218 protein-coding genes and 5 tRNA genes (2 of these 223 running past the window's edge) are annotated in these 218,513 nt (G+C 66.8%); 116 read left to right on the forward strand and 107 right to left on the reverse strand.

Annotated elements, in window-relative coordinates; genetic code table 11:
- Window positions 1-113, reverse strand: the start of a protein-coding gene (locus tag ACOZ4I_RS06880) for a hypothetical protein (protein WP_424004321.1). It extends 214 nt beyond the left edge of the window; only the first 113 of its 327 coding nucleotides appear in the window; it begins with the start codon at window positions 111-113; the stop codon falls past the left edge of the window.
- Between the two features lie 114 nt (window positions 114-227).
- Complete coding sequence (locus tag ACOZ4I_RS06885) at window positions 228-584, reverse strand: winged helix-turn-helix transcriptional regulator (RefSeq protein WP_424004323.1); 357 nt, start codon at window positions 582-584, stop codon at window positions 228-230.
- Window positions 585-720: 136 nt separating this feature from the next.
- On the opposite strand from ACOZ4I_RS06885, the gene ACOZ4I_RS06890 reads away from it, so the two are divergent.
- Window positions 721-1,140 (forward strand): DoxX family protein, encoded by a 420-nt coding sequence (locus tag ACOZ4I_RS06890; protein WP_424004325.1) that lies wholly within the window; start codon window positions 721-723, stop codon window positions 1,138-1,140.
- Window positions 1,141-1,238: 98 nt separating this feature from the next.
- A complete protein-coding gene (locus ACOZ4I_RS06895) occupies window positions 1,239-2,909 on the forward strand; it encodes a rhomboid family intramembrane serine protease (protein WP_424004327.1) in 1,671 nt (556 codons plus the stop codon).
- 54 nt (window positions 2,910-2,963) lie between these two features.
- Here the strand turns inward: ACOZ4I_RS06895 and ACOZ4I_RS06900 are convergent, their stop codons facing one another.
- From ACOZ4I_RS06900 to ACOZ4I_RS06915, 4 genes are all read right to left on the reverse strand, one after another.
- A complete protein-coding gene (locus tag ACOZ4I_RS06900) occupies window positions 2,964-3,602 on the reverse strand; it encodes an METTL5 family protein (protein WP_424004329.1) in 639 nt (212 codons plus the stop codon).
- 80 nt (window positions 3,603-3,682) lie between these two features.
- Window positions 3,683-4,729, reverse strand: a complete 1,047-nt coding sequence (gene dph2, locus ACOZ4I_RS06905; protein ID WP_424004331.1) for a diphthamide biosynthesis enzyme Dph2 — start codon at window positions 4,727-4,729, stop codon at window positions 3,683-3,685.
- Between the two features lie 54 nt (window positions 4,730-4,783).
- Window positions 4,784-6,058 (reverse strand): methyl-accepting chemotaxis protein, encoded by a 1,275-nt coding sequence (locus ACOZ4I_RS06910; RefSeq protein WP_424004790.1) that lies wholly within the window; start codon window positions 6,056-6,058, stop codon window positions 4,784-4,786.
- A gap of 136 nt (window positions 6,059-6,194) precedes the next feature.
- Window positions 6,195-6,728, reverse strand: coding sequence for a hypothetical protein (locus ACOZ4I_RS06915; protein WP_424004333.1), 534 nt, complete (start codon window positions 6,726-6,728; stop codon window positions 6,195-6,197).
- Between the two features lie 117 nt (window positions 6,729-6,845).
- Between ACOZ4I_RS06915 and ACOZ4I_RS06920 the strand changes: the two genes are divergently transcribed.
- Window positions 6,846-7,244, forward strand: coding sequence for a YlbF family regulator (locus ACOZ4I_RS06920; RefSeq protein ID WP_424004335.1), 399 nt, complete (start codon window positions 6,846-6,848; stop codon window positions 7,242-7,244).
- Between the two features lie 54 nt (window positions 7,245-7,298).
- On the opposite strand, the gene ACOZ4I_RS06925 is transcribed toward ACOZ4I_RS06920, so the two are convergent.
- Complete coding sequence (locus ACOZ4I_RS06925) at window positions 7,299-7,748, reverse strand: universal stress protein (protein ID WP_424004337.1); 450 nt, start codon at window positions 7,746-7,748, stop codon at window positions 7,299-7,301.
- A gap of 172 nt (window positions 7,749-7,920) precedes the next feature.
- On the opposite strand from ACOZ4I_RS06925, the gene ACOZ4I_RS06930 reads away from it, so the two are divergent.
- The 3 genes from ACOZ4I_RS06930 to ACOZ4I_RS06940 all read left to right on the forward strand — a co-directional run bounded on the left by ACOZ4I_RS06930 (window position 7,921) and on the right by ACOZ4I_RS06940 (window position 10,955).
- On the forward strand, window positions 7,921-8,751 hold the full coding sequence (locus ACOZ4I_RS06930; protein WP_424004339.1) for an MBL fold metallo-hydrolase: 831 nt from the start codon (window positions 7,921-7,923) through the stop codon (window positions 8,749-8,751).
- Window positions 8,752-8,918: 167 nt separating this feature from the next.
- Window positions 8,919-10,019, forward strand: a complete 1,101-nt coding sequence (locus ACOZ4I_RS06935) for a hypothetical protein (RefSeq protein ID WP_424004341.1) — start codon at window positions 8,919-8,921, stop codon at window positions 10,017-10,019.
- 39 nt (window positions 10,020-10,058) lie between these two features.
- Window positions 10,059-10,955: a hypothetical protein gene (locus ACOZ4I_RS06940; protein ID WP_424004343.1), complete on the forward strand. Its 897-nt coding sequence runs from the start codon at window positions 10,059-10,061 to the stop codon at window positions 10,953-10,955.
- Window positions 10,956-10,970: 15 nt separating this feature from the next.
- On the opposite strand, the gene ACOZ4I_RS06945 is transcribed toward ACOZ4I_RS06940, so the two are convergent.
- The 8 genes from ACOZ4I_RS06945 to ACOZ4I_RS06980 all read right to left on the reverse strand — a co-directional run bounded on the left by ACOZ4I_RS06945 (window position 10,971) and on the right by ACOZ4I_RS06980 (window position 19,434).
- Window positions 10,971-11,969, reverse strand: coding sequence for an ABC transporter permease (locus ACOZ4I_RS06945; RefSeq protein WP_424004345.1), 999 nt, complete (start codon window positions 11,967-11,969; stop codon window positions 10,971-10,973).
- A complete protein-coding gene (locus ACOZ4I_RS06950; protein WP_424004347.1) occupies window positions 11,966-12,952 on the reverse strand; it encodes an ATP-binding cassette domain-containing protein in 987 nt (328 codons plus the stop codon). The genes ACOZ4I_RS06945 and ACOZ4I_RS06950 overlap by 4 nt, the downstream gene beginning before the upstream one ends.
- Window positions 12,939-14,327 carry a nitrous oxide reductase family maturation protein NosD gene (gene nosD, locus ACOZ4I_RS06955; RefSeq protein ID WP_424004349.1) on the reverse strand — a complete coding sequence of 463 codons (1,389 nt, stop codon included), beginning with the start codon at window positions 14,325-14,327 and terminating at the stop codon, window positions 12,939-12,941. Before nosD ends, ACOZ4I_RS06950 begins: the two co-directional genes overlap by 14 nt.
- A complete protein-coding gene (locus ACOZ4I_RS06960; protein ID WP_424004351.1) occupies window positions 14,324-15,112 on the reverse strand; it encodes a hypothetical protein in 789 nt (262 codons plus the stop codon). The genes nosD and ACOZ4I_RS06960 overlap by 4 nt, the downstream gene beginning before the upstream one ends.
- A 29-nt stretch (window positions 15,113-15,141) precedes the next feature.
- On the reverse strand, window positions 15,142-17,121 hold the full coding sequence (nosZ, locus tag ACOZ4I_RS06965; protein ID WP_424004353.1) for a TAT-dependent nitrous-oxide reductase: 1,980 nt from the start codon (window positions 17,119-17,121) through the stop codon (window positions 15,142-15,144).
- Between the two features lie 2 nt (window positions 17,122-17,123).
- Window positions 17,124-17,651 carry a plastocyanin/azurin family copper-binding protein gene (locus tag ACOZ4I_RS06970; RefSeq protein ID WP_424004355.1) on the reverse strand — a complete coding sequence of 176 codons (528 nt, stop codon included), beginning with the start codon at window positions 17,649-17,651 and terminating at the stop codon, window positions 17,124-17,126.
- Between the two features lie 141 nt (window positions 17,652-17,792).
- Window positions 17,793-18,536, reverse strand: a complete 744-nt coding sequence (locus ACOZ4I_RS06975) for a CehA/McbA family metallohydrolase (RefSeq protein ID WP_424004357.1) — start codon at window positions 18,534-18,536, stop codon at window positions 17,793-17,795.
- 172 nt (window positions 18,537-18,708) lie between these two features.
- Entirely contained in the window at window positions 18,709-19,434 is a 726-nt protein-coding gene (locus ACOZ4I_RS06980) for a DUF7260 family protein (RefSeq protein ID WP_424004359.1), read from the reverse strand.
- A gap of 780 nt (window positions 19,435-20,214) precedes the next feature.
- Here ACOZ4I_RS06980 and ACOZ4I_RS06985 point away from each other — a divergent pair.
- Both ACOZ4I_RS06985 and ACOZ4I_RS06990 read left to right on the forward strand, forming a co-directional pair.
- Window positions 20,215-21,522 (forward strand): aminotransferase class III-fold pyridoxal phosphate-dependent enzyme, encoded by a 1,308-nt coding sequence (locus ACOZ4I_RS06985; RefSeq protein ID WP_424004361.1) that lies wholly within the window; start codon window positions 20,215-20,217, stop codon window positions 21,520-21,522.
- A 248-nt stretch (window positions 21,523-21,770) separates the two neighbouring features.
- Window positions 21,771-22,214, forward strand: a complete 444-nt coding sequence (locus tag ACOZ4I_RS06990; protein ID WP_424004363.1) for a MaoC family dehydratase — start codon at window positions 21,771-21,773, stop codon at window positions 22,212-22,214.
- Between the two features lie 96 nt (window positions 22,215-22,310).
- Here ACOZ4I_RS06990 and ACOZ4I_RS06995 read toward each other — a convergent pair whose 3' ends face one another.
- The gene (locus ACOZ4I_RS06995) at window positions 22,311-23,351 is read right to left on the reverse strand and encodes a tyrosine-type recombinase/integrase (RefSeq protein WP_424004365.1); all 1,041 of its coding nucleotides are present in this window, start codon (window positions 23,349-23,351) and stop codon (window positions 22,311-22,313) included.
- Window positions 23,348-23,770 carry a DUF5805 domain-containing protein gene (locus ACOZ4I_RS07000; RefSeq protein ID WP_424004367.1) on the reverse strand — a complete coding sequence of 141 codons (423 nt, stop codon included), beginning with the start codon at window positions 23,768-23,770 and terminating at the stop codon, window positions 23,348-23,350. Before ACOZ4I_RS07000 ends, ACOZ4I_RS06995 begins: the two co-directional genes overlap by 4 nt.
- An 824-nt stretch (window positions 23,771-24,594) precedes the next feature.
- Here ACOZ4I_RS07000 and ACOZ4I_RS07005 point away from each other — a divergent pair.
- Window positions 24,595-24,717, forward strand: coding sequence for a hypothetical protein (locus ACOZ4I_RS07005; RefSeq protein ID WP_424004369.1), 123 nt, complete (start codon window positions 24,595-24,597; stop codon window positions 24,715-24,717).
- A gap of 342 nt (window positions 24,718-25,059) precedes the next feature.
- Here the strand turns inward: ACOZ4I_RS07005 and ACOZ4I_RS07010 are convergent, their stop codons facing one another.
- The gene (locus ACOZ4I_RS07010; protein ID WP_424004371.1) at window positions 25,060-25,362 is read right to left on the reverse strand and encodes an L-rhamnose mutarotase; all 303 of its coding nucleotides are present in this window, start codon (window positions 25,360-25,362) and stop codon (window positions 25,060-25,062) included.
- 102 nt (window positions 25,363-25,464) lie between these two features.
- On the opposite strand from ACOZ4I_RS07010, the gene ACOZ4I_RS07015 reads away from it, so the two are divergent.
- Window positions 25,465-26,790 (forward strand): glycerate kinase type-2 family protein, encoded by a 1,326-nt coding sequence (locus ACOZ4I_RS07015; protein WP_424004373.1) that lies wholly within the window; start codon window positions 25,465-25,467, stop codon window positions 26,788-26,790.
- Between the two features lie 24 nt (window positions 26,791-26,814).
- On the opposite strand, the gene ACOZ4I_RS07020 is transcribed toward ACOZ4I_RS07015, so the two are convergent.
- Complete coding sequence (locus ACOZ4I_RS07020) at window positions 26,815-27,666, reverse strand: fumarylacetoacetate hydrolase family protein (RefSeq protein WP_424004375.1); 852 nt, start codon at window positions 27,664-27,666, stop codon at window positions 26,815-26,817.
- A 357-nt stretch (window positions 27,667-28,023) separates the two neighbouring features.
- Here ACOZ4I_RS07020 and ACOZ4I_RS07025 point away from each other — a divergent pair, with 357 nt between their 5' ends.
- The gene (locus ACOZ4I_RS07025; RefSeq protein ID WP_424004377.1) at window positions 28,024-28,785 is read left to right on the forward strand and encodes an IclR family transcriptional regulator; all 762 of its coding nucleotides are present in this window, start codon (window positions 28,024-28,026) and stop codon (window positions 28,783-28,785) included.
- 34 nt (window positions 28,786-28,819) lie between these two features.
- On the opposite strand, the gene ACOZ4I_RS07030 is transcribed toward ACOZ4I_RS07025, so the two are convergent.
- From ACOZ4I_RS07030 to ACOZ4I_RS07060, 7 genes are all read right to left on the reverse strand, one after another.
- Window positions 28,820-29,851 (reverse strand): TIGR03560 family F420-dependent LLM class oxidoreductase, encoded by a 1,032-nt coding sequence (locus tag ACOZ4I_RS07030; protein WP_424004379.1) that lies wholly within the window; start codon window positions 29,849-29,851, stop codon window positions 28,820-28,822.
- Window positions 29,852-29,854: 3 nt separating this feature from the next.
- On the reverse strand, window positions 29,855-31,060 hold the full coding sequence (rhcD, locus tag ACOZ4I_RS07035) for an L-rhamnonate dehydratase (RefSeq protein ID WP_424004381.1): 1,206 nt from the start codon (window positions 31,058-31,060) through the stop codon (window positions 29,855-29,857).
- A gap of 125 nt (window positions 31,061-31,185) precedes the next feature.
- Window positions 31,186-32,220, reverse strand: coding sequence for a 2-keto-3-deoxy-L-rhamnonate dehydrogenase (gene rhcE / locus ACOZ4I_RS07040; RefSeq protein WP_424004383.1), 1,035 nt, complete (start codon window positions 32,218-32,220; stop codon window positions 31,186-31,188).
- Window positions 32,221-32,364: 144 nt separating this feature from the next.
- The gene (locus tag ACOZ4I_RS07045) at window positions 32,365-33,528 is read right to left on the reverse strand and encodes an ABC transporter ATP-binding protein (RefSeq protein ID WP_424004385.1); all 1,164 of its coding nucleotides are present in this window, start codon (window positions 33,526-33,528) and stop codon (window positions 32,365-32,367) included.
- 57 nt (window positions 33,529-33,585) lie between these two features.
- Window positions 33,586-34,551: a carbohydrate ABC transporter permease gene (locus ACOZ4I_RS07050; RefSeq protein WP_424004387.1), complete on the reverse strand. Its 966-nt coding sequence runs from the start codon at window positions 34,549-34,551 to the stop codon at window positions 33,586-33,588.
- Complete coding sequence (locus ACOZ4I_RS07055; RefSeq protein WP_424004389.1) at window positions 34,551-35,477, reverse strand: carbohydrate ABC transporter permease; 927 nt, start codon at window positions 35,475-35,477, stop codon at window positions 34,551-34,553. Before ACOZ4I_RS07055 ends, ACOZ4I_RS07050 begins: the two co-directional genes overlap by 1 nt.
- A gap of 50 nt (window positions 35,478-35,527) precedes the next feature.
- Window positions 35,528-36,997 carry an ABC transporter substrate-binding protein gene (locus ACOZ4I_RS07060; RefSeq protein WP_424004392.1) on the reverse strand — a complete coding sequence of 490 codons (1,470 nt, stop codon included), beginning with the start codon at window positions 36,995-36,997 and terminating at the stop codon, window positions 35,528-35,530.
- 236 nt (window positions 36,998-37,233) lie between these two features.
- Here ACOZ4I_RS07060 and ACOZ4I_RS07065 point away from each other — a divergent pair, with 236 nt between their 5' ends.
- On the forward strand, window positions 37,234-37,758 hold the full coding sequence (locus ACOZ4I_RS07065; protein ID WP_424004394.1) for an LUD domain-containing protein: 525 nt from the start codon (window positions 37,234-37,236) through the stop codon (window positions 37,756-37,758).
- 2 nt (window positions 37,759-37,760) lie between these two features.
- Window positions 37,761-39,941 (forward strand): LUD domain-containing protein, encoded by a 2,181-nt coding sequence (locus tag ACOZ4I_RS07070; protein WP_424004396.1) that lies wholly within the window; start codon window positions 37,761-37,763, stop codon window positions 39,939-39,941.
- Window positions 39,942-40,014: 73 nt separating this feature from the next.
- Here the strand turns inward: ACOZ4I_RS07070 and ACOZ4I_RS07075 are convergent, their stop codons facing one another.
- Entirely contained in the window at window positions 40,015-41,721 is a 1,707-nt protein-coding gene (locus tag ACOZ4I_RS07075; RefSeq protein ID WP_424004398.1) for a BNR-4 repeat-containing protein, read from the reverse strand.
- Window positions 41,676-42,545, reverse strand: coding sequence for an L-rhamnono-1,4-lactonase (gene rhcC / locus ACOZ4I_RS07080; RefSeq protein WP_424004400.1), 870 nt, complete (start codon window positions 42,543-42,545; stop codon window positions 41,676-41,678). Before rhcC ends, ACOZ4I_RS07075 begins: the two co-directional genes overlap by 46 nt.
- An 892-nt stretch (window positions 42,546-43,437) precedes the next feature.
- Between rhcC and ACOZ4I_RS07085 the strand changes: the two genes are divergently transcribed.
- The 3 genes from ACOZ4I_RS07085 (at window position 43,438) to ACOZ4I_RS07095 (ending at window position 45,312) form a co-directional block, all read left to right on the forward strand.
- Window positions 43,438-44,637 carry an ABC transporter substrate-binding protein gene (locus ACOZ4I_RS07085; RefSeq protein WP_424004402.1) on the forward strand — a complete coding sequence of 400 codons (1,200 nt, stop codon included), beginning with the start codon at window positions 43,438-43,440 and terminating at the stop codon, window positions 44,635-44,637.
- Window positions 44,638-44,676: 39 nt separating this feature from the next.
- A complete protein-coding gene (locus ACOZ4I_RS07090; RefSeq protein WP_424004404.1) occupies window positions 44,677-44,823 on the forward strand; it encodes a hypothetical protein in 147 nt (48 codons plus the stop codon).
- A gap of 81 nt (window positions 44,824-44,904) precedes the next feature.
- Entirely contained in the window at window positions 44,905-45,312 is a 408-nt protein-coding gene (locus ACOZ4I_RS07095) for a metal-dependent transcriptional regulator (RefSeq protein WP_424004406.1), read from the forward strand.
- A gap of 26 nt (window positions 45,313-45,338) precedes the next feature.
- Here ACOZ4I_RS07095 and ACOZ4I_RS07100 read toward each other — a convergent pair whose 3' ends face one another.
- On the reverse strand, window positions 45,339-47,258 hold the full coding sequence (locus ACOZ4I_RS07100) for a HAMP domain-containing protein (protein ID WP_424004408.1): 1,920 nt from the start codon (window positions 47,256-47,258) through the stop codon (window positions 45,339-45,341).
- A complete protein-coding gene (locus ACOZ4I_RS07105) occupies window positions 47,255-48,637 on the reverse strand; it encodes an ABC transporter substrate-binding protein (protein WP_424004410.1) in 1,383 nt (460 codons plus the stop codon). The genes ACOZ4I_RS07100 and ACOZ4I_RS07105 overlap by 4 nt, the downstream gene beginning before the upstream one ends.
- Window positions 48,638-48,794: 157 nt before the next feature.
- On the opposite strand from ACOZ4I_RS07105, the gene kdgK1 reads away from it, so the two are divergent.
- From kdgK1 to ACOZ4I_RS07120, 3 genes are all read left to right on the forward strand, one after another.
- On the forward strand, window positions 48,795-49,754 hold the full coding sequence (kdgK1, locus tag ACOZ4I_RS07110; protein WP_424004412.1) for a bifunctional 2-dehydro-3-deoxygluconokinase/2-dehydro-3-deoxygalactonokinase: 960 nt from the start codon (window positions 48,795-48,797) through the stop codon (window positions 49,752-49,754).
- 97 nt (window positions 49,755-49,851) lie between these two features.
- Entirely contained in the window at window positions 49,852-51,639 is a 1,788-nt protein-coding gene (gene pyk / locus ACOZ4I_RS07115; protein WP_424004414.1) for a pyruvate kinase, read from the forward strand.
- A 52-nt stretch (window positions 51,640-51,691) separates the two neighbouring features.
- Window positions 51,692-52,663, forward strand: a complete 972-nt coding sequence (locus ACOZ4I_RS07120; protein ID WP_424004416.1) for an ROK family protein — start codon at window positions 51,692-51,694, stop codon at window positions 52,661-52,663.
- A 10-nt stretch (window positions 52,664-52,673) separates the two neighbouring features.
- Here the strand turns inward: ACOZ4I_RS07120 and ACOZ4I_RS07125 are convergent, their stop codons facing one another.
- From ACOZ4I_RS07125 to glpK, 3 genes are all read right to left on the reverse strand, one after another.
- Window positions 52,674-53,849: a Cdc6/Cdc18 family protein gene (locus ACOZ4I_RS07125; protein WP_424004418.1), complete on the reverse strand. Its 1,176-nt coding sequence runs from the start codon at window positions 53,847-53,849 to the stop codon at window positions 52,674-52,676.
- Between the two features lie 63 nt (window positions 53,850-53,912).
- The gene (locus tag ACOZ4I_RS07130) at window positions 53,913-55,016 is read right to left on the reverse strand and encodes a hypothetical protein (RefSeq protein WP_424004420.1); all 1,104 of its coding nucleotides are present in this window, start codon (window positions 55,014-55,016) and stop codon (window positions 53,913-53,915) included.
- A 3-nt stretch (window positions 55,017-55,019) separates the two neighbouring features.
- Window positions 55,020-56,552 carry a glycerol kinase GlpK gene (gene glpK, locus ACOZ4I_RS07135; RefSeq protein ID WP_424004422.1) on the reverse strand — a complete coding sequence of 511 codons (1,533 nt, stop codon included), beginning with the start codon at window positions 56,550-56,552 and terminating at the stop codon, window positions 55,020-55,022.
- Between the two features lie 639 nt (window positions 56,553-57,191).
- Here glpK and glpA point away from each other — a divergent pair.
- The 3 genes from glpA to ACOZ4I_RS07150 are packed head-to-tail and all read left to right on the forward strand — an operon-like array spanning window position 57,192 to window position 61,553.
- Window positions 57,192-58,919: an anaerobic glycerol-3-phosphate dehydrogenase subunit GlpA gene (gene glpA, locus ACOZ4I_RS07140; protein ID WP_424004424.1), complete on the forward strand. Its 1,728-nt coding sequence runs from the start codon at window positions 57,192-57,194 to the stop codon at window positions 58,917-58,919.
- Window positions 58,909-60,183: a glycerol-3-phosphate dehydrogenase subunit GlpB gene (gene glpB, locus ACOZ4I_RS07145; protein ID WP_424004426.1), complete on the forward strand. Its 1,275-nt coding sequence runs from the start codon at window positions 58,909-58,911 to the stop codon at window positions 60,181-60,183. Before glpA ends, glpB begins: the two co-directional genes overlap by 11 nt.
- Window positions 60,180-61,553, forward strand: coding sequence for an anaerobic glycerol-3-phosphate dehydrogenase subunit C (locus ACOZ4I_RS07150; protein WP_424004428.1), 1,374 nt, complete (start codon window positions 60,180-60,182; stop codon window positions 61,551-61,553). Before glpB ends, ACOZ4I_RS07150 begins: the two co-directional genes overlap by 4 nt.
- A gap of 58 nt (window positions 61,554-61,611) precedes the next feature.
- Here ACOZ4I_RS07150 and ACOZ4I_RS07155 read toward each other — a convergent pair whose 3' ends face one another.
- Together ACOZ4I_RS07155 and ppc are read right to left on the reverse strand one after the other, a co-directional pair.
- Window positions 61,612-62,061 carry a universal stress protein gene (locus ACOZ4I_RS07155; protein WP_424004430.1) on the reverse strand — a complete coding sequence of 150 codons (450 nt, stop codon included), beginning with the start codon at window positions 62,059-62,061 and terminating at the stop codon, window positions 61,612-61,614.
- A gap of 78 nt (window positions 62,062-62,139) precedes the next feature.
- On the reverse strand, window positions 62,140-64,836 hold the full coding sequence (ppc, locus tag ACOZ4I_RS07160; RefSeq protein ID WP_424004432.1) for a phosphoenolpyruvate carboxylase: 2,697 nt from the start codon (window positions 64,834-64,836) through the stop codon (window positions 62,140-62,142).
- A 152-nt stretch (window positions 64,837-64,988) separates the two neighbouring features.
- Here ppc and ACOZ4I_RS07165 point away from each other — a divergent pair, with 152 nt between their 5' ends.
- Window positions 64,989-65,693, forward strand: coding sequence for a helix-turn-helix domain-containing protein (locus ACOZ4I_RS07165; protein WP_424004434.1), 705 nt, complete (start codon window positions 64,989-64,991; stop codon window positions 65,691-65,693).
- 49 nt (window positions 65,694-65,742) lie between these two features.
- On the opposite strand, the gene ACOZ4I_RS07170 is transcribed toward ACOZ4I_RS07165, so the two are convergent.
- Complete coding sequence (locus ACOZ4I_RS07170; RefSeq protein ID WP_424004436.1) at window positions 65,743-66,306, reverse strand: hypothetical protein; 564 nt, start codon at window positions 66,304-66,306, stop codon at window positions 65,743-65,745.
- 214 nt (window positions 66,307-66,520) lie between these two features.
- On the opposite strand from ACOZ4I_RS07170, the gene ACOZ4I_RS07175 reads away from it, so the two are divergent.
- From ACOZ4I_RS07175 to ACOZ4I_RS07215, 9 genes are all read left to right on the forward strand, one after another.
- Window positions 66,521-67,066, forward strand: coding sequence for a hypothetical protein (locus ACOZ4I_RS07175; RefSeq protein ID WP_424004438.1), 546 nt, complete (start codon window positions 66,521-66,523; stop codon window positions 67,064-67,066).
- 120 nt (window positions 67,067-67,186) lie between these two features.
- The gene (locus ACOZ4I_RS07180) at window positions 67,187-68,605 is read left to right on the forward strand and encodes an ABC transporter substrate-binding protein (protein ID WP_424004440.1); all 1,419 of its coding nucleotides are present in this window, start codon (window positions 67,187-67,189) and stop codon (window positions 68,603-68,605) included.
- 3 nt (window positions 68,606-68,608) lie between these two features.
- Window positions 68,609-69,418 (forward strand): ABC transporter ATP-binding protein, encoded by an 810-nt coding sequence (locus ACOZ4I_RS07185; protein WP_424004442.1) that lies wholly within the window; start codon window positions 68,609-68,611, stop codon window positions 69,416-69,418.
- Complete coding sequence (locus tag ACOZ4I_RS07190) at window positions 69,415-70,113, forward strand: ABC transporter ATP-binding protein (protein WP_424004444.1); 699 nt, start codon at window positions 69,415-69,417, stop codon at window positions 70,111-70,113. Before ACOZ4I_RS07185 ends, ACOZ4I_RS07190 begins: the two co-directional genes overlap by 4 nt.
- Complete coding sequence (locus ACOZ4I_RS07195; protein ID WP_424004446.1) at window positions 70,110-71,099, forward strand: branched-chain amino acid ABC transporter permease; 990 nt, start codon at window positions 70,110-70,112, stop codon at window positions 71,097-71,099. The genes ACOZ4I_RS07190 and ACOZ4I_RS07195 overlap by 4 nt, the downstream gene beginning before the upstream one ends.
- Window positions 71,100-71,232: 133 nt before the next feature.
- A complete protein-coding gene (locus ACOZ4I_RS07200; RefSeq protein WP_424004448.1) occupies window positions 71,233-72,396 on the forward strand; it encodes a branched-chain amino acid ABC transporter permease in 1,164 nt (387 codons plus the stop codon).
- Window positions 72,397-72,526: 130 nt separating this feature from the next.
- The gene (locus ACOZ4I_RS07205; protein ID WP_424004791.1) at window positions 72,527-73,330 is read left to right on the forward strand and encodes an alpha/beta fold hydrolase; all 804 of its coding nucleotides are present in this window, start codon (window positions 72,527-72,529) and stop codon (window positions 73,328-73,330) included.
- Window positions 73,323-74,990 (forward strand): AMP-binding protein, encoded by a 1,668-nt coding sequence (locus ACOZ4I_RS07210; protein ID WP_424004450.1) that lies wholly within the window; start codon window positions 73,323-73,325, stop codon window positions 74,988-74,990. The genes ACOZ4I_RS07205 and ACOZ4I_RS07210 overlap by 8 nt, the downstream gene beginning before the upstream one ends.
- A 90-nt stretch (window positions 74,991-75,080) precedes the next feature.
- The gene (locus ACOZ4I_RS07215) at window positions 75,081-76,511 is read left to right on the forward strand and encodes an ATP-binding protein (RefSeq protein WP_424004452.1); all 1,431 of its coding nucleotides are present in this window, start codon (window positions 75,081-75,083) and stop codon (window positions 76,509-76,511) included.
- 43 nt (window positions 76,512-76,554) lie between these two features.
- Here ACOZ4I_RS07215 and ACOZ4I_RS07220 read toward each other — a convergent pair whose 3' ends face one another.
- A complete protein-coding gene (locus ACOZ4I_RS07220) occupies window positions 76,555-77,805 on the reverse strand; it encodes a mandelate racemase/muconate lactonizing enzyme family protein (RefSeq protein WP_424004454.1) in 1,251 nt (416 codons plus the stop codon).
- Between the two features lie 138 nt (window positions 77,806-77,943).
- On the opposite strand from ACOZ4I_RS07220, the gene ACOZ4I_RS07225 reads away from it, so the two are divergent.
- Window positions 77,944-78,912: a sugar phosphate isomerase/epimerase family protein gene (locus ACOZ4I_RS07225; protein WP_424004456.1), complete on the forward strand. Its 969-nt coding sequence runs from the start codon at window positions 77,944-77,946 to the stop codon at window positions 78,910-78,912.
- Between the two features lie 93 nt (window positions 78,913-79,005).
- The gene (locus ACOZ4I_RS07230; protein WP_162415235.1) at window positions 79,006-79,719 is read left to right on the forward strand and encodes a TIGR00266 family protein; all 714 of its coding nucleotides are present in this window, start codon (window positions 79,006-79,008) and stop codon (window positions 79,717-79,719) included.
- A gap of 45 nt (window positions 79,720-79,764) precedes the next feature.
- Here the strand turns inward: ACOZ4I_RS07230 and ACOZ4I_RS07235 are convergent, their stop codons facing one another.
- Window positions 79,765-80,145, reverse strand: coding sequence for a cyclic nucleotide-binding/CBS domain-containing protein (locus ACOZ4I_RS07235; RefSeq protein WP_424004458.1), 381 nt, complete (start codon window positions 80,143-80,145; stop codon window positions 79,765-79,767).
- 267 nt (window positions 80,146-80,412) lie between these two features.
- Between ACOZ4I_RS07235 and ACOZ4I_RS07240 the strand changes: the two genes are divergently transcribed.
- The 3 genes from ACOZ4I_RS07240 to ACOZ4I_RS07250 all read left to right on the forward strand — a co-directional run bounded on the left by ACOZ4I_RS07240 (window position 80,413) and on the right by ACOZ4I_RS07250 (window position 84,481).
- A complete protein-coding gene (locus tag ACOZ4I_RS07240; protein WP_424004460.1) occupies window positions 80,413-81,525 on the forward strand; it encodes a Gfo/Idh/MocA family protein in 1,113 nt (370 codons plus the stop codon).
- Between the two features lie 78 nt (window positions 81,526-81,603).
- The gene (locus ACOZ4I_RS07245) at window positions 81,604-82,686 is read left to right on the forward strand and encodes a M24 family metallopeptidase (RefSeq protein ID WP_424004462.1); all 1,083 of its coding nucleotides are present in this window, start codon (window positions 81,604-81,606) and stop codon (window positions 82,684-82,686) included.
- A gap of 100 nt (window positions 82,687-82,786) precedes the next feature.
- Window positions 82,787-84,481, forward strand: coding sequence for a glycoside hydrolase family 13 protein (locus tag ACOZ4I_RS07250; protein ID WP_424004464.1), 1,695 nt, complete (start codon window positions 82,787-82,789; stop codon window positions 84,479-84,481).
- Between the two features lie 61 nt (window positions 84,482-84,542).
- Here the strand turns inward: ACOZ4I_RS07250 and gfcR are convergent, their stop codons facing one another.
- Window positions 84,543-85,184, reverse strand: a complete 642-nt coding sequence (gene gfcR, locus ACOZ4I_RS07255) for a transcriptional regulator GfcR (RefSeq protein WP_424004466.1) — start codon at window positions 85,182-85,184, stop codon at window positions 84,543-84,545.
- A gap of 334 nt (window positions 85,185-85,518) precedes the next feature.
- Here gfcR and ACOZ4I_RS07260 point away from each other — a divergent pair, with 334 nt between their 5' ends.
- The 12 genes from ACOZ4I_RS07260 to ACOZ4I_RS07315 all read left to right on the forward strand — a co-directional run bounded on the left by ACOZ4I_RS07260 (window position 85,519) and on the right by ACOZ4I_RS07315 (window position 98,791).
- Window positions 85,519-86,595 carry a TrmB family transcriptional regulator gene (locus tag ACOZ4I_RS07260; protein WP_424004468.1) on the forward strand — a complete coding sequence of 359 codons (1,077 nt, stop codon included), beginning with the start codon at window positions 85,519-85,521 and terminating at the stop codon, window positions 86,593-86,595.
- Window positions 86,596-86,812: 217 nt separating this feature from the next.
- Window positions 86,813-88,372, forward strand: a complete 1,560-nt coding sequence (locus ACOZ4I_RS07265) for a substrate-binding domain-containing protein (RefSeq protein ID WP_424004470.1) — start codon at window positions 86,813-86,815, stop codon at window positions 88,370-88,372.
- Between the two features lie 72 nt (window positions 88,373-88,444).
- Window positions 88,445-89,425 carry a carbohydrate ABC transporter permease gene (locus ACOZ4I_RS07270; RefSeq protein ID WP_424004472.1) on the forward strand — a complete coding sequence of 327 codons (981 nt, stop codon included), beginning with the start codon at window positions 88,445-88,447 and terminating at the stop codon, window positions 89,423-89,425.
- Between the two features lies 1 nt (window position 89,426).
- Window positions 89,427-90,422, forward strand: a complete 996-nt coding sequence (locus ACOZ4I_RS07275; RefSeq protein WP_424004474.1) for a carbohydrate ABC transporter permease — start codon at window positions 89,427-89,429, stop codon at window positions 90,420-90,422.
- A gap of 4 nt (window positions 90,423-90,426) precedes the next feature.
- A complete protein-coding gene (locus ACOZ4I_RS07280; protein ID WP_424004476.1) occupies window positions 90,427-91,623 on the forward strand; it encodes an ABC transporter ATP-binding protein in 1,197 nt (398 codons plus the stop codon).
- A 2-nt stretch (window positions 91,624-91,625) separates the two neighbouring features.
- Window positions 91,626-91,829 carry a hypothetical protein gene (locus ACOZ4I_RS07285; RefSeq protein WP_424004478.1) on the forward strand — a complete coding sequence of 68 codons (204 nt, stop codon included), beginning with the start codon at window positions 91,626-91,628 and terminating at the stop codon, window positions 91,827-91,829.
- Window positions 91,830-91,859: 30 nt separating this feature from the next.
- Window positions 91,860-92,933 carry a Gfo/Idh/MocA family protein gene (locus ACOZ4I_RS07290; RefSeq protein ID WP_424004480.1) on the forward strand — a complete coding sequence of 358 codons (1,074 nt, stop codon included), beginning with the start codon at window positions 91,860-91,862 and terminating at the stop codon, window positions 92,931-92,933.
- 41 nt (window positions 92,934-92,974) lie between these two features.
- Window positions 92,975-94,039 carry a glucose 1-dehydrogenase gene (locus ACOZ4I_RS07295; RefSeq protein ID WP_424004482.1) on the forward strand — a complete coding sequence of 355 codons (1,065 nt, stop codon included), beginning with the start codon at window positions 92,975-92,977 and terminating at the stop codon, window positions 94,037-94,039.
- A gap of 269 nt (window positions 94,040-94,308) precedes the next feature.
- Window positions 94,309-95,691 carry an ABC transporter substrate-binding protein gene (locus ACOZ4I_RS07300; protein ID WP_424004484.1) on the forward strand — a complete coding sequence of 461 codons (1,383 nt, stop codon included), beginning with the start codon at window positions 94,309-94,311 and terminating at the stop codon, window positions 95,689-95,691.
- Window positions 95,692-95,839: 148 nt separating this feature from the next.
- A complete protein-coding gene (trmB, locus tag ACOZ4I_RS07305; protein WP_424004486.1) occupies window positions 95,840-96,892 on the forward strand; it encodes an HTH-type sugar sensing transcriptional regulator TrmB in 1,053 nt (350 codons plus the stop codon).
- Window positions 96,893-97,291: 399 nt separating this feature from the next.
- A complete protein-coding gene (locus ACOZ4I_RS07310; protein WP_424004488.1) occupies window positions 97,292-98,026 on the forward strand; it encodes a helix-turn-helix transcriptional regulator in 735 nt (244 codons plus the stop codon).
- Between the two features lie 51 nt (window positions 98,027-98,077).
- The gene (locus tag ACOZ4I_RS07315) at window positions 98,078-98,791 is read left to right on the forward strand and encodes a dolichyl-phosphate hexose transferase (RefSeq protein WP_424004490.1); all 714 of its coding nucleotides are present in this window, start codon (window positions 98,078-98,080) and stop codon (window positions 98,789-98,791) included.
- Between the two features lie 66 nt (window positions 98,792-98,857).
- Here the strand turns inward: ACOZ4I_RS07315 and ACOZ4I_RS07320 are convergent, their stop codons facing one another.
- The 6 genes from ACOZ4I_RS07320 to ACOZ4I_RS07345 are packed head-to-tail and all read right to left on the reverse strand — an operon-like array spanning window position 98,858 to window position 106,582.
- Complete coding sequence (locus tag ACOZ4I_RS07320) at window positions 98,858-99,412, reverse strand: gluconate 2-dehydrogenase subunit 3 family protein (protein ID WP_424004492.1); 555 nt, start codon at window positions 99,410-99,412, stop codon at window positions 98,858-98,860.
- Window positions 99,413-99,415: 3 nt separating this feature from the next.
- Window positions 99,416-101,428, reverse strand: a complete 2,013-nt coding sequence (locus ACOZ4I_RS07325) for an ArnT family glycosyltransferase (protein WP_424004494.1) — start codon at window positions 101,426-101,428, stop codon at window positions 99,416-99,418.
- Window positions 101,425-102,555 carry an ABC transporter ATP-binding protein gene (locus ACOZ4I_RS07330; protein WP_424004496.1) on the reverse strand — a complete coding sequence of 377 codons (1,131 nt, stop codon included), beginning with the start codon at window positions 102,553-102,555 and terminating at the stop codon, window positions 101,425-101,427. Before ACOZ4I_RS07330 ends, ACOZ4I_RS07325 begins: the two co-directional genes overlap by 4 nt.
- Window positions 102,555-104,177, reverse strand: a complete 1,623-nt coding sequence (locus tag ACOZ4I_RS07335; protein WP_424004498.1) for an ABC transporter permease — start codon at window positions 104,175-104,177, stop codon at window positions 102,555-102,557. The genes ACOZ4I_RS07330 and ACOZ4I_RS07335 overlap by 1 nt, the downstream gene beginning before the upstream one ends.
- Before the next feature lies 1 nt (window position 104,178).
- A complete protein-coding gene (locus tag ACOZ4I_RS07340) occupies window positions 104,179-105,381 on the reverse strand; it encodes an extracellular solute-binding protein (RefSeq protein WP_424004500.1) in 1,203 nt (400 codons plus the stop codon).
- A gap of 37 nt (window positions 105,382-105,418) precedes the next feature.
- Window positions 105,419-106,582: an alpha-1 4-glucan-protein synthase gene (locus ACOZ4I_RS07345; protein ID WP_424004502.1), complete on the reverse strand. Its 1,164-nt coding sequence runs from the start codon at window positions 106,580-106,582 to the stop codon at window positions 105,419-105,421.
- A 218-nt stretch (window positions 106,583-106,800) separates the two neighbouring features.
- Here ACOZ4I_RS07345 and ACOZ4I_RS07350 point away from each other — a divergent pair, with 218 nt between their 5' ends.
- Genes ACOZ4I_RS07350 through ACOZ4I_RS07360 form a run of 3 tightly spaced genes read left to right on the forward strand, consistent with a single transcriptional unit; the run spans window position 106,801 to window position 109,448 of the window.
- Window positions 106,801-107,544: a beta-ketoacyl-ACP reductase gene (locus tag ACOZ4I_RS07350; RefSeq protein WP_424004504.1), complete on the forward strand. Its 744-nt coding sequence runs from the start codon at window positions 106,801-106,803 to the stop codon at window positions 107,542-107,544.
- Between the two features lies 1 nt (window position 107,545).
- Window positions 107,546-109,126: an acyl-CoA carboxylase subunit beta gene (locus tag ACOZ4I_RS07355; RefSeq protein WP_424004506.1), complete on the forward strand. Its 1,581-nt coding sequence runs from the start codon at window positions 107,546-107,548 to the stop codon at window positions 109,124-109,126.
- Window position 109,127: 1 nt separating this feature from the next.
- Complete coding sequence (locus ACOZ4I_RS07360; protein ID WP_424004508.1) at window positions 109,128-109,448, forward strand: hypothetical protein; 321 nt, start codon at window positions 109,128-109,130, stop codon at window positions 109,446-109,448.
- 2 nt (window positions 109,449-109,450) lie between these two features.
- Here the strand turns inward: ACOZ4I_RS07360 and ACOZ4I_RS07365 are convergent, their stop codons facing one another.
- Entirely contained in the window at window positions 109,451-109,633 is a 183-nt protein-coding gene (locus ACOZ4I_RS07365) for a hypothetical protein (protein WP_424004510.1), read from the reverse strand.
- Between the two features lie 140 nt (window positions 109,634-109,773).
- On the opposite strand from ACOZ4I_RS07365, the gene ACOZ4I_RS07370 reads away from it, so the two are divergent.
- From ACOZ4I_RS07370 to ACOZ4I_RS07395, 6 genes are all read left to right on the forward strand, one after another.
- Window positions 109,774-110,958, forward strand: a complete 1,185-nt coding sequence (locus ACOZ4I_RS07370; protein ID WP_424004512.1) for an ABC transporter substrate-binding protein — start codon at window positions 109,774-109,776, stop codon at window positions 110,956-110,958.
- A 9-nt stretch (window positions 110,959-110,967) separates the two neighbouring features.
- Window positions 110,968-112,269 (forward strand): FecCD family ABC transporter permease, encoded by a 1,302-nt coding sequence (locus ACOZ4I_RS07375; protein WP_424004514.1) that lies wholly within the window; start codon window positions 110,968-110,970, stop codon window positions 112,267-112,269.
- The gene (locus tag ACOZ4I_RS07380) at window positions 112,269-113,102 is read left to right on the forward strand and encodes an ABC transporter ATP-binding protein (protein WP_424004516.1); all 834 of its coding nucleotides are present in this window, start codon (window positions 112,269-112,271) and stop codon (window positions 113,100-113,102) included. Before ACOZ4I_RS07375 ends, ACOZ4I_RS07380 begins: the two co-directional genes overlap by 1 nt.
- Before the next feature lie 2 nt (window positions 113,103-113,104).
- Window positions 113,105-113,929, forward strand: coding sequence for a DUF7551 domain-containing protein (locus ACOZ4I_RS07385; RefSeq protein WP_424004518.1), 825 nt, complete (start codon window positions 113,105-113,107; stop codon window positions 113,927-113,929).
- Window positions 113,930-113,993: 64 nt separating this feature from the next.
- Window positions 113,994-115,145, forward strand: a complete 1,152-nt coding sequence (locus ACOZ4I_RS07390; RefSeq protein WP_424004520.1) for a thiolase C-terminal domain-containing protein — start codon at window positions 113,994-113,996, stop codon at window positions 115,143-115,145.
- A complete protein-coding gene (locus ACOZ4I_RS07395) occupies window positions 115,142-115,522 on the forward strand; it encodes a Zn-ribbon domain-containing OB-fold protein (protein WP_424004522.1) in 381 nt (126 codons plus the stop codon). The genes ACOZ4I_RS07390 and ACOZ4I_RS07395 overlap by 4 nt, the downstream gene beginning before the upstream one ends.
- Before the next feature lie 19 nt (window positions 115,523-115,541).
- Here the strand turns inward: ACOZ4I_RS07395 and ACOZ4I_RS07400 are convergent, their stop codons facing one another.
- The 3 genes from ACOZ4I_RS07400 to ACOZ4I_RS07410 form a co-directional block, all read right to left on the reverse strand.
- Window positions 115,542-115,979 (reverse strand): HTH domain-containing protein, encoded by a 438-nt coding sequence (locus ACOZ4I_RS07400; RefSeq protein ID WP_424004524.1) that lies wholly within the window; start codon window positions 115,977-115,979, stop codon window positions 115,542-115,544.
- 71 nt (window positions 115,980-116,050) lie between these two features.
- Complete coding sequence (locus tag ACOZ4I_RS07405) at window positions 116,051-116,527, reverse strand: HTH domain-containing protein (protein WP_424004526.1); 477 nt, start codon at window positions 116,525-116,527, stop codon at window positions 116,051-116,053.
- Window positions 116,528-116,603: 76 nt separating this feature from the next.
- Window positions 116,604-117,185, reverse strand: coding sequence for a DUF7547 family protein (locus tag ACOZ4I_RS07410; RefSeq protein ID WP_424004528.1), 582 nt, complete (start codon window positions 117,183-117,185; stop codon window positions 116,604-116,606).
- 94 nt (window positions 117,186-117,279) lie between these two features.
- On the opposite strand from ACOZ4I_RS07410, the gene ACOZ4I_RS07415 reads away from it, so the two are divergent.
- Window positions 117,280-117,432, forward strand: a complete 153-nt coding sequence (locus tag ACOZ4I_RS07415; RefSeq protein WP_424004530.1) for a hypothetical protein — start codon at window positions 117,280-117,282, stop codon at window positions 117,430-117,432.
- Between the two features lie 204 nt (window positions 117,433-117,636).
- Here ACOZ4I_RS07415 and dpsA read toward each other — a convergent pair whose 3' ends face one another.
- Window positions 117,637-118,173: a DNA starvation/stationary phase protection protein DpsA gene (dpsA, locus tag ACOZ4I_RS07420; protein ID WP_424004532.1), complete on the reverse strand. Its 537-nt coding sequence runs from the start codon at window positions 118,171-118,173 to the stop codon at window positions 117,637-117,639.
- A 191-nt stretch (window positions 118,174-118,364) separates the two neighbouring features.
- Window positions 118,365-118,748, reverse strand: coding sequence for a hypothetical protein (locus tag ACOZ4I_RS07425; RefSeq protein ID WP_424004534.1), 384 nt, complete (start codon window positions 118,746-118,748; stop codon window positions 118,365-118,367).
- 132 nt (window positions 118,749-118,880) lie between these two features.
- Between ACOZ4I_RS07425 and acs the strand changes: the two genes are divergently transcribed.
- The gene (acs, locus tag ACOZ4I_RS07430) at window positions 118,881-120,986 is read left to right on the forward strand and encodes an acetate--CoA ligase alpha subunit (protein WP_424004536.1); all 2,106 of its coding nucleotides are present in this window, start codon (window positions 118,881-118,883) and stop codon (window positions 120,984-120,986) included.
- Window positions 120,983-122,059: a phosphotransacetylase family protein gene (locus tag ACOZ4I_RS07435; RefSeq protein WP_424004538.1), complete on the forward strand. Its 1,077-nt coding sequence runs from the start codon at window positions 120,983-120,985 to the stop codon at window positions 122,057-122,059. Before acs ends, ACOZ4I_RS07435 begins: the two co-directional genes overlap by 4 nt.
- A gap of 207 nt (window positions 122,060-122,266) precedes the next feature.
- Here ACOZ4I_RS07435 and bioD read toward each other — a convergent pair whose 3' ends face one another.
- From bioD to bioB, 4 genes are read right to left on the reverse strand one after another with little or no spacing between them, the layout of a single operon-like run.
- The gene (gene bioD / locus ACOZ4I_RS07440) at window positions 122,267-122,986 is read right to left on the reverse strand and encodes a dethiobiotin synthase (protein ID WP_424004540.1); all 720 of its coding nucleotides are present in this window, start codon (window positions 122,984-122,986) and stop codon (window positions 122,267-122,269) included.
- Entirely contained in the window at window positions 122,983-124,191 is a 1,209-nt protein-coding gene (locus ACOZ4I_RS07445) for an aminotransferase class I/II-fold pyridoxal phosphate-dependent enzyme (protein ID WP_424004542.1), read from the reverse strand. Before ACOZ4I_RS07445 ends, bioD begins: the two co-directional genes overlap by 4 nt.
- Window positions 124,192-124,212: 21 nt before the next feature.
- Window positions 124,213-125,292, reverse strand: coding sequence for a transcriptional regulator (locus ACOZ4I_RS07450; protein ID WP_424004544.1), 1,080 nt, complete (start codon window positions 125,290-125,292; stop codon window positions 124,213-124,215).
- Between the two features lie 2 nt (window positions 125,293-125,294).
- The gene (bioB, locus tag ACOZ4I_RS07455; protein ID WP_424004546.1) at window positions 125,295-126,410 is read right to left on the reverse strand and encodes a biotin synthase BioB; all 1,116 of its coding nucleotides are present in this window, start codon (window positions 126,408-126,410) and stop codon (window positions 125,295-125,297) included.
- Window positions 126,411-126,501: 91 nt separating this feature from the next.
- Here bioB and ACOZ4I_RS07460 point away from each other — a divergent pair, with 91 nt between their 5' ends.
- The gene (locus ACOZ4I_RS07460) at window positions 126,502-127,317 is read left to right on the forward strand and encodes a cytochrome c oxidase subunit 3 (RefSeq protein ID WP_424004548.1); all 816 of its coding nucleotides are present in this window, start codon (window positions 126,502-126,504) and stop codon (window positions 127,315-127,317) included.
- A gap of 7 nt (window positions 127,318-127,324) precedes the next feature.
- Here ACOZ4I_RS07460 and ACOZ4I_RS07465 read toward each other — a convergent pair whose 3' ends face one another.
- Both ACOZ4I_RS07465 and ACOZ4I_RS07470 read right to left on the reverse strand, forming a co-directional pair.
- Window positions 127,325-127,849: a hypothetical protein gene (locus ACOZ4I_RS07465; protein ID WP_424004550.1), complete on the reverse strand. Its 525-nt coding sequence runs from the start codon at window positions 127,847-127,849 to the stop codon at window positions 127,325-127,327.
- The gene (locus tag ACOZ4I_RS07470; protein WP_424004552.1) at window positions 127,846-130,131 is read right to left on the reverse strand and encodes a DUF6789 family protein; all 2,286 of its coding nucleotides are present in this window, start codon (window positions 130,129-130,131) and stop codon (window positions 127,846-127,848) included. Before ACOZ4I_RS07470 ends, ACOZ4I_RS07465 begins: the two co-directional genes overlap by 4 nt.
- A gap of 175 nt (window positions 130,132-130,306) precedes the next feature.
- Here ACOZ4I_RS07470 and coxB point away from each other — a divergent pair, with 175 nt between their 5' ends.
- Window positions 130,307-131,050, forward strand: a complete 744-nt coding sequence (gene coxB, locus ACOZ4I_RS07475; RefSeq protein ID WP_424004554.1) for a cytochrome c oxidase subunit II — start codon at window positions 130,307-130,309, stop codon at window positions 131,048-131,050.
- Window positions 131,051-131,093: 43 nt separating this feature from the next.
- Here the strand turns inward: coxB and panB are convergent, their stop codons facing one another.
- Window positions 131,094-131,903: a 3-methyl-2-oxobutanoate hydroxymethyltransferase gene (panB, locus tag ACOZ4I_RS07480; RefSeq protein WP_424004555.1), complete on the reverse strand. Its 810-nt coding sequence runs from the start codon at window positions 131,901-131,903 to the stop codon at window positions 131,094-131,096.
- 97 nt (window positions 131,904-132,000) lie between these two features.
- Here panB and ACOZ4I_RS07485 point away from each other — a divergent pair, with 97 nt between their 5' ends.
- Window positions 132,001-132,228 carry a DUF5822 domain-containing protein gene (locus ACOZ4I_RS07485; RefSeq protein ID WP_424004556.1) on the forward strand — a complete coding sequence of 76 codons (228 nt, stop codon included), beginning with the start codon at window positions 132,001-132,003 and terminating at the stop codon, window positions 132,226-132,228.
- Here the strand turns inward: ACOZ4I_RS07485 and ACOZ4I_RS07490 are convergent.
- The 3 genes from ACOZ4I_RS07490 to ACOZ4I_RS07500 form a co-directional block, all read right to left on the reverse strand.
- Window positions 132,207-132,749, reverse strand: a complete 543-nt coding sequence (locus ACOZ4I_RS07490; RefSeq protein WP_424004557.1) for an HAD family hydrolase — start codon at window positions 132,747-132,749, stop codon at window positions 132,207-132,209. The genes ACOZ4I_RS07485 and ACOZ4I_RS07490 overlap by 22 nt on opposite strands.
- 93 nt (window positions 132,750-132,842) lie before the next feature.
- A complete protein-coding gene (locus tag ACOZ4I_RS07495) occupies window positions 132,843-133,970 on the reverse strand; it encodes an acyl-CoA dehydrogenase family protein (RefSeq protein WP_424004558.1) in 1,128 nt (375 codons plus the stop codon).
- A gap of 37 nt (window positions 133,971-134,007) precedes the next feature.
- The gene (locus ACOZ4I_RS07500) at window positions 134,008-134,511 is read right to left on the reverse strand and encodes a helix-turn-helix domain-containing protein (RefSeq protein ID WP_424004559.1); all 504 of its coding nucleotides are present in this window, start codon (window positions 134,509-134,511) and stop codon (window positions 134,008-134,010) included.
- A 132-nt stretch (window positions 134,512-134,643) separates the two neighbouring features.
- On the opposite strand from ACOZ4I_RS07500, the gene ACOZ4I_RS07505 reads away from it, so the two are divergent.
- Window positions 134,644-134,728: transfer RNA gene (locus ACOZ4I_RS07505), tRNA-Leu, on the forward strand.
- A gap of 172 nt (window positions 134,729-134,900) precedes the next feature.
- Here the strand turns inward: ACOZ4I_RS07505 and ACOZ4I_RS07510 are convergent.
- Complete coding sequence (locus tag ACOZ4I_RS07510) at window positions 134,901-135,095, reverse strand: DUF7511 domain-containing protein (protein WP_424004560.1); 195 nt, start codon at window positions 135,093-135,095, stop codon at window positions 134,901-134,903.
- A gap of 422 nt (window positions 135,096-135,517) precedes the next feature.
- A tRNA-Leu gene (locus ACOZ4I_RS07515) sits at window positions 135,518-135,601 on the reverse strand.
- Window positions 135,602-135,687: 86 nt separating this feature from the next.
- Between ACOZ4I_RS07515 and ACOZ4I_RS07520 the strand changes: the two genes are divergently transcribed.
- Entirely contained in the window at window positions 135,688-135,996 is a 309-nt protein-coding gene (locus ACOZ4I_RS07520; RefSeq protein WP_424004561.1) for a transcription initiation factor IIB family protein, read from the forward strand.
- Here the strand turns inward: ACOZ4I_RS07520 and ACOZ4I_RS07525 are convergent, their stop codons facing one another.
- The 5 genes from ACOZ4I_RS07525 to ACOZ4I_RS07545 all read right to left on the reverse strand — a co-directional run bounded on the left by ACOZ4I_RS07525 (window position 135,997) and on the right by ACOZ4I_RS07545 (window position 139,869).
- Window positions 135,997-136,485 carry a phosphopantetheine adenylyltransferase gene (locus ACOZ4I_RS07525; protein ID WP_424004562.1) on the reverse strand — a complete coding sequence of 163 codons (489 nt, stop codon included), beginning with the start codon at window positions 136,483-136,485 and terminating at the stop codon, window positions 135,997-135,999. It lies immediately after the preceding gene.
- 67 nt (window positions 136,486-136,552) lie between these two features.
- Window positions 136,553-137,119 (reverse strand): helix-turn-helix domain-containing protein, encoded by a 567-nt coding sequence (locus tag ACOZ4I_RS07530; protein ID WP_424004563.1) that lies wholly within the window; start codon window positions 137,117-137,119, stop codon window positions 136,553-136,555.
- A 104-nt stretch (window positions 137,120-137,223) separates the two neighbouring features.
- Window positions 137,224-138,303 (reverse strand): glutamate--cysteine ligase, encoded by a 1,080-nt coding sequence (locus ACOZ4I_RS07535; protein WP_424004564.1) that lies wholly within the window; start codon window positions 138,301-138,303, stop codon window positions 137,224-137,226.
- A gap of 94 nt (window positions 138,304-138,397) precedes the next feature.
- The gene (locus ACOZ4I_RS07540) at window positions 138,398-139,030 is read right to left on the reverse strand and encodes a fibrillarin-like rRNA/tRNA 2'-O-methyltransferase (protein WP_424004565.1); all 633 of its coding nucleotides are present in this window, start codon (window positions 139,028-139,030) and stop codon (window positions 138,398-138,400) included.
- On the reverse strand, window positions 139,027-139,869 hold the full coding sequence (locus ACOZ4I_RS07545) for an NOP5/NOP56 family protein (protein WP_424004566.1): 843 nt from the start codon (window positions 139,867-139,869) through the stop codon (window positions 139,027-139,029). Before ACOZ4I_RS07545 ends, ACOZ4I_RS07540 begins: the two co-directional genes overlap by 4 nt.
- Window positions 139,870-140,223: 354 nt before the next feature.
- On the opposite strand from ACOZ4I_RS07545, the gene ACOZ4I_RS07550 reads away from it, so the two are divergent.
- Window positions 140,224-141,072, forward strand: a complete 849-nt coding sequence (locus tag ACOZ4I_RS07550; protein WP_424004567.1) for a hypothetical protein — start codon at window positions 140,224-140,226, stop codon at window positions 141,070-141,072.
- Window positions 141,073-141,386: 314 nt separating this feature from the next.
- On the opposite strand, the gene ACOZ4I_RS07555 is transcribed toward ACOZ4I_RS07550, so the two are convergent.
- The 3 genes from ACOZ4I_RS07555 to tfe are packed head-to-tail and all read right to left on the reverse strand — an operon-like array spanning window position 141,387 to window position 143,379.
- Window positions 141,387-142,169, reverse strand: a complete 783-nt coding sequence (locus ACOZ4I_RS07555; RefSeq protein WP_424004568.1) for a DUF5803 family protein — start codon at window positions 142,167-142,169, stop codon at window positions 141,387-141,389.
- Window positions 142,170-142,177: 8 nt separating this feature from the next.
- Window positions 142,178-142,849 carry a DUF2110 family protein gene (locus tag ACOZ4I_RS07560; protein ID WP_424004569.1) on the reverse strand — a complete coding sequence of 224 codons (672 nt, stop codon included), beginning with the start codon at window positions 142,847-142,849 and terminating at the stop codon, window positions 142,178-142,180.
- Complete coding sequence (tfe, locus tag ACOZ4I_RS07565) at window positions 142,849-143,379, reverse strand: transcription factor E (RefSeq protein ID WP_162413865.1); 531 nt, start codon at window positions 143,377-143,379, stop codon at window positions 142,849-142,851. Before tfe ends, ACOZ4I_RS07560 begins: the two co-directional genes overlap by 1 nt.
- A 202-nt stretch (window positions 143,380-143,581) precedes the next feature.
- Between tfe and ACOZ4I_RS07570 the strand changes: the two genes are divergently transcribed.
- A complete protein-coding gene (locus ACOZ4I_RS07570) occupies window positions 143,582-144,421 on the forward strand; it encodes an FkbM family methyltransferase (protein WP_424004570.1) in 840 nt (279 codons plus the stop codon).
- Between the two features lie 10 nt (window positions 144,422-144,431).
- On the opposite strand, the gene ACOZ4I_RS07575 is transcribed toward ACOZ4I_RS07570, so the two are convergent.
- The 4 genes from ACOZ4I_RS07575 to ACOZ4I_RS07590 form a co-directional block, all read right to left on the reverse strand.
- A complete protein-coding gene (locus ACOZ4I_RS07575; RefSeq protein WP_424004571.1) occupies window positions 144,432-145,031 on the reverse strand; it encodes a dihydrofolate reductase in 600 nt (199 codons plus the stop codon).
- The gene (locus ACOZ4I_RS07580; protein ID WP_424004572.1) at window positions 145,028-146,380 is read right to left on the reverse strand and encodes a sulfatase; all 1,353 of its coding nucleotides are present in this window, start codon (window positions 146,378-146,380) and stop codon (window positions 145,028-145,030) included. The genes ACOZ4I_RS07575 and ACOZ4I_RS07580 overlap by 4 nt, the downstream gene beginning before the upstream one ends.
- A 74-nt stretch (window positions 146,381-146,454) precedes the next feature.
- Window positions 146,455-146,997, reverse strand: coding sequence for a tRNA (cytidine(56)-2'-O)-methyltransferase (locus ACOZ4I_RS07585; protein ID WP_424004573.1), 543 nt, complete (start codon window positions 146,995-146,997; stop codon window positions 146,455-146,457).
- The gene (locus tag ACOZ4I_RS07590) at window positions 146,997-147,662 is read right to left on the reverse strand and encodes a DsbA family protein (protein WP_424004574.1); all 666 of its coding nucleotides are present in this window, start codon (window positions 147,660-147,662) and stop codon (window positions 146,997-146,999) included. The genes ACOZ4I_RS07585 and ACOZ4I_RS07590 overlap by 1 nt, the downstream gene beginning before the upstream one ends.
- A 149-nt stretch (window positions 147,663-147,811) precedes the next feature.
- Between ACOZ4I_RS07590 and ACOZ4I_RS07595 the strand changes: the two genes are divergently transcribed.
- Complete coding sequence (locus ACOZ4I_RS07595) at window positions 147,812-148,738, forward strand: NAD-dependent epimerase/dehydratase family protein (protein WP_424004575.1); 927 nt, start codon at window positions 147,812-147,814, stop codon at window positions 148,736-148,738.
- A 16-nt stretch (window positions 148,739-148,754) separates the two neighbouring features.
- On the opposite strand, the gene ACOZ4I_RS07600 is transcribed toward ACOZ4I_RS07595, so the two are convergent.
- Complete coding sequence (locus ACOZ4I_RS07600) at window positions 148,755-149,216, reverse strand: YbhB/YbcL family Raf kinase inhibitor-like protein (RefSeq protein WP_424004576.1); 462 nt, start codon at window positions 149,214-149,216, stop codon at window positions 148,755-148,757.
- Window positions 149,217-149,291: 75 nt separating this feature from the next.
- Here ACOZ4I_RS07600 and ACOZ4I_RS07605 point away from each other — a divergent pair, with 75 nt between their 5' ends.
- The 4 genes from ACOZ4I_RS07605 to ACOZ4I_RS07620 all read left to right on the forward strand — a co-directional run bounded on the left by ACOZ4I_RS07605 (window position 149,292) and on the right by ACOZ4I_RS07620 (window position 152,009).
- A complete protein-coding gene (locus ACOZ4I_RS07605) occupies window positions 149,292-150,047 on the forward strand; it encodes a DUF2797 domain-containing protein (RefSeq protein WP_424004577.1) in 756 nt (251 codons plus the stop codon).
- A gap of 89 nt (window positions 150,048-150,136) precedes the next feature.
- Window positions 150,137-151,156: a DUF7490 domain-containing protein gene (locus tag ACOZ4I_RS07610; RefSeq protein WP_424004578.1), complete on the forward strand. Its 1,020-nt coding sequence runs from the start codon at window positions 150,137-150,139 to the stop codon at window positions 151,154-151,156.
- A complete protein-coding gene (locus tag ACOZ4I_RS07615; protein ID WP_424004579.1) occupies window positions 151,149-151,448 on the forward strand; it encodes a hypothetical protein in 300 nt (99 codons plus the stop codon). The genes ACOZ4I_RS07610 and ACOZ4I_RS07615 overlap by 8 nt, the downstream gene beginning before the upstream one ends.
- A 141-nt stretch (window positions 151,449-151,589) precedes the next feature.
- Window positions 151,590-152,009 carry a hypothetical protein gene (locus tag ACOZ4I_RS07620; RefSeq protein ID WP_424004580.1) on the forward strand — a complete coding sequence of 140 codons (420 nt, stop codon included), beginning with the start codon at window positions 151,590-151,592 and terminating at the stop codon, window positions 152,007-152,009.
- 117 nt (window positions 152,010-152,126) lie between these two features.
- Here ACOZ4I_RS07620 and ACOZ4I_RS07625 read toward each other — a convergent pair whose 3' ends face one another.
- Window positions 152,127-153,743 carry a long-chain-fatty-acid--CoA ligase gene (locus ACOZ4I_RS07625; protein ID WP_424004581.1) on the reverse strand — a complete coding sequence of 539 codons (1,617 nt, stop codon included), beginning with the start codon at window positions 153,741-153,743 and terminating at the stop codon, window positions 152,127-152,129.
- Between the two features lie 177 nt (window positions 153,744-153,920).
- On the opposite strand from ACOZ4I_RS07625, the gene ACOZ4I_RS07630 reads away from it, so the two are divergent.
- From ACOZ4I_RS07630 to ACOZ4I_RS07650, 5 genes are read left to right on the forward strand one after another with little or no spacing between them, the layout of a single operon-like run.
- Window positions 153,921-154,880: a 1,4-dihydroxy-2-naphthoate polyprenyltransferase gene (locus ACOZ4I_RS07630; RefSeq protein ID WP_424004582.1), complete on the forward strand. Its 960-nt coding sequence runs from the start codon at window positions 153,921-153,923 to the stop codon at window positions 154,878-154,880.
- Window positions 154,877-155,923 carry a mandelate racemase/muconate lactonizing enzyme family protein gene (locus ACOZ4I_RS07635; protein ID WP_424004583.1) on the forward strand — a complete coding sequence of 349 codons (1,047 nt, stop codon included), beginning with the start codon at window positions 154,877-154,879 and terminating at the stop codon, window positions 155,921-155,923. Before ACOZ4I_RS07630 ends, ACOZ4I_RS07635 begins: the two co-directional genes overlap by 4 nt.
- Entirely contained in the window at window positions 155,916-157,424 is a 1,509-nt protein-coding gene (locus ACOZ4I_RS07640; protein WP_424004584.1) for a class I adenylate-forming enzyme family protein, read from the forward strand. Before ACOZ4I_RS07635 ends, ACOZ4I_RS07640 begins: the two co-directional genes overlap by 8 nt.
- Before the next feature lie 49 nt (window positions 157,425-157,473).
- The gene (locus ACOZ4I_RS07645; RefSeq protein ID WP_424004585.1) at window positions 157,474-158,211 is read left to right on the forward strand and encodes an NRDE family protein; all 738 of its coding nucleotides are present in this window, start codon (window positions 157,474-157,476) and stop codon (window positions 158,209-158,211) included.
- Window positions 158,212-158,238: 27 nt separating this feature from the next.
- A complete protein-coding gene (locus tag ACOZ4I_RS07650; protein ID WP_424004586.1) occupies window positions 158,239-158,589 on the forward strand; it encodes a helix-turn-helix transcriptional regulator in 351 nt (116 codons plus the stop codon).
- A gap of 50 nt (window positions 158,590-158,639) precedes the next feature.
- Here ACOZ4I_RS07650 and ACOZ4I_RS07655 read toward each other — a convergent pair whose 3' ends face one another.
- On the reverse strand, window positions 158,640-159,599 hold the full coding sequence (locus ACOZ4I_RS07655; RefSeq protein ID WP_424004587.1) for a 1,4-dihydroxy-2-naphthoyl-CoA synthase: 960 nt from the start codon (window positions 159,597-159,599) through the stop codon (window positions 158,640-158,642).
- Window positions 159,600-159,740: 141 nt separating this feature from the next.
- On the opposite strand from ACOZ4I_RS07655, the gene ACOZ4I_RS07660 reads away from it, so the two are divergent.
- Window positions 159,741-160,007 (forward strand): hypothetical protein, encoded by a 267-nt coding sequence (locus ACOZ4I_RS07660; RefSeq protein ID WP_424004588.1) that lies wholly within the window; start codon window positions 159,741-159,743, stop codon window positions 160,005-160,007.
- Between the two features lie 10 nt (window positions 160,008-160,017).
- Entirely contained in the window at window positions 160,018-160,962 is a 945-nt protein-coding gene (locus ACOZ4I_RS07665) for a J domain-containing protein (protein WP_424004589.1), read from the forward strand.
- Between the two features lie 24 nt (window positions 160,963-160,986).
- Here ACOZ4I_RS07665 and menD read toward each other — a convergent pair whose 3' ends face one another.
- Both menD and ACOZ4I_RS07675 read right to left on the reverse strand, forming a co-directional pair.
- Complete coding sequence (menD, locus tag ACOZ4I_RS07670) at window positions 160,987-162,765, reverse strand: 2-succinyl-5-enolpyruvyl-6-hydroxy-3-cyclohexene-1-carboxylic-acid synthase (RefSeq protein ID WP_424004590.1); 1,779 nt, start codon at window positions 162,763-162,765, stop codon at window positions 160,987-160,989.
- The gene (locus ACOZ4I_RS07675; protein WP_424004591.1) at window positions 162,762-164,096 is read right to left on the reverse strand and encodes an isochorismate synthase; all 1,335 of its coding nucleotides are present in this window, start codon (window positions 164,094-164,096) and stop codon (window positions 162,762-162,764) included. The genes menD and ACOZ4I_RS07675 overlap by 4 nt, the downstream gene beginning before the upstream one ends.
- A gap of 275 nt (window positions 164,097-164,371) precedes the next feature.
- On the opposite strand from ACOZ4I_RS07675, the gene ACOZ4I_RS07680 reads away from it, so the two are divergent.
- Both ACOZ4I_RS07680 and ACOZ4I_RS07685 read left to right on the forward strand, forming a co-directional pair.
- Window positions 164,372-164,587, forward strand: coding sequence for a ribbon-helix-helix domain-containing protein (locus ACOZ4I_RS07680; RefSeq protein WP_162413888.1), 216 nt, complete (start codon window positions 164,372-164,374; stop codon window positions 164,585-164,587).
- Window positions 164,588-164,659: 72 nt separating this feature from the next.
- A complete protein-coding gene (locus ACOZ4I_RS07685) occupies window positions 164,660-164,941 on the forward strand; it encodes a UPF0058 family protein (RefSeq protein ID WP_162413889.1) in 282 nt (93 codons plus the stop codon).
- An 84-nt stretch (window positions 164,942-165,025) separates the two neighbouring features.
- Here the strand turns inward: ACOZ4I_RS07685 and ACOZ4I_RS07690 are convergent, their stop codons facing one another.
- Both ACOZ4I_RS07690 and ACOZ4I_RS07695 read right to left on the reverse strand, forming a co-directional pair.
- Window positions 165,026-165,553, reverse strand: a complete 528-nt coding sequence (locus tag ACOZ4I_RS07690; RefSeq protein ID WP_424004592.1) for an Lrp/AsnC family transcriptional regulator — start codon at window positions 165,551-165,553, stop codon at window positions 165,026-165,028.
- Window positions 165,554-165,599: 46 nt separating this feature from the next.
- Complete coding sequence (locus ACOZ4I_RS07695) at window positions 165,600-166,394, reverse strand: enoyl-CoA hydratase/isomerase family protein (RefSeq protein ID WP_424004593.1); 795 nt, start codon at window positions 166,392-166,394, stop codon at window positions 165,600-165,602.
- 106 nt (window positions 166,395-166,500) lie between these two features.
- On the opposite strand from ACOZ4I_RS07695, the gene ACOZ4I_RS07700 reads away from it, so the two are divergent.
- From ACOZ4I_RS07700 to ACOZ4I_RS07710, 3 genes are all read left to right on the forward strand, one after another.
- Window positions 166,501-167,898, forward strand: coding sequence for a cryptochrome/photolyase family protein (locus ACOZ4I_RS07700; protein WP_424004594.1), 1,398 nt, complete (start codon window positions 166,501-166,503; stop codon window positions 167,896-167,898).
- A 186-nt stretch (window positions 167,899-168,084) separates the two neighbouring features.
- Complete coding sequence (gene sod / locus ACOZ4I_RS07705; RefSeq protein ID WP_424004595.1) at window positions 168,085-168,696, forward strand: superoxide dismutase; 612 nt, start codon at window positions 168,085-168,087, stop codon at window positions 168,694-168,696.
- Window positions 168,697-168,885: 189 nt separating this feature from the next.
- Window positions 168,886-170,274, forward strand: coding sequence for an ABC transporter substrate-binding protein (locus tag ACOZ4I_RS07710; RefSeq protein ID WP_424004596.1), 1,389 nt, complete (start codon window positions 168,886-168,888; stop codon window positions 170,272-170,274).
- Window positions 170,275-170,301: 27 nt separating this feature from the next.
- On the opposite strand, the gene ACOZ4I_RS07715 is transcribed toward ACOZ4I_RS07710, so the two are convergent.
- The 4 genes from ACOZ4I_RS07715 to ACOZ4I_RS07730 are packed head-to-tail and all read right to left on the reverse strand — an operon-like array spanning window position 170,302 to window position 174,269.
- Window positions 170,302-171,057, reverse strand: a complete 756-nt coding sequence (locus ACOZ4I_RS07715; protein WP_424004597.1) for an ABC transporter ATP-binding protein — start codon at window positions 171,055-171,057, stop codon at window positions 170,302-170,304.
- Window positions 171,054-171,884, reverse strand: coding sequence for an ABC transporter ATP-binding protein (locus ACOZ4I_RS07720; protein ID WP_424004598.1), 831 nt, complete (start codon window positions 171,882-171,884; stop codon window positions 171,054-171,056). The genes ACOZ4I_RS07715 and ACOZ4I_RS07720 overlap by 4 nt, the downstream gene beginning before the upstream one ends.
- Entirely contained in the window at window positions 171,877-173,157 is a 1,281-nt protein-coding gene (locus tag ACOZ4I_RS07725) for a branched-chain amino acid ABC transporter permease (protein WP_424004599.1), read from the reverse strand. The genes ACOZ4I_RS07720 and ACOZ4I_RS07725 overlap by 8 nt, the downstream gene beginning before the upstream one ends.
- A complete protein-coding gene (locus ACOZ4I_RS07730) occupies window positions 173,154-174,269 on the reverse strand; it encodes a branched-chain amino acid ABC transporter permease (RefSeq protein ID WP_424004600.1) in 1,116 nt (371 codons plus the stop codon). Before ACOZ4I_RS07730 ends, ACOZ4I_RS07725 begins: the two co-directional genes overlap by 4 nt.
- Before the next feature lie 244 nt (window positions 174,270-174,513).
- On the opposite strand from ACOZ4I_RS07730, the gene ACOZ4I_RS07735 reads away from it, so the two are divergent.
- The 5 genes from ACOZ4I_RS07735 to ACOZ4I_RS07755 all read left to right on the forward strand — a co-directional run bounded on the left by ACOZ4I_RS07735 (window position 174,514) and on the right by ACOZ4I_RS07755 (window position 179,138).
- The gene (locus ACOZ4I_RS07735; RefSeq protein ID WP_424004601.1) at window positions 174,514-175,743 is read left to right on the forward strand and encodes a helix-turn-helix transcriptional regulator; all 1,230 of its coding nucleotides are present in this window, start codon (window positions 174,514-174,516) and stop codon (window positions 175,741-175,743) included.
- Window positions 175,744-175,896: 153 nt separating this feature from the next.
- Window positions 175,897-175,971: transfer RNA gene (locus ACOZ4I_RS07740), tRNA-Glu, on the forward strand.
- Between the two features lie 81 nt (window positions 175,972-176,052).
- Window positions 176,053-176,745, forward strand: coding sequence for a competence/damage-inducible protein A (locus tag ACOZ4I_RS07745; RefSeq protein WP_424004602.1), 693 nt, complete (start codon window positions 176,053-176,055; stop codon window positions 176,743-176,745).
- A 197-nt stretch (window positions 176,746-176,942) separates the two neighbouring features.
- The gene (locus ACOZ4I_RS07750; RefSeq protein WP_424004603.1) at window positions 176,943-178,013 is read left to right on the forward strand and encodes an ATP-NAD kinase family protein; all 1,071 of its coding nucleotides are present in this window, start codon (window positions 176,943-176,945) and stop codon (window positions 178,011-178,013) included.
- Window positions 178,014-178,103: 90 nt separating this feature from the next.
- Window positions 178,104-179,138 (forward strand): PhoU domain-containing protein, encoded by a 1,035-nt coding sequence (locus tag ACOZ4I_RS07755; RefSeq protein WP_424004604.1) that lies wholly within the window; start codon window positions 178,104-178,106, stop codon window positions 179,136-179,138.
- Between the two features lie 61 nt (window positions 179,139-179,199).
- Here ACOZ4I_RS07755 and ACOZ4I_RS07760 read toward each other — a convergent pair whose 3' ends face one another.
- Window positions 179,200-180,417 carry an LEA type 2 family protein gene (locus ACOZ4I_RS07760; protein WP_424004605.1) on the reverse strand — a complete coding sequence of 406 codons (1,218 nt, stop codon included), beginning with the start codon at window positions 180,415-180,417 and terminating at the stop codon, window positions 179,200-179,202.
- A gap of 116 nt (window positions 180,418-180,533) precedes the next feature.
- On the opposite strand from ACOZ4I_RS07760, the gene ACOZ4I_RS07765 reads away from it, so the two are divergent.
- From ACOZ4I_RS07765 to ACOZ4I_RS07790, 6 genes are all read left to right on the forward strand, one after another.
- Window positions 180,534-180,734, forward strand: coding sequence for a hypothetical protein (locus tag ACOZ4I_RS07765; protein WP_424004792.1), 201 nt, complete (start codon window positions 180,534-180,536; stop codon window positions 180,732-180,734).
- A 71-nt stretch (window positions 180,735-180,805) separates the two neighbouring features.
- A complete protein-coding gene (locus ACOZ4I_RS07770; RefSeq protein WP_162413904.1) occupies window positions 180,806-181,036 on the forward strand; it encodes a DUF7123 family protein in 231 nt (76 codons plus the stop codon).
- 66 nt (window positions 181,037-181,102) lie between these two features.
- The gene (locus tag ACOZ4I_RS07775; protein WP_424004606.1) at window positions 181,103-181,534 is read left to right on the forward strand and encodes an SRPBCC family protein; all 432 of its coding nucleotides are present in this window, start codon (window positions 181,103-181,105) and stop codon (window positions 181,532-181,534) included.
- Window positions 181,531-182,349 carry a carbon-nitrogen family hydrolase gene (locus ACOZ4I_RS07780; RefSeq protein ID WP_424004607.1) on the forward strand — a complete coding sequence of 273 codons (819 nt, stop codon included), beginning with the start codon at window positions 181,531-181,533 and terminating at the stop codon, window positions 182,347-182,349. The genes ACOZ4I_RS07775 and ACOZ4I_RS07780 overlap by 4 nt, the downstream gene beginning before the upstream one ends.
- 78 nt (window positions 182,350-182,427) lie before the next feature.
- Window positions 182,428-183,489 carry a DUF4349 domain-containing protein gene (locus ACOZ4I_RS07785; RefSeq protein ID WP_424004608.1) on the forward strand — a complete coding sequence of 354 codons (1,062 nt, stop codon included), beginning with the start codon at window positions 182,428-182,430 and terminating at the stop codon, window positions 183,487-183,489.
- 319 nt (window positions 183,490-183,808) lie between these two features.
- Window positions 183,809-185,224 carry a hypothetical protein gene (locus ACOZ4I_RS07790; RefSeq protein ID WP_424004609.1) on the forward strand — a complete coding sequence of 472 codons (1,416 nt, stop codon included), beginning with the start codon at window positions 183,809-183,811 and terminating at the stop codon, window positions 185,222-185,224.
- Between the two features lie 30 nt (window positions 185,225-185,254).
- Here the strand turns inward: ACOZ4I_RS07790 and ACOZ4I_RS07795 are convergent, their stop codons facing one another.
- Window positions 185,255-187,375, reverse strand: coding sequence for a CDC48 family AAA ATPase (locus ACOZ4I_RS07795; protein WP_424004610.1), 2,121 nt, complete (start codon window positions 187,373-187,375; stop codon window positions 185,255-185,257).
- 85 nt (window positions 187,376-187,460) lie between these two features.
- Between ACOZ4I_RS07795 and ACOZ4I_RS07800 the strand changes: the two genes are divergently transcribed.
- Window positions 187,461-187,595, forward strand: coding sequence for a DUF7128 family protein (locus ACOZ4I_RS07800; RefSeq protein WP_004517924.1), 135 nt, complete (start codon window positions 187,461-187,463; stop codon window positions 187,593-187,595).
- A gap of 44 nt (window positions 187,596-187,639) precedes the next feature.
- On the opposite strand, the gene ACOZ4I_RS07805 is transcribed toward ACOZ4I_RS07800, so the two are convergent.
- The gene (locus tag ACOZ4I_RS07805; protein WP_424004611.1) at window positions 187,640-188,071 is read right to left on the reverse strand and encodes a DUF5796 family protein; all 432 of its coding nucleotides are present in this window, start codon (window positions 188,069-188,071) and stop codon (window positions 187,640-187,642) included.
- 134 nt (window positions 188,072-188,205) lie between these two features.
- On the opposite strand from ACOZ4I_RS07805, the gene ACOZ4I_RS07810 reads away from it, so the two are divergent.
- From ACOZ4I_RS07810 to ACOZ4I_RS07820, 3 genes are read left to right on the forward strand one after another with little or no spacing between them, the layout of a single operon-like run.
- Entirely contained in the window at window positions 188,206-189,084 is an 879-nt protein-coding gene (locus ACOZ4I_RS07810) for a shikimate kinase (RefSeq protein WP_424004612.1), read from the forward strand.
- Entirely contained in the window at window positions 189,081-189,374 is a 294-nt protein-coding gene (locus ACOZ4I_RS07815; protein ID WP_424004613.1) for a chorismate mutase, read from the forward strand. Before ACOZ4I_RS07810 ends, ACOZ4I_RS07815 begins: the two co-directional genes overlap by 4 nt.
- Window positions 189,375-189,432: 58 nt before the next feature.
- Window positions 189,433-190,017: a flavodoxin domain-containing protein gene (locus tag ACOZ4I_RS07820; protein WP_424004614.1), complete on the forward strand. Its 585-nt coding sequence runs from the start codon at window positions 189,433-189,435 to the stop codon at window positions 190,015-190,017.
- Between the two features lie 24 nt (window positions 190,018-190,041).
- Here the strand turns inward: ACOZ4I_RS07820 and ACOZ4I_RS07825 are convergent, their stop codons facing one another.
- The 4 genes from ACOZ4I_RS07825 to ACOZ4I_RS07840 all read right to left on the reverse strand — a co-directional run bounded on the left by ACOZ4I_RS07825 (window position 190,042) and on the right by ACOZ4I_RS07840 (window position 192,861).
- Window positions 190,042-190,722 (reverse strand): carbonic anhydrase, encoded by a 681-nt coding sequence (locus ACOZ4I_RS07825; RefSeq protein ID WP_424004615.1) that lies wholly within the window; start codon window positions 190,720-190,722, stop codon window positions 190,042-190,044.
- Between the two features lie 750 nt (window positions 190,723-191,472).
- Window positions 191,473-191,653 (reverse strand) — tRNA-Trp (locus ACOZ4I_RS07830).
- A 54-nt stretch (window positions 191,654-191,707) separates the two neighbouring features.
- Window positions 191,708-191,935: a DUF5795 family protein gene (locus ACOZ4I_RS07835; RefSeq protein WP_424004616.1), complete on the reverse strand. Its 228-nt coding sequence runs from the start codon at window positions 191,933-191,935 to the stop codon at window positions 191,708-191,710.
- A 38-nt stretch (window positions 191,936-191,973) separates the two neighbouring features.
- Window positions 191,974-192,861 carry a DUF5794 domain-containing protein gene (locus ACOZ4I_RS07840; RefSeq protein ID WP_424004617.1) on the reverse strand — a complete coding sequence of 296 codons (888 nt, stop codon included), beginning with the start codon at window positions 192,859-192,861 and terminating at the stop codon, window positions 191,974-191,976.
- A gap of 420 nt (window positions 192,862-193,281) precedes the next feature.
- On the opposite strand from ACOZ4I_RS07840, the gene guaB reads away from it, so the two are divergent.
- Window positions 193,282-194,766, forward strand: coding sequence for an IMP dehydrogenase (gene guaB, locus ACOZ4I_RS07845; RefSeq protein WP_424004618.1), 1,485 nt, complete (start codon window positions 193,282-193,284; stop codon window positions 194,764-194,766).
- Between the two features lie 209 nt (window positions 194,767-194,975).
- Here the strand turns inward: guaB and ACOZ4I_RS07850 are convergent, their stop codons facing one another.
- Window positions 194,976-195,200 carry a hypothetical protein gene (locus ACOZ4I_RS07850; protein ID WP_424004619.1) on the reverse strand — a complete coding sequence of 75 codons (225 nt, stop codon included), beginning with the start codon at window positions 195,198-195,200 and terminating at the stop codon, window positions 194,976-194,978.
- Window positions 195,201-195,286: 86 nt separating this feature from the next.
- Between ACOZ4I_RS07850 and ACOZ4I_RS07855 the strand changes: the two genes are divergently transcribed.
- Window positions 195,287-195,727: a GNAT family N-acetyltransferase gene (locus ACOZ4I_RS07855; protein WP_424004620.1), complete on the forward strand. Its 441-nt coding sequence runs from the start codon at window positions 195,287-195,289 to the stop codon at window positions 195,725-195,727.
- Window positions 195,728-195,844: 117 nt separating this feature from the next.
- Here the strand turns inward: ACOZ4I_RS07855 and ACOZ4I_RS07860 are convergent, their stop codons facing one another.
- The gene (locus tag ACOZ4I_RS07860) at window positions 195,845-196,081 is read right to left on the reverse strand and encodes a hypothetical protein (RefSeq protein ID WP_424004621.1); all 237 of its coding nucleotides are present in this window, start codon (window positions 196,079-196,081) and stop codon (window positions 195,845-195,847) included.
- Between the two features lie 148 nt (window positions 196,082-196,229).
- Between ACOZ4I_RS07860 and ACOZ4I_RS07865 the strand changes: the two genes are divergently transcribed.
- Window positions 196,230-196,499 carry a hypothetical protein gene (locus ACOZ4I_RS07865; RefSeq protein WP_424004622.1) on the forward strand — a complete coding sequence of 90 codons (270 nt, stop codon included), beginning with the start codon at window positions 196,230-196,232 and terminating at the stop codon, window positions 196,497-196,499.
- A gap of 238 nt (window positions 196,500-196,737) precedes the next feature.
- Here ACOZ4I_RS07865 and ACOZ4I_RS07870 read toward each other — a convergent pair.
- Window positions 196,738-196,811, reverse strand: a tRNA-Lys gene (locus ACOZ4I_RS07870).
- 106 nt (window positions 196,812-196,917) lie between these two features.
- Entirely contained in the window at window positions 196,918-197,163 is a 246-nt protein-coding gene (locus ACOZ4I_RS07875; protein ID WP_424004623.1) for a hypothetical protein, read from the reverse strand.
- Window positions 197,164-197,404: 241 nt separating this feature from the next.
- Between ACOZ4I_RS07875 and ACOZ4I_RS07880 the strand changes: the two genes are divergently transcribed.
- Complete coding sequence (locus ACOZ4I_RS07880; protein WP_424004624.1) at window positions 197,405-198,871, forward strand: DHH family phosphoesterase; 1,467 nt, start codon at window positions 197,405-197,407, stop codon at window positions 198,869-198,871.
- Here ACOZ4I_RS07880 and ACOZ4I_RS07885 read toward each other — a convergent pair.
- Window positions 198,868-199,173 carry a PRC-barrel domain-containing protein gene (locus tag ACOZ4I_RS07885; protein ID WP_424004625.1) on the reverse strand — a complete coding sequence of 102 codons (306 nt, stop codon included), beginning with the start codon at window positions 199,171-199,173 and terminating at the stop codon, window positions 198,868-198,870. The two genes, ACOZ4I_RS07880 and ACOZ4I_RS07885, sit on opposite strands and share 4 nt — an antisense overlap.
- A gap of 273 nt (window positions 199,174-199,446) precedes the next feature.
- Between ACOZ4I_RS07885 and ACOZ4I_RS07890 the strand changes: the two genes are divergently transcribed.
- Together ACOZ4I_RS07890 and ACOZ4I_RS07895 are read left to right on the forward strand one after the other, a co-directional pair.
- Entirely contained in the window at window positions 199,447-200,124 is a 678-nt protein-coding gene (locus ACOZ4I_RS07890; protein ID WP_424004626.1) for a metal-dependent hydrolase, read from the forward strand.
- A 90-nt stretch (window positions 200,125-200,214) separates the two neighbouring features.
- Window positions 200,215-200,901 carry a protein sorting system archaetidylserine synthase gene (locus ACOZ4I_RS07895; protein ID WP_424004627.1) on the forward strand — a complete coding sequence of 229 codons (687 nt, stop codon included), beginning with the start codon at window positions 200,215-200,217 and terminating at the stop codon, window positions 200,899-200,901.
- A gap of 19 nt (window positions 200,902-200,920) precedes the next feature.
- On the opposite strand, the gene ACOZ4I_RS07900 is transcribed toward ACOZ4I_RS07895, so the two are convergent.
- Window positions 200,921-201,697, reverse strand: a complete 777-nt coding sequence (locus ACOZ4I_RS07900; RefSeq protein ID WP_424004628.1) for an alpha/beta fold hydrolase — start codon at window positions 201,695-201,697, stop codon at window positions 200,921-200,923.
- A 149-nt stretch (window positions 201,698-201,846) separates the two neighbouring features.
- On the opposite strand from ACOZ4I_RS07900, the gene ACOZ4I_RS07905 reads away from it, so the two are divergent.
- Both ACOZ4I_RS07905 and ACOZ4I_RS07910 read left to right on the forward strand, forming a co-directional pair.
- A complete protein-coding gene (locus ACOZ4I_RS07905; RefSeq protein ID WP_424004629.1) occupies window positions 201,847-202,092 on the forward strand; it encodes a DUF7127 family protein in 246 nt (81 codons plus the stop codon).
- Entirely contained in the window at window positions 202,092-204,365 is a 2,274-nt protein-coding gene (locus ACOZ4I_RS07910; protein WP_424004630.1) for a CDC48 family AAA ATPase, read from the forward strand. The genes ACOZ4I_RS07905 and ACOZ4I_RS07910 overlap by 1 nt, the downstream gene beginning before the upstream one ends.
- 3 nt (window positions 204,366-204,368) lie before the next feature.
- Here the strand turns inward: ACOZ4I_RS07910 and ACOZ4I_RS07915 are convergent, their stop codons facing one another.
- A complete protein-coding gene (locus tag ACOZ4I_RS07915; RefSeq protein ID WP_424004631.1) occupies window positions 204,369-205,121 on the reverse strand; it encodes a TrmB family transcriptional regulator sugar-binding domain-containing protein in 753 nt (250 codons plus the stop codon).
- Between the two features lie 146 nt (window positions 205,122-205,267).
- Between ACOZ4I_RS07915 and ACOZ4I_RS07920 the strand changes: the two genes are divergently transcribed.
- Window positions 205,268-206,815, forward strand: a complete 1,548-nt coding sequence (locus ACOZ4I_RS07920) for a histidine kinase dimerization/phospho-acceptor domain-containing protein (protein ID WP_424004632.1) — start codon at window positions 205,268-205,270, stop codon at window positions 206,813-206,815.
- 60 nt (window positions 206,816-206,875) lie between these two features.
- Window positions 206,876-207,436 carry a DUF420 domain-containing protein gene (locus ACOZ4I_RS07925; protein ID WP_424004633.1) on the forward strand — a complete coding sequence of 187 codons (561 nt, stop codon included), beginning with the start codon at window positions 206,876-206,878 and terminating at the stop codon, window positions 207,434-207,436.
- 27 nt (window positions 207,437-207,463) lie between these two features.
- On the opposite strand, the gene purF is transcribed toward ACOZ4I_RS07925, so the two are convergent.
- From purF to ACOZ4I_RS07945, 4 genes are all read right to left on the reverse strand, one after another.
- Window positions 207,464-208,903 carry an amidophosphoribosyltransferase gene (gene purF, locus ACOZ4I_RS07930; RefSeq protein WP_424004634.1) on the reverse strand — a complete coding sequence of 480 codons (1,440 nt, stop codon included), beginning with the start codon at window positions 208,901-208,903 and terminating at the stop codon, window positions 207,464-207,466.
- Between the two features lie 16 nt (window positions 208,904-208,919).
- On the reverse strand, window positions 208,920-209,093 hold the full coding sequence (locus tag ACOZ4I_RS07935; RefSeq protein ID WP_162413945.1) for a 50S ribosomal protein L37e: 174 nt from the start codon (window positions 209,091-209,093) through the stop codon (window positions 208,920-208,922).
- Window positions 209,090-209,272 (reverse strand): LSM domain-containing protein, encoded by a 183-nt coding sequence (locus ACOZ4I_RS07940; protein WP_162413946.1) that lies wholly within the window; start codon window positions 209,270-209,272, stop codon window positions 209,090-209,092. The genes ACOZ4I_RS07935 and ACOZ4I_RS07940 overlap by 4 nt, the downstream gene beginning before the upstream one ends.
- A gap of 69 nt (window positions 209,273-209,341) precedes the next feature.
- Entirely contained in the window at window positions 209,342-210,400 is a 1,059-nt protein-coding gene (locus ACOZ4I_RS07945; RefSeq protein WP_424004635.1) for a M20/M25/M40 family metallo-hydrolase, read from the reverse strand.
- 77 nt (window positions 210,401-210,477) lie between these two features.
- Between ACOZ4I_RS07945 and ACOZ4I_RS07950 the strand changes: the two genes are divergently transcribed.
- Window positions 210,478-210,783, forward strand: coding sequence for a hypothetical protein (locus ACOZ4I_RS07950; protein WP_424004636.1), 306 nt, complete (start codon window positions 210,478-210,480; stop codon window positions 210,781-210,783).
- 68 nt (window positions 210,784-210,851) lie between these two features.
- Window positions 210,852-211,802 carry a zinc-dependent metalloprotease gene (locus ACOZ4I_RS07955; protein ID WP_424004637.1) on the forward strand — a complete coding sequence of 317 codons (951 nt, stop codon included), beginning with the start codon at window positions 210,852-210,854 and terminating at the stop codon, window positions 211,800-211,802.
- Between the two features lie 13 nt (window positions 211,803-211,815).
- On the opposite strand, the gene ACOZ4I_RS07960 is transcribed toward ACOZ4I_RS07955, so the two are convergent.
- Together ACOZ4I_RS07960 and ACOZ4I_RS07965 are read right to left on the reverse strand one after the other, a co-directional pair.
- A complete protein-coding gene (locus ACOZ4I_RS07960; RefSeq protein WP_162413950.1) occupies window positions 211,816-212,346 on the reverse strand; it encodes an Rrf2 family transcriptional regulator in 531 nt (176 codons plus the stop codon).
- 75 nt (window positions 212,347-212,421) lie between these two features.
- Window positions 212,422-213,966 (reverse strand): alkaline phosphatase family protein, encoded by a 1,545-nt coding sequence (locus ACOZ4I_RS07965; RefSeq protein WP_424004638.1) that lies wholly within the window; start codon window positions 213,964-213,966, stop codon window positions 212,422-212,424.
- A gap of 118 nt (window positions 213,967-214,084) precedes the next feature.
- Here ACOZ4I_RS07965 and ACOZ4I_RS07970 point away from each other — a divergent pair, with 118 nt between their 5' ends.
- Genes ACOZ4I_RS07970 through ACOZ4I_RS07985 form a run of 4 tightly spaced genes read left to right on the forward strand, consistent with a single transcriptional unit; the run spans window position 214,085 to window position 217,017 of the window.
- On the forward strand, window positions 214,085-214,759 hold the full coding sequence (locus ACOZ4I_RS07970) for a glycosyltransferase family 2 protein (protein ID WP_424004639.1): 675 nt from the start codon (window positions 214,085-214,087) through the stop codon (window positions 214,757-214,759).
- Window positions 214,760-214,761: 2 nt separating this feature from the next.
- Window positions 214,762-215,148 carry a DUF2304 domain-containing protein gene (locus tag ACOZ4I_RS07975; RefSeq protein WP_424004640.1) on the forward strand — a complete coding sequence of 129 codons (387 nt, stop codon included), beginning with the start codon at window positions 214,762-214,764 and terminating at the stop codon, window positions 215,146-215,148.
- Complete coding sequence (locus tag ACOZ4I_RS07980) at window positions 215,141-215,998, forward strand: polysaccharide deacetylase family protein (RefSeq protein WP_424004641.1); 858 nt, start codon at window positions 215,141-215,143, stop codon at window positions 215,996-215,998. The genes ACOZ4I_RS07975 and ACOZ4I_RS07980 overlap by 8 nt, the downstream gene beginning before the upstream one ends.
- Window positions 215,995-217,017, forward strand: coding sequence for a lysylphosphatidylglycerol synthase transmembrane domain-containing protein (locus ACOZ4I_RS07985; protein WP_424004642.1), 1,023 nt, complete (start codon window positions 215,995-215,997; stop codon window positions 217,015-217,017). Before ACOZ4I_RS07980 ends, ACOZ4I_RS07985 begins: the two co-directional genes overlap by 4 nt.
- 21 nt (window positions 217,018-217,038) lie before the next feature.
- Here ACOZ4I_RS07985 and ACOZ4I_RS07990 read toward each other — a convergent pair whose 3' ends face one another.
- Window positions 217,039-218,513, reverse strand: the 3' portion of a protein-coding gene (locus tag ACOZ4I_RS07990) for an ArnT family glycosyltransferase (protein WP_424004643.1). The gene runs 319 nt beyond the window's last position; the window shows 1,475 of its 1,794 coding nt (coding positions 320-1,794); its start codon lies beyond the right edge, outside the window — the gene reads right to left on this strand; its stop codon occupies window positions 217,039-217,041.

Below are 218,513 nucleotides of genomic sequence, written 5' to 3' on the forward strand. Positions count from 1 at the left end.
GCGGTCGCGGGGTACTCGATTTCCACGTCAGTGAGACGGGCGTCGAGAGCCGCGATACCGAACTCGATGACGTCCGGTTCGTCGTTGTTGTCGGCTGGTGGCCGTACTCCCATTGTGAGAGTGGTGGGACCGGGGGATAGAAAAATCTGTGTTGTCGGCCGGAGTGCCGGAGTCGATCCGTCCTGCGGCGCCGCGACGCGTGGCCGCGATATCCGCGGCCGCTGGTCTCAGGGCTCGCGCTGGCAGTCGGCCAGCCACTCGTCGGCCCACGTCTCGATCTCCTCGAAGACGGGACAGAGCGACTCGCCTTTCGGCGTCAGCCGGTAGTACGTGGCGACCGGGGCGTCCTCCTCCAGACGACGGTCGACGAAGTCCATCTCCTGGAGGTCGTCGAGGACCCGCGAGAGCGTCCGCGAACTGGCGTCCGTTGCTCGCTTGAGCTCGTTGAAGCGGTGCTCACCGTTCCTGAGCTGGTGCAGGACGACGAGCCGCCAGCGCGAGCCGATCTGATCGAGGGACTTCACGACCGCACAGGGACCGCTCTTCTCCTCCTCTGCCGCGTCAGTGAATATTTCCGAAGACATCGATGTTACCTGGTATCTCCATTGTCCGGGAATCGATATATAGGTTCGGATTCGAACCAAGTAACGTAATGAAACCGCAATACTTCGGTTCGCCGTACCGCTCCCAGACTACCGACGCCGCCGGGGTGAGCGCCTGATGGCGTTCGAGACCGCCGGCGCGGCCGAACTGTTCCTCGTCGCCCGCGTGCTGTTCGGCGGCGTCCTCGCGTTCATGGGACTGAACCACTTCAGCAGCGCCGAGCAGTTGGCCCCCTACGCCGAGGCGAAGGGCCTCCCCGCTCCGACCGCGTCCGTCTACGCGAGCGGCGGCCTGCTCGTCGTCAGCGGGGTCTTCGTCGTCCTCGGCGTCTATCCGGTCGTCGCGGCGGGCGCGCTCGCGACGTTCCTCGTCGGCTCCGCCGTCGCGATGCACGACTTCTGGGCCGTCCCCGAGGACCAGACCCAGGACGAACTGACGCAGTTCCTGAAGAACGTCGCTCTCGCGGGCGGCGCGGTCGCGCTGCTGGCCGTCGCCGGCACGTCGTGGCCCTACAGCGTCGGCGTCGGCCTGGTCTAGACGGCGCGCTGGCGGCACAGTCACGATTCCGTTTATTGTCTGACCGGACCGCCGTCCGCCGTCACTCATAAGCCATCTCGTGCCCGAACTGAGCGTGAATGTTACAGTCGCTGCCGACGGACGCGCTTCCGACGCCGCCAGCGTGGCTGCCGTGGCAGGAACTGGTCGTCCTCGGCGTGGTCGTCGCAGTCCTCCTCGGTGTCCGTCGAATCGCCGGCGACCGGCCCGGCCGGGCGCTCCGGGCACGACTGCTTCTCGGAATTCCCTGGGGGACGTTGCTGACGATGGGCGGTGTCCTCGCGGTGTACCTGTTCGTCCAGGGCGCGTGGTGGCACCCCCGAAACCCGCTGGTCACGCCGTTCCGAACGTGGTCGTACTTCTACCCGCTGGGAATGCTCACCGGGGCCTTCACTCACGGGGGGCAGGGCCACGTCACCGGGAACCTCCTCGGGACGCTGGTGTACGGGTCGGTGGCCGAGTACGTCTGGGGTCACTACCCGCGAAAGCGCGGCGTGCAGACGTTCACCTCGCTGCGGACGAACCCCTTCGCCCGGATTCTCGTGGTCCCGGCCGTTCTGTTCGTCGTCGGCGTCTACACCGCGGTGTTCGCCGTCGGGCCGGTCGTCGGCTTTTCGGGCGTGGTGTTCGCCCTCGCAGGATTCGCCCTCGTGACGCGACCGACGCTGTTCCTCGGCGCGCTGGTCGGCAGTCGCGTCGTCGACCTGCTGTACTCGGCGCTCCGGTATCCGGTGTCGACGGCGTCGGGCCAGACCCGATTCGTGACGCCCTGGTGGTCGAACGTCGCCATCCAGGGCCACGCCATCGGCCTGCTCGCCGGACTCCTTGCCGGAGCCGTCCTGCTGTGGTACCGGGACGAGCGTCCCAGTGCGCCGCGGGTGTTCTTCGCGACGCTCGTTTTCGCCGTCTTCCAGGGCCTGTGGGCGGTGTACGTCCCGCTGGGCGGCGGCCGATTCCGCCTGTATCGTTTCCTCGGCGCGGCGCTGGTGTTCGTGCTCGCGTTCCTGACCGCGGCGGTGACACTCGACGCCGACCGCCGACCGTTTCCGAGTTTCGACCGCCGACCCGCATCGCTCGCCGGCGTCGTCATCGTCGTCTCGCTGGCCGCACTGTGTCTCGCCGCCGTGCCGACGAACGTGGTCGACCTGCAGACCGACGAACTTCCGGAGGACGGTGTCGAGGTGCGAGACTACACCGTCACCTACGACGAGGACGTTCCCAACCGCTACTTCGAGAACATCTGGTACCCGACACAGGGCGACGTCTCGATCAACGCGAGCGGCGTCATCGTCGCGAGCGCCGAGCGGGAGGTGTGGATCGTCGCCGTCCAGCCGGGACGGCTCGCGGTGGACGGCCGCGAGACCGTGACCGTCGGCGGACCGACGTGGCGCTCGTCCGTGCAGGCGACGCGGACCGACTGGTCGGTCCTTGGCAACGAGAGCGTCTACCGCGTGCAGCTACGACCTGCAGGTGGCGAGCGCCGGACGGTCTACACGTCCGAACCGTCGACGGCGGACGTGATACTCGACGGCCGGAACGTGACGCTGACCCCGAGCGACGGCGGGTTCAATATCGCGGTCACCGAGGCAAACGAGACGGTCGGCCGCGGCCCGCTCCCGGCCAACATGACCCGGGCGACCATCGGCGGACTCACGTTCGAGCGCAACCGGACGCGCCTGTACGCCCGGACCGACGGCACGCGCGTCCAGGTCGCAGAGCTTCGACAGCGCGACCGCGACCGTGCGAGGTGAACGGAGTCACACACCGACCGCAGAGCGGGAGCGTGATCGAGTGAGAGCCAACTGTCACTGGCTCCTGTCGCCCCAGTCGATCCGGTACACTTCGGCCGTGATGGTCCGGCGCTCGTCCTCGTGGAAGTCGAACTGCCGGGGCAGGTCGAACTCCGTCTCGAAGGCGTGGGTCACCTCACCGCCGTTGTCGGCCGCGAACGACTCCACGAAGTCGCGGCTCCCCTCGTTGTGGATCGAGTAGGAGACGCCCGAGACGGCCGCCGCGGTCTCGAGAAAGCGCCGGTCCGCGTGTTCGTTGTCGGACTGCGCGCCGAACGGCGGGTTCATCACGACCGTCGTCTCGTCGACGGGCGGACACAGCGGGGCCGCGGTCGCGTCGGCGCGCACCCACGAGACGGACGTGGTCGACCCCACCTTGCGCTCGTTGTCCCGTGCGGTCGACAGCGGTGCGGGGTCGATGTCCAGGCCCACGACCCGCGACGGCGACCGCAGCGCCGCACCGAGCGCCAGCATGCCGGTCCCACAGCCGAGGTCGACGACCGTCCGGTCCTGGATGTCGCCCTGGAGGTCGGCGGTGTGGACGAGGTGGGCCGCCAGGTCCGGCGGCGTCCGATACTGTTCGAGACTGGCCCGGGGGTCGTCGAACCCGGCGACGACGGCGAGCTGCTGGGCGAGCGCGCTCTTTGTCGGCATCAGAGGGGATACGCCAGATTCATGCAAAAACTTTTGGGAATGCCCGACAGTAATCGAGGGGGCCGCGAACGCGACGGCAGTTACCACGTACCGTGGAAGGTGTCGAACTCCAGGGACTCGAGGGGCTTCTCGCCGATGGCGATCTCGTACTCGCCCGGCGTGAGCATCGGCTTCTTGAACTGCGGGCCGTCGTCGGTCGTGATGCGCGGACAGCCGGTGTTGACGTAGGCGTCCATCCCGAAGTTCGTCAGGCGGTCGGGCGTCACCTCGTCCATCGTGATGAGGTAGGCGTCGTCGTTGTTCTCGACGATTTCCTCGGCTTTCTCCCAGCGACCCTGACCGATCTTCGTGCAGAAGATGACGCCCCACGTCTCGGCGTCCATCGCCTTGTGGACCGAGGCGTAGCGCTGTTTCATGAACTTCTCCGTGTCGGCGACGGTGACGACGTTGTTGACCGGGTCCGCGATGACGACGTGCTTGTCGGGGTGTTCCATCGCGAGGCCGAGCGGGTGGAACTTCCCGCCGCCGACGTACAGCATCTGGTCGGCGTCCACGTCGGCGCTGGCGTAGTTGCAGCCCAGCACCTGCCCCTCGTGGGTGAGCCGCTCGTCGCCGCGGCGCGTGTGGACCGTGTAGCCGCGTTCCTCCAGCCACTCGCGCATCTCGTCGAACTTGTTCATGTGCTGGGCCGTCGTCACCAGCCCCACGTCGGGGTCGTCCTCGGGGTCAGCGAGCTGTTCCTCGCGGGCCTGTTCCATGATGGGGAAGACGTCGACGTTCGAGAACAGCGGGACGTAGATGATCTTCTCGGACTCCTTCATCGGCGAGTGCCCGAAGTGGACGAAGACGTCCGTCCGGCGCATCATGTAGGTGTCGAGGTCGCAGGCCCCGTAACAGGGCTGGCCGGAGATCAGGATTGTCACGTCGTCGGGCAGTTCCTCACGGAGGTCGTCGGCGACGGCCGGGCCGCGCCGCTTCAGTCCCTCGGGGAACTGGAGGCCCACCTTCTCGGCGTCTCGTTCCTCGACGGCGTCGATGATGCGGTCGAGTTCGTAGTCCCACTCGCGGTCGTGTTTGAGCGACAGTCCGGTGTTCCGGAGGTCGCCCTCGGTCCGCTCTTGACTCATTGCAACCGTGTATCCGTTCGAGCGGCATAACCCCCGTGTTTCGGTGAGCGACGCTCACTCCATGATCGTGTTCAGCTTCTGTTCGACGCGCTCGACGTTCTCCTCTAAGTCCCTGACCTTCTGGTGCTGGGTGCCGTTCGCGTCCGCCAGTTCGTCGATGGCGTCGGCGATTTCGGCAGCCCGGTCCGCGATCTCGTCGATCATTCCGGCGATTTCCTCGGCGCTCGCGGCCTGCTCGTCCGTCGCCTCGGCGATCTCGCCGATGCCCTGGTCGGTCTCGGTCGTCGCCGACAGGATCGCTTCCTGATTGTCGAGGACGGTTTCGAGGTCTCCGAGCGACCGCTGGATGGCGTCCGTGGTCTCGCCGACGTTCGTCGCGGTGTTGTCCGTCATCTCCCGGACCTCGGCGACGATCCGCTCGACCTCGTCCGCGTGCTGTTTGGACTGGTCGGCCAACTCCTTGATCTCGTCGGCGACGACGGCGAACCCGTCGCTGTTCCCGTCGCTCCGCGCGGCCTCGATGTTCGCGTTCAGCGCCAGCATGTTCGTCTGGTCCGCGATGTCGTTGATGACCTCGACGAACTCGTCGATCTCTTCGACGTGGCCACGCAGTTCCTGTGCGTCCTCGGCGACCTGCTCGGCCGAGTCGGTCGCGTCCTCGACGCGCTCGATCGTCTCCGTCGCGGTCTCGACGGACTCCGCCGCGAGGTCCCGCGCCTCGCCGCTCTGTGCGCTCACCTCCTCGGCGCTGGACGCGATCTCCTCGACGGTCGCGCCGAACCCGGAGACCTCGGTCTGGACCTCGTCGAGGTTCTCCGCTTGCTCCGTGGCCACCTCTCTGATCTCGTCGGACTGCTCAGTGACGGCGCTCGCCGACTCGCTGAGGTCGCCGACGGCCTGGTCGACGTCCTCGGTCATCTGTGACTGGAGTTCACGCAGGTCCTCGCGCTGATTGACGATGTCGCTGAAATCGAGCAACAGTTCCACCGCGCCGACGGCTTCGCCGTTCGGCGACAGGAGCGGAATCGCTAACGCGCGGGCGTGTGCCATCGTACCGTCGGGACGCTCCGCGGACCGGAACTCGCGCTCTCGTTTCGGCGTCCCGGTCCGCATCACTTCCTCCGCGAGCGTCTCCGACTCGCCCTCCGTACCGAACACGTCGTAGGCGTTCATTCCGATGGCTTCGCTCGCCGGCAGTCCGAGCATCTCTGCGACCACCTGATTCCAATGTGTGATATCTCCGTCCGCATCGACGATGAATGCCCCCTCCGGAAGGTCTTCGATGAGCGATTCGAACGCGTGGAGCCAGAACTCCTCGCTGGAGTCCATCGAGTCGGGTAGGAGCGGATTCGCCTGTCGTTCCGTGGGCATGACGAACCGAAATACGTTCGAACGCATAAATCCGTACAATCAATCTCGAATATTGATAACGGCCTGTGTGGTGGCCATCACGTGTCTCCGTCCCTCAAAGGCGCGTGACGAGGACCGGTACGGCCGTCTCGACGGCCACGACCACCGTCGCGAACACGAGCCACTGGAGGAACACGGAGCGAGCGTCCGTCGTCTCGGTCCAGGCGCGCGAGTTCCGGTGGGCGACGTACGCCAGCGGAGCGACGAACCCGACGAACCCGAGTGGGATAGCGAACCAGACGGGGACCGGGCCGACGGCGGCGTGCAGCAGTCCGAGTTCCTGGACCGGGATGAACAGGAGCAGAAAGACCGTCCCGTAGGCGACGCCGCCCGCCATCGACAGGAGCAGGTACCGGAGTCGGAGCGCGACGCGCCACGGCGGCGTCTCGTCGGCCGGTCCGCCGCCGGACGCGAGCGCGAGGAAGCGCCGAACGTCCGGCAGGACGTACAGGAGCGGTATCGTCGGCACGGCTCCGACGAGTCCGATCGCCGCAGCGAAGCCGAAGAGGATCCCGAGCCCCAGGGCCGCCAGGGCGAGGAGATACAGGACTATCGCGAGGAGCGCGACGACCCCCTCGACCAGTTGCATATCCTATCGGCTCCCCGAGGGATATTCAACGCTCGCCCCCGGCGCGGTAGTCGTTTCGCGCCCGATTCTGTGCGGGTTTCGGCAGGCCTATACCGCCCGAGTCCCAACCGTCTGGCGATGAGCATCGAGACCGACACCGCCGCCGACGTCGACGGCGACCGCGTCGATGAGCTCGCGACGGAGTTCGGCGAGGCGATCGCCGAACTGCCGGTGTACCAGCGATTCGAGGCGGCCAAGGACGCCGTCGAAAACCACGAGGAGGCCCAGGAGGCCATTCAGGAGTTCGAGCAGATCCGCGAGGAGTTCATGCTCGCGCGCCAGACTGGCAAGGCCTCACAGGAGGACCTCCGCAAGGTCCAGCAGAAACAGGAGGAACTCCACGACATCCCGGTGATGAGCGACTACCTCCAGGCCCAGAACGAACTCGAACTGCGCCTGCAGGAACTCAACGAAATCGTCTCCGAGGAACTGGCGGTCGACTTCGGCCAGAAGGCCGGCGGGTGCTGCGAGGACTGAAACCCGGCGTTCGACTGCGCGGCTTTTCCACTTCGAACCGAACGCGGAGCGGCGCTACTCGTCGACCTCTGTCTTCACGACGACGGTCGGCCGGGCCGTCAGCCGGACGACCTTGTCGGTGACGCTCCCGAGCAGACTGCGGTACTCCGCCGGGCGGCGCTTGGTCCCGAGGACGATCACGTCGGCGTCACGGTCCTCGGCGGTGGCGATGATCGACTCGACCGGGCTCCCGTGTGTCAGCGTCTCGACGACGTCGACGCCCGCGTCTTCGGCGGCCTCGCGCACCGCAGCGAGCGCTTCTTCGCCTTCCTCTTCGAGGCCGTGCTCAGGGCCCTCTGCCTCGTCGACGTACTCGTCGCCGCTGTAGGCGGTGTACACGTCCTCGTCGACGACGTAGAGGGCGTGGAGCGTCGCGTCGTGCGACTGCGCCAGCGAGATGGCGTGCGATTCCGCGTCCCTCGACGCGACGGTCCCGTCCGTGGCGAGCAGTATCGTGTCGTACATCCGACTCGAAAGACAGTCGGTCGAGAGATAAAACCACTGTCGGGTTCCCGGTGAGCGAGAGAACTGACCGGCCGACTGAGTCGGCGTCCCTCGCTCGCTTGGATTCGCCAGCGAGTACACACTGGCTACGGTCTTCGAAACACCTTAGCGACAGGGACGGGCACTCCCGGGTATGACGGTCGAATCAGACTGGGAGGACTGGCTGCCGCGCGCGGTGGAGTCGGCCTCGCCCGACGGACTGGCGATCTGGTATCTGGGCTGTAACGGGTTCGTGCTGAAATCGAGCGGCGGGACGACGGTGTTCATCGATCCGTACCTGGGCACCGGAGACCCGCCCCGGACCGTTCGGATGGTCCCGGTGCCGTTCAACCCGGAGGACATCACCGACTGTGACGCCATCTTCGGGACGCACGAGCACGTCGACCACGTCCACGGCCCGTCCCAGGCCCCGATCCTCGCCGGTACGGGGGCCGACTACTACACGACCGACAGCGGCCACGAAGTCATCGACGACGAGGCCTGGATGGAGAACTGGAGCGTCGTCGACGACCAGCTCCACGAGGTTGCGGAGGGCGACACCGTCGAGGTCGGCGACCTGACGGTCCACGTCGAACCGGCAAACGATCCTGACGCCGACCACCCGGTGTCGTACGTCTTCGAACACGACTCTGGAACCTTCTTCCACGGCGGCGACGCGCGCCCCGGCGAGTTCGAGACCGTCGGCGAGCGCTACGACATCGACGCGGGCGCGCTGGCCTTCGGCACGGTCGGGATGATCGACGACAAGGAGACCGGCGAACCGAAGCGGACGCAGTGGTACAACGACGAGAACATGATTATCGAGGCCGCCAACGACCTCCGCCTCGACACCCTGCTCCCCACGCACTGGGACATGTGGAAGGGCATGACGACGGAGCCGACGGTGCTACACAACCACGCCAACAGCTTCGAGTACCCCGAGACCCTGTCGGTTATCGAGATCGGCGATCGCTACGATCTGTAGCCGACCTCTCTCGGTCCGACGTCCGGATTCTGGCAGTGCTCGACGGTGCCACGTCGCGCTCCCGGCCGGCAAAAGCGCCCATTATCTTAAGGCCAGTAGATTGGAAAAAAGGTGTAAATGTTGGCCAGGTACGTACCTTTAATACCATTGATGAGCGCATACAGTGCATGAGCGATACACAGGCCTACGAGGAGGTCACTGTCGCGTCCGACGGCGTGACGGTGACAAAGCGGTTCGAGGCGGACGAGTTTCCCGTCCCCGCGATCGCGTTCAATCTCCGGTCGCGTCGGACCGGGGCGGTCACCGTCAGACTCGTCGATACGGTCCCCGAGGACGTCGCGGTCGAGGACCTCGGCTTCCACCCGGAGTACGGCAGTGAGTACTGGGACATCAACGAGGATCGCATCGCCTTCGAGAAGGAACTGGACCCGGAGGCCGACTACACGACGGTGTACGGCATCCGCGCGACTGGCACCGACGACGTCGAGAAGTTCCTGACCGAACCCGAAATCGAGAGCGTCGATCCGCCGCTCGACGACGGAGAGGAGGATCTCGTCGGCAGTTCCGACGCGGTTCGCGACGTGATCTCCGGTGACGTGGACAGCGTCCCCGGCCTGGACGACGAAGGTGAGGAGGACGAGGACATCGAGACGCTGGAGCTCGCGGACCCGAACAACCCGAACGCCGAGGCCGAGTCGGGTGGGAGCGACGCCTCTGCGGGCGACGCCGAGGTGGAGACCGGCGCGGTCATCGCGACCATGGCCGAGGAGATCCGCCAGCAGAACGTCTCGGCCGATGACGTAAAGCTCCTGAAGCGGGCGCTGGACGCGGTCTCTGACGACGACGAGACGCCAGACGACGGCGTCAACGAGGCCCGTATCCAGCGCCTTCAGGCAGACATCGCCGACCTCCGGGCGTACACGGGGGCGCTCGAGGAGTTCCTGGACGAGAACGGGACCGGCGAGGACATGATCGAGGACTTCAGCCAGCGCCTGGAATCCTTCGAGTCGACGCTCGACGACTTCGAGGACGACATCCAGACGGCGAAATCGACCGCCGCGGAGGCCTCCGAGGAAGTCGACACGCTGGCGACCGACGTGAACGACATCGAGAGTCAGGTCGACGATCTGGAGGGCGAGATCGAGGCCGTCCGCGACGAGATCGGCGAGGGCGAACTCGCCGACCGGGTCGACGAGACGGAGTCCGAGATCGAGGACCTCAAGGAGTGGCGCGAACAGCTCTCCTCGGTCATCGGCGGCGGCGAGTAACCGAACTCGTTTTACCGATCCACCGTCTGTGCCTGCATAATGACGACGACGAGAGTGGCCGTCCCCCGCAAGGGCCGGCCCCTCGAAGCCGTGCTGGAGCGACTCGCCGCGCGCACCGGCGCGACCGAACTGGCCGACGAGATCATCTCGACGCTTCGCTACGAGAAGGCCATCACCAAAGGGAACCAGACCGCCGACGGCGACGTGTACCATCGCATCGGCGACTACTCCACGCTCGACGACCCTCACGAGCCCGAGTTCACGCTGCTGCGCGACGACCGCGAGGGGATGCCACGCCGCGTCGTCTTCGACAGTGTCACCGTCCCGACCGACCACGGCGACGTGCAACTGGTCGGCCGCGAGGAGCCGTTTCGCGCCCTGCGAACCCACGAGTTCGCGCTCGGCTTCGACAGCGCCGACCTCGTCCTCGAAGAGGTCGTTCAGCTCCGTGACGAGGCGCTGACCAGCATCGACGAGATCAACGACCGTATCGACCCGCTCGACACCGACGTCCGGGTCGTGACCGGCCTCGGCGACACGGTGTATCACACGCTGCTCGGGACGCCGGACGTGATCGACTCCCAGGACGGACCCCTCGACCGCACGTTCGTCGCGAACTACGAGGGCGACCTGTGCATCTCACCGCGGTACGAGCGGCTGGTCGAGGCGGTGCTGGGAACGGGCGCGCTCGACGGCATCTCCTTTACCTACCCGACGAACGGCAACGAGGAGGAGGCCGACATCGCGGCGACCGGCCTTGGCGTCTATCTCACCGTCACGGGCTCGACGGCGCGCGACCACGGGCTCGAACTCGGCGAGCGGCTGTTCCCCAGCGAGACGGTGTTGCTGGAGAACGCCCACGAGCGGACCGAGACGACGCGGCTCGTCGCGGACCTGTTCGAGGACCCGGAAGAAACCGCGCTCCAATCGGTCTGAAGAAATCTTATCGGCTCACAGCCGCCGTCGGCGGATGAGCCGGGTCGCGACACCGATCGGGACGACGAGCCACGCGACCAGCGCCGCGGCGACGACCGGCGTCGAGAGGCCCGCCTGCGCGAGGACGCCGGCGAAGCCGCCGGCGACCACGTCCACCTGCGAGAGCGCGAGCACGCGGAAGCAGTCGACGGGGTTGAGCAGCACCGCCGCGGCGATGGCTCCGGATCCGAGGTCGAAGCCGGCGACGGCTCCGAGCGCCGCGAGGTCGTGCAGCAGCGCCGCCCACAGCCAGACGGCCAGCGCCGCGCCGAGCGCGTGGGTCTTCGTCCGCGCGACCGTCGAGAGCAACACGGCGACGCCCAGCATCGCACAGCCCGTGAGCGCCGCGGCGAGCGCGACGACCGCGTACGGTGCGATGCTCGCGACGCCGAGGTGCCGGACGAGCAACAGGCCGCCGGGGACGAAGCCCAGCAGCATCGACCCGACGAGGACGGTCGCGCGACCGAGCGCGGTGCCGACGATGACGCGCCCCGGCGAGACGGGGAGCGCGAGCAGGAGTTCGAGCGAGCCCCGCTCGTCAGCGCCGACGACGGCGTCGTAACCGACCGCGAGCGCCGCCAGCGGCACGAGGTACACGCCGAGTTCGGCGATGGTCGCCACGACCGCGTCGAAGCGGCCGGGACCGACCGAACTCGCGCCGAACTGGACGACCGCGGCGGTGAAGAAGCCGAACAGGAGCGCGACGCCGAGCGCCCAGCGGCTCCGAACCGCCAGGCGGTACTCCCGCAGGGCGATAGTGACGAGACTGCTCTCGGTCAGCCGCGCGAGCGCGGACCGCTCGGCGGCGTCCACGGTGTGGTTCTCGCTCGCGTCCACGGCGGGACTCCCCACCGGCTGTTCGGCCCCGCCACCGTCGAGCCGCGCGGCCGGTGCGTCGGTGGCGATGCCGCCGTCGGGAGCGGCGTCGGTCGATTCGGTGGCTCGTGGCGTGTCGCCCGCGCGCTCGTCGCTCACGCCGGCTCACCCCCGTGGTCGTCGGCGACTGAATCCGCGGGCGGCGTCGCGTCGGCGTCGCCGCTCGCGCTGACCGCCTCTCGGAAGGCGGCTTCCAGTCCGGGCTCTCGGACCTCGAAGCGGTCGATGTCGTAGGCGTCGCCCACGGCCGTCAGCAGGTCGTAGGCCGCCGACGGTTCGGCCGTGGCCGTCACGTCGACGCCGGCGCGGTCGACGGCCAGCGCCCCGACGTGGTCCCGAAGCGCGGCCGCCGCACCGTCGGCGTCCGCCTCGCTACCGAACGAGAGCGACACCGTGACCTCGTCGGCGGCGGCGCGCCGGAGGTCTTCGACCGGCCCGGACGCGGCGACCCGGCCGTCGGCGACGATGACCGCCTCCTCGCAGAGGCGCTGAATCTCGCCGAGGGCGTGCGAGGAGAAGACGATGGTCACGTCGGTCTTGGCCGCGAGCGACGCCACCACGTCGTGGAACGCGCGGATGCCGTCCGGGTCGAGGCCGGCGGTCGGCTCGTCGAGTATCAGCACCGCCGGCTCGCCGATCAGCGCGGTCCCCAGACCGAGCCGTCGGTTCATCCCGTTGGAGTAACCGCCGACGCGCCGGTCCGCGGCGTCGGCCAGTCCGACGGTGTGCAGGATGCGCTCGACGTGGCGCTCGCGCCGGTCTCCCGGGACAGAGCGCATCCGCGCGTGGAACCGGAGTATCTCCCTGCCGGTGAGTGACGGCGGAAAGCCGGCGTGTTCGGGCAGGTAGCGCACCCGTTGGCGGACGGTCGTCCCGTCCGTCGGGTCCGCGCCGGCGACGGTCACCGTCCCCGAGTCGGGGCGGTTCAGTCCGACGAGCAGTTTGAACAGCGTCGTCTTCCCCGCGCCGTTCGTGCCGAACACGCCGAGGGTCGTCCCCCGGTCGACGGACAGCGAGAGCCCGTCGAGCGCGCGCACGTCGCCGTACGATTTCGATACGTCGTCGACCTCAATCACGTTCATAGTACGTCCTCCAGTTGTCGTGGGGCGGTTCGGTGAGCGGGCGGGCGTCGACTACGCCGGGCGACCGGACGACCGGCACGGACGACTCGGCCAGCCGAACGGCGTCGAACGCCGGGCTGCTGGCGAACACCCGCGCAGCGGGCTTCTCGGCGGTCAGTTGCTGGACCGCGCCGGCCGGCTTGTAGCGCGTGTCGCCGACGCCGTCGTCGTCGACGTCGGTCGGGTTCGCTCGCGACCAGTAGTTGCCGACGCTCTCGTTCCAGTGGACCTGGTCGTTCATCACCGCGAGCACCGGCCGGTCGTTGCGGATGAAGCTGTTGTTGTACACGGTCTCCTCGGTACTGCCGGCGGAGATGTGGACGCCCACGTCGTTGCCGGCGACGAGGTTCCCGACGATGCGGTTGCTGACGGAGTTGTAGATGAACAGGCCGTTGCCGTTGCCCACCAGGTGGTTGCCCCTGATGTCCGTGTCGTCGATGCTCTTGACGAGGATGCCGTGGCCGGACTGGCCCGTGTTGTTCACCGCGACGTTGTCGGCGACGACGAGGTGTTTCGACACCATCAGCGCGTAGCCGGCGTCGTTGTCGAAGGCGGTGTTGTTCCGCAGCACGCAGTCGTCGGAGTACATGTAGTGGACCCCGTAGCGGAGGTCCCACATCGTGTTCCCGCTGGCGACCACGTCTTTCGCCCAGTTGTAGTAGATGCCGTCGCGGACCGTCGTGATGTCGTTGTTCCGCACGACGGCGTCCTCGGTCTTCCAGATCTGGATGCCGTTGCCGCGGTCGGTCAGGCGGGTGATCTCCGCGCGCCCGACGATGGTGTTGTTCGCGATGCGGGCGTCGCTGACGCCGTTCAGCCAGACGCCGAAGGTCGTGTCCGTGACGCGGCTGTCGCGGACGGTGACGCGGCTCGCGTTCACGTAGACCGCAGCGTCGTTCTCGGCGGTGCTGTACCCGCTGTTGCGGACCCAGAGGCCCGCGACGGTGACGCCCGCCGCGTCGACGGTGAGCACGTCGCCCTCGCCGTCGCCGTGGAGTAGCGCCCGACCGGGGCCGCTCCCGGCGAGCGTGACGTTCCGCGTCGCGACGACGACGGTCTCGTCGAAGCGCCCGTCCACCCGAACGGTGTCGCCCGGGTCGGCGGCGTCGACGGCCGCCTGCAGGCTCTCGTACGTTTCGCCGTCGACCGTGGCGGTGCCGTCGGCCGACGGGGCGCTAAACGACTCGGTATCGGGGACGTCGGGATCGAACGCGAGGTCGTCGCCGGGTCCGCCGCCGCCCGCGCTCGCGACGCTCGCGGCGACGACGGAGACGACGAGCACGGCCGCTATCGCGACGGCGAACGCGCGCTCCAGTCCGTGGGACGTGGGGATCATCGGTGGTTCGTGATTCCGTCTCCGTCGGCGGTGGTCGTCGGGCGGTGCGAGCCGTCGTCATCGTCGCTCTCTCGGCCGTCACGCCGGCGGACCGCGCCGGGCAGGCCCGCGATTCCGCGGCTGAGCCGGCCCGGGAGCTCGCCGAACGACACCGCTCGGTCGCGGTAGTAGAACGCCACAGCCAGCATCCCGACGGCGGTTATCGCCATGTACGCGCCGAGGCCGAACCGCGAAACGCTGGTGATGTTGGCCACCTGGTAGCGCCCCCACAGCGGCGGCGTGAAGCCGGTGACGCCCATCACGGGAGCGTCGGGGTCGAGCGTGTGGCCGGCCTGCCAGAGCCGGAACTGGATATCGGCGAGCATGACGGTGAACACGAGCACCGTGCCTGCGAACTGGTAGGTCAGGCCGCGCTTGAGCTTCTCGGCGGTCGGCGCGACGGCGACGAACGCCGACAGCAGCGAGACGGCGACGAACGCGAACGGCCCCAGCGACCACTCGGGCACGTCGATGGCCCGCTCCTCCACCGGGTAGTTCGGCTCGATGAACACCGGGTCGGGGAAGTAAAAGCCGATGTAGTGGTTCAGCCTGGCCATCTCGGTGTAGTCCCCGGTCAGCCGCGGGTAGGCGTACAGATTGACGTGCAGCGTCGTGCTGGGGTACTGCACGGCGTCGACGCTGATGTGCCACATCGGGAACGCGAGCGCCGCGACGAACAGCGCCGCCGCTAGCACGGGGAGGCCCCGCCTGACCTCGCGGAAGTCGTCGAGGGTGGGTCGTTGCATGACTGGACACCTCCGAAAGGGGGACGCGGTTACTCCTCCGCCGGTTCGACGATCATCCGACTGCGCATCTCCAGGTGCAGGGCGCTACAGAAGTACGTACAGTAGATCCAGTACACGCCGGGGTCGTCGGCCGTGAACGTGACCTCGCGGGTGTCCTGGGGGGCCACGGCGTAGTTGATGTCGTGTTCGGGGATGGCCACGCCGTGGATGATGTCCTGGACGCCCTCGATGTTGGTCGTCGAGAGCTTCACCTCGTCGCCCGCCTGGACCGTGAAGTCGGGCAGGCCGAACTCCGAGCGCTTGGTCGTCATCTTGACGTGGACGCTGTTCTCGCCCGTGCGCTCGACGCCGGAGTCTTCCTCGGTGATGTACGTCTGATCGTAGTCGGCCTTGTCGTAGACCTTCTTCGCGTCGATCTTGTCCTTGTGGGCGAAGACGCAGTCGTGTGGCTCGGGGTAGGCCGGGTGGTCGGCGACCAGTTCCATCGACTCCTCGCCCTGGCCGATGTGGATGAGCTGGTCGTTGTCGGGCATGATGGGGCCGACCGGGAGGAACCGGTCTTTCGAGAGCTTGTTGAGGCTGACCAGCCACTCGCCGTCGGGGTCCGTCGTCATCGCCTCCAGCGCCTGGATGTGGCCGGGGTTGTAGTGGACGTCCTGCTTCTCGATGATGGGCTCCTCGGAGCCCTCGTCGGCCTCGACGGCGGCCTGAATGTCCCACTTCGCCACCTGTGAGTCGATGAACAGCGACGTGTAGGCGTGGCCGTTGCCGTCGAAGGTCGTGTGCAGCGGTCCGAGGCCGACCCGCGGACGGCCCGCGACGGCCTCCGCGGGGTCGGACACGTCCGGGAGTTTGTTGAGGTCGAGCATCGTCACCGTCGGGGAGAGCTTCCCGGCGATGAATGCGTAGTCGCCGTTCGGTCCGACCTCGACGCAGTGGGGGCTCTTGGGCGTCGGGATGTACTTCACGACGGGCCGGTCGCCCTGGTTGAGCGAACTGCTCTGGGTGCCGTCGACGACCGGGATGCCGTTGACCTCCTCGTACTCGCCGTTCTCGACGGCTTGCTCGATGGCCGGGATGTCGAACGCCTTGACGTTGTCCCGGTCGTCACGGGTCATCCCCTGAATGTCGGTGGATTCCTCGCTGTTGTAACAGGAGGCGATGGCCCACCGACCCTCCTTGCCGGTGTCGACGATGTCGAGGTTCCCGTCGACCTTGACCTGCCACTGCGTCTCCATCGACTCGGGGTCGACGGCGACGAACAGCGACGTGTAGTTGTCGGGGTTCTTCACGTCGCGACCGTCGTTGGGCAGGGGCGCGCGGAACTCGCCGTTGCCGAGCACGTACTTCGTGTCGGGCGAGAGGACACAGCAGCCGTGGATGGCCTGCATGTTCGGCACGTCCGTGATGGCGTCCGTCTCGAAGTACGTGAGGTTCACGCGGGCGATGCGGCCGTTCGCCTTGTCATTGACGTACAGGTACTCGCCGTCGTAGTCGCCGTCGGTCTCCGAGAGGTTCGGGTGGTGGTTGTCACCCCAGGAGTAGCCGCCCCCCTCCTCCAGCATCGCTTGCGTGCCGTCCGTGTAGCCGTACCCGGACGCGCAGTCGGTGTTGAACACCGGAATGCGGGTGAGTTCGCGCATCGACGGGATCCCGATGACGCGCAGTTCGCCGGAGTGGCCGCCGGACCAGAAGCCGTAGTACTCGTCGTGCTCGCCGGGTTCGACGAGGTGGCTGGCACCGCCGCTCGACGGCGTCGACTGGCTCCCGGCGCTTCCGTCACTGCCGCTGAGGGCGGAACAGCCCGCGACCGAACCCATCGCGCCGGCCGCGACACCGGCTTTCATGAAGTCGCGCCGGTCGAGGGTAAGTCCGGGGAGACCGAGCGAGAGACCGTCGTCGTCATCGTCTCGCGGTTCCGACTCTACCTCCGCCAGCACCTCGTCGAGCGTCTGTTCGTACTCGTCCATTACCTCCGTCGGGTCGCGTGGGGATTCTGCGTCACTCATGATTAGACCACCTTGATCTGGCCGACCATCCCGTTCATCTCGTGGGGGATGCAGTAGTACTCGTACGTGCCCGTCGTCTCGAGGGTCACCTCGTAGCTCTCGCCTTTCGGAATGTTGCCCTTCTGTCCATTGCTGTAGCCGTCCTTCGCGGCCTGTAGCGAGTCGAACCCGCCGGAGGCGAAGTACGTCGCCCCGTCGGGAATCTTGTCCTCGTAGGCGGTCACGGTGTGGCCGATGCTGCCGACGTTCTCGAACGTGACCGTCGTACCGGCCTCGACCTGGATTTTCTTCGGTTCGAAGGCCAACTCGTCGGTCATCTCGACGGTGCTCGTCTGGGTCCACTCGGAGCCGCCGCTCGATCCGCCGTCGTCGCCGCCGGAGCCGTCGCTGGAGCCGTCGCCGGAGGCGGAGCCATCGGAACCGGAGTCGCCGTTTCCGCTGTTCGAACCGCCACTCGACGAACAGCCAGCGATTGCCGTTCCGGTCGCCGTTACTGCCAGCCCTCGGATGAACGTTCTACGCGTTGCCATGGGAGCTCACATCCGGTACTGGTGGACAGACCTGTATATATAGGGGCGCGCGCTCTCACGGGGCTGGAACCCGGCCGAAGATGTTCGCCGGGAGAGGGTCACTCGGAGTCTATCGCCCCCGCCGCGGACCGACGAGACCGCTCAGGACTGTCTGAACGAAGCGGGAAGCGTGGGGATGACGGGTAGACGCGAGGTCGTCAGAAAGAGGCTCTTCTTCGCGGCCCCGTTGGTGTACTGTCTCGCGCTCCGGTGGATCGGCGTCCGTCGCCCGCGAATCGTCGTCGCCCCGTCCGCGAGTGCGTCGATGACCGACTGGCTGTCGACCCCCTCCGAGACAACCGATTCGGGGAGGTGAATCTCCGTGTAGGCACGGCCGATATTCCGGATCGAGTGAGCGTCGCTCGCGCCTACCTGCGGGTAGTCGTGCCGTCGTGCGAACGATCCCGCCCGGCGATTCCGGTAGCCGGTAAAGAGCATCGAGTTGTACACCTCGACGGCGTCGCAGTCCCTGAGCTTGCGCTTTCTCACTCCGTGTCGGCTCCGCTGGAAGGGGTGCGGGACGATGGCGACGCCCCCGTGGGCGCGGATCTCGTCGACCGTCGAGAGGAACGGCTTTCCGGGCGACGGCCGCTCGTCGACGCCGACAGCGAGAAGGTGGCCGTCCGCGGTCGACACCTCGACGCCGGGGATGCCGATCAGGCCGTACTCCGGTGCGAGTCGGGCCGCTCGAAGCGACTGCTCGATGTCGTCGTGGTCCGTCACGACGACGCCGTCCAGGCCGATGTCCCGCGCGTGCTCCAGGATTAGTTCCACCGGTTCACTGCCGTCGTACGACCCCTCGGAGTGGACGTGGGGGTCGATTCTGACGGTGACGGTGTCTTCCATTCACCTCCATTCGGTTCCCGGTCGGTGTAAGATTTCCGTTGGTGGCCCCGGGTCAGATATACCAGAAAACATAGCATTTCGAGTTCGTATATCGTATCGTATATCTTCTGGCGTGTGCAACGGCTGTCGACGACGTGTGGCAACAAGCTGCGTGAGGGAACAGGTCCGTTCCCTAGCTGTCGACTGACTCCTGGAGGCGAGCGACGCTGGTCAACACGGGGTGTGTCCAGAGTTGCTCCTCGTACATGTACGAACAGAAGTCCATCGTGTCGAACCGGTGGACGCTGGAGTGGAGTTCCTCCTGGCGCTCGGAGAGTATTCCTGTGGCAGTCTCGCGGAACGTCTCGCGATACCACTCCGGGACGACCGTGCTGTCGAGCGTATCCAGGAGACACTGGATCCGCTCCCTGTAGGACGTGATCGCCCGCTGTTCCAGTTTCACTGCCCGTTCCAGCGACTCTCGTTCGTCGATAGCTTGCTCGGTGGCCGCGACGAGCGAGCGCTTGACCGGCGGCGAGAACTGGACGTTGGATTCGGGGTGAAATACGGCAGCGTAGTCGGGCCCGAACTCGATCGCGACGTTCTCGACCAGCGTCTCGTCGTAGACCGTCTCGAAATGTTCGACGGAGAGGACCGTCTCCGAGTACGCGTCTCGGAGCGCTACGACGGGGGCTGTATCGGCACGCTCCGGGGGAGAGCCGACCGGCACGGTTCGTTGTTCGACGGGGTCGATACGGTCTAGACGCGTCAGAAAATCATCGAGGGCTTCGCGCTCCGCCGCCAACTCCGTCTGCTCACGCGCTAAGACGTCGAGGGCCGTCTCCACCGGGTCAAGGATGTGGTCCTGCCACGTGTGCAGGAACCACTGCGTCCCGTCCGGCGCAGGCGTGGTCGACATGCTAGTGTATCGCTCGGTAACAACAATAAGTCTTTTAGTTACCCGTCAACACCGCTGTCCTTCGAGCGACCATTTATATACAAGGCCGGGGGTAATTCCTCTCCCTCACGCGCCCACACCGACGACATCCAGCCTTTCGGCTCTGTGACTGAAACGGCACGTTTCATCGATCGGAATTCACCGATGTACCGGACGTGACCCGAACCAACGGTTGGAGGACCCATCAAAATACAATATATCTATATTATCTGATATAGGTAGGGGGACGAATGGCAAATTTATGCTATCACGGCATAAATCAATCAAATTACAATTTTCTGAATACAATTAAATTTAGTACACGTTATACCTCCCCAAAATTAGTTATTTTCAGATAACGAATTTCCTACAGAATTATTATTAATCTGATCATTATGACATCATAGCCGAATTTATACTATTACATTCGCTTTCGTTCTCCGGTGTGCATCGACACGTCAGTTCGTCGCGCCGCTCGTCCGCCCAGTCCCGCTCGCACGGTGTTCTATCACTCGACCGATAACAGTCGTACCATCGTTAGTGACGCTGCGCGCTCTCGTTGTCGAACACAGGGCGTTTCCCGTCAGCAGACTGCCGTATCGTTCCGGGGGTCAGTTCCTCCCGGATGGGACAGTTTCGTATACCGATCAGCGGTTCACAGCGTTCGCGTCGACCGGACAGATATCGGTCACCGTATGACTGTTCGGTATCGGTCCACAGGGGATGTAGTGATTTATTACGCTCGGTGCCATAATTGCTAGCATGGACCGCGATACAGTGGAGCCGCGGGTCGACTCGTTACCCGGTCCGCGGGCGAGCGAGTGGGTCGAGTATCATCACGAGACCGCAGCGCCGAGCACCTACGTCTACGATTTCGTCTGGGACATCACCGAGGACGCCATCGGCCCGTTCTGTACCGATGCCGACGGCAACGTCCTTCTGGACTTCACCAGCCACGTCGCAGCAGCGCCGCTCGGGTACAACAACCCCAAGATCATGGACCGGGCCGACGAGTTCGACATGGTCGACCCACTGAAGATCGCTGGGCAGGACTTCTATCTCAGCACCGGCGGCACGCCCGACGAAACCTCGATGCCCGGCCCCGCTCACTTGATGGACCGTCTGACCGAGGTCTCCAGCCAGTACGACTTCGACACGGTGTTCCTCTCGAACTCCGGGGCCGAGGCCGTCGAAAACGCGATCAAGATCTGCTACGACAACTGCGAGACGCCGAAGTACGGCATCACCTTCGACGGCGCGTTCCACGGCCGGACGCTCGGTGCGCTCTCGCTGAACCGTTCGAAGTCCGTCTACCGTCGCAAGTTCCCCGAAATCAGCGGCGTCCACGACGTGGCGTTCTCCGAAGCCGGTGTCGAGCGACTCCGCGAGAAACTCGACCCGGACACTGGTCACATCGCGCCCGAGGAGGTCGCCTACCTCATCCTCGAACCGATTCAGGGCGAAGGCGGCTACCACGTCCCTAGCCCCGAGTTCCTCTCGGCGGTCGACGACGTGTGCGCGAAACACGACATCCCGATCATCGCCGACGAGATCCAGTCCGGCGTCGGCCGGACCGGCGAGATGTGGGCCGTCGACCACTACGACATCTCCCCGGACGTCATCACCAGCGCGAAGGCGCTCCGCGTCGGCGCAACCGTCTCTCGGTCCGACATCTTCCCCTCGGAGAAATCGCGGCTCTCCTCTACGTGGGGCGCGGGTGACATCTTGGGATCCATGCGCGGTGCGCTGACGCTCGCTGCCATTGACGACCATGGCCTGCTCGACAACGCCACCGAGAAGGGGACGTACTTCCTCGATCACCTCCACGAGCTCTCGGCCGATCGACCGATCGTCGACGACGTCCGCGGCCTCGGTCTGATGACCGCCCTGGAGTTCGACACGAAGGGCCGACGCGACGACGTACTGGACACGGCGCTCCAGCACGGCCTGCTCACGCTCGGCTGTGGCTGGAAGTCGCTCCGCCTCCTTCCGCCGCTCGACGTGACCGAGCGAGAACTGGAGCTCGCCCTCGACATCCTCGAGTCGGTGCTGGCCGACGTGTCGGATTGAGTCGCGGCCGCCTGCGTGGAACCCGCTGAGACACCTTCGGCGGACGAGTGCGATCTGCCAATCGACGGCAGCAGTTCGTATCGCAGCGAGGGGGTTGTCACGCGGAGCCGTCCTCCGTGTCCCGTCTCGTATCGTCGATGTGTCGCAGTGACAGCAGCTGCCCTGGTCTTCAGCACGGATCCCATCAACGCCGAGTCCGACGGTGTTCGTTCCAACGAGGTTTTCTATCTGGTAGCCCACGTTCACGTATGAAATCGTTCGGCGATATCGAGGTCGGCGACCGTCGCGAGTTCGGCGCGTACGAGATTACGAAATCCGAGATCGTCGAGTTCGCCGAGAAATACGACCCCCAGCCGTTCCACCTCGACGAGGAGGCCGCGACGGAATCGATGTTCGGTGGTCTGGTCGCCTCGGGCTGGCAGACTGCGGCCATCTGTATGCGCTTGTCCGTCGAGCACATCACCGACGTGGCGACCCTCGGCGGCCTCGGCGTCGACAGCCTCCGGTGGCACACCCCGCTCAGGCCCGGCGACACGCTCCACGTCGAAACGGAGGTTGTCGACAAGCGGGCGTCCGAACGACGCGACGACCGGGGCTACGTAACGAGGCACGTCGAGGGACTGACCGAAGACGGCACGCGAATCATCTCGTACGACGGGATCGAGATCGTCGCTCGCGAGACCGACGACTGATCGGAGATCGAGACGGTTTTGATATAGCGGTATATGGTTTATTTGTCCGCTGCCGTGCGAAATACGTGCGGAAATTTTCGTTCAACTATTCCAGCACTACGGCAATAACGTGTAAATTTCGGCCTCGTACACGTCCCGAACCCGCGAACCCCACTCGTGCGTGTACGTGTCGATGACGTCCTGTGCGACGTCGCCCCGGAGGTACTTGACGACGCCACGCTCCCCGGTTCGATCCCTGAGATGGGTAGTGAAGAAGTGTCGGAAGTAGTGCGGCGTCACGTTCTCCTCCGCGCCACCACCGTCCGTGTACCAGCCCATCTCCCGGGCATGTGACTCCACGATGTGGTGGACCATGTCCGGTGTAACGCGCTCGCCCCAGCTATCGCGCGTCGAGACGAACAGCGGCTCCGCGTCGGAGCGGGTGTCCGGGCGGATTGCCAGCCAGCGCCGCAATACGCCGGCCAGTTCGTCGTCGACGGGGATTGTCGTCTCCCGTTTCCGTTTGTTCGAGGCGGTCCGCTCCTCCCCGTTGACGACTGCACCGCGGGCCGGTGTCGAGTCCACGAACAGCGAATCCGGCCGGCCATCGAGGCCCGCGCGAACCGGGACATCGGGCCGCGGACCGGGCGTCGCGAGATTGAGGTCCCGAAGGTCGAGATTACACAGTTCGCCCGCCCGCATCCCCGTCTTCAACAGTGTCACGACGAGCGCGCGTTCGAGGGGATGCGTGACACCGGCGACGAACGCACGCATCGCGGGGAGGTCGAGCTCTCGCCTGGTCGGGTCCGTGTTGATGGACTCGTCCATCTCCTCCATGACGAGCGTCATCGGGTTGGATTCGAACGTTCCGACCTGGGTCATGTAAGCGAAAAAGCGGTGCAGGTACGACGCGTACGTCGCGACGGTACTCGGCTCCTTTTCGCCGCGAAGGCCGTGCACGTAGGCCATACAGTCCCTGTGTGAGGCGTCTGCGACCGAAATCGGCCGACCGCCTTCAGTCAGAAACGACTCGAAGTCCCTGAGGACCCGCTCGTAGGACTCGCGCGTGCGGTCGCTCTTGCCGTGATACGTGATGTCGTCCAGGAAGTACCCGATCGGATCCTCTCCGGCGCTCGGCGCGGCGGCGTCGGAACTCATTCGTCCAGCACGTACCCCCCGTGGCGGCCGCTGTACCGAACGCGGTCGGCGGACTGGAGCTCCTGAAGCGTCTCGTCGAGTCGCTCTTCGATGTCGTCGGTCAGTTCGGCTACCAGATCGTCCCAGTCGTAGTATTCGCCGTCCGCGAGAATCTCCTGCACCCGGTCTTTCAGGCCGTCGACCCCGGGGGTTGCGTCCACGGAACCGCCTTCCTCGGGGCTCTCGCTATCGTCGGCCCCCTCCGATAACTCGGATTCCGCCGTCTCGAAGCCGCTCCGGCCCGCCTGCACCATCGTTCGGACGAACTCGCTCTGGCTCATGTCGAGTTCGTCGGCGTGTTCCGCCCACTCCGATTTCTGGTAGGCGGGCACGTAGGTCCTGACCGTCGTTCGCTCCGTCGCGTCGCTCTCATCGCTCATGGTTACCCCCTCGAATGCCGTCTACTTCAATCTAGTGCCACAGACACCGATAAATGTCTTTATTTGGGTGTGTAGTACCCTATTTGCCCCCATTCTGCACCATCTGGGCCCCACAATTGTAGTGTCAACAACTGTTTTAGCCAAGTTCACAAATATAAATTTGCGTCGACTGATCGGATACTCGTCGTCTCTGAGTCGACGAATCAGTTGTCTCGGACCGCCGGGTAGTGGGGAGGGGGGCACGGCGAGGGACAGCCCAGTTTAATCACGCTCTCTTTGGGGACTCAAGGCAGGGGGTCGAGTGGTTGCAGAGTCCCTCGAACAGGTGACTGGCCTGACGAGTCGCAGTGGTGGGTGTCCGTGGCCACTGCTGTGTTGGCGTCCACACTACTCACTACCTCAGCTCATGAACTGGTGTTCTCGAGCATCACTCGGTAGAGACCCGTTCGAATTCGATAGGTGGGGCCGCCATGGCCACCCAGCGTTCACTGAAGGTGGTTCGACGCTGGCGTACTAATGTGGCCGTCGAGAGGATGCCATCCAATTCCATGTAGCCGCTGCCCTCGCCGTGAGGCAGAGAAGCATAACAGTCACGGCGAACACGGTGGTGTGTTGGCGGCCTATCGTCTCCCTTGTTCCAGGACGAGGGCCCCTGACTTCGCCAGCTATGTCCGTCGGATCGACTGCCTCCCAGGCCGTCGCCTCGACGGACGCGCTCTCGATCGCCGTCTGTTCGAGACGAACCACATTAGCGTCCGGGGTCCGTAGCGCCGGTATGACGACCCGAACACCGGAACAGCGTGACGCGATCGGAGGTGGCGTCGATGGTTAACGAGGCGCTGGTGCAGCTGTTCATGATCGCGATCGTCCTGGCGGTGATACTCGTCGGTCTCGTCGGCGGTTTCTACCTCGTCAAGTTCCTCGTCTCGTACACCTTCGAGTCGTAGTCATCGGGCATGGTCGGTCTATCGGTGGTACCGAGTTCGCGGCCACACGTATCAGTGCCCCTCAGTGGGTGGATTCCGTGGTTTATCTGTTATTCTATGCCGTGTCACTTGGTACCACCTCTTGTCTGACGGCGGACGTATAAACTGTATTTCGCTATATCCAATTCGGGGAGTGAATCCCGCTGACAGTGCAGTGCCTTCGGAACAGCCGGATCGAACCGAACGACGGTTTTCGGGGCGCTCTCCGTGTCTGGCAGGGTTTTCCAGTCATCGATCGTCCGGCTGCTGGAACGCTCGTGGGTGGTCAGTGCCGGGGACTCACGGAATCGTCAATCCCGCCTGTCACACCATCCGATACACTTCGTCCATCCAGCTATCGTCGGATTCGAGGGTGATCCCCTCCATCTCCTCGGCCCACTCGGCTTGCGCCTCGCTCTCCTGCATAACCTTCTGGATCGCGCCTGGGTCCTCGACCTCCATGAATCCGAAGACGTGTCCGTCCTTCTCGAAGACGCTGTAGGTCTCCAGTCCGGCGTCCGATTCGAGGTAGGCCGATTCGAGGGCGTCGGGGACGTTCTCGTGTTTCTCTCGGTACGCGTCTCGCTTGCCGTCTGCGATCTCGAGGTGGAACGCTATTCGCGCCATATCGGTGATTCGCCTGCCGGCGACAAATAGGTTGGCGGGGCGGTTGGCCCTGTCGTGGCGTCGCGAAGGCAGATTTTTACCGTCCGGCTCGGAAGCACGCGTATGATCCGTAATCGTGATGCACTCGAGACAGACGAGTCTCACCGTGTGGCCCTCGACTGTGTCGAGGCGGCCATCGATGCGGCCGCGCCGGAGACGGCCACCGAATCGGCAGTCGACCTCGACGGCGAGACGCTCACAGTCGGAACGAGGACGTACGACCTCGGGGAGTACGACGAGGTCGTCATCGTCGGCGGCGGAAAAGCCGGCGGCGGCGTGACTCGTGCCCTCGAATCGATCCTCGGCGACCGCCTCACGGGCGGCCGACTCGTCGTCAAACAGCCAGTCGACGTGTCGTCCGTCGAGTGGTCGGTCGGCGACCACCCGCTACCGTCCGAGCGGAACGTCCAGGCGACGGCCGACCTGCTCGACATCGTCGACGCGGCCGACGAAGACACGCTCGTGCTGTTCGTCCTGACCGGCGGGGCCAGCGCGCTCCTGTCGGCGCCGGCGGGCGACCTGACCATCGAGGACCTCCAGGCGACGACCGACCGCCTGCTCGGTGGCGGCGTCCCCATCGAGGAGATCAACGCCGTCCGCAAGCACCTCTCGGAACTGAAGGGCGGCCAGCTCGCCCGACGGGCGGCCCCGGCGACCGTCGTCGGACTGCTCGTCAGCGACGTGGTCGGCGACGACTTCTCGACCATCGGGAGCGGCCCCTCGGTCCCCGACGAGACGACGTACGCGGACGCGCTTGCCGTCTTCGATCGTCACGGCATCACGCCGCCGGACGCCGTCCGCGAACACCTCGAAGCGGGACGCGACGGACAGATCGCAGAGACCCCCTTCCCCGACGATTCGGTCTTCGACCGCGTCCAGAACCACCTCGTCGGTGACAACGGCACCGCACTGGACGCTGCCGCGGACGTTGCCCGCGAATCCGGCTACGACCCTCTGGTTCTCACGTCCCGCCTGCGCGGCGAGGCCCGCGAAGTCGCGAAACCGCTCGTCGCGGTCGCCGAAGAAGTGACAGCAACGGGATCACCCGTCGAGCCACCGGCCGTCCTGCTCGCGGGCGGCGAGACGACCGTCACCATCGCCGGCGACGGCGGACAGGGCGGCCCCAATCAGGAGCTCGTCCTCTCGGGCGCGCTGGACCACGACGGCGGCGCGGTCGTCGCCGCTGTCGATACAGACGGCGAGGACGGAAGCTCGGACGTGGCCGGCGCGATCGCAGACGCGGCCGCGATAGCGGACCGCGAGCGCGCCCGCGAGTCATTGCTGGCCAACGACGCCGGATCGTATCTCTCGGAGATCGGTGCGACGATCACGACGGGACCGACCGGGACGAACGTCAACGACGTGGTCGTCATCGTCGTTCCGGAATAGGGCGCGCGAAAACGGGTCGCCGCCTCAGTTACCGACGACGTGGTTGGTGAGCGTGCCGATCCCTTCGATCTCCGCCTCGGTCGTCTGGCCGGGTTCCAGCACGTCGACGGGGTCGCGGAAGATGCCGACGCCGCCGGGCGTCCCGGTGGAGATGACGTCGCCGGGTCGAAGCGTCATCGACTGGCTGATGTAGGAGACGAGTTCGCCGACATCGAAGATGAACTGCTCGGTGTTGGATTCCTGTTTCGTCTCGCCGTCGACGCGCATTTCGACGTCGACGCTGTTGGGGTCGAACTCCTCGTCGGCGACCAGCGTCGGCCCCATCGGTGCGAACGTGTCGTAGCTCTTGCCACGGAAGAACTGGCCGTCGGACTGCTGGGCGGTCCGGCCGCTGACGTCGTTGATGACCGTGTAGCCGGCGACGTGGTCGTAGGCTTCGGACTCCGAGACCGCCTTGCAGCGCTCGCCGATGACGACGCCGAGTTCCACCTCGTAGTCGACCTGCTCCTCGCCGTCGGGGTCGGGGTGGACGATGGGGTCACCGGGGTTTGTCACAGAGGTGGCGGCTTTCCCGAACAGCATCGGGCGCTCGGGAATCTCTTCGTCCTGCTCCTCGGCGTGGTCACGGTAGTTGAGCCCGCAACAGACGATCTTTCCGGGCAGGGGGACCGGCGCAAGCAGCGATACGTCGTCAGCGTCGACCTGCGTCAGCGCGTCGTGCTCGACGAGGCGCGCGACCTCTGACCGATAACTCGCGTCGCCGATGTCGGCGAGTTCGGGTTCGCCCTGCGGAAGGTCAGACAGCGCGTGGATAGTCGTCTCCTCTTTTACGCCCCACGAAGGGCCCGTACCGTCGGTGTACCGAACGAATTGCATCGCTAGTGTAACCTCACCTTCGGGACTTAAATCTTGAGATGCGGGCCTGCGATAGCGGCCCGAAGTAGACGGCGAACCATCGGCGGGACGATCAGCGTTCGAGGGCGCGACGGCCGTTCCGAACGGCCGGTAGACCTCTGATTTCCGGCATGATCGGATCGGCTCGATTCGGTTCCAGAGACTGAGACGGGTGAGAGAGCAATCCCACTCGAGAACCACTTGTACGACTGTTTGTACAGCATTGTTCATGGGTGAATCTCCCGCGAACCGCGCATCGAGCGACAGAGTGCCGGTCCACTTGGCAGCAAATCCGGCGATAGCGGAAATAATATATGGTCCCGTGTCCGATACCAGAATATGGACGAACGCTCCGTGCCGATCAAGGCCGCGAAAGTCTCCTTCGACGTCATCGAGGAGTTGCGCGAGCGGGAGGGAGCCGGGGTCTCCGAACTCGCGACGGCGCTGGAGATGCCCACGAGCACCATCCACGACCACCTGCGGACGCTGGAACAGCAGGGCTATCTCGTCAAGGAGGACGGGGAGTATCGCGTCGGCGCGCGTTTCCTCGAACTGGGAGAGCAGGCCCGCTCGCGCAAGAAGGTGTACGGTATCGCCCGCCCCGAAGTCGACTCGCTGGCCGAGGAGACCGGGGAGCACGCGAACCTCCTCATCGAGGAGCACGGCCTCGGCGTGTTCCTCTACAAGGCCCGCGGGGCGGATGCGGTCAACCTCGACACCCACGCCGGGATGCGCGTGCTGTTACAGACGACGGCGCTCGGTAAGACGATTCTCGCCTACCGCCCGCGCGAGGAAGTCGAAGCGATACTCGACGAGCACGGCCTCCCGGAGATCACGCCGAACACCGTCACAGACCGGGACGAACTGCTCGACGAACTGGAGACGATTCGAGAGCGCGGGTACGCGCTGGACGACGAGGAACGGGTCCAGGGGATGCGCTGTGTCGCCGCGCCGATCCTCAGCGACGACCAGGAGGCCATCGCCGCCGTGAGCGTCTCCGGGCCCCGGAGCCGGATGGCCGGCGAGCGCTACACGGAGGAGATTCCCGAACTCGTCCTTCGGAGCGCCAACGTCATCGAAGTCAACATGACGTACTCGTAGAGGAGGGCGGTTCGCGGCCGCCGCTTCGTCCGCCCTACCGGAACTCGGGCATGACTTCGTCGGCGAACAGCTCCATCCCACTGGTGTCGGGGAAGTCGATGAACCAGCACTGAAACTTCGTGACGCCCGCCTCGATGCGGTCCTCGATGGCCTGGGCGCACTCCTCGGGCGTGCCCATGATGAAGTATTCGCGGGCGTCGTCGGCCGTCTCGATGTCCGCCTGGTCTTGGTACTCCTCCTCGAACTGGATGGGCGTCATCAGGTCGACGAGGCGGTCGAATTTGTCCTCGTCGCGGGTGCAGATGACGTGGCCGTCCCACGAGTACTCGATGTCTTCGGGGTCGCGGCCGACCGTCTCACAGTGATCCTCGATGACGCCGATCTTGTGCTGGAGCGTGTCCACGTCGCCGTTGAACACGTCGGTGTTCCACACGTCCGCGTGCTTGGCGACGAGCTTGAGCGTGACCTGCTCGCCCTGGCCGCCGACCAGAATCGGCGGGTGCGGGTCCTGTACTGGCTGTGGGGCGCAGTAGGCGTCTTCGATCTGGTAGTGGTCGCCGTCGAAGCTCGCGCCCTCGCTGCCGGCGTCCCACATGCGCTTCATCAGCCGGATAGACTCGTCGAGGCGCATCAGCCGCTCGAAGCCGTCGCGGTACTCCCAGCCGTAGGCGTCGTACTCGTGGTCGTGCCAGCCCGCGCCGAGACCAAGCTCCAGTCGCCCGTCGGAGATCACGTCGAGCGTCGCGGCCATCTTCGCGACCAGCGCGGGGTTGCGGTAGTCGTTACAGAGGACGAGCGACCCGAGGTTGATGTCCTCCGTGAACCCGGCCATCGCCGAGAGGAGCGTCCAGCACTCGTACTCCGCGTGGTCGCGGCCCAGCAGCAGGTGGTCCGGGGCCCACGCGGCGTCGAAGCCCAGCTCCTCGGCCTTCAGGATGCCCGCCTTCGTCGTCTCCCAGTCGAGCGCCTCGTACTCGGGCGTGTCCCGGTGGACCGGCTCCCCGCCCTCCTCGTCCGGCGCGCCCGCGAACACCGGAACGTTGTACTCGAAACTGATGTCCGTCATGGCTCACTCCACGGCGAAGTGATCGAGTGCCTCGCGGTTCAGTTCCGTGCTGACGCCGGGCTCGTCGGGCAGCGGAATGGAGCCGTTCTCCGGCGAGGGGGGGTTCTGGAAGATGGCGTCGGCGTAGGTCGACTCCTTTTCCTCTTGCTGTTCCTGGAACCACTCGGGCGTCGGGAAGTACTCCGCCATCGGCATGTTCGTGTGGCCCGCGATGGCGTGCAGCGTGGGGTTCGTTCCGGCGTGGGGGATCACCGGCACGTCGTGGACTTCCGCCATGTCCGCGACCTTCTGGAGTTCCGTGATGCCGCCGACGCGGCCCACGTCGGGCTGGAGGATGTCGACGGCTTCGCGTTCGAGCAGCTCCTCGTGGCCCCAGCGCGTGAACTCGTGTTCGCCCCCGGAGATCGGCATCGGCGCGGCCTCCCGGACCTCGGCGTAGCCGCGGATGTCGTCGGCGATGACCGGCTCCTCGACCCACGCCATGTCGTACTTCGCGAGGCGCTGGGTCATCTCCTTGGCGTACTTGACCGACCAGCCCATGTAGGCGTCGCCCGCGATGTCGATCTCGTGGCCGACGGCCTCGCGGACGGTCCTGACGATCTCCTCGTTTTTCTCCATTCCCGAGCGTCCGTCCTCGGGCCCGTGGAGGAACCGCAGCTTCATCGCGTCGAAGCCAGCTTCGGCGTACTCGAGGGCCTCGCGCTCCAGTTTTTCCATGTCGACGGGGTGGAGGTTCGACGCGTAGGCGGGAATCTCGTCTTTGGTCGGACCGCCGAGAAGCTCGTAGACCGGTTTCCCGGCATCCTTGCCGGCGATGTCCCACAGCGCCTGGTCGACGGCACTGATCGCCATCACGGCGACGCCCTTCCGTCCAAAGGGGAGCGTCGCGCGGTACATCTGCTCCCAGAGGTGCTCGCGTCGCATCGGGTCCTCGCCGAGGACGATCTTCGAGAGCGTCTCCTCGACGACGGTGGCGATGGCGCCGGTGCCCCAGTTCCCGACGCCGACGCCGGTGATCCCGGCGTCCGTCTCTACCTCGACGACCACGTCGCCGACCGGTCCCATCCACTTCCGACGGGCCTGCGGGTTCTCGCCGTCGACGTTCCGGTACTCGTCGTACTTCGACATGATCGTCACGAGGGGGAACTCGATGAACTCGCCCCACGACTCGTTACTGACTTTCGTCGCTGAAATGTCTGTGATCTCCATAGTCAAACGCGTACGTAGACGTGTTCCGGCAGCAGTAAAACGTTTTCTGTCACCGTCTTAGGCCTCCTCTGCCCCCGATTCGAGTCTCGCCAGTACCCGCCCGCGGTCGCGCGTCGGTGACACGCTCAGCTGTCGAACTGGAACACCGGCTTGCAGGTCTCCGAGCCCAGGAACGCCTCGAAGGCGGCCGACGGGTCGTCGACCGAGTACGACGTGTCCAGTATCTCGTCGACCGCGATCGCACCACGCTCCATCAGTCGGAGCGCCTGCTCGAAGTTCGTCCACGTCGAGCCGTAGGAGGTGTCGATGTCGATTTCGCCCCGCACGACAGGCGTGAGGGTGACCTCGCTGGGCTGGTTCGGGATGCCGACGACGACGATCTGTCCGCCCTTCCGGACGTGTTCCGTGGCCGTCCCGACGCCGGTGTGGTGGCCCGTCGAGTCGAAGGCCACGTCGAAGCCGATGCCGTCGGTGAACGACTCCGTCGCGGCCGCGAGGCCGTCGCCGGACTGGACGTTGACCGTCTCGATGCCGAGGTCCTCGAGGAGTGGCAGGCGGTACTCGGCGTCCTGATCGAGGCCCGAGACGAGGACGTTCGCGCCGAGCGAGTCCGCGACGGCGGCGACGAGCACGCCGATGGGGCCGGGCCCCTCGACGAGGACGGTGTCGCCCGGCGTCGCGTTCGACCGGTCGAGGACGGCGCGCGTGGCGATGCTCGTCGGCTCGGTGATCGCCGCGTGGCGCAGCGGGACCTCGTCGGGGACGGCGTGGACGTGTTCCGGCGCGACGGTCACGTACTCGGCGTACGCGCCGTCCCGGTGCATACCCGTGATCGAGAAGTTCTGACAGACGTTCGGCTGGCCGTTCTTGCACTGAAAACAGTGGCCGCAGTCGTGGATCGGCTCCTCCACGACTTTGTCGCCCTCGGCGAATCCCTCCACGTCGCTTCCGACCTCGACGACTTCGGCCGAGTATTCGTGGCCCATGATCCGTGGGATGGGGACCCACTCGTACCCACCGTCGTACTTGTAGGCGTGGGCGTCGCTCCCGCACAGCCCTGCCGTGTGGACTTTCACGAGCAATTCGTCTGCGTCTGGCGTGGGGACCTCCCGCTCCTGTGTCTCCACGGCGCGGGGGCCCGTCTGAACGATTGCTTTCATTGGTAGTCGGAGACTGGTGACTGGCTGTCTCACTCCAACCATTCGCGTACTCCGGTTAATAATTTTGGGTGTGCGGGTCGCTTTCCGGCGTTCAGCCGGTGCTCCCGGGTCCGGGCTGCGAGTGTGATGTGCGGCGGTCCGCCTTCAGACTTCGACGCCGTTGGTCGGGGCGTCCTCGGCGCGCTCCGACATGAGCCGCCCCTTGATGAGTTCCTCCGTCTCGGCGTCGAACAGGTAGACGTGCTCCGGGGCGATGGTGAACGTCAGCGAGTCGCCGGCCGCCAGATCGTGGAAGCCGCCGATTTTCGCGGTGATGTCGCCGCTCTCGGTCTCGGCGTGGACGACCGCCTCCGTCCCGACGGGTTCGACCACGCGCACCTCGGCGTCCACGTCGGGGCCCTCCGTCAGCCGGGCCGCGCGCTGGTAGAGGTCCTGTGGCCGGAACCCGACGAGCACGTCGGACGCGTCGATCTCGGACTCGACGAGCGCCTTCGGAATCTCGAAGCTCGTGTCGTCCGTCTCGATGGTGTAGTCGTCGCCGCTGTCCGTGACGTGCCCCGAGTAGAGGTTCATGTCGGGGCTGCCGACGAACTGCGCGACGAAGAGGTTCGCCGGCTCGTTGAACACCTGGTCTGGCGTGCCCAGCTGCTGGAGCTTGCCGTCGTTGAGGATGGCGATTGTGTCGGCGATGGTCATCGCCTCCTCCTGGTTGTGGGTGACGTACGCCGAGGTGATGCCGACCTGGGACTGCAGCTCGTCGATCTCGGTCCGCATCGTCTTTCGGAGCTGGGCGTCCAAGTTCGCCAGCGGCTCGTCGAACAGGAACAGCCGCGGCTCCCGGATGATGGCGCGACCGAGCGCGACCCGCTGTTGCTGGCCGCCAGAGAGCTGTGCGGGCTTGTTGTTCAGGAGCTCCTCGATCTCAAGCATCTCCGCGACTTCGGTCACGCGCTGGTCGATCTCCTCGTCGGTCATGTCGTTGTCCTCGCGCCGGAGCCCGAAGCCGAGGTTCTCCCGGACGGTCATGTGCGGATACAGCGCGAAGTCCTGGAACACCATCGCCACGTCACGGTTGCGCGCCTTGATGTCGTTGACGACGGTCCCGTCGAAGCGAATCTCGCCCTCGGTCGGGTCTTCGAGCCCGCCGATCATGCGGAGCGTGGTCGTCTTGCCACAGCCCGAGGGGCCAAGCAGGACCAGAAAGTCTCCGTCGGGGACGTCGATCGAGAGGTCGTTCACGGCGACCACGCCGTCTTTCTCGGGGTCACCGAATACCTTCGTGACACCGTCGACTTCTAGGTGTGTCATTGTCCAATGTTACCGTCCACCGCATAATAAAAGTGCCGTCCTGACGACGCTGTGGGGCTATCCCTTGACAGCGCCGCCGGTGAGACCCTGCACGAAGTACTGCTGGATGTACGCCAGTCCGGCCAGGACCGGCAGCGAGATGATGATGGACGCGGCCGCGACGACGTTCCACTGGGTGTTGAACCCCTGCACGAAGGTCAGCAGTCCGGGGGGAACGGTGAACTTCGAGTTGTCGAGCAGCGTCAGCGCGAAGACGAGTTCGTTCCACGCGAGCAGGAACGCGAAGATGAACGACGCGATGAGCGAGTTACGCGCCATCGGCACCAGCACGTACCAGAACGTCTCGAAGGGGGTACACTGGTCGATGCGTGAGGCCTCGACGATGGAGTCGGGGAAGTCGTCGAAGAAGCCCTTCATGAGCCAGACCACGAACGGCGAGGTCATCGCGCCGTAGATGAGGATCAGCGCGAGGTGGGTGTTGAACAGTCCCAGCGTCGAGATGAGTTCCCACTCGGGGACCATGATGGCCGTTCCGGGGAACATCAGCGACGCGAGCAGGAGGCTCATGATGGCGTTCTTGCCCCGGAACTCGCGCTGGGAGAGGACGTACGCCGCGCCCGTTCCGAGGACGAGCGCGATGAGACCGGCCCCGACCGCGACTTTCAGGCTGTTCAGGATGAGCGTCAGGATGTCGATGTCGATGGCAGAGGAGATCTCCCACCCGAACGACTGCTCGAAGAACGCGTCGTAGCCGCTCGTCTGGAGCGACGACATGACGACCATCCGAAAGCCCTGCAGCGAGGGATCTTCCGGGAAGACGGTCGGCGGGATCTGCTGGATCTCCGACGTCGTCTTGAACGCCGTCACGACCATCCAGTACAGCGGGAACAGGACGTACGTGAAGACGACCAACGTCAGCAGGCCGATGAGCGACTTGCGGACGTACGTCCCCGACTGCGTGTCGTACAGCCACGATTGATTCTTGCGGAACTCAGATTTCGGGTCTTGGGTGTCTGTCGCCATTAGAACTCACCTTGCACTTTGTCGTACACCTGAATGTAGTAGTAAGAGAACACGAGCAGGACGACGAACAGCAGCATCGACAGCGCCGACGCGAGGCCGACGTTGAAGTCGACGAACGCCGTCCGGTAGATCATCACCGGGAGCGTGCTGCTGGAGACGCCGGGACCGCCCTTGGTCATCACCCACACCATCGAGAAGTTCCTGATGTTGTAGATGAGCATCAGGAGGAAGCCGATGGCGAGGTTGTACCGCATCATCGGGAGCGTGATGTAGCGGAACTGCTCCCACGGGGTCGCCCCGTCCATGCGCGCGGCCTCGTAGAGATGTTCGTCGATGCCCTGCAGCGATGTCAGCGTCAGGAGCGCAAAGAGGGGCGCGAGCCGCCAGATCATCCCGACGATGGGCGGCCACAGCGACAGTTCGGTCGAGCCGAGCATCACGATGTACTCGTCGATGACGCCGAGTTGCACCAGCAGTTCGTTGATGATGCCCTGCGAGCCGCCGAACATGAACTGCCAGATGGACGCCCCGACGACCCGCGGCAGGACCCACGGGATGAGGACGATGGCGCTGGCGACGCTCGTGAAGGGGAGCTTCTCGTAGAGGAGCCACCCCATCAGGAAGCCGAGCACGATGGCCGCGATGCTTCCGACGGCCACCCAGACGAACGTGTTCCAGAGCACCTGGTGGATGGTCTCGCTCGTCCAGATCTCGGCGTAGTTGGCGAGGCCGACGAACTCGGCCTCCGCCGGCGAGAGGAGGTCCTTGTCGAAGAAACTGGAGTAGATCGCCTGCGCGATGGGGTAGAGGATGAACACCCCGACGAGCGACATCACCGGAAGTATCGGGAGGTACACCCGGACCCCTTCGGGGACCCGCTCGATCGCGTGTTCGTACGACGCCTGTGCGTTGTCTACGTAACTCATAGTGTGGTAGGGATCATTGCGGTGTGTTCACATAAAACGGTCGGCGGACCTCAGGCGAGGTTCTCGTCGATGGCTTCCTGGACCGCCGAGTTCGCGCTGGCGCAGGCCTCCTCGGCGGTCGCGTTGCCGAGCACGACCGGCTGGATGACCTCGGTGTTGATCGTGCTCTGGATGGAGGCGAGCCCGGAGAACGACGGGAACCGCGAGGTGCGGGTGAACAGATCGTCGTTCTCGTACAGCGTGACGAGGTCGCCGAACTGGCTCCGGAAGAGGTCGGTCGGTTCCTCGAAGGCGCTCTGGAGCGTCGGGACGCGGCCGCGGATGCCCACGTCGGCTTCGGAGGCGTAGGTCCACGGCGCGAGCTGGTCGGGCTGGTTCCACCACTCGATGTAGTCGAAGGCGGCGCTGCGCTCGGCGTCGTTCGCCGTGCCGTTACCCATCATGAAGCCCTGCGCGTTCTGGAGCAGGAGGTCGCGCGGCTCGAAGTCGCCCGACGGACTCTCCGGCAGCGGCGCGCGCGTGACGGTGTGGCCCTCGCCGTCGAGCCAGGGCTGGGGCGCGCCCGTCGTCTGGTACACGGCGTTCGCGTGGGAGTAGGTGATGAAGATGCCCGATTCGCCCTCGCGGAGCAGTCGGCCCGCGGCGATGTGATCGTTCTCGGCGAAGGAGTCCGGGAACAGCCCGGCCTCCGCGATGTCCTGGTACAGCTTGACGGCGTCGACGAAACCGGGCTGGTCGACCGTCGCCTCCATCGATTCGGGGTCGAAGTACCGACCCCCGTTCGCGTAGACGAACCCGATGAAGTACCCCGTCGTCAGGCCGAAGTCGGTCCCCGGGGCCGTGATGGCCGCAGAGACCTCGTCGATCTCCTGCATCTCCTCGCCCAGCTGGATCAGTTCGGGCCAGGACCGCGGCGGCGCGTCGAAGCTGGTCTGTTCGAGGTAGTCCGTGCGGATGTCGATGAACGGACCGAGGTCGGCGTACCCGCCGGGAAGCCCCCACTGGTGCTCGCCGTCGGTGTCGCCCAGTCCCGAGTACATCTGGGTCTGGATGTTGGCGTCGATGAAGTGGCTGTTAATCTCCTCCAGGCGGTCCGCGAACTGGCTCTGGTCGAGGGGCTGAATCGCGCCGGCCCCGGCGTAGTCCGGGATCTGCTGGCACTGCCCGGCCATTACGTCGGGAAGGTTGTTGTTCGCGGCCGCCGAGGCGATGATCTGGTACTTCTGGCCCCACTCCTGGTGCTGGTAGTTGACGTTGTGTTCGCTGTACTCGGAGTAGTGGCCGCTGATGTACTCGCGCTCTGCGGGGATGCCGCCGAACAGCCAGAAGTCGAGGTTCTGCGAGCCGCCACCGCTCCCGCCGTCGCCACCGCCGCCGTCGCCGCCGTTGCCACCGCCGGTTCCCCCACCGTCACCGCCGTCACCGCCGCTGCACCCGGCGAGTCCGAGGGCCGCTGCGGTGCCGACTCCAGTCAGAAAGCGACGCCTGTCGAGTCCGGACGACGTACTATCGTGTGTCATGAGACGCTATTTCAAACGACGAAGCGTATATATAATAAATTTACCGGTATTTTACACCCTCGTTTCACATAACTGGACGACCGGACCGGAGATGTTCGTCGCCGCGTCGGCAGCGAGTCAAACTGACGGGGGCGTTAGTATCGCACACCCCTGCGTCTGACTCCGGTGAAACGGCCCGCTGATCGACCGGTGCAACCCAAACTAAATATCGAAGGAGCGCCTGCCTCCGAGTACTGATGTCAGGAGCCACATTCGCGTCGTTCGAGGAGTCTCTCCGCGAACTGGACGTGCCGGTGACACGGGTCCAGCGAGACGAGTTCGCCGACCACGTCGCGGAGGCGGTCGAACCGCCGGCCGTCGGCGTCCCGCTCGACGAGACGTTCGACGACCCGGCGCTGTCGCTCGACGAGACCCCAGTCTCCGTGGACCCGACGCCAGTCGCGCTCCGCGAGGCGACGACGGGCGTGACGGGCGCGCGACTCGGCGTCGGGGACTACGGCACGCTCGCCCTGTCGCTGACCGACCGCGCGAGCGAACTGGTGAGCCTGTTCGTCGAGCACCACGTCGCCGTCGTCCGGGAGGCCGACCTCGTCGACGAGATGCGGGACGGAATCGAGACGCTGGGCGAGGACTTCGCCGAGACACGCGGGAGTGCGATCCTCGCTACCGGCCCCAGCGCGACGGCAGACATGGGCGCGCTGGTGAAGGGCGCACACGGGCCGAGAACTGTCCACGTGCTCGTGCTCGCGGAGGACGACTGACGATGGCGAAAGCCGACGAGATCCGCGAACTGATGCGGACGGAGGGCGCGGCGGTCGCTGAGAACACCCGGGCTTTCAACGACGGGCGGTACGCCTCGGTCGCCGATCTGGAGGACTACGAGGCGCTCAAGTCGGAGGCGCGGGCGATCAAGGAAGACGCCATCGAGCGGCTTCCCGAACTCATCGACGAACTGGAGGCCGCCGTCGAGAAGAACGGTGGGACGGTGTACCTCGCCGACGACGCGGCCGACGCGAACGCGTACATCCGCGAGGTCGTCGCCGACCGCGACGCCGACCGCGTGGTCAAGAGCAAGTCGATGACCAGCGAGGAGATCGAGGTCAACGAAGCGCTCGAATCCGACGGCGTCGACGTGGTCGAGACGGACCTCGGCGAGTGGGTCCTGCAGGTCGCCGACGAAGCCCCCTCCCACATCGTCGCGCCGGCTATCCACAAGTCACGCGAGGCCATCGCCGACCTGTTCAACGAGCGCTTCGACCCCGACGAACCGCTGGAAACTGCCGAGGAACTCACGTACTTCGCCCGCGAGAAGCTGGGCGAGCAGATCGTCGACGCCGAGGTGGGACTGACCGGCGCGAACTTCCTGACCGCCGACACCGGGACGATGGCGCTCGTCACGAGCGAGGGCAACGCCCGAAAGACCGTCGCGGCGACGGACACCCAGATCACCGTCGCCGGGGTCGAGAAGGTGATTCCGAGCGTCGATGACCTCGCGCCCTTCGTCGAACTCATCGGCCGCTCGGGGACCGGCCAGGACATCACTTCCTACGTCTCGCTGTTGACGCCGCCGGTCGAGACGCCGGTGGTCGACTTCGCGGACGACGAGACGCCGCTGTCCGAGTTCGACGCCGACCGCGACTTCCACCTCGTGCTCATCGACAACGGCCGGCTGGCGATGCGCGAGGACGACCAGCTCCGGGAGACGCTGTACTGCATCCGCTGTTCCGCCTGCTCGAACTCGTGTGCGAACTTCCAGCACGTCGGCGGCCACGCCTTCGGCGGGGAGACGTACTCCGGCGGCATCGCGACCGGGTGGGAGGCCGGCATCGAAGGGCTCGACACCGCCGCGGAGTTCAACGACCTCTGTACCGGCTGTACTCGGTGTGTCAATGCTTGCCCTGTGGAAATCGACATTCCGTGGATCAACACCGTCGTCCGCGACCGCATCAACCGCGAGGGCGAGCAGCCGGCCGAGTGGCTCGTCGACGGGCTGACGCCGGACGCCGAGGACGAGGGCGCGCCCCTCCAGAAGCGCTTCTTCGGCAACTTCGAGACGGTCGCGAAGTTGGGGAGCGCGACCGCGCCCCTCTCGAACTGGCTGGCCGACACCGGGCCGTCGCGGTGGCTCATGTCGCGCGCCCTCGGCATCGACCGGCGGCGCGACCTCCCCGAGTTCGAGCGCGAGACGCTCGTCGACTGGTTCGCCGGCCGGGACGCGACGGTCGAAAACCCCGAGCGCCGGGCCGTCCTCTATCCGGACCTCTACACGAACCACGTTCAGGTCGAGCGAGGGAAGGCGGCGGTCGAGGCCCTCGAAACGCTGGGCGTCGAGGTCGTCGTCCCCGAGGCCCCGTCGAGCGGTCGTGCCCCGTTCTCGCAGGGGATGGTCGCCACCGCCACCGACCACGCCGAGCGCGTCACCGAGGCGCTCGCGCCCTACGTCGCCGACGGCTACGACGTGGTCGTCGTCGAGCCGAGCGACCTCGCGATGTTCACCCGGGAGTACGACCGCCTCGTGGACGAGGACGCCTTCGCGACCCTCGCCGACAGCAGCTACGAGGTCATGGAGTACGTCTACGGCCTGCTGGAGAACGGGGCCGACGCGGACGCGCTCGCGGCGGGCGACGGCGCTGGCGTGGCCTACCACAGCCACTGCCAGCAGCGAACGCTCGGACTGGAGGCCCACACCGTCGCCGTTCTCGAAGACCGCGGCTTCGACGTGGTCACCTCCGACGTGGAATGCTGCGGGATGGCCGGAAGCTTCGGCTACAAGCGCGACTACTACGAACTCAGCATGGACGTGGGCGGCCGGCTCCGCGACCAGTTCGAGGCCGACGGCGTTCGCGACCGGCCCGTCGTCGCCAGCGGCACGTCGTGTCTCGAACAGATCGACGCCCTGCTGGAGCGCCAGCCGCGCCACCCGGTCGAACTGCTGGTCGAGTGAGGCCTCGGCCCCCATCGAGATGCGCGCTCGTGCTGCGGAACTGACTTTGCGACCCACCCGCCGCTGGCGGTCGCTATCCAGTCCTGTCCGTCGTCGTCCGCACCACGTTCGAGCCGTTCCCGCCCGCGCTGTTGACGGCCTCGACCCCGTACTCGTAATCCGTACCCGGATCGATGCTCGTGTCGGTGTACTGCGTGAAAAAGGAGTTCCGGGCGACGCCGCTCTCGACGACGGCGAAGCGACCGCCGAGCGGTCGGCGATAGACCGTGTAACTCACCGCGCCCCGGGCTTCGGTCCACGAGAGGGCGACAGCGGTCGACGCTGTCCTCGATACCGACAACGTCGGGGCCGCCGGAACGGTCGTCGCACCGAGCGAGTACTCCTGTATCACGAACTTCGTGCCGCTCTCGCTAGGTCGTTCCAGCGGGATCGACAGCACGCCCGCGTCCTCCCAGCGACGCGCGTCGTGTTTCCGGCCGTCCATCCCGGTGATCGGCCCCTCGTGGAGGCAGTAGATCGTCCAGTCGGTCCACCCCGACGACGCCGTGGCGACCCCGGCGTAGAGTCGCTCGTCGACCACGGTGTAGACGTGGAGGGTATCGTCCGCGTCGAACAGCAGGCCGTCGCGGTTCAGCAGAATGTCGTCCGCGCGGGTCGGTTCGATGCCGACGTTCGAGAGGTCGACGGCGGTGTCGTCGATGTACTGCTCGTGCCACTGGCCGTCGGTCGTTCGCCAGTAGTGGACGTAGTGGCGGTTGGCGTCGCCGAGGTCGGTGGTCGCGTTCGTCGAGCGGGACGTGAAGATGTGGGGCTGGTCGTCCGAGTCGAGTGCCTGCGTTCCCTGATTCACGAGCCACGAGTCGACCGGCGCGTCGACGACGACGCCGCCGTCGTCCACCCGAATCGGGTCGTTCGCGGTCACGTCGCCGACGAGCGCGCCGTCGTTGTCGTACCACGTGTCGCCGCCGTCGTCGCTGTAGGCGTAGTGCACGTCGTGGTTCGACCGCCACGTCTCCCACGTCTCGCGCCACGTCCACGTGACGTGCAGTCGCCCGCTGTCGTCGAAGGTCCAGTCGTGGTGGTACGCGTTCCGACTCGTGGAGTCGTCCCACGGGCCGTAGGTCCCGTCGCCCGAGAACACCATCCCGACTCGGGTCCACGAGTTCGACGCCGAGTCGTGGACGTGGAGAGACGAGTTGCCGTCACCGGACGACCCGATTCGGTACTCGCAGTACAGCGTCCCGGTCGGATCGTTGAAAAACCGCGGGTAGGTGACGGGGGCTTCCGTTCCGCGCAGACCCATGTCGGTGTTTTCCGAGAAATCGCCGGTCGCAATGCTCGATGGCGGCTTCGTCAGGAACCCGGTCGAGGAGTGGCGGTAGTGGAAGGGGTCGTCGTGATGGTCGTACGTCACGTGAAGCCGGCCGTCGTCGTCTGTCCCTATCGCGGTGTTCCGGTGCGAGTCCTCGTCTGGGACGGTCCAGTCGAAGTGGATGGTCTGTACCGTGTCGTCGCGCAGGTTTCGCCGGGCGAGCGACAGGCGTCCGGCGTGGTCCCAGTACGGGACGTACTGGTAGTCGCCGACGGTGACGACCTTCTGCTGGTCCCACGGCGCGTTGTTGAACGCCCACGTGCGTGTGTCGATGACCGTCTCGTTCTCGAACGAGAACGTCTGCCCGGTTCCGACGGCCGTCGAACTCGCTTCTGCTCCGTCGCTCGACCGACGAGGCGGCGTCACGTCAGTCCCACGTGCCGCCGGAACGCCCGCTCCGTGATCCACGCCCTGTCCTCCGCGGACACGCCGTCGACCTGTCGCAGCCAGTTGCACGCCTCGGCGTAGCTGGCCACGTCGCTGACGTTCGGGAAGTCAGAGCCCCAGACGACGCGCTCGCGGCCGAAGGTGTCGAGGAACCACCGGACGTGGTCGTGCATGTCGGTGTACGGGAACGCCGACTCCGACATGTGAGGAATCTCCGAGACCTTCACCGCGACGCCGTCGTAGTCGGCGAGGTCGGCGAACCGGGCGAAAGAGCCCTCGTCGGTCGGCGTCGCCGGCCCCGCGTGCGCGAAGTGGTCGAAGAGGTAGTCGAGTTCGGGGTACGTCTCGACGAGTTCGAGCGCCTGGTCGAGCTGGCCGTGGTCACAGAGGATCTGGACGGCGGCGTCCATCTCGATCGCTGCTTCCCAGAAATCGGTCTCCTCGATAGCGTCCCGGAGCCACGTGACGCTCGGGTCGAACGTCTCCCACATCTGGTCGTACGGACAGGCGGCCCCCAGTCGGAAGCCAAGGACGCCGTCGGTGTCCATGCAGCGCCTGAGTTGTGCCGCGGCGTCGTCGGCGAACGGGTCCAGCATCACGATGCCGTACAGGCGGTCGTAGGCCTCGGCCACTTCGCGGGTGTACCAGTTGTCCGTCCAGTCACAGATCGGGTAGCCGACGACGACGGCCTCGTCGACACCGTTGCGGTCCATGTCTGCGAGGAGTCGTTCGGCAGTGTAGACGGTGTGGACCGAAAACGAGTCCACGAGATCCATGAGCGGGCCGTTGACCCACGGGTGGTCGTCGGTCGGGGCCGCCCACGCGTGCGTGTGGGTATCCAGCATAGCGACACAGTCGTCGGGGTCGCTACTAAAGCTTACCCGGACGCGGCCTCACGGATTGTCGGTATTGACCCGGATCACGCAGGGGGATATTTCCGGTATCGTCGAATCAGATCAGTAACTCGTCGCCAGTCGTCCGCACCCGTGAGCCACTGACCAGGGAGAAATCGGCAAACGAAGCCCGGAATTCGAGGCAATTGCGTTCTGAGGGATCAGAAGTCTGGCCATCGAGAAGTCAATGATACATACTATCAAGACAACAGTCCGATATCACCGGAACTGTGGGAAATCCCGCACTTGTGGGACGGCCGCACTGCCTGTCATAATATATGTACAGTTGTTATTCGCAATGGATCGGGCCCGCGAAGCCCGCATCCGGTCGGGTCGGATCCGGTTTGTTGGAAGTCGACCCCTACACGGGAGATGCCACGTCGTACGATATTACCGGAGACGAGGTAGGTTCGGTACGTCCAGTCGGCTTCCCTTCTGTCCCGTCGTCTCCCGGCCACATGGGCGTGGAGATGGTAGTACCGGTTCTGCTTCGTGTGTGATAGCCGTACCAAGCGACACAGAGATACTCGATATCGAGTTACTATTTCACTTCTGTCCTTTCTGCCCCTATAATATTCCCATATAGGGACATATCTAGAAATAAGATATCGAGAAGGGCCTATCTGTGGATTAGTACAACGAATATCTGTACAGAATCGGTCCCAAAACACGGTAATTGGTGGGGCGTAGTCACATTCGCGTCTCTCTTTACCGTGGATAGATATAAGCCTGCATTTCGCCTCATTCTCGTCGCGACGTCGAGCCGTAATGACGCACTCGCCCGGTGTTTTAGGACTGCCAAAAATCCGAAGCTGTTAATATTGTTTAGGCTGCCCTAATCCACATGGACGATGACTCAGCACGCGGCGAGCGGCTGACGCGGCGGAAGTACCTCGGCTACGGCGGTGCAGTCGTCGGTGCCGGTCTGCTGGCGGGGTGCTCTGGAGCCGGCGACACCGGCGGGACCGCCCCGGAGACGGCGACAGATCGTGCGACGAACGGCGGCGGGACGCCCAGTGAGACGGCGACGACGGCACCGACGGACGCGACGTACTCGGTGACGATGGAACCGGTCGGCACGGTGGAGTTCGATGGCCCCCCGGAATCCTGGTTCGCGTATACAGGCGATTACGCAGACATGGGCGTCGCGCTCGGACAGGCCGAAGGACTCTCGGCGATCGGCGTCCGTGAACGGTTCGGGACGCACTACTACGACGACCTCTCCGGGGTCACCGTCGAGGCGGACGAATTGACCCAGCTCTGGCAGGACGGAACCGGGAAGGAAGTCTTCTACGAACTCGACGCCGACCTCCACGTCGTCGATCCGAACTTTATGGTCAACCGACTCGGCTGGGACCGAGAGGACGTGGCCGAGGTCGAGTCCGCCGTCGCCCCCTTCTTCGGGAACACGATCTTCACGCGCTCCTACGACTGGCACGACTACCGCTACTACTCACTGTACGATGGCTTCGAGAAACTCGCCGCGGTTTTCGACGAACGGGCCCGATACGAGGCGTTCAAGTCCCATCACGACCAGGTCGTCTCGTCCGTCCGCTCGCGGCTGCCGTCGACGACGCCCGAAATCGCGCTCCTCTACCCGGCCGAGATGCCGCCGGAGTCGTTCTACCCGTATCTCGTCGGCGACGGGACACAGTCGAAGCAGTGGCGAGATCTCGGCGTGAGCGACGCGCTCGCCGAACACGGCGTCACGGACGCCCAGGCCGGCGGCGGAACGATCGACTACGAGACGCTGCTCGATATCGATCCAGACGCCATCGCGGTCCGAATCCAGGGGGAGGTCTCCGAGGCGTACTTCGCCGAGAACGTCGTGGCACACATGGAAGACCACGAAGTCGCGAGCGCACTCACGGCGGTCCAGAACGGGCGCGTCTTCTACGGCGGACTGACCTACCAGGGCCCGATCGTTCACCTCTTCCAGCTGGAGCGGGCGGCCCGCGGGCTCTATCCCGACGTATTCGGCGACGAAGAACTCTTCGACCGCCAGCGGATCGCTGACATCGTCACCGGGAGGTTCGACCGATGAGCCGGGCGTTCGTTCGCGGTCGGGGGAGGTGACCGCGCGATGCAGCAGCCCCTCCGACGGCAGCGCACGCAGACGTGGGCGTGGTTGTACCTCGCGCTCTTCGGCGACGCCGACGCCCACGACACCGGCAACGGGCCCGAGAGCGACGCGGAACCAGACGCCGAGTGCCGTTCTCGGAACACGTGAGCCGTGCTGCTACCGGCGGTGGGAGCGGGCAGCACGCCATCGAGAGCGGACGCCGAACTGACCCGCCGTCGCCACGGAGCCATGATCGGTGAGCCGCAGTACCTCCTGGTGATCTACCGGGCCGAGCAGGAAGCGGAGCCGCCGGTCTCGCCGGGCCACATCGCAGACGCGCTGGATCGCTCGCCCGCGGCGGCGACGGAGATGCTTCAGCGCCTGGAGTCCCGCGGACTGGTCACCTACGAACCCTACCAGGGTGCGACGCTCACCGACGAGGGGCGCGCGACGGCTGCCGATCTGAACGATACCTACCAGATCCTCCTCCGGTTCTTCCGTGACGTGCTCGATCTGGACGACTGCGAGACGGAGGCCCGACAGCTCACCGGGACCGTCAGCCCGACGGTCGCAGACCGACTCGCATCGTCGCTCCTCGACGGGCCCGTGACTGCGAGAGAGAACGAACCGCCGTCTCCGTCGGACGACCGGCAGTAACGAAAAAAACAGCGTCGGCGACGGCCTTACTCGTCTTCCTCTGCCAGGCTCTGTGACGGCCCGCCGGAGAAGACGAACTCGTGTTCCGCCTCGGTCTCGAAGCGGTTCAGGATGTCACCCAGCGGCTTCGCGTACCGTTTGAGTTGCTCGGCGCGCGAGGACACCTCGTTGAGTTCGGCGGCCTGTTCTTCGGCCGCACCCGCGACCGTCTCTGTCTCCGACATCATCTGATCGCTCGTGTCGGCGGCCGACTGGAGCGTGGTCGCCACGGCGCGGAACTGCTCGAGCGAGTCGTCCAGGTCGACCTGCGGATTGTTCGCTTCGATGTCTTCGAGTGTCTCGACCAGATCGTCGAGGTCACGCGAGATGGCGGACAGGCGGTCCTTCTGATCGTAGGCGTCGTCGGAGATCTTCTGCGTCGATTCGGCGACCTGCTCTGAGGCGTCGCGGACCGATTCCGCGCTCTGGAGCACGATGTCACCGGACTCCGCGACCTCGTCCGCGAAGCTGTTGAGCTGGCCGATCGTCTTCTCGAGTTCGCCGATCATGCCGTTGAACTCGCTGGCGATGCGGTCCATCGACTCGTTCTCCCCGTCGGTTTCCATCCGTTCGGTGAGGTTCCCGGCCGCGGCTTCCTCCATCACGTCGGAGAACTCGTCGGCCTTGCCCTGGAGGTAGTTGTTGACCTCCATCGCCTCGGCCCGCGAGACCTCGGCCTCTTTGCGGGCGCGCTCGGCCTCGTCGATCTGGGTCTTGAGGGCGTCGCGCATGTCGGCGAACCCGTCGTACAGGCGACCGATGTTGTCGATGCGGCCGGTGCTGATGTCCACGTCGAGGTCCCCCTGTCGCATCTGGTCGGTCTTGCGGGTCAGTCGGTCGATGGACGACGCGGTGTTGTATCCGAGAATGGCACCGACGCCACCGATGAGCAACACCATCAGCGCGGTGCCGATGAGACCGAATCGCTGGACGTCCTGGACGAACCCGTAGACCGCGGAGTTCGGTGCGTGCACGAGGACGACCCAGTCCGTTCCCTGAATCGGCGCGTACCCGACGGTGTAGCGCTCGTCGAGCACGTCGTACGAGGGCATACTGGCGACGACTCCGGACGCCTGCTCGCTCGATCGAAGCTCGTTAGCCTGCCCGATGGGTTCGTTGGCGCGGGGGTTCGAACTGTACGCCTGGAGCATATCGTCGCCGAGGCGCTGGTCGCTCGTTCGCGGTTCGTCGATCATGACGACCCCGGCGGTGTTGACGACCTGCGTGAAGCCGCCCTCCGCCCGGTCGTTGCCCTGCAGGGAGTCGGCGATTTCACCGAGTGAGTACTCGATGAGGATGTAGCGGTTCTGCGAGGCGTCGACGGGACTGATGAAGCCGATGACCGGCCCGGAGTTCGTCTGGTACACGTCCGAGACGACGACGTCGCCGGCCGTCTCGAAGGAGGCGTTGTTGACCCAGCCGCGGTTGCGCTCTGCCAGCGGCGAGTTCAGCAACACGTCCGAGTTGGACGTGGACGCGACCATCTCGGACTGCGTCAGTCGTCGTTCGACGAGGTGTACGTCGGATGCGTCGGCAGCCAATGCCGCCTTCCGATTACTGAGTTCGATGCCGATCTCGTCCGTGTCGTTCCCGGCCCAGACGTCGCTCGAGGAGACGAACTTCGTCGCGAGCCTGTTCTTGTTGACCCACTGTCCGATGATGTCGGACTCCTGTGCAGCGGCGCTCTCGTAGTCGTTGAGAACCTGCTGTTCCGTGTAGTAGCGGACCTGTTCCGTGGCGGCGAGGCCGACGAGCCCCACCGAGAGCGCCATGACGATGAGCACGATCCCGAACTTCAGCGCGAAGTTCCGTCGGATGAAGTTGGGGACGATCACGCCGAGGATGCCACCGGACGATTCCGAATCGGTTCCGTTACTGCCTGTCGATTGTGTGTCTTCCTGACTCATTGGTTCGAACCTCCGAGACCGCAGTTGGCCGCCGGACCGCTGTCGCACGCGTATCGAACGTCTCTCGGGTCGCCGAGCGGGCTGTAGTACACCCCGTAGGACTGCTGGACCTCGGGGCGGCCCCTGACGACGGGAACTGGGCGCATCGCCTGGTGATCGCAGGCTCGGAGGGTCTGCGTTCCGAGTCCGGCGTCGTACTCGTGGTCCTCGAGCTGGGAGATCACCTCGTTGGGGTTGAATGTCCCAGCGCGCTCGACTGCACTCGCGTACTGGAGCACCTGCGTGTACGCGACGTGAGCCGGACCGGACGGGACTGCCGACTTCGACGAACCGGTCGTGCTGCCGTACTCGTTTCGGAACGCCTCCCGAAATGCGGCTGAGAGCGGCGTGTCGATACTCGCGCTCCAGGCGACGGTCCCGAGGACGCCACCGATTGCGTCGCCCGCGGTCTGGGCGACTTCGAGCGAGTACAGCGGCAGGACGAACGCCGTCTCCGGGAACGCCTCGCGGAGTTCTCTGAGCGCGTTCGCCGCGTCCAGTCCGCGCAGACTGAGGATGACCACGTCGTGGTCGACCTGTTCGAGGTCGTCGATGTACTGCGAGTAGTCCCGCGTCCCGACCTGTGCACCGCGGTTCCAGACGGGCGACCACCCGGTCCCTTCGAGGGCGCCGTCCATCTCGTCTCGGAGTGCCGTCCCCCAGTCGTTCTTTGAGAAGAACTGGACGTAGTCCACGTCCTCGCCGTACTCCTCGACCAGGACCGGGGCCAGCGCCCGCGCGGTCATGTGGGTGTTGAACAGTTCACGGAACGAGTAGCGGTTGCAGTCGGCGCCAGTCAGGGCGTCCTCGTGGGACATCGTTCCCATGTACACGACCTGGTGTTCGGCCGCGAGTTCCTGATGAACGTGGCCGGTCCCGCTCGACGTCCCTCCGGCGAGCATGATCGCGTCGTCACTGTTGAGCAGTTTCTCCGCACCGGTCCGGGCGGCGTCGGAACTGCTCTGCGTGTCTTCGACGACGTACTCGACGCTCTTCCCGAGCAGGCCGTCCCCGCTCAGTGGCGAGTCGTAGGCGTCGGCAGACACCCAGCCACCACCCTCGTTGATGTGCTTCACGGCCAGTTCGAGACCCCGGCGCTCCTGTTGCCCGGAGGTCGAGTACGGGCCGGACCCCGCGATGTTGAATCCGAACGTCGCCGTGTCGCCGGAGACCGGATAGTTCCCGACCGGCGTCGGTGTCGGTTCCGGCGTGTCTCCACCCCCAGTCATCCCTTCGCTACTGCCGCAACCGGCGAGGCCAGTGAGACCAGCCGCGCCGACGGATCGGAGTAGGCTCCGCCTAGAGATCGACGGCCCACCACCATTCGTCCTTGTGTCCATACTAATTTCTGTAAATTTTTATAGCATAAAAGCTTTTGGAGGATCGTGTCGCTGATCTTGAAATATGTCGCTCAGACATTCTGTTTTACCGTCACGACGTCGGTTTTCGACCGGTACTTCTCTGGGATTTATACGAACCCGGTGACCAGTGAGTGATATGACGGATCTGGTCACGTTCGGAGAGACGATGCTCAGGCTCTCGCCGCCCGGAGAGGAGCGACTGGAGACCGCAGACCAGTACAACGTTCGCGCGGCGGGCGCGGAATCGAACGTCGCAGTGGCCGCCCAGCGCCTCGGCCTCGATTCGACCTGGACTTCGAAACTCCCCGACTCGCCGGTCGGTCGCCGGGTAGCTGGCGAACTGCAGCGACACGGCGTGACCGTCGACGTGGTCTGGGACGAGTCCGAGACGGGTCGGCAGGGGACCTACTATCTCGAACAGGGCGAACGGCCACGGGGGAACGAAGTGATCTACGACCGGCGGAACGCGAGCGTCACCACGGCGACGACGGCCGAGTTGCCGACCGACGCCATCGCCGACGCCGAGGGCTTTCACACCACGGGGATCACGCCCGCGCTGTCGGAGACGCTCGAAGCCACGACGGCCGACCTCCTTTCGGTCGCCCAGGACGCGGGGACCACCACGTGTATGGACCTGAACTACCGTTCGAAGCTCTGGGAGCCGGCAGCGGCCCGCGCTGTCCTGACGGACCTGTTCCCCGCGGTCGACGTGCTCGTCGTGGCCCAGCGCGACGCCGAGGTCGTCCTTGACCGGAGCGGCGATGCCGCGTCCATCGCGTCGGGTCTCGGCGACGAGTTCGGCTTCGAGGCGACGGTCGTGACCCGCGGGAGCGACGGGGCGCTCGCCCACGTCGACGGCGAGGTCGTCGAACAGCCGACGTTCGCGGCGACCGACGCACATCCGGTCGGGACGGGCGACTCCTTCGTCGGCGGCTTCCTCTCGCAGTACCTCACCGGCGAGTCCGTCGCCGACGCGCTCGCCTGGGGTGCGGCGACGGCCGCGCTCAAGCGGTCGATCCCCGGCGACATCGCCGTCGTCTCCCCCGGTGAAGTCCGCTCGATTCTCCGCGGCGAAACGGAAGCCATCTCGCGATAACCGGCCCGTCCAACAAGCTTCTTATCCCCTCGTTCGGAAGGGTACGCCATGATTAACTACGGTTCATGTAAACTCGTGACCCGCCGCGGTGATCGCCATGCGTAGCGCGAAGATCGTCTGCACGCTGGGGCCCGCGTCGGACTCGGTCGAGGACATCGCGTCGCTGGCCAAAGCGGGGATGTCCGTGGCGCGGCTCAACGCCAGCCACGGCTCGCCCGAGCACCGCCGGGAGATGATCGACCGCATCCGCGAGGTCGACGCGGCCGTCGACGAACCGGTCGCGGCGATGCTCGACATGCCCGGCCCCGAAGTACGGACGGCCGACATCGACGAGCCGATTCAGTTGGCGGAGGGGTCGACGGTCCGGTACGTCGTCGGGGACGACGCCACCCCCGAGGAAGTCGGCCTCTCCCAGTCGATCGAGGCCGTCGAACCCGGCGACCGCGTGTTGCTCGACGACGGGCGCATCGAGACGACCGTCGAGCGCGTCGACGGCGAGACGGTGTACGCGACCGTCGAGAACGGCGGCGAACTCGCCGCCCGTAAGGGCGTCAACGTCCCCGGCGTGGAACTCGACCTCCCGACGATCACGGCGAAAGACCGCAAGGAGATCGAGGTCGCCGCCGAGAAGGAACCGGACTTCGTGGCCGCCTCTTTCGTCCGCTCGGGCGAGGACATCTACGAGATCAATCAGGCCCTCGAAGAGCAGGGCGTCGACATCCCCATCATCGCGAAGATCGAACGCGCCGGGGCCGTCGAAAACCTCGATTCGATCATCGACGAGGCCTACGGCGTGATGGTCGCCCGCGGCGACCTCGGCGTCGAGTGCCCGCTCGAAGACGTGCCGATCATTCAAAAGCGCATCATCCGCCGGTGTCACGAGGCGGGCGTCCCCGTCATCACGGCGACGGAGATGCTGGACTCGATGGTCCACTCCCGGCGGCCGACCCGCGCGGAAGCCTCGGACGTGGCAAACGCCGTCCTCGACGGCACGGACGCGGTCATGCTCTCGGGCGAGACGGCCATCGGCGACCACCCGCCCCGCGTCGTCGAGACGATGGACCGCATCATCCGCGACGTGGAAGACAGCGAGGAGTACGCCGAGTCACGCGAACAACGCGTCCCCAACGCCGGAGATACGCGCACGGATGCACTCGCCCGCTCTGGACGGTTCCTCGCGCGGGACATCGGCGCGTCAGCCATCGTCGCCGCGTCCGAATCCGGCTACACGGCGCTCAAATCGGCGAAGTACCGACCGTCGATTCCCATCGTCGCGTCGACGCCGAGCGAGCGCGTTCGACGACGGCTCGCGCTCTCGTGGGGGATCACGCCGGTGACGACGAGCTACACCACCGAGGGGGCCGACGCGGTCATCCAGACGGCGGTCCAGGCCGCACTGGACACTGAAGCGGCCGACAGCGGTGACACCGTCGTCGTCCTCTCGGGGATGATGACGGAACTGGAGGGAATGAACACGGCGAACATGCTGAAAGTCCACGTCGCGGCCGAGACCGTCGCCAGCGGGCGCTCGATCGTCGACGGGCTCGTGACGGGGCCGATCCACCGGCTGTCGGGGACGACCGATCGGGAAGCGGGCGACCTCTCGACGGTTCCCGACGGGGCGATCGTCGTCGTGCCGGATGGGTTCGACGGCGAGTTCGTGGGCGACGCCAGCCGCATCGGGGGGATCATCGACGCCCACGAGGGCGTGACGAGCTACGCGGCCATCGTCGCCCGAGAGCTGTCGATTCCGATGATCTCGAACGCCGCACTGCCCGACGACACGTCCGACGGATCGACCGTGACGCTCGACGCAGAGCGCGGCGTGGTCTACGAGGAAGCCGTGGGCCGCGAGGACATCTCGGTCGCCGAACGGGAGCGCTAGGCGCGGTAGAATCTGTGTAGTTAAGTATTGCTGGGGCAACCCTTCGACCAGCATGGGCGCTTACGCAGGGGTCGACCTCGGCGCGACACACATCCGCGCCGTCATCGGTGACGAGACCGGTTCTATCGTCGCGTCACACAAGACTGAAACGCCGCGCGGGCCAGCGGGGATCGCCGTCACGGAGGCGGTCCTGAACGCGCTCCGCGAGGCCTGTGACGCCGCCGACGTCGACCCGACGGACGTGACTGCCGCCGGTATCGCCTCCTTCGGCCCGCTCGACCTCGCCGAAGGCGTCGTCGAGAACCCCGCGAACCTCCCCGACACGATCGACCGGATTCCGCTGACAGGCCCGGTCCAGAACCTCATCGAGAGCGATCGGGTGTCGCTGCACAACGACGCCAATTCTGGCGTCATCGGCGAGCGCTTCTACTCCGACCGGAACCCCGACGACATGGTGTATCTCACCATCTCCTCGGGCGTCGGGGCGGGCGTCGCCGTCGACGGGAACATCCTCTCGGGCTGGGACGGCAACGCCGGCGAGGTCGGGCACCTCACCATCGACCCGCAGGGCTTCATGACCTGTGGCTGCGGCCACGACGGCCACTGGGAGGCGTACTGCTCCGGGGAGAACATCCCGCGGTACGCGACGCAACTCCACCGCGAGGACCCAGTCGAGACGGCCCTTCCCATCGAGACGGAGGACTTCTCCGCGGCGGATATTTTCGAGTACGCCGGCGAGGACGACTTCGCCACGCACGTCCTCGAGCAGATCTGCTACTGGAACGCCATCGGCGTCGCGAACATCGTCCACTCGTACGCACCGCTCGTCATCTACGTCGGCGGCGCGGTCGCGCTCAACAACCCCGAACAGGTGCTAGAGCCGATCCGCCAGCACTTAGACGACATGGTGATGTCGAACATCCCCGACATTCAGTTGACGCAGTTCGGCGACGACGTGGTCGTCCGCGGCGCGCTCGCCGCGGCGTTGACCGGCGGCACGGGCGACCCGTCCAATCGGGTCTGACTCTGTTCGCCTACTGGCCGAGGTCGTAGAGCCGACGGAACGCCGTCGGCGGGAACCGCGGCTCCAGCCGACTCGGCGGTCGGCCCTGACCGTTCGTCGCCCGCGCCGCCACGCGGTCGACGACGCCCGACTCGGCCAGCTCGTAGAGGAACCGCTTGACCGTTCCTGGCGAAAGGTCGAGCGACTCGGCGGCGCTGATCGCCTCCGTCGTCGCTGTCACCGAGGAGCGCTCGTCCTCGCTCAGGTCGACGAGTTCCCGGAGGACGGCCTGTCGGTTCGCCGGCAGCGCGAGTACCACGCCCAGCGAGACGCAGGGGTCGGGCACCTCCGCGATGGCGTCGTCGACGTTCGCCTTCGTGATCCGGTCCTGGTCGGCGCGCTGTGCCAGTTCGGCGGCGATAAAGAGCGCTGCGAGAGCATCGTGAGCGTTTCCGTCGGCCCAGTCGGCGATCCGCCGAGCGAGGCCGTGGTCGAGGGCCTGCTGGGCGAGGCCGTCCGAGGTCCGGGTCATCAGCACGTCGACGAGCATCTGTCGCTGGTAGGGTTCGATGTGGACCGTGGTCGCGGTGTAGCGCGTTAGCTCGGTCGCCTCGGGCGCGTCACGGCCGATGGCGAGCCAACTGACGTTGCTCGGGAGGCCGGCGAAGCGGTCGACGAGTTCCGGCGAGTCGATGCTCTCCGATTCGCCGACGTGGTCGACCGCGACGACGACGCCGGTGCGCTGCTCCCTGACGAGGTCGTGGAGCCGCGTCCGAAGCGTCTCCGTGCCGATGCCGTGCTCCGGGACCGAGTCTTCGACGAGCGAGTCCAGCACGGCGTGGTAGAAGGCGAACTCGCTCGCGGTCCGGCGGGCGTCGATGTAGACGAACGACGGCGAGGTCGGCGGCTGGGCTCGGGTCGTCGTGTGGATGATGGCCTGCTGTTCCGTCGGGAGGCGCTCCAGGTTGGCGAACAGCGCCGTGACGACCGCCGACTTCCCGGACCCGCTCGGTCCGTACACGTAGGCGTTGGGCGGGAGCTGTCCGTCGAACACGGGATCGAGGTGATCCAGCAGCCGTTCGAGGACCGGGCCGCGGTCGGCGGGCTCCTCGATGTGAACGACCGGCGAGAGCGACTCGTAGTCGCGGATGAGTCGGGGCTCTCCGTTCCGGCGTTGACGACGCTTGATTCTCGCTTCGATGTCCATCGTTCAGATGAGATGTGTATCGTAACAGTTGGTGTGATAAATAAAGGCTCCCGATTCCGAGAGTCACGGCGTCGGAACCCACGCGGAGCCGCCGAAGACGCCGGCGATGGCGAGGATGGCGATGGTCAGCGTCGCGACGACGATCGCCGCCGCCGGCGGGTCGAAGTGGGTGTCCGAGTGCGCGTAGAAGACGCGCTGGATGACTTCACCCGCGAGCGCCCCGTACATCCCGAACAGTCCGGCGACGACGAGGGCGATGACGGCCGCCATCGTCCCCGTCTCGGGTGACCCGCCGAAGACGGCCAGCGCGGCCGTGCTGGCGGGCAGGGTCATGTGGTGAGTGACCGGAATCTTCTCGACGCCGAGGTTGAGGAACGTCAGGCTGGCCGCGGAGATGCCGAAGCCGAGGAACGCGCTGCCGGTCTGGATGGCGATCCAGCCGCCCAGCAGCCCGGTGACGATGCCGATCATCGCCACGTTAGCCCACTTGTACTGGTGGGGCAGCCACGGCTCGACCGCGAGCCGGTAGGACTTGGCGGTTCCGCCGTCGGTCGTCGTGCCGCCGTCCGTGGCGACGCGCTTCTCGCCGCTCTCGAACGGCGACATGTCGAGCAGGCCGCGGTCGCCAGACCCGATGAGCGGGTAGCCGAAGACGATGCGGTGGGCGACCGCCGAGAGCACGACGCCCATCGCGATCGGGTCCCACGGGAGCTGGAGGCCGCCGCTAACCTGGCGGACGAGCATCCCGAAGATGCCGAACAGGCCGCCGACGGCGAGGATGTCCGGCCGGGTGCCGAGCGCGTAGGCGATGTCCTTCGCCGGGTGGTAGTCGCCCTCGTCGGGCTCGTACATCCCGTCGTGTTTCGCCGCGTAGGCCGCGGCCGCCGCGCCGCCGGCGAACGAAACGTGCGGGCCGAACACCGGACCGAAGGCGACTGCTCCGGTCACGCCGGTCGCGGTGAGTTCACCGAGTTCGCCGATGATGTTGCCCCGGAGAATCGCCACGGCCTGACCGGCGATGACCATGAAGCCGGTGAAACAGAAGGCCGGGAGCGCGCCCAGCGCCGCCCCGAACGCGCCGCCGGCGAAGGCGGCGATGATCAGGAGCAGGAAGTCCGGCACGCCCATATCGATGATCGGAAGCTGAAGGATGAGGGTCTCCACCATCGCTTACTCCTCCGTGGCCCAGTCCCGGGAGCGGTCGACGGCGTCGTCCCAGCGCGAGTACATTCTGTCGGCCTCTCCCGAGTCCATCTCCGGCGAGAACTCCTCGTCGACCTGCCAGTTGTCCCGGAGTTCGTCGACCGTGTCCCAGTAACCGACGGCGAGGCCGGCGGCGTAGGCCGATCCGAGCGCGGTGGTCTCGTCGACCTCCGGGCGGGCGATGTCGGTCTGGATGATGTCCGACTGGAGCTGACAGAGGAAGTTGTTCTTGACCGCGCCGCCGTCGACGCGTAGCGAGGTGGTCTCGACGCCGGAGTCGGCCTCCATGGCCTCGGCCACGTCGCGGGTCTGGTAGGCGATGGACTCCAGCGTCGCACGGACGATGTGCTCCTTGCGGGTGCCGCGAGTCATGCCTACAATTGTCCCGCGTGCGCGGCCGTCCCAGTGAGGCGCGCCGAGGCCGGTGAAGGCCGGGACCATGTAGACGCCGTCGGTCGAGTCGACCGAGCGCGCGAGTTCGGCGGTCTGGGCGGCGTTGTTGATGAGGTCCACGTCTTCGAGCCACTCGATGGCCGCGCCGGTGATGAAAATCGAGCCTTCCAGGGCGTACTGGACCGGTTCGCCGGACATCTGGAAGCCGATGGTGGTGAGGAGGCCGTGGTCGGACTCGACGGCCTCGTTCCCGGTGTTCATCAGGTAGAACGAGCCGGTCCCGTAGGTGTTCTTGGCGTCGCCCTCGTCGAAGCAGGTCTGGCCGAACATGGCGGCCTGCTGGTCACCGAGCGCGCCCGCGACGGGGACTTCCTCGCCGAGGAAGCCGTCGGCGTCCGTGTGGCCGTAGAAGCTCTCGTCGGAGGACGGCCGGACCTCGGGAACCATGGACTCGGGGACACCGAACTCTTCGAGGAGTTCGTCGTCCCACTCCATGTCGTGGATGTTGTACAGCATCGTCCGCGAGGCGTTCGAGACGTCCGTGATGTGGTTGCCGGTGAGCTTGTAGATGAGCCACGCGTCGATGGTCCCCATCAGGAGTTCGCCCGCTTCGGCCCGGTCGCGGAGGTCGTCCCCGCGCGCGCTCTGCATCTTGAGCGGCTCCGCGTTGTCGAGGATCCACTCTGTTTTCGTCGCCGAGAAGTAAGCGTCACACTCCAGTCCGGTCTTGCCCCGGATCCACTCCACCTTGTCTGCCTCCTGAATCTCCTCGACGCGGTCCGTGGTCCGGCGGTCCTGCCAGACCAGCGCGTTGTGTACCGGCTTCCCGGTCTCCTTGTCCCAGACGACCGTCGTCTCGCGCTGGTTCGTGATACCCAGCGCTTCGAGCTGCTCCGCGCCCAGCCCCGCGTCGGCCAGCCCCTGCGTGACGACCTCTTGCGTGTTCTCCCAGATTTCGACCGGGTCGTGCTCCACCCACCCCGGTTCCGGGTAGATCTGTTCGTGTTTCTCGTACGCGTTCGCGACGACCTGCCCGCTGTGGTCGAACACCATGAAGCGGGTCCCGGTCGTCCCCTGGTCGATTGCGCCAACGTATGTGTCTGCCATTGTTGTTGTCTCCGTTGTGGAGGTAGCTTATTTATGGAAGCTACCACCTTACCAGTAAACAACATAGTGAATCATTATAAAGATTACTGATGGCAGGGCCCAGTCGATAAAGAATCGAGAGAGGGGCGCTCCCGGCGGAAAGCAGCGGTACGTGCAGTCCCGGTGTCGGTACCGATGTGAGGACCCGTGTCCGTCCGGGGACGGCTGGTGATGGTGGTCCCGACCGGTTCGATGATGGCGGGGCAAGATCCTCGACGACCCTCCTCGCCAACGAACCGTGTTTGGCCCACACAGAACGCAAGCCCCCGTGTTTCGCCGCCTGTGATCTGCACGCTGTCACTGGCCACCAGCGCGGGAGACCCAATCGTTACGGATGTGGCCCGGTTACCAGTATTCGAATTCGCTGTCTGCAGAGTGACTCGACTCCAGCCAGAACGTGTCTATCTCGGAGCATTCCGCGCCGAATAGTGGTCAAACGTTTTGTTATCGGCTCTCGACCGCGGTCCCTCCCGGGTCGTTTGCCCCACCGTGTCAGTTACTGGCACGTTTCAATCATTCATGATTCAATAGAAAATTTACTATCGTACGGCAGTCTGCGGTAAAGTAAAGTAGATGGCCTCCGAATTCCCGGAGAGATAGATGGGACAGACACCACACATCGCCGTCATCGGCGGCGGTTCCACCGGAGCAGGCATCGCCCGGGACCTGGCGATGCGCGGGCTCGACGTGACCCTCCTGGAACAGGGGAACCTCACGCACGGGACCACCGGTCGGATGCACGGCCTGCTCCACAGCGGCGGCCGGTACGCCGTCTCGGACCAGGCCAGCGCGACGGAGTGCATCGAGGAGAACCGCGTCCTGCGGGACATCGCCAGTCACTGCGTCGAGATGACCGGCGGCCTGTTCGTCAAGCGCCCCGAGGACTCCGAGGAGTACTTCGAGGAGAAACTGGAAGGGTGTCGGGAGTGTGACATCCCCGCGGAGGTCGTCACCGGTGAGGAGGCGCGGCGGATGGAGCCCCACCTGGCGAAAGACATCGACAAGGCCATCTCCGTGCCCGACGGGGCCGTCGATCCGTTCCGCCTAGTCGTCGCGAACGCCGCGAGCGCGCAGGAACACGGGGCCCGCATCGAGACCCACTCGAAAGTCACCGACCTCCTCGTCGAAGGCGGCGAGGTCGTCGGCGTCGAGGTCGAGCACGACTCCGGCCCGGGCAAACGCGTCCACGGCACGGCGGGCGGAACCGAGGAGATCCGCGCCGACTACGTCGTGAACGCGACGGGCGCGTGGGCCGGGCGCATCGGCGACATGGCTGGCGTCGACATCGAGGTCCGGCCCTCGAAGGGCGTCATGACCATCATGAACATCCGGCAGGTCGACACCGTCATCAACCGCTGCCGGCCGAAGGGCGACGCGGACATCGTCGTGCCCCACGAGACGACCGCCATTCTGGGCACGACCGACGAGGAAGTCGAGGACCCCGAGGACTACCCCGAAGAGCAGTGGGAGGTCGACATGATGATCGACACGCTGTCGGAGCTCATCCCGATGCTCGAAGAGGCCCGCACCATCCGCTCGTTCTGGGGCGTCCGCCCGCTGTACGAACCGCCGGACGTGGGCAGCACGGACCCCACGGACATCACGCGGGACTTCTTCCTGCTGGACCACGAGGAGCGCGACGACCTGCCCGGCATGACCAGCATCGTCGGCGGGAAGTTCACCACCTACCGGATGATGGGCGAGCAGATCTCCGACCACGTCTGCGGGAAGTTCGGCATCGATGCGGATTGCCGCACCGCCGACGTGCCGCTGCCCGGCAGCGAGGACTTCTCGGTCCTGCGGGACTACATGGACGAGTTCGGTCTGCGCTCGCCCATCGGCCGGCGCAGCGTCGAGCGACTCGGTTCCCGGGCCGACGAGGTGCTCCAAACCGACGGCCCCAATCCGACCGTCTGCGAGTGCGAGGGCGTCACGCGCGCGGAGATTCGCGACGCCATCGAAGGGTCAGGGTCGGACCTCAACGCCGTCCGCATCAGGACCCGCGCGTCGATGGGGAACTGCCAGGGCGGCTTCTGCTCGCACCGGATGGCGAGCGAACTCCACGCGGAGTACGACGAGCGCGTCGTCCGCGAGGCGTGGGACGAACTGCTCCAGGAGCGCTGGAAGGGCCAGCGACACGCCCTCTGGGGCGAACAGCTCTCGCAGGCCGCGCTGAACTACGCGCTGCACGCCACCACGCAGAACCGCGACCGGGACCCGGCCGACGGCGACCCCGTCGACTTCTCGGCGTTCGACACCGGGACCGACCGGCCCGGGGGGGTCGCGGACGCGGACGTGGCCGCCGACGGAGGGACGAATGGCGATTGAGTCTGACGTGCTCGTCGTCGGCGGTGGCCTCGCCGGCCTCACCGGTGCGCTGTCGGCGGCCCGCGAGGGGGCGGACGTGCGACTGGTCTCCTACAAGCAGAGCACGCTCCGACAGGCCTCGGGCCTCGTCGACGTGCTCGGGTACACGGCCGACGGCGACGGTCCGCTGACCGACCCGTTCGCGGCCATCCCGTCGCTTCCCGAGGGTCACCCCTACCGGACCGTCGGCGTCGAGACAGTCCGCGAGGCGCTCGCGCTGTTCGACGAGGCCGTCCCGACCTACGAGGGCGGGCACACCGACGCGAACGCGCTGCTACCGACCCACGGCGGCACGGTCAAGCCGACCGCGCGCTATCCCGCCGGCGCTCGCGCCGGCCTCGCGAGCGACGACCGGGACACGCTCCTCGTCGGCATCGAGGAGATGGTGGACTTCGACGCGCCCCACGTCGCCGCCCACCTCGACGCGGCGGGGGTCCCGTTCGACGTGCGCGGCGAGACGATCCGGTTTCCCGGCGACCTGCGCGCCGACGCGAAGGTGACGCGCTACGCGAAACTGCTCGACACGAACGGCGAGGTCGCGGTGCGCGGGCGGAAGGTCCCGGCCCGCGACGCCCTCGCCCAGCGGGTGAATCCGCTGCTCGAAGGCGAGGAGCGCGTGGGCTTCCCGGCGATACTGGGCGACGACGACCCCGGCGCGATACGGGCCGCCCTGGGAGAGAAACTGGGCGTCGACGTGTTCGAGGTGCCGATGGGACCGCCCTCGCTCCCCGGCCTGCGACTGGAGGACGCCCTGTTCGACGCGCTCGACGACGCGGGCGTCAGCATCGAGACCGGCAACCCCGTCGTGGACTTCGACGGTGACGACCGCGTCGAGCGCGTCTTCGTCGAGAAGAACGGCGCGCGCATCCCGAACAGCGCCGACCAGTACGTCCTCGCGACGGGCGGCTTCGTCGGGAAAGGCGTCGAGTCCGACCGCGACGGCGTCTTCGAACCGGTGTTCGACTGTCACGTCCCCCACGCCGATGATCGCTACGACTGGTTCGAGACCGAACTGTTCGGCGACCACGCGTTCGCTCGCTACGGGGTCGCGACCGACGACGACCTGCGACCGCTCGACGCGAGCGAGCGCCCCGAGTTCGAGAATCTGCGCGCCGCCGGCTCGGTGCTCGGCGGCTACGACTTCGCCGCCGAGAAGTCCGGCAGCGGCGTCTCGATCGCGACAGGCTACGCGGCGGGCCAGCGCGCCGCACAGGAGGCACGATGAGCGACGCCGAATCACCAGACACAGACTTCGACCCGGTTGCACCGAACACGGGGGAGGACTTCGAGCCGGTCGACGTGTTCCCCGACAGCGACGACTTCGACCTGCGCCCCGGCGCGGACTCCTGCTACAAGTGCGCGACCTGCGACACGAACTGCCCGGTCGCGGAGGTCGACGACGACTTCCCCGGCCCGAAGTTCCAGGGCCCCGAGCAGTGGCGGCTGAAACAGACCGACGACGACCACACGGTCGACGACTCGGTGATGGACTGCTCGAACTGCATGCGCTGTGACAACGCCTGCCCGTCGGGCGTCCCGCTCAGCCAGATGCACAACACCGCCCGCGGGGAGTACGTCAGCGAGCAGATGGACAAACTCTCTGTCGAGTACGTCCGCAACCGTATCCTGGCGAACTACCGCACGTCGGCGTTCTTCGCGAGCAAGGTCCCGCGGCTGGCGAACTTCGCGATGAACTTCGGCCCTGCTCGCTGGCTGATGGAGAAGACCCTCGGCGTCACGAGCGAGCGCGACTTCCCCGAGTTCGCACGGCAGACCTTCCGCGAGTGGTGGGCCGAGCGCGGCGGACAGGCGGCCTCGCGAGAGAAGGCTAAGGCGGCCCGCGAGCGCCGTGGGCTCCCCACCGACGCCGACAAGAAGGTCGCGTACTTCCACGGCTGTTACTCGAACTACAACACCACCGAGGTCGGCAAGGCGATGGTCCGCCTCTACGAGGACTTTGGCTACGAGGTCGTCGCGCCCGAGCAGAAGTGCTCCGGTACGCCGATGTTCGCAAACGGGATGCTCGACGACGCCCGCCGCCACGCCGAGGTGAACGTCTCCTCGATGTCGGACCTCGTCGAGCAGGGCTACGACGCCATCGCGTCCTGTACTTCCTGTTCGATGGCGCTCCGCCAGGAGTACCCCGAGCTATTCGACATCGACGGCATCGAGAAAGTCGCCGCCAGCACCTTCGAAGCAGTCGAGTACCTGCGCATCCACGAGGACCTCCGCGAGGAGGTCCGCGAGGCCGAGGTCGACGGCGACCTCGCCGAGGAGTTCGCCTACCACGCCCCGTGTCACTCGCGCAACCAGGGGCTGGACCGCCAGGCCGTCGAACTGTTCCGCGACCTGGACGGCGTCGCCGTCGAGGACGTGGGCGACTCCTGTTCGGGCATCTCGGGGACCTACGGCTGGAAGGAAGAGAAGTACGAGAAGTCCATGCAGATCGGTGCGGAGATGTTCGACCACATGGAAGACGCCGACGGCGAGACGGGCATGACCGAGTGTCCGACCTGCGCGATGCAGATGGAACACGGCAGCGGCTACGAGATCAGACACCCGCTGGAACTGCTGGAAGCGGCGCTGGTCGAGTAGCGCCGCTCTCCCGGACTGTTTCGTCGCCGACTCGGTTCGGCAGAAAACGGTCGCCGTCCTATTCGCCGCGGACGAAGGTCACCGGGCACGGCGCGTTCAGCATGACTTCCTGTGCCGTGGAGCCGAAGACCGCCTTGCCGGTCGGCGAGCGCTTGCGGCCGCCGACGACGACGAGGTCCGCGTCGTTCGCCTTCGCGAGGTCGACGATCTGCTGTCCGTGATTCCCGACCGCACCGCGTACGGACGTTTCGAGGTCCACGTCGTGGAACCGTTTGAGGAGTTCTCGGACGGTCGTGTGTCGGTCGGCGACCTCGTCGGGGTCGGCCTCGCCGGTGGACTCGAACTCCAGTCGCTCGACGACGTTGCCGTACTCGTCGTCGGTGAAGACGTGTGCGACGACGACCTCGGCCCCGGCCGGGCCGGCGATGTCTGTCACGGCGTCTGCGAGTTCGTCGATACGGTCCGCGTCGTTCGGGCCAACTGCCAGAAGAACGGTTTCTAACGCCATACCGGCATCTCCGCGGGACGAACAGTAAAACCTTCGATGGTTCCTACTTCAATGCAACGGCGTCACACTCGGCGGCAATTATCCGGTGTTCTTCATCCCGGCGGCGATTCCCTGCACCGTCAGCCGCAGGGTCCGCCGCTCGGTCTCGGTGCGGTGGGACTGCTTGAGCAGGCGGACCTGCAGGAGATTCAGCGGGTCGACGTATGGGTTCCGGCGCTCGAGGTTCTCCTCCAGCCAGTCCCGAGAGAGCAGGCCGTCCTGGCCGGTGATCTCGAGGACTTTCTCGACCGTCTCCTCGTACTCGGAGACGATCCGCGGGTAGATGCGCTCCCGGAGGTCCGGGTCGGCGAGGTCGGCGTACTCGCGGGCGATTTCGAGGTCGGTGCGGGCCAGTGCGAGCGACGCGTTGTCGAGTTTCGTCCGGAAGAACGGCCAGTTCTCGTACATCTCCTGAAGCGTCTCCATGTCGCCGCCGTTGTCGAGATAGGCGTCCAGCCCGGTGGCGATGGAGTACCAGCCGGGGATGATACAGCGGGCCTGCGTCCAGGAGAACACCCACGGGATGGCCCGGAGGTCGTCGACGTTGCGGTCCTCGCTGCGGGAGGCCGGCCGCGAGCCCATGTTGAGGTTCTCGATGACGGTGATCGGCGTCGCCTGTTCGAAGAACTCGACGAAGCCGTCCGTTTCCAGGAGGTCCTGGTACTCCTCGCGGGCGGCGTCGGCGGCCGTCTCCATCGCCTCGCTCCACTCGTCGGGAATCTCCTCGACCGGCTCCTCGATGGCGTTCTGGCGCGCCCGGATCTGGGCGTTGAGCATCTGTTCGAGGTTGCGCTCGGCGATGTCGGGGTTGGCGTACTTCTCGGCGATGGCCTCGCCCTGCTCGGTGAACTTGATCTGGCCGGTGACCGTCTCGTTCGGGAGCGCGAGCATGGCGTCGTTCATCGGGCCGCCACCGCGGGAGATGGAGCCGCCGCGGCCGTGGAACAGGCGCATGTCCACGTCGTAGTCGTTCGTGATGTCGGCCAGGCGCTTCTGGTTGTTGTACAGCGACCAGTTCGCGGCGAGGAAGCCGTTCTCCTTGTTCGAGTCGGAGTAGCCCAGCATGATCTCCTGAACGTTGTTGCGGGCGTCGAGCGCCTGGGAGTAGGCCTCGTTCTCGAACAGCGTGCCCATGATGCGGCGCGCGCCGGAGAGGGCGTACTCGGACTCCAGCAGCGGGACGATGTCGAACCCGCAGTAGCCGGGCAGGTCGACGATGTCCACCTGGTCGGCGAGGAACAGCACTTCCAGCGCGTGGCTGGGCTCCTCACACCAGCTAATGGCGTAGGTGTCGATGGCGTCCATGCCGAACTCGTTCTGCCAGTCGGCGGTCGCGCGGAAGCGCTCGAGGACGCGCGTCGCGTCGTCGGAGAGGCCCTCCGTGTCTTCCATGTCGATAACCGTGTTGTCCTGCAGGATGGCCTCCGTGAGGAACTCGACGCGCTCGTCCTCGTCCATTCCGGCGTAGTCGATGCCCTGTCGGTCGACGGCCTCGGCGATGGCGTCGGTGTGCATCTTGCGGTGGTCCCGCAGGTCGAGGCTCGCGAGGCTGAAGCCGAACGTCTCGACCTTGCGGATCAGCGGGTCGACGTGGGCCTCGGCGAGCACCTCGGCGTCGTTCTGCCGGAGGCTATCGGCGATGACGCGCAGGTCGGCGAGCAGTTCCTCGTCGTCCTCGTAGCCGCCCTGGCGCACGTCGCCGACGCGGACGATGGACTCGCGCATCAAGCGGAGCTTCTGGCGGTAGGGCTCGTCGGGGTAGCGCTCCTCGGCCTCGCTGGCGACGCCGGGGAGCTTCGTCTTGTGGCGGTTGAGCCGCTCGTCGAACGCCGCATCGGTCGAGATGTTCGCGGCGTCCTGGCTGAGCACGCCGGAGAGCTCCTTGAGCTTGTTGCGGTACAGCGGGAGGACGGTCTCGCGCTGGCGCTCCAGCGTCTCCTCGGTCACGTCCGTCGTCACGAAGGGGTTGCCGTCGCGGTCGGAACCGGCCCACGACCGGAACTCGTAGAGCGTGTCGACGTCGACGTCCTCGTCGTAGACGTCTTCGAGGGTCCGTTCGAGCTCGTCGTACACCTCGTCGATGACGTCGAAGAGGACGTTCTCCAGGTACCACTGGACGTTCAGCGCCTCGTCGGTGACCTCGGGGCGGCGGTCACGGACCTGCGGGGTCTGCCAGAGGCTCGTGACCTCTGCGGCGAGGTCGCGCTCGATGCGTTCCTCCTCGCGGTCGGTCAGGCGGACCTCGTCCAACTGCTCGATGTCGCGGGCGACCGACCGGAGCTTCGCCTTCACCGTCTTCCGGCGGGCCTCGGTCGGGTGGGCCGTGAACGTCGGCTCGATCAGCACGTCTTCGAGGACGTCCTCGACGTCGTCGGCGTCGACGCCGCGGTCGGCGAGGTCGCGGACGGCCTCCTCGACGCTGTCGGCGAGCACGCCCTCCTGACTCCCCTCGCGAATCTCGCGGACGCGCTCGCGCTCCTCGGCGAGGTTGATGAGTTCGAAGTACGTCGTGAACGCGCGGGCGACGATGTCCTGTGTCTCCGGGTTCAGTCGATCCAGCGCCTCGTGGACAGCCTCTCGCGTCTCCGCGTCCCCGCGGCGGTAGTCGATGCTTGAGGTCCGAATCGTCTCGACCTCTTCGAACGCTTTCGTCGACGACTGTGCTTCCAGGACCTCTCCGAGGAGGGCACCAAGCTCCCGTACGTCCTGGTTAATCTCTCTGGCGTGCAAAGTCATACCAATCCTTCCCGAACGGAGCCCTAAAACACTATTGAATCGGGGTATAGCCGATGGAAATTCGTGAACGAATCGGACAGCGTGCGTGGTATCAACAATCGTGGACTTCATTACCGTGACACACGAACTGACACGTCAACCGTGGCTCGCCAATGATCGACATCGCCCTCGACATGGAGCAGTACGACTGCCCGTTCATCGACACGACGGCAGACCATTCGGTGGCCTTCGCGGCCGTCCACTGGGACTTCGACGAGCGCGCACGCGAACTCGACACCCGGATGGTCGTCGAGGCGGACGACGCTGACGTGCTCGACACCGGGCTCGACGCGCTGCGCGCCCACGAGAATATGCACGACTGCTCGCTGTTGCGCCGCGAGGGCGAAGCGGCCCACATCAAGACGACCATCGAGGAGACGGCGGCGATGCACACCATCCGGGACAACGGCGGGTACATCACCGGCCCGTTCCACATCGAGGGCGGCAGCGAGATCTGGCACGTGGGCTTCGACCGCGGCCGCGACGCCGATACGACGCTCTCGGAACTGGACCGGGACAACGAGTACGACGTGGTCGAGCGGACGGCGACCACGCTCCCGCAGGTGCAAGACCTCGTGCAGAACGCCGGCGCGGCGATGACGCTCGTCGACGGCTGTCGCGACCTCTCGGACACCGAGCGGGAGACGCTCGAACGGGCGGTCTCGGAGGGCTACTTCGAGTCGCCGCGGGACGCCACGCTCGGCTCGCTCGCGGACTCCTTCGGCGTGTCGAAGCCGGCCGTCTCGAAGAACCTCCGGCGCGGGGAGCGAAAGCTCATCGAGCGCGTCGTCGAGGCGCTCGACGACATCGACTCCTGAGTTTGGCCTGGCTGACAGCCTGGTCGCGTCCCGGCCAGAGTGTCAATCATTAACAGCCCATGCTTGTCGCAACGGTCTGCGAATCGATGTTTCCGTCACCACCGATACGGATCTCTGCAAACCGGGAATTACAGTCGAATTGATCGGCCGTTACTGCGTACGTTCCGGTCGTCTGTGTCGATTCGTCAGTCACTTCGAGGAGGAAGCCTGGGGACCGAAATTCCAGCCGAAGTGTCCCGTTCGGCGGAAGTGTTTCTGTGTGGGTTACGAGTGATGAGCGACTCCCGTTATGCATCACTTCGAGGGTGACAGTTCGGTTCGTCGGGCTATCATTCCAGATCTGAACCGGCACCCCCTCCCCGGCCCCGTCGATCTGGATGACGGTCGTGGGTTCGGCTTTCGTTCCCTGGTACGGGGCCGGGACAGATGGATCGATCGTTGGCGTGTCAGCTGTCGTTACGTCGGGCGGACCACCCAGGTACGAGAGAGTGGGGAACAAGAACACTGACGCTACGACGCCGGCAATGACGATGAGAACGACCGCAAGAAGCGGACGGATATTCACACTCCGAGAGATATTCGCCTGTGTGTATCTGTCTTCTGGTTGGTACATTCACGGGACTACCGATCACCCGATTTATGCAATATTGTGCCTGAAAAATCGACTTCAAGAGTGCCCTGTGACGGATCATACCGAAGGATGATGCACTGTCACAGAATCGCGTCATACAGACCGCCAAGAACCATTTGCTCCCGCAATTTGGCCACACAATGCCAGTTCAAAGCACCCTCACAAAGCACTTACAGACTCGTTTCGACGCTATGGTATGAATCGCCGACGATTTCTCTCATTTTCGGCGCTTTCTCTATCTCTCTCCGGGTGTACGGAGATATCGACCATCGACTCCGAGACAGACTCTCCAGCACCCCCACAAACGACGATCAACTCTGAGACAGCCACCCCAAGACCCTCACAAACGCCGGAGCGCGTCCACGACCTCTCTCTCGTGAACTACACCCCCACGACAGAAATCGCGACCGTTCGTGTTCTCGATGGGAACGGAAACGCCGTCGTCGCGGGTCGGTACGAACTCCCAGCTGAACGCGGTATCGAGTTCGAGGATGTCGGCGCACGGGAGACGGAGTATACCGTCGAACTAACGATAAACGGCACCGAACTGATACCGCTAACGTGGTTTACGGCCAGTTGCGAGTCGGTCGACCAGGCTCCACGGGGCTCCCGGAACGGTTACGTTCGACTCCGCCGAGACGCTTCCGACAGGCTCCAGGTGACGCTCGCCGTGGACGGCTGTGACGAACTCATTGCTCCAGAGTATCCAACCGGTCCCGCAGGGGCGTTCCGCCTCGAATAGTCAGCGAACCGTTGTGATTGGTGGCAATTCTTGGCAGCATCTTGCCAATTCGTGTCCTCCTCCCGCGTTAACATGTTAACTCGGCCCACTATGTGGGTCGCGAGTCTACGATTATCTGTTATGCAGAATACGACCACACGGAGGCGCGTCCTCGGTGCGCTCGGTGTCGGTGTCGCAGGACTCGGCGGTTGCGTCGGTGACGACTCATCCATGACAGAGCCAGGAACTTCGGGCGACGGCGGGTCGACGGACAGCGCTTCGACCGACGGCGAATCGACGGGCGGCGGCTCGTCCCAGACCGTGACCATCGGGATGTTACAGCCCCGGTCGGGCGACCTGAAGTACTACGGCGACCAGGCGCTGTGGGGCTTTCTCTCGGGGCTGGCCTACAAGGCCGACGCGGACCCGCCATCGGACCCCGGGACCGGCGAGGTGACGATGACAGTCGGCGACACCGAGTACCGACTGCTCGTCCGTGACACGGAGTTCTCCGCCGACACGGCACAGACGGCCGCGACCAACCTCGTCGAGAACCAGGACGTGGACCTGCTTGCGGGCTGTACCTCGTCGGCGGTGGCGAGTCGCGTCATCACGACGGTCGTCAATCAGGCCCAGGTTCCGATCATGCTCGGGCCGGCGGCGTCGGCGGACATCACGTCCAACTCGGAGACCTGCAGCGACCTGGTCTATCGGTCGAGCGAGAACACGGCGATGGACGCGCGCTCCGGCGGGAAGTACGTCGCCCGCGAGACGGACGTGTCCTCGGTGTACCTCTTCGGCGCGGACTACAGCTTCGGGCGCGCGGTCGTCAACAACTACCGGTCGGTGCTGGAGGCCGAGGGCGTCGACATCGTCGGCGAGCGGTTCGTCGAGCAGGGCTACGCCGAGTGGGACGGCCTGCTCGACAACGCCGAACAGGCGGGTGCCGAGGGCGTCGTCGGCGGCTTCACGGTCGCGACGCTCCCGGCGATGTTCAACGCCTTCCTCTCGGGGGACTACTCCTACCGGGTGTTCGGCGGGCTGGCGACCCGGATCACCAACAGCGTCGTCGGCGGGACGATGCAGAGCGTCCTCGGCGAGCCGCTGACGGCGGAGAAGATCCAGCAGTCGAAGCTGGGGCCGTTCACGACGCGGTATCACTGGAACCAGTACGACAACGCGATCAACGACGCTTTCGTCGAGAGCTACACCGGGACCTACGGCGTGGTCCCGGACCTGTTCACCTCGGGGACGTTCACCGCCGCGTCGGCCATCCACCAGGCGGTTCAGGAGAGCGGGTCGACGGCGGGCGCGGACGTGGCCGACGCTCTGAAGGGGATGACCGTCACGGACACGCCGAAGGGCGAGAACGGCTACACCTTCCAGGAGTACAACAACCAGGCGCGCTCGGCGATGACCGTCGCGGACCTCACCCCGACCACCGACGAGTGGGCGGACAACTGGGGCGCGGCCGTCATGCCGAGTCAGCCGCTGTCCCGCATCGCCCCGGACGAGACGACGATTCCGGCCGACAGCGATCAGATGGGCTGCTCTCTGTAGGCCATGCTCAGGACACAGGGACTGACCAAGGAGTTCGGCGGCCTCACCGCCGTCGACGACGTGGACTTCGAACTCGACCACGAACTGTGCTCGCTCATCGGCCCGAACGGGGCCGGGAAGACGACGTTCTTCAATCTGCTCACCGGGGCGCTGACGCCGACCGCGGGGACGGTCGAACTCCGCCGGGGGTCGGACTGGGAGGACATCACCGACGCCGAACCCCACGAGACGGCCAGCCGGGGCCTGCACCGGTCCTATCAGGTGACGAACGTCTTCCCGAACAGCACGGTGCTGGAGAACGTCCGCGTGGCCGAGCAGGCCCACAGCGGCGAGGCCACGACGTTCTGGCGCAACGTCGACCACTACGACGAGTTCGCCGAGCGCGCCCGCGAGATTCTCGACCGCGTCGGCCTGACCGAGCGGGCCGACGACCACGCGAGCACGCTCAGTCACGGCGCGAAGCGAAAGCTGGAGGTCGCCATCGCGCTGGCCGGCGATCCCGCTGTCCTCCTGCTCGACGAGCCAAACGCCGGCGTCTCCTCGGAGAGCGTCGACGAGATCCGCGACCTCATCGAGAGCGTCGCGGAGGACTACCCGGTCCTGCTGGTCGAGCACAACATGGACATCGTGATGGGCGTCTCCGACCGCGTCGTGGTGTTACACCAGGGCGCGGTCATCGCCGACGGCCCACCCGACGAGGTCCGCGCGAACCCCGACGTGCAGTCGGCGTACCTCGGGGGCTACGAACCGGGCAGTCTGAGCGAGGGGACGGACGCCGAGTCCGGGGCCGACTCGGAGGGGGGTATCGTGTGAGCGTCCTCGAACTCTCCGGCGTCCACACCTACTACGGGGACAGCCACATCCTGGAGGGCGTCGACCTCGACGTATCGGAGGGCGAAGTGGTCGCGCTCGCCGGCCGCAACGGCGTCGGCAAGACGACGACCCTCCGGACGATACTGCAACTGACGCCGCCCCGGGAGGGCGAGATCACCTTCCGCGGCGAGTCGCTGGTCGGTCTGGAGACCCACGACGTGGCTGCCCGCGGCCTCGGCTGGATTCCCGAGGACCGTCGCATCTTCGGCCAGCTAACCGTCGAGGAGAACCTCCGGGCCGCGATTCCCGAGCCATCGGACGTGGCCGCGGGCCTCGACCTGGCCTTCGAGTCGTTCCCCATCCTCGAAGAGCGCCGCGGACAGGACGCCGGGACGCTGTCGGGCGGCCAACAGCAGATGCTTGCCATCGCCCGCGGCCTGGTCGGCGACAACGACCTGCTGCTCGTCGACGAGCCCAGTGAGGGGCTGGCCCCGCAGATCGTCGCCGACGTGGCGGAGGCGCTCTCGCGAGCGAGCGAGGACGTGACGATGCTGCTCGTCGAGCAGAACCTCCCGCTGGCGCTCGACCTCGCCGACCGGTTCTACATCCTCGACAAGGGCCGCGTGGTCGACGACGGCGAGACGGCGGCCGTCTCGGCCGACGACGAGCGATTCAGGAGGTACCTATCGGCATGATCCTCGAAGCGCTCGCGGACTTCCTGACGGTGAGCGAACTCGGCGGAGTCGTCGTCAACGGGCTCGCGAAGTCCGCGCTGTACGTGATGATCGCCAGTGGGCTCACGCTGATCTTCGGCCTGATGGGGGTCCTGAACTTCGCGCACGGGTCGCTGACGATGGTCGGCGCGTACCTCGGCGGTCTCCTGATGGTCGTCACCGTCTCCGGCGGCACGCCCCCGGTGACGCGGCTCGCCCTGTTCTTCGTCGCCGTCGTCGTCGCCTTCGCGCTGCTTTCGGTCCTGGGCGGGGCCATCGAGACGACCATCATCCGCCCGCTGTACGACCGGCCGCCGATCTACCAGATCCTGTTGACCTTCGGGCTGACGCTGGTCATCGAGGAGGTCGTCCGCATCGTCCTCGACGTGTACGGCCTCCAGCCGATCTCGGACTGGCAGGCGGCGCTTGCGACCAAACCGCAGTTCCTCCGCGAACCGGTCGCGCTCGGCCCGGTCAGCGTCGGCTGGATGGCGATGTTCCAGATCCTGCTCGGGACGCTCACGGTCGCCGGTATCTGGGCGTTCCTCACGAAGACGCGCTACGGCCTGTACATCCGCGCCGGGAGCGAGGACGCCGAGATGGCGTCGGCGCTCGGCATCGACGTGCGCCAGGTGTTCACCGTCGTCTTCGCGCTCGGCATCGGCCTCGCGGGCGCGGCAGGCACGCTCCTGATGTGGGATCCGACGTGGGGCGCGTCCGTGCCGCTTGCGGCCGAGACGCTGCTGCCAGCGTTCATCGTCGTCATCGTCGGCGGCCTCGGCACCTTCCGGGGCACCGTCGTCGCCGCGCTCGTCGTCGGCATGACCGACGCGGTGACGACGTGGTGGTTCCAGAACACCATCGAGTTCACTGGCCTGCCCGAACTGGTCCTCTTTCTGGTCCTCGTGGTGACGCTGATCGTCCGCCCGCAGGGCCTGTTCGGCGTCGAGGAGGTGGGGGGCCATTAGCACCGAGACCGAGTCGGAGACCGACGCCGCGGCCGGCGCGGCGACGGCCACCGAGACGGCGTGGCCGAAGGCGTACCTCCGGGACCACGTCGCGCACATCCTCGTCATCGCGGCGCTCGCCCTCTACCCCGCGGTGTACGACGTCCTCCTGAACTCGCCGGTCAGCGCGGAGGCCCAGACGCTGCTGCCGACGGTCGAGACGATGGTCGGCGTGCTGTACTTCGGCCTGTTCGCCATCTCCTTCGACTTCGTCAGCGGCTACACCGGCTACCTCTCGTTCGGCCACGCCGTGTTCTACGGCACCGGCGCGTACACCGTCATCCTCGTCGCGAACGGGAAGGTTCCCCTGCTCGGGCCGGGCACGCCGTTCATGCTGTCGCTCGTCGTCGGCGGCCTACTCGCCGTCGTCCTCGCGATACTCGTCGGCCTCGTCTCCTTCAGGCTCTCGGGCGTCTACTTCGCGATGATAACGCTCGGGTTCGCACAGGTGCTGTACGTGTTCGTCCGCGGGTGGGACTACGTGGCGAACAACCCCCGCGACGGCCCCGCCGTCGGCCCCTCGCACGTCGAGGGGTTCCAGATCGGCGTCCCCGGCGTCGACCAGCTTTCGCTCGCCATCGGCGTCCTGACCGGCGACGAGGTGTCGCTGCTCGGGTCGACGCTGTCCAGCACGGCCGTCTCCTACTACATGGTCGGGCTCGTCGTGCTGGCCTGTTACTTCGCGATGCAGCGAATCGTCCACTCGCCGTTCGGCCGCGTCCTGCTCGCCATCCGCGAGAACGAGGAGCGCGCGGTCGCGGTGGGCTACAACACCTACCTGTACAAGCTCGGCGCGTTCGCCATCAGCGGCTTCTTCGCGGCGGTCGCCGGCGGCCTGTTCGCCGGCTTCCGGCGCTCGGCCAGCCCGGAGAACTCGTTTTACTTCCTCGTCACCGGAGACGCGCTGCTCGCCAGCATCATCGGCGGGTTCGGCACGCTCGCCGGGCCGCTGTACGGCCGCCTGTTCGACGAGACGGTCCGGGAGTTCCTCTCGCCGGCCGGCCAGGGCGGCGGCCTGCTGCCGTACCTCCGGGCGCTGCTCGGACAGGAGACGCTCGACGCGCCGGTCCTCGGGGACGCGACTGTCGGCGGCCTCATCGACCTGCTGTTGAACGGGCACGCGAGCCTCTACGTCGGCATCGTGTTCGTCCTGTTCGTCCTCTACGTCCCCGACGGCCTGCTCGGGACGCTCCGCTCGCGCGTCGGCGGCACGTTCGCCGATGCGGTCCCCGCGAGACTGTGGGGTGAGGACCGATGACGGACGCGAACGCGACGACCGACCGTGACGGCGGACCGACGGCTCCCGATTCGACGCGGAACTGGAGTGATCGACAGTGACGCCCTCGCAAACGGATTTCTCGCATGACGGCGAACCGACGGAGACGACGATGCACTACGCGACGAACGACGGCATCGAACTCGCCTACGAGCGCGCCGGCCCCGCGGACGCCGAGACGGTGGTGTTCGTGGAGGGCATCGGCTACGGCCGCTGGATGTGGCGCTGGCAGCGCGACGGCCTCGCCGACGAGTACGACACCATCGTGTGGGACAACCGCGGCACCGGCGACTCAGACGAGCCCGAGGGCCCGTACACGATGGCGCAGCTGGCCGGCGACCTCGACGCGGTGCTCGCCGACGCCGGCGTCGAGTCGGCCCACGTCGTCGGGGCGAGCATGGGCGGCATGATCGCCCAGCGCTACGCCCTCGACCACGACCGGGCGCGCTCGCTGACGCTGCTGTGCACGTCGCCGGGTGGCCCCGACGCGGTCCCAGTCCCCGAGGAGACCGAACAACGGATGTTCGACGTGCCCGAGGGACTCGACGAGCGCGAGCGCCGGCGCTACAAGATGGAGCCCGCGCTCTCCGAGGGCTTCCCGGAGGCCCACCCCGACCTGATAGAGCGCATCGTCGACTGGCGAATCGAGAGCGACGCCAGCGACCAGGCGCTCCAGTGGCAGGCCGCGGCCGTCGCGGCCCACGACGTCCACGACCGCCTCGACGAGATCGACGTGCCGACGCTGGTCGTCCACGGTACGGCCGACCGTGTCGTCCCCTCCGAGAACGGCGAACTGCTGGCCGAAGGGATACCGAACGCCGAGTTCGAGACCGTCGAGGGCGGGCCGCACCTGCTGTTCGTCGAGGACCACGAGCGAATCACCGCGCGCATCAGGAGGTTCCTCGACGATGTCTGAGTTCGCCCCGGGAGACTGGGTCGGTGCCTGGAGCGAGCGGCGGGCCGCGCTCACGCCCGACCGCGAGGGACTGGTCGACGCGACGACCGGCCGGCGGTTCACCTACGCGGACCTGGACAGTCGCGCGAACCGCGCGGCCCGCCTGCTCCGAGAGCAGGGCGTCGGCCGCGACGACGCGGTCGCCGTCGTCTCGCGGAACCGTCCCGCCGTCGTCGACCTGTTCTTCGCCACCGGCAAGACCGGGAGCCGGCTGGCTCCGCTGTCTCACCGCCTCGCACCGCCCGAACTCGCCGCCTTGCTGGCCCGCGTCGACCCGGCGCTCGTCGTCGTCGAAGCGCCCTTTCTCGACGCCGTCGCCGCCGCCCTGACCGAGACCGACGGTCTCGACCCACGGCTCGTCCGCCTCGAATCCGCCGACGGCGACACCACCGCTGGGGCCGCCAGCACCGATGCGTCAGCGACCACCGACTCGACCGCTCCCGACGAGTCCACGTCCGATGCCCGCGACGCACTCGCGGCCGCCCCCGCCTACGCTTCGGCCCTCCCGTCGGACGACTCACCCGTGGAGCGGGCGGCGCTCGCGCCCGACGACACGCATCTCCTGCTGCACACCGGCGGCTCGACGGGCACGCCGAAGGAGACCGAGATCACGCACCGCGGCATCGTCTGGAACTCGCTGAACACCATCACGGCGTGGGGGCTGCGGGACGACGACGTGACGCCCATGGTGTTCCCGATGTTCCACACCGGCGGCTGGAACGTCCTCACCGTCCCGCTGTGGCACATGGGCGGCACCGTCGTCGTCGCCCGCGAGTTCGAACCCGGCGACGTGCTGGACATCGTCGAGCGCGAGGGCGGGACGGTGCTGGTCGCCGTGCCGGCGGTCCTCCGGCTGATGGCCAATCACGACCGCTGGGACGAAACCGACCTCTCGACGCTCCGGTTCGCCAAGTCCGGCGGTGGCCCCTGCCGGAAGGCCGTCATGGAGGCCTGGTGGGACCGCGGTGTCGACCTCTCGCAGGGCTACGGGCTCACCGAGTGCGGCCCGAACAACTTCGAGATGCCCGAGGGGTGGCCCCGCGAGAAGGCCGACTCCGTCGGCAAGCCGGCGATGCACGTCGACGCGCGGGTGGTGGCAGTCGACCACGGCGAGACCGACGCCGACGCTGCGACCGTGGACCGCGGGGAGGTCGGCGAACTCGAACTGCGCTCGCCTCACGCCGCCGACCGCTACCTCGACAACCCCGAGGCCACCGCCGAGACGTTCGGCGACGGCTGGGTGTCGACCGGCGACCTCGCGCGCGTCGACGCGGACGGCTACTACTACATCGAGGGCCGGACGAAGCACATGTTCGTCAGCGGCGGCGAGAACGTCTACCCGGCGGAGGTCGAGGACGCCATCGCCGACCATCCCGACGTGAGCGAGGTCGTGGTGGTTCCGGTCCCCGACGAGACCTGGGGCGAAGTGGGCAAGGCCGTCATCGAACCGACCGCCGATGCGGATGCGGAACCGCTGACCGTCGAGTCGCTGCGCGAGTTCCTCGACGGCCGCCTCGCGCGGTACAAACATCCCCGGGAGGTGGCGTTCGTCGACGAGATGCCGACGAGCGGGCCGGACAAGATCGACCGCGGCGCGGTCGCGGAACGCTTCGGTCGGTAGGCTCGATCCACGCGGCTACTTAAACGAGTCAGTGATGCAGGCGCACATTCAAGTCGGACAACTGTCAACACTACATAAACTCGAACTGACATGAATGAGCACGCAGAGCCGATTCACGTGTTGCAAGTGGACGACGACCCGATTCTCGACGCGGACACAGCGACGGGTTCGGGGCCGCCCCTCTCGGTCACCACCGTCGAGTGCGGTGAGCGCGCAATCGAGCGTCTCGATTCCGAGTCCTTCGACTGTCTCGCCGTCGCCGCCGACGCGCCGGAGACAGACTGCCTGTCCCTCGTCGCCGCCGCCCGCGAGTCCGACGATGCCCTCCCCATCGTGTTGCTGACCGACGACGCGAGAACCACCGTCGTCGAGGAGGTCCTCGAACGCGGCATCACAGACTACTACGAGCGGGACACGGGGACAGAGCGTGCCGCCCCGCTCGCCAACCGGATCCGCCTCGTCACCGAGCGCCGGCGCGTGGAGCGGACGGCTGACCGGGTCAGGCGGCAATTCGCCGACCTGACGGAGCACGCAAACGCGATGCTGTGGATATTCGCCGGGGACTGGAGCGAACTCCTGTTCGTCAACTCCGTGTACGAGGAACTGTACGGCCGTTCGGTCGACGCGCTCGAAGAGAACCCCACGGAGTTCATGACGGCGATCCACCCCGCGGACCAGGAGCGCGTCATCGAGGCGATGCAGGGCGTCTCGGCGGGCGAGTCGGTGACGGCCGAGTTCCGCATCACGCGGCCGGACGACGATCAGCGCTGGGTTCGGGCCGAGGCGGAGCCGGTACTGGAGAACGGCTCGGTCGAACGGGTCGTGGGCTACTCGCGGGACATCACCGAGCGAAAACGCCGAGAGCGACGGCTCGAAGCGTTCGCGAACGTGGTCAGTCACGACCTCCGGAGCCCGCTCGACGTGGCGCGCGGCCAGCTCGAACTGGCGCGGGCGAAGGGCGACGAAGCGCACTTCGAGGCGGTCGAGCGCGCGCACCGCCGCATCGAGACGCTCGTCGATGACCTGCTGGCGCTGGCGACGGGCGGTGACGCGGCGCTCGACGTCGAGGCCGTGCCCCTCGGGACCGTCGTCGAGCAGTGCTGGCAGACCACCGACACCGAGGACGCGACGCTCGAACTGGCCGCCGACGCGGTCGTTCGGGCGGACCCGGAACGGCTCCGGCAGTTGCTCGCGAACCTCGTCGGCAACGCCGCTGCCCACGGACCGGCGGCGCGGTCCGACGGAAACGCCGAGGGGGTCACCCTCGACGGGACCGAAGTGACGATAACGGTCGGCGAACTGGACGACGGCTTTTACGTCGCCGACGACGGTACCGGCATTCCGGCCGACGAGCGCGAGCGGGTGTTCGAGCCCGGCTACGGGTCCGCCGACGGATCGGGCTACGGGCTCTGTATCGTCGAGCAGATCGCCGAAGCCCACGGCTGGTCGGTCGACGTGTACGAGAGCGAGCGCGGCGGGGCGCGCTTCGAGGTCACCGGCGTCGAGCCTGCATCGGACTGACGCCCCGCGCGAAAAAGCACCGACGGCCTGTTGCGGGCGAGCCTTACGCCTCGTCGAAGACCGTGTCGCCCTCGACGACGTGGTCCGCGACGGCGTCGAGGTCGAGCGTCAGGCCGAGGCCCGGCTCTTCCGGGATCTCGATGTAGCCGTCCTCGATGACGTCCTCCTCGACGAGGTCTTCCCACCAGCCCAGCTCGTAGGAGTGGTACTCGACGGCGAGCGCGTTCGGGATGGCCGCGCCGACGTGGGCGGAGGCCATCGTCGCGATCGGCGAGGAGACGTTGTGCATCGCGACCGGGATGTAGTACTGGTTCGCCACGTCGGCGACCTTCCGGGTCTCGCGCATGCCGCCGACCTTCGGCATGTCGGGGGCGACGATGTCGACCGCCTGGTTCTCGATGAGGCGGCGCTCCTCGGTGACGCGATAGCGGTTCTCGCCGACGGTGATCGGCGTCGACGTGGACTTCGTGACTTCCTCCTGCACTTCGAGGTTCTCCGGCGGGACGGGGTCTTCGAGCCACCACACGTCGTACTCCTCGATGGCCTCGGCCAGGCGCTTGCCGGAGCCGCCGGAGTAGGTCCAGTGGCAGTCGAAGGCCACGTCGGCCTCGTCTTTGACCTCCTCGGTGACGGTCTCGACGATTTCGGCCTTGTGACGGACTTCGCCCGGGCGGAGGTGGCGGTTCGCGCGGTCCTTCTCGAAGCCACTGGGCACGTCGAGGTCGAACTTCAGGGCGTCGTAGCCCAGTTCGTCGACGACGCGGCGGGCCTCGTCGGCGCAGGCCTCGGGGTCGGCCTCCTCCTCCGTGTGGCAGTCGCAGTAGACGCGCATCCGGTCGCGGTACTTGCCGCCGAGCAGCTGGTAGGCCGGCACCTCCAGAATCTTGCCGGCGAGGTCGTGCAGCGCGACCTCGATGCCGGCGATGGCGGTGACGGTGACGCCCTCGACGCTCCCCTCGCCACTCATCTTCTGGACGAGGTGCTCGTAGAGGCGGTCGATGTCCAGCGGGTTCTCGCCGACGACGAACGGCTTCATCCGCTCGATGAGTTCGGGGACGCCCGCGCCCCAGTAGGCCTCACCTGTACCGACGATACCCGCGTCGGTGTAGATGCGCACCAGCGTCCACGGGAAGTTCCCGTCGATCATCGTCGTCTGGACGTCCGTGATCTCCACGTCGCGGCCGCCGCCGCGCTTGGCGGTGACGCCCATGGTCTCGCCGGAGAGTTCCCGCATCGTGTACTCTGCGTTCGGGTCGTGTAGGTCTGCGTAGTCGACGTCGTTCGCCTGTCCCATACCCCCGCTTGCAGGGCCCCGTCACAAAAGTGTAGAGGAAACCGGCTCGATTACTTCGGTTCCGAATTATCTTTTCTACTAGTCCGGCCCGCCGCTCGCGGGGGTATTTTTATCTCGAAACCGACTGTACTCGGTGGCATGGACATCGGTGTACTGACAGTTCCACTCGGCGGTCAGTCGCTCGACGACGCGCTCTCGTACCTCTCGGACCTCGGCGTCGACGCGGTCGAACTCGGCTGTGGGGGCTTTCCCGGCGACGACCATCTCGACAGGCAGGCGTACCTCGACGACGAAGGCAGACAGGACGAACTGCACGCGCTGCTCGACGAACACGACTTGCGCGTGAGCGCGCTGGCGACGCACAACAACCCACTGCATCCCGACGACGAGCGCGCTGACGCGGCGGATACGGAACTCCGCGAGGCCGTTCGGCTGGCCGACCAACTCGGCGCGAACACGGTGACCTGCTTCTCGGGCCTGCCCGCCGGCGGCCCGAACGACGAGGTCCCGAACTGGATCACCGCGCCGTGGCCGAGCGAGCACGCCGACGCCCACGAGTACCAGTGGCGCGTCGCCGAGGAGTACTGGTCCGACCTCGCCGCCCACGCCGCCGCCCACGACGTGGACCTCGCCATCGAGATGCACCCCAACATGCTCGTCTACGAGCCACGGGGCCTGCTGGAACTGCGCCGGCGGACGAACGACCACCTGGGCGCGAACTTCGACCCGTCGCACCTCTACTGGCAGGGCATCGACGTGACCGAGGCCATCCGCCTGCTCGGCGACGAGGACGCCATCCACCACTTCCACGCCAAGGACACGAAGGTCTACGAGTCCGAGGCCCGCGAGAAGGGCGTGCTCGACACCGCACCGTACACCGACGAACCGAACCGCTCGTGGCTGTTTCGCTCCATCGGCTACGGTCACGACGAGTCCCACTGGAAGGACGTGGTCTCGACCCTGCGGATGGTCGGCTACGACGGTGCGCTCTCCATCGAACACGAGGACTCGCTCACCAGCGCGCGCGAGGGGCTAGAGAAGGCCGTCGACGTGCTCGACCGCGCCGTCTTCGAGACCCAGCCGGGCGACGCCTACTGGGCCGAGTAGCTTCTGGCCACCTACAATTCGTTCGATTCTGTGCGTAATTTTATGTAGCGGCTGGCAGAACAGTCACTCGTCTCACAGCTTCGGAGACAGACCATGGACATCGAACTCACCCACAAGCCCTCGTACACGCACGTCCGCGTCACGCTCGAAGACGGCGAATCGATCCTCGCGGAGCCCGGCGCGATGGTCAGTCACTCCCCGACCATCTCCATCGAGACGACGACCAGCCGCGACGGCCTGCTCAGTTCGGCCAAGTCGATGCTCGGCGGCGAATCGCTTCTGGCGAACGAGTTCACCGCCGAGGGCGGCGAGGGAATCGTCACGCTCGCGCCGCCGACACCCGGCGACGTGCACCATCACGAACTCGACGGAACCACGCTGTACGCCGTCGACGGGGCCTTCCTCGCGGCCGACCCCAGTATCGACATCGACTCCGAGTTCGGCGGCGTCAAGTCACTGCTCGCCGGTGCGAGCATCACGCCGCTGGCCCTGAAGGGCACGGGCCACGTCTTCATCGAGGCCTTCGGCGGCATCGAACGCGTCGAACTCGACGCTGGCGAGCGCTACACCGTCGACAACGACCACGTCGTCGCCTGGGAGGGGACGGTCGACTTCGACGCCCACCGCGTCGGCGGCCTGAAGTCGACGCTCCTCAGCGGCGAGGGACTGGTCATGGACTTCACCGGTCCCGGGACGGTCTGGTACCAGACGCGCGGCCTCGACGCCTTCACGTCCGCCATCGCACAGGCGCTCCCGGGAACGGGCGACGACGACAACGGCGGGACCGGCATCGACGACTTCCTCTGAGCGTCGTGCGGCACGGACGCCGCCGGCAGGTCCCGCTCTCGCCGGTCAGGCCAGTTCGCGCGTGATGTCCGTCGAGGACACCATGCCGACGTAGTCCTGGTGCTCGTCGATGACCGGCAGGTGTTTGATGCCGAAGTTCGTCATCATCGCGGCGGCCTCCCCGAGTTCCAGCGAGGTGGTGACCCGCTCGACGGGCGCGGTCATGACGTCCGCGACGGTCGCCGACGAGAGGTCCTCGCCCGCCGCCACCGCGGCGACGATGTCGGTCGTGGTAATGATGCCCGCCTCCGCGCCGGGCACGAAGATGCCGTTGATGTCCTGTTCGCGCATCTGCGTCGCCGCCTCTCTGACGGTCGCGTCTGCTGAAATCGTCTCTAGCGGCGTCGACATCACGTCCTCGATGTGAACAGCCTCTTCAGAAGCCATACCGCTCCAACGCCCGCATCTGGTTTTGTCTTTTCCCTCCGGCTGGATATCGCGGTGCGGTGACATCACGGACCGTTCTGACCCCGGTTGTTATTTCGCCCCCGAGTGAAGGGCCGATATGACACTCGATGTCGGCGTCCTCGGCTACCGCTTCACGGCCACCTTTTTCCCGCTCGGGTGGCCTCCGACCACCACTCGCGGCAAAAACGTGGGCGAAAAAGGCCGCTCACTCACTGCGTTCGTTCGCGGTACCACGGAGGCGACCGCATGACACTCGATGTCGGCGTCCTCGGCTACCGCTTCATGGGCAAGGCACACGCGAACGCGCTCTCCCGGCTGTCGATGTTCTTCCCGGAGGCCCCGGCGGTCAACAAGGACGTCATCGTCGGGCGCGACGAAGACGCGCTCGCCGACGCCGCCGAGGAACTGGGCTTCGATCGCACGGCGACGGACTGGCGCGACGTGGTCGACGAGGTGGACGTGTTCTACAACCTCGGACCCAACCACGTCCACGCGGAGCCGTCTATCGCGGCGCTGGAGGCGGGGACCCCGACGTTCTGCGAGAAGCCGCTCGCCCCCACGCTCGACACCGCCGAGGAGATGGCCGACGTGGCGGACGCGGCCGGCGTCCCCGCGGGAACGGCGTTCAACTACCGGTTCGTCCCGGCGATACAGTACGCGAAGAACCTCATCGAGGCCGGCGAACTCGGCGAGATTCACCACTTCCGCGGGCAGTACCTCCAGGACTGGCTGGTCGACCCGGAGGCCCCGTGGTCGTGGCGCAACGACGAGGAACTGGCCGGCAGCGGGGCGCTCGGCGACCTCGGCGCGCACACGGTCGACCTCGCGCGGTTCCTGCTCGGCGACGCCGCCGGCGAGATATCGCGGGTGAGCGGCCACCTGCGGACGTTCCACGACGAGCGTCCGGTCGAGGGCGAGGACGAGACCCGCCCGGTCACGGTCGACGACGCCTACAGCGCGCAGGTCGAGTTCGAGGACGGTGCGATGGGGACGCTCGAAGCGTCGCGGGTCGCCAACGGCCACAAGAACGCCCACACCATCGAAATCGAGGGGTCGAAGGGCGCGCTGAAGTTCGACCTGGAACGACTGAACGAACTCCAGGTGCTCACCGAGGGCGACCGGGGCTTCCAGCGGGTGCTCGTCACCGACGCGGACGACCCCTACGTCGAGCACTGGTGGCCGCCCGGCCACGTCCTCGGCTGGGAGCACACCTTCGTCCACGAGAACTACGAGTTCCTGTCGGCGGTGGCCGAGGGCGGCGACGCGGACCCCTCGTTCGCCGACGGACTGGCGGCCCAGCGCGTCCTCGACGCCGTCGAGCGCAGCGACGAGCGCGGCGAGTGGGTCGCCGTCGACTGAGACGGAGCGGAGCCGTCCCGGGCTGAGTCGCCGACGGGGGACGGGGATTTACTACGGGCCGGCCCGCCACGTCCGGGTATGTCGCTCACCGACAGACTCGACCAGTACCTCCAGTCCGAATCGCTGCAAGCCGTCTGGTTCGCCCGCCCGGCCTCCTTCGCGTGGCTCACCGGCGGCGGCGACAACGTCGTCGACCGGGGCGTCGACACCGGCGTGGCCGCCGCGGGCTACGACGGCGAGCAGATTACGGTCGTCACCGACAACATCGAGGCCCCGCGGCTCCGCGAGGAGGAACTCCCCGAGGGCGTGGCCATCGAGACGTTCGACTGGCACGCCGAGAGCCTCGCCGACGCAGTGGCGGCGACGAGTCCGACGCCGGCGGCGGCCGACTTCGACGTATCGGGCTTCGAGTCGGTCGACGCGACGGCTCTCAGACAGCCGCTGACAGAGACACAGCGCGAGCAGTACCGCGAACTCGGGGCCGATACGGCGGCGGCCGTCGAGTCGGTCGCCCGCGACGTGGACCCGTCGGACACCGAACTCGACGTGACGGGGGCGCTCCGCGACGAACTCGAATCGCAGGGCATCGCGACCCCTGTCGTCCTCGTCGGCAGCGCCGAGCGCGCCCAGTCCTACCGCCACTACACCTCGACCGACACCGAACTGGGCGACTACGCGCTCATGTCCGTGACGGCACAGCGAAACGGCCTGCACGTCAGCACCACGCGGTCGGTGGCGTTCGACCCGCCCGAGTGGCTCGCCGAGCGGGCGCGGAAGGCAATGCGCGTCGAGACGACGGCGCTGGCCGCGACCCGGGCCGTCGGGCAGGAGGGCGGGACCGCGAGCGACGTGTTCGAGGCGGTACAGGACGCCTACGCCGAGGTCGGCTGGGAGGGCGAGTGGCGTAACCACCACCAGGGCGGTGCGGCCGGGTTCGCCGGGCGGGAGTGGATCGCCACGCCCGGGAACGAGAGCGCGGTGGTGCTACCGCAGGGCTACGCCTGGAATCCGACCGTCGACGGCGCGAAGAGCGAGGACACCTTCCTCGTGAGCGAGGAGCGCGTCGACCTCCTCTCGGGGACGGGCGACTGGCCGACCGAGACGGTCGAAGCCGTGGGCTACGACCTCGAACTCTCACGGCACTCGGTCCTCGACCTGTAGGGCCGTCGACCCGCTTAACCGCCGGAGGGGAGATGAGTTTACAACAGGTGTTGTACGACGATGCGTAGATTTATGAAGGGCGTTCGGGTATCCATCAGGTATGACCGCAGAGCGTGCGTGGTGGAAGGAGGCGGTCGTCTACCAGATCTATCCCCGGAGCTTCAACGACAGCGACGGCGACGGCATCGGTGACCTGCAGGGGGTCATCGAGCGTCTGGACCACGTCGCCGACCTCGGGGCGGACGTGATCTGGCTCAATCCCGTCTACGAGTCGCCACAGATGGACAACGGGTACGACATCAGCGACTACCGGGCCATCCACGAGGAGTTCGGGACGATGGCCGACTGGGAGGCACTGCTCGACGAAGTCCACGACCGGGACATGCGGCTGGTGATGGACCTCGTCGTCAACCACACCTCGAACCAGCACGCGTGGTTCCGGAAGTCCCGCGAGCGCGACCCGGCCTACGAGGACTACTACATCTGGCGTGAGGGCGACACGGACGAGGACGGCGACCCGGTGCCGCCGAACAACTGGGAGTCCTTCTTCGGCGGGTCGGCCTGGGCGTTCGACCAGACGCGCGGCGAGTACTACCTGCACCTCTACGACCGGTCCCAGCCGGACCTCGACTGGACGAACGAGGCCGTCCGGCGCGACGTGTTCGACGTGGTCGAGTGGTGGCTGGAGAAGGGTATCGACGGCTTCCGCATGGACGTGATCAACCTCCTGTCGAAGGCCGAGGGACTGCCTGACGGCGACCCCGACAGCGAGTGGGTCGGCTCGGAACACTTCATCAACGGCCCGGAACTGTACGAGTATCTCGACGACCTCGACGAGGACGTGCTGTCGAACTACGACGTGATGACGGTCGGCGAGATGCCACAGCTCACCGTCGAGGCCGCCCGTGAGTACGCCGGGGCCGACGGCCCGCTCGACATGGCGTTTCACTTCCAGCACACGAAACTGGACTACGCGGACGGCGATCGGTGGTCCGTCGGCGACTGGGACCTCCGGGAACTCAAGACCATCACCGAGCGCTGGCAGAGCGGGCTGGCCGAGGACGGCTGGAACGCGCTCTACTGGGAGAATCACGACCAGCCCCGGAGCGTCTCGCGCTACGGCGACCCCGACGAGTACCGGCGGGAGTCCGCGAAACTACTCGCGACGTACCTCTTCACGCTCCAGGGGACGCCGTACGTCTATCAGGGCCAGGAACTCGGCATGACGAACGCGACGTGGGACTCGATGGGCGACCTCCGCGACGTGGACGCGATCAACCACGCCGAGGAACTGCTCGAGCGGGAGGGCGTCGACGGCTACGACGACGTGAAAGACGTGGTCGGCTACCGAACCCGCGACAACGCACGGACGCCGATGCAGTGGTCCGACGACGAGAACGCTGGCTTCACCGACGGCGAGCCCTGGATCCAGGTCAACCGGAACTACACCGAGGTCAACGCGGCGGACCAGCGAGCGGACGACGACTCCGTCTACAACTACTACCGACGGTTGATCGACCTGCGCGAGGAGCGCGACGTGCTCGTCTACGGCGACTACACCGACCTGCTCCCCGACCACGAGACGGTCTTCGCCTACACGCGCTCGCTGGACACCGACGAGGGACCCGAGCGCGCACTCGTCGTCTTGCACTTCTCGGACGAAGCGAAATCAGTCGATCTTTCGGTCGAGTACGGGGAGGCGTCGCTGTTGCTGAGCAACTACGACCGCACGGACGCGGAGCCGGTCTCGCTGTCGCTCGCGCCCTACGAGGCCCGCGTGTACGAACTTCGATAACGGCGTCCACGGTCGTCTCGGCGCTGTCCGCAGTCCGTCGGTGAAAAGCGTCCGGTGGCGCTTACTCGTCGGCGTCGTCGCGGCCGACGCGGATGACTTGCAAGAGGGAGTAGACGGGGACGCCACGGATGTCGCCGACGCCGCGCTTGTCGGCCAGTACGACGCAGGCGACGGGGTTGCCGCCCTGGTCGTGGATGGCGTCGATGGTCTCGGCCATGGTGTTCCCGCTCGTGATGGTGTCGTCGACGACGTAGCAGTCGCGGTCACGGATCTGTGCGAAGTTCCGTGAGAAGGAGCCGTCGTTCGTCTCGCTCTCGTCGTCGTCCCACTGGTGTTTCGTCGGCGCGTACGTCCCGAGGTCGGTGTCGAGTTCGCGGGCGACGGTCGTCGCGAGCGGTGCGCCGGCCTTCTCGATGCCGATGGTGAGGTCCACGTCCTCGCCCTGTTTCGAGAGCAGGTCGGCCATCGCCGCGCCGGCGTGGTACAGCCGGGTGCTGTCACGGCCGAGGGCCGACCAGTCGACGTGGATGTCGTGTGGCCCGCTGGACTGGTCGGGCTCCGGCTCCGCACCGGTCCCGCTCCGTTCGACGAGCCAACTGGCTGTTTCCCTGGAAACGTTGAGCTCGTCGGCGATCTCCCCCTTGGAGAGACCCCGCTGTGCCAGGTCGGCCGCGCTGTCGACGAGATCGTCGATGTTCTTCATATATCGCATTTCCGCGCGGGAGGATTTAATAGGCAATGTTCTTCTCCCCGGAATGGTGACCCGAAACTGCTCGAACGTGGGTGGGTTCAGGACCGCCGTGCGGGTGTCCTGTCCAGCACGACACACCGAACCCGACGGCACCCGCCTCGACTACCCCATTCAAAAATTCTTTAACAACAACAGTTGTACATGAGGTGAGATGCTCTATGGTGACGTACCACAGGATCGGGGTCCGCAGTCTGACCCCGCGTCTGTCGCCCGGGAGCGACACGGCCGACCGGTGACTGGAGACAATCATGGCTGTTAACTACACACTGGGACTCGAACGGAACACATGGACGACAGCGAACTAACCGACGTTCTCGAAGACGCCGGTCTCTCTCCGTATCAGGCCGAGGCGTACGTGGCGTTGCTCGGTCTCGGCACCGCCTCGGCGACCGACATCGCCGACTCGTGTGACGTTCCCGACCCGCGGATCTACGACGTGCTTCGCGACCTGGAGTCGAAAGGATACATCGAGACCTTCCAGCAGGACAGCCTGACTGCCCGAGCGCGAAATCCCGAGGTCGTCCTCGAAGACCTCAGAGCGCGTTCGAGCAAGTACCTCGACGCCGCGGAGACCATCGAAGAACGCTGGGACCAGCCGGCCATCTCCGACCACGAGGTCAGCATCGTCAAGCGCTTCGAGACGGTCATCAGCCGTGCGAGGGAACTCATCGAGGAAGCCCAAAACCAGATTCAGGTGGGCGTGAACCCGGAGCAGTTCTACGCGGTCGAGTCGGCGCTCAGGGAGGCCCACGACCGCGGCGTCAACATCAAACTGAGCATCTGTACGGGGCCGGACCAGCAGATCCCGTCGATCGACGAGCTCGAGGGGGCCTGCACGGAGGCTCGCCACCGGGAGATCCCGGCCCCGTTTTTCGTCCTCGTCGACCGTACCTGGACCTGTTTCGCGCCACACGCCCACTCTGTCAACGAGTACGGCGTGCTCGTGAAAGACCGGACGCACACCTACATCTTCCACTGGTTCTTCCTGACCTGTCTGTGGGAGATCTGGGAGACGATACACACCGAGCGGACGCCCGAGACGCCGACGACATACGTGGACCTCCGCCACGCCGTCCGCGACATCGAACCACTGTTGAACGAGGGGGCATCTATCGAGGCCGTCGTCAGTGGGTACGTGACGGACACGAACGAGGAAGTCGAACTCCGGGGACACATCACCGGCGTCGAGTACACCGGGAGTAACATCGGGCGGACGGACCCGGTCCCGCTGGCGCAACTGGCGGGTCAGATCAGCGCGACGCTCGAAACCGACGACCGGACGTACGAAATCGGCGGCTGGGGGGCCGTTCTCGAAGAGATCGAAGCGGTGGAGGTCACTATCGTCGGCGTACGGTACGAGTGACACCGATCGCACCCGGCTAAATAAACTTTCACTCAGTTTGCGCGTTTGAGCGTGCTCGATTCACAAATACCCGTTTGGGCTTCCCATAGATATTTATACTTGATTATCTTTAGTGATTGTTCTTCGCTGAAAAATAACTCGGTAGGAAGTCATTTACAACACCCGTGGTTAATTATGGATAACACTTAAGTGATATCCGGGATAGCTCAGCATAGACATGTCGGACAATGGCACATCGGCTGAGCGAGAATCGACAGGCGTGTCGCGGCGGCGGTTCGTTCGCGCTGCTGGCGCGTCGGGTGTCGTCGCGGGACTGGCGGGCTGTGCGGACTTCGTCGGCGGCGGTGGCGACGGGGGCGACGGTGGCGACGGAGGCGGCGGTGGCGGCGACGGTGGCGACGGCGGGAGCACGGGCGACGGCAACGGTGGAAGCGGCGGGACGACCGTCCAGTGGGGCTTCGACCCCGTGGCCGCCCAGAACAACGGCGACGCCATCAAGCAGGCGCTGCACGACAACGGGCTCTCGGACGACATCACGGTCCAGCTCGTCCCCCGGAACCAGGAGACTGGACAGGCGCGAGCGAACTACAACCGGCTCCTCTCCGCGGGCGAGACGGACCCGGACATGTTCCTGATGGACAACGGCTGGACGAACATCTTCATCCAGCGCGGGCAGCTCCAGAACCTCACGGAGTTCCTGCCGGAGGAACTGGTCACCGAGGTCGACGAGAACTACTTCTCGGCGTTCACCGACACCGCGCGGGACCCGGGAAGCGGGAACCTCTTCGGCGTCCCGGTGTTCCCGGACTTCCCGACGATGCAGTACCGAAAGGACCTCGTCGAGGAGGCCGGCTACGACCCCGAGGGCAACAACTGGGCGACGGAGCCGATGACCTGGGAGGAGTGGTCGAACATCGCCGCTGACGTCCACGACAACTCCGGCGTCGACTACGGCTTTACGACCCAGTGGGACATCTACGTGGGAACAGCCTGCTGTACGTTCAACGAGGTCATGTCCTCGTGGGGCGGCGCGTACTTCGGCGGCCGGGACAACCTCTTCGGTCCGGTCGGTGAGCGCCCGATCACGGTCAACGAACCGGAGACCATCAATTCGCTCAACATGATGCGGAAGTTCGTCCACAACGAGGACTTCGGCGGGACCTTCGACGGATACGGCGGGGGCTTCACGCCGACGAACATCCTCGGGTGGACCGAGGAGTCCTCGCGCGCGCCGTTCGCCCAGGGCAACGCGGTGTTCCACCGCAACTGGCCGTACTCGCTGGCGCTGACCGGACGTAACCCGGAAGAGACCGAAGACCCCGCCCTCGGCGAGGACCTCGGTGCGATGCCGATTCCCTACGCCGTGCCGGAAAGCGAGGCCGCACAGCCGGGCACCGGCGGAACGACCGCCGCCCTCGGTGGCTGGCACATGACGGTCAACCCCAACACCGGCCAGCCGGACGCCGTCAAGCAGGTCATCCGCGCCGCGATGCAGCCGGACTTCCAGCTGACGCTTCTGTCCATCCAGGGCTGGCTGCCGCCGCGACCCGAGCTGTTCAACTCCGACGAGGCCCGCAACGTCCCGGTCGTCGGCCGGTACATGGACACGCTGCAGGTCGCCGGTCAGAACACGATGCCCCGGCCGGTCACGTCGGTCTGGAGCAACCAGACCAGCAAGATCGCCCAGCAGGTCAACCGCGCCGTCGGTCAGGAGGTTTCCTCCGAGCAGGCGATGGCCACGCTGGCCGAGTCGCTCGCCGAGACCGAAGGAAACTGACAGCCTAGCTTTACATCAAACCCACTCGATTATTAATCATGGATTCCTCGACAGACGGATGGAGGTGACCGAATGAGCACAGACACAGGTCGAGAGTCTCGACGGTCGGGTGCGCTCGTCGACGCCATGCGCTGGATGGAGAACTTGAGCGACACGCAGTACGCGTACTTGCTGTTGCTGCCGGTGTTCGTTTTGCTCGGCGTCGTGGCGCTGTATCCGCTGTTGCGGACGTTCGAACTGTCGCTGTTCGCCACGTCCCTCGACTTCTCGAGTCGGAACTTCGTCGGCCTCGGTAACTACGTCGGACTGTTCACGGGCGAGAAGAACCAGTTCCTGCCCGGCGGCACCACGTTCCTGCCGAGTAGTCTCTCCCTCCAGGCGCTACTCAACAGCGCCCTGGTGGTGACGATCATCTTCGCCGTGGTGAGCGTGCTGTTCGAGACGCTCATCGGTCTGGGGCAGGCGCTCATCCTGGATCAGGACTTCTACGGGCGGCGGTGGGTCCGCGCGGCCATCATCATCCCGTGGGCGGTCCCCATCGTCATTCAGGGGATGATCTTCTTCCTGATGTTCAACTCGAACGTCGGGTTCCTGACGCCGCCGCTGGCCGACCTCGGCCTGCTCGCGCCCACAAACACGCTCAACGACACGCCGAGCGCGACGTTCATCATCATCGTGGCCGACATCTGGAAGACCTCGGCGTTCATGGCGCTGCTGATCCTCGCCGGTCTCCAGAGCATCGACCGCGGGCTCTACGACGTGGCGAAGGTCGCGGGAGCCACCAAGTGGCAGCAGTTCAAGCTCATCACGTTCCCGCTCATCCTGCCGACCATCGGGGTCGCGGTCCTGTTCCGCTCGGTGCAGGCGATGCGCGTGTTCGGTATCATCGACACCGTCTCCAGTTGTACCGTCGTGCCGTCGCTGTCGTGCATGGTCGTCGCGACGTTCACCACCCGCGAGGGAACGTCGGCGGCCATCGCGTTCGTGACGGCCGCGATCATCGGCACCGTCGTCATGGGGCTCATCGTGTGGCAAGGGGAGGACGCGATCTGACATGGCAACCACGAACGAAGACCAATCGAGTGACGGCCCGCTCCAGCGCTGGACCCAGAGCGCGATCCGGGACCCGGAGAAGGTGTATCGGGCGCTGTTCTACGCGGCGATGATATTCTTCCTCGTGACGACGCTGTTCCCGTTCTACTGGCTCGTCGTCCTGGCGGTGACGCCAGAGGGGAACCTGCTCGCGGGGAGCTTCCTCCCGACGGTGAACCTCTTCGGCGTCAGCGGGACGTTCCCGCTGCCGGTCCCCAAGGGGTTCAACCCGGGCGCGTTCATCAGCGTCTTCGAGGAGGTCCCGTTCCACCTGTTCATGCTGAACAGTTTCGCGCTGGCGATCACGACGACGGTCATCGTCCTGTTCGTCGCGAGCCTCGCCGGCTACGTGTTCGGCCGGCTCCGGTTCCCGGGCCGCGCACTGTTGATGCTCGCCATCCTCGCGATCAGCTACTTCCCGCCGGCCGCGTTCGTCATCCCGCTGTTCCAGGCGTTCGCCGGCAACGCCCCGATCACGGTTCCGTTCACGAACATCCCGCTGTTCACGCCACCGCGGCTCCTGAACACGCCGGGATCGATGGTGCTGCCGTTCAGCGCGCTGTTCATGCCGCTGTCCATCTTCATCCTGACGACGTTCTACGGCCAGATCCCGGACGGCCTTGAGGACGCCGCGCGGGTCGAGGGAACGACGCGACTGGGCGCGCTGTTCCGGGTCATCATGCCGCTGTCCGCGCCGGGCGTGGCGACCGCCTCCGTGCTGACGTTCATCGCGGTGTACAACGAGTACTTCTTCAGTTCGATCATGGCGACTTCGCCGGAGGCCACGAAGTGGTCGCCGATCGTCGGCGGGATCCTCAGCTACCAGACCCAGTACACGACCCAGTACAACCTCATGGCGGCCGCGAGCATCGTCGGGGTCCTCCCCGTCGTCATCCTCGTGGTCGTCGCCCAGGAACGCATCGTCAGCGGACTGACCTCAGGAGCACTCAAGGAGTAACACAATGGCACGAGTACGACTCGAACACGTGACGAAACGCTACGACGACCAGGGTGACGTGGTCACCGCGGTCGACGACATGAACCTGGACATCGCCCACGGGGAGTTCATCTGCTTCGTCGGGCCGTCGGGCTGTGGGAAGTCGACGACGATGGAGACCATCGCGGGGCTGACGATTCCGACGGAGGGCGAGATCTACATCGGTGACCGCGAGGTGACGAACCTCCCGCCGAAAGACCGGGGCATCGCGATGGTGTTCCAGAACATCGCGCTGTTCCCGCACATGGACGTCTACGACAACATCTCCTTTGGGCTCCGTCTTCGGGACTACCCGCAAGACGAGATCGACCGCCGGGTCGAGCGGGCCGCGGACATCGTCCAGCTAGAGGGCATGCTCGAACGGATGCCCGAGGAGATGTCCGGCGGCCAGCGCCAGCGCGTCGCCATCGCCCGCGCCATCGTCCGCGAACCGGACGTGTTCCTGATGGACGAGCCGCTGGCCAATCTGGACGCCAAGCTCAAGGTCCATATGCGGACCGAACTCCAGCGCCTCCACAAGGAACTGGACACGACGATCATCTACGTCACCCACGACCAGGAGGAGGCGATGACGCTTTCGGACCGCATCGCCGTCCTCGACTCGGGGAGCCTCCAGCAGATCGACCCGCCACTGACGTGCTACAACGAACCCGACAACCTCTTCGTGGCCGGCTTCATCGGTTCGCCGTCCATGAACTTCGTCGAGGGGACGGTCGCCGAGGACGCCCTCGAGACGCCGAACTTCTCGCTGGCGTTCGACCCGTCGTCCATCGAGGGCGTCAGCGTCGGGGACTCGGTCACGCTCGGAATCCGTCCCGAGGACATCTACCCCGCAGACCTCCGCGACGAGGTCGCGGATCCGTCCGGGATCATCCAGGCGACCACGGACATCCTCGAACCGATGGGCGACGAGATATTCGCCTACCTGTTGCTCGGCGACGGCGAGACGTCGATGTCACAGGAGCTTGCGACGAACGATCAGTTGCTCATGAGCATCGACCCGGACTCCGACATCGAGGAGGAAGACGAGGTCGGGGTCGTCATCGACCGACGGAACGTCCACCTGTTCGACTCGGCGAGCGGGGAGGCCATCTCCCACGATCTGCGCCCGGTCGGGACGGACAGCGCGGCGTCCGGCAGCGAAGTGGAGACCGACGACTGACGATGAGCAGCCACCTCGCGACGCTGTACTGGAGCGGGATGCTCGTCCTGTTTTTCTTCTGGGCGTACGGGATCGGCTCGTTCGTGCTGGACCTGAAGAACAAGATCGTGCCCGGGATCATTCAGTATCGGCGCGGTCGCCGCAAGGCGCGGGAACAACAGGAGCGCGAGGAGGAGCGCGAGGAGCGTGAAAAGCAGTTGTATTAATTATCGGACGGTCGACAGTATCGAGTACCAATGACCGAGACAGTGCGGATCGGAATCGTCGGGCTCGGGAACATCGCGCAGATTCACTGCCACAATCTGGACGCGCTCGATGAGTCGGTGTCTCTCGAAGCCGGGGTCGACATCGACCGCGATGCACGGGAGGCCTTCACCGCCGGGTACGGCGCTGCGACCTACGAGGACCCCGCGGAGATGTACGACTCGGTCGACGCCGTGCTCGTTACCACGCCGAACAAGTTCCACGAGCGGTACGTCGTCGACGCGCTCGAAGCGGGGCTGGACGTCTACGTCGAGAAGCCACTCGCCCACACCGTCGAGAGCGCGGAGCGAATCGCCGCGGCCGCGGCGGACGCCGAGGGATTTTGCATGGTCGGCTTTCACAACCGCTTTGCGAACCCGGTCGAGGCGCTCGTCGGCTACCGGGCCGACGGCGCCCTGGGCGACATCTCCCACATCGAGGCGAACTACGTCCGCCGCCGGGGCGTCCCCGGTCGCGGCTCGTGGTTCACGCGAAAGGACGTCGCCGGCGGCGGGGCGCTGATCGACATCGGCGCGCACGCCATCGACCTGTCGCTGCACCTCCTCGGGTATCCCGAGGTAACCGAGGTCACGGGCGAGACGCGCGCCCAGTTCGGCGTCGAGGACGACTACGCGTACGTCGACATGTGGGGCGAGGACGGCGGCGCGGCTGACTTCACGGTGGACGACTCGGCGAGCGCGTTCGTCCGCTGTGCAAACGGGACGACGATCTCGCTCGAAGTCGCCTGGGCGACGAACCGACCGGACAGCCAGGAGTACTACGTCCGCGGGACTGACGCCGGGGCCAAACTCGATCTCTCGGACGACTCGCTCACGATGTACGAGACCGTCGACAACGGAACGATGCACCACCGGACGACGGCCGTCGAGACGAAGGACGCGAACGCCCACCGGCGCACGCTGGGGCGGTTCGTCGACGCCGTCCGCGACGGGACGCCGCCCCATCGAAACACCGTCTCGCAGGCGCTGCGCGTCCAGCGGGTGCTGGACGCGATTTATCGGTCCAGCGACGCTGGCGCGGCCGTCAGCGTCGACGCGTCCGACTGAAGAAAGACTTAATCCGGAGTGTTTTGACTGTCCGCGTGCGCATGAAAGCAATTGGTGTTCGGCCCGACGCGGCCGGGCCCCAGCTTCTGGAGCGAGAGCGGCCAGTCCCCGAGACTGGCGAGGCGCTCGTCCGGACGCTGCGGGTCGGTGTTGACGGCACAGATCACGAGGTGATTAACGGCTCCCACGGCGGCTATCCCGACGGCGCGGAGCACATGATCCTCGGACACGAGGCGGTCGGCGTCGTGGAAGAGCCCAATGGCACGGGGCTCGAAGCGGGGCAGATCGTCGCGCCGACCGTCCGGCGCAAGCCCGGCGGGGAGACGAACGAGTACTTTCGCCGGGGCGAACCCGACATGGCCCCCGACGGCGACTACGTCGAACGCGGTATCGTCGGGGAACACGGCTTCATGGCGGAGTACTTCACGTCGCCGGCGGACTTTCTCGTCCCCGTCCCGGAGTCCGTCGCCGAGTACGGCTTCCTCGTCGAACCGCTCTCGATCACGGAGAAGGCAAACGAGCACGCCTACGCCACGCGCGAGCCCTTCGACTGGCGGCCGGAGTCGGCCTGCGTGCTCGGGAACGGCTCGCTCGGCCTGCTGACGCTGTGGATGCTCGAACAGGAGTACGATCGAACCTACTGCGTCGGTCGCCGCGACCGACCCGACCCGACCGTCGACATCATCGACCGGATCGAGAGCACGTACGTCGATTCGCGGGAGACGCCCGTCGACGAACTCCCGACGGACTACGAGGCGATGGACTACGTCTACGAGGCGACCGGGTTCGCCCCCCACGCCTTCCAGACGGTCAAGGCGCTCGACCAGAACGGCGTCGGCGTGCTGCTTGGCATCCCCGAACCCTGGGAGTTCGAGGTCGACGGCGGGGCGCTCCACAACGACATCGTCCTGCACAACAAGTGTCTCATCGGGACAGTCAACTCCCACGTCTCGCACTTCGAGGACGCCGTCGAGACGCTGCAAGAACTTCCGCAGTGGCTGCTCGACGACCTCGTCACGACGGTCGCCGACCCGGAGGACGTCGAGGCCGCGTTCGAGGACGGCGACGACCAGATCAAGGCCGTCGTCGAGTTCGATTCGCTGTAGCGGCGACCGCGCCCGCCGCTCCATCCGGGCACAGGACGGACTCGACTGGGGTATTTTGGGGACTTCGACGGCTAATATATATGAAGAATGATGTATGTACATGATTTATTTACTCGGTAGAGTATAATACTTTCAAGGCCTGAGGGGCCGGAAATCCGAACATAACGGCGTTTTAGGGAGATCGTTCCGTATGTGAAATGGCGATTTTTGCCATACAGAAGTATTAAGTATTAATCTTCAATACAGAATTGTGAGGTATTGGTGTACTCATGACTGACGATAACGCGGACAAGCGGTTGACACGACGTAACGCTCTTCGGATTGCCGGTGCTGCGGGTGCGGCCTCGCTCGCCGGTTGCGGTGGCAGCGGCGACGGCTCCAGCGGTGACGGTTCCAGCGGCGACGGCTCCAGCGGCGACGGCTCCAGCGGCGACGGCTCCAGCGGTGACGGCGAGAGCACGTCCAGTGGCACCCAGTACAGCACGCTGGAAGTCGCTCACTGGTGGGGCGAGGGCGACGGGCTGGAAGCCATCCAGTCCGTGATGGACGCGTTCAAGGAGCAGCACCCGGACGTTCCCTTCGACGAGAACCTCATCGCCGGCGGCGCCGGTGAGAACCTCCAGGCGAACATCCGGACCCGCGTCCAGAACGGGAACCACCCGAGCACGTGGCAGGCGTGGCCGGGCAAGAACCTGACCCCGTTCACCGACGCGAGTCTGCTGAAGGACATCGAGGAGTCGGTGTGGTCCCAGAACGGGATGAAGGACGCGTACCTCGGTGGGGTCAAGAACGCGGCCCAGCCCGGCGGTAACTACGTCACGGTCCCGCTCAACATCCACCGGCTCAACAACCTCTTCTACAACGTCGAGGTCGTCGAGGACGCGGGCGTCGACCCGACGAGCCTGGAGACGCCCGAGGACCTCGTCGGCGCGCTGCAGACGGTCGAGGACGCGGGCTACACGGGCATGGCACACCAGACCGGCAGCCCGTGGTCCAGCTTCCAGATGTTCGCCACCGTCCTGCTCGGCCAGACCGACGCAGAGACCTACAGCGCCATCTTCGAGGACGGCCAGGTCGACGCCAACAGCGACGCCCTGCAGACGGCGGTCGAGACGACCCAGTCCTACCTCGAGTACATCCCGAGCGACGCCGGCTCCATCTCGTGGACCGAGGCCAACAATCAGGTCATCAACGGCGAGGCGGCGTTCCTGCACCAGGGCGACTGGGCGGCGGGGACCTACATCACGAACGACCTCGTCTACGGCGAGGACTGGGACCACGTCGCGTTCCCGGGGACCGAGGGCTACTACTCGCTGAACATGGACTCGTTCCCGTACCCGATCAACAACCCGTCGCCCGAGGCGACGACGCTGTGGTGTCGCTTCGTCGGCACCGCCGAGGCTCAGGAGATCTTCAACCCCAAGAAGGGGTCAATTCCGCCGCGCTCCGACGTGAGCACCGAGCCCTTCAACGAGTTCTCGACGAGCCAGATCGAGGACTTCCAGAACAGCGAGGCCCAGCCGCCGTCGGTCGCTCACGGCCTGGCCGCCCCGCCCGCGGTCCAGTCCTCGCTCGAGTCCGCCATCTCGTCGCTGAACTCCGGGGCCGCCCCGGCCGACGTGGTGTCGCAGATATCGAGCGCTTACCAGTAACACGACGACTCTTTCGGAGTCCCGTCTCGTCGAGAGCCGGGATGCGATGCGGATAGCCCCGCTTCGAGCGGCTGAAACGGCCGTTTCGGTTCCCGCGAACCGGGCCGAGTGCCGAAGTTCTTAGTACTCGACTCGCAAACGCCTGCGTATGTCCAGTGACGACTTGGAAGCATCGCTCGAGCAGGTAATCGCGCGGTTCAATCTCGGCGAGTACGAGATCGCGGCGTATCTGGCCGTCCTGCAGCACGGCGAACTGACGGCGTCTGAAATTTCCGAGAACACGGATATCCCGCAGCCGCGGGTGTACGACACCGTCAGGAGCCTCAGCGACGTGGGACTGGTCGAACTCAAGGAGTCTCGTCCGATGAAAGTGCTGGCCATCGACCCCCGGGAGGCCTTCGAGGGGATCCAGAACTCCCTCGACGATCTGGTCGACGACCTCTCCTCGCGCTACACCGCGCCCGCGAGAGAACCCGAGGCGGTCTCGCTGGTCAAGTCCCGTCCGACGATTCTCCGGTACCTCGAAGACATCATCGACACTGCGGAGTACGAACTGACGCTCTCGCTGACGCCGGCGCTGCTTGATCGTTTCGAAGACCGACTCGCGGAGCGAAAGCGGTCGGGAATCGCTATCGAGATACTCATCTCCCCGGCGTCGGACGCGCCGGACCCGGAGCGGTTCGACTACCAGTCTATCGCCACAACAGTCAAGGGGCGACGCGGCATCACGACGCCAGTCGTCGCTGTCGCGGACGGGAACTACTCGATGTACGCGACCCGCGAGAGCGTTCGCGGCGACACCGACCGCTACGGCGTCATCTTCAATCGATCCGAACTCGGCTTCCTCGTCTCCGGCTTTCTCAACACGGTGCTGTGGACGACGTCCGAGGTCATCACCGGCGACGGCGACGGACTGCCGTTCCCGCGGCGCTACGGCACGATCCGCCGGTGCATCTCCGACCTGACGACGCTCGAAGGTGAGTTCTACGCCACCATCGAGGGTCGAGACGTGGAGACGGGCGACCACCGGGTGATCGAGGGCAAGGTCGATCAGGCGTCGTTCAGTTCCAACCGCGAGGTGGCGACGCTGGTCGTCCAGACCGCGGACGGATCGGTCGAAGTCGGTGGACAGGTCGCGACCTACGAGGACATCGAGGCCTACGAGATCCGCGTGGGGCGCGACGAACCGCCGGACGCCTGATCCCAGGACGACGCCGTCGCTCCGTGAGAACTGGACTGAGACACTGAGAGCCGTGGGCGGGCAACCCACGGCTTCGCATGACCCGTCGGGCAGACGAGCGCTTGTCAGAGGCGTGTCACGGTCACTGCCCGATGACGAACGGTCCACGAGACCCAGGTAGTGTCCGTCGCAGTCAGCGGGGACGTGGTCACGTGGCGGACAGCAATCTTCCATCCGTTCCAATAGATAAAAAAGATGAGCACATCTCCGAGGAAAAAATCTAGTCGGGACGGGAGTCTTCCTCGCATTCCAGACCAGTCCGTTACAAATGGAAACTGATATGTGGCCCCCTGCCGAGTGATATGGTAACTGTTCAACATGGTCCGAGACTCCGTCGTACAGTACGTCAGTACGTCGTCTGTGAGGACGGATATCGTCGGGGCCCTGTGTCCGGCGGACCGGACCACTGCCGACCTGTTAGCGGATCTCGACGCGAGCGAGTCGGCAGTCTACGACGCGCTCGCCAATCTGGAACGTCGCGGACTGCTCCGCTCTGCGGACGGGACGTGGCGACTGACTGGAACGGGTCGACTCGTCGCCGACACGATCCATCGCCAGCGACTCATTGAGCAACTCATCGAAGGAGACGCCGAGTACTGGGAGCGCCACGACGCCTCGGTCATCCCCCAGCCGTTCAGGCACCGACTCTGCGAACTCGGCTCGTACGAGGTCGTTCGCGGCACACAGACGGACATCGACCGGCCCGTTCGCGAGGTGGTCACCCGCGTCGAGAGCGTCGAGAACTGTCAGGTCGTCTCGCCCGTGTACCACCGGGAGTACGAGGCGGCGATGCCGGACACCCCAGGTTCGCGTCTGGTGGTCGGGTGCGACGTAATCGACGGGATGATCGATGCCGGTATCGACGACGGCGACAGGCGGACCTTCGACGAGACGGCCGTCCGTGTGACGCCGGTCGACTACGCGCTTGGCGTCTCGACCGAGTGGGTGATCCTGACCCTACCCCAGATGGACGGCGAGTGGCCCTCGGCCAAACTCGTCTCCGAGACCGACGAAGCGGTGGCCTGGGGCAGTGATCTCTTCGAATCGCTCTGGACGGATGCGACGCCGCTCGGGACGTACCTCGCGGATCACTGAGGTTTCGGCGAACCTAAACATTCAAGGCGGGTGGGGACAGACAACGGGGCAATGAGTACCCAGACAGCCACACAACAGGAGAGAGAGGCGTTCACGTTCGACGACCTCGCCGTCGTCATGGGCACGTACAACGAGGCCGAAGCCATCGGCTCGGTCCTCGAAGACATCGACTCGGTGACCGACGGGCGCGCCGAGGTCGTCTGCGTCGACGGTTCCAGCGACCGGACGCCCGAGATCGCCCGCGAGCACGGCGCGACGGTGATCGAACAGGAACCGCAGGGCTACGGCGTCGCGGTCCGCGAGGCGGTCCTGACGCCGGATCGGCCGGTCGTCGTGACGACCGACTGTGACGACACGTACCCGATGGAACGCCTTCCGGACTTCCTCGACGAGATCAACGACGGTGCCGACGTGGTCAGCGGCGACCGCCTGTACTACGGGGCCGACGAGATGCCGGGGATGAACAAACTCGGTAACGAACTGTTCGCACTGCTCGCGAGCGTCCTCATGGGCGAGCGCGTCCACGACACGACGACCGGCATGCGCGCGTACCGCCGCGAGGTCGTCCAGAAGATCGCCTGGACCGAGAACACCGGTCTCTCGGCGGAGCTGCTCATGCGGCCGCTGATGCGCGGCTACGATGTCCGCGAGCGCCCCATCGAGTACGACGAGCGCAAAGGCGAGACGAAACTCGATCCGTTCTCGGGCGGCGCGGCCATCGCGAAGTCGATCGTTCGGGTCGCGCTGGAAGAGCGGTTCCGGTAGCGAGAGGCTCTGAGTTCTCTTCCCGGGATCCTCCGCCCACACTCGGGAGACCGTCGCCGTCCCGGACTACGACCGCTCGTCCGGCGGCCGCTGGTAACTGGTGGTCCCCCCGGGGTGACCCTGCGGGTTCTCGATGCCGACGAGTTCCCCGCCGGTCGGCGAGCTGTAAAGCGCGAACAGGAGGTCGTTGACGAGGTAGTAGCGGACGCGCTCTCGCGGGTCGCCGTCGGGATCGGGGTCCGCGAGGCCGACGCCCATGCCGCTCAACGTCTCTTCGCGCGTCGCTGGATCGAGGGCCGCGAAGGACTCGTCTTCCCACTCCCGGGCGTACGCGTCCAGCGCGTCCACGGCCTCGGCCATCGCCACCGCCCGGTCGGGGTCGGCGTCGACCCGGCCGGCGAGGTAGCGCTCGACGAACGACTCCACGCCGTCGACCTCGCTCGGGTAGACGACTGCTGCGACCGCGAGGTAGGTCTCGCGGTCGTGGTCGCCGAACCCGGTGTCCGTCCGATCGTCGTCTCGGTCGTCCCACGAGAGCGCGACCGCGCCGACGCCGACGGTGACGCCCGCAGCGGCGAGTGCTTTCAGCGCGTCGCGCCTGGTGAGTTCGTAGTCAGTCATCTGTTAGCCCTCGGTCTTTCGAACCGTCGTGGTCGCGTTCATGCCGATTCCCTCCCGGTGCGACCCGGGGACGTAGGCCGCCTGCCCGCCGCAACGCCGGGGGACCGTACACACTTCGAGGCGCGGGGTGAGCGTCTTGACGCCACCGTCGGTCCGCTCTACGGGGAGGTCGGCGCGATACGTGAATCCAGCGCCCGTCCCGTAGTCGACGAACATAACGAGCGTGACCGTCCCGTCTTCGGGCGTGGCGACGGTCACTGCCTCCTCAATGCCCTCGCCCGCGAGCCGCGTGCTGTTCCGGTCGGTCACCAGCCGGAGGTCGAGCGGCTCGGTCCCGCGGACGGTGGCGTAGTCGCTCTCCTCGCCGTTCGTGAGCCGGATGGACACCAGTGCGGCCTGCTCCGGAACCGTCGCGGCCACGTCGGTTCGGACCGCCTCGCCCTCGGCGACCGTGACGCGCTGGAGGCGCGGTTCGACGGCGCGGCCGAGGTAGGGGACCCACTCGCCGCGGTAGACGTAGCGGTAGTAGGTCCTGTCCGGGTAGGCGTCGACGACGTCGAACTGGCGGTGTTGCATCGCGTAGACGGTGTCGCCGTCGAAGCCAGGATCGTTTCGCACGGCCTGGAACGGATGATTGAGCCACTGGCCGTACGGTGTCGGGAGGAAGACGAGCGCGCCGTCGAGGTCCCGCTCTTCGAACGGCTCGTAGGCCTGTTCGAACTGCTGGGTCACGGCGTAGTTGTCCGATACTGGACCGGCGGCCGCCGCGACGGTCGCGCCGCCGCCGACGGCGGCCAGACAGAGCGTCGCGACCACGAGCGCGGGCCTGAGACGGTCACCGCTGACCTGCTCCGCGACCGCGGCGCGGAACCAACGGGTAGCCGCGAGGACGCCGACCGCGCCGAACGCGGCCGTCGGCACGAGCACGTCGACGTGGTAGAACGGGCCGAGGAAGGCGACCAGCCCGTCGGTCGGATCGCCGAGGTCGCCGAGCATGTTCACGGTCCCCCAGAAGTAGAGGTTCCCGAGCGGGACCGAGAGGAAGACGCCGGCGAGCGCGGCCTGTCGGCTGTCGAGGCCGCGCCGGAGCGCCGCGGCGACGCCGCCGAGCGCCGCGAGCGTCCCGAGCGGGCCGGCGACGACCCACTGGGTCGCGAGCTTCCACAGCAGTTCGGCGTTCGCGTCGAGCGACATCGCGGGCGTGAACTCCCGCGAGTACCCGCGAATCTCCCGGTAGCCGAAGCCGAGCCCGTCCAGCGGGGCGAACGCCTCGTAGGGAAACAGGAGCGCGGAGCCGGTGACGACGCGGTTGTACGCGAGCGTCGCGGCGACGCCGGTGAGGCCGCAAACGGCCGTCACAGTCAGGCGTTGGACGCGGGCACGGTCCAGCGTCCGAAGCCGCCAGAGGGCGTGGACGATGAACGGCGACGCGAACAGCACGGCCGTGTACGGCCTGGCGAAGAAGGCGAGGCCAACCGAGAGGCCCGCGAGCGCCGCGGTGCGTCGGCTCCCCGTTCGGTCGGCGCGGAGGTACGCCGCGGCAAACCCGAGGTTCCACAGCATCGTCGGCACGTACGAGAGAAACACCGAGGCGTCGATGAGGAACAGCGGCGACCCGAGCATGAGGGCGCTCGCGACGACGCCGGTCTGCTCGTCGAACGCCTCGCGAGCGGTGTGGTAGGTCAGCGCCAGCGCGCCGGCCGCGATCAGCGCGAGCGCGACCCGGTAGCCCCCCAGCAGTTTGCCGACGGCGAACATCGCCGCGGGGACCGGCGCGTACTTCGGGTACAGCCGCCCCCCGTCGGTCACGAAGAACCAGGGCCGAAAGGTCTCCTCGACGGGCGGGTACAGGAACAGTTGCCCCTCTAGCAACATCGCGGCCTGCTGGAGGTAGACCCCCTCGTCGTGGTTGGTTGTGTGGTGCGGGAAGACGAGGTGCGCGAGCGCGAAGACGACGAGGCCGCCCAGTACGGCGACGACGCCGGCCTGTACCGCCGGCCGTCGGAGCCGCTTCATTCGGTGGGGTACCAGGCCAGTTCGTGGTCCGCGGCGAGGTCGACTTCCACCGGCTGGCCCGGTTCGAACGTCTCGACGTGGTTGTGCATGCAGTGGACCACGTCGCCGCTGTGAAGCTCGACGCGGTAGACGAACGACGGCCCGTTGTACTGGCGGTGGACGACGTAGCCGTCGGCCTTCGGCTCCGTGGTGGGCATCGCCGTCAGGTCGTCGGGGCGGACGAGCACGTCGACCATCGCGCCCTTGTAGGCCTCGACCGGCCCGTTCAGCAGGTCCACGTCGAACGACCCGAGGCCCGTTTCGAGCACGTCGCCGGTCACCCGCGCCGAGAGGAAGCTCGCCTGGCCGAGGAAGCTCGCGACGAACCGGCTCTCGGGGTTCTCGAACACCTCGGCCGGGTCGCCGACCTGCGCGATGGTCCCGTCGTTCATGATGGCGACCCGGTCGCTGATCGAGAGGGCCTCCTCCTGGTCGTGCGTGACCGAGATGGCGGTGACGCCGGCGCGCTTCAGAATCTTGCGGACCTCCTCGCGCATCTCGACGCGCAGGCGCACGTCGAGGTTCGAGAAGGGCTCGTCGAGCAAGAGCACGTCCGGCTCCGGGGCCAGCGACCGGGCCAGCGCGACGCGCTGCTGCTGGCCGCCGGATAGCTGGCTCGGCATCTTGTCGTGGTGGGATTCGAGGTCGACCAGTGCGAGCAGGTCGTCGACCCGCTGGGACGCCGTCTCGTCATCCATCTCGGTCAGCCCGAAGGCGATGTTCTCGGCGACGGTGAGGTGCGGAAAGAGGGCGTAGTCCTGAAAAACGATGCCGACGTTTCGCTCCTCGGGCTTGCGGAACGTCGAGCCGTCGGCGATGACCTCGTCGGCGATGGAGATGCGACCGTCGGTGGGCCGCTCCAGTCCGGCGATCATCCGCAGCGTCGTCGTCTTCCCGCACCCGGACGGGCCGAGCAAGGTCAGCAGTTCGCCGTCGTTCACGTCGAGCGAGAGGTCTTCGACGGCGACCTCGTTCCCGTAGTCCTTGGACACGTCCTCGATGGAGAGGACGGTCCGGTCGGGGTTCTCTACCGCCGCGTCGACGGTGTCGAAGTCGGCCGTCTGCTGTGTGCGCGTTTGTTCAGACATTACGAGGTGTCCTCCCGTCGAAGGATGACCAGCATCGAGAGCCCGGAGAGGGCGACGAGCACGAGCGCGGGGACCGCCGCCTGTCCGTAGTAGCCGGCACCCTGGACGAGCCAGATGTACGTTACGAACGTCTCGAAGCCCGTGGGGCGTAACATCAGCGTTGCCGGCAATTCCTTCATGGTGGTCAGGAACACCAGCGCGGCCCCGGCGACGATGCCGGGCGCGACCAGCGGCAGGACCACCTGCCGGAACGCCGACAGCGGGCCGTAGCCCAGCGAGCGGGCGGCCTCGATGTACTGTGGGTCCACCTGGAGAACCGAGGATTCTGTCGAGCCGACGGCCTGTGGCAGGAACCGGACGACGTAGGCGAACACCAGCAGGACGACGCTCTGGTAGAGGAAGGGGACGTACCGGAGCCCGAGGTACACCAGCGCGAGGCCGAGGACGACGCCGGGCACGGCGTAGCCGACGTAGGTGGCCCGCTCCGGCAGCGACGAGACGCCGGTCGTCCCGCGGGCCGAGAGGTAGGCGATGGGGAGGGCCGCGACGACGCAGATGGCGGCCGCGGCGGCGGCCAGTCCGACCGAGTTCCAGGCGTAGGCCGCCTCGAACGTGAAGCCGCCGCCCGCGTAGCCCGTGCCCGAGCGGACGAGCCACCGCACCAGGATGCCGACGGGCAGCGCGAGACACAGCGCGGCGATGGCGGCGCAAAAGAGGACCGCCGGGAGCTTCCAGTAGCCGAGTTGGATGGTCCCGGGCCGTCTCGACCCGCTGCTGACGTAGGCCCCTTCGCGACCGGCGCTCAGACGGGACTCGACGGCGAGGATGCCAAGCGCCATTACGAGCAACAGCATGGAGAGGATCGACGCGTAGTCCAGTCGGCGCGCGCCGAACTCGTTGTAGATCATCCGCGTGAACACGTCGTACTGCATGATGGCGGGCGTCCCGAAGTCCGAGAGCGCGTACAGCGCGACCAGCAGCGCGCCGGCGGCGATGCCCGGCGCGATCTGGGGGAACGTCACCCGGCGAAAGGCCTGCCAGCGGGTGTGGTTCAGCGTCCGCGCGGCCTCGACCACGGTCCCGTCGAACGACAGCAGCGACGCGCGCGTGGTGAGAAAGACGTAGGGGTACGTAAACAGCGTCAGGACCAGCACCGCGCCGTGGAGCCCGTAGATGGTGGGGAGCTGTTCGATTCCGAGCGGTGCGAGCAGGTCCGCGAGGACGCCGCGCGGGCCGAACGCCGAGACGAACGCGAACGCGCCGATGTAGCTCGGCACGACGAGCGGCAGCGCCGAGGTGATCGTCCAGAAGCGCTTGAACGGCAGATCGGTCTGGACGGTGAGGATCGCGAGGGGGACGCCGACGAGTATCGACGCGATCGTGACGCCGCCGACGAGCGCGAGCGTGTTCAGCGTCACCGAGACGGTAGTCTCGCTGGTCAGTAGTTCCAACGCGTGGCTGAACTCGATCTCGCCTGCGCGGAGGAACAGCCACACCAGTGGCGAGAGCAAGAGCAGCGAGATTGCGAGCGAGACCACTGCGAGCAGCGTGGGCGGCGACGAGTCTCGGGTCGCCTCCGTCGCCTGCTCCCGAAGCCGTTCGTAGCGGTCGCTCGTGCCCATGTCAGAGGACGCCGGCCTCCCGCAGCAGGTCGACGGTCCCCGCCACGTCCGCAAGTTCGGTGAGATTGATGTCCGGCGGGTTCAGCTCGTCGATTCGGGGCAGGCCGCCGACCGGCGCGACCCCGGGGATCATCGGGTACGCGAACGTCCGGGTGGCGAAGAACTCCTGGGCCTCCGCCGAGAGGACGTGGCGGACGAAGTTCGACGCGAGGTCTGCGTTGTCGGTCCCGCTGATGATCTCCACGCCGGAGACGTTGACGAGCGCGCCGGCGTCGCCCTCCGTGAACGCGAGTTCGATGGGGGCGTCCTCTCTCGCGGACTGGACCCGGAGCGCGTAGTAGTGGTTGGCGAACCCGGCGGTGAGTTCCCCGTCGGCGACGGCGTTCGAGACGCGGAACTCGTCGGCGTACGTCTCGATGCCGTGGTCCTGCATCGACTGGAGCCAGGCCTTCGTCTCCTCGTCGTCGCGGATGAGCCGCATCGCGGTGATGAACGACTGGAACGCCCCGTAGCTGGGAGCCCAGCCCATGCTGTTGGCCAGCGCGCTCGCCGAGGGGAAGTCCTGGACCGTCGAGGGGATGTCCGAAGCCGAGAGCTGGTTCGTGTTGTACGGAATCGCGCGTGCACGGCCGGCGATGCCGACCCAGCGGCCCTCGCTGTCCTGGAAGTCTTGCGGGACCGTCGAGAGCGCTTCCTCGGGGAGGGCGGCCGTCGCGCCGGCGTTGGCCACCGCGCCGAGGGAACCGGCGTCGATGGACATGAACACGTCGGCGGGGCTCGCGCCGGCCTCGTTCTCTTCGATGATGGTGTTTGCCAGGTCGCTCGACGCTTCGAGCCGATGACTGGCGGTGAAGTCCGGGTACCGCTGTTCGAGGAGTTCGATGAGGTCGAGGTACAGCCCGCCCTCACCGCCGCCGAGGTAGAGCGTCAGTTCGCCGCTGAGGTCCGGCAGTTCCTCGATGGATGTTCCACCCGGCGCGTCGCGCTGGGAGACCATCGGACCAGAGCCACGGAAGTCGGCGAGCGAGATCGCCCCCGCGCCGCTGCCGCCGTCGCCGGTACCGTTGCCGCTCGTGGCGCTGTCGCCGAAGATACCCGAACAGCCCGCGAGCGCGGTCGCTGCGGTCGCGCCGCCGAGGGCGAGAAACCGCCGTCGAGACGCGCTCGAACCAATTCGACTACGTCCGTCGTTGGAATCACTCATTGTTGGATTTAGGGTTGCCTAAAGAACTTAGGCCTTTCTAGTCGTCCGCGGTGGCCGGGACCTGTTCCGTCACGCGGTTATCCAGTTCGTCGAGACACGAGAGCCAGTCGAGCATGAACTCCCCGCAGTAGTTGAGGAACGCGCCGTTCTCCCAGTCGCCGAAGTCGCCCTCGACGAGAGCCACAGCGATGGCCTCGAAGACTTCGGCGTAGCTGTCGGCGTCGTCGCCGGCCTCGTCGACGATCTCCCAGACGTGCTCGTTGAGTTCGAGTCCGTGGACCTCGTTGGTGAGGTCAGAGAAGGTCGATCGGGGCGCTTTGTTGTGCTCACACAGCGGGTCGCCGTTGTAGATCTGCTTGCCGAGCACGTCGCAGGCGCGCTTGAGGAAGACGCCGGACCAGATGTCATCGAAGCGGCCGACGGCCCACTCGTTGTCGTCCATCGGGAGCTGATAGAACGCCGGGACGACCTCCCGGCGGAAGGCGAGGTTCATCGAGCAGACGGTGAGGTACTGGCCCTCGGCGGCGACGAAGTCCTCGCCGAAGTCGGCCTCGGTGGTCCGGGTCTGGGCCTGACCCTGGAGATCCCCGTCCATGAGGATGCGGACGGCGTCGAGGTCCGGGACGTTCGTCCAGAGACCCTGTGAAGCGACCACGTCGTCGACCTCGGTGGTCTCGGTCTCGACGGTCTCGTCCATCGCGGCGTAGGGGTAGCCACGCGGGTACAGCCCGTGTTTGTCCTCGTTCTGGTAGAGGACGTTCACCCACTGCTCGTCGGAGCTGACGGTCTCGATCTCGCCCTCGTAGGCGAGATTCTCCATGTGCGTGCCGAAGAAGTCCGCGTCCTCGTGTGGCAGGGTGTCGTCGTCGATGAACACGCCGTACTCGAAGTCGTTGGCCCAGAGGTAGAGGAGGCCAAAGGAGGTCTGGGCGTGGCTGGCTTCGGGGATAAGGTGGGCGTACTCGCCGACCCCGTGGTTCTCGAACCACGTCTGGCGTGCGCTCCCGTCGAAGACGGTCCCGTCGACGCCCTCCTCGTCAAGCATCCGCTCCATCGCGTCGGTGTCACAGAAGTCCTCTGTGATCAGGACGACGAACAGGCGGTCGAGGTCGAAACCGTGGTCGCGGGCGTTCTCGAAGTACGTTCGCATGCACTCGTGATTCCGAATCGTCGGAACCATTACGCAGATGTCCTGTGTCATTCGCTGTGCCCATCTCTTTAGGAGAGCCTAAAATACCTGTCGTTGTCGAATAGCTGCCTTCGTGGACATGTTTTCGAGGAACGAGGTCGGAACTGTCCCCCGAATCATAATATTCACGCCAGCTGATATTATTTTGTATAAGGAGAACTATTATTTGACTGTGCTTTGCCTGATTAGGTGATGAGCGTACGAAGTGTGAGGGCCACCTTACTACACCAATGAACTTGGAGAATCAAACCTGTGTGGTCACCGGTTCGTCGAGAGGAATCGGGCGTGGGATCGCCAAGGACCTGGGTGCGAACGGGGCCAACGTCGTCGTGAACTATCGCTCGTCGGAAGCGGAGGCGCGCGCGGTCGTCGAGGACATCCGCGAGAGCGGTGGCGACGCGATCGCCGCACAGGCCGACGTGGCGAAACTCGACGAGGTTCGCGCGATGCGCGAACAGGTGGCCGACGAGTTCGGGCCCGCCGACGTGCTCGTCAACAACGCGGGCATCACCATCGACAAGAAGTTCGAGAACATGACCCGGGAGGACTGGGACGCGGTCATCAACGTCAATCTCGGCGGCGTGTTCAACGGGACGAAGGCGTTCTACGACGACATCAAAGCGGCCGAACACGGCCGCCTCATCAACATCTCTAGCGTCGTCGGCCAGCAGGGGAACATCGGGCAGGCGAACTACGCCACGACGAAGTCCGGGCTGTTCGGGTTCACTCGCACGCTCGCACTCGAACTCGCACACACCGGGTCGACCGCCAACTGCGTCGCGCCCGGCTTCGTCAAGACGGACATGCTCGACGAGGTGCCCGAGCGCGTCCAGGAGAAGATTCTGCGGGAGATCCCGCTGGACCGATTCGCACGCGTGGAAGACATCGCCGGCATCGTCCGGTTCGTCGCGAGCGAGGAATCGAGCTACATGACCGGACAGGTACTTGGCGTCAACGGCGGCATGGAGTGGTAACATGAGCAAGCACGAAGAACCCGAAGACGAGGGCACGCCCGACGACGCTGTCGAGGAACTGCGGCGCAAGCGCGAGGAGGCCGAACTCGGCGGCGGCGAGGCCCGCATCGAGTCCCAGCACGAGAAGGGCAAGATGACGGCGCGCGAGCGAATCGACTTCCTCGTCGACGACGGCACGTTCAACGAGGTCGACCCGTTCGTCGAACACCGCTCGACGAGCTTCGGCATGGAGGACAAGCGCTACGCGGGCGACGCCGTGGTCACCGGCTACGGCGAGGTCGACGGTCGGAAGGTGTTCCTCTTCGCCCACGACTTCACCGTGCTCGGCGGCTCCGTCGGCGAGGTCGTCGCCGACAAGATCTGCAAGGTGATGGACAAGGCCATCGAGAACGGCGTGCCCGTCATCGGCCTGAACGACTCCGGCGGCGCGCGCATCCAGGAGGGCGTCGACTCGCTGGTGGGCTTCGCGAAGATCTTCGAGCGAAACACGAAAGCGAGCGGACTCATTCCACAGATCTCTGCCATCATGGGGCCCTGCGCTGGCGGTGCGACCTACAGCCCGGCGCTGACGGACTTCACGTTCATGGTCCAGGACACGAGCCACATGTTCATCACCGGACCGGACGTGATCGAGACGGTAACCGGTGAGCAGGTGTCCAAGGAGGAACTCGGCGGAGCCAGTTCGCACTCGACGAAGTCCGGCGTCGCGCACTTCACGTACCCCTCGGAGGAGGAGGCCCTGGAGAACATCAGGCGGCTCCTCTCGTACCTCCCGGCGAACAACATGGAGGACCCGCCGCGGGTGAAGCCGTGGGACGATCCCGACAGAGAGGTCCCCGAAGTGACCGACACCGTCCCGTCGGCTCCGCGCAAGCCCTACGACATGACGAAGGTCATCGAGAGCATCGTCGACGAGGATTCGTTCTTCGAGGTCCACGGCAACTGGGCCCGCAACGTCGTCGTCGGCTTCTCGCGCATGGACGGCCAGTCCGTCGGCGTGGTCGCGAACCAGCCCCGCGTGAGCGCGGGGACGCTCGACATCGACGCAGCGGAGAAGGCGGCGCGGTTCGTCCGCTTCTGTGACTCCTTCAACATCCCCATCCTGACGTTCGTCGACGTGCCCGGGTTCATGCCGGGGACGGACCAGGAGCACAACGGCATCATCCGCCGCGGCGCGAAACTCATCTACGCCTACGCCGAGGCGACCGTCCCGCTGCTGTCGGTCGTCGTCCGGAAGGCATACGGCGGCGCGTACATCGTCATGTCCTCGAAGTTCCTGGGCAGCGACGTGAACTACGCCTGGCCGGGATCGGAGATGGCGGTGCTCGGTCCCAGGGGCGCGGTCAACATCCTCTACCGCAAGGAGATCGCCCAGGCCGACGACCCGGACGCGAAGCGCCAGGAGCTGATGGACGAGTTCCGCGAGGAGTTCGCACACCCGTACGGGCCCGCAAAGCGCGGGTACCTCGACGACGTCATCGAGCCGAAGGACACGCGCAAACGGCTCATCCAGGACCTCGACCTGCTCCAGCGCAAGCGCGAGGACAGTCCCCCGAAAGACCACGGGAACATCCCGCTGTAAGATGTCCACGCTCGAATCACCCGAGACGGAAGTCGAATCCGCTCAGGCAACTGAACCGACCCGCGCGGAGTCGGTCGAAGAACTGGCGCTGTCGCTGCCGGACGACGCCTCGCAGTCAGAGGCGGCGGCAATCGCGGCCGCGATTAGCGCACACGTCACCGACCGTCGGCGGGCCGCGGCGGCCGCGGCGCAGCAAGAGACCGTGGAGTACGTCGACGAGTGGACGCTGGCCGGTCGGCTCGCGAGCGTCGGAAAGCGCCGGTGCCCGACGAACGTCGAGCGCGGCGAGGAGTGGAAGGCGGCGGCGCGGGCGCGGTACTGAGACTACTCGTTGAACTCCCGGAGGACTTCGAGGTCGCGGGCGGTCTGCATGAACTCGGACAGCGCCCGCTCGGTTCCGCAGTCGTCACACGTGAATTGCGTGTCTGGGGCCGGGAGGTCGTTGACGCGTTCTTCCCAGCTATCACTACACGCCGGACACTGAACTTGGAGCCAGGCCTCCTGCATACGCGATTGTGAATGGGACGCACGGATATACTTTGTGTGGCTTCTCGGCGAGCGGTAACGAGACGGTCCCGGACCAGGCCAACAGTTCGGTTTCCCTAAAAATAGGAACTTTTAAACGTATTAGGCAAGCCTAAAACGATATGAACCGACGTGAGTTCGTGGTCGCGACCGGTGTTGGACTGTCAGGCGCGTTCGCCGGATGTTCCGGCGATTCGACGGCTGAGAGCGGCGGAACGAGCGAGGGGGAGGGGGCGACACCGACACAGACCGCGGGCGCGAGCGACGACACGGCCACCGAAGCGGAAGAGACGACGACCGAGGAATCGACGAGTTCGAGCTACACCGTCTCGATGGAGCCGGTCGGCGAGGTGACCTTCGAGTCCGTCCCCGAGACGTGGGTCGCGAACAACGGAAGCTGGGCCGATATGGGCATCGCGCTCGGCCTCGAACCGCCGAAGGGCGTCTGGCTCCCCTCGCGGTACCACACGCAGTACTACGACGACATCCCCGGCGTGAGCGTCGACGGGAGCTCGATCCAGCAGCTGTGGGGCGAGGGCGGCGTCGGCAAGGAGCAGTTCTACGAGCTCGACGCCGACGTCCACGTCATCGACCCGAACTTCCTCATCAACCGGGGGAGCTGGGCGCAGTCTGACATCGACGAGATCGGGAATCAGGTCGCGCCTTTCTTCGGCAACAGCATCTTCTCGACGGGCTACACCTGGCACGACTACACGTACTACTCGCTGTACGAGGCCTTCGAGAAACTCTCGCAGGCGTTCCAGCGCACTGACCGGTTCGACGCGTTCCAGTCGCTGCACGAGGAGTTCCAGACCGCCGTCGGCGACGTCGTTCCCGAGTCCAGTTCGGAGCGCCCGCGGGTGGCCATCATGTGGGCGGCCGGCAACGAACCCGAGAAGTTCTCGCCGTACCTCATCGAGTCAGGGACGAGCTTCAAACAGTGGCGCGACCTGCAGGTCCGCGACGCTTTCGCCGAGACCGACGTTCGGGACTTCCACTCCGACCGCGGGCAGGTCGACTTCGAGACGCTGCTGGAGATCGACCCCGAGTACCTCATGATGCGCGGCCACGAGAACCAGACGCGCACCGAGTTCGAGGACACCCTCGTCGCCCACCTCGAAGACCACTCGGTCGCCAGTCAGCTGACGGCCGTCGAGAACGGCGACGTCTATCGCGGCGGGCCGCTGTACCAGGGCCCGATCACGAACCTGGTCGTCACCGAGCGGGCCGCCAAGCAGGTCTACGGCGTCGACGGCGAGCTGTTCGACCGCCAGCGCGTGGCCGACATCGTCGCCGGGGACGTGTAGGGGGCTTCGATGGCTGGGGAAACACGGACCTCCGGCGAGAGCGGGACTGCGAGGGGAACGACGGGCTGGATCGACGCCACGCTCGTCGGCCTCATCTGCGTCAGCATCGCCGTGACCGTGCTGGGGGGACTCATCCAGGTGAGCTTCGGCGCGTACTCGATGACGCTGCCGGAGGCCTGGCGCGCCGTCACCGAGCCGACGGTCCTGTTCAGCGCCGACGCCTGGCGGGCGTTCCTGCTCGGGGCCGAACTTCCGGAGATGAACCGACGGGCGCTCATCGTCTGGAACATCCGCGTCCCGCGCGTCATCGTCGGGATGTTCGTCGGGATGAACCTCGCCGTCGCCGGCGCGGTGTTCCAGGCGGTCACCCGGAACGAACTCGCGAGCCCGTACATCCTGGGCGTGAGTCACGGCTCGGGACTGGGCGTGCTGGTGACGTTCGTCTTCTTCAGCGGCCTCACCCACCTCGTCCCGCTGATGGCAGCAGTCGGTGGCGCGCTCGCCTTCATCGTCGTCTACGCCATCGCCTGGAACGGTGGGACCAGCCCGGTCAGACTCGTCCTCGCCGGCGTCGTCGTCGGCATGGTCGCGTGGTCGCTCCAGCGGGGCCTGTTCTTCTTCGTCGAGGACATCGGCGTCGTCCAGTCCGCGCTAGCCTGGATCACCGGCTCGCTCACGGGGACCGACTGGGAGCAGGTCCGCCTCGTCGCCCCGTGGAGCGTCGTCTCCATCTTCGTCGCCGCTATCGGCGCGCGCCACCTGAACGTCCTGGTGCTGGGCGAGAGCACGGCCAAGTCGCTGGGGATGAAAGTCGAGTGGGCACGCTTCGGGCTCTCGGCGGTCGCCATCGTCGCCACCAGCTCGGCCATCGCGGTGGCCGGCATCGTCTCGTTCGTCGGTCTCATCGTCCCCCACGTCGTCAGGACCGTCGTCGGCAGCGACTACCGGCGGATCATCGCCGGCTCGCTGTTCGTCGGCCCGGCGCTCGTGACCGCCGCGGACGTGGGCGCGCGCCTCGGTCCCTCGGTCGTCGCCGTCGCCGCCGGCGCGGTCATCCTCGTGGCCGGGCTGGCGCTCGGTATCGGCGGCCTCGTCGGGTCGACGGCCGTCCGGTCGCGCTACGATACCGACTACACCCGACCGGCAGGGGTCGCGCTCGTCGTCGGCGCGGGGATGCTCGGACTTGCGTGGCTCGCGGGCGGTCCCGCCGTCAGCGACACGCAACTGCCGGTCGGCATCGTGACCGGGCTGGTCGGCGGGCCGTACTTCCTGTACCTGATGCGCCGACGCAAACACCTCGGTGATCTCTGATGCAAACACAGGACACCCATCACGACGACGTACAGCCCTCCGACACCGCCACCGAAAGCGCCCTCGTCGGGACGGACCTCGAGATCGGGTATCCGACCCTCGAGGAACCGGTCGTCACGGTCGACCGGATCGACGTGCCCGAGGGCGAGGTCACGGCGCTGGTCGGTCCCAACGGGAGCGGCAAGAGCACCCTCGTGAAGGCGCTGGCCCGCCAGCTTCGGCCCGACGCCGGCGAGATACGGCTCAACGACCGGAACATCCAGTCGTTCGGCCAGAAAGAGCTGGCCCGCGAACTGGGCCACCTCTCGCAGGAGAACACCGCGCCGGACAGCGTCACCGTCGAGGACCTGGTCTACCACGGCCGCTACCCGTACCGGGGGTTCTTCGAGAGCGTCGACGACGCGGACGAGCGGGCCGTCGAGCGCGCCATCGACCTGGCCGGCATCGACCACCTCCGGGAGAAGGGGGTCGGCAATCTCTCGGGCGGCCAGAAACAGCTCGTGTTCATCGCGATGGTCCTCGCCCAGGAGACCGACGTGCTCCTGCTCGACGAACCGACCACGTTCCTCGACCTGCACCACCAGCTCCGGGTGATGGAGACCGTGCGCCGCCTCAACGAGGAGCGCGACGTCACCATCGCTATCGTCCTCCACGACATCGCGCAGGCGGCTCGCTTCGCCGACAACCTCATCGCGCTCGACGACGGGACGGTGTACGATTGGGGGCCGCCGACCGACGTGGTGACCGAGGAATTGCTCGAAGACGTCTTCGACGTGGACGCGGCGGTCCGGTACACGCCTGACCCGGAGATCGTCCCGAAGCGGTCACTGTAACCATGGTCGGACGCACCCTCGCGGACATCCGCGCCCGCCTGTCGGAACTCAGCGTCGCCGTCGGCCCGTACCGCGTCGTCAGCGCCCGGACCGGGACGCCGCCGCTCCCCGTCTCTGGAATGCAGTTCCCGGACCGGGAGACGGCCGCCGAGGCCGCGAGCGTCGCGACGGCCTACCGCAGTGCGCTCCGCCGCTACGACCCGCGGCTGCCGGTCCACGACCTGATCGTCTGTGAAGGGCCGTTCGGGACCAGCGCCGTCTCGTCCCCGACTCCGTCGCTCCCGGAGTACTGTCACACCATCGCCGGGGCGCTGTTCGAGGTGCTCTCGGGCCGTCACCGCGCCGTCGAGCGGGCCGTCATGGACAGCTATCTCTCGGCCGCCGAGGAGACGGAGAACCGCGAACGACTCTGTCTGGCGATGCTCGAGAGCATGGCGACGGCGCTCGACACTCATCTCGACCCCGAGGAACAGGCCGACACGCTCCTCGATGCGGCCGGGCAACTCCCGAAGAAGCGTCCCGGAACTGACCCGCTGAGTGACGCGCTCGACGCACTCGAATCGGCGGGCCTGCTCGACGACACGGCCGTCGAACCCGCCGCCGACGGACCCGGTCGCCGACCGCGCTACGTCACCCTGACGAACTACCGTCCGTCGCTGTCGCCCACACGCTGTCCGGTGTTGCCCCTCGTCGTCGAACTCCTCCGGTGGACGAGCGTCACCCCGCAGGTGGCCGAGGCCGAGCGCACTGACGACGGGTGGCGACTGCTCGTGTCCGTCGCCGGTGACCGCCCGGCGGACGGACTTTCGGTCGTCACAGCCGTCTGAAAATTAGCGACCTGACATCGATCGGACCGTAACGAATACACGACCGCCCTGAGAGTGACAGCACATGGGAGTCGCTGTAATCGGCGCGTCGATGACGAAATTCGGGCAGCGCGACGCCTGGATCCGCGAGTTGCTCTCGCAGGCGGGCGAGGAGTGTCTCACGGACGCCGGCGTCGAACCGAAGGAGGTAGAGCACCTGTACGTCTCGAACATGGCCAGCGGCGAGTTCGAGGGCCAGACCGGGATCATGAACCTTCTGGCCCACGACCTGGGCGTCCTGCCGGCCTACAGCGAGCGGGTCGACCAGACCTCTTCGTCGGGCGGGGCAGGCATCTACGAGGCCTGGCAGTCGGTCGCCAGCGGGGCCAGCGAGATGACCTTGCTCGTCGGCGGCGAGAAGATGACCCACCGGTCGACGGGAGAGGCGACGGACGTCATCGCCTCGATCACGCACCCCGACGAGTACAAACACGGAGTGACCCTGCCGTCGTTCGCGGGAATGACCGCTCGCCATTACCTCGAGCGGTTCGACGCACCGCGAGAGTCGCTGGCACGCGTGGCGGTCAAGAACCACAAGAACGGCGTCGACAACCCCAAGGCGCAGTTCCAGAAGGAGATCACGATGGAGAAAGCGCTGGAATCGCCGATCATCGCCGATCCACTGCGGCTGTACGACTTCTGTCCGATCACGGACGGGAGCGCCGCGCTCATGTTCACCACCGAGGAACGAGCCGCGGAGATTGCCGACGAGTACGCCGTCGTCTCGGGTATCGGCGGGGCGACGGACACGCACGTCGTCCACGAGCGCGACGACCCGACGATTATGGGCGGCGTCGTCGAGTCGAGCAAGGACGCCTACGAGATGGCTGGACTGGGCCCCGAGGACCTCGACGTGGCGGAACTGCACGACATGTTCACCATTCTGGAGTTCCTCCAGTTGGAGGGAATCGGCGTCGCCGACCAGGGAACCGCGTGGGAACTGGCGATGGACGGCGCGACCGAGAAGGACGGCGACCTGCCGATCAACACCTCGGGCGGGCTCAAGTCCAAGGGCCACCCGCTGGGTGCCAGTGGCGTCGCCCAGGGCGTCGAAATCTACGAACAGCTCGTCGGCGAGGCCGGCCCGCGGCAGGTCGAGGCCGACACCGCCCTGGCGTGTAACGTCGGGGGCTTCGGAAACTGCGTTATCACGACCATCATGGAGGCTGCAGAATGACGCTCGAAGCAGGCATCTGTCCGAACGGTCACGTCTCGTACCCCACCCACCCGCGCTGTCCGGACTGTGGCGAACCGCAAGAGGAGACGCTGGATCTCTCGGAGCGAACTGCCGAGGTCGTCACGTGGACGAAATCCACGGCGACGCCGCCGGGGGTCCGCCAGCCCAACACGCTGGCCATCGTCGAGTTCGACATCACCGACGTGGCGGGCGCGACCGACGAGTTCGTACGCGCGCTCGGTCAGGCGACGACCGAGGAAATCGAGACCGGTGACGCGGTCGAACCGGTGTACGTCGAAGAACTGCGCGACCCCGAAGTCGGTATCAAAGTCCCCGAGAGCCAGGACTGGGACGGCTATCGCTGGGAACCGGTGTAAGCAGGCCGACGGCGCGCGGTCACGCCGAGCCAAGCGCCGTCGGTTCGGATTCGAGTTCGTCGAGGCAGTCGGCGACGGTCCGGCACCCCTTCGGACAGACGTGGGGATAGACGCCGAGGAGATCGTCGCCGTCGAGCACCGTGACGCAGACCACCGGGAGCGTCACGACCTCGTCGCGGCGGCCGGTGTAGCCGCTCGACCGCTCGTGGCGGTCGAAGGCCGGTTCGAGTGTGACGTCGCGGGCGGCGGCCCACGCGTCCATCTCTGCGAGCGACGGGAGCACCGAATCGTCGGCTTCGAGTTCGGCGAGGCGCTTCCAGTGTCTGACCGCGAAATCACTGATCGATCCCGACTCTTTCAGGGCCTCGATTCGCGCTAATACGGTCTCCTGTCGCTTCTGGGTCTCGGACGCCACGGGCGACCGAAGGAACACCACGACGCGACGCTCGGCTGTCATACGTGTGTCACCTACATCGAGAGAAGATACGTCGGACGAGGAGATAGCCGTATCGGTGGGCTCGGAGCGACTCAAGCGGTAGAGGCTTCGGTCGACTCCAGCCGGGCCAGCCCGTCGCCGTCGGCGATCGCGGCGATGCACTCCTCGACGGACTCCGCCCGACCGCCGTCGGCGAACGGTGCGACCCGAACGAGGTCCCCGTTCTCGTAGAGCGCGAGGCAGACGACGGGCAACACGAGTTCCCGTCGGCGCTCGCCGGTCGTCGTGCTGTAACAGAGCCGGGTGTCGAAAAACGGTGCGAGCGCGACGCCCGCTTCGCGTGCCCATGCAGCGAACTCGTTGTACAGCTCCCGTTCGCCGCTGTTGTCACCTCGCAGCGGGACGCGCTTTTGCCACTCGACCGTCTCGACGCCGTCGATCACTCCCTGGCACACGAGCGACTCGACCTCACGCTCGATGGCCGTACAGCGCTTTCGTGACGGTGTCGGAAGCTCGGACCGAACGAACAGCCTGGCGCGGCGCTCCCCTTGCGCGCTTGTCAGTGGCATGGGTACCCATACCAGCACTTCTAAAATAATAAAACATTATGATTGTTGGCGAATGTTTATTCGCCCGCCTCGTCGATCACGCTTCGTCGGTGCCGTTTCCGTCGCCGCCCTCACTCGTGGGGTCGTCCCCGTCGACGTCCTCTTTGATCGACTGCAGTTCGGCGTCCACGTCGACGGGCACGTCAGTCGCGTCCACGTCTGGCCCGTCTGTGTCTCCCCCGGGCTCTTCCGCGAGTCGGTCGGCCAGTTCCGCCCGCAGTTCCTGAGCCTCGTCGAGCAGTTCGCGGGCCTCCTCGTCTTCCGGCGTCCCCTCGACGGCGTGCTGGAGGTCCGTCAGCGCGTCGTCCAGGCGGGAGAGCGTCGCCCGACTCAATCTCGTCGCGCGCTGGCGGACCTCGCCGGACGCAGAGCCCGACGATGTGGGTCGCCCCTCGGCCATACGAAGCGCCCGCCGGAGGAGTTTCAGCGCCTCGACGTTGGTCTTGAGGACGAGGATGATCGCGGGAATCGTCACGTCGCTCGTAAACCGGAGCAGTTCACGCGGCGTCGGCGGCCGCGGCAGCCCCGACTCCGTCGTCGGCTCGATCTCCGTTTCGAGGTCCTGGAGGGTCGTGACGAGGTCCGTTACCAGGGCGGTGAGGTCGTCGTCCGAACTCATACCTGTAGGTAACGCCCTCGGGTACTAAAGGCCGCGCCGATAGTGTCTAGGTCAACCAAAATCCTTTTTACTTTAGGCATACCTAACCCAGATAATGCCAACACAGACGGACGATGTCGCGGACACCGACGACGACCGCCCGGTCGTCTCGGCGCTGGACAGTGGCGCTGACAGAACCGTGTTCACCGAAGACGGGAACCGTGACGGGTGGATCGCGACCGATCTTACCGTTTCCCTCCGCAGATAAGTCCACGCAGACTGCGGTTCAGGTCCGCCACACTCTGCCCTTTCTCCACGTGACGCGCCGCTAGTGCACTTTCCGGTCCGAAAAATGAAGCCGCTCGTCGAGTCTCGATACCGACGGGGGTGCTGTGGCAACGAACCGCGAGAGGGCGCTCGGAGGATCGAAAGCGGGGGTTCGTCCGGGTCCGCTCGCCGACGCCGTGCGTGCTCAGTCCAGGACCAGCGTGTCGTCTTCGAGGTAGTGCTCGACGTGGTGAGCGTCTTCTTCGACCTCCACGATGATCTCACGGAGGATCTGTGCGCTGGCGTGGTCACCGAGATTCTCTGTCAGTTCGATGTGGTCTCGAAGCGACTCGATGATGTCGCCGTACAGTTCGAGGTCGTGCTGGAGGGACGTGCGGATGTCGTAGACGTCCTCGTCCTCGGGCTCGATCGCCGCGTGTTCCTGCAGCGCCTTGCCGCTGGAGACCGGCGTCCCGCCGAGGGCCTGTGCGCGCTCGGCGAGTTCGTCGGCCGCCTCCTCGGCGTGCCCCGCGGCGTCGCCGAGGAACAGGTGCAGGTCGCGGAACTCCGCGCCCTCGACGTTCCAGTGGTGCTTCTTGAGCTGGTGGTACAGGACGTACGTGTCTGCGAGGTCCTGGTTCAGCGCGTTGATTACCTGCTCGGATTTTTCGACGTCGAGGCGGAGCTCGTTCTCTTCGACAGTCCCGAATTCTCGGCGGACGTGCTCTTGAGTTTCTTCCATGGTCAGTTCAACGTACTCACGGGTACCACTTAAAGATTGTTTTGTGAAAATTTGTTTTTGGGAATGCGAAAAACTTGTTCTCAGATGGGACGGGATCTTCCCGTAGAATGAACTCATCGCACGGTCGGCAGTAACGCAAAGAAGGCACAGAAACAGCGTCTCGGTGCACCCTGCATAGCAATGCGTACCGATTACGCAGGTCGCGAGACGACGACGGCTACTGCGTCCGCGTCGATATCGTCGCTCTCCACGGCATCGGCCCGGAGGACCTGTTCCTGGTGGACGGCGACGACCGCGCCGAGCAGGTGGTCGTCCAGATCGAGGTGCTCGCCGTACTCCCGCCAGACGCTTTCTCTGACGGCCACGTAGAACGTCTCGGGCGTCCGGTGGAGCACGGCGTCGTCGAAGCGTTTCCGCCACTCGTAGACGAGGTCTTCGACGCCCGGATTCTTCCGCATCGTCCGCTGGTGGGCTTCGAGCGCGTCTCGCAGTGTCGCTTCGTCGACGTCGTTCGCGTCGGCGACGGCGCGGATCACGTCGTCGTCGAACGCGGCGAGGAGGTCAGCATCGGTCATCGACGGCGGCTACAACGGCCGGCGACTAAAGCGGCGCGCCCGAGTCGTACGCAATCAATCACCCATATTCTCGGGGTCTGGGATCTCCCCACCAGCTATATTCGGGGTCCGGTGGAAGCACCGGATAGAGGCATGGGACGACTATCGACGCTGTTCGCGCCGGAGCGTGTCGCAGTGGTCGGTGCGACCGACTCGGAGGGATCCGTCGGTCGCGCGGTCACCGCGAACTTGCTCGACTCGTACACGGGCGAGATCGTGGCGATCAATCCGAACAAGGACACGGTGTTGGGACTGACGTGTTACGACGGCTTCGACGCCGTCGACAGGCCGGCGACGATCGACGTGGCCGTGGTCGTCGTACCGCCGACGGTGGCGGTCGACGTGATCGCGGACGCCGGCGAGGCGGGTATCGAGAACGTCGTCGTGATCACCGCCGGGTTCGGCGAGACCGGGAGCGACGGGGCCGAGCGCGAGCGTCGGCTCCGCGAGGTCGCTCGGGAGTACGACCTGAACCTCGTCGGGCCGAACAGTCTGGGCGTCATGTCGACGCCCGTCGGACTCAACGCCACGTTCGGTAACGAAATGGCGAGCGAGGGTGACATCTCCTTCATGAGCCAGTCGGGGGCGTTTATCACGGCCGTCCTCGACTGGGCCGCCGAGCGCGACGTCGGCTTCAAGGACATCGTCTCGCTGGGCAACAAGGCGGTGCTCGACGAGGGCGACTTCGTCGCGGAATGGGGCGACGACCCCGAGACGGACGTGATACTGGGCTACCTCGAGGACATCAACGACGGGACGAAGTTCGTCGAGACCGCGCGCGAGGTGACACAGGAGACCCCGATCGTGCTCGTCAAGTCCGGTCGCACGGACGCGGGCGCGAGCGCGGCGGCCTCCCACACGGGCGCGATGGCGGGGTCCGAGCGGGCCTACGAGGCCGGCCTGGACAAGGCCGGGACGCTCCGCGTCGAGTCCGTTCAGGAACTGTTCGACTACGCGCAGATACTCTCGGGCCAGCCCCTGCCAGACGGCGACGAAATCGCCATCGTCACGAACGCCGGCGGCCCGGGCGTGATGACGACCGACGCCGTCGGCGACTCGGACCTCACGCTCGCCGACTTCGGCGACGAGACGTTCGAGCGCCTTCGCGAGGAGATGCCCGACGAGGCCAACATCTACAACCCCGTCGATATCATCGGGGATGCCCCCGCCGAGCGCTTCGAGCGCGCGCTGGAGATCGTACTGGCCGACGACAACGTCTCGATGGCCGCCGTCGTCGCCTGTCCGACCGCTGTGCTCTCCTTCGAGGACCTCGCCGAATGCGTGGCCTCGGCACAGGAGCGGTTCGGCACGCCCGTCGCGGCGACGCTGATGGGCGGGAAGTCGGTCGGCGCTGGCGCGGCGGTCCTCGGCGAGGCCGGCATCCCGAACTACTTCGACCCCGCACGCGCCGTCGGGAGCCTCGACGCGCTCCGGCGCTACCGCGAGATACAGTCGACGACCTACGAGGAGCCGACGACCTTCGACGTGGACCGCGAGCGCGCCCGCGAGATCCTCGAATCCGCGGCCCGGCGCGACTCGAACCGGCTCGGCGTCGAGGCGATGGACCTCCTCGACGCCTACGGGATTCCGACGCCGCAGGGGTCGGTCGTCTCCTCGCCGACCGAGGCCGAGGCCGTCGCGGAGGACATCGGCGGCGACGTGGTCATGAAGATCGTCAGCCCCGACATCCTGCACAAGTCCGACATCGGCGGCGTCGAGGTCGGCGTCTCTGTCGAGGACGTCCGCGACACCTACGAGGACCTCGTCGTCAGGGCGCGTAACTACCAGCAGGACGCGACGATACTGGGCGTGCAGGTCCAGGAGACCATCGATCTCGACAGCGGCGTCGAGACGATTCTCGGCGTGAACCGGGACCCGCAGTTCGGCCCGCTGGTGCTGTTCGGCCTCGGTGGTATTTTCGTCGAGGTACTCGAAGATACGACTGTCAGGGTCGCCCCGGTGAGCGAATCCGAAGCGAGCGGGATGCTCGACGACATCGACTCCGCGCCGCTGCTGCGCGGAGCCAGGGGCAGAGATCCGGTCGACGAGGGTGCCCTCGTCGAGACCGTCCAGCGCCTCTCCCAGCTCGTCACCGACTTCCCGGCCATCGTCGAACTCGACATCAACCCCCTCGTCGCGACGCCCGACGGGGTCCAGGCGGTCGACCTGCGGCTCACCCTCGACCAGGAGGAACTATGACCGACACGAACACGCTACTCGTCACGTCGACGGAGGAAGGTATCGGCAAAACGGCGATCACGCTCGCGCTGGCCACTCGCGCACGCGATGCGGGTCACGACGTTGGCTACATGAAACCGAAGGGAACGCGCCTCCAGAGCGCCGTCGGGAAGACCCGGGACCAGGACCCGATGCTCGCCCGTGAGCTCCTGGACCTCGACACCGAGATCCACGAGATGGAACCCATCGTCTACTCCCCGACGTTCATCCAGGAAGCCATCCGCGGCCGCGAAGACCCCGACGGACTCCGCGAGCGCGTCATCGACAGCGCGGCGGTCTGTGCGGAAGGCACCGATTTACTGCTCGTCGAGGGGAGCGACAGCCTCTCGACCGGGAGCATCGTGGACCTTACCGATGCCGACATCGCGGAACTGCTCGACGCTCGCGTGCTGCTGGTTTCGGACTACGGGACGTCGGGCGACACGGACGAGATTCTGTCGGCCGCGCGGTCGCTCGGCGACCGGCTGGCCGGCGTCCTGTTCAACGGCATCACCGACGCCACTGTCGACGAACTCGCCGACGACGTGGTCCCGTTCCTCGAAGGTGAGGGCGTGCCGGTTCACGGCATCCTCCCGCGGGACCGCTCGCTCGCTGGCGTCACGGTCGACGACCTCGCACGGAGCCTCGGTGCGGACGTCCTCACGGGCGAGGCCGACACGGACGTGCACATCGAGCGGTTCAGTGTGGGTGCGATGAGCGGGAGCAGCGCCCTCGACCGCTTCCGACGGACGCGCGACGCCGTCGTCGTGACCGGCGGCGACCGCTCGGAGGTCCAGACCGCAGCGCTCGAAGCCTCCGGCGTCAAGGCGCTCCTCCTCACGGGCGGGTTCCAGCCCGCGAGTGCCGTCGTCGGTCGCGCGGCCGAGCGAAACGTCCCGATTCTGTCAGTGCAGTCCGACACGCGGACGACGATCGACCGCGTCGAGGAGGTGCTCCGGACGGGTCGCACCCGGAACGAGGCCACGATCGACCGTATGCGCGAACTACTCGACGACGGCGTCGACGTGGCCGACCTCCTGTCTGTCGAGCTATAGATCCTCTGTTTCGGTTGCGAGGTAGTCGACTCCTACCGTTTCAGGCTCGGCGAATTACCCGAAATTTCCAGATGAAACGTGCCCTGGTATTTTAGTTGTCGGCGTTTTAGGGACGGATGGAGCCTCACGGCTCCGTAGTGTCACACGTTCGGGGGAATCCCCCCGTCCTATCCCCTTCAGACGACCGTTCTCCTGCTGTCGTTCCTCTCACTCGGCAGTCCCGCTCAGCAGCGACACCGGCAGATTCTCACGAATCCCGTCGACGACGCGATCGCCTGACGCCGTGTTTAGCGGCGGGACGGTCCACACCGGACAGCCGGTCATCCGCTCGATGACGCCCGGATTCGTCCGCTCTGCGGTCGTCACCCCCTCGTACCGGTTACAGACGACGCCGACGACCGGAACGCCGCGGTCGCGCAGCGTTCGAACAGTCAGTGCCGTGTGGTTCAGCGTACCCAGATCCGACCGGGCGACGACGAGCGCCGGAAGCCCCGCGTCGGCGACGAGGTCGAGCACTTCCCGCCCGTCCGCGAGCGGGACGCACAGGCCGCCGATCCCCTCGACAACGGCCGTCTCGCACGAATTGACGGCGTCGATGACACCGTCGAGGATGTCGTCGTATGCGAGGGTGGCGTCGGTCTCCGCAGCGGCGACCGCCGGGGCGAGGGGGGGTTCGAAGCGGCGCAGACAGACAGCGGCGTCGTCGGTGCCACAGACCGATGCGACGACCCCCGCGTCGTCGTCAGGTGGGTGGCCGGTCTGGCAGGGCTTCACCGCGACGGCGTCCCGACCGCGCTCGCGAAGCCACCCGGTCAGGCCCGCCGTCACCACGGTCTTGCCGACGCCGGTGTCGGTCCCGACGACGAAGACGCCGTCGTCGAGAGAGTGCTCGGGAGGCGCGTTCGATTCGCTATCGCCGCCGGTCACAGCAGGCCCACCTCCTCGCCGGCCTCCCTGAACGCGTCCAGACACCGCGCGACGTCGTCGGCGGTGTGGGTCGCCATCGGCGCGACGCGGATTCGGGACGTCCCCTCCGGAACCGTCGGCGGGCGAATCGCCGGGGCGACGACGCCGCGTTCTTCGAGGTGGGCGGCAAGTGTCACGGCGTCGGCGCGGTCGCCGACCAGCACCGGGAGGACGTGCGTCTCGCCGAGGACCTCGTAGCCCATTCCTTCCAGGCCGTCGCGCAGCGTCTCCACGGTGTCCCAGAGGTCGTCCACCCGGTCGGTCTCGCGGGCGATCCGTAGCGATTCGCGGGCCGCGGCGGCGCTGGGCGGCGACAGTCCGGTGGAGAAGACGAACGACCGCGCGGCGTTCAGCAGGTACTCCACGAGCGCCTCGTCGCCGGCGACGTAGCCGCCCTGGCTCGCCAGCGCCTTCGAGAGCGTCCCCAGTTGCACGTCGACGCGGTCGCTCAGCCCCTCGCGCTGGACGACGCCGCCGCCGTCGTCGCCGAACAGCCCCGTCGCGTGGGCCTCGTCGACCATCACCCACGCACCGAACTCGTCGGCGGCGTCACAGACGGCCGACAGCGGCGCGATGTCGCCGTCCATCGAGAACACGGAGTCGGTGACGACCAGCCACCGCTCGTCGCTCGCGTCGTCCGTGTGGTCGGCACGCGCCGCCATCTCGGCGCGCAGGTCGTCGGCGTCGCAGTGGTCGTAGACGACCGTCTCACCCGCGCCCACGCGACAGCCGTCGATGATCGAGGCGTGGTTCAGTTCGTCCGAGAACACCACGTCCGGCGCGAGCGCGTCGATGGTCCCGACGTTGGCCGCGTAGCCCGACGAGAAGACGAGCGCGCGCTCTGCCGCCTTGCAGGCGGCGAGGTCGCGCTCCAGCGCCCGGTGGACGTGCGTGTCGCCGGTGACCAGCCGGGAGGCCCCCGCGCCGGTCCCGACGGTCCGCGCGGCCAGTTCGGCCACCTGCTGGACGCGCCCGTCGTCGGCGAGTCCGAGGTAGTTGTTCGACGCGAAGACGGCGGCCTCCTCGCCGAAGTCCGGCGGGCCGCCCTTGGGGTCGTCGGCGAACCGCGTTCGCGCCGTGACGGCCTCCGCCACGTCCAGGTGTCGGCGGAGATCGCGGTCCTCGCGCTGGTCGAGTCGCCGTTCGAGGTCGAATCCGTGGGACATGAGAAGCGCTAGCGCGTCGGCTCAGAACCCTGGCATGAGGTCGGCGGGGCCGAACACGCCGTAGTGACCCGCGCGGTTGTTGCGGACGCCGGCCTTCAGGTAGCCCAGCGCCGGGCCGTTGACGTTCGCCTCCATGCTGGTCGCGTCGTCCAGTTGGAAGGTGTTCGTCCCCGTCTCCCCGTCGAAGGTCGTCCCGGTCACGCTGACCGTCGTCGTCGTCGGCTTCTCGTCGGAGCGCACGTCGAGGACGCCGCCGACGTGGACGTCCTCGGCGTCGCAGATGCCCGCGCGCTCGAGCAGCACGTCGTCGGCGTGCTCCATGTCGTGGAACTCCAGCACGCCGTCGTGCTCGTCGATGAGTTCCTCGATTTCCGCCTCGCTCATCTCGCGTGCCGTCTCGATGTCGTAGCCGTCGAGGTGGGCGATGTCCTCGCGGACAGTCCCCCGGTTGTCTTCGTAGCCGGACTTCAGGCCGACGCCCCACCAGATTTCGACTTCCTCGACTTCGACGAACGACTGGGCTGCCAGCGCGGCCGCGCCGGTCAGGAAGCCCGGCGTCGCGCCCGCCCCGCAGACGAACGTGATGCCCGACTCCGTCAGTTTCGCCTCGCGGTCGTCGAGCATCCCGATGACGCGGGAGCGTTTGAGCACGTCGATCATCACGCCCTCGTAGTCGGCCTCTGCGAAGCGCTCGGCCACACGCGGGATGAAGTCGTGTTCGAGGTTCGGCAGCGCCAGCAGGACGGCGTCGATTCCGTCGCTTTCGGCGATGATGTCGTCGATGGGCGTCTCCGTGGGTTCGCCCTGTGAACTGGCAACGATGCCGGCCTGCTCGCCGTGCTGTTTGACGCCGTCGGCTCTGGCGGCGGCCGCACCGCCATCGGTCGCAACGTCGTCGGGTCCGCCGCCTTGTGGCCCGCTTGCGATGTTGCCCTCTGTCGCCTCCAGCAGTTCGTCCACGTCGAGGCCGTCGTGGTCGATAGCGACGCCGTTGCGGTCACAGGCCGCGACCGCGGTGAGACCGTCTTTATGCTGTGAGACTTCGAGCGTCCGCCGTCCGATACCTCCGGTTCCGAGCACTGCAAAGCGTATGTCGTCCATTGTCAGTCGTCGGATTTGAGCTCTGATTTGGTCTGTGCTGTTCCTGCTGCCGTCTCGGTCTCCGTCTCCTCGGCCGCGCGTTCTTTGACCGCCTCGGGGTCGAAGTCGTTGGCCTCGGTGTTGGGCTCCAGGCCGGCCTGCTCGACGATTTCGAGGTCGTCGGCCGCCGACTGACCCTCGGTCGTGAGGTAGTCGCCGGTGAGGATGCCGTCCGCGCCAGCCTCCAGGGCGGCCACCTGCCCGTCCGTGTCGAGGTTGACCTCGCGCCCGCCCGTCAGGCGTACGCGGGCCTCCGGGTGGAGCAGTCGGTACACCGCGATGGTTTTCACGACCTCCTCGGTCGTGATGTCGGGAAGTCCCCGTTCGGCCATCGGCGTCCCCGCCACCGGGTTCAGGATGTTGACCGGGAGCGAGGAGATGCCGATGTCCTGGAGGGCCATCGCCGCGTCGACCCTGTCGGTCGGCGTCTCGCCCATCCCGAGGATGACGCCGGCACAGAGGTCCATGCCGGCGTCCTTGGCGACCCGGAGCGTCTCGACCCGCTTTTCGAACGTGTGGGTCTGCACGACCTCCGGGAAGTACCGCGGCGAGGTCTCGATGTTGTGATTGTAGTGATTGAGCCCCTCGTCTGCCAGGATGGCGGCTTCCTCCTCCGTGAGGATGCCGAGGCTGGCGTCGACCTCCACGTCCGTCTCGTCGCGCACGAGTCGGATGGCCTCGAGGACCTCCTCCCACTCCTCGGGGCGTCGCTCCTTCGAGACGCCCTTCTCGGCGACGACGATGCCGAAGCGCTGCGCGCCGTCGCGCTCGGCGCGCTGTGCGGCTTCCAGTATCTTCTCCGGGCCGAGAAAGCCGTAGTTCTCGATGCCGGTGTCGAAGTGGACCGACTGGGCGCAGAACCCGCAGTCCTCCGCGCAGTTGCCGGCCTTCGCGTTTACGATGGAACACGCGTCGACGGTGTCGTCGCCGAGGCGCGTGCGGACGTAGTCGGCCCCGGCCGCGAGCGCGTCGACCGGCTGTGCGATGAGCGCCAGTCCGTCCCGGCGGTCGAGGCGGTCCCCGTCCAGCACGCGAGCGACGGCCTCGTCTACCGTTCGGTTGCCCGTCTCGTAAACCACACTTCCGGTGTCGGTTGACGGTGGGATAAAGATTCGGGTGACCCGACCGCTCGGGGGTATCGTTTTACCGGCCCCGCCGCTACGCCCTCGCATGGCAGAGACGACTGAGGTCGCCGCGGACCACGCCGGCGACGACGGCCACGAGCACCGGAGCCGCTGGCCGCTGGTCGCAGCGCTCGGGGCCGCCTCGCTGTATCTCGGCGTCGGCCTCGCGTTCGTCGGGCTGACGCTCGTTCCCACCATCGTCGCGCTCGTCCTCGGGAGCGTCGGCGCGCTCGCGCTCGTCGGCGGGCTCGCGGGCTGGGCCAACGAGGCGTTCGTCGCGGACTACTTCGCGGACCACACCGGACCGGGGTCGGAGGTCTACACCGGCGGGATGGTGCTGTTCCTGATCTCGGACGTGGCGACGTTCGCCGCCGGGTTCGTCTACTACGCCTTCGTCCGCGTCGGCGCGTGGCCGCCCGCGAACCTCCCGCACCTGCTCGGCTCGCTCGTCGCGGTCAACACCGCCCTGCTGCTGGCCAGCAGCGTCACGCTCCACTACGGTCACGAGGCGCTCGAACACGGCAACAGGCGGCGCTTTCTCGGCCTGCTCGGGGTAACGCTCCTGCTCGGCGTCGTCTTCCTCGGCGGGCAGGTGCTGGAGTACTACGAGTTCGTCGTCGGCGAGGGCTTCACGCTCTCCTCGGGCGTGTTCGCGAGCGCATTCTTCGGCCTGACCGGCCTGCACGGCCTGCACGTCTCGCTGGGGGTCGTGTTACTCGGCATCGCGTTTGCCCGCGCTCTGCGGGGACACTACGACCCGGAGCGAGACACGGCCATCCAGACGACGGCGCTGTACTGGCACTTCGTCGACCTCGTCTGGGTCTTTCTGGTCGTCGTGGTGTACGTCGGCGCGGAACTCTAGCGGGCGTTTACTCGGACCGCTTCGCTCGCTGTTCCAGTCTGACGAGTCGGCGGTACAGCGGCGGCGTCAGGATGCCGAGAAAGCCCAGCGCGATGGCGAACACGCCGAGGGGAAACTGTAACGGCGCGGCCGCAAAGCACGTGTTCTCGGCCACGATGGTCACGTAGTGGTCTTCGCCCTCGTAGGAAACGATCGCGCCGCGCTGGAACGCGTCGGCGTTGGGCACGGACCCCACCACTTGCGCCTCGCCGACTGCGTCGTCGAGCGCCTCGCGAAACGCGGTCTGTTCGGCCTCGGAGAGGTCGTCGAACGCGAGTCGCGCCAGCCGCGGTCGCGGCGTCTCGCCGCCGAAGCGCTCTGCGGTCATCTCCGGCGACTCGACGCCGATGGTCGGATTGCCGCAGTTCTCCAGATCCGGTTCGAGGATGGCGTAGCCGCCCGGGACCGCGCCGGCGATGCCGACGGCGATGAGCAACACGCCGACGAAGGGCGCGACGTACTGGAAGACCGTCGACTGTGACCCCGAACTCATCGCCCGAACGTCCCTCCGTCGGACCGGAGCGCCTCGTCGGACTTGAGGAACTGGAACGTCACCGTCAGTCCGAGCCCGTACGCCCAGTGCGAGACGAGGACGAAGGTGAGATAGCCCACGAAGGCGAGCCCGCTCTGGCCGGTGTAGAAGGCGATGGCGAACCCGCTGGAGATGATCGTCGCGAACACCAGCCCCGTCTCGAACAGCAGCCGGCCGGGCAGGTACTCGGAGAACGCGAGGAATATCAGCGGCCACGTGACGGTCCCGCCGACGAGGAACAGGACCGCGCCGATGGTCTGGTTCGCGCCCAGGCCGACCAGTTCGGATATCTCGCCGAACGAGGCGGGGTCGAGGACGCCGATGAGGATGGCGGTGAGGAGGCCGCCGCTCATCAGCACTGTCCCGACGAACCCGCCGACGGCCGCCATCCAGGCGTTGCGCGAGACGGTCTGGGCGACGGTCCCGACGCCGCCGGCCAGCCCCGTCGGCTCGCCCTCGGGCGCGTACGAGCGTCGCCGCGTCTCCGGTTCGCTCGGCTCCATGTCGTAGCGCTCGATCATGCGCTTCTCGAACCACTGCCACTCGCGGGTGAACTGTCCGGTGCGCTTGAGGCCCCACGGGTCGGTCGTCGTCACCGGCGTCCCCTGCCAGTAGGAGGCGAGCATGTTGTACAGCCACAGCAGGGCGCTCAGGCCGATGACGTACCCGCCGACGGTCGCGATCTGCTGGGCGAGCTGGTACTCCGGCGGGTAGATGGCCTGCCGGCGGGGCAGCCCCAGGCCGCCGATGACCAGCAGCGTCATGAACGTCACGAACGAGCCGAAGATTATCAGCAGCGACTGGAACTTGGCCAGCCGCGTGTCGTACCACCGGCCGGTGATGAGCGGGTACCAGTAGTAGCTCGCGGCGATCATCAGGAACGGGATGATGCCGACGACGATGAGGTGGAAGTGGCCGACGACGTAGTAGGTCCCGTGGTAGAGGATGTCGATGGGGATCACCGCGAGGAACACGCCGGTGACGCCCCCGATGATGAACGTCCCGATGCCGCCGGCACAGAGGATGAACGGGGCCGAGAGCCGGATGTCGCCGTCCCACATCGTCGTGATCCAGTTGAAGATCTTGATCGCGCTCGGGACGGCGATGGCGATCGAAATCGCCATGAAAGAGAGTTTGACCCGCGGGTCCGCGCTCGTCGTGAACATGTGGTGGGCCCAGACGCCGAAAGAGAGGACGCCGAGTCCGAGCGTCGAGTAGACGATGAACTGGTAGCCAAAGAGCTTCCGGCCGACGAACTTCGGCAGGATCGTGCTCATCAGGCCGGTGGCCGGGAGAAAGAGGATGTACACCTCCGGGTGGCCCCAGAACCAGAACAGGTGTTGCCAGAGGATGGGGCCGCCGCCCTGCGTGGCGAAGAACGTCGTCCCGAGATTCCGGTCTAGCAGGAGCATCACGAGCGCGCTCCCCAGCAGCGGGAACGCGAACAGCGCGAGTCCGCTGGTGACGAGCATGTTCCAGGAGAAGATGTCGAGGTTCCCCCAGGTCACGTCCTCGGCGCGCTCGTAGGCGACGGTGGCGATGAAGTTGATCGCGCCGACGGTAGTCGCGATACCGGAGAGGTGCAGGCCGAGCAACAGCATGTCGATCTGCGGGTTCGGCTGCTGGACCGACAGCGGCGCGTACAGCGTCCACCCGATACTCACCTCGCGGACCGTCAGGAAGAATCGGATCGTCTCCTCGGGCAGGAACAGATTGAGCACCTGGCCGGTCACCTGAATCAACAGCCCCATTCGGACGAGCAGGAGCGCGGGCGGCAACAGCCAGAATCCGACGGCGTTGACCCGCGGGAACGCCATGTCGTCGGCCCCGATGAGCAGCGGCAGCACGTAGTTCCCGATGCCGAAGAACACGGGCAGGACGAAGAATATCAGCATCGTCAGGCCGTGCGTCGTAAAGAGCGCGTTGTAGGTCTCCGGCGTCCAGATGTCCGCGGGCGGTGTCAACAGCTCCGTCCGGAGCATCATCGCGTCCATGCCGCCCCACAGCGCCGCGACGGTCCCGAAGGCGATGTACAGCAGGCCGATGTCGCGGTGGTTGGTCGTCGTCAGCCAGCGGTACGCAGCCGACTGGAGTCGCCCGATTTCGAAGCGGACCTCCTCGCGGGTGGTGTAGCCCCCGTCGCTCTCGGGCCGTGACGCCCTGCGGTGGCTAATCCACACGATCGCCATCGACAGCGCGAGGACCGCGAGCGCCGTTCCCTCGACGGCGGCCCTGTTCAGCATGTCTGGGGCCGCCCCAGCGGCGAATCAGGTACCGTTCCAGTCACGCGACACATTACCGGAACCTGACAGGCGCACGAGTATAAAACCACGCGGGAAATCGAAACCGGGCGTGGCCCCGGCCGGTCCATCGCCGTCTGGCCAAGTTATTTGACAGCGCGCTTGGAACTACACGCCAATGCGTCTCCGCCGGAGCCTGTTCCGACTGTGCCTCCTCGCCGTGGGTCTCTCCGCTCTCGCCGCGCCCGCCGCCGCGCAGTCGGTCAACAGGGCCGCCATCGACGAACTGAACGCACAGTTGCTGTACGTCGCGCTGCCGCTGGCGCTGTTCGTCGAACTGACGCTCGTCTACGCCATCTACCGCTTTCGCGACAACGACGACCCGAGCCCCACCGTCGACGACCCGGCGCTCGAAATCACCTGGACTGCCGCGACCGGCGCGATACTCGTCTTCGTCGGCATCTCCGCGTTCGTCGTCATGGCGAACCCCTACATCACGCCTGCCGCAGCCCAGGCGTCGACTCCCGATGACGCCTTCGCCGACGACCACGAGGTCGAGGTGCTGGCCTACCAGTGGGGCTGGGAGTTCTCCTACCCCGAGGCGAACGTGACGACGGAGGAGCGGCTCGTCATCCCGGCGAACCGGAACGTCACCTTCAGACTCCAGACCGCCGACGTGATACACGCCATCTACATCCCCGACCTCGGGATCAAACAGGACATCTTCCCTGGTCGGACGCTGACCGCGCGAACGCACGCGACCGAGCCCGGCGAGTACCGGCTCTACTGCGCCGAACTGTGTGGATCGGGCCACAGCAAGATGAACGCCACCGTCGTCGTGAAGAATCAGACCGCGTACGACGCGTGGGTCGAGAACCAGACCGAAGTGACCGGAAATCAGACCGCGGCGGTCGAGGACTAGACCCCAGCGGCCGGCAACCCGACCCCGGCGGCCCAGTAAGCGGTCAGTAGAGGTCGTCCAGTTCGTCCTCGGCGTGGCTGTGTTCCTCGCCGGGGAAGTCGCCGTCCTCGACGGCGTCGACGTACTCGCCGACCGCCCCCGCGATTTCGCTTCGCACGTCGCCGAACTGCTCCGCGAAGGGGGGACTCCGCTCCGAGAGACCGACCACGTCGGTGAACACGAGCACCTGCCCGTCGCAGTCGCCGCCGGCTCCGATGCCGATGGTCGGGATGTCGACGGCCTCGGTCACCTGCCCGGCGAGGTTCGCCGGGACGTGTTCGAGGACGAGCGCAAACGCGCCCGCGGCCTCGTGTTCGCGCGCGAGGTCGAGGATTTCCTCGGCCTCCTCGCGGTCGGTCGCCTGCCGCGTGTAGCCGGTCTGGTTGACGCTCTGGGGCGTGAGGCCGAGGTGGGCCATCGTCGGGATGCCGAGGTCGGTGAGCCGTTCGGTGAGGTCGACGGTGTGGGGCCCCGATTCGAGTTTGACAGCGTTCGCGCCCTCTTCTTTGAGCATCCGGCCGCAGTTCTCCACGCTCTCGGCCTCGTCGGCCCCGAACGAGAGGAAGGGCATGTCGGCGACCACGAGCGCGTCGTCCGCGCCGCGCGCGACGGCCCCGACGCGGGAGGCCACCTCGTCGAGCGTCACCGGGAGGGTGTCCTCGTAGCCGAGGACGGCGTTGCCCATGCTGTCGCCGACGAGGATGACGTCGACGCCTGCGTCGTCGACGATACTCGCGGTGACGGCGTCGTAGGCCGTCAGCATCGTGATCGGCTCATCGCCGGCCATCGCCTGCAGGTCCCGGACCGTTGGCATGTCCGTGCGGGGGCGCGCCGGCCTCTTACCTGTTCGGGTTCCCGACCCGGGCCGCGAAACCGCAAGGGGCTTGCCGAGGGTCGAAGTAGACGGAGACGTGCCAGCAGTCGAGAAAACGAACCCGGACGGCGTCGACTTCGGCTGGGTCATGCAGACGACGTTCGTGACGACCATCCTCGTCGGGTCGCCCATCGTCGTTCTCGCTTCGGTCGGTATCTCGCTCCAGACGTGGACCGCGCGGGCGCTCTTTGCCGTCCGCGTCGGCGCGCTCGTCTGGTTCGTGACCGCCGTCTGCGCGTACCTCTACGCGCGATACCGGCGCTGATCGAACTCGCTCGCCCACGCGAAGTCCATGTCGGCCCGCCGCGCGGCCGTCCGGTCGCTCTCCGAGTCGCCGACGAACACCGCGTCCGCCGGGTCGACGCCCATCTCGTCGGCGGCGACGAGCAACCCTTCCGGGTCGGGCTTGGACGACCCCACCGAGTCGCGGCCGACGACGGGACCGACGTGGTCGTCGATGTCGTGGACGGACAGCGCGAGGCGACAGGCCACCTCGGCGTTGAGCGAGCAGACCCCGACCGGGACGCCGTGGGGCAGTCCCTCCGAGAGCGGCAGGGCCTCCGAGTCCCGTGCGCCGTCGCGCTCGTAGTCGGTTATCGCCGCCTCGACGGCGTCGCGGTGGCCGGTCTCATCGGAGAGGTGCAGCATATCCCACAGGCCCCGCCCATCCGGGTTCACGTCGCGCTCCCGAAGGACGCTCGCCACGTCTGCGGCGACGGCGTCCCAGTCGACGGCGAGTCGGACGAGCGTCCCGTCCAGGTCGTAGATGACGGCGTCGTGTGTCACGCTCGGTCGTAGGGGCGACGGCCGCAAAACCGCTTCGCCCCCTCCGCATCGGACACCGGCAATCGTGGAAACGTCAGCCGTGGTCGGCGACGGCTACTCCAGCAGGTCGCGGGCGACGATGTTCTTCTGTATCTCGGTCGTCCCCTCGTAGATGGTGGTCACCTTCGCGTCGCGGTAGAGGCGCTCGACCGGATAGTCGGTCGTGTAGCCGTAGCCGCCGTGTATCTGGATCGCCTCGCCGGTCACATCGACCGCGCTTTCGCTCGCGAACCACTTCGCCATGCTCGCCGTCGCCCGCGCATCGTCGCCGCGCTCCAGCGTCCGCGCGGCCTCCCACGTCAGCAGCCGCGACGCCTGCACCCGCGTCGCCATCTCCGCGAGCTTGTGCTGGATAGCCTGGAACTCGCTGATCGGCCGGTCGAACTGCTCGCGCTCCTGGGCGTACTCGAGGGCCTCGTCCAGCGCCGACTGCGCGAGGCCGACTGATTGTGCGGCGATGGCGACGCGTCCGGCGGTGAGCACCGACAGCGCCGCGGCCAGCCCTTCGCCCTCCGCGGTCAGCCGGTAGCGCTCGGGGATTCGAACGCCGTCGAACTGGAGCGCCGTCGTGTCGCTCGCCCGCAGCCCCAGCTTCTCCTCCTTCTTCCCGACGGTGAGCCCGTCGGCGTCCTTCGGAACGAGGAACTGCGTGATAGAGTCGGCGTCGTCGGGGTCGGTCTTCGCGAAAACCACGACGACGCCCGAGCGCTCGCCGTTGGTGATCCACTGCTTCTCCCCGTCGATAACGTACTCGTCGCCCTCCCGTCGCGCCGTCGTCGTCATCCCGCGCGGGTTCGACCCGGCCTGTGGCTCGGAGAGCGCGAACGCACCGACCGGCCGGCCGTCGACCATCTCGGGCAGCCACTCCTCTCGAACGTCCTCCGAGCCGAACTCGGCGAGACACGAGGTAGCGAGGCAGTGGACCGACAGCGCCGTCGCCACCGCGAGCGACCCGTACGCCAGTTCCTCGTTGACCAGCGCGTAGGTGGTCTCGTCCGCGTCGAAGCCGCCGTAGGCCGCCGGCGTCGTCAGTCCGGTGACGCCGATGTCGGCGAGACCGTCCCAGACGTCCTCGGGAAAGGACTGCTCGCGGTCTGCCGCGGCGGCCCGCGGCCGGATGTCTTCGACGGCGAACTCCCGGACGGTCTCGCGGATCGCCCGCTGCTCGGCGGAGAGGTCCATACCGCTGGTACGGGCGGCCGCGGCAAAATTATCGGGGTCAGTTGGACTCGACGAGCTCCACGTCGAGACGCTTTTCCAGCGCCCTGATGGTCGAGCCGCCCACGTTCGCCTGCGTGGCACGGCCCTGTTCGACGGCGAGGATGTCCGATTCGTCGAGGTCCAGTTCGTCCGCGAGTTCCTGGGTCTGGAGTCCCTCGTCCTGTCGCGCCTCGGTCACGCGCTCGCCGTAGCCGCCGACGAGGTACGGCAACTGGTCGTCGTCGTAGTCCGCGCCGTCCTCCCAGTGGGAGGGGTCGCCCTTCTGTGCGTCCTGCATCCGGGCGGCGTTCTGGGCGGCCTTGCGCCGCCGCTCTTGCTCGTCGGACGAGCCGCCACCCGTATCCGTTCGGTCGTTCTCACCGTGGTCGCGCGCACAGCTGTCGCACACCTGGAGGGTCGCCCCTGCGACGTTGGCGGTCTGCAAATCCCCGCCCTCACTGCCACAGAGTTCACAGCTCCCGCCGGCGCTGTCGCCACCGCTGCCGGTCGAGTATTTGGCCATGCCCCCGGTAGCGGTTTCGTGGTATTTCAAACGTCCGGTTCGGCAGAGTGCCACACTATCCCGCGGCGGGACGCAAACGAAAGCGCTTTTATTGGCCCACGGGGAACGATGTAACGCAGTAAGACAGAGCGCGCGTGGGTAGCCAAGCCAGGCCAACGGCGCAGCGTTGAGGGCGCTGTCCCGTAGGGGTCCGCCGGTTCAAATCCGGTCCCACGCACTCTCTGAGTGCAGGTGCACTCCCCTTGGGACTGCACCCACGCAAATTTGCTTCCGACGCTACTCGACCAGACACGTCTGGGTCCTCACTGACCCGTCACCGCACACCGATAGCCGTCGCTCTCTGCTCGTGGCGTCGCGAAAACTATCCGTCGCTGTGGACCGCCGCCCGCTCACACCATCTCGTCGAGCGCGACGGCGTGCTCCACGTCCATCGAGAGCCAGTGGGTCGGGAGTTCGCCGTCCCGTTCGCTGTAGATCGTGACCTGCGTCGGATCGTCCTCGTCGTCGACCGCACAGTAGAGGTCGAGGAGATCCGCGTGAGCGGGCCGGGCAGACGAATCGTCGAGAGCATCGGAGACTGGCATTGTCCTCACCTCCATCTTCGAGTACTGCGCCCATAAGGAACCGCCCTGATTCTTATTTCGTGAGAAGCACCGCCGGGACGGACCCAGATCCGCACCGGCGTAGACTCGCCTCGCTCGCCCAGGAGCGTTCAGATCACGGTCGTCGGAGAACACGACTCTCACGGTCGTTCGAGTCGGGTATGCGCGGGACCGGATTTGAACCGGAGGGAGACGTGCTCACTTCGTTGCGCGCGACTCCCAGGGCTCAAATCCGCTGGCGATTTCGCTGCTCGCGTCTTGCTCGCAGCAGAAATGCGCGGGACCGGATTTGAACCGGAGCAAGACGGTCGACCTCACTCCGTTCGGCCGCTGCGACTGGCAGGGCTCAAATCCGGTCCTGCTCCCTCTTTCGTTTTCTCACTCCGCTCGAAAAACTCAGTCAGTGCGCGGGACCGGATTTGAACCGGCGGACCCCTACGGGATAGCGTCCTAAGCGCTACGCCTTTTCCTGGCTCGGCAACCCGCGCGCACCAGTGCGTATCCGCGACGGTATCAAGAACCCTTCGCTTGCAGGCGACGAAGGTTTAGGTACAGTCGGGGCCAACGCGGTGGTATGTATCGCGCCAGCGACCGGGTCGAGCACGCGGAGTGGCTGTCCGACATCGAGACCGCCGCAGACCGACTGGATCTGGGGACGCAGGCGCGGTCCCACGCGGTCGACCTGTTTCTCTCGGAGATTCCCGATGCGGACCGCTCGAAGCAGGCGACCCTGGCGGCCAGCGTCTACGTCGGCGCGCTCGTCGCCGGCGAAGAACGGTCCCAGACGGCTGTGGCGGAGGCGACGGGCGTCTCTCGGCTTTCGATACAGCAGCGCTGGAAGGATTTGCTCGAAACCGCCGGCCTGGAAGCGCCGGACTGGTAGCTACGAGATGTTCTCGCGGCCGGCCCGCTCCGGCGTGAGGTTCCCGTGTTCGTCGATCTCGCCCTTGACGATCCGGGTCGAGGAGATGATGTCGCCGTCGTCGGCGTAGACGTGCGGGACGACTTCGATCTCCAGCGGGTCGTGGCCACGCTCCTCGCGGATCTCGTTGATGCGCCGGCCGCCGGTCTCCGTCTCGGGGGAGACGACGAGTGCGTCGAACTGCGACTCCGTCGCGATTCCCGTCGGTTCGGTGAGTTCGCGGACCTCCCACTCGCGGTCGTAGTCGACGGCGAGCGCCGCCAGTTCGTCGCCGAGGTTCGCTTTTCGCTCGCTGTAGGGGCGGACGTGACGCTGGTCGTGGCGTGTCTTCGGCGCGAGTTCGTCGCTGGTGAGTCCCACCGTTACGTCCCCGAGTTCGAAGGCGCGTTCGAACAGCGCCCGGTGCCCGTCGTGAATCGGGTCGAACGTTCCCCCCAGCGCGACATTCATATCCCGGGAAACGGCGCGGGCAGGTTTAGTAATATCGACTCGGAGAACACTTGGCTGTCGGGTCGGGTTACGCGTCGATGTCGTCCAGGCCGTCGTTCTCGTCGTCTTCGTCGTCGTCCGCGTCCGACCCCACGTCGATGCCGTCGTCTTCCTCGTCGGCGTCTTCGACCGAGATCGTCACCGGTTCGTCCTCGGTGTCGAGCGTCGCCGTGTCGCCGCCGAGGTGGTCGTCGAGGTTGAACACGGTGTTCAGTTCGGCCTGGATGTCGCCGACGATGGTGTTGACCAGGTCGCTCGGCGAGATGGCGCTGTACTCGTAGGGGTTGTTCCCCGCGCCGTCGCTCTCGCGCTTCTGGCGCGTCACGACCTCCTCTTCGGTGAGCGCCGCCAGGGCCTCGCGGACGGTGCTCGGGTAGAGGCCGGTCCCCTCGGCGATTTCCTCGCTCGTGCTCTCGGGGTGCTGGCGCAGGTGGACGTAAATTCGCGCGCGCGTCTCTGTGTCCAGCACCCAGGCGAGCAGGTCGACGATCCCCTCGTCGAACTGCTCGACCGCGCGGTCGGCCTCCTGTTCGATTCGGTCGCGGACGTCCCCGCTCTCCTCGGGTTCGTCGTGTGGATCGTCGTCTGAGGACATGCGTTGTCTCTGTAAGGACGAAAGTCGTTGCCCGATAAAAACCCTTGGCTCGGATCGGGGACGCTGAGCGGTCGTGGGTCCCGCAAGCAGGGCTCAGAGACGCCTTACGACAGCATGAGGGATTCCGCGAGCGCCATGACGCCCTCCTCCCTTCGGAGTCGCCGCTGGCGCTCCGCCCCGCTCTCACGGTCGACGAGTCGCCACAGACCGTCGACCCCGAGGCGGTCGCACTCCCGCTCGACCAGCGTTTCGACCGGAACCGTCTCCGAGAGGTCCTTCGAGAGCAGTTCGGCCGACTGGCCGTAGCGGATGGCCCGCCACTTGTTCTCGTCCAGGAACTCCCGTCGGTGGGCGCGGCCGGACTCGCCGTCCTCGTAGCGTTCGGCGAGGTCGACGACGAGTTCGTGGACGTACTCGACGAACGCCATGATACGGTCGGGGTCGGCCTGCCCGTCCGGGGCGCGGACCTCGACCGTGCCGTGGCCGGAGTGCGGGCGCACGTCGAACCACAGTTCGCCGCGGTCGTCGATGCTTCCCGTCTCGATCATCCGCCGTTCGTAGGCCTGGAACGCTTCGTAGTCGTCGAAGGCTGTCGGCATTCCGGTGTTGGGAAGCCCCTCGAATATCTTCCCGCGGGCGGACTGCAGGCCGGTGTCGAAGCCGTTCCAGTACGGCGAGTTCGCCGACAGTGCCAGCATGAGCGGGAGGTGCCAGCGGAGTTCGTTCGCCACCCAGACGGCCTTGTCTGCGTCGTCGACGCCGACGTGGACGTGCAGGCCGGCCGTCGTGTTCCGGTGTTGTGGGTACTGGATACGGTCCAGTTGCGACCGGTAGCGCGGCTTCTCGGCGTGTTCGAGTTCGCGCCACTTCGCCAGCGGGTGCAGGCCGGCGGCGGCGATACCGAAACCGTTCGCGTCGGCGTGGTCGACCAGCGCGTCCCGCACGGCGAGCAACTGCTCGCGGGCGTCGGCCGGGTCTTCGATGAGCGGCGTCTGCGTCTCGATGACGCACTTGAACAGTTCGTGGTCGAGTCGGTCGTCGAGAATCGCCGGCGGGTCCGTCTCGTAGACCAGTTCGTCCGTTCCCGATGTGGGGCGACCGAACTCGTCGACGACGTAGAACTCCTCCTCGATACCGAGCGTTCCCATCCGGCTGAATTCCTCGGCAGACCCCGTCGCGTCCATTGTCGTGCACATCGGAATCGACTCGCTAAAGCCTTCCGTCACCGACTCCCGTCCCGCACTGCGGTTCGGGCCCCCGGCCCCGTCGACGCGCTCGTCAGTCCCGCCGCGGCCGGGCGACCACGCCGAGGTGGTCCTCGTGGTAGGGCTCCAGCCGCGTCGTTTCGAGGAGTTCGTAGTCCTCGGACAGCTCCTCGCGGACGCTGTCGAACACGTCGTCCGGATCGGCCGTCACGTCCTCGCTCCGGGCCTTGACTGCCGCCAGGAGTCGCCCGTCGTCGGCGAGGAAGCGCTCGTTCAGCGCCGCCACTCGGGCCTGGCCGCGGGTGGCCACGTCCTGGACGACCACGTCGACCGGCTCGACGACGTGGGCGTAGCGCTCCGGCTTGCGGGCGTCTTTGAGCAGCGGAAAGAGGTTCCCGCGGCTCTCGGCGGCGTCGAGCAGTTCCCGCACCGGCCGCGGCGCGAACTCGACGGCGTACGTCGGGCCGCTGAAGTCGGCGACGTGGCTCACCGTCGTCCCGGCCGCCGCGCCGAGATAGAGGACGGTCTCGCCGCCGTCGAGACCGGTGTCCAGCCCGTGTTCCAGCATCGCGCCGAGTTTCGAGCGGTGCGGGTCCCAGCGCCGCCACTCGCCGTCCGTCCGTTCGCCGTACACCGGCTCGCCCCGCGTCGCGAGGCTCGTCTCGCCGTCGAAGTCGTAGCGCTCGACGCCCTCAGGGAGCGTCATTCGTCGCCCTCCCGTGCCCGGATTCGCTCGATTCGTTCGTCGAGTTCGCGTTCCAGTTCCGGCCGCCGGTCCCCGCTGTAGTGGTCGACGCGAGCGGCGATGGACAGTTTGCCCGCCAGCGCCCGCGCGGCCGAGCCGCGGTCCTCGCGGCGCGTCCCGCGGACGTACTCGTGGGTGAAGATGACGCCGTGTTTCGGCGACGGCGCGGACCCCTTGAGATGGGCGAACAGCGCGTCCTCCGCACCCAGTACCTGCACGGTCCCGCTGGGCTTCTTCGCCAGCTGTTCGAGCCCGCCAGCCAGCGAGATCAGTCGCGCCGCGAGCACCGGCCCAGCGAGCATCGAGAGGTTCGGCGCGACGGCGGGAGCGGTCCGCTCGATAACTGCACGGAGCGATTCCGCTTCGTCGGCGAGGGCGGCCGTCCGCTCGGCCAGCGAGCGCAGCGCGCGGTCGCCCTCGTCCTCGGCGTCGCCCTCGGCCAGCGAGCGGGCGTACTCGACGCCGCTCCCGCTGTCACCGTGTCGGCTCCCGCCCCACTCGGCGACCCGCTCGGCGAGTTCGTTCGCCGTCCGCTCGCAGTCGGCCATCGCCCGGACCGCGTGGACGAGCTGCTGGTCGTCGGCCCGTTCGCGCTCGGTGACCGCGGCCCTGGTGGCGGCCATCGTCACCTCGTGCAGTCGGTCGTAGTACGTCGATTCGTCGGCGGCGAACCCGGCCTCGACGGCCTCTCGGGGCCAGTCCGCCGGCGCGTCGGCTCGACCGGCCTGGATCCGTTCGACCGCGGCCGCGTCGTCGTCCGGGTCCAGTCTGGCGAACCACCCGGTGGATTCCTCGGTCATACGTGGTCAGTGTGGACAGCGGGGTATAGGTGTCATTGTTTCTCGGTAGACGTAGCGACGAGACGCAGTTTGACGAGATTTCATGTCACCACAGAGAGTGCGCAACTGCGCGCCGAGCCATTCACACGAGAAGTGGTTGTTGGTTCGGCCGGATTCTATTGATGGAGCCACCGTATTCCGATCACTCGGGATTCTGTACTAGCTCACCGATTGGGGGTGGAAAATCCTCAGTTCCGGTACCCGGAGGATATCATCGATGATAAGGACACCCGATATTCAAATAGGTACAAAATCAGAGTATAGTCTATAGTGTATGGGTTCGCCTAATATAATTAGTAAAATAGAGGAATAAACATGGTAGAAAAAACGCGTCGAACATATCTCGGAAGTATCCTCTCAGCGGCAAGCATTGCGGTCGCAGGGTGTAATTCTGGGCAGGGCTCAGAACCGTCGGATGGTACCACCACGAGTACCAATCAACCAAAACAGAGCTCGCCCTTCAGCGGTTTCGAATTTGAAGGATTCGATCTCAAAGTCGAACTCAAGACAACCAATGGGTTCGATAAGGTCGCAGTTTTCGGTCCCAGCGGCGAGGAATTCGTCTCCTCAGATGTAACCACCGGAGCGGAGCAAGTCTCCTTAGACTTTGAGGGCTACACTGCTGGCGAACATCGGATTGTCGCTCTCGATACCGGTGAGAGCGAGATCGTCGCTGAAACCACTCAAGATTTCACACCGAATCTTGAGCTCGAACGCTTTGTTACACCCTCACCTGACGAAATTGAAACTGCTGAAACACACTACTCACAGTTTACTATCGACGTCATCAATAGGGGGACCGCACCCGTCAAAATCACTTGGACAGCGATGGATGGAAAGACTGTTAGTGACAGTTTCGATTCAGGCTACGTTAAAAAGAATGAACATGGGACTGGTATTTCCTTCAAAGGGAAACAATATCCCATTCTTGTTCCCATCGATGATACTGTTACCCTCTCGTCGGACAACTCAGTTTTGTCTAGCGGGTATGGATTCAGTAATCTCCCGCCAGAAGAAATGGCCGCTAACATCCAGCTCTTCATTGGAACACGTTTCGGAGAAAGTGTATACGAACGCCAAGTGGTTTTCAAGAATACCACTGGACAGACAGTAGTGGAGCAGTCTGATGCAGAAGTCCTGATTAAACGAGAAGGAGACTCATAAGATGGGGCTTCGAGAGGCTCTGGTACAGGGGGGCTGGATTTCCTTGATTCTATCTTTAGCACAGTCGGTGAAACACTCGGGAACATACTGAAAGAGATCGCCGATATCACAGTCTGGGTCCCCCATCCAGAGTGGTCAAGTGCAGCTGATATTCTTTCACCGCCTGAATCAGGAACCATCTGGGCCAGCATCTGGGAAATTCACTGGGAGGCGGTGGTTCCCGTTTCAAACGGGCCAATTTGGGAGCAGTCGCAATCACCGTTGTCCGAGTACCCTCAGAGAGCAAGACATGATTCGGGTCTCGGCCGCCCTCGTCACCGCATTCCCGGCGGCGGGCCCCGGTCGCGCGGGTCGTCGTCCTCGTCTTCCTCTTCGAGATCGATGCCGGCCTCCTTGCGCCGGCGGATGGTCGCCTGGAGCTGTCGGTAGTAGTACAGCGTTCCGACGAGGCCGACGATCACCGCGATGCCGGTCAGCCCGCCGAACAGCAGCAGGTCGCGGTCGAGGTAGTACCGGACGACGATCTGGCCGGACGTGACCTCCTCCCAGTGGATCACCTGCTGACCGTCGACGGTGCTCGACTCGTAGCCGCCGGGGCTGATGCGCGAGAGGAACGGGATCCCCGCGCCGGTGTTGGGCGGCAGGACGACGGTGTAGGACCCGCCCTCGACCAGCGTCGGCGTCGCGAAGCGCTTCCCGTTGCGCGGGACCGTGTACCCGACTTTGCCGGAGACGTTACGCCCGAAGTCCACGGTCGTCCGCTGGCGGGTCTCCGTGACGTTGATCGAGGAGTTCGCCGCGGAGACGACGGAGCCGTTCTCGTATCTGAATCGCATGGCGCTGATGGGCACGCTGCGCTCGCGGCCGAGGCCGTCCACCGTGTACACCTGGAACGACGAGTCGTTCTGCACGCGGTAGACGGCCGTGTACTCGGACTCCTCGATGACGATGGTCCCGTCTGCGGAGGTGTTCCAGTCGTAGCTCGCGTTCTGGTTCAGCCGCTCGGGATCGACCTCCTGCGAGCCGAAGAAGCCACTACAGCCGGAGAGGGCGACCAGCGCGAGGACGGCGACCAGCAGGAGATGGCGGCGTCTCATGGGTCGGCTTACGGGACGATTGCCAGCAGCTCCGAGGGCATGTACGTCCCGATGTCGGCGAGCAGGCCAGGCGGGTCAGTGTCTGGGTTGCAGATGATGCTCTGCTCCAGCAGGCCCAGCCGTTCGACGGTGACGATGTCCTGTGCGTGACCGGCGCGGTTGACCGTCGCGCGCGCCTCCGAGCGGGTGACGCTGTTGGCGTTGATGCGGCCGTTGCCGCGTGTCCACTCGTAGAGGCGGTCGCGCTCCTCGTCGGCCAGTCGCGGCGGGTCGCCGGCGACGAACCGGAGCGGGAGGTGCTGGACGAGGCCGAATCGGGTGCGGATCTGACTCGGGGTCCCCTGCCCGAGGCCGATCTGGTCGGCCGGAATTCGCACCGTCTGCCCAAAGCCAACGTCGAGGACGAATCCGTCGTCGTCCCACGAATCGAGCGTTCCGACGTAGGTCTCGCCGTCTTCGTGGTCCGTGACCATCTCGCCGAACTCCTCGCGCAGGAGGTTCCGCGCGACGGTCTCGTCGGGGCCCTGGACGGTCACCGTCGGGAAGTCGTCGTGGCGCAGCCCCACGTCGTAGTCGACGTCGAGGTCGCCGAGTTCGTTCCCGACCATCGAGCGCAGGCCGTCGAGCGTACGGTCTCTGGCGTCGCCGGAGACGTACACCTTGGATCCGAGGACGACCATCAGGCCTCCGCGTCGATGTCGACGTTCAGTTCGTCTCGGAGCTCCTCGATGCGGTCCTCCATGGCGGTGACGAGACGGGTGTTCTCCATCGCCTCGACTTGGTTGCCGCACTCGGGGCACTCGAAGCCGAACTCCATCGCCTCGCCGAACTCGAAGCGGATGCCGCAGTGCTCACAGAGGTAGAACTCGTTTTCGCGCTCGTACTCGCGGCGCTCTTCGAGGCCGTCGAGGAGGCGGTACATCTCCTCTTCGAGCTGTTCGGGAATCTTCTCGTACTCGAAGGTCCAGAGGTAGGTGAGCCAGCCCGAGTCCTCGTCGCGGAGCCGCCGATAGGTCGCCAGATCGTTCTCGTAGAGAATAAACAGCGCTCGACGCACGTCGTTCAGTTCGAGTCCGAGCTCCTCGGCCAGTTCCTCGTCGGTCACTTCGCCGTCCGGCGGCGCGGCGGCGACCGGCATCCCTTTCGGTCCGACCAGCTCGTGGAGGTACTTCTGTATGACGGGATCCTCCAGGAGTTCCTCAAAAGCCATTACCCGCACATCCGGGAGTCACGTGGTTAAAACCATCGGGTCGCGTCGTCCCGAGGAGCGGCCGTGACCGCGGCACATCGGGGCAGTCGCGGGTGAGTAACCGGACGGTACTCGGCGTGGTTTCGCTATCATGCACGGTAACGGTGTGCTACTCCCCTTATCGGCACCATAGGTAACATCGGAAGCGCGAAACATCGCGGTGATGCGTGAGCGGATCACCTCCAGTCCGCTATGGGACGCCGCGTCGTGGCTCGGGATCGACGAGGCCCTCTCGGGGTGGTACTGGGCGGGGAAACTCTGTAACGAGCAGTACTGGCGACGAAAGACGGTCGGCGGTGTGTCCGCAGCGTTCACGACGACGACGCGGGCGGAGTACGTCCGCGTCGAGACGCTGACGGGTGAGGAGGCGGTTCTGAGAGCCTTCCTCGATAGCATCGAACCGGACGACGTCGTCTACGACGTGGGCGCGAACATCGGGCTGTTCGCCTGTTTCGCCGCTCGCGCGCTGCGGGCCGGTGCGGTCGTCGGGTTCGAGCCGGAGCCGGAGAACTGCGCCCGCGCCGAAGAGAACCTCGCGCGAAACGCCGGCGACACGACGTTCGAGATGCTCCGGATCGGGCTCTCGGACACCGACGGAGAGGCGAAGCTCCGGACACACGGCGGGCTCGGGGACGGGACGCACCGCCTGTCGGGTCGAGAGTCGGGACGGCGGATCACCGTCCCGACGCGCCGCACGGAGACGCTCATCGACGCGGGAGAGATCCCGGTCCCGGACGTGGTGAAGATCGACGTCGAGGGCGCGGAATTCCGTGTTCTAGAGGGGTTCGGAGAGTACCTCTCGGACGTCCACACGGTCGTCTGTGAGGTGCACACCGACAAGGTTCGCGAGTTCGGCGACTCACCGGCGATGATCGAGCGACTGCTCGAAAAGGCCGGGTTCGAGACGGCGGTGCTCATGGAGCGGGGACTGGACTACCACGTCATCGCGACCCCGGAGGCCGTCGACGCCGCCACGGTGGAGTCACGAGCTGACAAACCGTAGTTCGGACGGCTCAGAGGTCCTCGAACGCCCGCGGAGAGTCCTGGACGTACTCGATCACGTCGAAGCCGTCGTAGGACTTCCGGTCGACCTCGGTCCAGTCGTCGCCGAGGTCGGGAAAGTAGCGGTCGCCCTCGTTTCGCTCGCGGATGCGGCTGAGAAACACCTTCTCGGCGAACGGAAGAAACAGGTCGTAGACGGCCTCGCCGCCGATAACGTAGGCGACGGGGGTCCGGGACTCGTCGCCTCGCGCGGTCGGGGCGTCACTGTCGCGCTCAGCCGCGGCGTCCTCGGCAGTCCCGAATCCGCCCGACTCGGCGGCTCTGGCGGCGGCCTCGACGGCCGCCCGCGGCGTGGTGACGTACGCCACATTTTCGGCATCGGCAGACAGGCTCTCGTCGCTCGTCAGCACGACGGTGTAGCAGTCGTCGAGCGACTCCATCGAGTCGAACGTGCGCCGGCCGAGGATGACCGGGTGTCCGGCGATCCGGGCCTTGTACTGACGCACGTCTTCGGGGTAGTGCCACGGAACGCCGCCGTCGCGGCCGATGACGTTGTTCTCGTCGGCGGCGACGACGAGATGGAGTGCGAGGGCGGGGGGCGTGTCGCTCATCTGTACCCCAGCGCTTCGAGGCGCTCGTCCAAGTCAGCTGTGAACTGCGTGTTCGACGCGTCCTCGAACTCGGCGTAGTCGGCCAGCGGCGTGGCGATGTCGACCGGGGCGAACCGGTCGCCGTCGAAGATGGCGCGGACCTCGTCCGCGTCAATTTCGCTGTCCTCGGCGGTCCCGCCGCTGCCGCGGATTACCGACTCGTGGGCGTCTTCGCCCCAGGCAGCCGCCTTTCGCACTTCGTCGCCGGGCCGGTCGCGATAGACGATCCGGGCGTGTTTCGCGAAGGGCGCGGCGTCGCCGCAGATCCGCTCGGCCTCCTCCCGCATCGCGTTCCCGATGGGTGACTGCGACGCGACCGCGGTCCCCTCGGCGGGGACGAATGCGGGACCGTCCGCGCGGCCTTCGCCCAGCGCGAGCGCGCGAACGGCGTCGGGGAACCGCGTGAGCGTCGCCAGGTCGGTCACGCGGTGGCCGTCGCGCTGGCCGGGTGCGCGGACGACGAGGGGGACGTGGTACAGGGCGTCGTGGGTGCCGATGCGGTGGCTGACGGCCGGCGACTCGCTCGGAATCGCCGTCGGTTCGCCGAAGCCCTCGCCGTGGTCGCCGGCGAAGACGACCAGCGTGTCGTCGAGGACGCCGCGCTCGTCCAGACCGCGGACGAGCGACTCGAAGATCGCGTCGGCCTGTGCCACGGCACCGTCGTAGATCTGTTCGAGGATGCGGGCGAAGCCAAGCGAGAGGTTCCCGGAGAGGAACTCCCAGTGCCACTTGTAGCCCATCGACTCCTGCAGGGAACGGGAGCGGTCGTCGCTCCAGCGGTCGTACTCGTCGAGCGGTTCGTACGGCCGGTGCGTGTCCATGAGATTGACGCAGGCGGCCCACGGGCCGTCGCGGTCGTCGACCCACTCCAGCGTCCGGTCGGCGTACCAGAAGCCGTTGGGCCAGTCGCCGAGCGAGCCGTTCGTCTCGTAGGCGGGGTCGAACTGCTCGGGCGACCCGCGCGCCGTCTGGAACACCGCGTCGAGGCCGCTCTCGTGGTCAGTCAGGAAGGGGTTGTCCGAGAACAGCCCCGTGGCGTAGCCCCTCGCGGCGAGGTCCTCGAAAATCGTGTGGCCGGGGTCGAGTCGCTGTGTGTGGTCGACGCCGTGTTCGTGGACCGCGTGACCCGTGAACGCGCTGACGTGGCTGGGGACCGTCCAGTTGCTCGGAGCGCGGGCCTGCGTGTACACCGTCGCCTCGTCGGCGAAGGAATCGAGAAACGGCGTCGTCTGCCGCCGATAGCCCAGGGCGGAGGTGTTCCGGGCGCGGAGACTGTCGGCGACGACGAACAGGACGTTGTGACGCGACATCTGCGCGAGTCTTGGCGGGCCGGCCTAAAAGCCCCGCGGCACGACTGTGTGGGTCGGCCCCACGGTCGACCGCCTCACTCGTCGTCGGGGTCGACGACGCGCTTGCCCGTCTCCTGTGGGACGACCACTCTGTCGGGGTCCTCCCACTCGCGGTCGAGTTCCCGGCCCTCGAACAGGCGGTCGAGGAAGACGGCGAGCGACGCCACCTCGGAGTGGGGCTGGTTCGTCACGCCGACGTTCCAGTCGGCGTGTTCGTACACCTCGAAGGGGACCTTCTCCGCACCGACGACGACCAGCAGCGGGCCCTCGGCGTGGGCCTCGCGCACGTCGTCCTCGACGTCCTGCACCTGCTCGCCGTACATCGTCAGGTGGACGACCCGGCCCTCGAAGTCGCGGATGAGCTTCCGGGGCTCCTCGGTCGAGGACACGTCGAACGGGCCGCCGAACCGGTCGGTGATGTCGACGACGGTGTCGGCCTGGTTCCGGGCGGCGTTCGCGAGGACGACCGCATCGGCGCCGAGCGCACGCGCCGTCAGGCCGACGTGGGTCGTCATCCGCTCGTCGCGGCCGGGCCGGTGGCCGAGGCGGAGCACCGTCACGTCGGGTTCGTCGCGCATCAGTTCCCCCGCGCCGACTCGATGGCCGACTGCAGCGGTTCGAAGGCGATCTCCTGCCACTCGACGGGGTCGTCGTTCACGAAGACTGCCGGCGTCCCTCCGACACCCCTGTCGATGCCGTTCTGTCGGTCTTTTGCGACCGTCGGCCGGTACAGTTCGCCGGTGGCGGCCGCTCGGACCGTCTCGCCGTCGACGGAGAGCCCGTCGGTGAGGGCGGCGTAGGCGTCCGGTCCCAGACTGCTCTGGTTGGCGAACAGGCGCTCGGAGTAGGTGAAGAAGGCCTCGTCGCCCGCCTCGTCCTGGACGGCGCGCGCGGCGCTGGCCGCCTGCCAGGACACGGTCTCGTCGACCGGGATCGGGAAGTCGTGGAACTCGTAGCGGATCGTCCCCTCGCTGATGTAGGTCTCGCGGACCTTCGGGTACACCTGCTCTGCGTAGGTCTGACAGTGTGGACAGGCGTAGTCCTCGTAGACGGCGACCGTCACGTCGGCCTCGGGGTCGCCGGCGACTGGCGTCGAGAGGGGCTGTCCCGGAGCGGGCGTCGGCGTGGGCGTCCCGGAGTTGGTGGGGGTGTTGGACCCCGAACCGCCGCCGAGACAGCCCGCCGTCGCGCCGAGGGCGGCCAGCGACGCCGTCAGGAAACCGCGGCGAGTGCGTCGGTTCATGTCCGTTCCTCGAAGCGGGAGCTATAAAACGACGTTGTCATCCGAACCCGCTAGCGGCGTTCATCAGAGACACTTGCTATCAATACGCACGACACGATGGGGTTAGCCGCGACCACAACGCTTTTTCTCGCGTGGGGAGCAACGCAACCATGAACGTATCAGATAAGCGAATAGTCGTCACCGGCGGGGCGGGATTCATCGGGTCGCACCTGGTGGAGCGCCTCGTCGACGGTAACGACGTGCTCGTCGTCGACGACGAGTCCAACGGCCGGTCCGAATGGGTCCACGACGCGGCGGACTACCTCGGCGGCGACCTCACGGACCCCGACGTGGTCGCGGAGGCGATAACGCCCGACGTGGACCTCGTCGTCCACCTCGCGGCGTCGAAACTGGTCGACACGGACACGCCGCGCCGCCAGTTCGAGGACAACAGCGAGATCACCTTCAACGTCCTCGAACGGATGGACGACGTGGGCGTCGAGAAGCTCGTGTTTACGTCGTCTTCGACTGTATACGGCGAGGCCCCGCGGCCGACGCCCGAGGACTACGCCCCGCTGGAACCCATCAGCGTCTACGGCGCGACGAAACTCGCCGAGGAGTCGCTGGTCTCCACGTACGCCCACAGCCACGATATCCAGTCGTGGGTGTTCCGCTTCGCCAACATCGTCGGTCCCCGCCTCCGGGGCGCGGTCATCCCCGATTTCGTCGAGAAACTTCGCGAGGACCCGTCCTCGCTGACCATCCTCGGCGACGGCCGACAGGAGAAGTCCTACATGCACGTCTCCGAGTGCCTCGACGCGATGCTGTTCGCCGTCGAGCACGCCGAGAAGGACCACAACGTGTTCAACCTCGGCACGCGGACGACCACCTCGGTCGACCGCATCGCGAGCATCGTCGCCGACGAGATGGGTGTCGAACCGGTCCACGAGTACACCGGCGGCGACCGCGGCTGGACGGGCGACGTGCCGCGGATGCGCCTCTCGGTCGACAAGCTCTCTGCGCTGGGCTGGGAACCGAGCCAGTCCAGCGACGACGCGGTGCGCCAGTCGGCCCGCGAACTGCTCGACGAGCTCTGACCGGGCCGAACGCTTCTCAGGCCGGGTAGGTCCCGGTCAGTTCCGCCTTCCCGACGACGTGGCCGCTCGCCGCGTCGTAGGCGTCGTCTTTGCCGGCCGCCGGGGAGAGGTCCAGTTCCGTATCGAGGGCGTACAGGAGGAACCGGTAAGTGTGCTCGCGGTCCGGGGGGTTCGGCCCGCCCCACCCCGTCTCGCCGTAGTCGTTCTGTCCCTCGGTGGCCCCCGCGTCGGCGAGGTCCCACCCCTCGGGAATCCGTGCGGTGTCGGGCGGAATGTTCCAGACGACCCAGTGGTCCCACACCGTCCCGGCCGGCTCCTCGGCGTCGGGGTCGTCGACGATCAACATGAGCGACTCGGCAGTCTGGGGGACGTCCGCGATCTCCAGCGGCGGGTTCGTGTTCGCCGCCGAGTAGCCGTGCTCCTCGGGAATCCGTTCGCCGTCGTCGAACGCGGGGCTGGTCAGTTCGAGGTCGGCCATGTGTGAAGATATGACAGCCGAGTAGAAAAACGTCGTCCCGGCAGCCATTTGCCCCTCCGCGCCGAACCGCCGGCCGTGCAGGTCGTCGGGTACCGCGCTCGCGTCGACGAACACGCCGCCCTCCGCCTGGCAGAGGACGGGCGCGTCACCACCGAGCGACTGGACCCGGGGACCGAACTCGCCTACGCGCTCGGCGAGCGCCACTGCGCCGGCGCGGTCGACGGCGAGGACCACTACGCCTGCGAGAACGAGCCCTCGCCGTACTGCCCTGAACACACCGACATCTGGCCCTGCGCCCGCTGTACGGGTGACTGTCTGAAGCCCATCGATGCCTGCGACGAAGAGCACGCGGTCTACCTGGCGGCGTTCGCGCCGGACACCGTCAAAGTCGGCGTCACCCGCTCGTGGCGGCTGGAGACGCGCCTCCGCGAGCAGGGCGCTGACAGGGCCGCCCACCTCCGCACGGTGGCCGACGGCCGCATCGCCAGGCAAATCGAGGCCGACATCGCCGCCGACCTGGGCGACAGGGTGCGCGTCCCGACGAAGGTGGCCGGCCTCGACCAGTCGGTCGACGAGAACTGGTGGGACGACCTCTGTCGCGAGTACGACCCGCTCTCGACGTTCGACTTCGAGTACGGACTGGACCTCGCCGAGCGCCCGATGGCCGAGACGCTGGCGACCGGGACTGTCCGGGGCACGAAGGGCCGCGTCGCTGTGCTGGAGAACGGCGGGAGCGTCTACGCCGTCGACCTCCGACGACTCGTCGGCTACGAACTCACCGACGGCGGGACGGACCGCGACCTCCAGTCGAGTCTCGGCGCGTTCGGCTGAGACGGACTGCTGTCGCTGCTCGGCTCCGAGGCACGCCAATCAGCCACACAGACAGAAGACATTTACAGCGCCGTGTTGCCCAGTCACTCGTGCGACGCGAAGCACTCCTGACCGGTGGCGTGGTCGTGGTCGTCCTGGCCGCGTTCATCGGTGCGATAACGGTCCCCGGCGCTCTCGCCGACCCTCCAGAAGACGTGCGAGAGAGCTATCTCGACCTCCGTGAGACGACCATCGAGCCAGCGGCCGTCACCGGACAGACGGTCACGCTCTCGATCGACGCCCGCCTCTCCCACCGCGGTGGCCCCGCCGAGAACGTCACGGTGGAGACGCGCGCCGTCGACGCGGACACCGGGCTCGTCGCGACGACGGTGACGCGACGGGTCGGAACGGTCGACGGGGAACGAGAGGTATCGGTCCCGACGAACATCACGGTCGAGCGACAGGGCGGCTACCGCATCGAGACCATCGTCTACGAGGACGGACGGCGGGTGACGACCGGTCGGCAATCGGTCCGGAACGTCGACGCCCTCAAGCCCGCGTTCGCCCGAAGCCCCGTGACCTTCGAGCGCTTCGAGAACACCGGCGCTTCCCTCGACGCAATCGCGTACCGGATCGACGGCGTGGCGGACAACCGGACGACGCTGAACGTCTCCGTGTACCTCACGAACACCGGCGACGAGCCCGCGGGCGGCATCTCCCTGCACCTCCGGGCGAGACAGGCCGACTCGAACGTCATCGCCGACGAGTCGACGGTCCGGGTCGGGCAGATCCGCCCCGGCCGGACCGAGAGCGTCACGGCCGAGCTGACGGTTCCCGACGGCTACAACTACTGGCTGGACGGCATCCTGCGCTCGGACGGCGTCGTCGTCGGCACGGAGACGTCGCCGGCGAACCTCCACCCGACCGAGCGTCTCCACGAGAACCAGACCCAGCGCGAAGTCGGCTTCGAGTCGAGCGACTTCGAGGAGGAACCGGCCGGCGACTCGGGCGGTCGGCCCGAAGAAGCACAGGCCACGACCGGGCAAGGCCCCGGCTTCACGGCCGTCGGCGCACTGGTGGCACTGCTCGCGAGCAGCCTCGTCATCGCACGGAGACAGACCAATGAGTGACACCGACCGTAGCGACCCCGCGGGACAGCACGCCGAACGCGCCGCCGCCGAGGAGTCGGCCGACGAGTCCGACGGAGGGCGGTCTATCGCGGTTTACGCCCAGTGGGCGGCGTTTGCCATCCTCGTCCTCGTCGCGCTCATCGCGACGCTGCAGTTCTACTTCTCGGCGTCGGCGGCCATCGACACGTTCGTCACGTCGCGGTACCGGCCGCTGTTCAACGCGGCGTTCAACCTCGTCGTGTTGCTGGGCTGTGGACTCGGCATCTCGGTGCTCGTTCGCCGCCTCGTCTGACGGCCCCCGCAAAGCGGTCCAAGCAGCCGCCGTTTTTCGCGTGACGGCACCGCAGTCGTGACCGATTGACCGATACGGACGGGAGCGCTCCGGTGTGCGCGGACGACAACCCTTTTCAGCGGGCCAACCGAACCCGGTCATATGGCAGACGACGAACCCGAAGACGCTGAGGAATCGGCGGACGCAAGCGAGGGCGACGGGGAGGAGAAGTCCTTCCGCGAGCGAGTCGAAGAGATCCGACAGCAGCGCGCCGAAGAGCGCGAAGAAGGCGAGGGCGACGAGATGAGCCGCGAGGAGCGCATGGAAGAGATGATGGGCGGCGGTGGCGGCCCCGGCGGAATGGGCGGCGGCAACCCCTTCGCCCAGATGATGGGCGGCATGATGGGCGGCGGCCCCGGCGGCCCCGGTCCGGGCGGCATGGGCGGCGGTCCGCCCGGGCGCCCCGAGGAAGAGGGCAGCAGCGACAACGAGGAACTCACTCGCGAGATTCGAAAGCTCCGCGACGAGGTCCACGACGTGCGCCGGTCGCTCGACCGCATCGCCGACGCGCTCGAAGACTGAGGCGCCTGCCGTCCCTGTTTCTCGCTTTCACACGCCACCGACGGAGCGACCGCTGTCCGGCGTCGAACGCCCGAAAACGAGCCGCCACGGCCACCGAAACGAAACCGCGGTCGGTGGCTATCCTTCGCCGACCATCTGGTCTTCGTCTTCCCACTCGCGCTGGCGGAGCTCGTACTTCTGGACCTTCCCGGTCGCCGTCGTCGGCAGTTCCTCGACGAACTCGATCCGGCGGACGACCTTGTAGGTCGCCAGCTTCTCGCGGGTGAACTGTCGGAGTTCGTCGGCGGTCACGCCGGGGTCGTCCGGGTCGCCGGACGACGGGACGACGAAGGCCTTCGGCGTCTCGCCCCAGTCGTCGCTGGGAGCCGGGATGACCGCCACGTCGCCGACGGCGTCGTGATCGTAGAGCGTGTCCTCCAGTTCGATGGAGGAGATGTTCTCGCCGCCGGAGATGATGATGTCCTTCTTCCGGTCGCGAATGGCGATCATGCCGTCCTCGTCGACCGTCGCGAGGTCGCCCATGTGGTAGTAGCCCTCGACGCGGTCGGAGAAGGCCTCCTCCGTCTCCTCGGGCTTGTTCCAGTAGCGGTCCATCACCTGGTTGCCGCGGACGACGACCTCGCCCAGCGTCTCGTCGTCGTGGGGCACGTCCTCGCCGTTCTCGTCGACGACGCGGACCTCCGTCCCGAGGTAGCCGATGCCCTGGCGCTTCTTGACGCCAAAGCGGGCGTCGCTGTCCTCGTCGAGGAACCGCCGGGCGTCGGAGGTGGTGATGAGCGGGCCGGTTTCGGTCGCGCCGTAGACGTGCTTGAGGTACCAGCCGAACTCGTCCTCGACGGCGCGGATGTTGGCCTCAGGCGGGGCGCTGCCGGCCGTCGCGATGCGCACGTCGTTGGCCCCCTGCGTCTGGACGCCGTCGTGGTCGTGATAGTAGTCGGCCAGGATGTTCAGCACCGTCGGCGCGCCACAGAGGTAGGAGACGTCCTCCTCGGCCACGGTCTCGAAGATGCCGCCGGCGTCGACGCCGCGGGTGCAGACGTGCTTCGCGCCCATGCCGGTGACGGCGTAGATGTGGCCCCAGCCGTTGACGTGGAACATCGGGAGCGTCCACAGGTACACGTCGTCGTCGCGGATCTCCTGGTGGAGCGAGACGATGTAGGCGTGGAGGGTCTCGGCACGGTGGGTCCGACAGACGCCCTTCGGATCGCCCGTCGTCCCCGACGTGTAGTTGATGGTGATGACGTCGTCTTCGGCCATCTCGGGGCGCTCGTAGTCCGTCCCGGCCGCTTCGATGATCTCGTCGAAGGACTCCCAGTCGCCCTCGACGGCATCGGCGTCGTTCGTCACGAATATCTCGGTCGGGACCTCCTCGCGGATCGGCTCGATCTTCTCGGCGTACTCGTAGTCGGCGTAGACCGCGTCGACCTCGGCGTCAGAGAGGATGTACGCGAAGTCGTCGGGGACCAGCCGGTAGTTCAGCGGCGTGTGGACCGCGCCCAGTTGCATACTGCCGTAGGCCGCTTCGAGGTGGTAGTGCGTGTTCGGGTCCAGAACCGCCACCCGGTCGCCCTTCTCGATGCCGCGCTCTGCCAGCGCCGCGGAGAAGCCGTCGGCCCGCTCGCCGAACTCGTCGTAGGTGTAGCGCTCGCCCGTCGTGGCGACGACGGCTTCCTGATCGCCGTAGTACTCTCGCGCACGGTCGAGGAAGTCGGTCGTCAGCAGTGGCTTGTGCATCCCAGTTTCTGGTATGGTTAATGATGATAAAGCGATTGTGGAAGCCTGCCGGTATCGCCGCGGCTTCTACGGGTCATATAGAGGGGTTCGCGTGATTCTGACTGCCGGTCGGCGAACCACGCCGAGTGGCGGACCCAACCACAGTCGCTTTGGGGGCCGCGTCCCCAGTTTCGGACAATGAGTACAGCGACGGCCGACGTGTCGAAGCGGAAGGCGTGGCTGATGGCGGCGCGGCCACAGACGCTGCCGGCGGGCGCTGCGCCGGTCATCGTGGGGATGGGACTCGCCGTCCACGCGGGCGTCTTCGCCCCGCTCCCGGCGGTCGCGGCCCTCGTCGGGGCGCTCCTCATCCAGGTCGGGACGAACTTCGCGAACGACTACTACGACGCCGTGAATGGGGCCGACACCGACGAACGCGAGGGGTTCACGCGGGTGACGGCGGGCGGCCTCATCGACGCCAGCGAGGTCAAGCGGGCGATGGTCCTCACCTACGCCCTCGCGGTCGTCGTGGGCGTCTACCTCGTCGCCGTCGGCGGCCTCCCCATCGTCGTCGTCGGCCTCTCGGGCATCGCGGCCGGTGTCCTCTACACCGGCGGGCCGTTCCCCTACGGCTACCGCGGCCTCGGCGACCTGTTCGTCTTCGTCTACTTCGGACTCGTCGCCGTCACCGGGACGTACTACGTGCAGGCGGCCGCGACCGCCGCCGGCGTCGGGACCTTCCCGACGACGCTCCCCGCGGGCACGGTCACCCTCGACGCGGTGACGGCGAGCCTCCCCGCCGCGGGCCTCTCGACGGCCATCCTCGTCGTCAACAACGTCCGCGACCGGGAGACGGACATGGCCGCGGGCAAGAAGACGCTCGCGGTCTACCTGGGCTACGCGTGGAGCCGCGTCGAGTTCCTCGCGATGGTCGGGATGGCCTACGTCGTCCCCACAATATTTGCCCTCGACGGAACTTACGGCCTGCCGGCGCTCGCGCCGCTGCTCTCGCTCCCGCTCGCCGCGAGCGTCTCGAAGACGGTGCTCGAACACACCGACGGCGAGGCGCTGAACCCGGCGCTCGAACGCGTCGGCCAGACGCTGTTCGTCCACTCCGTGCTGTTCGCGCTGGGACTGGCCGCACCGCAGGTGCTATGAACGTCGACCGCTTCTCGCTCCCGCTCTCTCGCCCGCTGGCGACGGCCGGCGGGACCATCGACGAGCGCTCGGGGTTCGTCGTGCGCTACGACCACCGCGGCGCGACGGGTGTCGGCGAGGCGACGCCGCTGCCGGGGTGGACGGAGTCTATCGCCGACTGCGAGGCAGCGCTCGACCGGGCGAGCGAAGCGGCGTCGGCCGGGGGTCACACCGACGTGCTCCTCGCGCTCGACGCGGGCGAGGTCCCCGCGGCGCGCCACGGCTTCGCGACGGCGCTGCTCGACGCCGACGCGCGGGCCGACGGCGTTCCACTGTACCGCTGGTTCGACACCGAGCGGCGCTGCGAGCGGGTTCCGGTCAACGCCACGGTCGGTGACTCGTCTCCTGAGGAGACTGCCGACGCCGTCGAACGAGCGGTCGAAGCCGGCTTCGAGTGCTGTAAGATCAAAGTCGGGAGCCGTTCCGTCGCGGACGACGTGGCCCGACTCCGAGCGGTCCGCGACCGCGTCGATGACGGCGTGACGATCCGGGCCGACGCCAACGGCGCGTGGTCCCGCGAAGCGGCCGAGCGGGCCTTCGCGGCGTTCGCCGACCTCGGCGTGGCCTACGTCGAGCAGCCGCTCCCGGCGGCCGACCTGACCGGTCACGCCGCCCTGCGCGGCGGCCCCGTCGGCGTCGCGCTCGACGAGTCGCTCGTTGACCGCCGCGTCGACGCGGTGCTGAAGACCGACGCTGCCGACGTGTTGATCCTGAAGCCGATGGCGCTCGGCGGGCCGGGCAACGCCCACACGCTGGCGATGCGCGCCCGCGAGCGGGGCGTCGAACCCGTCGTCACGACCACGGTCGACGCCGTCGTCGCCCGCCTCGCGGCGCTCCACGTCGCCGCGGCGATTCCGAACGTCGCTCCCTGCGGATTGGCGACCGGCGACCGACTGGCCGCCGACCTTGCAGCGGACCCGGCGCGCGTCGTCGACGGCGAGATGACGGTCCCGCAGGACGCGGGGCTGGGCGTCGACCCCGCGGAGGTGCGGACCGATGCGTGACCCGCTGGACTGGCCGACCGCGGACCTCGTGACCCACCGCGTCGACGCCACGCCCGAGCGGACGGCGATGGTCGACGCGGACGCCGACGAGACGTGGACCTACCGGAACCTCGACCGGGCAGTCGACGCCGTCGCCGCGGCCCTCGACCGTCGAATAGACGGGTCGAATCCGACGGTGGCGACACTCTTGCCGACGCGGCCCGCGGTCGGCGTGCTCCTGTTCGCCGCGATGCGCCGTGGCGCGACGCTCGCGCCGCTGAACGTCGAACTCGACGCCGGGGCGCTCCGAGCGCAGTCCGCGGCGGTCGGGCCCGACCTGCTCGTCTGCGAGGCGTCGACCCGGTCGCTCGCCGAGGAGGCGGCGGCGTGCCCGGTCATCTCGGTTGACGACGAGCTTTCCGTCGGCTCCGGCGGCGAGAGCGCTGACCGCGAGTCGGTCGTGACGCCGGCGGAGTTGACTCGCGACCGGACCCAGCTCGTCCTCTTCACCTCGGGAACCACCAGCGACCCGAAGGGCGTCCGGCTGACGGTGGAGAACCTCGTCGCCAGCGCCGTCGCGTCGGCCTTCCGCCTCGGCGTGACGCCCCGCGACCGCTGGCTCGTCTGCCTGCCGACCTACCACATGGGCGGCCTCGCGCCGTTCGTTCGGAGCGCGCTGTATGGGGCGGCGGTCGTCGTCCAGCGCTCGTTCGACGCTGAGTCGACCCAGCAGGTGCTCGCCGACCACGGGGTGACCGGCGTCTCGCTGGTCCCGACGATGCTCTCGCGCCTGCTCGACGCCGGTTGGGAGCCAGCCGACGCGCTCCGGTTCGTCCTCCTCGGCGGCGGCCCGGCGGGCGAGGAACTCGTCGAGCGCTGCCGTGAGCGCGGCGTCCCGGTCTGCCCGACGTACGGCATGACCGAGACGGCCTCCCAGATCGCGACGGCGCGCCCCGAGACGGCGTTCGAGCACCGCGGGACCGTCGGCCAGCCGCTCGTGTTCACGGACGTGACCGTCGTGTCCGATGGAGAGCCCTGCGACCCCGGCGAGCGCGGCGAAATCGTCGTCGACGGGCCGACGGTGACGCCGGGCTACCTCGACGGCGACGGCGCGGCCTTCGGCGAGTTCGGCTTCCGAACGGGCGACTTCGGCTACCGCGACGCGGACGGGCGGCTCTGGATCGCGGGCCGCGTCGACGACCGCATCGTCACCGGAGGCGAGAACGTCGACGCGTCGACAGTCGTCGACGCGATTCGCGCCCTTCGTGATGTCGAGGACGCCGCCGTGGTCGGCCTCCCCGACGAGGAGTGGGGCCAGCGCGTCGCGGCGCTGGTCGTCGGCGACGTGACGCCCGAGGCGGTCCGGGCGCACTGTGCCGACGCGGTCGCGTCGTACGAGGTCCCGAAGACGATCCGAGTGGCGGACGCGCTCCCGCGGACGCCGTCGGGGACCGTCGACCGCGAGGCCGTCCGCTCGCGGCTCTCGGCGGGCGACGACTCAGACGCCGATCGATCCGGGTGAGACCCGCGCCGAGCCAACGGTTTTGCCCGTCGGTAGCCTACGGGCTACCGTGTGTACCATCGTCCTCGCGTGGCAGGTCTTTGAAGACGCGCCGGTCGCGGTCGCGGCGAACCGCGACGAACGCTTCGACAGGCCGTCACAGCCACCGCAAGTGCGTCAGTGGGGGAGCCGCGTCGTCGCGCCGGCCGACGAGGAAGCCGATGGGACGTGGCTCGGCTACAACGAGCACGGCGTCCTCGCCGCGGTGACGAACCGCTGGGTCGACGCTGACCTGGCCGGCGAGCGCTCACGCGGCCTGCTCGTGCGCGACGCGCTGAGCCACGAGACGGCCGAGTCGGCCGCCCGCGCCGTCGAGCGAGCGACCAGGGAGGCCGAGTACGCGGGCTTCAATCTCCTGCTGGCCGACGAGAACGCCGCCGTTCTGCTGGAGTGGGACGGCCAGCTCGCGGTTCGGAACCTCCAGCCCGGCGTCCACGTCGTCGTCAACGTCGGCGCTGACGGCGACTACCGGATCCCCTCGCACCGGCCCGAGGTCGGCGAGGAGCAGGCGACCAACGCCGACCGGCTGCGCGAACACCTGCAACCGACCCCCGCGGAGTCGGTCGACGAGTGGCTGGAGCGCGCCGCTGAAGCCGTGGGCGACCACGAGTACGGCGTCTGCGTCCACGGCGACGGCTTCGGCACGCGGTCGTCGTCGCTGATCGCGCTCGGCGACGAGCGGCGGTATCGGTTCGCCGACGGGCCGCCCTGCCGGACGCCGTACCGCCCGGTCGAAGGTCAGATTTAAGCGGCCGACAGTCGGTGTATGTGATACATGAGTTCAGCAGCGTCGGAGGACGACCTCACCGAGGGAGAGCAGGCGGGGCTGGAGCTGATCCGGGAGTCCGGGGGCATCCACCAGAGCGACTTCTGGAAGAACCTCGACGTGTCCTCCCGGAAGGGGAGTCGCATCGTCGAGTCGCTCTTCGAGAAGGGGCTCATCCAGCGCGACGAGACGGTGTACGAGGGCCACAACACCTACTACCTGACGCCGGCGGCCCGCGACCTCGACTTCTCGCTCCTGATGGCCGGTGACCAGCTCTCGCCGTTCATCGGCGACGAGGAAGTCGACCCCCACGACGACACCTTCTCGCAGTGGGTCATGACGCTGGCCTACGAGGGCTAACGCACGTTTTCGCGGCCGACCACCGCGCGCATTCGTGATGGAAGTCTCGCTCAGTAGTGCCAGGGCACGTCGTCGAAGTCCGGGTCCCGCCCCTCGTTGAAGGCGTCCCGACCCTCCTGTGCCTCGTCGGTCATGTAGGCCAACCGCGTCGCCTCGCCGGCGAACACCTGCTGGCCGACCATCCCGTCCGAGTCGAGGTTGAACGCGTACTTGAGCATCCGCATCGCCGTCGGCGACTTCTCGTTCATCCGCTCGGCCCACTCGATCGCGGTGTCCTCCAGGTCCTCGTGGGGGACGACCTCGTTGACCATGCCCATGTCGGCGGCCTCCGCGCCGCTGTAGGTCTTGCCCAGGAAGAACACCTCGCGGGCCTTCTTCTGGCCCACCTGCCGGGCGAGGTACGCCGAGCCGAAGCCGCCGTCGAAGCTGCCCACGTCGGGGTCCGTCTGGAGGAACTTCGCGTGCTCCTCGCTGGCGAGCGTGAGGTCACAGACGACGTGCAGCGAGTGGCCGCCGCCGACGGCCCACCCCGGAACGACGGCGACGACGGGCTTGGGAATGTGACGGATCTGGCGCTGGACTTCGAGGATGTGGAGGCGGCCGACGTTCTCGGGGGCGTCCGGGTCGCCGATGTCTCGCGGGTCGCCGGACTCCCCGCTCGACCGCTCCGAGTCGCTACGCGACTCGCTATCCTCGTCCGCCTGATACTCGTACCCGCTCTCGCCTCGGATGGACTGGTCGCCGCCGGAGCAAAAGGCCCAGCCGCCGTCCTTCGGCGACGGTCCGTTCCCGGTGAGGATGACACAGCCCACGTCGGTGAGCCGCTTCGCGTGGTCGAGCGCCGTCGAGAGTTCGTCGACCGTCTCCGGGCGGAAGGCGTTGCGCTTCTCGGGCCGGTCGAAGGCGATGCGGACCGCGCCCGTCTCCGTCGATCGGTGGTAGGTGATGTCGGCGAAGTCGAACCGGTCGACGGCGCTCCAGCGCTCCGGGTCGAATAGCTCAGAGACCATACCGTGGCTCGGGACGGCCCTCGCAAAAAGCTACCTCGTGGCGGGCGGGTCCGCGGCACGCTGGGACGCCGCCGGGACGTTTCCACGACCGATACTCGCGGGGCAAACGCTTTGCCATCGCGCACGTGTACCCGAAACACGATGCCCTCCACTCGGAACCACACCGCGATACAGGCGGTCCTGGCAGTGCTGTCGGTCGCCGTCCTCGCGTACAGTTTCCTCATCGTCCAGCAGATCCTCCTCGGGCTCATCGTCGTCGCCGTGCCCTGGATCGCCTACGCCGTCGTGTACGTCCTCTTGCGGTTCGTCCGGGCGCTCGAACGGATCGCGTCGGCGCTGGAAGAGCAGGGGAAGCCAGAGAGCGGGCGTACAGACAACCACCAGCGCGGCGGCGTCGAGGACGAGTGAGCGCGGCCGGATGACCGAGACGTTCTACGACGTGCTCGGCGTCACCCCCGACGCGTCGACCGCGGACATCCGGGCGGCGTACCGCGCTCGGCTCAAGGAGACCCACCCGGACGTGAGTGACGACGCCGACGCGAGCGAGGCGACACAGCGCCTCATCGAAGCCAGAGACGTCCTCACCGACGCGGACGAGCGAGCGCGCTACGACCGCCTCGGCCACGAGGCGTACGTCTCGGGCGAATCCGCCAGGACGGGCGACGGGAGCACCGTCTCGGCGGCCGCGCGGCAGGCGGGCTACGGTGGCGACGCGACCGATGCCGGCGCGGACGCGGACCGGTCTGACGGGCAGACGAGCACGGACGAGACCGGCAAGCGCGGGCGATCGCGCGCCGAGCGCGAGCGCCGAGCCGACGAACGGGTCGCCGAGGAACGGAACCGCCGGTCGACGGACGGTGCGACCGGCGAAGAAGCTGCAGGCGCTGCTGACACAGCAACCGCCAACGACGCGTCACGAACGGGAGACGGCTGGAACAGGGGAACGGCGGCAACGAGCGGAAGCGGCGGGGACGGCGTCTGGAGCGCCTCGTCGACGTACAGCGTCCGCCAGCGCGCGTCGACCGGTGGCAGACGGCGGTTCGAGATGCCGACCGGCCGCGAACTCACGCTGTTCGGAATCACGTTCGCCCTCTACCCGGTGTTGCTGTTCAGCGCGCTGCTGCCGGCGTTCCCGCTGTGGGTCAACGTCGTCATCGGGCTGTGTACGGTCATGCTGGTCGGCTACCTCCAGTCCGAGCCCGTCATCGCCATCGGAGTGTTCGGAAGCTGGAGCCTCGCGACGGCGGTGGCGCTGCTCGTGTTGAACGTCGGCCCGCTTTCGCTGCTCGGCCTGCTCGCGCTGGCCGGGACGTGGCTGCCGTTCGGGTTCTCGCTGCTGACGGCCGCCGCGCTCCGGGTGTGACACTGCGGTCGCCTGTTTTCGCCGTTACGTGTCCGCGAGTCGGTCGGCGACCCGCTCCGCAAGCCGCTCGCGGACCGCGTGGCTGTCGCCGGCGTCGAAGCGGACCTCGATGACCTGCGTGCCGGCGCGTTCGAGCGACGCCGTGAAGCGCTCGCGGAACTCCTCGCGGCCGGTCGTGCGCTCGAAGTCGAGGTCGTAGAGTGCCTCCGTCGGCTCGAAGTCGAGGCCGTGCGGGGTGCGGAACTGCTCGTCGAACGTCGGGTGCTCTTCGATGGGGAGCATGTGGAAGATGCCGCCGCCGTCGTTGTTGAGCAGGACGACGGTCGCGTCGACGCCGCAGCGCCCAAGCGCGAGCAGGCCGTTCATGTCGTGGTAGTACGCCAGATCGCCCGTGACGAGCACGAGCGGGTCGTCCGTCGCGCTCCCGGCCCCGAGCGCCGTCGAGGTGATGCCGTCGATGCCGCTGGCCCCGCGATTGGCGAGGGCTGTGAGGTCGGCAGTCCGCGGTCGCCCGAAGCGGTCCGCGTCGCGGACGGGCATGCTGTTGGAGACGAACAGCGTGGTCGGGTCGGGCGCGAGCGCCGTCGCGTCCGCGAGGACGCCGCCCTCCCAGTAGGTCTCGTCGAGCGCCGCCTCGACCGCGTCCCAGTGGACCCGTTCCGCGGTCGCGAACTGCTCGCGCCAGGCCGGATCGGCCCGCCCGAGCGAGTCTGCGGCGAGCGCGTCGGCGGTGGCGTCCGCGTCGGCGACGACGAGGTCCGTCGCGGTGAACTCCGCCTCCGGCCAGCCACCGGTCGGGTCGACGACGAACTGGCGGCAGTCGGCGTCCCTGAGATAGCGCCGGAGCGGCTTCGAGGTGGGTGACGCGCCGAATCGGAGCACGACCTCGGGGTCGTCCCACGCCGCGACCGCGTCGGTGCCGAGGTAGCCGTCGTAGCCGGCACAGACCGGCACGTCGAGTCGGTCGACGTGCGGCCCGAAGCGGAGGTCCGACAGCGGGTCGGCGAGGGCCGGGAACCCGGTCGCGTTCGCCAGTCGCTCCAGCGCGTCGGCGCTCAGGCCATCGTCCGCGGGTCCGGCGACGAGCAGGCCGCGGTCGGCGGTCGTCACAGCATCCTGAAGTCGTTCGATTGCGTCCTCGCCGGGCGCCGTGACGCCGCCGCTGGTCGCCACGAACGGCCCGTCGCGGCCCGCTTCGGCCGCCCGGTCCCCCCCGGCCCAGTCGTCGGGAACGCTCGCCGGGTGGTCGTCCGGGACCCGAGTCGGTTCCAGCGGCTTGCGGAACCGGCAGTTGAGGTGGACGGGGCCCGGATCGCTCCCGGTGCTCGCGGCGAGCGCGCGGGCCGCCGTGGTCCGAAGCATCCGCATCTTCCGGGGCTCGGCTTCCGGTTCGGGCATGTCGCGGTACCAGCGGACGGCGTCGCCGTAGAGCTTCTCCTGGTCGACGGTCTGGTTCGCGCCGCTGTCGATGAGTTCCGGCGGCCGGTCGGCCGTCAGGAGCACGAGCGGCACGCCCGACTGGTTCGCTTCGATGACAGCTGGGTGGTAGTTCGCGGCCGCGGTTCCCGAGGTGCAGACCAGCGGCGTCGGCGTCCCGGTCCGCCGGCCGCGGCCGAGCGCGAAGAAGGCCGCCGAGCGCTCGTCGAGGTGCGAAAACACCTCGACCTCGGGGTGTTCGGCGAAGGCCACCGTCAGCGGCGTCGAGCGGCTCCCCGGCGAGAGACACACCGCGTCGACGCCGTTTGCGACGAGTTCGGCCACGAGCGTCTTCGCCCACAGCGTGTTGACGTTCGGCGCGGTCATTCCAGTTCGTCCAGAATCGGCCGGTACTTGAGCTGGACTTCGTCCCACTCGCGGTCGGGGTCGCTGTCCTCGACGATGCCCGCGCCGGCGAACAGCGTCGCCTCGCGGTCGGTCGCGACGGCCGAGCGGATGCCGACGGCGAAGGTGCCGTTGCCGGCGGCGTCGACCCAGCCGATGGGGGCGGCGTACCAGCCCCGGTCGAACGCCTCGGTCTCGCGGATCGTCCGCAGCGCGGCGTCCGGCGGTAGCCCGCCGACGGCCGGCGTCGGGTGGAGCGCCTCGACCAGCGAGAGGACGTGCTCGTCGCTTCCGAGTTCGGCCGTGATCGAGGTCCGAAGGTGCTGGACGGTAGCGAGTCGGCGGACGGTGCGGTCGCCGATGCGGACCGTCGTCGCGAACGGTTCCAGCTGGTCCCGGATGGCGTCGGCGACGAGCTTCTGCTCGTGGCGGTCCTTCTCGTTGTCCAGGAGTTCGGCGGCCAGCCACTCGTCCTCGGCGGGCGTGTCGCCCCGCCCCGTCGAGCCGGCGAGCGCCTCCGTCCTGACGGTGCGCCCGCGGACGGAGACCAGCCGTTCCGGCGTGGCTCCGAAGAATGTCCCGCCGGCCTCGGGCGAGAGCATGAACCGGTAGCAGTCGGGGTAGGTCTGCGAGAGTCGCTCCATCACGTCGGGGACCGAGAGGTCGGCGGCGAGGGCGACCCGGAGACTCTGGGCGAGGACGACCTTCCGGAGGTCGCCCCGGGCGACGCTCTCCACCGCCGCGCCCACCTGGTCGCGCCAGCCCGCCTGCGTCGGCGTCCGCTCGCGGTTGGTAATTCCCGGCGGGCCGGCGGGGTCCCGCTCGGAGAACGCGGCGAGTCGGTCGCGCCACTCGTCGAGGCGGTCGGCGGCCGCTCTGGCGGCGTCGGGCCCCGTCGCGGCCGTCGTGAGCCACGCGTCGTCGTCCCGGACCGTCACCTGGACCTCGGGAAGGAAGAACGCCGCGCTGGGAAAGCCCGTCCAGGGGGACGCTCCGTCGTGGTCGCCGTTGTGGAAGGCGAACCCACCGAACAGCCGGGGGCGGGCCGCGCTCGGGAGGTCGTCGGGGACCGAACAGCCCTCGAACAGCGCTTCGACGCCGGTCCGAACGTCGGCGAACCGCGACTCGCCGTCCGCTGTCACGGTCGCCGCGCTCCCACGGGCCGCGATCGACTCGGTGCCGGCCGCCCAGTAGAACCGGGGACGCGCGTCCGTTTCGAGGAACGCCCGCACCGGTGCGCGCTCGAGGCGACACCCACGTGCGACGACCGTTGTCTCACCAACCGTCGTCTCGTCACCACGCAGTGGTTCCATCACCCAGGCCTTAGGATTGCGCACCTTTGAGCCTAACTATACGCTCGATTCTCGGCGGCGGCGCGCCGTCGACAGAGCGAGTACCGCCCCGCGACACGCGCGGTCCGGTCCGGTGTGGCCGTCGCACGCCCCGGCGCGGCCCGGATTCAGGATGCGCGAAGTTCACGTCCCAATTCGCGAACATCCTCTCTCGGTTTCGGAATTGAAATTTCCGAAAGTCCGTACCGACCCCCGTCAAGTTTAAATAGGGCATAGTCGAAGCCCCCTATGTTGCGATGCCCAAGGTAGAGATCAATATCCCGGAACATCTCGAGATGCAGATCGCTCAGCTCGTCGAGCAGGGCGAGTTCCTCAACCGCGAGGAGGCAATCGAAGACCTCCTGTCGACCGGGCTGAAGGCGTACAAGACCTCCGGCCCGCAGGACGAGGACGAGGAACCAGGCTTCGAAGAGGACGGCATGATGGGTCACGACGACGAGTACGTCTTCTGAGGCTGCGGTCGTGAGAGTCTGGTATCTCTTCTCAAGCAATTCTTATGCGGCTGCCAACACATACGTGTAGCCATGCACAAAGACGAACTTCTCGAACTGCACGAACAGATGGTGACGATCATGGAGTACTTCCGCGACGAGATGGACTCCGTCGACCCGGACCTGTTCGACGCCTACCAGGAACTCGACGTGCGCCCTTCGGACGTCCACAAGTCCAAGAGCGAGCACAAACACGCCGTGTTCGTCCTCGGGAACTCGCTCGCGACGGCGATGAGCGAAGACGAGTTCTCGGACGCGGGCCGCGTCAGCAAGCGGATGAAGGAACTGGCCGAAGACGCCGAACGGAAGCTGTAACGGTCCCCTCGCCGATCTAGTTCGTCTCTCTCGATTCGTTTTTTCTCTGTCTCCCGGGTCTGGCGCTCGTCGTCGCGCGCTCGCCTACGGTTCGAGCGTGGTCTCGCCGTCGAGTTCGGTGTACATCTCCGGGTCCGTGCGGAACTTCAAGACGTTGTGGACCACGGAGTTGCGGACGTTCAGGACCACCTCGCCGTGTTCCTTGTAGAAGTCGTGGATCCAGCGCGATTCGGCGGTCCGGCTCGGGAACATCATCACCGACTTCCACTGGTACTCGCCGTCCGAGAGGAAGTAAAAGAGCGTGTGGCGGTCGTCGCGGATGGACACCATCGCGTCGTGCCACGAGTCAGCGAAGTGCTCGGGATTGAACTTGAACTCGAAGAGGGCGAAGTTGAACAGCGCCTCGTTCGGGATGATGGCCTCCCGGAACACGCCCTCGTCGCGCATCTTTCGGATGGACTCGCTGACGGTCACGTGAGAGACGTCGATGTCGTACTCCGCCTCCAGGATGTCGGCGAGTTCACGGGACGATCGATGTGGGTCCGCCGAGAGTTCTCTGAGGATGGTTACGTCTCGTTCGGTGAACTCCCAGTTGGGCGTGTCGTCGTTCATGTAGATACTCGCGTAGCGCCAGTTGTGACGCTTTCGGCCGCGTCAACTAGCGCCCTTCGAACGACGGCTCCCGCCGCTGGGCGAACGCGCGGGCCCCCTCCTCGTGATCGCGGGTCGTGAACGCGAGCCCCTGGGCGGCGGCCTCGTTTTCGAGCGCCTGCTCCAGCGAGGCCTCGGTGCCACGGTCGAGAAGGCGCTTTGCCTGTCCCAGCGCGACCGTCGGTCCCTCCGCGATGGTCGTCACCATGTTCTCGACGCCCTGCTCGAAGGAGTCGGCCTCGAACAGGCGGGTGAACAGGCCGAGTTCGCGGGCCGCGTCCGCGTCCAGGAGTTCGCCGGTGAAGACCAGTTCCTTGGCCTTGTTCGGGCCGACGATCCGCGGCAGAAAGTACGACACGCCCGAGTCGATGGCCAGACCGACGCGCCGGAAGCCAAAGCCGATCTTCGCGTCGGGGCTGGCGAACTGCACGTCGCAGGCGAGCGCCAGGCCCGCGCCGGCCCCGAAGGCCGGGCCGTCGATCTTTGCCACGACCGGGCGATCACAGCCGTGGACGGCCTGGATCGCGTCGTGGATCGCGGCGAGGACGCTGTCGACGCGCTCGGCGGACGGTTGCTCGCCCTCGACGCCGTCGAGCATCGCCTCGATGTCGCCGCCGGCACAGAACGCCGTTCCCGCGCCGTCGAGCACCACGCATCGCGCGTCTCCCTCGTCGACCGCTTCGAACGCGTCGGTGAGTTCCTCGGCCAGTCGCTTCGACAGGGCGTTACGCGCGTCGGGACGGTTCAGCGTCACCGTCGTCACGTTCCCGTCGATCGAGCGCGTGACAAGGTCCTCGGACATGGGCGAGTCGACACCCGGGACGGAGATAACTGTGGTGACTGTCAGCGAGCCGCGAACCGATACCGTTGGGCAGTACCTTTTGCTGGGGCGAGGGCGTCTATTGGGTATGCGCCTCCACTGGCACCGACGAGACCTGCGGGCGACGGACAACGCCGGGCTCGCGGCGGCGACTCCGTCGGACCCCGTCGTCCCGGTGTTCGTCTTCGACAGGGCCGTCCTCGATCACGCCGGACCGCCGCGAGTCGCGTTCATGCTCGACGCGCTCGACAGCCTCGGGGCGTGGTACCGCGAGCGCGCGAGCGACCTCGTCGTCGCTGAGGGAGATCCGTGCGAGGTACTGCCGGACCTGGCCGCGGAGTACGACGCCGAGACGGTGACGTGGGGCAAAGACTACTCCGGACTCGCCCGCGAGCGCGACGCGGGGGTCCGACGGGCGCTGGACGACGCCGGCGTGGCCCGCGAGGCCGTCCAGAACGCCGTCCTGCACGAACCGGGCGAGATCACGACGAACGACGGCGACCCCTACAGCGTGTTCACCTACTTCGGACGGAAGTGGCACGACCGGGAGAAAGAAACGCCCTACGACGCGCCCGACGCCGACGCGCTGGCGTCCGTAGCGGGCGACGACCTGCCGACGCTCGACGACCTCGGCTTCGAGGAACCCGAAGCTGACGTGCCGGTCGCCGGGGCCGACGCGGCTCGCGACCTGCTCGAGGAATTTCTGGACGAGGACGTCTACCGCTACGGCGAACGCCGCGATTACCCGGCCGAGGAGTGCACGTCTCGACTCTCCCCGCATCTGAAGTTCGGCACCGTCGGTATCCGCGAGGTCTACGAGCGCACTGAGGGGGCGGCGGAGGGCGTCGGCGGCGACCGGCGGGAGTCTGTCCGTGAGTTCCAGTCACAACTCGCGTGGCGCGAGTTCTACACGCAGGTGCTGTTCGCCCATCCGAACGTCGTCACGTCGAACTACAAGTCCTACGAGAACCCCATCGACTGGGAGAACGACGAGGACCTCCTGCAGGCGTGGAAGGACGGCGAGACGGGCTATCCCATCGTCGATGCCGGGATGCGCCAGCTCCGCGAGGAGGCGTTCATGCACAACCGCGTGCGGATGATCGTCGCCTCCTTCCTCACGAAGGACCTGCTCGTGGACTGGCGCCACGGCTACGAGTGGTTCCGCGAGAAACTGGTCGACCACGACACGGCAAACGACAACGGCGGCTGGCAGTGGGCGGCGTCGACCGGGACCGACGCCCAGCCGTACTTCCGCATCTTCAATCCGATGACGCAGGGCGAGGACTACGACCCCGAGGCAGCGTACATCAAGCGGTACGTCCCGGAACTCCGGGACACCGACCCCGAAGTCATCCACGACTGGAACGAGTGTTCGCTCACCCAGCGACGAAACGCCGCGCCCGACTACCCGGACCCGGTCGTCGACCACGGGGAACGCCGCGAGCGAGCGCTGGCCATGTTCGAGCGGGCGAGAGGCGACGACTGACACGACGGCGCTCGTGACGGCCCGAATGAATGTGCCGTCCTTTGACACCGGTCAGACCCCGGCCCGAGATCGGGCGAACCACGGCTGGACACCACTCCGTCAGCGTGTGCGTGAGTGGTGATACCATACGTCTCCTAAACGTTTAACAGGCAGCCGCGCGACAGGTCTCGATGGAGGCGTTTTCATATGTCCGAACATTCCAATCCCGAACTGCCACCGCTCCCGTACGACTACGACGCGCTGGAGCCCCACATCTCCGAGCAGGTGCTCACCTGGCACCACGACACCCACCACCAGGGCTACGTAAACGGTCTCGAATCCGCCGAGGAGACACTCGCCGAGAACCGCGAGGCGGGCGACTTCTCGTCGAGCGCCGGCGCGCTCGGGAACGTCACCCACAACGGCTGTGGCCACTACCTCCACACGCTGTTCTGGGAGAACATGGATCCCAACGGCGGCGGCGAGCCGGAGGGTGACCTGCGTGCCCGCATCGAGGAGGACTTCGGCTCCTACGAGGGCTGGAAGGGCGAGTTCGAGGCCGCGGCCTCGGCCGCCGGCGGCTGGGCGCTGTTGGTCTACGACCCCGTCGCCAAGCAGCTCCGCAACGTCAAGGTCGACAAGCACGACCAGGGCGCGCTCTGGGGCGCACACCCCATCCTCGCGCTCGACGTCTGGGAGCACTCCTACTACTACGACTACGGTCCGGCTCGCGGTGACTTCATCGACGCCTTCTTCGAGGTCGTCGACTGGGACAAGGTCGCAGAAGAGTACGAGAAGTCGGTCGGTCACTTCGAGTAACGGACAGCACTCGACATTTTTTCGCGCAGTCCCGGAGCCGCGACGAACGTCTCACCAGAGCGTCACTTCTCCCGACGGCTCGACCGGTAAATATTACGAGACCAGCACTCGAATCGGGTCGCTGACTGCCGATTCCCGCCGTCCGCTAGGATACTGTTTTATGAGAGCGCGAGTGTTGTATAGGTAGGTATGAGTCGAGATACCAGCCGACGACTATTTCTGAAACGTACTGGAGCGGTAAGCACGGTCGGCCTGCTCGGCGGACTCGCAGGCTGTTCGACGGAGCAGACAGACGGCGGTGACGGTGGCGATGGCGGCGACGGCGGCGATGGCGGTAGCGACGGCGGCACCGGAACCGCGACCGGCGACGGGAGCGGCGGTGGCGGCGAGTCGCCGGACGTGCTGATGGTGGTCGGCTACCCCCAGAGCGGGGTCCAGCTGTTCAAGGACTTCTACGCCGATTACGGGGACGACGCCGCGGACATCCTCGTCACCGACGGCCTGCAGGACGGCGAACTCCCGAGCAACGTCGGTAACGACATGTCGAACGTCCGCGGGACCGCGCCCTCGGCGGCCGGCCCCGGCGTCGATACGTTCACCGAGCAGTTCACCTCCGAGTTCGACTACGAAGAACCGGGCGTGTTCACGTCCCAGGCCTACGACGCGACGGCCGTCCAGATCCTCGCGAACCTCCTCGCGGGCGAGAACGACGGACAGGCCATCCGCGACCACATGCGCGTCGTCGCGAATCCGGGCGGCGACGCGTACGGCCCGTCGGAGCTACCGGCCGCCGTCGAGGCGGCCGCCGCCGGCGAGAACATCCAGTACGAGGGCGCATCGAGCACCGTCAACTTCGACCAGAACGGGGACATGGCCTCGGCGCAGTACCAGGTCTTCGGCTTCCAGGACGGCGGCGGCATCGAGACGCTCAACACCGTCGACTTCGAAAGCAGCGGCGAACTCCCACAGCCGGAGCCGAGCGGGTCCGGCAGCGACGCGGGTCGAACGGTCAGCTTCGGCGTCCTGATGCCCGAGACCGGCGACCTCGGTCCGCTCGGGAAGCCGATCCGGGACGCCGCCCTGCTCCCGGCGCTGCAACTGCAGGACCAGGTCGACTTCGAGTTCGACTACCAGGTCGGTGACACCCAGTCCGTCGCGCAGGCCGGCATCGACGCCGCGAACTCCCTCGTCAGCGCGGGCTACCCCTCGCTGACCGGGGCCGCGAGCTCCGAAGTGTCCATCCAGGTCGCCCGGAACGTCCTCGTCGACAGCGGCGTCGTCGGCTGTTCGCCGGCGTCCACGTCGCCGACGCTCACGGGGCTCGAAGACGACGACTACATCTTCCGTACCCCGCCGAGCGACGCCCTGCAGGGGCAGGTGCTCGCCCAGGTCGGCATGTCCGAGATGGGCGCAGAGACCGCGTCGACGCTGTATCTCAACAACAGCTACGGGCAGGCGCTCCAGGAGGCCTTCGTCAGCGCGTTCGAGGAACGCGGCGGGACCGTGATGAACCAGGTCGGCTTCGAGCAGCAGCAGTCGTCCTACACGTCCGAGATCAACAGCGCGATGAATCAGTAGGCCGCTCGCGGAGTCGTTTTTTCGCCGTTACCCGCCGAGGAAGTCCTGTCGCACCTGCTCGTCGTTTAGCAGCACCGACCCCTCGTCCTCGTAGCGGTTCTGGCCCTGGACGAGGACGTAGCCGCGGTCACAGCGACGCAGGGCCTCCTTGGCGTTCTGCTCGACCATCAGAATCGCCGTGCCGTCGTCGTTGATGCGGTCGATGCGGTCGAACATGTCCTCGACGAGGTCCGGCGCGAGACCGGCCGATGGCTCGTCGAGCAACAGGAGGTCCGGGTCGAGCATCAGCGCCCGCCCCATGGCGAGCATCTGCTGCTGGCCGCCCGAGAGCGTCCCCGCGTCCTGTTCGGAGCGCTCGCGAAGGATGGGGAAGCGATCGTACACGTCCTCGATGCGGCCTTCCGGGACCTCGTCGAGGATGTACGCGCCCATCTCCAGGTTCTCTCGGACGGAGAGCGACCCGAAGACGTTGCCCGTCTGCGGGACGTAGCTGATCCCCTCGTAGATGATCTCGTCCGGGTTACGCTCGCTGATGTCCGTCCCGTCGAAGACGACCTGTCCGCCCATGTACGTCGTCAGCCCGAAGACGGACTTCATCACCGTCGACTTGCCCGCCCCGTTCGGGCCGACGATGACGACGTACTCCTCGTCGGCCACGTCCATGTGCACGTCGCTGAGGACCTGCAGGTCGCCGTAGCCGGCGTCGAGATTCCGAATCGCAAGTAGGCGCTCAGACGGGTCGGGCAGCGTGACCTCCTCGGAGACCGTCGCGCGCTGGCTCATACCTCACCTCCAAGGTACGCTTCGAGCACGCGCTCGTCCGACTTGATGGCCTCGGCGTCCCCCTCGGCGAGGACGCTCCCCTGGTGCATGACGATGATGTGTTCGCAGTTGTTCATGATGACGTCCATGTCGTGTTCCACGAGCAGGAAGGTCAGCCCCTGCTCGCGGCGGAGCTCGTGGATTCGCTCCAGTAGCTTCTCCTCCAGCGTCGGGTTCACGCCGGCGAGCGGTTCGTCGAGCAGCACCATCTCCGGGTCGGTCATCAGCACCCGCGCCATCTCAAGCAGCTTCCGCTGGCCGCCCGAGAGGTTCCCGGCGTTCTCGTGGGCGAGGTGGTCGATCTCGAAGAAGTCGAGGGTCTCCCACGCGCGGTCCCGAACTGCTTCCTCGTCGGCGATCACGTCGTCGCGGAGGCCCGGCAGCACCGAGCGAATCGCCGACTCTCCGACCTGGTCGTCCGGCGCGAGCATCACGTTCTCCAGGACGGTCATGTCGGACAGTTCGCGGGCGATCTGGAACGTCCGTACCAGTCCGCGATTCGCGAGTGTGTACGGTGGAAGCCCCGTGATCTCCTGTCCGTCGAAGGTGACGCGTCCGCCGGTCGGCTCGTGGATGCCGGTGATGAGATTGAACGTGGTGGACTTGCCCGCGCCGTTCGGGCCGATGAGGCCGGTGAGCGACCCCTCGCCGACGGCGAAGGAGGCCCCGTCGACGGCGACGACGCCGCCGAACTGCTTGCGGAGGCCGTCGACTTCCAGCAGGGGGTCCTCGATGCTCTCGCTGTCGACCGCCGTCGTCTGCCGCCGTGTCTCCGCTGATTCACTCATCCGTCTCACCTCCGACCTCGGCTCGACTCCGGTCCAGATCGACGCTCGCGGCCGGTTCGTTGCGGTGGCCGAGCAGTCCCTCGGGCTGGTTCTGGATGATGTAGATGAGGACGACGCCGATGAGGACGAACCGGAGCGTGCTGACGTTGCCGACGGTATACGCCACCAGCGGGAGCGGGTCGAGCGAGCCGAGCGCGGCGACGGCCTCGACCACGTTGCTCGGCGCGCGCGTCCCCAGCGGGACGTTCTCGCCGATCCGGGCCGGCAGGTAAAAGAGCAGCCCGGAGAACGTCGCCGCCCCCAGGATGCTTCCGGTGTTCGACCCGGAGCCGCCGATGATGAGCGCCGCGAAGACGTAGAAGGTGATCGTCGGCCGGAACTGACTCGGGCTGATGTAGCCGGCCTGGCCGCGGAACAGGACGCCGGCCAGCCCCATCAGCGCACAGCCGATCATGAACGTCTTGATCTTGAACAGCCGGGTGTCCTTCCCGAGCGACTGGGTCACCGTCTCGTCCTCGCGGATGGCCTTCAGCACGCGTCCGAACGGCGAGTTCGTGAGACGGGCGAACACCCAGTAGCTCGCGCCCACGACCGCCATGAGTATGAGGCCGTACGTGAGGTTCGCGAGGTTCGGCGCGGAGACGCCGACGCTCTGGAACGCGGCGGCGATCGGCGCGCCGACGCCGTCGACGAGCGAGCCGGCCACGCCGTTCGCCGACTCGAAGGAGATGCCCGTCGCGCCGCCGGTCCCGAGCGTTCGTCCGAACAGCGTGAACTCGGCCAGCCCGTTCCAGTTGACGATCAGCCGGATGACCTCCGAGAGCGCCACCGTCACGATGGCGAGGTAGTCGGCTTTCAGTCGGAGCGCGGGCAAGGCGGCCAGTCCGCCGATGATCGCGGCCATCAGCATCCCGCCGATGAGACCGATCCACAGCGGGAGACCGAGTCCCGCGACCGCGCCGGCCGCGGGGTCCGTCGGAGCGGTCAGAATCGCCGTGGTGTACGCGCCGACGGCCATGAAGCCCGCGACGCCGATGTTGAACAGCCCGGTGTACCCCCACTGGAGGTTCAGGGCAAGCGCGAGGATCGCGTAGCCGCCGATGAGCACCGTGACGCTGCCGATGAAGCCGGCGGCGAGGTTCGCCCACTCCGCACCGCCGACGGCGAGCGCCAGCACGAGCATGATCGCCCAGATAGCGCCCATGAAGCCGGCGACCAGCCCGATGTCGGGGAGTGTGTCGAGGCGGTCTCGGACGGAGTCGGCCACGCTCACGCCGTCGTCACCCCCCCGAAGATCCCGGACGGGCGAAGCAGCAAGACGACGATGAGCACGAGGAACGCCGCCGCCCGCGTCAGCCCGGACGGCAGCCAGATGAGGGCCAGGCTGTCGACCAGGCCGATGAGGACGCCGCCGGCCATCGCGCCGTAGATCGACCCGATGCCGCCCACGATGACGGCGGCGAAGATGAGCAGGAGGAGGATCCAGCCGAAGTTAAACGAGATCGTACCGCTCTCCAGCACGAGCAGGTAGCCGCCGACGCCGGCGAGGCCGCCGCCGAGGATCCACGTCAGCCGGATCACCCGCTCCGTCGGAATGCCGGTCACGCGCGCGAGGTCCTCGTTGTCGGCCATCGCCCGCATCGCCTTGCCCAGTTTGGTCCGCTGAAGGAGCAGGTGGACGGCCAGCATCAGCAGGAGGCTGACGACGAGTAGCGTGACCTCGTTGTCGGTCATGGAGACGGTACCAAGCAGCGTGATGCGCAGGCCGCCGCTCGCCACGCCGCTGGTCTGCGTGCCGAAGACGAAGGCGATGAGATAGCGCATCGCGAGGGCGACGCCGATGGAGGCGATCAGCAGCGAGATGTTGTCCGCGTTCCGCATCGGACGGTACGTGAGGCGGTCGACGAGCAGCGTCACGCCCACGCTCCCGACCCCCGCGATTACGAGGCCGAGGAGCACCGGGACGAACGTCGAGACGGTGCTCAGTTGTCGGCCGGAGTTGAGCATGAACAGTTCGGCGATCGGCGCGCCGGTTCCGAGTCCGGCCACGATGTAGGCGGCGACCCACCCCAGAAAGGCCCCGGCGGTCACGGTGTCGCCGTGGGCGAAGTTCGCGAAGTCGAGGATGCTGTACGTCATCGACAGCCCGATGCCGGCCAGTCCGACCGCCAGCCCGACGAGCAGGCCGTCGATGACCATCGAGAGCAGCGAGCCGAGTTCGAGCGAGCCACCCAGCACCTGCATCCCGAGGAAGAACACGCTGATTCCAGAGAGCTTTACGACGAGATCGAGGACGAGGTAGCCCAGAACGGCGGCCACCGCGACTGCGCCCGGCCGGTCAACCACGGCCGCCCGACTACCCCCAGCATTCGCGACGAGTCCCATATGTTATCGTTCGATGCACCTCCTCTCTAAATAACCCTCCGGAAATTCTTGCCAATTCGCCGTCGTAACGTGATTCTTCCGCACGCGAACGGAGAGCCGTATCTCCGCCCATGGGCGGGGCGCGCTCGACTTATCGACTGTAGCCACCCCTGCCTGCTGGAGCACGGACAGACGTGGCCGACGGGTAAAACCCGGGGACATCGTCCGGGTCGTGACGGAGAACGCCCCCATTCACAGCGCTTTTATGCGGTCCATCGATGATATACGACAGATGTTACGTCCGGTGGTCGCCGGTCTGGTTGCCATGCTTCTGCTCGGGAGCGGCGTGGCGCTCCCGGCTATGGCACAGGAGGGCGACGCGAGCGCCCGCATGCAGACGCCCGACGGGTTCGATCAGACGACGTTCCGCGTGACGGTGTACGGGAACGGGTCGGCCACGTGGACGATCGAACACCGGACGCCGTTGCAAAACGAGTCCGACCAGTCGCAGTTCGAGTCCTTCGCCGAGGAGTTCGAGAACACGGAGACACCGCTGTACCGGAACTTCGTCGAGCAGTCGACGCTGCTGACACGGTACGGGACGAACACGACCGGTCGCGAGATGTCGGCCAGCCACTACGAGCGGTCGGCGTCGGTCGATCCGCTCCAGAGCACGGGCGCGGTCAGGATGTCCTTCCGCTGGGACAACTTCGCCGTCGTCTCCGACGGCTCGGTGCTCGTCAGCGACGTGTTCGAGGGCGGCTTCTACATCGGTGAGAGCCAGTCGTTCGTCTTCGAGCGCGGGCCCGAACTGGCCTTCGCCGACGTGCGACCGGCCCCGGACTCACAGAGCGCCCCTGACGACCTCCGCGGGAGCGAGAGCGTCACCTGGAACGGCGAGCGGTCGTTCAACGACCGCCGTCCGTACGTGGAACTCGAACCGCGCGAGAACGGGGCAACGGCGGCCGGCGCGACTGGCGGGGACTCGCCCGACGAGAGCCAGACCGCTGGGACCCCGGCGACTGCCGGAGGCGGCGGCCCGTCGTGGCTGCTGCCCGCCCTCGTCCTCCTCGCTCTCGCCGTCGGCGGCGCGGCGGCCTGGCGCTCCGGTGCCGTGGCTCGCGTTTTGGGCGGTGACGGCGACGGAGGTCCGGCCGCCGAGACGGGCGGGGAATCGGTGACTGCCGCCGAGACGACCGACGCGCCGGCAGCAGCCGAAGGCGATGCCGAAGCCGAGACCGAGCCAGCGGTGTCCGACGAGGAACTGCTCACCGACAGCGACCGCGTCATCAATCTGCTCGAAGACAACGGCGGACGGATGAAGCAGGTCGACATCGTCGACAACACCGACTGGTCGAAGTCCAAGGTGAGCATGCTCCTCTCGGACATGGAGGAGGAGGGCGACATCTCGAAGCTCCGGGTGGGCCGGGAGAACATCATCAGCCTCTCCGGCCAGGAACCGGACGCCGCCGGGTCGCCGTTCGACGACGAGTGAGGCACGCCCCGTCGATGACGAGGGCTTCTGCGATGGAACCGACCGCGGGAAGCCGCGCCGTCGTCGACCGTTTCCCGTTCTCATGCGAAACCGACACAGGGCGGGGCCGAAACGCAATGATTATACGTTCCTCCCCGCAAGGAATCAGTGTACGCTCCGTTGGTGTAGTCCGGCCAATCATATCACCCTCTCACGGTGATGACTAGGGTTCAAATCCCTGACGGAGCACTCCTTTGCTGTTCACTCTCCCAGCCGCGGCCCCGTGATTCGCGACCGACAGTATTTGTGTCTCCCGGGCTAACGGGGCGTATGCGCGTCGCGGTAGTCACTGTCGGGGACGAACTGCTCGCGGGCGAGACGGTCAACACGAACGCCGCGTGGCTTGGCCGAGCGCTCGCCGAGCGCGGCGTCACCGTCGCTCGGACGACCGTTGTCCCCGACGAAACCGCCGACATCGCCCGCGTCGTCAACGAGTATCACGCGGAGTACGACGCGGTCATCGTCACCGGGGGCCTGGGGCCGACCCACGACGACAAGACCATCGAGGCCGTCGCGGCGGCGTTCGGACGGGACGTGGTCGAGAGCGAGGAGGCCCTCGCGTGGCTGGAGGAACACGGCGGCTACACCCGCGACGACCTGACCGACGGAACGGGCGAGGTCCCCGAAGGGGCCCGCGTCCTGCCGAACCACGAGGGGGTGGCCCCCGGCTGCGTCGTCGAGAACTGCTACGTCCTGCCCGGCGTCCCGGCGGAGATGAAGCGGATGTTCGAGGAGATCGAATCGGAGTTCACCGGGGAGCAGCGCTACGTCCGCACCGTCGACGCCGCCGAACCGGAGAGCGCACTGCTCGACAGGCTCGCGGCGGTCCAGGAGCAGTTCCCGGTCAAGGTCGGGAGCTATCCGGGCGAGTACGTGACGATCCGGTTCGAGGGGACGGAGGAAGAACTGGTCGAGCGGGCGGCGGCGTGGTTCGGCGAGCGCGTCGAGTCGCCGGCCGAGTAGCTATCGGTAGAGGTAGTTCAGCCAGAGGAAGGTCAGCAGAAGGCCGCCGAGCGTGATGGCCGCCCCCGAGGCGTTGATGACACCGGTCTGAACGGAACTCTGGAGTAGCAGTGACATAGGAGCCACTTCTGTGTGGGGTGGCTTGAAAGGCACGCTCCCGGGCCCCTTTTGCCGCGGGGTCGCCTACCACCGCTCGAATGCGACGAATCGGTGTCGTGGTCAACCCCATCGCGGGCATGGGCGGCCGCGTCGGCCTGAAGGGCACGGACGGGAAAGTCGACGAGGCGCGCCGCCGGGGAGCCGAGCAGCGAGCGCCCGAGCGGGCGCGGACGGCCTTACAGTCGCTCGCCGACAGCGGGGCGGCCGTCGAGGTGCTCACGTACGGCGGGCCGATGGGCGAACAGGTCGCTCGCGACGCGGGCTTCGAACCCACCGTCGTCGGTGACCCGGCGGACCCCGAGGAGACCACGAGCCAGGACACTCGGGACGCGGTCCGAGCCTTCGTCGAGGCGGACGCGGACGTGATCCTGTTCGTCGGCGGCGACGGCACGGCGGTCGACGTGGCCGAGACGCTCGACGAACTGGACGCCGACGTGCCGATACTGGGCGTCCCCGCGGGCGTGAAGGTCTACTCCTCGGTGTTCGGGGTGTCGCCGCGAGCGGCCGGCCGCATCGTCGCCCGCTTCTCCGAGACGGAGCGTGCGGAGGTCAACGACATCGACGAGGACGCTTACCGGGGCGGCGAAGTCGTCACGGAACTGCGGGCCGTCGCGACGGTCCCCGTCGCCGACCAGCGCCAGTCCGCGAAGCAACTGGGCGGCGGGAGCGTCGCGTCGCTCGCCGAGGGCGTCGCCGACGCCGTCGAGGAGGGGGTCACGTACGTCCTCGGGCCAGGGAGCACCGTCGGCGCGATCAAGTCCGAACTGGGCTTCGCCGGGACGACGCTCGGCGTCGACGTGTGGCGCGACGGCGAGGTGCTCGTCCGCGACGCCGCAGAGGCGGACATCCTCGACGCGCTCGGCGAGCGGAACGTCATCGTGGTGTCGCCCATCGGCGGCCAGGGGTTCGTGTTCGGCCGCGGCAATCAGCAGCTCTCGCCGGCGGTCATCAGGCGCTGTGACCTCGAAGTCGTCGCCTCCCGACGGAAGCTCGACGGCGTCGGAACGCTCCGCGTCGACACCGGGGACACCGACCTCGACGCGGAACTGCGCGGCTGGCTGCGCGTCCGCGTCGGCCGCCACGAGCGCCGACTCGTCGAAGTGGTCTGACGCCCTGTGTCACTGTCCCATGATATTCCGGGCGGAGAATTTTATGGTGTATAGTCAAGATTAAGGTATCTGCCGACCGACAAAGGACATATGGAAACGCGGAAAGTGCAGCGGTTGGGCCCGTCGACGCTCGCGATGACGTTGCCGGCGGAGTGGGCCAGCGCACACGACGTGGAAAAGGGCGACGAAGTCTCGCTGCGGATGGGCGGTAAGGGCACGCTGACCGTCATGCCCGAGTCGGTCCAGACCGAAGAGTCCGAGGCGATCATCCATGCGGAGAACCTCGACGCGGCATCCGTCGAGCGGGCCATCGTCGCCCAGTACGTGCTCGGCCGGCGCGTCATTCACGTGGAAGCGCCGGAGGGCGAGACGCTCGAATCCTCGCACATCAACGCCGTGTACAACGCCGAGACGCAGTTGATGGGCCTGGGCGTCATCGAGGAGACGCCGGACCGCATCGCGATCCGCTGTTCGGTCGACCCCGAGGACTTCACGCTCGACAACCTCCTCGAACGTCTCGAATCGACCGGGTCGACGATGCGAAACGAGGCGGTGAAGTCACTCGCCCACGGCAACCCGGACCTCGCCCAGCGGGCGCTCAACCGGGAGCGACAGGCGAACAAGATCTTCGTGCTCCTGCTTCGCCTCATCTTCACGGCCTACCAGAACCCCAACCTCGCGCGGGCCATCGGCCTCGAGGACGGCTTCCCGCTCATTGGCTACCGCTCCATCGCGAAGAACCTCGAACTGACCGCCGACAACGCCGAGGACATCGCCGAAATCGCACTGGAGACGGAGGACCACTCGCTCGAGGTCGACAGCTCGACCATGCGGCGCATCCGCGAGTTCACCGACCAGGTCAACGACATCACGGAGCTCGCGGTCCAGGCCGCCGTCGACCGCAGTTACGATACCGCCATCGAGGTCCGGGAACTCTACAAGGAGATCGGCGACAAGGAACACGAAATCCTCAGCGACCTGCCGGAGATGGAAAACGAGGACCTCCTGGAGGTCCGCGAAGTGCTCGTCAGCCTCCAGCAGACGGCCGAGTTCGCCGTCCGCAGCGCCGAGATCGCGACGAATCTCGCGCTCAACGAGGAGTCCGAGCACACGACCATCGCGTAAGCGACTTCGACCTTCTCAGTTCGGTCTCGTGTGAGCCACCGCAGAATATCGGCCTCGCCGATCAGCCCAGCAGACCGCCGTCGTCCGTCTGCGTCTCGGTCGGCGTCGCGGTCTCAGTCGGCGTCGCGGTCTCGGTTTCTGTCGGTGTGGCCGTCTCCGTCGGTGTCTCGGTGGCCGAGTCGTCACCGCCGAGCAGTCCGTCGTCGGTCTCTCCGCCGTCGAGGAGTCCGCCGTCGTCGTCGGTTTCGGTGGCCGTCTCCGTCTCGGTCGTCGCCGGTTCGCCTTCGCCGTTCTCATCGTCCGACCCGCCAGCGTCCGTCACTGTTCCGTTCCCGGTCGGGTACTGCGCTTTGTTCCCGAAGATGTCCGTCTCGATGTCGGTCCGGTAGTCGATGGCATCGAGGTCGACGCGGAACCGCTCGCCGCCGCCCTCCAGAACGAGGTAGAAGTCGATGTACACCTCTGTCTGCTGGTTCCGTTGCAGGTGGGTGACCCACCAGCGGTCCAGATTCTCGTTCTGGATAGCGGTGTCGGCCTCGATGGTCGTCTCCTCGCCCGGCGTGAGGACGTAGCCGCGCTCGGTCTCGCCCTGGCCCACCGTCACGTCGTTCATGGAGATCGTGTAGCCGATCTTCGAGACGGTGTATGGGTAGGGCTTGGGGTTGTACACGTCGAAGCCGAGGTCGAGCGGCGTCTCCGAGCGGGTGAGGTTCGCCCGGTCCCAGGCTCCGCGCGTCTCGTTGACGTACAGCACGGGATCGGAGACGAGCGGCTGGTTCGCCTCGACGGGTCGCGTCTGGCTGGAGTTGAACTGGCTGACGATGTCGGTCTCGACGGTCCGCTCCTGGCCGAAGGAGACGGACCGGCCGCCCAGCGTCGACGAGGTGGCCGTCGCGTCGATCGACACCGTCGTCGTCTCGCCGTTCCTGACGTGGGTGTACCACCACGCCGGGATGCGGTCGTTGCGCATCTCGGTCCGGAACGGCACCGTCGTGTTACCGGGCCCGATGCCGAGCCCCTGCTTGTCGCCCTGGGCCAGTCGCACGTCGTTCATCGCGACGGTGTAGTTGACCGAGAGGCCGCCCAGCTGGACGCCGACTGGGTTCGGGTTCGACACCGTCAGGTTCGTCGCGACGGTCGTCGTCTGGTTCGAAACGCCGGCGAAGTGATTGTCGACGCCGGCGACGGTCGGGGTCCCGAGGACGCCGAGCGCCACGCCGCCTCCGAGTACCGCGACGAGGACGACGGCGAGGACGCCGGCGAGCGTGAGCCGATTCATTACCGTTCCCTTCTTGGGGGCGGGTATATGTCCTGTGGCTCGACCCCGAATGAACTAAGTAGGAAACAGCGAAAGCGACGAACATGAGTTCAACCGAGTCGGAGACCGACCTGGGTATCGGTCTCGCAGTGCTGTTCGGTCTCGTCTCCGTGGGCGCGGCGGCCATGACCGCCATCAACGGCTACAACTACGCGATACTGCACTACGTCCAGGAAGTCGACACCGGGAACCTGCTGGTCACGTCCGGCGGCGCGTTCGGCGTCGCGATGCTGGCCGCGGCCGTGGCCATCGTCGCCATTCACGCCTACGACGCCTGACCCGACCGCCGAGTATCAACTCGCCGACCTGTGAAGGGAACCGTTAAAAACGCAGAGACCCAATCTTACGTATGGCCGATTACAGCGAGGAAGACCGACGCATTCTCGAGTATCTCCGAGACAGCGTCTCGCGCGGCGAGAGTTACTTCCGCGCGAAGAACATCGCTGAACAACTCGGCCTCTCGTCGAAGCAAGTGGGGGCACGGCTCCCGCGGCTTGCAGAGGAGGCCGACGAAGTCGAGATCGAGAAGTGGGGCCGCGCCCGGTCGACGACCTGGCGAGTCACGACGACAACCGGGTAAGCTATCGCCGGGTCCGGCACTGATTCGATCGGTGGATTCATCGGAGAGCAGTCCGCAGTACCTGCTATGACTGTCCGGGTCGAACGGAGTATGACTGTGTCGGCCCCGCCCGAGCGCGTCTGGGAGTTTATCGCCGACCCGGAGCGGCGCGCCGAACCCATCAGCGTCGTCGAGGACTGGGACGTCGAAGACGAGCGTCACGCGACCTGGTTTCTCACGCTCCCGATCCCGGTAATCAATCGAACGCTGCGCGTCGAAACCGAAGACGTGGAGCGCCGCGAACCGGAGTACGTCCGTTTCGTCGGGACGTCGAAAGTGATGCGCGTCCAGGGCGAACACGAACTCGAGGAGACCGAAGACGGGGGAACGCGCCTGACGAACCGCTTCGTCGTCGAGGGGCGACTCCCCGGCGTCGAGGGGTTCTTCAAGCGAAACCTCGACGGCGAGCTTCGGAACCTCGAAGACGCGCTGCGTGACGACCTCGAAGTCGAAGTATGAAGATCGCACTCGCACAGATCGAGATCGCGGGCGGATCGACCGAGAAGAACGTCGACCGCGCCGTCGCGGCCATCGAGGACGCTGCCGGCGACGGAGCCGACCTCGTCGTTCTCCCGGAACTGTTCAACGTCGGGTACTTCGCCTTCGACAGCTACGCCCGCGAGGCCGAGGGAGTCAAGGGCGATACGCTCACGCGGGTCCGGCGGGTCGCGGACGACAGCGACGTGGCGGTGCTGGCCGGGAGCATCGTCGAGGACCTGGAAGCGAGCGACGACAGCGGCGTCGCGGTCCCGACAACCGAAGGCCTGGCGAACACCGCCGCGTTCTTCGACCGCGAGGGCCGCCGGCGGGCGGTGTACCGCAAGCACCACCTGTTCGGCTACGACTCCGCCGAGTCGCGGCTGCTCGAACCGGGACAGGCGCTCCCGACCGTGGACTTCGGGGGCTTCACCATCGGTATCACCACCTGCTACGACCTCCGCTTTCCCGAACTCTACCGTCGGCTGGTCGAGAAGGGCGTGACGATGGCGCTCGTCCCCAGCGCGTGGCCCTACCCCCGCGTCGAGCACTGGAAGCTGTTCGGTCGGGCACGCGCCGTCGAGAATCAGCTGTTCGTCGCGGCGGCCAACGGCGTCGGCACGTTCGACGACGCGGAACTGCTCGGCCGCTCGACGGTGTACGACCCGTGGGGAACGACGCTCGCGAGCGCGGCCGACGACCCGGCGCTCGTCACGGCGAGCGTCGACCCAGTGCGCGTCGAGCGCGTTCGCGAGGAGTTCCCGGCGCTCGAAGACCGCCGGACGGACTGGCGGTAACTGCAGTCGTCGTTTCACAAAAAGCGGATTTTGAGCGTACGTCGCCTCTTTGGCACTGTCTGTCCCACTGTGGCGTGTATGTCTTCGAGAGGCAGGGTGCTCGCCGTCGTCGCGCTCCTCCTGCTCGCCGGCTGTGCCGGTATGGGCGGGAGCGGCGCGTCGGGCGGCGACGGCGGTGGCGGCGACGGCGCACAGATGGCCGCGAGCGGCGGCGACGGCGGCTCGGCGGACGCTTCGGCGGGAGCCGCCGACCAGGCGAGCAACGGCGCGGCTGCCGCGAGCGCCCAGAGCGTGCGGACCGACCGCGCCATCATCCGCACCGGACGGATGGTCGTCGAGGTCGAGAACTTCACGACGGCGTCCGAGGAAATCGCCGCCACGGCACGGGAACGGGGCGGGTACGTCAGCGACTCCAACAGCCGACTCCACCGCGACGGCGACGAGTCGTGGTACACCGGCTACGTCGTCGTCAGAGTCCCGAGCGACCAGTACCGCTCGATGCAGGAGACGGTGAGCGAGCAGGGAACGGTCCGCTCCGAGGAGACGACCACCGAGGACGTGACGGACCAACTGGTCGACCTCGAAGCCCGTCTGGAGAACCTTCGGAGCCGCCGCGACCGCCTGCGGACGTTCTACGAGGAGGCCGACGACACCGAGGAACTCCTGCGCATCGAGGAGCAACTTTCGTCGGTCCAGAGTGACATCGAGCGCTTGGAGGCCAAGAAGCGCTCGCTCGAACAGCGCGTCGCCTACTCGACGCTCCGCGTCGAGATCCGCGAGCCGACGCCCGGCATCGACGAGATACGGACCCAGTACCACGAGCAGTCGCTCGTCTCCGTGTTCCTCTCGTCGGTGGAGGACGTGTATGTCTTCGGCCGCGCGACGCTCGTGACCGTCGTCGCCGCCGCGCCGTGGCTGGCAGTGTTGGCCGTCCCGGTCGTGGGTGGCCATCGCCTCCTGCGCGGCCGCTCGCTCCCGCTTCTGGGCCGTTCCGACGGCGAGACTAGCCGCGACGCGCCGCCGCCACGAGACGAACGAACGGCCGACGACGCGGAGGACGGTGGTTCCGATGCGAGCGAGACGGCTCCAAGTGGATCGGGTGACGACGCCACCGCCGAGTCGACGGACGGCGAGCGGTAACCGGCGCTCCACACCGGGCCTTTTTTGCCTGTCCACCCGCTACGGTGTACTGCCGGCAAGGCGCTTTTCACGTCGATGCCGGCGCTAACGCCCGTCTCGCTGCTCGGCCACTCGGCGTCGCTCGTCCGCCAGAGGCTGTCCGGACAGCCTCTTTCACTTCACTCTCGAAGTTCCGGGCGAGACTCTCCTCGCCTTTCGAACATCGTCAGTCAATCGCTCGTGAGTCGTCAGGCCGTCGTGGACGAGCGCGGCCGACCAGTCGGATTGGATACTAACGTATCGTGACAAGACTTATTACGGCCCCGGGAGCCGGATTCGCATGAACATCTCTCAATCGTTACGAGAGATTCTCGTCGGGTTTCGCCGCCGATTCGCCGTCGACCCGCGGGCGCTGACCGCGTTTCGGATGGCTCTCGGCCTCTGCCTCGTCGTCGACGTCGCCACTCGGCTCACGGCGCTGACCGCGTTCTACACGGACAACGGCGCGCTCCCGCGGTCGGTCCTCCAGCAGCTCTACCCCGCCGTGGCTCCGTATTCGCTGTTGACCGTCTCTGGTGCCACCTGGGTCCAGTTCGGCCTGTTCGCTCTGACGGCGCTGGCGGGCGTCGCGCTCCTGCTCGGCTACCGGGTGCGATTGGCGGCGTTGCTCTCACTGGTGTTGCTCGTCTCCGTTCACGTTCGCAATCCGTTCGTCCTCAACGCGGGTGATACCCTGTTTCGACGGCTCCTGTTCTGGAGTCTGCTGCTGCCGCTGGGTGGCCGTGCCATTCGGGCCAACGATCGGTCGGCCGTCTCGCCCGTCGCGACGGCGGCGACGGTGGGGGCGTTGCTACAGGTCGTGGCCGTCTACGCCGCGAACGCGCTCGTGAAGCTCCGCGGAGCGCAGTGGCTTCGTGGGACCGCAGTGCGATACGTGTTCGAACTCGACCACATCACCGTCGGACTCGGGGACGCCCTCGGCGGCTGGCCGCTGCTGTTGACCGGGCTGAACTATCTGTGGCTCGCGATGCTCGTCGGCTCGCCGCTGTTGATACTGTCGACGGGTCGCCACCGGACAGTCCTGACCACCGGTTTCATCGGCGCGCACCTCGGCATGGCTGTGACGCTTCGCCTCGGCGTCTTTCCGCTCGTGTGCATCAGCGGACTGCTCCTGTTTCTCCCGGCCGAGGTCTGGGACGGTGTCGAGCGGTTCGTCCCCGACGGAGTTCGTTCGGTCCGTTCGCGCTGGCCTCGGCGCTCCGTCACCAGCACCCTACCTGCGGTCCACGCCGTGATGCGCGGCATCGCGATTCTCGCCGTCGTCACCTTGCTCGCCGTCAACGCCGTCGCGGTGGGGTTCGTCGACGCGCCCGCCGGAACGCCGGATCGCATCGAGAGCCGCAGCTGGGACATGTTCGCGCCGTCACCGACCGTTCAGACGTGGTGGTACGTTGCCCCGGCGACGCTGGAATCTGGCGAGCGTATCGACGCGCTAACCGGTGGACCGGTCGACAACGCTCGACCCGCCGACGCGGCGGATCGGTTCCCGGGGATGCGATGGAAGAAGTTCCTCGGCGACGTGCGTCGCCAGCCGCGACTCAGGCGGTCGCTGGCGACGTACTTCTGTACGCGGTGGAACCGGACCCACGACGACGAGATGGAACGGGTCACGCTCACGTTCGTGACAGAACGAACGCGACTCGGCGCTTCGGAGCGCGTCGAGCGGACGGACCTGGGCACGTACAACTGCGCCTGAGCGGGGTACATATCCGGCCGTCCGTCGCCCCTACCGCTCTCGCTCGCGCTCCAGCGCCGCCTCGAAGTGCGCCGCGGTGATGCGCACGTCGTCGGCGTTCTCGGCGGCCTGCTCGGGCCCCTGTTCGGTCGCGGCCTCGCGGATGGCCAGCATCGACGCCTCGCGGACGACGGCCTCCAGTTGGGCCCCCGAGAAGCCCTCGGTCTCGTCGGCGAGGTCGGCGACCGACACGTCGTCGGCGAGGGGCTTGCCCGCGGTGTGGACGGCGAGGATTTCCGCGCGGGCGTCGTGGTCCGGTTCGGGGACCTCGACGTGCTGTTCCAGTCGGCCGGGCCGCAGTAGGGCGTCGTCGATGATGTCCCGGCGGTTGGTGGCGGCGAGCACGACCAGATTGGGGTTCTCGGTGATGCCGTCGAGTTCGGCGAGCAGTTGCGAGACGACGCGCTCGGTGACCTCGTTGCCCTGCCCGCGGTGGCTGGCGATGGCGTCGATCTCGTCCAGGAAGATGATGCTCGGCGCAGTCTGGCGGGCGCGCTCGAACAGTTCGCGGACCGCCTCCTCGCTCTCACCGACGTAGCGGTCCATGATCTCCGGGCCGGCGACGTGGATGAAGTTCACGTCGCTCTCGCCGGCGACGGCGCGGGCGAGCAGGGTCTTGCCCGTGCCGGGCGGGCCGTACAGCAGGATGCCGCTGGGCGGGTCCGTGTTCGTCGCGGCGAACAGTTCGCCGTAGGCCAGCGGCCACTCGATGGTCTCGGTGAGGGTCTGTTTGACCCCCTCCAGCCCGCCCACGTCGTCGAACGTCGCGGTCGGCGACTCGGCGACGTACTCCCGCATGGCGCTCGGGTCGACGGTCGCCAGCGCCGTCTCGAAGTCCTCGCGGTGGACCGAGCCGTCGTCGCGCTCGGCCCGGAGCGCCGCCATCGCCGCCTCCGTGGTCAGGGAGGCGAGGTCGGCCCCGACGAAGCCGTGGGTCTGGGCAGCGATGCGATCGAGATCCACGTCGTCGGCCAGCGGCATCTCGCGGGTGTGGACGTCCAGTACCTCGCGACGACCGTGTTCGCCGGGGACGCCGATCTCGATCTCGCGGTCGAAGCGGCCGCCGCGGCGCAGCGCGGGGTCGATGGCGTCGACGCGGTTGGTCGCCCCGATGACGACGACGCGGCCGCGGTCTTCCAGGCCGTCCATCAGCGTGAGTAACTGGGCCACCACGCGGTTCTCCATGTCGGCGTCTTCGTCCCGGGACCCGGCGATGGAGTCGATCTCGTCGACGAACAGAATGGCCGGCGCGTTCGCCTCGGCGGTCTCGAACGCCTCCCGCAGGCGCTCCTCGCTCTCGCCCTTGTACTTCGAGACGATCTCGGGCCCGGAGATGGTGTCGAAGTAGGCGTTGACCTCGTTGGCGACGGCGCGGGCGATGAGCGTCTTCCCCGTGCCGGGCGGGCCGTGCAGGAGGACGCCGCTGGGCGGGTCGATGCCCAGCCGGCGGAACTCCTCGGGCTCCGAGAGCGGCATCTCGATCATCTCGCGGATGCGGTCCAGTTCCTCGTCCAGCCCGCCGATGTCCTCGTAGCTCACTCCCGAGTCGGTCTCGGCGCTGGGGGCGTTCGGCGTCCCCTCACTCGCCTCTGTCTGACCCCCGCCGCTCCCGCTCTGAGCGTTGAGTCCGGGCAGGACGGACACCCGGGTCGAGTCCGTGACCCTGACGGGGCCGGACGGGGCGGTCTCCCGGACCAGGAAGGTCCCCAGTCCCTCGATGTGCGTCCGCTCGTCGGCCTGGATGATCTGGTCGACGAGCCGGGTCCGGACCATGTGCTCGTAGTCGTTCTCGCCCGGCATCGCCTCGACCGGCTGGACGGCGATTTCGCGGGCCTCCGAGACCGACCCGCTGGTCACCGTGACCGTGTCGCCGATGTTGACGCCGGCGTTGGCCCGCGTGTCCGAGTCGATGCGGACGAACGAGCCGTCGTCGTCGGCCGGCCAGACCTTCACGACGGTCATCCCGTCGCCCTCGATGATGATGGGCGATCCACTCAGGACGCCCAGTTCCTCACGTGCGGACTCCGGTAGCCGTGCGATACCGCGCCCGGCGTCGCGCTTGTTCGCACCTTCGACGGTGAGTTCGATACCGGCGTCGCTGGAGCCGCTCATGCCGCCCTCTTGCGGTCCGACGCCCTTGAGGGTTCCCGTTGTGTCGCGGGAAAATAATATACGGTCGGCCGTCAGACGTTCTCACATGGTTGTCCAAACCGAGCGGGACGAGGTCACCTGGTACAAGTGCGAGACCTGTGGCCTGATGTTCGACGACCAGAGCGACGCGCGCCAGCACGAGGAGAACTGCGACGACGAGGACCCCTCCTACATCCAGTAGCGTCCCGAGAACGCTGGCCGTCACGGCTCCCGCGTGAGCGGCCGTCAGTTCGCGTCGTCGACGATTTCGTAGCTCCGTTCTCCGAGTTCGTCCTCCTCGAAGACGAACACACGGCCGTTCGTCACGCCGTAGTCGACCTCGACCTCCGTGCGCATCTGGTGGTCGCGGACGGTGACGCCCGGGAACAGCTCGTCTTCTTCGCCGTCCTCTAAGATGACGCGGCCGACGCCCGTGCTCTCTAAGATGTCGTCGTGCGTCCTGAGGTCGTTGACGTAGACGAGGACGCCCGCAGTCTCGGACTGGTCAGTCACGAGGACGTGCGTGTCCTTTCCCGGCGCGGTCCGGACGCTCTCTTCGACCTTCGTGGGGACGCCGCGGTAGAACGCCTGCCGGCCGTCGAGGTACTCCACGACGATGCCGTCCTCGGTCAGTTCGACCGAGACGGTGTCCGGCGCGATGTCCGAACGGTTGCTCATACCACTCGTTCCGGCGGGCCGCTCAAAAGTGACGCGTTGTCGCCGCCGGATGAACCGGGCCGTGACGACCGGATACCGACGCCAGCGCGGGGCTACCGCAGATGGTAAATAGGTCCGCGCGGGAGTACAGGGCGATGGAAGGGAAGGCAGCGGCACCGGCGGCGGGGACGGTCCTCAACGCCCTCGCCACCCACCGCGGATCGGCGTTCGCTATCGACGAGTACACGACGGCGACGGTCGAGCTGACGACCGAGTCAGAGGGCGTCACCGGCGAGGTGGCCGGCGCGCCGGACGCCGACACGCGGCTCATCGAGCGCTGCGTCGAGTACGTCATCGACGCTCACGGCGGCCCCCAGCACGTCGGCGTCCCGTCGGTCGCCGGCGGCCACGTCAGAACCGAGAGCGACGTCCCGATGGCGTCAGGCCTGAAGAGTTCCAGCGCGGCCGCGAACGCCACCGTCATGGCCACGCTCGACGCACTCGACGCGACCGACCGGATGAGCCGCGAGGATATGGCCCGCCTCGGCGTCATGGCCGCCCGCGACGTGGGCGTCACCGCCACCGGCGCGTTCGACGACGCCTCGGCGTCGATGCTCGGCGGCGTCACCGTCACCGACAACGACGACGACACCGTCCTGGCCCGCGAGACGGTCGACTGGGACGTGCTCGTCTGGACGCCCCCCGAGCGGTCGTTCAGCGCCGACGCCGACGTGGACCGGTGTCGCCTCGTCGCGCCCGTGGCCCGCCTCGTCGAGGACCTCGCGCTCGACAGCGACTACCAGCGCGCGATGACGGTCAACGGACTGGCCTTCTGCGCCGCGCTCGGCTTCGATTCCGACCCGGTGCTCGACGCGCTTCCGCACGTCGAGGGCGTCTCGCTCTCGGGGACGGGGCCGTCCTTCACCGCCGTCGGCGACCGGGAGGCGCTCGAAGCCGTCAGGGACGCCTGGGACGAGCGTCCCGGCCGGACGCTGCTGACCACGACACAGACGGAGGGAACACAGACAGCATGAGCCAGAACCCGAACCCCGAAGACATGTCGCTCGACGAACTGCGCGACGAGATACGCACCATCGACCGCGAGATCGTCGAGAAGATCGCACAGCGCACCTACGTCGCCGACACCATCGCGCAGGTGAAAGACGAACAGGGCCTCCCCACCACCGACGAACAGCAGGAACAGGCCGTCATGGACCGTGCCGGCGACAACGCCGAGCAGTTCGACGTCGACGCCAACCTCGTGAAGGCCATCTTCCGCCTGCTCATCGAACTGAACAAGGTCGAACAGCGCGAGAACCGCTGACTGTCGACCGACTTCTCGGGAATCTTTACGTCGCCACAGAGAGTGGTATTGTTGACATATGACTTCGATACTCGTCTGCTACGCGACCGGTGAGGGACAGACCGCGAAGGTGGCCGACCGCATCGCCGCGGTCCTCGGAGAGCGCGGCCACGACGTGACGACCGTCGACGCCGCCGACCCACCCGTGGACCTCGACGTCGAGGCGTTCGACGCCGTCGCCGTCGGGGCGTCGATCCACATGGGCGCACACCAGGAGTCGGTCAGCGAGTTCGTCACGGAGAACCGGGCCGCGCTGTCCGAGCGCCCGACCGCCTTCTTCCAGCTCTCGATGTCGTCGGCGACGGACGACGAGGAACGCCGGGCCGAGGCGGCGGGCTACGTCGAGTCATTCCTCGACGCGACCGACTGGCATCCCGACCGCATCGGCCTGTTCGGGGGCGCGCTCCGCTACTCGGAGTACGGCTTCCTCAAGCGCCTGCTAATGAAGCGTATCGCCGCCAAAGCGACCGGCGATACCGACACCGCCCGGGACTACGAGTACACCGACTGGCACGAGGTCGAAGCCTTCGCCGCGGATTTCGCTGCCTTCGTCGAGGGCCGCCTTGGCGTGACGCCCCCTGATTCGGACGGGGGCGCAGCCTGATGGAGACGCCCGGCCAGAACGGTCTCAGTACGTCCAGAGCCGGCGGATGCGGTCCGCGATCTCGGAGTTCCCCTCGCGAAGTGCCGCCACGTCCGTCTCGCCGCCGATATTGATGACCTGGACCTCGCCCCGGCGCTCGGAGTACACGTCCTGGAAATCGTAGACGACGCCAACGACGGTCACGTCGTCGGGCACGTCGTCGCTCTCGCGCAGGAACTCGACCTGCCGGTCCACGTTGTACTCGACCAGGCGGTTGATCGCGCCGGCCCGGCCCACGTCGTCGGGCAGGGCTGCGACGCCAGGCCTGAGGGTGTCCTTCAGGAGGCCGATGCAGTGCTCGATACCAGCCGGTTCGTCCAGTCCGTCCGTGATGTCGTCGTACGTCGCCGTCACCGCGCCACAGCCGGTGTGACCGACGACGACGGCGAGTTCGGTGCCAGTGTGCTCGATGGGGTAGAGCACGTCACCCGACACCGCCGTTCCCTCGGCGGTCCGCTGGACGACGCGATTCCCGATGTTCCCGCAGGTGAATATCCGCCCCGGCTGGTCGTTTCCCCAGACGTGGTCCTGCAACACCCGCGAGTCCGAGCAACAGACCGTCACGGCGCCGGGCGCCTGCGACTCCTGCAGGTCGTCGAAGCGGTCCCCGAACTCCTCGACGTGGACTGCGTTGTCTGCAAGCAATTCCCGCAGTAACTGACTCATGAACGAGTAGACAGTCGCTGGCAAGTAAATACGTGGGTCCTCATCGAGGGGGTGTTATGTTCCGCGTGAGCAGTGACTCCCACACGACGACCGGCCCCAGAGCAATATCGTCAGCCGCAGTGTGAGGTGACGACTGATGTTCGACTGGTCCGAAACTCTCGTCGCCGAGTGTTGTCGCGCCGGTCGTTGCGGTCCGCTATGGCAGGTAGTTCTGTCGCATCCAGATCGTTCGGTGCCAGTGCGGAAGACGTACCGAGCCACTGGATACGGTTGACGACGACAGGGAACACTGGGAAAAGAACCAATCGCTCTGTGAGCAGCACCGACACCACGCTTTTTGGCCCGGCGTGGGACGGCCTCAGTGTCCTGTGTCCGACCCAATCCAGTGCCCGATTTGTGGATGGACCGGGGAACAGTCAGCCATTGAACGTCCACAGAACGACCCGCTCTGCCCTGCGTGCGGTGAGACTGTGGTGGTCGAGTAGTATCGCGTAGTTTCGTCGCGCCCGCGTCAGGTTCAGTCTCCACGACGTACGTCGTCGGTTGCCTCCAGGTGGCCTCACGTGCGAACGAACTCGTCCCGCGCGAACGGCCCATCTTCTGGGGGAGAGGGGGTGACCGACTACCCGCTGGTCCGTCACGCACGCATCGCCGATATATCCGATTTCCTAGTATTGTTTGGGGCAGTTCTGAGAAGACCGAAAACCGAGGCTACATGTCTGCTACCTTTAGAAAATTTAAAGAACGGTATGGGGTCGGAGGGATTTGAACCCCCGATCGGCTGATATCTCCGTCCTGCGCCTCGGAACTCCAGAGGGTCATCGTCGCGAACCGATGATCAGTCGGCCGCTCAGTATATCAGCCCTTGGAGTGTCGTCCCAGGCGCGTGGCCTCTGGAGTCAGCCGCCTTCCCGGACTAGGCCACGACCCCGCACTCCGGCGTAAGCCGACTCGCATTAAAGGGATTTCGATTGCCGGACGGCGGTCAGTCGCGGTCGGTCTCCGCCCAGTCGCACTCCTGGCACTTGTAGCCGGTGACGAACTCCAGCGCGGAGGGCATGTACCCGACGGTGATGACGTTCTCGCCGCACTCTGGGCAGTCCCGGTCGGCGTCTTCGATTGGCTCTGCGTCCATGACGGAGTCGCCTTCGATGAGTTCGGCGAGGCTCTCGGGGGTCTGCATCCGGCCCTGAACCACGCGATTCTCGCTCATACCGGAGGACCGGCCCTGACGGGCCTAAAGCTTCTCCCTCAGAGCCACGGCGCGCGTTCCTCGTCGGGTTCGTACTCGACGGCGGCCCCTTCGTCGGTGTGTTCGTCGGCGGCGACGCCCTGTGAGGCTCCGCCGTCGGAGAACGCTGCGGTGAGGTCGACGGCGTCGGGGCGGTACTCGCTGTGGCGCTGTCGGACGTTCTGCGGGTCGAACGACAGCAGCGCAGTGACCGCGAGGACGGCGAGGGCGACCGGCGCGTCGGTTGGCATCACACCCAGGACCGAGAGCGCGAGCACGCCCAGCGCGACGGCGCTGCCGAACCGGAAGCGGTCGATGTCGACGGCGTTGCGGAGCCAGGGGCTCGCGAGCGCGACGGCGAGCGCGAACGCGACGCCGACGCCGGCAGTGGCGGCGGCACGGATGAGGACGCCGGGTTCGAGGGTCGCGACGAACGTCGCGCCGGCGGGGTCGACGCTGGCCAGCAGGCCCAGTGCGACGATGATGGCTGGACGGGGCAGATACTCGCCGATGCGGGCGCTGGCGGTCTGGGCCGCGATGGCGAGGATGACGATGCCGGCGAAGCGTTCGAGGACCGCGAGTTCGACGAGGCCGGCGATAGTCGGTGCGAGCGCGGCCTCGACGAGCGCGATCGGCAGCAGGATCGCGCCGATGAGGAGGACGGAGCGCGCCTGCTGGCGGGGGCCGCCTTCGAGCTCGGCGAGGACGACGGCGACGGTAGCGGATCCGCCGAAGACGAGGAGCCCGACTTCGAGGACGCCCGTCCACGTCGAGAGTGCGCCGGCGAGGACGAGGACGGGGAAGATACCGTCGACTAGGGGCAGTCCCATCACGGTGGCGAGCAGGCGGCCGCCGCGGCCGACACGCTGCTCGATGTCGAGGGCGATCGGGTGTCTGGAGGTACTCATGTCGTGTTACGGCCGAGCGTGTCCCGACTCCCGTCGGAGGGTTCGCGCGCTGTCCTGGCGTACACGACGGGCCGCGAACCAGAACCGTTTCCCGAACCCCGCGAACGCTGTGTTGCCCGACGCCGTGGCGATCGTCGTCTGGCGGGCACTCCCGTTGCGCGCGGGTTCGGTCAGAGGCATAACTGTAACTATCCTTCATTTGCCGATAAGCGTTGTGTGAGACGCGACCACACGCGCCACGATGATTCAGGCGTTTGCGGCCATTTCTGGACGAACGTCCCGACATCGAGAACATATCGAGACGGATGGGCCGGAACGGGTGTCGGCGGGGCCGGGCCGAATCCGGCAGGGGTGTGCCAGCAGACCCCACGTAGCGGCGAGTCTCGCAACGTTTTTGCCGGGCCGTCGTGGACGATTTACATGGCGAACGATTCCGAGCCCTTCTCCGAGAAGCTCCGTGTACCGGAGGCGCTGACCTTCGACGACGTGCTCCTGCGACCCAAGGAGTCACGCGTCGAACCGGACGAGGCCGACACGGCCACGCGCGTCTCGAAGTCGGTCGAGCTGACCGTGCCCGTGCTCTCGGCGGCGATGGACACCGTCACCGAGAGCGACATGGCCATCGCGATGGCGCGACAGGGCGGTCTCGGCGTCCTCCACCGAAACATGGACGCCGACGAGATGGCGACCGAGATCGAGCGGGTCAAACGTGCCGACGAACTCATCATCCGCGACGTCGTCACGGCCAGTCCGAGCCAGACCGTCCGCGAGGTCGACGAGATGATGGAGCGCGAAGGCGTCTCCGGCGCGCCGGTCGTCGACGACGACAGTGAAGAAGTGCTGGGGATCATCTCCGGGACGGACATCCGCCCGTACCTCGAAGTCGGCGAGGACGACGCCGTCACGGACGCGATGACGGACGAGGTCGTCACCGCTCCCGAAGACGTGACACCGCGCGAGGCGCTGGAGCTGATGTACGACCACAAGATCGAGCGCGTGCCGATCGTCGACGACGAGAATCGGCTCGTCGGGCTGGTCACCATGCAGGGCATCCTCCAGCGCCGCGAGTACGATCAGGCCGCCCGCGACCACGACGGGGCACTGCGCTGTGGCGCGGCCGTGGGGCCGTTCGAGGTCGACCGCGCGCGTACCGCCGACGAGGCGGGCGTCGACGTGCTGTTCATCGACTGCGCACACGCTCACAACGCGAACGTCATCGACAGCGCTCGCGAGATCAAGGCGGAGGTCGAGGCCGACGTGGTCGTCGGCAACATCGGGACCCGCGAGGCGGCAGAGGCCGTCGTCGACTTCGCCGACGGCGTGAAGGTCGGCATCGGCCCGGGGTCGATCTGTACGACCCGCGTGGTCACGGGCTCGGGGATGCCCCAGATCACCGCCGTCGCGCAGGTCGCCGACGTTGCGAGCCAGCACGACGTGCCCGTCATCGCCGACGGTGGCATCCGCTACTCCGGCGACGCCATCAAGGCCATCGCCGCCGGTGCGGACGCGGTCATGCTCGGCTCGTACTTCGCCGGCACGGACGAGGCCCCCGGCCGCGTCATCACGATGAACGGCAAGAAGTACAAGCAGTACCGCGGCATGGGCAGCGTCGGCGCGATGAACGAGGGCGGCGGCGAGCGCTACCTCAAGGACGACGAAGAGGGCGAGGAGTACGTCCCCGAGGGCGTCGAGGCGGCGACGCCGTACAAGGGCTCGCTCCAGTCCGAACTCCACCAGCTCGTCGGCGGCATGCAGTCCGGAATGGGCTACGTCGGCGCGGCCACGATTCCCGAGTTCAAAGAGCGCGCCGAGTTCGTCCGCGTCTCTGCGGCCGGCCAGCAGGAGAGTCACCCCCACGACGTGATGATCACCGACGAAGCACCCAACTACAGCCCCGATAACTGAGGCTGTTCGGGGCGTCCGAACGCCGAAAAAGTCGAGTCAGCCGCTACAGTGACGTTTCGCAGGCGGGACTACAGGCTTCCTTCACAGCCGCGTTCGCGTCCGGATACGCTTTGAACGATTCGCCACAGTTGGCACAGTCGAACGTATCGAAGTCGGACATGACACCGGGAAATACCTTCGCCGCGGACTAAATCATTGTGGACTTCCGCTCAGTCGTAGTACTCCTCGTCCAGCGGGAGGTCCACCGTCGACTCGGTGACGCTCCCGACCGTGGCTGTGAGCGCGAGCGTGTCACTGCACTCGGGACAGATGACCGCCACGTCCACCATCAGGCTCTCGCCCGATTCGTAGATGTCCAGTACATCGGCGTCGGACGGGTAGAGGTACTCCGCCGACAGTTCGTGTTCGTGGTCGCGAGCGTACTCGTAGGTCATACGTCACCCGATACAGACGCAGGTGTGTTGACAGTTTCGGCGGATCGAACGGAAGACACACACTTCCGGTCGCCGTATCCGAACCCATGAGCGACATCACCGTCAAAACGGGGTCGTGGAGCGACTTCGCGGACGCCGCGAGCGAGATTCGGATGACGGTGTTCGTCGAGGAGCAGGGCGTCGACGCGAGCGAGGAACTGGACGGGAAGGACCCCGACGCGGTGCAGTTTCTCGCCCGGGACGGCGGCGACCCGGTCGGGACTGCCCGCCTTCGCTTTCCAGAACCGGACGTGGGCAAGGCCGAGCGGGTCGCGGTCCGCGAGTCCGCCCGGAGCGACGGCGTCGGCGCGGCCCTTATGAGGGCAGTCGAGGATGCCGCTCACGAGAACGGCGCGGACGTCATCGTCTTACACGCACAGACCCGCGTCGAGGGGTTCTACCGAAAACTGGGCTACGAGACGGTCGGCGAGGAGTTCGAGGAGGCCGGTATCCCGCACGTCGAGATGCGAAAGCCGCTGGAGGGGTGACCGCCACTGGCCGTGCCGTAGGCGTGTGACGGCCGCTCGGATCTCCCGACTCGGAGCAAGGGCCGGTCGACTCGTCGCGCTCGAAAATACTCGTTGACTGGAGGGGTGGTTGGCGAGCTATTCGCGGACGACCAGGTACACCACGAGGACGAGGACGCCGGGGATCAGGCCGATGAAGAAGCCGAGGGCGGTGAGAACCCCCCATAGCACGGCCTTGTCGTCGCCGCGACCCTTCGCGTCGGAGTACACCCAGTAGGACGCGCCGACCAGTATCGCCAGTCCGATGACGAAGATGAACAGGACGATCAGCAGTCGGCTGCGCCGGGGACCTGTAGTGGCGTGAATACCATACACCCGGCCTTCAGGCGCGTCCGGTAAATGCATTCTGGAGCGTCTGACAGTGGAATGGCGGCGACTCGCGACCACGGTAGTGCTTTGAGCGGCCGGCGAGTGGTGGCCCCCGGCCGGAACTTACATCCACCGCGGGACGAATGCCTCGCCAATGAGCGACGAGACCACGATACCCGTCTCCGAAGCCCTCGTCGAGGAACTCGACCGCCGGAGGGGGCCGGAGACAAGCTACGACGACCTGCTCTGGGACCTGCTCGCGCGTGCCGACGCCGAAGCCGAGAGTGCGGCGGACGAGCCCGCGAGGCGCGGGAGCGACCCCGACAGAGAGCAGGTCCGGCGGATGGCCGAGGAGATGACGCACGTCGATGCGGCGGACGTAGACGAGATATTCGAGTCCGCCGACGAGCGCCGCGACGAGTGAGGCGGCGGTGAAACTCGGGTCGAAGGGAGCCGGAAGGAATTCGAACCACCTGCACGCCGCTCGCTGCCACTTGCTCGTGCTGTCATTCAAACCCTTCGTAACCGCTTCGCTCGTCACGTCCGTTCCTCGCAGGAAAGCGGGCCGGAAGGGATTTGAACCACGCCGAGATTCACTGCGTTCATCTCGTCTACTTCAAACCCCTCTGTAGTTTTCACTGCTCACGTCGTTCGCAGGAAAACGGGCCGGAAGGGATTTGAACCCTCGACCGACGGCTTAAGAGGCCGTCGCTCTGCCAGACTGAGCTACCGGCCCAGTGCACTCATTGCTCTGGACGGCCTGGTAAAATAGGTTTTCATTCTCTCGTCGCCTGTCGGTTTGGACGCAGTTCACACGCCTCTCTCGACCGCCCGGCCGACGGTCAGCCCTCAACGACCTCTCTCGTCCGCTCGGCGTCGAGGCCGAACAGGAGGCCCGCCAGGAAGAGGAGTTCGTTGCCCTGATAGTACCGCTCGATGACGAAGTTCACGAGCCCGATATCTGGGGCGGCCACGCCGAAAATCACCAGCAGGAGGGCGACCAATGCGGCGAGGCCGGCGACCCAGCGGACGACGATGCCGGAGAGCAAGCCGACGACGAAGACGACGAGCGCGGTCAGGAGGCTCATCGACCCCTCCGTCGCGAGACGCGGTTCACCGTACGAGCACGTTCGTTCATGTCCGTCCCTGCGTCCGACCGGGCTAAATACGTAGTCCCTGACACCACTGGAGACGGAGCGACCCGACGGCGTCACTGCCTCGTTGGCACTGGCCGTCACAGAGGACGCGAGCCTCGTGGGCACAGATAATCGTGGTTGTCGTGCAATGGATGCAATATAAGAGGCTCCAAGCCAACCGATTCAGACACTAATGAGCGCAGCCAGCGGCATCACGATGGCGTCCATGTCGACCTACGCCATCCTTGGGTGTGGGAGCGTCGGCCACGCCGTGGCGGAGGAACTCGTCGGGGAGGGCAAGGACGTACTCATCCTCGACGCCGACGAGGGGCGAGTCGAGGCGTTACGCGATCAGGACCTCAACGCACAGCAGGCCGACATCGCGGAGATGGACGTCGTCGAGACGGTGTCCGACCGGGATGTCGTCCTCATCATGTCGCCCGACGTGAGCGCCAACGCCGAGGCGGTGCGGAACATCCGCGAGCACGACGGCGAACAGTTCATCGTCGCCCGCGCGGACGATCCGGTTTCGGCCGACGAACTCACCGACCTGGGCGCTGACGTGGTCATCAATCCCTCCGCGGTCATCGCCGACTCGGCGCTTCGGGCCCTCGAAACGGGCGAACTGGAGTACAAGGCCTCGCAGCTCGGCGACGTGATCGACGGGACCGAAGACCGCATGGGCATCCTCATCCATCGGTCGCCGGATCCCGACTCCATCGCCTCGGCGGCGGCCCTGCGCGCCATCGCCGAGAGCCGCGACGTGGAGGCCGATATCATCTACGAGGGGGAGATCGGCCACCAGGAGAACCGCGCGTTCGTGAACCTGCTGGGCATCGAACTGACTTCGAGCGAGGAGGTAGACTTCGACGCGTACGACACGTTCGCCCTCGTGGACGTGGCCAAGGGCGGCGAACCCGACATCGACGCCGTCGACATCGTCATCGACCACTACGAACACGAGCACGAGTACGAGCACGACGCCACCTTCTCGGACATCAGGCCGAACATTTCCGCCACCTCGACCATCCTGACGAAGTACATCCAGGAACTGGATCTCAGCCTCGACCAGAGCGTCGCGACCGCGCTCCTCTATGGCATCCGCGCGGAGACGCTCGACTTCAAGCGCGACACGACGCCCGCGGACCTCACCGCCGCGGCCTACCTCTACCCGTTCGCGGACCACGACACGCTCGAACAGGTCGAGTCGCCGTCGATGAGCCCCGAGACGCTCGACGTGCTCGCCGAGGCCATCCGCAACCGCGAGGTCCAGGGCAGTCACCTCGTCTCGAACGCGGGGTTCATCCGCGACCGCGACGCGCTCGCACAGGCCGCACAGCACCTCCTGAACCTCGAAGGCATCACGACCACGGCGGTGTTCGCCATCGCCGACGACACCATCTACCTCGCCGCCCGCTCGAAGGACATCCGCATGAACATCGGGAAAGTCCTCTCGGACGCCTTCGGCGACATGGGCGAGACCGCGGGGCACTCGACGGACGCCAGCGTGGAGATCCCGCTCGGCATCTTCACCGGACTGGACACGAGCGACGACAACCGCGATACGCTGTTAGAACTCACGGAAGAAGCGGTCAAGCGAAAGCTGTTCGAGGCGATGGGCGTCGACAGTTCCAGCAGCGAGAGCGCGAACGGCAGCTAGGCCGGGACTTCCTCTTCTTCGCCGTCGGTGTCGGGCTGTCGGAGCCGCTCGACGATGTCGCTGACGATGACCACGTCGCCGACGGCCTGGACCCAGCGGTACGGGATGATGACGCCGCGAGCCTTTCGCACTTCGTCGTCGAACAGTTCCGTGTTGAGCTGGTGGAGCGCCAGCCCCGTGACTTCCTTGCGGTCGAGTTCGAGTCGCAGATCCTCGACCTCGCCGACGAACACGCCGTTTTTCGAGTAGACCTCTCGGCCCACCAGGGCCGTGATCTCCTGTGGTAGATTCTCCGTTCCCATACGCGTCCGGTCGGTCGGGCGGTTTATAAAGTTTCTTTGCTGGCCGCTCGTGTCAGTGGCTCGACCATCCGCCCGGATGAAGTTGTCGGTACTGTGACAGGCCAGCACACCCCACAATACCGTACAGAAACGTAGTGTGTGGGTACCGTACCACCCCCACGGAATCCCCACATGGTACTACTCTCGATACCGACATATTAATCGACTGGTGAAATTCCCACGTTTGATACCGTCCACCACAACGCTCATCTCTCTGCTAGCGTACCTGTCGGTATGCCCTCGCTGGTGGTCCACTACGCGTTCGTGGGGTTGCTCGCCGCGACGTTGCTGGGCGCGGCGTTCGACAAGCGCTCGCTCCTGCTGTCCCTCCTGGTCGTGACGTTCCCGGACGTCGACGCCTTCATCGGCCTGTACTGGCAGGTCGGCCATCGGGCCGCGACGACGAACCTCGTCATCCCGGCCGCCATGGCGCTCGTCGTCGGCGCGGACCTGTACGTCCGAGACGACTCCTACATCAAGGAGCGCTGGGGCGCGTACGGCGTCCGCGTCGCGTGGTTCTGCGTCGTCGTCTACGCGGTGGGCCACGTCGTCCTCGACCTCATCACGGGTGGCGCGAACCTCTTCTGGCCGCTGTACGATCAGTTCTACCAGCTGAGCGGTCGCCTCGAACTGTCGAGCCAGCGCGGTATCGTCCAGACGTTCGTCGAACTCCCGGAGCCGTCGTCGGGCGGCAGCGGGACGGGCGGTGGCTCGACGAAACAGGCGCTCGGCAACTCAAGTCAGGTGCAGATGAGCACCGGCATCGACCCGACCCCCGGGCAGAAAGAGCCGGTGAACGTCGATCGCGTGTTCCCCATCGCCCGGAGCGGCTGGGAACTGGTCGTCCTCGTCGTCGGCACGCTCGCGACGGCAACCCGACTCGTCGTCGGCCACGACCTGCCCGAAGAGTGAGGAGAACGACGGCCGACAGGGGGCGGCACGTCTCGCCAGCGGGCGCTCGGTTTCGAGTCCTTCATGTAGCCGGTCACCCACCGGACACGCATGGGCTTCGAGGTGCGCCGACGACTCAGCGCGGCCGACACGGTGACGCTCTTTAATGCCGTCGTCGGGTTCGTCGCCGGTGCCGTCGCCTTCGCGGACCTCCAGTTCGCCGCCCGCCTCATCCTGCTCGCGGTCATCGCGGACGCCGTCGACGGCATCGTCGCACGAAACGGCGATAGCTCGGCCGTCGGACCGCTACTCGACTCCGTGACCGACGTGGTGTCCTTCGGCGCGACGCCGAGCCTGTTTCTCTACGTCGCGCTGACGAACGAGTACGGCGGCTTCGAGACGGCCGGGCCGCTCGTGTTCGTCGGTGTCGTCCTGCTGTCGTCGGCCTACGTCGTTTGCTCCATTATCAGGACGGCCTTCTACTCGACGTACTTCGACGGGCCGGACGAGCGCCCGGGGATGCCGAACACGCTCGGAAGCATCATCATCGCCACCGCGTATCTGGCGGGCGTCACCCACCCACTGGTCCTGAGCGGCGGGGCGCTCGTGCTCTCGGCGGCGATGATCGCCCCGTTCGATTACCCCAAGCCGGGGCCGATGCATGCGATTCCGATGGGCGTCGTGCAGGCCGTCGCCGTCGTCGCGCCCACGGCCTTCTACCGTATTGGACCGCGGGCGATGCTCGCCATCGCGCTCCTGTTCTTCGCGCTGGGGCCGCGGTACTACTGGGGCGAGTGAGCCGCGACCGACTGGCGACTCACAACACGTCGTCGAGGAACGCCGAGACGGCGTCGTTGAACTGGTCGGAGCGTTCGATCATCGCGAGGTGGGCCGCGTCGGGGACGAACGCGACTTCCCCCGCCGGAATCTCGCGGGCCAGCGTCTCGTGGTACTCCCGCGGCGTCAGTTTGTCGTGTTCGCCACAGAGTGCGAGGACGGGCACGTCGATTTCGGCGAGTCGCTCGCGCACGTCGAAGGCGTGGCAGGTCAGGAAGTCCCGGCGGGTGACCGCCTGCCCGACCGCCGCCATCTGCTCGCGTGATCGGTTCACGGTCGGTTCGTCAGCGTCGTGAAACAGCCGATCCCGTCCGTGGAGGAAGTCGACGGCCCGCTCGAAGTCGTCTGCGAGCCACTCGCGGAGCCCGTCGAACACGGGCAATTGCGGCCCGGTGCCGGTCAGGACCATCGCCGCCGGCGTCCAGTCCGTTTCCAGGGCGACCCACTGGGCGACGGCCCCGCCCAGCGAGTTCCCGACGAGGACCTCGGCTCTCGCTTGCTTCGCGACCGCGACCACGTCGCGAGCGTAGGCCTCGAGCGTTTCCGCGCCGGCGTCCGCGTCCACGTCATCGGAGTCGCCGTGGCCTGACAGATCCAGCGCGACGGCGGGATGGGGCGGCCCCGACGGGGCGTACTGACGGACCCAGACGCGGTGTGTCGCACCACTCCCGTGGACGTACAGCACCACCGGCCCGTCAGCGTCTCCCCGGGTGCGTCTGTACGCCGTCGTCCGCCCGTCGTGTGCGACGCGGTCCATGCGAAACCGTTCGGAACCGCTGTGGATAAAAACTCGGCGCACGCAGAGATCAGTGTGAACCGCAATCAAGCAATTCGGTCGTAATTCGCCGCCGTATAGCGTATTTCAGCGAAATGTTTAAATACTTATCGCGCTTACTTGGAGTTAGTATGAATTCAGAGCAGCAGTTGTTCGACGAGACGCCCCTCCGTCGATTCGAGTACGACGACAGCGTCGTGCTCGCGGCGGACGTGGGACCCGCGACCGACGCCACTGTCGACGTGGTCGACGGGACCGTCATCGTCGTGGCCGACGGGCAGCAGTACGAGCAGGACATCCCCGCCGGTGACGCACGAGCGTTTATCAAACACGGTGTCCTCACTATCGAACTGTCAGAGCCGGAGGAAGATCACTGATGAAACTCACTGTCAAACCCCTCAAGCAGAAGGACGCGGGACGCGGACTCGCTGCGATCGACCGCGCCGCGATGGACGAACTCGAACTCGAGAACGGCGACTACATCGTCCTCGAAGGCAAGCAGAGCACCCGCGCGGTCGCTCGCGTCTGGCCCGGCTACCCCGAGGACCAGGGCAAGGGCATCGTCCGCATCGACGGCCAGCTCCGCCAGGAGGCAGGCGTCGGTATCGACGACAACGTCGGCGTCGAGAAGGCCGACGTCAACCCCGCCACGTCGGTGACCGTCGCGCTGCCCCAGAACCTCCGGGTCCGGGGCAACGTCGGCCCGATGATCCGGAACAACCTCAGCGGCCAGGCCGTCACGAAGGGCCAGACCGTCCCCGTTAGCTTCGGGCTCGGTCCACTCTCGTCGATGTCCGGACAGAAGATCCCGCTGAAGATCGCCGAGACCGATCCCTCGGGGACGGTCGTCGTCACCGACTCCACCGAGATCGAGGTCAGCGAGAAGCCCGCCGAGCAGATACGCGGCGGTGAAGGCGCGGCCGGAGCCAGCGACACGCCCGACGTGACCTACGAGGACATCGGCGGCCTCGACGACGAACTGGAGCAGGTCCGCGAGATGATCGAGCTACCGATGCGCCACCCCGAGCTGTTCCAGCAGCTCGGTATCGAGCCGCCGAAGGGCGTGCTCCTCCACGGCCCGCCCGGCACCGGGAAGACGCTGATGGCGAAAGCGGTCGCCAACGAGATCGACGCGTACTTCACCACCATCTCCGGGCCGGAGATCATGTCGAAGTACTACGGCGAGAGCGAGGAGCAACTCCGTGAGGTCTTCGACGAGGCCTCCGAGAACTCCCCCGCTATCGTCTTCATCGACGAGATCGACTCCATCGCGCCCAAGCGCGGCGAGACCCAGGGCGACGTGGAACGCCGCGTCGTCGCCCAGTTGCTCTCGCTGATGGACGGTCTCGAAGAGCGCGGCCAGGTCATCGTCATCGGCGCGACCAACCGCGTCGACGCTATCGACCCCGCGCTGCGCCGCGGCGGCCGCTTCGACCGCGAGATCGAGATCGGCGTCCCGGACAAGGAGGGCCGCAAGGAGATCCTGCAGGTCCACACCCGCGGGATGCCCCTGGCCGAGAAGATCGACCTCGAGAGCTACGCCGAGAACACCCACGGCTTCGTCGGAGCCGACCTCGCCTCCCTGACCAAGGAAGGGGCGATGAACGCGCTGCGGCGCATCCGCCCCGAACTCGACCTCGAATCCGACGAGATCGACGCCGAGGTGCTCGAACGGTTAGAGATCGAGGACGGCGACTTCCGCGAGGCGATGAAGGGCATCGAGCCCTCCGCGCTCCGGGAGGTCTTCGTCGAAGTGCCCGACACTACCTGGGAGTCCGTCGGCGGTCTCGAAGACACTAAAGAGCGCCTGCGCGAGACGATCCAGTGGCCCCTCGAGTACACCGAGGTGTTCGACTCGATGGACCTCGAAGCCGCGAAAGGTGTCCTGCTGTACGGCCCGCCCGGCACGGGGAAGACCCTGCTGGCGAAGGCCGTCGCCAACGAGGCCCAGTCGAACTTCATCTCCGTGAAGGGGCCCGAACTGCTGAACAAGTTCGTCGGTGAGTCCGAGAAGGGCGTCCGCGAAGTGTTCAGCAAGGCCCGCGAGAACGCCCCGACCGTGGTGTTCTTCGACGAGATCGACTCCATCGCGACCGAACGCGGCGGCGGCACGACCGACTCCGGCGTCGGCGAGCGCGTCGTCAGCCAGCTGCTGACGGAGCTCGACGGCATCGAGGAGATGGAGAACGTCGTCGTCGTCGCGACGACGAACCGCCCGGACCTCATCGACGACGCGCTGTTGCGCCCCGGTCGGCTGGACCGGCACGTCCACGTGCCCGTTCCCGACGAGGACGCCCGGCGCGCCATCTTCCAGGTCCACACCCGGAACAAGCCGCTGGCCGACGGCGTCGACCTCGACGAACTGGCCAGTCGGACGGACGGCTACGTCGGGGCCGACATCGAGGCGGTCGCCCGCGAGGCGTCCATGGCCGCGACCCGGGAGTTCATCAACAGCGTGGACCCCGAGGAGATCGGCGACAGCGTCAGCAACGTCCGCGTGACGATGGACCACTTCGAGCACGCGCTCGAGGAGGTCGGTCCGAGCGTCACCGAGGACACCCGCGAGCGCTACGACGAGATCGAGCAGCGCTTCGAGCGGGCCGAGCCCGGCGTGAGCGAGGACACCGGCGCGAGCCGTACCTTCCAGTAGGGCTCATCCCTTCTTCCGGTCGAGGGTCACTTCGAAACACTCGTAGGTCTCTTTTGTCGCACCCAGTCCCCCGATCGTCACCGACTCGCCGCCGGCCACGACGGTGAGCGATCGCTCTGCAGGGGAGGGGCTCGACGCGGGGTAGACGATATTCTGACGGACGTTCGTCACCGCTCCCTCGACTGTCGTCTCGGGGCCGCCGTCCGTCGGGACGACGCGCGCCCGAGCGGTCAGCGCCACCTCGTCGCGCATCGCCAGCGCGGCTTCGAGGACGGCGAACCGGAACTCGGAGAACGTCTGCGGGAACGTGGATCGCTCGGCGACGTATCGCTCCGTCGCCATCTGCCAGTAGTTCCCGAGAAACATCGTGAAGTGGTTGTACGCGAGGTTCCGATTGGCGAACTCGGTGACCTGCGACCGTGAGGCGGTCGACGGGGAGGTGAGGACCTGAAACTGTCCGGTAAGCCCGTGGTGCACGTCGGCGGTCACCAGCAGCGGTGCCATCCCCCGTTCGATGACCCTGACGGCCGTCGCCCGATCGCCGTACGGCCCGTCGCCGTCGGCCGGTTCCCCGTGGATCAGTAACAACACGAGGGCACCCCGGTCGACCGCGTCCCGAAGCGACGATTCGAAGACCGAAAGCTCCGACGCGGGCAGCGCGATAGAGAGGTTCTCCTCGGCGTCGTCGATGATCGACCGCGTCGCTTCGACGACGGCGGATCGCGTGCGGTGTATCCGCAGGCCCGCGTCTTCCATCACTAAATTATGATCGGCGACGTGTATAAACTCCCGGCCGGAGTTGGCCGCTCGCCGTCTCTTGTGACGGAATTCGTGTCAACCACACAGATGGTCGTCCTGCGACGGGTGTAACTTCTTTACGCGTGGGCACCCACATCTCGCTGATGGACTCACAGCCCACCGTCGTCTTCGTCCAGAGCGGGGACGACGACGGGGCCGCGGTCTCGTTTCTGCGCGACAGCGGAATCACGGTCCACTCGGTCGAGGGCGTCCGGGAACTGGAATACGCAATCGAAGAGCACGGCGGGGACTGCGTCGTGACGAACTGCGAAGTCGAGACGGAAGACGGAGCGCGCTATCTGGGCGGACTGGCGGTCGTCGACCGACTTCGGCGGACCCGTCCCGAACTCCCCGTTATCTTCTTCGCCGAGGTGACGAACGGGGACATCGCGCGCGAGGCGTACAGCCGTGACGTCTTCGGCTACGTCCCCGGCACGGTCGACGACGCCCACCAGCGACTCCTCGCGCAGGTCGACGCCGCAGTGGCGTCGCGGCCCGCACGCCAGCGCGCCAGCAAGCGCAAGCAACTCAACGAGGCCGTCCGGCTGGTCAATCAGGCCCTCGTCCGGTCGGACTCGCGTCTGGCGATCGAACGGGAAGTGGCGACTGTGCTTGCCGGTACGTCACGCTACACCGAGGCCTGCACCGTGACGGTGTCGAACGGTGGACCGGTCGTCCGGGCGCTGGGAACCCAGCGGGACCGCGTCACAGTCACCGCCCCGGACCCCCTCGTTCGGGCCGTAACGAGGGACCGACTCGTCGTCGCCGACCTCGACGCGGGGTCGGCCGACGAAGAGACGGCACTCGAACGGGACTGTGTCCGCGTCCTCGTCGTGCCGCTCCTGTACGAGGGAACCAGCTACGGCGCGCTCGCCGTGTACGCCGACCGGATAGAGACGTTCGATTCGGAGGAGCAGGACTCCTTTCGCGAGGTCGGCCACAACATCGCGCTGGCTATCGACGCGACACTGACCAAGGACGCGCTCCAGCAGCGGACGACCGAACTCGAACAGCAGAAGGCCCGGCTCACGGAACTGGCACGAATCATCTCCCACGAACTCAGAAACCCGCTTCAGGCGGCGATGGGGCGCGTCGAGGTCCTCGACACGCGTGGCGACGACACCGACATCAAGGCGATCGAGCGCAACCACGCTCGCATGGCGTTTCTCATCGACGACCTCATGGAAATCGCTCGCGAGGGGGAGCGACAGTACACGGTCGAACCGGTCGACCTCGCCACGGTGGTGGCCGACGCCTGGGAGACGATACAGACTGACGACGCGCGCCTGGTCACGGAGTGCAACGCGACGATTCTGGCCGACTACGATCGGCTCTGTCAGCTCTTCGAGAACTTCTTTCGCCTCGCGACTGATCGGGCAGAACACGTGACGGTTACCGCCGCGGACACCCGGGACGGGTTCGTCCTCGAACACGACGGGCCGTCGCTCGGTACGACCGACGAGGACGCCTTCGAACTCCGGTACTCGTCGACGGACGAGGGGGCCGGCCTGTGCCTCTCGGTCATCCGCGAGATCGCCCGCGGCCACGACTGGACCGTGACGCTCTCGGGTGGCCCCCCGGGTCGCGTCCGCATCGAATTCGGCGGCGTCGCGTCCGCGGCCGGTGAGGGCGACGAGTCGTCCACGGAGTGAGTCCCCGGCCGCTCGCCACCGACTCGAAACCGTATTTTGCGTCCGGTCCCCAGCGTCGGTATGGACCTCCGGGCTCGTTATCGCGTGCCAGCACTGACTGGCCTGCTGACGGTCGTGTCGCTCGCGCTCGTGTTCGGTGCCGTGCTCGGCGCGATCCCGCAGTCGATCGTTCCACACGCACCCGGAACAGTACTCGGCGTGATCCCACACGTCAACGCCGCCATCAGCGCCCTCGCCATCGGGACCATCGTCGCCGGCGTCCGCGCGATACGTCGGGGCGACGTGGCTCGCCATCGGCGGCTGATGCTGTCCACGTTCGGCCTGTTCGCGGGGTTCCTCGTGCTGTACCTCTACCGCATCGTGCTGGAGGGACCGACCGACTTCGCCGGTCCGTCGGTCGTCGAGACGTACCTCTATCTCCCGTTTCTGGCGCTCCACATCGTCCTTGCCATCCTCGCCATCCCGCTGGTGTACTACGTCCTCCTGCTCGCCTCCACGTACCCCGTTTCCGAACTCTCGGCGACGAACCACCCGCGGGCCGGCAAACTGGCGGCAGCGCTGTGGCTGATCTCCTTCTCCATGGGCATCGCCGTCTACGCGATGCTGTACCTGGTGTGGTAACGCGAAAAACGCGCCGACCGGGCCGACTCAGTCGTCGGCCGGATTCGGCGCACCGATGTCGGGCCGTGCGACGTCCCGGTCGGTCGCTTCGCCCTCGATGTCGTAGGGGTACTTCCCGGTGACACAGCCGAGACAGAGATCGGCGCGGCTGGTGTCGAGCGTCTCCGCGATGGCGTCGATCGAGAGATACGACAGCGAGTCCGCCTCGATCTCCTCGCAGATCTCCTCGACGGACTGGTCGCCCGCGATGAGCTCCTCGCGTGAAGCCATGTCGATGCCCATGTAACACGGGGCGACGATGGGCGGCGCGCCGATGCGGACGTTCACTTCCTCCGCGCCGGCGTCTTTCAGCAACTGGATGAGCTGCGTCGAGGTGGTCCCACGGACGATGGAGTCGTCGATGATGGTGACCTTCTTGCCCTCGATGGTGGACTTGATGGGGTTGAGCTTCAGGCGGACGGCCCGCTCGCGCTCGTCCTGGGTCGGCATGATGAACGTCCGACCGACGTAGCGGTTCTTCATCAGGCCCTCCGCGAACTCGATGTCCGAGCCCTCGTCCTGGGCGGCCTCGGCGTAGCCGGAGGCGAACGCGCGCCCTGAGTCGGGGACCGGCAGCACCACGTCCGACTCGACGCCGGATTCCTCCCAGAGCTTGCGGCCGAGTTCTCGCCGGACCTCGTAGACGAGGTTCTCGTCGATGGTGGAGTCCGGGCGCGCGAAGTAGACGTGCTCGAAGAAGCAGTGAGCGGTCTCGTCGTTCTCGACCAGTTGATACGTGTCGTAGCCCGTCCCGTCGGGGTGGAGCACGACGAGTTCGCCCGGCTTCACGTCGCGGATGAGTTCGCCGTCCAGCGTGTCGATGGCGGCCGACTCCGAGGCGATGACGTAGCCGTCGTCGAGTTCGCCGATGCACAGCGGCCGGTTCCCCTCGGGGTCGCGCACGCCGAGGACCGTCTCGTCGTGCATGATCGTCAGCGAGTACGACCCGTGGATTCGGTTCATCGTCCGTTTGACTGCCCGGACCAGGTCCTCCTCCAGGAGATTGCGCGCGAGGTCGTGGGCGATGACCTCGGTGTCGCCGTCTGACGTGAAGGCGTGGCCGAGGTCCGCCAGTTCGTCGCCGATCTCGTCGGCGTTGACGAGGTTCCCGTTGTGCGAGAGCCCCAGCGAGCCGGACTTGAACGAGACCGAGAACGGCTGGGCGCAACACGCGTTGACGCTCCCGGCGGTCGGGTACCGGACGTGCCCGATGCCGTTCGCGCCGTTCAGCGACTCCAGGTCGGAGGGGTCGAAGGCGTCGCCGACGAGTCCCATCTCGACGTGGCTGTGTTGCTGGAAGCCGTCGTGGGTGACGATGCCGGCCGATTCCTGGCCGCGGTGCTGGAGCGCGTACAAGGAGTAATAGAGTGGTCGGGCGGCGTCACGGTCCTGCAGTGAGATGCCAACAACGCCGCACTTCTCGTGCATTTTGTGTGGGGTTCAGTTATTCGCCCGCTTTCGACTGCCACTCGTAGTCACGCCGCTTGGCCGACTCGCCGAACCCGCACGACGAGCAGACCTTCTTTTTCGTGTGATACGACTTCTCGCCACACCGACGACACTTCGTGTGCGTCGTGGTGTTTTTCTTGCCCTGACTCGGTGTTCCTGCGCCAGTCATGGTTTGATGGAAACGACGTTGTCGCCGCGTATAATCGTTGTGTCTTCACCCTCGACGACGAGGTTCATGTGCTGGTCGTAGCCCGTCAGATCGCCCTCGAAAATCTCGCCACCTTTCAGCTGTACGGTGACTTCCTCACCGAGGGACGCTTCGAGTACATCCAGCGGTCGTCCACTCATGTACGGTTTGGATAGTGACGGCCGCTTAAACGTACCGTTTGCGCCGTGGGAGACCGCCCCGCCCGTCGCCTACACGTCGACGCTGAACGGCGCGCTGTCGGACGCTCTGACCGCGAACCCGGCCAGGAGGTCGGCCAGCGCGTCGAGATCCTCGGGATCGATTACTTCCACCGGGGTGTGCATGTACCGGTTCGGCAGGCCGACGTTGACCGACGGGATGCCGCCCCGCGAGGTGTAGAACGCGTCCGCGTCGGTCCCGGTCCGGGTCCCGGTGGCCTGCAACTGCACGTCGATGTCGTCCGCGTCGCCCGCCTCGCGGAGCGCCTCGACGACGACGAGGTGGTTGGCACTCCCGCGCGCGACGACCGGCCCACCGCCGAGTTCGACGCCGGTCTGTTTCTTCCCCGGCGAGTCGGGCGTGTCCGTCGCGTGGGTCACGTCCGCGGCGATGGCCACGTCCGGCGCGAGGTCGAACCCGACCATCTTCGCGCCCTGGACGCCCAGTTCCTCCTGGACCGTCGAGACCGCGTACACCGTCGCGTCGGCGCCGCGCTCGGCGGCCCGTCGGAGTCCCTCCGCGGCCGCCCAGATACCGATGCGGTTGTCCATCCCGCGGGCCGCCAGTCGGCCGTTCTCCAGTTCGCTGAGCGTCTGGACGAACGTCACCGGGTCGCCGCGGTCGACCAGCGATTCCACTTCCTCGCCGTCTTCGGCCCCTACGTCGACGTGCTGTTCGTTGATCTCCGGCACAGAGTCCTCCTCAGGGTCGCGCAGGTGGATCGCCGTCTGGCCGACGACGCCCGATAGCGGCCCGTCTGCCGTGTGAATCGTGACGTGTTGCCCACGCGAGACGGTCTTGTCCGACCCGCCGATGCGCGCGAGTTTGACGAAGCCGTCGTCGGTGAGGTCGCGCACGATGAACCCGATCTCGTCGCCGTGGCCCGCGAGCGCGACGCTCGTGTCGCCGCCCTCGACTTTCGCGACCGCGTTCCCGTAGTCGTCGGTGCGGACCTCGTCGGCGAACTCGCTGACGTAATCGACCCACACGCGCTGGCTGTCGGCTTCGTAGCCGGAGGGGCCGGGCGTGGTCAACAGCGCTTCCAGAAACTCGCGGCGTTCCTCGTCCATACCCCCCGTTACAGGTCACGGGTCATGAAAACACGGGACAGCACAACCGCTAAGGCCCGGCCCGTCGAACGTCCAGTATGGTAGACATTACGCTCTTCGAGCTACACCTCGACGGCGCGGAGTTCACCGCCAACGCACCGTTCAGTTCGTCGGACGAGAACGAGTCCGAGTCCACGTCCCGGTGGCGACGGCGATCGAAATCCCGGTCGAAGTCCCGATCGAGCGACGACGGCGAGTCGGAAGCCGAGGTCGACACCGGATCCGGTGGTGCGAAGAAGGGGCTGCTCGCGCTGTTCGCCGTCGGTGCGCTCGCCGTCGTCGCCGTCGCGCTCGTCCGGTCGCTCGGCGGGAGCGGCGAGGACGACGAACTCGACGAGTCGTAACCGTCAGCCGTCACACGAACGTCTGACACAGGGAGAAGGCCTATTTTCCCCCATCCCCTTCCGAGCGTATGGGACTGTACCACAGCGTCCGGGCCGTAGCCGGTGCTGGCGGCGACGGACCGATCGACTGGACCGCCGTCGCCGACGCCGCGAAGGCGGCGACGGAGCCGGGCGATCTCACCGTCGACGAGGCCGAACGCGACGGGTACGCGACCGACGTTCGGGACGCCAGAACCCGCGTCCGAGCGGTCGGTGAACTCGAGTTCGATCTCCCGGAGACCGTCGAGATCCAGAACCGCCACCACTGGATCGACGCCAACGTCGCCACGTTCAGCCGCGTGATGGAGCCGATCGAACAGCAGGCCGAGTACATCCCGGGCGTCGCCCGCGTCGTCAACACCGGGTCGATGGCCCTCGCGCTCTCTTTCCTCGGGAACAACGTCCTCGGCCAGTACGACCCGCTCTTGCTCGCCGAGAGCGACGCCCACGCGCTGTACTTCGTGCGCCCGAACATCGACCGCGTCGCGGCGCAGTTAGACGTCGAACGCGACCGTTTCCGCCGCTGGATCGCCTTCCACGAGGTCACGCACGCGGCGGAGTTCGGGGCCGCACCGTGGCTCTCTGACCACCTCGAAGACGCGATGGAAGACGCCATCGAGAACCTCACCGACGGGAACCTCGACCGGGCGTCGCTGGGCGAACTCGACACCACGATGACCGCCGTCGAGGGGTACGCCGAACTGCTGATGGACCGCGCTTTCGACGACGAGTACGACGACCTCCGACGGAAAGTCGACGAGCGCAGGCAGGGCCGCGGCCCGGTCGCGACGCTCGTCCGTCGGTTCCTCGGACTGGGGATGAAGCGCCAGCAGTACGAACGCGGAAAAGCCTTCTTCGACGCCGTCGCCGACGCGCGCGGCGTGGGCGCGGCCGGGAAGGTGTGGGAGTCGCCAGAACACCTGCCGACCGACGACGAGATCGAGACGCCGTCGCTGTGGATCGACCGCGTGAATCCCTGAGACTCGGACGGAACTACTTTTCGGGATCTTCGACCGGCGCTTCGATCTTCGCGATGTCCAGGAGAATCTCGCTGTTCGACTCGTCGACGGCCTCGACCGTCCCGGCGATGACAAGCTTCGAGATGGGCGTCGGACCGAGGATGACCGGCTGTCCCTCCTCGAACTGCTGGACGGAGTGCTGGAGGTGGACCCGCGCGCGACACAGTTCGGGGTGGTGGACGCTCGTCAGGTTGATCTCCTCGACGGTCACGTCGACGCGGTCGAAGTCTCGCGCGACGATGACGCTCTCTGCCTCGTCGAGCTGCTGGCGGTCGATGGCGTCGAACGCCTCCGGGGTCGGCTTGTAGCCGCCTGTCGGCCCAGGAATCCCCTCGACGAGGCCCAGCGACGTCAGGCTCTGCATTTGGTTGCGAACTGTGCCCGGATTGCGGTCGATCTCCTCGGCGATTTTCTCGCCGGTGACCGCCTCGCCTGTCTGTTGATACTTGTTTACCAGCGTCGTGAGCATCGTCCGCTGGCTATTGTTCAGATCGATGCTGACCATACGGAGTGTATCGCGACCGGACACTTATCCCATTGGGTTCGATCATTCGAAACCACCGGGTTGTATCGGGCGAGATTACTCCATGTATCCCAGTTGCTTCAGGCGATTTTCGACGGCGTCGTCGTCCCGGTCGTCGCCTCGGTTCGCGGCGCTGAGCGGGTCCCGGCGCTCCTGGGTTCGGTCCTCGCCGAACACCGGGAGGACTTCCCCGCGCATGTCCGTCGGGACGGCGCAATCGGCAGCGGCCAGGATCGTCGGCGCGAGGTCGAGGATGCTAATTCGCTCGAGTTCACCCTGCGGTTCGAAGTCCGGCCCCTTCGCGGCGAAGATGCCGTACGGTGTGTTCTCGGCCGCCCAGCGGTCCGGCCCGCTCTGGACCGTGCCGCCGCCGATGCCGTCGTTGACGTGGACGCCGGGGCGCTGGTCGACGACGACCTCCGGCCCCCCGTCGACGTACGGCCCCTCGTACACGTCCTCGCCGCGGTACACGTCGGTAAACAGCGGGCCGTGCTCGTCTTCCACCTCGCGGAGGTCGGCCATCAGCGACTCCCTGACCGACGCCACGTCGAAGCGGGGGTTGATGTAGATGGGGCCCTGCCCGCTCGCGACGACCTTCGTCCGTTCGAGGTCGATGGCTTCGAGCTTGCGGTCCCGCTTGACGCCGTCGCGCTGGGGCACGAGCTGTTGTATCGACTCGGGGACGACGCGGGCGAGCGTGTCCACCAGCCCGGCCCGCTTCGCTACCGCGAGGAGGTTCTCCCGGTCCAGGCCGACGCGAGTCAGCAGCGCGTCGACGCTCTGGTCGCGGACCTGGTAGCCGTTCTCGGCGAGCCACTCGTTGATGTAAAACTCGGTCTGGGTCGCGTCACAGCCGTGGTCGGACATCAACACGAGGTTCAGATCCTCGCGGTCGTCCAGCCGGCCGATCCACTCGTCGACGAGCGTCCACGCCCGCTTGCAGGGCTCGTCGTCCCAGAAGAAGTGATGGAGGACGTTGAGGTAGAACAGCGTCACGTGGACGAAATCGAGGTCGCGCTCGTCCATGAGCGTGGTCGCCACCTCGAAGCGCTTTTCGAGGAGGTCGAGGATGGCGTCGACCTCCGCGCCGCGCTCCTCGTTCGATGACAGCAGGGGATCCGGGTGGACGCGGTAGTCGAAGCGCGTTTCCAGCTCGTCGGCCAGTTCCGGCGGCGACGTGTAGCCCGAACTGATCGAGCGGTACTCGCCCTCGACGGCGTCGGGGCCGCCCGCGACGACGAGGCCGTCGAGGTCCCGCGGCGGGTACATCGTCGGCATGTTGACGACGCCGGTCGACAGCCCCTCGTCGTTGAGGTAGTCCCACAGCTCCGCGGTGTCGAAGTCGCCGCCGTTCATCACGTCGATTTCGCCGGCTTCGAGGTCGACGTTCTCGAACCAGAACACGCCGAAGCCGCCGGGGTCCTTGCCCGAGGAGTAGCACTTCCAGTTCGGGAAAGTCACGGGCGGCAGACAACTCCGCGTGCCCGCCCAGGTCCCCGTGTCCCGGAGGGCGGCCAGATTCGGGAGGTCGCCGGACGCGAGCCACGGGTCGAGCAGTTCCCAGCTCGCACCGTCCAGTCCGACGACGAGCGTCTTCGTCATGTCCGCAGAGACACGGGCGAGTCACTAGTCCCTTTCGCACCCGGTCTGTCACCTCGGTGACGGGCGTCCGGTTCGGAGAACGACAATTCTAAGTGAACAGCTAGCGGCGTTCTCACCAGTGCGAACAGTCGCCGTCATCCCCGCGTACAACGAGTCGACCACCATCGGGTCGGTGATCGACGGGACGAGCCGGCACGTCGACGAGGTCGTGGTCGTCGACGACGGCTCGACGGACGACACTGCCGAAATCGCTCGGGAGCACGGCGCACACGTCGTCACCCACGTCTTCAACACCGGCGTGGGCGGCGCGGTGCGGACGGGCTACCAGTACGCGATCCGCCACGACTTCGACTTCGTCGTTCAGGTCGACGCCGACGGGCAACACGACCCCGAGAAGATTCCGGCCCTGCTCGAACACGCCGAGGACGCGGACATGGTCATCGGGAGCCGCTACCTCAACGAGAGCATCGACGACTACCCGCTGATCCGGCGACTCGGCATCACCTTCTTCACGGGCGTCGTGCGCAAACTCGGCGGCATCGACATCACCGACGTGACCAGCGGCTTCCGCGTTTACCGGGTCTCGGCCCTGGAGAACATCCTCCACCGCTCGGACAACCACTGGGCGGTCGAACAGACGCTCGACGCGGCCCAGAAGGGCCAGCGGATCACCGAGGTGTCCATCGAGATGCCGATACGAGACGAGGGCGAGTCCCAGTTCAGCCTCGACACGCTCGTGCTCTATCCGATTCGGATGACGGACACGGTGTTTCGCGTCCTCCTCTTTCGATAACCATGGTGTTCCAGTACGACTACTCGCTCGTCAATCTGCTCGCGTTCGTGGTCGGCCTCGCCTTCCTCTTCAACGGCTACGTCATCGTCAGGAGCGAACGGGAATCGCTGGAACTGTTCGTGATGTCGCTGCTCATCGGGACCGGCCTCATCGTCGTCGCGCTGGTCCCGAACGTGTTCCAGCTGGTGGCCAACGTCCTCGGCCTCGAACTGAAGGCCCGCGCCATCCTCGTCATCTCGAACCTGACGCTGTTCGTCGCGGTCACGTACCTGCTCAACCGCATCGGCCACATGTACGACCGGCTCTCGCGGTTGAACGAGGAGCTGAGCCTCCTGCGGAGCGAGCTCGAAGAGCAGCGGATCGACTTCGAGGACCGGCAGGATGACTGACCGCGCGGTGCTGTCGATCGACTTCGAGCTATTCACCCAGACCCCGGCATACCGGAGCGCCTCCGGGACCACGGACCGCGAGGGCGTGGGCCTCGACGGCGCGCGGTTCTTCCGTGAAGCGCTCGCCGAGCGCGGCGCCAGTTCGACCGCGTTCGTCGTGTCGTCGGCGGCAGAAGCGTACCCGGACGCCGTGCGGGCGTTGGCCGACGACGGAATCGAAATCGCCTCGCACACCCACTCTCACCGGCTCCTCTCGAATCTCGACCACGAGGCGCGGCGCGAGGAACTGGCCCGGTCGAAGCGCGTCCTCGAACGACTGACCGGTGCGACCGTCTCGGGCTTTCGCGCGCCGGCGTTCGACATCACCGACGATCACTTCGACCTGCTCGCCGCGACGGGCTACGACTACGATTCGAGCGTCGTGTCCAGCCGGTCGATCCCCGGCTGGTACGGCGGTGAACACGACGTACACGAACCGGTCCCGGCGACCGAAATTCAGGCCGACGCGCCCGCGTCGATCACCGAATTCCCGGCCAGCGTCATGCCGGGCGTGCAGTTGCCACTGACCGGAACGTGGCTCCGGTTTTTCGGCGTCCGCTACACGATCTGGGGCATGAAACTGCTGGCCCGGCGGGGGATCACGCCGATGCTGTACGTCCACCCGTGGGAGCTGTCGGACCTGCCCGAAGTCGAGGGCGTGCCGACGCGGGTGTACGTCCGGACCGGCGAGTGGATGCGTCGGGCGGTCGAGCGCATCTTAGCACAGGACTTCGAGTTCACGACGGCGCGGGCCGTCTTAGACGAACGGGCGAGCGACGAGGCGCGGCCGGTCAGGGGCGAGACGGCGTGACGGCGCGCGGTCGTGACCTCGCCATCACGGTCGCCCAGTACGGCGTCGCCGTGGCGGCGCTCGCGTGGCTGCTGACCCAGTTCGACGTGGGTAGCGCGCTCGATTTGCTCGCGAGCGTTAGCGTCGAGACGACCGTGGCGGTCGTCGCGGTGAGCGCCGTCGGCATCTGCGGGCGCTTCTACTCGTGGCACGCCGTGCTGTCGCCGCTCGCGCCGGTCCGGTTCCGCTCGGCCGCCGAGACGACGCTCGTCGTGAACTTCGTCAATCAGTTGCTGCCCTCGCGGCTCTCGGGCCGGCTGGCCGCGCCCTTCGTCGTCCGCAGCCAGACCGGGATGGCCTACAGCGACGCCGCCGCGGCGACCGCGGTCCACACCGGCGTCTACGCCGTCTACTACGGCCTCGGGGCGACGGCGGGCCTCCTGGTCGCCGCGACGCGGCTCCGTATCGAACTCGTCGCGCTGCTGGCGATCGCGACCGGCCTGTACTTCGTCGCCGGCCTCGCCATCATCCTCGCCGGCGTGAACCTCTCGTACCTTGACCGATTCATCGACGGACTGGCGGGAGTCGCCGGGCGCGTCCCCCGCGTGGGCGACGGGCTCTCGACGCGCATCGACGGCCTGCTCGCGTTCACCGACAGCTCGACGGCGACGTTCGCGCGGCTGGTCGAGAGCCCCGGCGTCTGGCTGCGGTACGGCGCGGGCTGGGCCGTCGACCTCGTGCTCGCGCCGGGCGTGCGCGTCGGCCTCCTGCTCGCAGGCTTCGGCGTCACCGTCGAGCCGCTGGTCGCGCTACCGCTGTATCTGCTCGTGGCGTACAGCGTGACGCTGCTGCCGTTGACGCCCGGGGGAATCGGCGTCACCGAGGCGACGGCGACGGCGGTGTTCGTCGCGCTCGGCGTCCCCGCGGAGGTCATCGTCCCCGTCGTGTTCGTCGACCGGTTCCTCGGCATCTACCTCCCGTCGCTCGCCGGCTGGTACCCGTCGGTCAGACTCGACCTGTCGGCGCTGTCGACGGAGTAGAGAAGCGACCGACCGGCCGTCTCAGAACGGCGGGTGTCGGTCCGGGTCGCACGCGCCCGCCTGCTTCCGTTCGAGGATGAGCGTGTACTGGTTCGCCGCGAGTTCCTGCTCGTCGGCGAACTGGTCCGTGTGCGGGACGACGCCGAGGCGAAGCAGGTCGACGAACGACCCCGGCGTCGGGCGCTGTGGGACGAAGTTCGGCGGTCGCGTGCCGAACTCCGCGGCGATCTCGTAGTTGTACTCCTCGTTCAGGAGCTTTCGGAGGTACTCCTTCTGGAAGTCGCCGTTGCGGTAGTACGTGCCGTCCTTGAGATACAGCAGGTCGCGATAGCCGACCTGGATGTACCGCGGGCAAGTCATCGCCGCCTCGGCGTCCGAGTCCTCGCCGAAGACGTGGCGCACCGTCATCGAGTGGGGCACGGCGGCGTCCTGCATGTCGCGGCGCGTGATCTCCAGCACGTCGCCCTCCTCGCCGTGTTCCTCTAGCCAGGCCGTGGCCTCGTCGCGGGGCATCGACGCGAACTGGGCCGTCCCGACGCCGGCGTAGATCGCCGTCGTCACGAGGACGACCGCCATCAGTGGCCGAGCGACTCGCGGCGAGCGCTCCCGTGCGCGCACGAACGCGAACGCGACCAGTAGCGCCACCAGCGGGAAGGTCGGCAAGAGGTGGTGGACGCGGAAGTCGTGCCACTGGGAGAACAGCGCGACGTAGGCCGTCAGGCCGGTCAACAGGAGCACGGTTCCGTGGAACGACGACGAACGACGCCGGAGCGTGGCGACCACGCCGACGACGCTCGCGACGGCGGCGGCGAACAGCGGCAGGCCGAACGCGCTGAAGTAGCCGCGGAGGAACCACCACCAGATCGGGGCGTCGGGACCGGTCGCGTGGTTCATCCGCCCCGTGGACCCGCCGAAGACCCGCTCGATGAAGGGTTCCGGGCCGGCGACCAGCGCGGTCGGGAAGCCGAGGACGATCATCGCGAAGCCGAACAGCGCGCCGCTGACGAGCAGTCTCGGCCCGACCAGCGTCTCTGTCAGCGGTGCGTCCGCGGCGTGGGCCCGGAGGAGGAACGCGACGCCGATGAACAGGATCACCGGCGCGGCCGTGAGCTTGAACGCGATGGCGACGCCGCCGGCCGCGCTCGCCGCGAGGAACAGTGTCCCGTCGTCGGTCTGGACGTAGCGCACCAGCAGGTAGAGCGCGAGCAGGACGAAAAACAGCGCCGGCATGTCCTCGCCGGCCTCCTTCGCGATGGTGAGGAAGCCGAAGGTCAGCGACAGCACGACGGCCGAGAGGCGGCCGGCGGTGCGGCTCTCGATAGCGACGCCCAGGCGGTAGGTGAGGTAGACACAGCCGATGGCGGCGGCGACGTTCGTCAGCCGGATGAACACGAGGCTCCACGTCCAGATCCACTCCGGTGTCGCGGCCCAGGCCTCGTAGTGGCCGAACTCCCAGCTGGGAAAGGCGATGGTCGTGAAGGCACTCAGGTCGCCGG

This window comes from Haloarcula salina (assembly GCF_049603855.1).
GTDB classification, from domain to species: domain Archaea; phylum Halobacteriota; class Halobacteria; order Halobacteriales; family Haloarculaceae; genus Haloarcula; species Haloarcula salina_A.

Excerpts from the sequence above, each read along its gene's own strand:
- glpB (WP_424004426.1), top strand. The coding sequence starts at position 58,909 with ATGGCGATTGAGTCTGACGTGCTCGTCGTCGGCGGTGGCCTCGCCGGC.
- ACOZ4I_RS07710 (WP_424004596.1), top strand. The coding sequence starts at position 168,886 with ATGAGTCGAGATACCAGCCGACGACTATTTCTGAAACGTACTGGAGCG.
- ACOZ4I_RS07950 (WP_424004636.1), top strand. The coding sequence starts at position 210,478 with ATGGTAGACATTACGCTCTTCGAGCTACACCTCGACGGCGCGGAGTTC.
- ACOZ4I_RS07745 (WP_424004602.1), top strand. The coding sequence starts at position 176,053 with ATGCGCGTCGCGGTAGTCACTGTCGGGGACGAACTGCTCGCGGGCGAG.
- nosZ (WP_424004353.1), bottom strand. The coding sequence starts at position 17,121 with ATGAGTGACGCAGAATCCCCACGCGACCCGACGGAGGTAATGGACGAG.
- ACOZ4I_RS07615 (WP_424004579.1), top strand. The coding sequence starts at position 151,149 with ATGAGTGACACCGACCGTAGCGACCCCGCGGGACAGCACGCCGAACGC.
- ACOZ4I_RS07925 (WP_424004633.1), top strand. The coding sequence starts at position 206,876 with ATGGACCTCCGGGCTCGTTATCGCGTGCCAGCACTGACTGGCCTGCTG.
- ACOZ4I_RS07385 (WP_424004518.1), top strand. The coding sequence starts at position 113,105 with ATGGTCGGACGCACCCTCGCGGACATCCGCGCCCGCCTGTCGGAACTC.
- ACOZ4I_RS07130 (WP_424004420.1), bottom strand. The coding sequence starts at position 55,016 with ATGGTGGAGACCCTCATCCTTCAGCTTCCGATCATCGATATGGGCGTG.
- ACOZ4I_RS07045 (WP_424004385.1), bottom strand. The coding sequence starts at position 33,528 with ATGACACACCTAGAAGTCGACGGTGTCACGAAGGTATTCGGTGACCCC.
- ACOZ4I_RS07960 (WP_162413950.1), bottom strand. The coding sequence starts at position 212,346 with ATGGTCAGCATCGATCTGAACAATAGCCAGCGGACGATGCTCACGACG.
- dpsA (WP_424004532.1), bottom strand. The coding sequence starts at position 118,173 with ATGGAAGAAACTCAAGAGCACGTCCGCCGAGAATTCGGGACTGTCGAA.
- ACOZ4I_RS07790 (WP_424004609.1), top strand. The coding sequence starts at position 183,809 with ATGAACATCTCTCAATCGTTACGAGAGATTCTCGTCGGGTTTCGCCGC.
- ACOZ4I_RS07465 (WP_424004550.1), bottom strand. The coding sequence starts at position 127,849 with ATGAGTTCGGGGTCACAGTCGACGGTCTTCCAGTACGTCGCGCCCTTC.
- pyk (WP_424004414.1), top strand. The coding sequence starts at position 49,852 with ATGCGTAGCGCGAAGATCGTCTGCACGCTGGGGCCCGCGTCGGACTCG.
- ACOZ4I_RS07965 (WP_424004638.1), bottom strand. The coding sequence starts at position 213,966 with ATGACGAAGACGCTCGTCGTCGGACTGGACGGTGCGAGCTGGGAACTG.
- ACOZ4I_RS07935 (WP_162413945.1), bottom strand. The coding sequence starts at position 209,093 with ATGACTGGCGCAGGAACACCGAGTCAGGGCAAGAAAAACACCACGACG.
- ACOZ4I_RS07220 (WP_424004454.1), bottom strand. The coding sequence starts at position 77,805 with ATGGGACAGGCGAACGACGTCGACTACGCAGACCTACACGACCCGAAC.
- ACOZ4I_RS06940 (WP_424004343.1), top strand. The coding sequence starts at position 10,059 with ATGACGACGACGAGAGTGGCCGTCCCCCGCAAGGGCCGGCCCCTCGAA.
- guaB (WP_424004618.1), top strand. The coding sequence starts at position 193,282 with ATGGCGAACGATTCCGAGCCCTTCTCCGAGAAGCTCCGTGTACCGGAG.
- ACOZ4I_RS07010 (WP_424004371.1), bottom strand. The coding sequence starts at position 25,362 with ATGGCGCGAATAGCGTTCCACCTCGAGATCGCAGACGGCAAGCGAGAC.
- ACOZ4I_RS07650 (WP_424004586.1), top strand. The coding sequence starts at position 158,239 with ATGAGTTCAGCAGCGTCGGAGGACGACCTCACCGAGGGAGAGCAGGCG.
- ACOZ4I_RS06975 (WP_424004357.1), bottom strand. The coding sequence starts at position 18,536 with ATGGAAGACACCGTCACCGTCAGAATCGACCCCCACGTCCACTCCGAG.
- ACOZ4I_RS07665 (WP_424004589.1), top strand. The coding sequence starts at position 160,018 with ATGACCGAGACGTTCTACGACGTGCTCGGCGTCACCCCCGACGCGTCG.
- acs (WP_424004536.1), top strand. The coding sequence starts at position 118,881 with ATGGGACGACTATCGACGCTGTTCGCGCCGGAGCGTGTCGCAGTGGTC.
- ACOZ4I_RS07250 (WP_424004464.1), top strand. The coding sequence starts at position 82,787 with ATGACCGCAGAGCGTGCGTGGTGGAAGGAGGCGGTCGTCTACCAGATC.
- ACOZ4I_RS07290 (WP_424004480.1), top strand. The coding sequence starts at position 91,860 with ATGACCGAGACAGTGCGGATCGGAATCGTCGGGCTCGGGAACATCGCG.
- kdgK1 (WP_424004412.1), top strand. The coding sequence starts at position 48,795 with ATGACGGATCTGGTCACGTTCGGAGAGACGATGCTCAGGCTCTCGCCG.
- ACOZ4I_RS06910 (WP_424004790.1), bottom strand. The coding sequence starts at position 6,058 with ATGGACTCCAGCGAGGAGTTCTGGCTCCACGCGTTCGAATCGCTCATC.
- ACOZ4I_RS07885 (WP_424004625.1), bottom strand. The coding sequence starts at position 199,173 with ATGGGAACGGAGAATCTACCACAGGAGATCACGGCCCTGGTGGGCCGA.
- ACOZ4I_RS07225 (WP_424004456.1), top strand. The coding sequence starts at position 77,944 with ATGGACATCGGTGTACTGACAGTTCCACTCGGCGGTCAGTCGCTCGAC.
- ACOZ4I_RS07495 (WP_424004558.1), bottom strand. The coding sequence starts at position 133,970 with ATGGACCTCTCCGCCGAGCAGCGGGCGATCCGCGAGACCGTCCGGGAG.
- ACOZ4I_RS07360 (WP_424004508.1), top strand. The coding sequence starts at position 109,128 with ATGTCCACGCTCGAATCACCCGAGACGGAAGTCGAATCCGCTCAGGCA.
- ACOZ4I_RS06915 (WP_424004333.1), bottom strand. The coding sequence starts at position 6,728 with ATGCAACTGGTCGAGGGGGTCGTCGCGCTCCTCGCGATAGTCCTGTAT.
- ACOZ4I_RS07195 (WP_424004446.1), top strand. The coding sequence starts at position 70,110 with ATGATCCTCGAAGCGCTCGCGGACTTCCTGACGGTGAGCGAACTCGGC.
- ACOZ4I_RS07425 (WP_424004534.1), bottom strand. The coding sequence starts at position 118,748 with ATGACCGATGCTGACCTCCTCGCCGCGTTCGACGACGACGTGATCCGC.
- ACOZ4I_RS07525 (WP_424004562.1), bottom strand. The coding sequence starts at position 136,485 with ATGAATGTCGCGCTGGGGGGAACGTTCGACCCGATTCACGACGGGCAC.
- ACOZ4I_RS07060 (WP_424004392.1), bottom strand. The coding sequence starts at position 36,997 with ATGACACACGATAGTACGTCGTCCGGACTCGACAGGCGTCGCTTTCTG.
- ACOZ4I_RS07275 (WP_424004474.1), top strand. The coding sequence starts at position 89,427 with ATGGCAACCACGAACGAAGACCAATCGAGTGACGGCCCGCTCCAGCGC.
- ACOZ4I_RS07835 (WP_424004616.1), bottom strand. The coding sequence starts at position 191,935 with ATGAGCGAGAATCGCGTGGTTCAGGGCCGGATGCAGACCCCCGAGAGC.
- coxB (WP_424004554.1), top strand. The coding sequence starts at position 130,307 with ATGCGTCTCCGCCGGAGCCTGTTCCGACTGTGCCTCCTCGCCGTGGGT.
- ACOZ4I_RS07690 (WP_424004592.1), bottom strand. The coding sequence starts at position 165,553 with ATGAACGACGACACGCCCAACTGGGAGTTCACCGAACGAGACGTAACC.
- ACOZ4I_RS07025 (WP_424004377.1), top strand. The coding sequence starts at position 28,024 with ATGGACGAACGCTCCGTGCCGATCAAGGCCGCGAAAGTCTCCTTCGAC.
- ACOZ4I_RS07730 (WP_424004600.1), bottom strand. The coding sequence starts at position 174,269 with ATGGGACTCGTCGCGAATGCTGGGGGTAGTCGGGCGGCCGTGGTTGAC.
- ACOZ4I_RS07370 (WP_424004512.1), top strand. The coding sequence starts at position 109,774 with ATGAACCGACGTGAGTTCGTGGTCGCGACCGGTGTTGGACTGTCAGGC.
- ACOZ4I_RS07735 (WP_424004601.1), top strand. The coding sequence starts at position 174,514 with ATGCGGTCCATCGATGATATACGACAGATGTTACGTCCGGTGGTCGCC.
- ACOZ4I_RS07355 (WP_424004506.1), top strand. The coding sequence starts at position 107,546 with ATGAGCAAGCACGAAGAACCCGAAGACGAGGGCACGCCCGACGACGCT.
- menD (WP_424004590.1), bottom strand. The coding sequence starts at position 162,765 with ATGACCGCGCCGAACGTCAACACGCTGTGGGCGAAGACGCTCGTGGCC.
- ACOZ4I_RS07755 (WP_424004604.1), top strand. The coding sequence starts at position 178,104 with ATGGAAACGCGGAAAGTGCAGCGGTTGGGCCCGTCGACGCTCGCGATG.
- ACOZ4I_RS07240 (WP_424004460.1), top strand. The coding sequence starts at position 80,413 with ATGACACTCGATGTCGGCGTCCTCGGCTACCGCTTCATGGGCAAGGCA.
- glpA (WP_424004424.1), top strand. The coding sequence starts at position 57,192 with ATGGGACAGACACCACACATCGCCGTCATCGGCGGCGGTTCCACCGGA.
- ACOZ4I_RS07315 (WP_424004490.1), top strand. The coding sequence starts at position 98,078 with ATGAGTACCCAGACAGCCACACAACAGGAGAGAGAGGCGTTCACGTTC.
- ACOZ4I_RS07895 (WP_424004627.1), top strand. The coding sequence starts at position 200,215 with ATGGGCTTCGAGGTGCGCCGACGACTCAGCGCGGCCGACACGGTGACG.
- ACOZ4I_RS06935 (WP_424004341.1), top strand. The coding sequence starts at position 8,919 with ATGAGCGATACACAGGCCTACGAGGAGGTCACTGTCGCGTCCGACGGC.
- ACOZ4I_RS07825 (WP_424004615.1), bottom strand. The coding sequence starts at position 190,722 with ATGAGTCAGTTACTGCGGGAATTGCTTGCAGACAACGCAGTCCACGTC.
- ACOZ4I_RS06900 (WP_424004329.1), bottom strand. The coding sequence starts at position 3,602 with ATGCCGACAAAGAGCGCGCTCGCCCAGCAGCTCGCCGTCGTCGCCGGG.
- ACOZ4I_RS07365 (WP_424004510.1), bottom strand. The coding sequence starts at position 109,633 with ATGCAGGAGGCCTGGCTCCAAGTTCAGTGTCCGGCGTGTAGTGATAGC.
- ACOZ4I_RS07775 (WP_424004606.1), top strand. The coding sequence starts at position 181,103 with ATGACTGTCCGGGTCGAACGGAGTATGACTGTGTCGGCCCCGCCCGAG.
- ACOZ4I_RS07270 (WP_424004472.1), top strand. The coding sequence starts at position 88,445 with ATGAGCACAGACACAGGTCGAGAGTCTCGACGGTCGGGTGCGCTCGTC.
- ACOZ4I_RS07230 (WP_162415235.1), top strand. The coding sequence starts at position 79,006 with ATGGACATCGAACTCACCCACAAGCCCTCGTACACGCACGTCCGCGTC.
- ACOZ4I_RS07445 (WP_424004542.1), bottom strand. The coding sequence starts at position 124,191 with ATGTCCCACGGATTCGACCTCGAACGGCGACTCGACCAGCGCGAGGAC.
- ACOZ4I_RS07215 (WP_424004452.1), top strand. The coding sequence starts at position 75,081 with ATGAATGAGCACGCAGAGCCGATTCACGTGTTGCAAGTGGACGACGAC.
- ACOZ4I_RS07545 (WP_424004566.1), bottom strand. The coding sequence starts at position 139,869 with ATGACCGAGGAATCCACCGGGTGGTTCGCCAGACTGGACCCGGACGAC.
- ACOZ4I_RS07120 (WP_424004416.1), top strand. The coding sequence starts at position 51,692 with ATGGGCGCTTACGCAGGGGTCGACCTCGGCGCGACACACATCCGCGCC.
- ACOZ4I_RS06970 (WP_424004355.1), bottom strand. The coding sequence starts at position 17,651 with ATGGCAACGCGTAGAACGTTCATCCGAGGGCTGGCAGTAACGGCGACC.
- ACOZ4I_RS07175 (WP_424004438.1), top strand. The coding sequence starts at position 66,521 with ATGAATCGCCGACGATTTCTCTCATTTTCGGCGCTTTCTCTATCTCTC.
- ACOZ4I_RS06950 (WP_424004347.1), bottom strand. The coding sequence starts at position 12,952 with ATGAACGTGATTGAGGTCGACGACGTATCGAAATCGTACGGCGACGTG.
- ACOZ4I_RS07780 (WP_424004607.1), top strand. The coding sequence starts at position 181,531 with ATGAAGATCGCACTCGCACAGATCGAGATCGCGGGCGGATCGACCGAG.
- ACOZ4I_RS07150 (WP_424004428.1), top strand. The coding sequence starts at position 60,180 with ATGAGCGACGCCGAATCACCAGACACAGACTTCGACCCGGTTGCACCG.
- ACOZ4I_RS07955 (WP_424004637.1), top strand. The coding sequence starts at position 210,852 with ATGGGACTGTACCACAGCGTCCGGGCCGTAGCCGGTGCTGGCGGCGAC.
- ACOZ4I_RS07550 (WP_424004567.1), top strand. The coding sequence starts at position 140,224 with ATGGTAGAAAAAACGCGTCGAACATATCTCGGAAGTATCCTCTCAGCG.
- ACOZ4I_RS07920 (WP_424004632.1), top strand. The coding sequence starts at position 205,268 with ATGGACTCACAGCCCACCGTCGTCTTCGTCCAGAGCGGGGACGACGAC.
- panB (WP_424004555.1), bottom strand. The coding sequence starts at position 131,903 with ATGCCAACGGTCCGGGACCTGCAGGCGATGGCCGGCGATGAGCCGATC.
- ACOZ4I_RS07555 (WP_424004568.1), bottom strand. The coding sequence starts at position 142,169 with ATGAGACGCCGCCATCTCCTGCTGGTCGCCGTCCTCGCGCTGGTCGCC.
- ACOZ4I_RS07570 (WP_424004570.1), top strand. The coding sequence starts at position 143,582 with ATGCGTGAGCGGATCACCTCCAGTCCGCTATGGGACGCCGCGTCGTGG.
- ACOZ4I_RS07975 (WP_424004640.1), top strand. The coding sequence starts at position 214,762 with ATGGTGTTCCAGTACGACTACTCGCTCGTCAATCTGCTCGCGTTCGTG.
- ACOZ4I_RS07470 (WP_424004552.1), bottom strand. The coding sequence starts at position 130,131 with ATGCTGAACAGGGCCGCCGTCGAGGGAACGGCGCTCGCGGTCCTCGCG.
- ACOZ4I_RS06920 (WP_424004335.1), top strand. The coding sequence starts at position 6,846 with ATGAGCATCGAGACCGACACCGCCGCCGACGTCGACGGCGACCGCGTC.
- ACOZ4I_RS07715 (WP_424004597.1), bottom strand. The coding sequence starts at position 171,057 with ATGAGCCAGCGCGCGACGGTCTCCGAGGAGGTCACGCTGCCCGACCCG.
- ACOZ4I_RS07330 (WP_424004496.1), bottom strand. The coding sequence starts at position 102,555 with ATGTCTGAACAAACGCGCACACAGCAGACGGCCGACTTCGACACCGTC.
- ACOZ4I_RS07400 (WP_424004524.1), bottom strand. The coding sequence starts at position 115,979 with ATGACAGCCGAGCGTCGCGTCGTGGTGTTCCTTCGGTCGCCCGTGGCG.
- ACOZ4I_RS07235 (WP_424004458.1), bottom strand. The coding sequence starts at position 80,145 with ATGGCTTCTGAAGAGGCTGTTCACATCGAGGACGTGATGTCGACGCCG.
- ACOZ4I_RS07260 (WP_424004468.1), top strand. The coding sequence starts at position 85,519 with ATGGACGACAGCGAACTAACCGACGTTCTCGAAGACGCCGGTCTCTCT.
- ACOZ4I_RS07395 (WP_424004522.1), top strand. The coding sequence starts at position 115,142 with ATGACGCTCGAAGCAGGCATCTGTCCGAACGGTCACGTCTCGTACCCC.
- ACOZ4I_RS07585 (WP_424004573.1), bottom strand. The coding sequence starts at position 146,997 with ATGCGCGACGAACCCGACGTGACGGTGCTCCGCCTCGGCCACCGGCCC.
- ACOZ4I_RS07815 (WP_424004613.1), top strand. The coding sequence starts at position 189,081 with ATGAGCCAGAACCCGAACCCCGAAGACATGTCGCTCGACGAACTGCGC.
- ACOZ4I_RS07905 (WP_424004629.1), top strand. The coding sequence starts at position 201,847 with ATGAATTCAGAGCAGCAGTTGTTCGACGAGACGCCCCTCCGTCGATTC.
- ACOZ4I_RS07295 (WP_424004482.1), top strand. The coding sequence starts at position 92,975 with ATGAAAGCAATTGGTGTTCGGCCCGACGCGGCCGGGCCCCAGCTTCTG.
- ACOZ4I_RS06980 (WP_424004359.1), bottom strand. The coding sequence starts at position 19,434 with ATGTCGACCACGCCTGCGCCGGACGGGACGCAGTGGTTCCTGCACACG.
- ACOZ4I_RS07530 (WP_424004563.1), bottom strand. The coding sequence starts at position 137,119 with ATGTCCTCAGACGACGATCCACACGACGAACCCGAGGAGAGCGGGGAC.
- trmB (WP_424004486.1), top strand. The coding sequence starts at position 95,840 with ATGTCCAGTGACGACTTGGAAGCATCGCTCGAGCAGGTAATCGCGCGG.
- ACOZ4I_RS07940 (WP_162413946.1), bottom strand. The coding sequence starts at position 209,272 with ATGAGTGGACGACCGCTGGATGTACTCGAAGCGTCCCTCGGTGAGGAA.
- ACOZ4I_RS07300 (WP_424004484.1), top strand. The coding sequence starts at position 94,309 with ATGACTGACGATAACGCGGACAAGCGGTTGACACGACGTAACGCTCTT.
- ACOZ4I_RS07875 (WP_424004623.1), bottom strand. The coding sequence starts at position 197,163 with ATGAGCCTCCTGACCGCGCTCGTCGTCTTCGTCGTCGGCTTGCTCTCC.
- ACOZ4I_RS07635 (WP_424004583.1), top strand. The coding sequence starts at position 154,877 with ATGAACGTCGACCGCTTCTCGCTCCCGCTCTCTCGCCCGCTGGCGACG.
- tfe (WP_162413865.1), bottom strand. The coding sequence starts at position 143,379 with ATGGCTTTTGAGGAACTCCTGGAGGATCCCGTCATACAGAAGTACCTC.
- ACOZ4I_RS07700 (WP_424004594.1), top strand. The coding sequence starts at position 166,501 with ATGCGCCTCCACTGGCACCGACGAGACCTGCGGGCGACGGACAACGCC.
- ACOZ4I_RS07630 (WP_424004582.1), top strand. The coding sequence starts at position 153,921 with ATGAGTACAGCGACGGCCGACGTGTCGAAGCGGAAGGCGTGGCTGATG.
- ACOZ4I_RS07680 (WP_162413888.1), top strand. The coding sequence starts at position 164,372 with ATGCCCAAGGTAGAGATCAATATCCCGGAACATCTCGAGATGCAGATC.
- ACOZ4I_RS06985 (WP_424004361.1), top strand. The coding sequence starts at position 20,215 with ATGGACCGCGATACAGTGGAGCCGCGGGTCGACTCGTTACCCGGTCCG.
- ACOZ4I_RS07090 (WP_424004404.1), top strand. The coding sequence starts at position 44,677 with ATGCAGCAGCCCCTCCGACGGCAGCGCACGCAGACGTGGGCGTGGTTG.
- ACOZ4I_RS07510 (WP_424004560.1), bottom strand. The coding sequence starts at position 135,095 with ATGCCAGTCTCCGATGCTCTCGACGATTCGTCTGCCCGGCCCGCTCAC.
- ACOZ4I_RS07170 (WP_424004436.1), bottom strand. The coding sequence starts at position 66,306 with ATGTACCAACCAGAAGACAGATACACACAGGCGAATATCTCTCGGAGT.
- sod (WP_424004595.1), top strand. The coding sequence starts at position 168,085 with ATGTCCGAACATTCCAATCCCGAACTGCCACCGCTCCCGTACGACTAC.
- ACOZ4I_RS07005 (WP_424004369.1), top strand. The coding sequence starts at position 24,595 with ATGGTTAACGAGGCGCTGGTGCAGCTGTTCATGATCGCGATCGTCCTG.
- ACOZ4I_RS07805 (WP_424004611.1), bottom strand. The coding sequence starts at position 188,071 with ATGAGCAACCGTTCGGACATCGCGCCGGACACCGTCTCGGTCGAACTG.
- rhcC (WP_424004400.1), bottom strand. The coding sequence starts at position 42,545 with ATGCTGGATACCCACACGCACGCGTGGGCGGCCCCGACCGACGACCAC.
- ACOZ4I_RS07405 (WP_424004526.1), bottom strand. The coding sequence starts at position 116,527 with ATGCCACTGACAAGCGCGCAAGGGGAGCGCCGCGCCAGGCTGTTCGTT.
- glpK (WP_424004422.1), bottom strand. The coding sequence starts at position 56,552 with ATGGCAGACACATACGTTGGCGCAATCGACCAGGGGACGACCGGGACC.
- ACOZ4I_RS06930 (WP_424004339.1), top strand. The coding sequence starts at position 7,921 with ATGACGGTCGAATCAGACTGGGAGGACTGGCTGCCGCGCGCGGTGGAG.
- ACOZ4I_RS07245 (WP_424004462.1), top strand. The coding sequence starts at position 81,604 with ATGTCGCTCACCGACAGACTCGACCAGTACCTCCAGTCCGAATCGCTG.
- dph2 (WP_424004331.1), bottom strand. The coding sequence starts at position 4,729 with ATGAGTCAAGAGCGGACCGAGGGCGACCTCCGGAACACCGGACTGTCG.
- ACOZ4I_RS07460 (WP_424004548.1), top strand. The coding sequence starts at position 126,502 with ATGGCAGAGACGACTGAGGTCGCCGCGGACCACGCCGGCGACGACGGC.
- ACOZ4I_RS07890 (WP_424004626.1), top strand. The coding sequence starts at position 199,447 with ATGCCCTCGCTGGTGGTCCACTACGCGTTCGTGGGGTTGCTCGCCGCG.
- ACOZ4I_RS07675 (WP_424004591.1), bottom strand. The coding sequence starts at position 164,096 with ATGGAACCACTGCGTGGTGACGAGACGACGGTTGGTGAGACAACGGTC.
- ACOZ4I_RS07770 (WP_162413904.1), top strand. The coding sequence starts at position 180,806 with ATGGCCGATTACAGCGAGGAAGACCGACGCATTCTCGAGTATCTCCGA.
- ACOZ4I_RS07390 (WP_424004520.1), top strand. The coding sequence starts at position 113,994 with ATGGGAGTCGCTGTAATCGGCGCGTCGATGACGAAATTCGGGCAGCGC.
- ACOZ4I_RS07915 (WP_424004631.1), bottom strand. The coding sequence starts at position 205,121 with ATGGAAGACGCGGGCCTGCGGATACACCGCACGCGATCCGCCGTCGTC.
- ACOZ4I_RS07910 (WP_424004630.1), top strand. The coding sequence starts at position 202,092 with ATGAAACTCACTGTCAAACCCCTCAAGCAGAAGGACGCGGGACGCGGA.
- ACOZ4I_RS07560 (WP_424004569.1), bottom strand. The coding sequence starts at position 142,849 with ATGGTCGTCCTCGGATCCAAGGTGTACGTCTCCGGCGACGCCAGAGAC.
- ACOZ4I_RS07850 (WP_424004619.1), bottom strand. The coding sequence starts at position 195,200 with ATGACCTACGAGTACGCTCGCGACCACGAACACGAACTGTCGGCGGAG.
- ACOZ4I_RS07320 (WP_424004492.1), bottom strand. The coding sequence starts at position 99,412 with ATGACTGACTACGAACTCACCAGGCGCGACGCGCTGAAAGCACTCGCC.
- ACOZ4I_RS07500 (WP_424004559.1), bottom strand. The coding sequence starts at position 134,511 with ATGGCCAAATACTCGACCGGCAGCGGTGGCGACAGCGCCGGCGGGAGC.
- ACOZ4I_RS07015 (WP_424004373.1), top strand. The coding sequence starts at position 25,465 with ATGATCCGTAATCGTGATGCACTCGAGACAGACGAGTCTCACCGTGTG.
- nosD (WP_424004349.1), bottom strand. The coding sequence starts at position 14,327 with ATGATCCCCACGTCCCACGGACTGGAGCGCGCGTTCGCCGTCGCGATA.
- purF (WP_424004634.1), bottom strand. The coding sequence starts at position 208,903 with ATGCACGAGAAGTGCGGCGTTGTTGGCATCTCACTGCAGGACCGTGAC.
- ACOZ4I_RS07030 (WP_424004379.1), bottom strand. The coding sequence starts at position 29,851 with ATGACGGACATCAGTTTCGAGTACAACGTTCCGGTGTTCGCGGGCGCG.
- ACOZ4I_RS07285 (WP_424004478.1), top strand. The coding sequence starts at position 91,626 with ATGAGCAGCCACCTCGCGACGCTGTACTGGAGCGGGATGCTCGTCCTG.
- ACOZ4I_RS07340 (WP_424004500.1), bottom strand. The coding sequence starts at position 105,381 with ATGAGTGATTCCAACGACGGACGTAGTCGAATTGGTTCGAGCGCGTCT.
- ACOZ4I_RS07980 (WP_424004641.1), top strand. The coding sequence starts at position 215,141 with ATGACTGACCGCGCGGTGCTGTCGATCGACTTCGAGCTATTCACCCAG.
- ACOZ4I_RS07750 (WP_424004603.1), top strand. The coding sequence starts at position 176,943 with ATGCGACGAATCGGTGTCGTGGTCAACCCCATCGCGGGCATGGGCGGC.
- ACOZ4I_RS07125 (WP_424004418.1), bottom strand. The coding sequence starts at position 53,849 with ATGGACATCGAAGCGAGAATCAAGCGTCGTCAACGCCGGAACGGAGAG.
- ACOZ4I_RS07795 (WP_424004610.1), bottom strand. The coding sequence starts at position 187,375 with ATGAGCGGCTCCAGCGACGCCGGTATCGAACTCACCGTCGAAGGTGCG.
- ACOZ4I_RS07070 (WP_424004396.1), top strand. The coding sequence starts at position 37,761 with ATGGCGAAAGCCGACGAGATCCGCGAACTGATGCGGACGGAGGGCGCG.
- ACOZ4I_RS06890 (WP_424004325.1), top strand. The coding sequence starts at position 721 with ATGGCGTTCGAGACCGCCGGCGCGGCCGAACTGTTCCTCGTCGCCCGC.
- ACOZ4I_RS07380 (WP_424004516.1), top strand. The coding sequence starts at position 112,269 with ATGCAAACACAGGACACCCATCACGACGACGTACAGCCCTCCGACACC.
- ACOZ4I_RS07185 (WP_424004442.1), top strand. The coding sequence starts at position 68,609 with ATGCTCAGGACACAGGGACTGACCAAGGAGTTCGGCGGCCTCACCGCC.
- ACOZ4I_RS07155 (WP_424004430.1), bottom strand. The coding sequence starts at position 62,061 with ATGGCGTTAGAAACCGTTCTTCTGGCAGTTGGCCCGAACGACGCGGAC.
- ACOZ4I_RS07810 (WP_424004612.1), top strand. The coding sequence starts at position 188,206 with ATGGAAGGGAAGGCAGCGGCACCGGCGGCGGGGACGGTCCTCAACGCC.
- ACOZ4I_RS07600 (WP_424004576.1), bottom strand. The coding sequence starts at position 149,216 with ATGGCCGACCTCGAACTGACCAGCCCCGCGTTCGACGACGGCGAACGG.
- ACOZ4I_RS07945 (WP_424004635.1), bottom strand. The coding sequence starts at position 210,400 with ATGGACGAGGAACGCCGCGAGTTTCTGGAAGCGCTGTTGACCACGCCC.
- ACOZ4I_RS07335 (WP_424004498.1), bottom strand. The coding sequence starts at position 104,177 with ATGGGCACGAGCGACCGCTACGAACGGCTTCGGGAGCAGGCGACGGAG.
- ACOZ4I_RS07695 (WP_424004593.1), bottom strand. The coding sequence starts at position 166,394 with ATGTCCGAGGACCTTGTCACGCGCTCGATCGACGGGAACGTGACGACG.
- ACOZ4I_RS07100 (WP_424004408.1), bottom strand. The coding sequence starts at position 47,258 with ATGAGTCAGGAAGACACACAATCGACAGGCAGTAACGGAACCGATTCG.
- ACOZ4I_RS07375 (WP_424004514.1), top strand. The coding sequence starts at position 110,968 with ATGGCTGGGGAAACACGGACCTCCGGCGAGAGCGGGACTGCGAGGGGA.
- ACOZ4I_RS07205 (WP_424004791.1), top strand. The coding sequence starts at position 72,527 with ATGCACTACGCGACGAACGACGGCATCGAACTCGCCTACGAGCGCGCC.
- ACOZ4I_RS07800 (WP_004517924.1), top strand. The coding sequence starts at position 187,461 with ATGGTTGTCCAAACCGAGCGGGACGAGGTCACCTGGTACAAGTGCGAG.
- ACOZ4I_RS07625 (WP_424004581.1), bottom strand. The coding sequence starts at position 153,743 with ATGCACAAGCCACTGCTGACGACCGACTTCCTCGACCGTGCGCGAGAG.
- ACOZ4I_RS07410 (WP_424004528.1), bottom strand. The coding sequence starts at position 117,185 with ATGAGTTCGGACGACGACCTCACCGCCCTGGTAACGGACCTCGTCACG.
- ACOZ4I_RS07020 (WP_424004375.1), bottom strand. The coding sequence starts at position 27,666 with ATGCAATTCGTTCGGTACACCGACGGTACGGGCCCTTCGTGGGGCGTA.
- ACOZ4I_RS07520 (WP_424004561.1), top strand. The coding sequence starts at position 135,688 with ATGTATCGCGCCAGCGACCGGGTCGAGCACGCGGAGTGGCTGTCCGAC.
- ACOZ4I_RS07050 (WP_424004387.1), bottom strand. The coding sequence starts at position 34,551 with ATGGCGACAGACACCCAAGACCCGAAATCTGAGTTCCGCAAGAATCAA.
- ACOZ4I_RS07760 (WP_424004605.1), bottom strand. The coding sequence starts at position 180,417 with ATGAATCGGCTCACGCTCGCCGGCGTCCTCGCCGTCGTCCTCGTCGCG.
- rhcD (WP_424004381.1), bottom strand. The coding sequence starts at position 31,060 with ATGGAGATCACAGACATTTCAGCGACGAAAGTCAGTAACGAGTCGTGG.
- ACOZ4I_RS07720 (WP_424004598.1), bottom strand. The coding sequence starts at position 171,884 with ATGAGTGAATCAGCGGAGACACGGCGGCAGACGACGGCGGTCGACAGC.
- ACOZ4I_RS06990 (WP_424004363.1), top strand. The coding sequence starts at position 21,771 with ATGAAATCGTTCGGCGATATCGAGGTCGGCGACCGTCGCGAGTTCGGC.
- ACOZ4I_RS07590 (WP_424004574.1), bottom strand. The coding sequence starts at position 147,662 with ATGAACCGACGCACTCGCCGCGGTTTCCTGACGGCGTCGCTGGCCGCC.
- ACOZ4I_RS06995 (WP_424004365.1), bottom strand. The coding sequence starts at position 23,351 with ATGAGTTCCGACGCCGCCGCGCCGAGCGCCGGAGAGGATCCGATCGGG.
- ACOZ4I_RS07595 (WP_424004575.1), top strand. The coding sequence starts at position 147,812 with ATGAACGTATCAGATAAGCGAATAGTCGTCACCGGCGGGGCGGGATTC.
- ACOZ4I_RS06925 (WP_424004337.1), bottom strand. The coding sequence starts at position 7,748 with ATGTACGACACGATACTGCTCGCCACGGACGGGACCGTCGCGTCGAGG.
- ACOZ4I_RS07660 (WP_424004588.1), top strand. The coding sequence starts at position 159,741 with ATGCCCTCCACTCGGAACCACACCGCGATACAGGCGGTCCTGGCAGTG.
- ACOZ4I_RS07580 (WP_424004572.1), bottom strand. The coding sequence starts at position 146,380 with ATGTCGCGTCACAACGTCCTGTTCGTCGTCGCCGACAGTCTCCGCGCC.
- ACOZ4I_RS07820 (WP_424004614.1), top strand. The coding sequence starts at position 189,433 with ATGACTTCGATACTCGTCTGCTACGCGACCGGTGAGGGACAGACCGCG.
- ACOZ4I_RS07415 (WP_424004530.1), top strand. The coding sequence starts at position 117,280 with ATGCCAACACAGACGGACGATGTCGCGGACACCGACGACGACCGCCCG.
- gfcR (WP_424004466.1), bottom strand. The coding sequence starts at position 85,184 with ATGAAGAACATCGACGATCTCGTCGACAGCGCGGCCGACCTGGCACAG.
- ACOZ4I_RS07865 (WP_424004622.1), top strand. The coding sequence starts at position 196,230 with ATGAGCGACGAGACCACGATACCCGTCTCCGAAGCCCTCGTCGAGGAA.
- ACOZ4I_RS07345 (WP_424004502.1), bottom strand. The coding sequence starts at position 106,582 with ATGACACAGGACATCTGCGTAATGGTTCCGACGATTCGGAATCACGAG.
- ACOZ4I_RS07265 (WP_424004470.1), top strand. The coding sequence starts at position 86,813 with ATGTCGGACAATGGCACATCGGCTGAGCGAGAATCGACAGGCGTGTCG.
- ACOZ4I_RS07685 (WP_162413889.1), top strand. The coding sequence starts at position 164,660 with ATGCACAAAGACGAACTTCTCGAACTGCACGAACAGATGGTGACGATC.
- ACOZ4I_RS07640 (WP_424004584.1), top strand. The coding sequence starts at position 155,916 with ATGCGTGACCCGCTGGACTGGCCGACCGCGGACCTCGTGACCCACCGC.
- ACOZ4I_RS07535 (WP_424004564.1), bottom strand. The coding sequence starts at position 138,303 with ATGGACGCGACGGGGTCTGCCGAGGAATTCAGCCGGATGGGAACGCTC.
- ACOZ4I_RS07180 (WP_424004440.1), top strand. The coding sequence starts at position 67,187 with ATGCAGAATACGACCACACGGAGGCGCGTCCTCGGTGCGCTCGGTGTC.
- ACOZ4I_RS07450 (WP_424004544.1), bottom strand. The coding sequence starts at position 125,292 with ATGGACGACATACGCTTTGCAGTGCTCGGAACCGGAGGTATCGGACGG.
- ACOZ4I_RS07655 (WP_424004587.1), bottom strand. The coding sequence starts at position 159,599 with ATGGTCTCTGAGCTATTCGACCCGGAGCGCTGGAGCGCCGTCGACCGG.
- ACOZ4I_RS07880 (WP_424004624.1), top strand. The coding sequence starts at position 197,405 with ATGAGCGCAGCCAGCGGCATCACGATGGCGTCCATGTCGACCTACGCC.
- ACOZ4I_RS07065 (WP_424004394.1), top strand. The coding sequence starts at position 37,234 with ATGTCAGGAGCCACATTCGCGTCGTTCGAGGAGTCTCTCCGCGAACTG.
- ACOZ4I_RS07435 (WP_424004538.1), top strand. The coding sequence starts at position 120,983 with ATGACCGACACGAACACGCTACTCGTCACGTCGACGGAGGAAGGTATC.
- ACOZ4I_RS07325 (WP_424004494.1), bottom strand. The coding sequence starts at position 101,428 with ATGAAGCGGCTCCGACGGCCGGCGGTACAGGCCGGCGTCGTCGCCGTA.
- ACOZ4I_RS07540 (WP_424004565.1), bottom strand. The coding sequence starts at position 139,030 with ATGACGCTCCCTGAGGGCGTCGAGCGCTACGACTTCGACGGCGAGACG.
- ppc (WP_424004432.1), bottom strand. The coding sequence starts at position 64,836 with ATGACTTTGCACGCCAGAGAGATTAACCAGGACGTACGGGAGCTTGGT.
- ACOZ4I_RS07575 (WP_424004571.1), bottom strand. The coding sequence starts at position 145,031 with ATGAGCGACACGCCCCCCGCCCTCGCACTCCATCTCGTCGTCGCCGCC.
- rhcE (WP_424004383.1), bottom strand. The coding sequence starts at position 32,220 with ATGAAAGCAATCGTTCAGACGGGCCCCCGCGCCGTGGAGACACAGGAG.
- ACOZ4I_RS07095 (WP_424004406.1), top strand. The coding sequence starts at position 44,905 with ATGATCGGTGAGCCGCAGTACCTCCTGGTGATCTACCGGGCCGAGCAG.
- ACOZ4I_RS06895 (WP_424004327.1), top strand. The coding sequence starts at position 1,239 with ATGTTACAGTCGCTGCCGACGGACGCGCTTCCGACGCCGCCAGCGTGG.
- ACOZ4I_RS07280 (WP_424004476.1), top strand. The coding sequence starts at position 90,427 with ATGGCACGAGTACGACTCGAACACGTGACGAAACGCTACGACGACCAG.
- ACOZ4I_RS07105 (WP_424004410.1), bottom strand. The coding sequence starts at position 48,637 with ATGGACACAAGGACGAATGGTGGTGGGCCGTCGATCTCTAGGCGGAGC.
- ACOZ4I_RS07085 (WP_424004402.1), top strand. The coding sequence starts at position 43,438 with ATGGACGATGACTCAGCACGCGGCGAGCGGCTGACGCGGCGGAAGTAC.
- ACOZ4I_RS07840 (WP_424004617.1), bottom strand. The coding sequence starts at position 192,861 with ATGAGTACCTCCAGACACCCGATCGCCCTCGACATCGAGCAGCGTGTC.
- ACOZ4I_RS07210 (WP_424004450.1), top strand. The coding sequence starts at position 73,323 with ATGTCTGAGTTCGCCCCGGGAGACTGGGTCGGTGCCTGGAGCGAGCGG.
- ACOZ4I_RS07350 (WP_424004504.1), top strand. The coding sequence starts at position 106,801 with ATGAACTTGGAGAATCAAACCTGTGTGGTCACCGGTTCGTCGAGAGGA.
- ACOZ4I_RS07620 (WP_424004580.1), top strand. The coding sequence starts at position 151,590 with ATGGCAGACGACGAACCCGAAGACGCTGAGGAATCGGCGGACGCAAGC.
- ACOZ4I_RS06885 (WP_424004323.1), bottom strand. The coding sequence starts at position 584 with ATGTCTTCGGAAATATTCACTGACGCGGCAGAGGAGGAGAAGAGCGGT.
- ACOZ4I_RS06960 (WP_424004351.1), bottom strand. The coding sequence starts at position 15,112 with ATGCAACGACCCACCCTCGACGACTTCCGCGAGGTCAGGCGGGGCCTC.
- ACOZ4I_RS07855 (WP_424004620.1), top strand. The coding sequence starts at position 195,287 with ATGAGCGACATCACCGTCAAAACGGGGTCGTGGAGCGACTTCGCGGAC.
- ACOZ4I_RS07000 (WP_424004367.1), bottom strand. The coding sequence starts at position 23,770 with ATGAGCGATGAGAGCGACGCGACGGAGCGAACGACGGTCAGGACCTAC.
- ACOZ4I_RS07900 (WP_424004628.1), bottom strand. The coding sequence starts at position 201,697 with ATGGACCGCGTCGCACACGACGGGCGGACGACGGCGTACAGACGCACC.
- ACOZ4I_RS07785 (WP_424004608.1), top strand. The coding sequence starts at position 182,428 with ATGTCTTCGAGAGGCAGGGTGCTCGCCGTCGTCGCGCTCCTCCTGCTC.
- ACOZ4I_RS07165 (WP_424004434.1), top strand. The coding sequence starts at position 64,989 with ATGATCGACATCGCCCTCGACATGGAGCAGTACGACTGCCCGTTCATC.
- ACOZ4I_RS07055 (WP_424004389.1), bottom strand. The coding sequence starts at position 35,477 with ATGAGTTACGTAGACAACGCACAGGCGTCGTACGAACACGCGATCGAG.